The organism is Micromonospora sp. L5 (assembly GCF_000177655.2).
Lineage (GTDB): Bacteria > Actinomycetota > Actinomycetes > Mycobacteriales > Micromonosporaceae > Micromonospora > Micromonospora aurantiaca.
Genome location: NC_014815.1, coordinates 4,548,998 through 4,779,683, shown reverse-complemented (window position 1 = coordinate 4,779,683; position 230,686 = coordinate 4,548,998). Strand labels below are relative to the sequence as shown.

The 230,686-nt window shown below is 70.9% G+C and carries 193 protein-coding genes, 13 pseudogenes and 8 riboswitches (1 of these 214 only partly in view); of the genes and pseudogenes, 91 read left to right on the top strand and 115 right to left on the bottom strand.

Going from position 1 to position 230,686, the window contains the following annotated elements:
• The 8 genes from ML5_RS22345 to ML5_RS22310 form a co-directional block, all read right to left on the bottom strand.
• On the bottom strand, nucleotides 1-242 hold the beginning of the coding sequence (locus ML5_RS22345) for an ABC transporter ATP-binding protein (protein WP_013476272.1). The gene continues 1,390 nt to the left of window position 1, outside the view; 242 of the gene's 1,632 nt are visible here — the first part of the coding sequence; it begins with the start codon at nucleotides 240-242; its stop codon lies off the left edge, out of view.
• Complete coding sequence (locus ML5_RS22340; RefSeq protein ID WP_013476271.1) at nucleotides 239-1,483, bottom strand: CbiQ family ECF transporter T component; 1,245 nt, start codon at nucleotides 1,481-1,483, stop codon at nucleotides 239-241. Before ML5_RS22340 ends, ML5_RS22345 begins: the two co-directional genes overlap by 4 nt.
• Nucleotides 1,476-2,384 carry a hypothetical protein gene (locus tag ML5_RS22335; protein ID WP_013476270.1) on the bottom strand — a complete coding sequence of 303 codons (909 nt, stop codon included), beginning with the start codon at nucleotides 2,382-2,384 and terminating at the stop codon, nucleotides 1,476-1,478. Before ML5_RS22335 ends, ML5_RS22340 begins: the two co-directional genes overlap by 8 nt.
• The gene (locus ML5_RS22330; RefSeq protein WP_013476269.1) at nucleotides 2,381-3,835 is read right to left on the bottom strand and encodes a prenyltransferase/squalene oxidase repeat-containing protein; all 1,455 of its coding nucleotides are present in this window, start codon (nucleotides 3,833-3,835) and stop codon (nucleotides 2,381-2,383) included. Before ML5_RS22330 ends, ML5_RS22335 begins: the two co-directional genes overlap by 4 nt.
• 158 nt (nucleotides 3,836-3,993) lie before the next feature.
• A riboswitch (cobalamin riboswitch) is annotated at nucleotides 3,994-4,067 on the bottom strand.
• 131 nt (nucleotides 4,068-4,198) lie between these two features.
• Entirely contained in the window at nucleotides 4,199-4,684 is a 486-nt protein-coding gene (locus ML5_RS22325) for a hypothetical protein (protein ID WP_013476268.1), read from the bottom strand.
• Nucleotides 4,685-4,719: 35 nt separating this feature from the next.
• On the bottom strand, nucleotides 4,720-5,763 hold the full coding sequence (locus tag ML5_RS22320; protein ID WP_013476267.1) for a peptidase: 1,044 nt from the start codon (nucleotides 5,761-5,763) through the stop codon (nucleotides 4,720-4,722).
• Nucleotides 5,764-5,861: 98 nt separating this feature from the next.
• Nucleotides 5,862-5,998: riboswitch (cobalamin riboswitch) on the bottom strand.
• Nucleotides 5,999-6,127: 129 nt separating this feature from the next.
• Entirely contained in the window at nucleotides 6,128-7,288 is a 1,161-nt protein-coding gene (locus ML5_RS22315; RefSeq protein ID WP_013476266.1) for an alkaline phosphatase PhoX, read from the bottom strand.
• A gap of 178 nt (nucleotides 7,289-7,466) precedes the next feature.
• A complete protein-coding gene (locus ML5_RS22310) occupies nucleotides 7,467-9,059 on the bottom strand; it encodes a beta-1,3-glucanase family protein (protein ID WP_013476265.1) in 1,593 nt (530 codons plus the stop codon).
• 170 nt (nucleotides 9,060-9,229) lie between these two features.
• Between ML5_RS22310 and ML5_RS22305 the strand changes: the two genes are divergently transcribed.
• Nucleotides 9,230-9,670: a hypothetical protein gene (locus ML5_RS22305; RefSeq protein ID WP_013287086.1), complete on the top strand. Its 441-nt coding sequence runs from the start codon at nucleotides 9,230-9,232 to the stop codon at nucleotides 9,668-9,670.
• A 65-nt stretch (nucleotides 9,671-9,735) separates the two neighbouring features.
• On the opposite strand, the gene ML5_RS22300 is transcribed toward ML5_RS22305, so the two are convergent.
• The 3 genes from ML5_RS22300 to ML5_RS22290 form a co-directional block, all read right to left on the bottom strand.
• On the bottom strand, nucleotides 9,736-11,439 hold the full coding sequence (locus ML5_RS22300) for a tetratricopeptide repeat protein (RefSeq protein WP_013476264.1): 1,704 nt from the start codon (nucleotides 11,437-11,439) through the stop codon (nucleotides 9,736-9,738).
• 301 nt (nucleotides 11,440-11,740) lie between these two features.
• On the bottom strand, nucleotides 11,741-13,066 hold the full coding sequence (locus ML5_RS22295; protein WP_013476263.1) for a polysaccharide pyruvyl transferase family protein: 1,326 nt from the start codon (nucleotides 13,064-13,066) through the stop codon (nucleotides 11,741-11,743).
• A 147-nt stretch (nucleotides 13,067-13,213) separates the two neighbouring features.
• A complete protein-coding gene (locus ML5_RS22290) occupies nucleotides 13,214-14,404 on the bottom strand; it encodes an alkane 1-monooxygenase (protein ID WP_013476262.1) in 1,191 nt (396 codons plus the stop codon).
• Nucleotides 14,405-14,533: 129 nt separating this feature from the next.
• On the opposite strand from ML5_RS22290, the gene ML5_RS22285 reads away from it, so the two are divergent.
• Complete coding sequence (locus ML5_RS22285) at nucleotides 14,534-15,133, top strand: TetR/AcrR family transcriptional regulator (protein WP_013476261.1); 600 nt, start codon at nucleotides 14,534-14,536, stop codon at nucleotides 15,131-15,133.
• Between the two features lie 148 nt (nucleotides 15,134-15,281).
• Here ML5_RS22285 and ML5_RS22280 read toward each other — a convergent pair whose 3' ends face one another.
• Together ML5_RS22280 and ML5_RS22275 are read right to left on the bottom strand one after the other, a co-directional pair.
• Complete coding sequence (locus ML5_RS22280) at nucleotides 15,282-15,632, bottom strand: DUF190 domain-containing protein (RefSeq protein WP_013476260.1); 351 nt, start codon at nucleotides 15,630-15,632, stop codon at nucleotides 15,282-15,284.
• Nucleotides 15,629-19,861, bottom strand: a complete 4,233-nt coding sequence (locus ML5_RS22275) for a putative inorganic carbon transporter subunit DabA (protein ID WP_013476259.1) — start codon at nucleotides 19,859-19,861, stop codon at nucleotides 15,629-15,631. Before ML5_RS22275 ends, ML5_RS22280 begins: the two co-directional genes overlap by 4 nt.
• Nucleotides 19,862-19,952: 91 nt before the next feature.
• On the opposite strand from ML5_RS22275, the gene ML5_RS22270 reads away from it, so the two are divergent.
• Entirely contained in the window at nucleotides 19,953-20,495 is a 543-nt protein-coding gene (locus ML5_RS22270) for a carbonic anhydrase (RefSeq protein WP_013287092.1), read from the top strand.
• Between the two features lie 16 nt (nucleotides 20,496-20,511).
• Here the strand turns inward: ML5_RS22270 and ML5_RS22265 are convergent, their stop codons facing one another.
• On the bottom strand, nucleotides 20,512-21,357 hold the full coding sequence (locus ML5_RS22265) for a DUF6671 family protein (protein WP_013476258.1): 846 nt from the start codon (nucleotides 21,355-21,357) through the stop codon (nucleotides 20,512-20,514).
• A 274-nt stretch (nucleotides 21,358-21,631) separates the two neighbouring features.
• Here ML5_RS22265 and ML5_RS22260 point away from each other — a divergent pair, with 274 nt between their 5' ends.
• A complete protein-coding gene (locus ML5_RS22260) occupies nucleotides 21,632-22,414 on the top strand; it encodes an IS5/IS1182 family transposase (RefSeq protein ID WP_013473820.1) in 783 nt (260 codons plus the stop codon).
• Nucleotides 22,415-22,737: 323 nt separating this feature from the next.
• On the opposite strand, the gene ML5_RS22255 is transcribed toward ML5_RS22260, so the two are convergent.
• The 8 genes from ML5_RS22255 to ML5_RS22220 form a co-directional block, all read right to left on the bottom strand.
• Nucleotides 22,738-23,322, bottom strand: a complete 585-nt coding sequence (locus ML5_RS22255) for a hypothetical protein (protein ID WP_013476257.1) — start codon at nucleotides 23,320-23,322, stop codon at nucleotides 22,738-22,740.
• A gap of 91 nt (nucleotides 23,323-23,413) precedes the next feature.
• The gene (locus ML5_RS22250) at nucleotides 23,414-24,481 is read right to left on the bottom strand and encodes a lytic polysaccharide monooxygenase (protein WP_013476256.1); all 1,068 of its coding nucleotides are present in this window, start codon (nucleotides 24,479-24,481) and stop codon (nucleotides 23,414-23,416) included.
• Nucleotides 24,482-24,666: 185 nt separating this feature from the next.
• On the bottom strand, nucleotides 24,667-25,533 hold the full coding sequence (locus tag ML5_RS22245; RefSeq protein ID WP_236619269.1) for an NAD(P)-dependent alcohol dehydrogenase: 867 nt from the start codon (nucleotides 25,531-25,533) through the stop codon (nucleotides 24,667-24,669).
• A 216-nt stretch (nucleotides 25,534-25,749) separates the two neighbouring features.
• Nucleotides 25,750-26,508, bottom strand: coding sequence for a YwiC-like family protein (locus ML5_RS22240; RefSeq protein WP_013476254.1), 759 nt, complete (start codon nucleotides 26,506-26,508; stop codon nucleotides 25,750-25,752).
• A gap of 5 nt (nucleotides 26,509-26,513) precedes the next feature.
• Nucleotides 26,514-27,815 carry a multicopper oxidase domain-containing protein gene (locus tag ML5_RS22235; protein WP_236619268.1) on the bottom strand — a complete coding sequence of 434 codons (1,302 nt, stop codon included), beginning with the start codon at nucleotides 27,813-27,815 and terminating at the stop codon, nucleotides 26,514-26,516.
• 54 nt (nucleotides 27,816-27,869) lie between these two features.
• Complete coding sequence (locus ML5_RS22230; RefSeq protein ID WP_013476252.1) at nucleotides 27,870-29,192, bottom strand: hypothetical protein; 1,323 nt, start codon at nucleotides 29,190-29,192, stop codon at nucleotides 27,870-27,872.
• Nucleotides 29,192-30,319, bottom strand: coding sequence for a hypothetical protein (locus tag ML5_RS22225; RefSeq protein ID WP_013476251.1), 1,128 nt, complete (start codon nucleotides 30,317-30,319; stop codon nucleotides 29,192-29,194). Before ML5_RS22225 ends, ML5_RS22230 begins: the two co-directional genes overlap by 1 nt.
• Nucleotides 30,316-31,074: a helix-turn-helix domain-containing protein gene (locus ML5_RS22220; RefSeq protein WP_262420890.1), complete on the bottom strand. Its 759-nt coding sequence runs from the start codon at nucleotides 31,072-31,074 to the stop codon at nucleotides 30,316-30,318. The genes ML5_RS22225 and ML5_RS22220 overlap by 4 nt, the downstream gene beginning before the upstream one ends.
• Between ML5_RS22220 and ML5_RS22215 the strand changes: the two genes are divergently transcribed.
• Nucleotides 31,073-31,879, top strand: coding sequence for a DUF2249 domain-containing protein (locus ML5_RS22215; RefSeq protein WP_013476250.1), 807 nt, complete (start codon nucleotides 31,073-31,075; stop codon nucleotides 31,877-31,879). The two genes, ML5_RS22220 and ML5_RS22215, sit on opposite strands and share 2 nt — an antisense overlap.
• A gap of 129 nt (nucleotides 31,880-32,008) precedes the next feature.
• Entirely contained in the window at nucleotides 32,009-32,449 is a 441-nt protein-coding gene (locus tag ML5_RS22210; protein WP_013476249.1) for a hemerythrin domain-containing protein, read from the top strand.
• Between the two features lie 49 nt (nucleotides 32,450-32,498).
• Here ML5_RS22210 and ML5_RS32135 read toward each other — a convergent pair.
• Nucleotides 32,499-32,674: pseudogene (locus tag ML5_RS32135) on the bottom strand (radical SAM/SPASM domain-containing protein); the annotation flags it as partial.
• Nucleotides 32,675-32,908: 234 nt separating this feature from the next.
• Between ML5_RS32135 and ML5_RS22205 the strand changes: the two are divergent.
• From ML5_RS22205 to ML5_RS22160, 10 genes are all read left to right on the top strand, one after another.
• Nucleotides 32,909-36,574, top strand: coding sequence for a nitrate reductase subunit alpha (locus ML5_RS22205; RefSeq protein WP_013476248.1), 3,666 nt, complete (start codon nucleotides 32,909-32,911; stop codon nucleotides 36,572-36,574).
• Entirely contained in the window at nucleotides 36,574-38,271 is a 1,698-nt protein-coding gene (gene narH, locus ML5_RS22200; RefSeq protein ID WP_013476247.1) for a nitrate reductase subunit beta, read from the top strand. The genes ML5_RS22205 and narH overlap by 1 nt, the downstream gene beginning before the upstream one ends.
• On the top strand, nucleotides 38,268-38,888 hold the full coding sequence (gene narJ / locus ML5_RS22195) for a nitrate reductase molybdenum cofactor assembly chaperone (RefSeq protein ID WP_013476246.1): 621 nt from the start codon (nucleotides 38,268-38,270) through the stop codon (nucleotides 38,886-38,888). The genes narH and narJ overlap by 4 nt, the downstream gene beginning before the upstream one ends.
• A complete protein-coding gene (narI, locus tag ML5_RS22190; RefSeq protein WP_013476245.1) occupies nucleotides 38,885-39,646 on the top strand; it encodes a respiratory nitrate reductase subunit gamma in 762 nt (253 codons plus the stop codon). The genes narJ and narI overlap by 4 nt, the downstream gene beginning before the upstream one ends.
• The gene (locus tag ML5_RS22185; protein WP_013476244.1) at nucleotides 39,643-40,941 is read left to right on the top strand and encodes a molybdopterin molybdotransferase MoeA; all 1,299 of its coding nucleotides are present in this window, start codon (nucleotides 39,643-39,645) and stop codon (nucleotides 40,939-40,941) included. The genes narI and ML5_RS22185 overlap by 4 nt, the downstream gene beginning before the upstream one ends.
• A gap of 127 nt (nucleotides 40,942-41,068) precedes the next feature.
• A complete protein-coding gene (locus ML5_RS22180; protein WP_174361801.1) occupies nucleotides 41,069-42,211 on the top strand; it encodes a nitrate/nitrite transporter in 1,143 nt (380 codons plus the stop codon).
• 160 nt (nucleotides 42,212-42,371) lie between these two features.
• The gene (locus ML5_RS22175; RefSeq protein ID WP_013287116.1) at nucleotides 42,372-42,773 is read left to right on the top strand and encodes a DUF6153 family protein; all 402 of its coding nucleotides are present in this window, start codon (nucleotides 42,372-42,374) and stop codon (nucleotides 42,771-42,773) included.
• A 76-nt stretch (nucleotides 42,774-42,849) separates the two neighbouring features.
• Nucleotides 42,850-43,506, top strand: a complete 657-nt coding sequence (locus ML5_RS22170; protein ID WP_013476243.1) for a DUF305 domain-containing protein — start codon at nucleotides 42,850-42,852, stop codon at nucleotides 43,504-43,506.
• 108 nt (nucleotides 43,507-43,614) lie between these two features.
• The gene (locus ML5_RS22165; RefSeq protein ID WP_013476242.1) at nucleotides 43,615-43,977 is read left to right on the top strand and encodes a BlaI/MecI/CopY family transcriptional regulator; all 363 of its coding nucleotides are present in this window, start codon (nucleotides 43,615-43,617) and stop codon (nucleotides 43,975-43,977) included.
• Nucleotides 43,974-44,894: a M56 family metallopeptidase gene (locus tag ML5_RS22160; protein WP_013476241.1), complete on the top strand. Its 921-nt coding sequence runs from the start codon at nucleotides 43,974-43,976 to the stop codon at nucleotides 44,892-44,894. Before ML5_RS22165 ends, ML5_RS22160 begins: the two co-directional genes overlap by 4 nt.
• 50 nt (nucleotides 44,895-44,944) lie before the next feature.
• Here ML5_RS22160 and ML5_RS22155 read toward each other — a convergent pair whose 3' ends face one another.
• The gene (locus ML5_RS22155; protein WP_013476240.1) at nucleotides 44,945-46,486 is read right to left on the bottom strand and encodes a CopD family protein; all 1,542 of its coding nucleotides are present in this window, start codon (nucleotides 46,484-46,486) and stop codon (nucleotides 44,945-44,947) included.
• A gap of 411 nt (nucleotides 46,487-46,897) precedes the next feature.
• On the opposite strand from ML5_RS22155, the gene ML5_RS22150 reads away from it, so the two are divergent.
• The 6 genes from ML5_RS22150 to ML5_RS22125 all read left to right on the top strand — a co-directional run bounded on the left by ML5_RS22150 (nucleotide 46,898) and on the right by ML5_RS22125 (nucleotide 53,265).
• Entirely contained in the window at nucleotides 46,898-49,816 is a 2,919-nt protein-coding gene (locus tag ML5_RS22150) for an AfsR/SARP family transcriptional regulator (RefSeq protein ID WP_013476239.1), read from the top strand.
• Nucleotides 49,817-49,881: 65 nt separating this feature from the next.
• Nucleotides 49,882-50,118 carry a hypothetical protein gene (locus ML5_RS22145; RefSeq protein WP_013287122.1) on the top strand — a complete coding sequence of 79 codons (237 nt, stop codon included), beginning with the start codon at nucleotides 49,882-49,884 and terminating at the stop codon, nucleotides 50,116-50,118.
• Nucleotides 50,119-50,188: 70 nt separating this feature from the next.
• Nucleotides 50,189-50,671, top strand: a complete 483-nt coding sequence (locus ML5_RS22140) for a hypothetical protein (RefSeq protein ID WP_013476238.1) — start codon at nucleotides 50,189-50,191, stop codon at nucleotides 50,669-50,671.
• 3 nt (nucleotides 50,672-50,674) lie between these two features.
• A complete protein-coding gene (locus ML5_RS22135) occupies nucleotides 50,675-52,453 on the top strand; it encodes an ABC transporter ATP-binding protein (protein WP_013476237.1) in 1,779 nt (592 codons plus the stop codon).
• Nucleotides 52,450-52,761: a S24/S26 family peptidase gene (locus ML5_RS22130; RefSeq protein WP_013287125.1), complete on the top strand. Its 312-nt coding sequence runs from the start codon at nucleotides 52,450-52,452 to the stop codon at nucleotides 52,759-52,761. The genes ML5_RS22135 and ML5_RS22130 overlap by 4 nt, the downstream gene beginning before the upstream one ends.
• A gap of 3 nt (nucleotides 52,762-52,764) precedes the next feature.
• Complete coding sequence (locus tag ML5_RS22125; RefSeq protein ID WP_041784252.1) at nucleotides 52,765-53,265, top strand: MauE/DoxX family redox-associated membrane protein; 501 nt, start codon at nucleotides 52,765-52,767, stop codon at nucleotides 53,263-53,265.
• On the opposite strand, the gene ML5_RS31660 is transcribed toward ML5_RS22125, so the two are convergent.
• Nucleotides 53,216-53,434, bottom strand: coding sequence for a PEP-utilizing enzyme (locus ML5_RS31660; RefSeq protein WP_083816958.1), 219 nt, complete (start codon nucleotides 53,432-53,434; stop codon nucleotides 53,216-53,218). The genes ML5_RS22125 and ML5_RS31660 overlap by 50 nt on opposite strands.
• A 152-nt stretch (nucleotides 53,435-53,586) precedes the next feature.
• Nucleotides 53,587-56,535, bottom strand: a complete 2,949-nt coding sequence (locus ML5_RS22120; RefSeq protein WP_013476236.1) for a hypothetical protein — start codon at nucleotides 56,533-56,535, stop codon at nucleotides 53,587-53,589.
• A 327-nt stretch (nucleotides 56,536-56,862) separates the two neighbouring features.
• Here ML5_RS22120 and ML5_RS22115 point away from each other — a divergent pair, with 327 nt between their 5' ends.
• The 3 genes from ML5_RS22115 to ML5_RS22105 all read left to right on the top strand — a co-directional run bounded on the left by ML5_RS22115 (nucleotide 56,863) and on the right by ML5_RS22105 (nucleotide 62,518).
• Nucleotides 56,863-59,862 (top strand): BTAD domain-containing putative transcriptional regulator, encoded by a 3,000-nt coding sequence (locus tag ML5_RS22115; protein WP_013476235.1) that lies wholly within the window; start codon nucleotides 56,863-56,865, stop codon nucleotides 59,860-59,862.
• 243 nt (nucleotides 59,863-60,105) lie between these two features.
• Nucleotides 60,106-61,377, top strand: coding sequence for an acyl-CoA dehydrogenase family protein (locus ML5_RS22110; protein WP_013476234.1), 1,272 nt, complete (start codon nucleotides 60,106-60,108; stop codon nucleotides 61,375-61,377).
• A 7-nt stretch (nucleotides 61,378-61,384) separates the two neighbouring features.
• A complete protein-coding gene (locus ML5_RS22105; protein ID WP_013476233.1) occupies nucleotides 61,385-62,518 on the top strand; it encodes a nucleotide disphospho-sugar-binding domain-containing protein in 1,134 nt (377 codons plus the stop codon).
• 77 nt (nucleotides 62,519-62,595) lie between these two features.
• On the opposite strand, the gene ML5_RS22100 is transcribed toward ML5_RS22105, so the two are convergent.
• From ML5_RS22100 to ML5_RS22090, 3 genes are all read right to left on the bottom strand, one after another.
• Nucleotides 62,596-63,015 carry an ester cyclase gene (locus tag ML5_RS22100; protein WP_013476232.1) on the bottom strand — a complete coding sequence of 140 codons (420 nt, stop codon included), beginning with the start codon at nucleotides 63,013-63,015 and terminating at the stop codon, nucleotides 62,596-62,598.
• A 69-nt stretch (nucleotides 63,016-63,084) separates the two neighbouring features.
• Complete coding sequence (locus ML5_RS22095) at nucleotides 63,085-63,837, bottom strand: class I SAM-dependent methyltransferase (protein WP_013476231.1); 753 nt, start codon at nucleotides 63,835-63,837, stop codon at nucleotides 63,085-63,087.
• Nucleotides 63,834-64,448 carry an NADPH-dependent FMN reductase gene (locus ML5_RS22090; RefSeq protein ID WP_013476230.1) on the bottom strand — a complete coding sequence of 205 codons (615 nt, stop codon included), beginning with the start codon at nucleotides 64,446-64,448 and terminating at the stop codon, nucleotides 63,834-63,836. Before ML5_RS22090 ends, ML5_RS22095 begins: the two co-directional genes overlap by 4 nt.
• Before the next feature lie 155 nt (nucleotides 64,449-64,603).
• Here ML5_RS22090 and ML5_RS22085 point away from each other — a divergent pair, with 155 nt between their 5' ends.
• The gene (locus ML5_RS22085; protein WP_013287133.1) at nucleotides 64,604-65,812 is read left to right on the top strand and encodes a nucleotide disphospho-sugar-binding domain-containing protein; all 1,209 of its coding nucleotides are present in this window, start codon (nucleotides 64,604-64,606) and stop codon (nucleotides 65,810-65,812) included.
• A gap of 162 nt (nucleotides 65,813-65,974) precedes the next feature.
• Here the strand turns inward: ML5_RS22085 and ML5_RS22080 are convergent, their stop codons facing one another.
• On the bottom strand, nucleotides 65,975-67,411 hold the full coding sequence (locus ML5_RS22080; protein WP_013476229.1) for an NDP-hexose 2,3-dehydratase family protein: 1,437 nt from the start codon (nucleotides 67,409-67,411) through the stop codon (nucleotides 65,975-65,977).
• A 127-nt stretch (nucleotides 67,412-67,538) separates the two neighbouring features.
• Nucleotides 67,539-68,648 carry a DegT/DnrJ/EryC1/StrS aminotransferase family protein gene (locus tag ML5_RS22075; protein ID WP_013476228.1) on the bottom strand — a complete coding sequence of 370 codons (1,110 nt, stop codon included), beginning with the start codon at nucleotides 68,646-68,648 and terminating at the stop codon, nucleotides 67,539-67,541.
• Between the two features lie 178 nt (nucleotides 68,649-68,826).
• On the opposite strand from ML5_RS22075, the gene ML5_RS22070 reads away from it, so the two are divergent.
• Nucleotides 68,827-69,537 carry a bifunctional 2-polyprenyl-6-hydroxyphenol methylase/3-demethylubiquinol 3-O-methyltransferase UbiG gene (locus ML5_RS22070; RefSeq protein WP_013476227.1) on the top strand — a complete coding sequence of 237 codons (711 nt, stop codon included), beginning with the start codon at nucleotides 68,827-68,829 and terminating at the stop codon, nucleotides 69,535-69,537.
• 15 nt (nucleotides 69,538-69,552) lie between these two features.
• Here ML5_RS22070 and ML5_RS22065 read toward each other — a convergent pair whose 3' ends face one another.
• The 3 genes from ML5_RS22065 to ML5_RS22055 form a co-directional block, all read right to left on the bottom strand.
• A complete protein-coding gene (locus ML5_RS22065; RefSeq protein WP_013476226.1) occupies nucleotides 69,553-70,539 on the bottom strand; it encodes a Gfo/Idh/MocA family protein in 987 nt (328 codons plus the stop codon).
• A gap of 84 nt (nucleotides 70,540-70,623) precedes the next feature.
• Nucleotides 70,624-72,549: an AfsR/SARP family transcriptional regulator gene (locus ML5_RS22060; RefSeq protein WP_236619458.1), complete on the bottom strand. Its 1,926-nt coding sequence runs from the start codon at nucleotides 72,547-72,549 to the stop codon at nucleotides 70,624-70,626.
• Between the two features lie 289 nt (nucleotides 72,550-72,838).
• Nucleotides 72,839-73,609, bottom strand: a complete 771-nt coding sequence (locus ML5_RS22055; RefSeq protein ID WP_013476225.1) for a response regulator transcription factor — start codon at nucleotides 73,607-73,609, stop codon at nucleotides 72,839-72,841.
• A 198-nt stretch (nucleotides 73,610-73,807) separates the two neighbouring features.
• On the opposite strand from ML5_RS22055, the gene ML5_RS22050 reads away from it, so the two are divergent.
• The 5 genes from ML5_RS22050 to ML5_RS22030 all read left to right on the top strand — a co-directional run bounded on the left by ML5_RS22050 (nucleotide 73,808) and on the right by ML5_RS22030 (nucleotide 78,476).
• The gene (locus ML5_RS22050; protein ID WP_013287140.1) at nucleotides 73,808-74,794 is read left to right on the top strand and encodes a daunorubicin resistance protein DrrA family ABC transporter ATP-binding protein; all 987 of its coding nucleotides are present in this window, start codon (nucleotides 73,808-73,810) and stop codon (nucleotides 74,792-74,794) included.
• Nucleotides 74,791-75,615: an ABC transporter permease gene (locus ML5_RS22045; protein ID WP_013287141.1), complete on the top strand. Its 825-nt coding sequence runs from the start codon at nucleotides 74,791-74,793 to the stop codon at nucleotides 75,613-75,615. Before ML5_RS22050 ends, ML5_RS22045 begins: the two co-directional genes overlap by 4 nt.
• A 108-nt stretch (nucleotides 75,616-75,723) precedes the next feature.
• Complete coding sequence (locus ML5_RS22040; RefSeq protein WP_013287142.1) at nucleotides 75,724-76,047, top strand: antibiotic biosynthesis monooxygenase; 324 nt, start codon at nucleotides 75,724-75,726, stop codon at nucleotides 76,045-76,047.
• The gene (locus tag ML5_RS22035) at nucleotides 76,044-77,645 is read left to right on the top strand and encodes an FAD-binding oxidoreductase (protein ID WP_013287143.1); all 1,602 of its coding nucleotides are present in this window, start codon (nucleotides 76,044-76,046) and stop codon (nucleotides 77,643-77,645) included. The genes ML5_RS22040 and ML5_RS22035 overlap by 4 nt, the downstream gene beginning before the upstream one ends.
• A gap of 3 nt (nucleotides 77,646-77,648) precedes the next feature.
• Entirely contained in the window at nucleotides 77,649-78,476 is an 828-nt protein-coding gene (locus tag ML5_RS22030) for an NAD(P)H-binding protein (RefSeq protein WP_013476224.1), read from the top strand.
• A 67-nt stretch (nucleotides 78,477-78,543) separates the two neighbouring features.
• Here ML5_RS22030 and ML5_RS22025 read toward each other — a convergent pair whose 3' ends face one another.
• Nucleotides 78,544-79,419: a class I SAM-dependent methyltransferase gene (locus ML5_RS22025; protein WP_041784625.1), complete on the bottom strand. Its 876-nt coding sequence runs from the start codon at nucleotides 79,417-79,419 to the stop codon at nucleotides 78,544-78,546.
• On the bottom strand, nucleotides 79,416-79,850 hold the full coding sequence (locus ML5_RS22020; RefSeq protein WP_013287146.1) for an ester cyclase: 435 nt from the start codon (nucleotides 79,848-79,850) through the stop codon (nucleotides 79,416-79,418). Before ML5_RS22020 ends, ML5_RS22025 begins: the two co-directional genes overlap by 4 nt.
• A gap of 155 nt (nucleotides 79,851-80,005) precedes the next feature.
• On the opposite strand from ML5_RS22020, the gene ML5_RS22015 reads away from it, so the two are divergent.
• Nucleotides 80,006-80,773 carry an SDR family NAD(P)-dependent oxidoreductase gene (locus ML5_RS22015; RefSeq protein WP_013476222.1) on the top strand — a complete coding sequence of 256 codons (768 nt, stop codon included), beginning with the start codon at nucleotides 80,006-80,008 and terminating at the stop codon, nucleotides 80,771-80,773.
• Here the strand turns inward: ML5_RS22015 and ML5_RS22010 are convergent.
• The 3 genes from ML5_RS22010 to ML5_RS22000 are packed head-to-tail and all read right to left on the bottom strand — an operon-like array spanning nucleotide 80,766 to nucleotide 83,595.
• Nucleotides 80,766-82,052 (bottom strand): activator-dependent family glycosyltransferase, encoded by a 1,287-nt coding sequence (locus tag ML5_RS22010; RefSeq protein WP_013476221.1) that lies wholly within the window; start codon nucleotides 82,050-82,052, stop codon nucleotides 80,766-80,768. The two genes, ML5_RS22015 and ML5_RS22010, sit on opposite strands and share 8 nt — an antisense overlap.
• 56 nt (nucleotides 82,053-82,108) lie before the next feature.
• Nucleotides 82,109-82,975 (bottom strand): SDR family oxidoreductase, encoded by an 867-nt coding sequence (locus ML5_RS22005; protein ID WP_013476220.1) that lies wholly within the window; start codon nucleotides 82,973-82,975, stop codon nucleotides 82,109-82,111.
• A 41-nt stretch (nucleotides 82,976-83,016) separates the two neighbouring features.
• Nucleotides 83,017-83,595, bottom strand: coding sequence for a TetR/AcrR family transcriptional regulator (locus tag ML5_RS22000; protein WP_013287150.1), 579 nt, complete (start codon nucleotides 83,593-83,595; stop codon nucleotides 83,017-83,019).
• A gap of 207 nt (nucleotides 83,596-83,802) precedes the next feature.
• Between ML5_RS22000 and ML5_RS21995 the strand changes: the two genes are divergently transcribed.
• Genes ML5_RS21995 through ML5_RS21975 form a run of 5 tightly spaced genes read left to right on the top strand, consistent with a single transcriptional unit; the run spans nucleotide 83,803 to nucleotide 89,214 of the window.
• Nucleotides 83,803-85,065 carry an activator-dependent family glycosyltransferase gene (locus ML5_RS21995; protein ID WP_013476219.1) on the top strand — a complete coding sequence of 421 codons (1,263 nt, stop codon included), beginning with the start codon at nucleotides 83,803-83,805 and terminating at the stop codon, nucleotides 85,063-85,065.
• Between the two features lie 45 nt (nucleotides 85,066-85,110).
• The gene (locus ML5_RS21990; RefSeq protein WP_174361802.1) at nucleotides 85,111-85,731 is read left to right on the top strand and encodes a dTDP-4-dehydrorhamnose 3,5-epimerase family protein; all 621 of its coding nucleotides are present in this window, start codon (nucleotides 85,111-85,113) and stop codon (nucleotides 85,729-85,731) included.
• A complete protein-coding gene (locus ML5_RS21985; protein ID WP_013476218.1) occupies nucleotides 85,728-86,654 on the top strand; it encodes an NAD(P)-dependent oxidoreductase in 927 nt (308 codons plus the stop codon). Before ML5_RS21990 ends, ML5_RS21985 begins: the two co-directional genes overlap by 4 nt.
• A 34-nt stretch (nucleotides 86,655-86,688) precedes the next feature.
• Nucleotides 86,689-87,933 carry a P450-derived glycosyltransferase activator gene (locus tag ML5_RS21980; RefSeq protein ID WP_013476217.1) on the top strand — a complete coding sequence of 415 codons (1,245 nt, stop codon included), beginning with the start codon at nucleotides 86,689-86,691 and terminating at the stop codon, nucleotides 87,931-87,933.
• An 18-nt stretch (nucleotides 87,934-87,951) separates the two neighbouring features.
• Entirely contained in the window at nucleotides 87,952-89,214 is a 1,263-nt protein-coding gene (locus ML5_RS21975) for an activator-dependent family glycosyltransferase (protein WP_013287155.1), read from the top strand.
• Here ML5_RS21975 and ML5_RS21970 read toward each other — a convergent pair.
• Entirely contained in the window at nucleotides 89,195-90,502 is a 1,308-nt protein-coding gene (locus tag ML5_RS21970; protein WP_013476216.1) for an activator-dependent family glycosyltransferase, read from the bottom strand. The two genes, ML5_RS21975 and ML5_RS21970, sit on opposite strands and share 20 nt — an antisense overlap.
• A 112-nt stretch (nucleotides 90,503-90,614) precedes the next feature.
• Between ML5_RS21970 and ML5_RS21965 the strand changes: the two genes are divergently transcribed.
• From ML5_RS21965 to ML5_RS21955, 3 genes are read left to right on the top strand one after another with little or no spacing between them, the layout of a single operon-like run.
• Entirely contained in the window at nucleotides 90,615-91,424 is an 810-nt protein-coding gene (locus tag ML5_RS21965) for an SDR family NAD(P)-dependent oxidoreductase (protein WP_369751983.1), read from the top strand.
• Nucleotides 91,425-91,442: 18 nt separating this feature from the next.
• Nucleotides 91,443-92,375 carry an aromatase/cyclase gene (locus tag ML5_RS21960; protein ID WP_013476214.1) on the top strand — a complete coding sequence of 311 codons (933 nt, stop codon included), beginning with the start codon at nucleotides 91,443-91,445 and terminating at the stop codon, nucleotides 92,373-92,375.
• Between the two features lie 2 nt (nucleotides 92,376-92,377).
• Nucleotides 92,378-93,673 (top strand): activator-dependent family glycosyltransferase, encoded by a 1,296-nt coding sequence (locus tag ML5_RS21955; protein ID WP_013476213.1) that lies wholly within the window; start codon nucleotides 92,378-92,380, stop codon nucleotides 93,671-93,673.
• 43 nt (nucleotides 93,674-93,716) lie between these two features.
• Here ML5_RS21955 and ML5_RS21950 read toward each other — a convergent pair whose 3' ends face one another.
• Both ML5_RS21950 and ML5_RS21945 read right to left on the bottom strand, forming a co-directional pair.
• Nucleotides 93,717-94,934 (bottom strand): class I SAM-dependent methyltransferase, encoded by a 1,218-nt coding sequence (locus ML5_RS21950; RefSeq protein WP_013287160.1) that lies wholly within the window; start codon nucleotides 94,932-94,934, stop codon nucleotides 93,717-93,719.
• Between the two features lie 65 nt (nucleotides 94,935-94,999).
• Nucleotides 95,000-96,205 carry an aromatic ring-hydroxylating dioxygenase subunit alpha gene (locus tag ML5_RS21945; RefSeq protein ID WP_013476212.1) on the bottom strand — a complete coding sequence of 402 codons (1,206 nt, stop codon included), beginning with the start codon at nucleotides 96,203-96,205 and terminating at the stop codon, nucleotides 95,000-95,002.
• A 204-nt stretch (nucleotides 96,206-96,409) separates the two neighbouring features.
• Here ML5_RS21945 and ML5_RS21940 point away from each other — a divergent pair, with 204 nt between their 5' ends.
• A complete protein-coding gene (locus tag ML5_RS21940; protein ID WP_232236803.1) occupies nucleotides 96,410-97,171 on the top strand; it encodes a phytanoyl-CoA dioxygenase family protein in 762 nt (253 codons plus the stop codon).
• Here ML5_RS21940 and ML5_RS21935 read toward each other — a convergent pair.
• The 7 genes from ML5_RS21935 to ML5_RS21905 all read right to left on the bottom strand — a co-directional run bounded on the left by ML5_RS21935 (nucleotide 97,161) and on the right by ML5_RS21905 (nucleotide 103,340).
• Entirely contained in the window at nucleotides 97,161-97,901 is a 741-nt protein-coding gene (locus ML5_RS21935; protein WP_030275177.1) for an NAD(P)-dependent oxidoreductase, read from the bottom strand. The two genes, ML5_RS21940 and ML5_RS21935, sit on opposite strands and share 11 nt — an antisense overlap.
• Before the next feature lie 14 nt (nucleotides 97,902-97,915).
• Complete coding sequence (locus tag ML5_RS21930) at nucleotides 97,916-98,149, bottom strand: acyl carrier protein (protein ID WP_236619265.1); 234 nt, start codon at nucleotides 98,147-98,149, stop codon at nucleotides 97,916-97,918.
• Nucleotides 98,150-98,196: 47 nt separating this feature from the next.
• The gene (locus ML5_RS21925) at nucleotides 98,197-99,396 is read right to left on the bottom strand and encodes a ketosynthase chain-length factor (protein ID WP_013476210.1); all 1,200 of its coding nucleotides are present in this window, start codon (nucleotides 99,394-99,396) and stop codon (nucleotides 98,197-98,199) included.
• Entirely contained in the window at nucleotides 99,393-100,664 is a 1,272-nt protein-coding gene (locus ML5_RS21920; protein WP_013476209.1) for a beta-ketoacyl synthase, read from the bottom strand. Before ML5_RS21920 ends, ML5_RS21925 begins: the two co-directional genes overlap by 4 nt.
• A 110-nt stretch (nucleotides 100,665-100,774) precedes the next feature.
• The gene (locus tag ML5_RS21915) at nucleotides 100,775-102,037 is read right to left on the bottom strand and encodes an activator-dependent family glycosyltransferase (RefSeq protein ID WP_013476208.1); all 1,263 of its coding nucleotides are present in this window, start codon (nucleotides 102,035-102,037) and stop codon (nucleotides 100,775-100,777) included.
• A gap of 54 nt (nucleotides 102,038-102,091) precedes the next feature.
• Nucleotides 102,092-102,832, bottom strand: coding sequence for an SDR family NAD(P)-dependent oxidoreductase (locus ML5_RS21910; protein ID WP_013476207.1), 741 nt, complete (start codon nucleotides 102,830-102,832; stop codon nucleotides 102,092-102,094).
• Between the two features lie 67 nt (nucleotides 102,833-102,899).
• Nucleotides 102,900-103,340 (bottom strand): nuclear transport factor 2 family protein, encoded by a 441-nt coding sequence (locus ML5_RS21905; RefSeq protein WP_013287169.1) that lies wholly within the window; start codon nucleotides 103,338-103,340, stop codon nucleotides 102,900-102,902.
• A gap of 153 nt (nucleotides 103,341-103,493) precedes the next feature.
• Here ML5_RS21905 and ML5_RS21900 point away from each other — a divergent pair, with 153 nt between their 5' ends.
• Both ML5_RS21900 and rfbA read left to right on the top strand, forming a co-directional pair.
• Nucleotides 103,494-104,273: a cyclase family protein gene (locus tag ML5_RS21900; protein WP_013287170.1), complete on the top strand. Its 780-nt coding sequence runs from the start codon at nucleotides 103,494-103,496 to the stop codon at nucleotides 104,271-104,273.
• 16 nt (nucleotides 104,274-104,289) lie between these two features.
• Nucleotides 104,290-105,162 (top strand): glucose-1-phosphate thymidylyltransferase RfbA, encoded by an 873-nt coding sequence (gene rfbA, locus ML5_RS21895; protein ID WP_013287171.1) that lies wholly within the window; start codon nucleotides 104,290-104,292, stop codon nucleotides 105,160-105,162.
• A gap of 58 nt (nucleotides 105,163-105,220) precedes the next feature.
• Here the strand turns inward: rfbA and rfbB are convergent, their stop codons facing one another.
• A complete protein-coding gene (gene rfbB, locus ML5_RS21890) occupies nucleotides 105,221-106,210 on the bottom strand; it encodes a dTDP-glucose 4,6-dehydratase (protein WP_013287172.1) in 990 nt (329 codons plus the stop codon).
• A gap of 142 nt (nucleotides 106,211-106,352) precedes the next feature.
• Between rfbB and metK the strand changes: the two genes are divergently transcribed.
• Both metK and ML5_RS21880 read left to right on the top strand, forming a co-directional pair.
• Nucleotides 106,353-107,543: a methionine adenosyltransferase gene (metK, locus tag ML5_RS21885; RefSeq protein WP_013476206.1), complete on the top strand. Its 1,191-nt coding sequence runs from the start codon at nucleotides 106,353-106,355 to the stop codon at nucleotides 107,541-107,543.
• Nucleotides 107,544-107,592: 49 nt separating this feature from the next.
• Nucleotides 107,593-108,290: pseudogene (locus ML5_RS21880) on the top strand (response regulator).
• Between the two features lie 91 nt (nucleotides 108,291-108,381).
• Here the strand turns inward: ML5_RS21880 and ML5_RS21875 are convergent.
• The 6 genes from ML5_RS21875 to ML5_RS21850 form a co-directional block, all read right to left on the bottom strand.
• Complete coding sequence (locus ML5_RS21875; RefSeq protein ID WP_013287174.1) at nucleotides 108,382-108,945, bottom strand: dihydrofolate reductase family protein; 564 nt, start codon at nucleotides 108,943-108,945, stop codon at nucleotides 108,382-108,384.
• Nucleotides 108,933-109,259 (bottom strand): hypothetical protein, encoded by a 327-nt coding sequence (locus ML5_RS32610; RefSeq protein WP_013476205.1) that lies wholly within the window; start codon nucleotides 109,257-109,259, stop codon nucleotides 108,933-108,935. Before ML5_RS32610 ends, ML5_RS21875 begins: the two co-directional genes overlap by 13 nt.
• A 530-nt stretch (nucleotides 109,260-109,789) precedes the next feature.
• Nucleotides 109,790-110,431 carry a hypothetical protein gene (locus ML5_RS21865; RefSeq protein ID WP_041784251.1) on the bottom strand — a complete coding sequence of 214 codons (642 nt, stop codon included), beginning with the start codon at nucleotides 110,429-110,431 and terminating at the stop codon, nucleotides 109,790-109,792.
• Between the two features lie 151 nt (nucleotides 110,432-110,582).
• Nucleotides 110,583-111,065, bottom strand: a complete 483-nt coding sequence (locus tag ML5_RS32960) for an HAD domain-containing protein (protein WP_369752301.1) — start codon at nucleotides 111,063-111,065, stop codon at nucleotides 110,583-110,585.
• Between the two features lie 507 nt (nucleotides 111,066-111,572).
• Entirely contained in the window at nucleotides 111,573-112,946 is a 1,374-nt protein-coding gene (locus ML5_RS21855; protein WP_013476202.1) for a DUF4303 domain-containing protein, read from the bottom strand.
• Nucleotides 112,947-113,309: 363 nt separating this feature from the next.
• Nucleotides 113,310-114,620, bottom strand: a complete 1,311-nt coding sequence (locus ML5_RS21850) for a DUF808 domain-containing protein (protein ID WP_236619263.1) — start codon at nucleotides 114,618-114,620, stop codon at nucleotides 113,310-113,312.
• On the opposite strand from ML5_RS21850, the gene ML5_RS31270 reads away from it, so the two are divergent.
• Both ML5_RS31270 and ML5_RS21840 read left to right on the top strand, forming a co-directional pair.
• A complete protein-coding gene (locus ML5_RS31270; protein ID WP_049800118.1) occupies nucleotides 114,586-115,032 on the top strand; it encodes a hypothetical protein in 447 nt (148 codons plus the stop codon). The two genes, ML5_RS21850 and ML5_RS31270, sit on opposite strands and share 35 nt — an antisense overlap.
• A gap of 133 nt (nucleotides 115,033-115,165) precedes the next feature.
• On the top strand, nucleotides 115,166-115,489 hold the full coding sequence (locus ML5_RS21840; protein ID WP_049794834.1) for a pentapeptide repeat-containing protein: 324 nt from the start codon (nucleotides 115,166-115,168) through the stop codon (nucleotides 115,487-115,489).
• 214 nt (nucleotides 115,490-115,703) lie between these two features.
• Here ML5_RS21840 and ML5_RS21835 read toward each other — a convergent pair whose 3' ends face one another.
• The 6 genes and pseudogenes from ML5_RS21835 to ML5_RS21810 form a co-directional block, all read right to left on the bottom strand.
• Entirely contained in the window at nucleotides 115,704-116,042 is a 339-nt protein-coding gene (locus ML5_RS21835; protein WP_013287181.1) for a hypothetical protein, read from the bottom strand.
• A 92-nt stretch (nucleotides 116,043-116,134) separates the two neighbouring features.
• Nucleotides 116,135-117,130 carry a hypothetical protein gene (locus tag ML5_RS21830; RefSeq protein WP_013476200.1) on the bottom strand — a complete coding sequence of 332 codons (996 nt, stop codon included), beginning with the start codon at nucleotides 117,128-117,130 and terminating at the stop codon, nucleotides 116,135-116,137.
• Between the two features lie 96 nt (nucleotides 117,131-117,226).
• On the bottom strand, nucleotides 117,227-118,756 hold the full coding sequence (locus ML5_RS21825) for a tetratricopeptide repeat protein (RefSeq protein ID WP_013476199.1): 1,530 nt from the start codon (nucleotides 118,754-118,756) through the stop codon (nucleotides 117,227-117,229).
• 346 nt (nucleotides 118,757-119,102) lie between these two features.
• Nucleotides 119,103-120,221: pseudogene (locus tag ML5_RS32605) on the bottom strand (IS630 family transposase).
• A gap of 86 nt (nucleotides 120,222-120,307) precedes the next feature.
• Nucleotides 120,308-120,766 carry a DUF3592 domain-containing protein gene (locus tag ML5_RS21815; protein WP_013287184.1) on the bottom strand — a complete coding sequence of 153 codons (459 nt, stop codon included), beginning with the start codon at nucleotides 120,764-120,766 and terminating at the stop codon, nucleotides 120,308-120,310.
• Between the two features lie 32 nt (nucleotides 120,767-120,798).
• Nucleotides 120,799-121,104 (bottom strand): annotated as a pseudogene (locus tag ML5_RS21810) (hypothetical protein); the annotation flags it as partial.
• A gap of 83 nt (nucleotides 121,105-121,187) precedes the next feature.
• Here ML5_RS21810 and ML5_RS32420 point away from each other — a divergent pair.
• Nucleotides 121,188-121,346, top strand: a complete 159-nt coding sequence (locus tag ML5_RS32420; RefSeq protein WP_168168222.1) for a hypothetical protein — start codon at nucleotides 121,188-121,190, stop codon at nucleotides 121,344-121,346.
• A gap of 156 nt (nucleotides 121,347-121,502) precedes the next feature.
• On the opposite strand, the gene ML5_RS32130 is transcribed toward ML5_RS32420, so the two are convergent.
• A complete protein-coding gene (locus ML5_RS32130; protein WP_013476198.1) occupies nucleotides 121,503-121,904 on the bottom strand; it encodes a hypothetical protein in 402 nt (133 codons plus the stop codon).
• A 376-nt stretch (nucleotides 121,905-122,280) separates the two neighbouring features.
• Here ML5_RS32130 and ML5_RS32955 point away from each other — a divergent pair.
• The 9 genes and pseudogenes from ML5_RS32955 to ML5_RS21770 all read left to right on the top strand — a co-directional run bounded on the left by ML5_RS32955 (nucleotide 122,281) and on the right by ML5_RS21770 (nucleotide 131,294).
• Nucleotides 122,281-122,649: pseudogene (locus ML5_RS32955) on the top strand (cyclic-phosphate processing receiver domain-containing protein).
• Nucleotides 122,650-122,861: 212 nt separating this feature from the next.
• Nucleotides 122,862-123,569 carry a GntR family transcriptional regulator gene (locus ML5_RS21800; protein WP_013476197.1) on the top strand — a complete coding sequence of 236 codons (708 nt, stop codon included), beginning with the start codon at nucleotides 122,862-122,864 and terminating at the stop codon, nucleotides 123,567-123,569.
• Nucleotides 123,570-123,819: 250 nt separating this feature from the next.
• Nucleotides 123,820-124,710, top strand: coding sequence for a dihydrodipicolinate synthase family protein (locus tag ML5_RS21795; RefSeq protein WP_013476196.1), 891 nt, complete (start codon nucleotides 123,820-123,822; stop codon nucleotides 124,708-124,710).
• Nucleotides 124,710-125,711, top strand: a complete 1,002-nt coding sequence (locus ML5_RS21790; RefSeq protein WP_013476195.1) for a proline racemase family protein — start codon at nucleotides 124,710-124,712, stop codon at nucleotides 125,709-125,711. Before ML5_RS21795 ends, ML5_RS21790 begins: the two co-directional genes overlap by 1 nt.
• A complete protein-coding gene (locus ML5_RS21785; protein ID WP_013476194.1) occupies nucleotides 125,708-127,114 on the top strand; it encodes an aldehyde dehydrogenase in 1,407 nt (468 codons plus the stop codon). Before ML5_RS21790 ends, ML5_RS21785 begins: the two co-directional genes overlap by 4 nt.
• Complete coding sequence (locus ML5_RS21780; protein WP_013476193.1) at nucleotides 127,111-128,526, top strand: aminopeptidase P family protein; 1,416 nt, start codon at nucleotides 127,111-127,113, stop codon at nucleotides 128,524-128,526. The genes ML5_RS21785 and ML5_RS21780 overlap by 4 nt, the downstream gene beginning before the upstream one ends.
• Complete coding sequence (locus ML5_RS21775) at nucleotides 128,523-129,671, top strand: FAD-binding oxidoreductase (RefSeq protein WP_013476192.1); 1,149 nt, start codon at nucleotides 128,523-128,525, stop codon at nucleotides 129,669-129,671. Before ML5_RS21780 ends, ML5_RS21775 begins: the two co-directional genes overlap by 4 nt.
• Nucleotides 129,658-129,912, top strand: a complete 255-nt coding sequence (locus tag ML5_RS31640) for a (2Fe-2S)-binding protein (RefSeq protein ID WP_013476191.1) — start codon at nucleotides 129,658-129,660, stop codon at nucleotides 129,910-129,912. Before ML5_RS21775 ends, ML5_RS31640 begins: the two co-directional genes overlap by 14 nt.
• Complete coding sequence (locus tag ML5_RS21770) at nucleotides 129,909-131,294, top strand: NAD(P)/FAD-dependent oxidoreductase (RefSeq protein WP_013476190.1); 1,386 nt, start codon at nucleotides 129,909-129,911, stop codon at nucleotides 131,292-131,294. The genes ML5_RS31640 and ML5_RS21770 overlap by 4 nt, the downstream gene beginning before the upstream one ends.
• Before the next feature lie 39 nt (nucleotides 131,295-131,333).
• Here ML5_RS21770 and ML5_RS21765 read toward each other — a convergent pair whose 3' ends face one another.
• From ML5_RS21765 to ML5_RS21735, 7 genes are all read right to left on the bottom strand, one after another.
• Nucleotides 131,334-132,704 (bottom strand): L-serine ammonia-lyase, encoded by a 1,371-nt coding sequence (locus ML5_RS21765; protein ID WP_013473753.1) that lies wholly within the window; start codon nucleotides 132,702-132,704, stop codon nucleotides 131,334-131,336.
• 105 nt (nucleotides 132,705-132,809) lie between these two features.
• Nucleotides 132,810-133,736: a proline dehydrogenase family protein gene (locus ML5_RS21760; protein ID WP_013476189.1), complete on the bottom strand. Its 927-nt coding sequence runs from the start codon at nucleotides 133,734-133,736 to the stop codon at nucleotides 132,810-132,812.
• Nucleotides 133,737-133,829: 93 nt separating this feature from the next.
• The gene (gene glyA / locus ML5_RS21755) at nucleotides 133,830-135,098 is read right to left on the bottom strand and encodes a serine hydroxymethyltransferase (protein WP_013476188.1); all 1,269 of its coding nucleotides are present in this window, start codon (nucleotides 135,096-135,098) and stop codon (nucleotides 133,830-133,832) included.
• Nucleotides 135,099-135,104: 6 nt separating this feature from the next.
• A complete protein-coding gene (gcvH, locus tag ML5_RS21750; RefSeq protein WP_013476187.1) occupies nucleotides 135,105-135,482 on the bottom strand; it encodes a glycine cleavage system protein GcvH in 378 nt (125 codons plus the stop codon).
• A 32-nt stretch (nucleotides 135,483-135,514) separates the two neighbouring features.
• Nucleotides 135,515-136,642: a glycine cleavage system aminomethyltransferase GcvT gene (gene gcvT / locus ML5_RS21745; RefSeq protein WP_013476186.1), complete on the bottom strand. Its 1,128-nt coding sequence runs from the start codon at nucleotides 136,640-136,642 to the stop codon at nucleotides 135,515-135,517.
• A 138-nt stretch (nucleotides 136,643-136,780) separates the two neighbouring features.
• A riboswitch (glycine riboswitch) is annotated at nucleotides 136,781-136,870 on the bottom strand.
• A gap of 105 nt (nucleotides 136,871-136,975) precedes the next feature.
• Nucleotides 136,976-137,938 carry a LysR family transcriptional regulator gene (locus tag ML5_RS21740; RefSeq protein WP_013476185.1) on the bottom strand — a complete coding sequence of 321 codons (963 nt, stop codon included), beginning with the start codon at nucleotides 137,936-137,938 and terminating at the stop codon, nucleotides 136,976-136,978.
• Nucleotides 137,939-138,046: 108 nt separating this feature from the next.
• Entirely contained in the window at nucleotides 138,047-140,581 is a 2,535-nt protein-coding gene (locus ML5_RS21735) for a collagenase (RefSeq protein WP_236619261.1), read from the bottom strand.
• A 320-nt stretch (nucleotides 140,582-140,901) separates the two neighbouring features.
• On the opposite strand from ML5_RS21735, the gene ML5_RS21730 reads away from it, so the two are divergent.
• Both ML5_RS21730 and ML5_RS21725 read left to right on the top strand, forming a co-directional pair.
• Nucleotides 140,902-141,639, top strand: a complete 738-nt coding sequence (locus ML5_RS21730; RefSeq protein ID WP_013476183.1) for a response regulator transcription factor — start codon at nucleotides 140,902-140,904, stop codon at nucleotides 141,637-141,639.
• Nucleotides 141,640-141,740: 101 nt separating this feature from the next.
• A complete protein-coding gene (locus ML5_RS21725) occupies nucleotides 141,741-142,769 on the top strand; it encodes an acetamidase/formamidase family protein (protein WP_236619260.1) in 1,029 nt (342 codons plus the stop codon).
• Here the strand turns inward: ML5_RS21725 and ML5_RS21720 are convergent.
• The 5 genes from ML5_RS21720 to ML5_RS21700 form a co-directional block, all read right to left on the bottom strand.
• Nucleotides 142,741-143,784, bottom strand: coding sequence for a LysR family transcriptional regulator (locus tag ML5_RS21720; RefSeq protein ID WP_013476181.1), 1,044 nt, complete (start codon nucleotides 143,782-143,784; stop codon nucleotides 142,741-142,743). The two genes, ML5_RS21725 and ML5_RS21720, sit on opposite strands and share 29 nt — an antisense overlap.
• A 163-nt stretch (nucleotides 143,785-143,947) precedes the next feature.
• Nucleotides 143,948-144,400 carry a universal stress protein gene (locus tag ML5_RS21715; protein WP_013476180.1) on the bottom strand — a complete coding sequence of 151 codons (453 nt, stop codon included), beginning with the start codon at nucleotides 144,398-144,400 and terminating at the stop codon, nucleotides 143,948-143,950.
• Entirely contained in the window at nucleotides 144,397-145,899 is a 1,503-nt protein-coding gene (locus tag ML5_RS21710; RefSeq protein WP_013476179.1) for a tripartite tricarboxylate transporter permease, read from the bottom strand. Before ML5_RS21710 ends, ML5_RS21715 begins: the two co-directional genes overlap by 4 nt.
• Nucleotides 145,900-146,469, bottom strand: a complete 570-nt coding sequence (locus tag ML5_RS21705; RefSeq protein ID WP_236619259.1) for a tripartite tricarboxylate transporter TctB family protein — start codon at nucleotides 146,467-146,469, stop codon at nucleotides 145,900-145,902. It abuts the gene before it with no gap.
• A gap of 56 nt (nucleotides 146,470-146,525) precedes the next feature.
• On the bottom strand, nucleotides 146,526-147,506 hold the full coding sequence (locus ML5_RS21700) for a tripartite tricarboxylate transporter substrate binding protein (RefSeq protein ID WP_232236797.1): 981 nt from the start codon (nucleotides 147,504-147,506) through the stop codon (nucleotides 146,526-146,528).
• 168 nt (nucleotides 147,507-147,674) lie between these two features.
• On the opposite strand from ML5_RS21700, the gene ML5_RS21695 reads away from it, so the two are divergent.
• The gene (locus ML5_RS21695) at nucleotides 147,675-149,318 is read left to right on the top strand and encodes an ATP-binding protein (protein ID WP_236619258.1); all 1,644 of its coding nucleotides are present in this window, start codon (nucleotides 147,675-147,677) and stop codon (nucleotides 149,316-149,318) included.
• Entirely contained in the window at nucleotides 149,315-150,001 is a 687-nt protein-coding gene (locus ML5_RS21690) for a response regulator (RefSeq protein WP_013476175.1), read from the top strand. Before ML5_RS21695 ends, ML5_RS21690 begins: the two co-directional genes overlap by 4 nt.
• A 176-nt stretch (nucleotides 150,002-150,177) precedes the next feature.
• Here ML5_RS21690 and ML5_RS21685 read toward each other — a convergent pair whose 3' ends face one another.
• The gene (locus ML5_RS21685) at nucleotides 150,178-150,687 is read right to left on the bottom strand and encodes a hypothetical protein (RefSeq protein WP_013476174.1); all 510 of its coding nucleotides are present in this window, start codon (nucleotides 150,685-150,687) and stop codon (nucleotides 150,178-150,180) included.
• A 209-nt stretch (nucleotides 150,688-150,896) separates the two neighbouring features.
• Between ML5_RS21685 and ML5_RS21680 the strand changes: the two genes are divergently transcribed.
• The 3 genes from ML5_RS21680 (at nucleotide 150,897) to ML5_RS21670 (ending at nucleotide 152,358) form a co-directional block, all read left to right on the top strand.
• Nucleotides 150,897-151,088: a hypothetical protein gene (locus tag ML5_RS21680; protein WP_123111873.1), complete on the top strand. Its 192-nt coding sequence runs from the start codon at nucleotides 150,897-150,899 to the stop codon at nucleotides 151,086-151,088.
• A 181-nt stretch (nucleotides 151,089-151,269) separates the two neighbouring features.
• Complete coding sequence (locus ML5_RS21675) at nucleotides 151,270-152,022, top strand: rod shape-determining protein (RefSeq protein WP_013476172.1); 753 nt, start codon at nucleotides 151,270-151,272, stop codon at nucleotides 152,020-152,022.
• A gap of 69 nt (nucleotides 152,023-152,091) precedes the next feature.
• Nucleotides 152,092-152,358 (top strand): hypothetical protein, encoded by a 267-nt coding sequence (locus ML5_RS21670; protein WP_013476171.1) that lies wholly within the window; start codon nucleotides 152,092-152,094, stop codon nucleotides 152,356-152,358.
• A gap of 73 nt (nucleotides 152,359-152,431) precedes the next feature.
• On the opposite strand, the gene ML5_RS32950 is transcribed toward ML5_RS21670, so the two are convergent.
• Entirely contained in the window at nucleotides 152,432-152,602 is a 171-nt protein-coding gene (locus ML5_RS32950; protein ID WP_230650302.1) for a TraR/DksA C4-type zinc finger protein, read from the bottom strand.
• Nucleotides 152,603-153,097: 495 nt separating this feature from the next.
• Entirely contained in the window at nucleotides 153,098-154,255 is a 1,158-nt protein-coding gene (locus tag ML5_RS21660; RefSeq protein ID WP_236619257.1) for an FAD-binding oxidoreductase, read from the bottom strand.
• Nucleotides 154,256-154,754: 499 nt separating this feature from the next.
• Here ML5_RS21660 and ML5_RS21655 point away from each other — a divergent pair.
• Nucleotides 154,755-155,024: pseudogene (locus ML5_RS21655) on the top strand (transposase family protein); the annotation flags it as partial.
• Between the two features lie 125 nt (nucleotides 155,025-155,149).
• Here the strand turns inward: ML5_RS21655 and ML5_RS31635 are convergent.
• Nucleotides 155,150-155,388: pseudogene (locus ML5_RS31635) on the bottom strand (nucleotidyltransferase family protein).
• 269 nt (nucleotides 155,389-155,657) lie between these two features.
• Here ML5_RS31635 and ML5_RS21650 point away from each other — a divergent pair.
• The 4 genes from ML5_RS21650 to ML5_RS21635 all read left to right on the top strand — a co-directional run bounded on the left by ML5_RS21650 (nucleotide 155,658) and on the right by ML5_RS21635 (nucleotide 159,915).
• Entirely contained in the window at nucleotides 155,658-156,668 is a 1,011-nt protein-coding gene (locus ML5_RS21650; RefSeq protein WP_041784248.1) for a mechanosensitive ion channel family protein, read from the top strand.
• Nucleotides 156,669-156,761: 93 nt separating this feature from the next.
• Nucleotides 156,762-158,132 carry a cytochrome ubiquinol oxidase subunit I gene (locus ML5_RS21645; RefSeq protein WP_013476169.1) on the top strand — a complete coding sequence of 457 codons (1,371 nt, stop codon included), beginning with the start codon at nucleotides 156,762-156,764 and terminating at the stop codon, nucleotides 158,130-158,132.
• A complete protein-coding gene (locus ML5_RS21640; RefSeq protein ID WP_013476168.1) occupies nucleotides 158,129-159,148 on the top strand; it encodes a cytochrome d ubiquinol oxidase subunit II in 1,020 nt (339 codons plus the stop codon). The genes ML5_RS21645 and ML5_RS21640 overlap by 4 nt, the downstream gene beginning before the upstream one ends.
• The gene (locus ML5_RS21635) at nucleotides 159,145-159,915 is read left to right on the top strand and encodes a hypothetical protein (protein ID WP_013476167.1); all 771 of its coding nucleotides are present in this window, start codon (nucleotides 159,145-159,147) and stop codon (nucleotides 159,913-159,915) included. The genes ML5_RS21640 and ML5_RS21635 overlap by 4 nt, the downstream gene beginning before the upstream one ends.
• Nucleotides 159,916-160,260: 345 nt before the next feature.
• Here ML5_RS21635 and ML5_RS21630 read toward each other — a convergent pair whose 3' ends face one another.
• Both ML5_RS21630 and ML5_RS32945 read right to left on the bottom strand, forming a co-directional pair.
• A complete protein-coding gene (locus tag ML5_RS21630; protein WP_013476166.1) occupies nucleotides 160,261-162,738 on the bottom strand; it encodes an ATP-dependent Clp protease ATP-binding subunit in 2,478 nt (825 codons plus the stop codon).
• 304 nt (nucleotides 162,739-163,042) lie between these two features.
• Nucleotides 163,043-163,789, bottom strand: coding sequence for a hypothetical protein (locus tag ML5_RS32945; RefSeq protein ID WP_236619256.1), 747 nt, complete (start codon nucleotides 163,787-163,789; stop codon nucleotides 163,043-163,045).
• Nucleotides 163,790-163,872: 83 nt separating this feature from the next.
• Nucleotides 163,873-164,091: riboswitch (cobalamin riboswitch) on the bottom strand.
• A 613-nt stretch (nucleotides 164,092-164,704) separates the two neighbouring features.
• Between ML5_RS32945 and ML5_RS31260 the strand changes: the two genes are divergently transcribed.
• The gene (locus ML5_RS31260; protein WP_168168221.1) at nucleotides 164,705-167,137 is read left to right on the top strand and encodes a low temperature requirement protein A; all 2,433 of its coding nucleotides are present in this window, start codon (nucleotides 164,705-164,707) and stop codon (nucleotides 167,135-167,137) included.
• A 94-nt stretch (nucleotides 167,138-167,231) separates the two neighbouring features.
• Here the strand turns inward: ML5_RS31260 and ML5_RS21615 are convergent, their stop codons facing one another.
• From ML5_RS21615 to ML5_RS21585, 8 genes are all read right to left on the bottom strand, one after another.
• Entirely contained in the window at nucleotides 167,232-168,404 is a 1,173-nt protein-coding gene (locus ML5_RS21615) for an alanine racemase (RefSeq protein WP_013476163.1), read from the bottom strand.
• The gene (locus ML5_RS21610) at nucleotides 168,401-169,993 is read right to left on the bottom strand and encodes an IucA/IucC family siderophore biosynthesis protein (RefSeq protein WP_013476162.1); all 1,593 of its coding nucleotides are present in this window, start codon (nucleotides 169,991-169,993) and stop codon (nucleotides 168,401-168,403) included. Before ML5_RS21610 ends, ML5_RS21615 begins: the two co-directional genes overlap by 4 nt.
• Nucleotides 169,990-171,612, bottom strand: a complete 1,623-nt coding sequence (locus ML5_RS21605) for an IucA/IucC family protein (RefSeq protein ID WP_013476161.1) — start codon at nucleotides 171,610-171,612, stop codon at nucleotides 169,990-169,992. Before ML5_RS21605 ends, ML5_RS21610 begins: the two co-directional genes overlap by 4 nt.
• Nucleotides 171,609-172,784 carry an acetyl-CoA carboxylase biotin carboxylase subunit family protein gene (locus ML5_RS21600; RefSeq protein ID WP_013476160.1) on the bottom strand — a complete coding sequence of 392 codons (1,176 nt, stop codon included), beginning with the start codon at nucleotides 172,782-172,784 and terminating at the stop codon, nucleotides 171,609-171,611. The genes ML5_RS21605 and ML5_RS21600 overlap by 4 nt, the downstream gene beginning before the upstream one ends.
• A 35-nt stretch (nucleotides 172,785-172,819) precedes the next feature.
• Complete coding sequence (locus tag ML5_RS21595; RefSeq protein ID WP_013476159.1) at nucleotides 172,820-174,397, bottom strand: MFS transporter; 1,578 nt, start codon at nucleotides 174,395-174,397, stop codon at nucleotides 172,820-172,822.
• Nucleotides 174,394-174,543, bottom strand: coding sequence for a hypothetical protein (locus ML5_RS32415; RefSeq protein WP_013476158.1), 150 nt, complete (start codon nucleotides 174,541-174,543; stop codon nucleotides 174,394-174,396). Before ML5_RS32415 ends, ML5_RS21595 begins: the two co-directional genes overlap by 4 nt.
• Nucleotides 174,544-174,667: 124 nt before the next feature.
• A complete protein-coding gene (locus ML5_RS21590) occupies nucleotides 174,668-175,819 on the bottom strand; it encodes an MFS transporter (RefSeq protein WP_013476157.1) in 1,152 nt (383 codons plus the stop codon).
• On the bottom strand, nucleotides 175,819-176,529 hold the full coding sequence (locus ML5_RS21585) for a siderophore-interacting protein (protein WP_013476156.1): 711 nt from the start codon (nucleotides 176,527-176,529) through the stop codon (nucleotides 175,819-175,821). Before ML5_RS21585 ends, ML5_RS21590 begins: the two co-directional genes overlap by 1 nt.
• Before the next feature lie 245 nt (nucleotides 176,530-176,774).
• On the opposite strand from ML5_RS21585, the gene ML5_RS21580 reads away from it, so the two are divergent.
• The 6 genes and pseudogenes from ML5_RS21580 to ML5_RS31255 all read left to right on the top strand — a co-directional run bounded on the left by ML5_RS21580 (nucleotide 176,775) and on the right by ML5_RS31255 (nucleotide 184,036).
• A complete protein-coding gene (locus tag ML5_RS21580) occupies nucleotides 176,775-177,332 on the top strand; it encodes a GNAT family N-acetyltransferase (protein WP_013476155.1) in 558 nt (185 codons plus the stop codon).
• Between the two features lie 352 nt (nucleotides 177,333-177,684).
• On the top strand, nucleotides 177,685-178,068 hold the full coding sequence (locus tag ML5_RS32125; protein ID WP_141722639.1) for a hypothetical protein: 384 nt from the start codon (nucleotides 177,685-177,687) through the stop codon (nucleotides 178,066-178,068).
• 374 nt (nucleotides 178,069-178,442) lie between these two features.
• Nucleotides 178,443-179,447 carry an L-dopachrome tautomerase-related protein gene (locus ML5_RS21570; RefSeq protein ID WP_161801663.1) on the top strand — a complete coding sequence of 335 codons (1,005 nt, stop codon included), beginning with the start codon at nucleotides 178,443-178,445 and terminating at the stop codon, nucleotides 179,445-179,447.
• A 116-nt stretch (nucleotides 179,448-179,563) separates the two neighbouring features.
• A pseudogene (locus tag ML5_RS21565) lies at nucleotides 179,564-180,780 on the top strand (low temperature requirement protein A).
• 154 nt (nucleotides 180,781-180,934) lie between these two features.
• Complete coding sequence (locus ML5_RS21560; protein ID WP_013476153.1) at nucleotides 180,935-182,965, top strand: beta-galactosidase; 2,031 nt, start codon at nucleotides 180,935-180,937, stop codon at nucleotides 182,963-182,965.
• A gap of 264 nt (nucleotides 182,966-183,229) precedes the next feature.
• A complete protein-coding gene (locus tag ML5_RS31255; protein WP_030502021.1) occupies nucleotides 183,230-184,036 on the top strand; it encodes a M23 family metallopeptidase in 807 nt (268 codons plus the stop codon).
• A 100-nt stretch (nucleotides 184,037-184,136) separates the two neighbouring features.
• On the opposite strand, the gene ML5_RS21545 is transcribed toward ML5_RS31255, so the two are convergent.
• From ML5_RS21545 to ML5_RS21525, 5 genes and pseudogenes are all read right to left on the bottom strand, one after another.
• Nucleotides 184,137-185,654: a CotH kinase family protein gene (locus tag ML5_RS21545; protein WP_236619255.1), complete on the bottom strand. Its 1,518-nt coding sequence runs from the start codon at nucleotides 185,652-185,654 to the stop codon at nucleotides 184,137-184,139.
• A gap of 89 nt (nucleotides 185,655-185,743) precedes the next feature.
• Complete coding sequence (locus ML5_RS21540) at nucleotides 185,744-186,421, bottom strand: DUF4956 domain-containing protein (protein ID WP_013476149.1); 678 nt, start codon at nucleotides 186,419-186,421, stop codon at nucleotides 185,744-185,746.
• Nucleotides 186,422-186,423: 2 nt separating this feature from the next.
• The gene (locus ML5_RS21535; protein ID WP_013476148.1) at nucleotides 186,424-187,344 is read right to left on the bottom strand and encodes a polyphosphate polymerase domain-containing protein; all 921 of its coding nucleotides are present in this window, start codon (nucleotides 187,342-187,344) and stop codon (nucleotides 186,424-186,426) included.
• Nucleotides 187,345-187,505: 161 nt separating this feature from the next.
• A complete protein-coding gene (locus ML5_RS21530; protein WP_013476147.1) occupies nucleotides 187,506-187,778 on the bottom strand; it encodes a GlsB/YeaQ/YmgE family stress response membrane protein in 273 nt (90 codons plus the stop codon).
• Between the two features lie 121 nt (nucleotides 187,779-187,899).
• A pseudogene (locus ML5_RS21525) lies at nucleotides 187,900-188,364 on the bottom strand (nuclear transport factor 2 family protein); the annotation flags it as partial.
• A gap of 45 nt (nucleotides 188,365-188,409) precedes the next feature.
• Between ML5_RS21525 and ML5_RS32935 the strand changes: the two are divergent.
• The 3 genes and pseudogenes from ML5_RS32935 to ML5_RS21515 form a co-directional block, all read left to right on the top strand.
• Nucleotides 188,410-188,973, top strand: a pseudogene (locus ML5_RS32935) (CotH kinase family protein); the annotation flags it as partial.
• 39 nt (nucleotides 188,974-189,012) lie between these two features.
• A pseudogene (locus tag ML5_RS32930) lies at nucleotides 189,013-189,351 on the top strand (cellulose binding domain-containing protein); the annotation flags it as partial.
• A gap of 170 nt (nucleotides 189,352-189,521) precedes the next feature.
• On the top strand, nucleotides 189,522-190,493 hold the full coding sequence (locus ML5_RS21515; RefSeq protein WP_013476146.1) for an IS481 family transposase: 972 nt from the start codon (nucleotides 189,522-189,524) through the stop codon (nucleotides 190,491-190,493).
• An 89-nt stretch (nucleotides 190,494-190,582) separates the two neighbouring features.
• Here ML5_RS21515 and cobF read toward each other — a convergent pair whose 3' ends face one another.
• The 3 genes from cobF to ML5_RS21500 are packed head-to-tail and all read right to left on the bottom strand — an operon-like array spanning nucleotide 190,583 to nucleotide 195,599.
• Nucleotides 190,583-191,362, bottom strand: coding sequence for a precorrin-6A synthase (deacetylating) (gene cobF, locus ML5_RS21510; protein WP_013476145.1), 780 nt, complete (start codon nucleotides 191,360-191,362; stop codon nucleotides 190,583-190,585).
• Nucleotides 191,359-194,958: a cobaltochelatase subunit CobN gene (gene cobN / locus ML5_RS21505; protein WP_013476144.1), complete on the bottom strand. Its 3,600-nt coding sequence runs from the start codon at nucleotides 194,956-194,958 to the stop codon at nucleotides 191,359-191,361. Before cobN ends, cobF begins: the two co-directional genes overlap by 4 nt.
• Nucleotides 194,955-195,599 (bottom strand): ferredoxin, encoded by a 645-nt coding sequence (locus ML5_RS21500; RefSeq protein WP_013476143.1) that lies wholly within the window; start codon nucleotides 195,597-195,599, stop codon nucleotides 194,955-194,957. The genes cobN and ML5_RS21500 overlap by 4 nt, the downstream gene beginning before the upstream one ends.
• A gap of 89 nt (nucleotides 195,600-195,688) precedes the next feature.
• Nucleotides 195,689-195,870: riboswitch (cobalamin riboswitch) on the bottom strand.
• A gap of 45 nt (nucleotides 195,871-195,915) precedes the next feature.
• Between ML5_RS21500 and ML5_RS21495 the strand changes: the two genes are divergently transcribed.
• Genes ML5_RS21495 through ML5_RS21485 form a run of 3 tightly spaced genes read left to right on the top strand, consistent with a single transcriptional unit; the run spans nucleotide 195,916 to nucleotide 198,955 of the window.
• A complete protein-coding gene (locus tag ML5_RS21495) occupies nucleotides 195,916-196,794 on the top strand; it encodes a sulfite reductase subunit beta (protein WP_030275071.1) in 879 nt (292 codons plus the stop codon).
• Nucleotides 196,791-197,456: a precorrin-8X methylmutase gene (locus ML5_RS21490; protein WP_013476141.1), complete on the top strand. Its 666-nt coding sequence runs from the start codon at nucleotides 196,791-196,793 to the stop codon at nucleotides 197,454-197,456. Before ML5_RS21495 ends, ML5_RS21490 begins: the two co-directional genes overlap by 4 nt.
• Nucleotides 197,453-198,955: a precorrin-2 C(20)-methyltransferase gene (locus ML5_RS21485; protein ID WP_013476140.1), complete on the top strand. Its 1,503-nt coding sequence runs from the start codon at nucleotides 197,453-197,455 to the stop codon at nucleotides 198,953-198,955. Before ML5_RS21490 ends, ML5_RS21485 begins: the two co-directional genes overlap by 4 nt.
• Here the strand turns inward: ML5_RS21485 and ML5_RS21480 are convergent, their stop codons facing one another.
• Nucleotides 198,956-199,711, bottom strand: coding sequence for a cobalt-precorrin-4/precorrin-4 C(11)-methyltransferase (locus ML5_RS21480; RefSeq protein WP_013476139.1), 756 nt, complete (start codon nucleotides 199,709-199,711; stop codon nucleotides 198,956-198,958).
• Complete coding sequence (locus ML5_RS21475) at nucleotides 199,708-200,916, bottom strand: bifunctional cobalt-precorrin-7 (C(5))-methyltransferase/cobalt-precorrin-6B (C(15))-methyltransferase (RefSeq protein ID WP_013476138.1); 1,209 nt, start codon at nucleotides 200,914-200,916, stop codon at nucleotides 199,708-199,710. Before ML5_RS21475 ends, ML5_RS21480 begins: the two co-directional genes overlap by 4 nt.
• Before the next feature lie 54 nt (nucleotides 200,917-200,970).
• A riboswitch (cobalamin riboswitch) is annotated at nucleotides 200,971-201,115 on the top strand.
• A gap of 46 nt (nucleotides 201,116-201,161) precedes the next feature.
• Here ML5_RS21475 and ML5_RS21470 point away from each other — a divergent pair.
• From ML5_RS21470 to ML5_RS21445, 6 genes are all read left to right on the top strand, one after another.
• Nucleotides 201,162-203,144 (top strand): magnesium chelatase subunit D family protein, encoded by a 1,983-nt coding sequence (locus tag ML5_RS21470; RefSeq protein ID WP_013476137.1) that lies wholly within the window; start codon nucleotides 201,162-201,164, stop codon nucleotides 203,142-203,144.
• A complete protein-coding gene (cobO, locus tag ML5_RS21465) occupies nucleotides 203,144-203,758 on the top strand; it encodes a cob(I)yrinic acid a,c-diamide adenosyltransferase (RefSeq protein WP_013476136.1) in 615 nt (204 codons plus the stop codon). The genes ML5_RS21470 and cobO overlap by 1 nt, the downstream gene beginning before the upstream one ends.
• On the top strand, nucleotides 203,752-205,113 hold the full coding sequence (locus ML5_RS21460; RefSeq protein WP_013476135.1) for a cobyrinate a,c-diamide synthase: 1,362 nt from the start codon (nucleotides 203,752-203,754) through the stop codon (nucleotides 205,111-205,113). The genes cobO and ML5_RS21460 overlap by 7 nt, the downstream gene beginning before the upstream one ends.
• Before the next feature lie 13 nt (nucleotides 205,114-205,126).
• Nucleotides 205,127-206,149 carry a uroporphyrinogen-III C-methyltransferase gene (gene cobA / locus ML5_RS21455; RefSeq protein ID WP_013476134.1) on the top strand — a complete coding sequence of 341 codons (1,023 nt, stop codon included), beginning with the start codon at nucleotides 205,127-205,129 and terminating at the stop codon, nucleotides 206,147-206,149.
• Nucleotides 206,149-206,289: riboswitch (adenosylcobalamin (AdoCbl) riboswitch) on the top strand. Its footprint overlaps the gene before it by 1 nt.
• Nucleotides 206,288-206,497: a CbtB-domain containing protein gene (locus ML5_RS21450; protein WP_013476133.1), complete on the top strand. Its 210-nt coding sequence runs from the start codon at nucleotides 206,288-206,290 to the stop codon at nucleotides 206,495-206,497. It overlaps the preceding riboswitch by 2 nt.
• A gap of 111 nt (nucleotides 206,498-206,608) precedes the next feature.
• Nucleotides 206,609-207,391 carry a CbtA family protein gene (locus ML5_RS21445; RefSeq protein WP_013476132.1) on the top strand — a complete coding sequence of 261 codons (783 nt, stop codon included), beginning with the start codon at nucleotides 206,609-206,611 and terminating at the stop codon, nucleotides 207,389-207,391.
• A gap of 22 nt (nucleotides 207,392-207,413) precedes the next feature.
• On the opposite strand, the gene ML5_RS21440 is transcribed toward ML5_RS21445, so the two are convergent.
• The 6 genes and pseudogenes from ML5_RS21440 to ML5_RS21415 form a co-directional block, all read right to left on the bottom strand.
• Entirely contained in the window at nucleotides 207,414-208,142 is a 729-nt protein-coding gene (locus tag ML5_RS21440; RefSeq protein WP_013476131.1) for a cobalt-precorrin-6A reductase, read from the bottom strand.
• A 131-nt stretch (nucleotides 208,143-208,273) separates the two neighbouring features.
• A pseudogene (locus ML5_RS32925) lies at nucleotides 208,274-208,468 on the bottom strand (cobyric acid synthase CobQ); the annotation flags it as partial.
• The gene (locus ML5_RS32920; RefSeq protein WP_063778319.1) at nucleotides 208,426-208,833 is read right to left on the bottom strand and encodes a hypothetical protein; all 408 of its coding nucleotides are present in this window, start codon (nucleotides 208,831-208,833) and stop codon (nucleotides 208,426-208,428) included. The gene ML5_RS32920 and the pseudogene ML5_RS32925, both read right to left, overlap by 43 nt.
• Before the next feature lie 233 nt (nucleotides 208,834-209,066).
• Nucleotides 209,067-209,825, bottom strand: coding sequence for an ABC transporter ATP-binding protein (locus ML5_RS21425; protein ID WP_013476129.1), 759 nt, complete (start codon nucleotides 209,823-209,825; stop codon nucleotides 209,067-209,069).
• The gene (locus ML5_RS21420) at nucleotides 209,825-210,862 is read right to left on the bottom strand and encodes an iron ABC transporter permease (RefSeq protein ID WP_013476128.1); all 1,038 of its coding nucleotides are present in this window, start codon (nucleotides 210,860-210,862) and stop codon (nucleotides 209,825-209,827) included. The genes ML5_RS21425 and ML5_RS21420 overlap by 1 nt, the downstream gene beginning before the upstream one ends.
• Nucleotides 210,863-210,888: 26 nt before the next feature.
• Nucleotides 210,889-211,872 carry an ABC transporter substrate-binding protein gene (locus tag ML5_RS21415; protein ID WP_013476127.1) on the bottom strand — a complete coding sequence of 328 codons (984 nt, stop codon included), beginning with the start codon at nucleotides 211,870-211,872 and terminating at the stop codon, nucleotides 210,889-210,891.
• A 41-nt stretch (nucleotides 211,873-211,913) separates the two neighbouring features.
• Nucleotides 211,914-212,098, bottom strand: a riboswitch (cobalamin riboswitch).
• A 588-nt stretch (nucleotides 212,099-212,686) separates the two neighbouring features.
• On the opposite strand from ML5_RS21415, the pseudogene ML5_RS31620 reads away from it, so the two are divergent.
• Nucleotides 212,687-212,926 (top strand): annotated as a pseudogene (locus ML5_RS31620) (MFS transporter); the annotation flags it as partial.
• A 29-nt stretch (nucleotides 212,927-212,955) separates the two neighbouring features.
• Here the strand turns inward: ML5_RS31620 and ML5_RS33115 are convergent.
• The 3 genes from ML5_RS33115 to ML5_RS21400 all read right to left on the bottom strand — a co-directional run bounded on the left by ML5_RS33115 (nucleotide 212,956) and on the right by ML5_RS21400 (nucleotide 216,691).
• Nucleotides 212,956-213,078 (bottom strand): hypothetical protein, encoded by a 123-nt coding sequence (locus ML5_RS33115; RefSeq protein WP_255348685.1) that lies wholly within the window; start codon nucleotides 213,076-213,078, stop codon nucleotides 212,956-212,958.
• A 71-nt stretch (nucleotides 213,079-213,149) separates the two neighbouring features.
• Entirely contained in the window at nucleotides 213,150-215,222 is a 2,073-nt protein-coding gene (locus tag ML5_RS32915; protein WP_013476126.1) for an N-acetylmuramoyl-L-alanine amidase, read from the bottom strand.
• Nucleotides 215,223-215,242: 20 nt separating this feature from the next.
• Nucleotides 215,243-216,691 carry a VCBS repeat-containing protein gene (locus ML5_RS21400; protein WP_013476125.1) on the bottom strand — a complete coding sequence of 483 codons (1,449 nt, stop codon included), beginning with the start codon at nucleotides 216,689-216,691 and terminating at the stop codon, nucleotides 215,243-215,245.
• Nucleotides 216,692-216,932: 241 nt separating this feature from the next.
• Here ML5_RS21400 and ML5_RS21395 point away from each other — a divergent pair, with 241 nt between their 5' ends.
• Nucleotides 216,933-217,997, top strand: coding sequence for a LacI family DNA-binding transcriptional regulator (locus ML5_RS21395; RefSeq protein ID WP_013476124.1), 1,065 nt, complete (start codon nucleotides 216,933-216,935; stop codon nucleotides 217,995-217,997).
• Here the strand turns inward: ML5_RS21395 and ML5_RS21390 are convergent.
• Genes ML5_RS21390 through ML5_RS31835 form a run of 7 tightly spaced genes read right to left on the bottom strand, consistent with a single transcriptional unit; the run spans nucleotide 217,987 to nucleotide 230,322 of the window.
• The gene (locus ML5_RS21390) at nucleotides 217,987-219,621 is read right to left on the bottom strand and encodes a fucose isomerase (protein ID WP_013476123.1); all 1,635 of its coding nucleotides are present in this window, start codon (nucleotides 219,619-219,621) and stop codon (nucleotides 217,987-217,989) included. The two genes, ML5_RS21395 and ML5_RS21390, sit on opposite strands and share 11 nt — an antisense overlap.
• Nucleotides 219,618-221,171 (bottom strand): FGGY-family carbohydrate kinase, encoded by a 1,554-nt coding sequence (locus tag ML5_RS21385; RefSeq protein WP_013476122.1) that lies wholly within the window; start codon nucleotides 221,169-221,171, stop codon nucleotides 219,618-219,620. Before ML5_RS21385 ends, ML5_RS21390 begins: the two co-directional genes overlap by 4 nt.
• Before the next feature lie 14 nt (nucleotides 221,172-221,185).
• On the bottom strand, nucleotides 221,186-222,181 hold the full coding sequence (locus ML5_RS21380) for a substrate-binding domain-containing protein (protein WP_013476121.1): 996 nt from the start codon (nucleotides 222,179-222,181) through the stop codon (nucleotides 221,186-221,188).
• A 26-nt stretch (nucleotides 222,182-222,207) separates the two neighbouring features.
• Nucleotides 222,208-223,302 (bottom strand): ABC transporter permease, encoded by a 1,095-nt coding sequence (locus ML5_RS21375; RefSeq protein ID WP_013476120.1) that lies wholly within the window; start codon nucleotides 223,300-223,302, stop codon nucleotides 222,208-222,210.
• Nucleotides 223,299-224,912, bottom strand: coding sequence for a sugar ABC transporter ATP-binding protein (locus ML5_RS21370; protein WP_013476119.1), 1,614 nt, complete (start codon nucleotides 224,910-224,912; stop codon nucleotides 223,299-223,301). Before ML5_RS21370 ends, ML5_RS21375 begins: the two co-directional genes overlap by 4 nt.
• The gene (locus ML5_RS21365; RefSeq protein ID WP_013476118.1) at nucleotides 224,909-227,032 is read right to left on the bottom strand and encodes a family 43 glycosylhydrolase; all 2,124 of its coding nucleotides are present in this window, start codon (nucleotides 227,030-227,032) and stop codon (nucleotides 224,909-224,911) included. The genes ML5_RS21370 and ML5_RS21365 overlap by 4 nt, the downstream gene beginning before the upstream one ends.
• Nucleotides 227,032-230,322 (bottom strand): DUF2961 domain-containing protein, encoded by a 3,291-nt coding sequence (locus ML5_RS31835; protein ID WP_013476117.1) that lies wholly within the window; start codon nucleotides 230,320-230,322, stop codon nucleotides 227,032-227,034. The genes ML5_RS21365 and ML5_RS31835 overlap by 1 nt, the downstream gene beginning before the upstream one ends.
• Nucleotides 230,323-230,686 lie beyond the last annotated feature (364 nt).

Sequence of the window (230,686 nt, the reverse complement as noted above, 5' to 3'; positions counted from 1 at the left end):
GCGAGATCGCGCGGCGGGTGCGTTCGGGTGTCCCTGCCGTCGACGGTGACGGCGCCGTGCAGGGTGCCGCCGGTGAAGTGCGGGACGAGGCCGTTGATCGCCCGCAGCAGCGTCGACTTTCCGGCGCCGGTACGACCCGCGACCAGGCAGAGTTCACCCTCCTCGATGCGGAGCGTCACGTCCCGCAACGGCGGCGGGCCGCCCTCGGCGTAGTGGACGGTGACCCGGTCTAAAATGATCATGGGCGGTCTCCCGGTGTCGTCGCCGTCGCGGCGCGCTCTCCGTCTGCCGGCACGTCCGTGACGGGGAACGGCCGGTCCACCGCCGGCGGGCGTCCGGCACGTGCCGTCGGCGGTGGTGGCGGCGCCAGCCAGGCGGGTGCCGCCGCGACGCCCACGGCGAGAAGCATCAGCGGGGTCAGCTGGGGCCAGGTGAGCGGGCTGACCGGCGGGTAGAGCAGTTCCGGGTCCACCGAGCCGGCGAGCATGGTCAGTGCCGCGGCGGCCACCCCGCAGCCGGCCACGAGCAGCTCGGCCGGGCGCCAGCGGTCCGGTCGGTACCGGCTGCGGCGGACCCGGCGGCCGGCGAGCAGCATGCCGGTCACGGCGGCGGTCAGTCCGGCCAGGAGCATCGGCAGCCCCAGGTAGCCGGGTGCGGCGGTGTCGAGCAGCCCGTAGGTGCCGGCACACACGCCGACCAGCCCGCCGAGCACGAGCGCGCCGGTGACGGTTCGCTGCCCGGCGGGCACCGCCGCGGTGCGGCCGTAACCACGGGAGTCCATCGCCGCCGCGAGGGCCAGGGACCGGTCCAACGCGTCGGCCAGCACCGGCAGGGCGACACCGCGCAGCGCCCGCATCCCCCGGCCGGACGCGCCGCGCAGCCGACGGGCCCGGCGGACCCGAAGCACGCTCTCCACCAGCTGCGGGGCGACCGACAACGCGACCACGACGGCGGTGCCGACCGCGTACAGCGCTCCGGGTACGGCCTTGAGCAGCCGTTTCGGGTTGGCCAGGGCGTTCGCCGCCCCGAGGCAGACCAGCATCGTCGCCAGCCGCAGCCCGTCGTAGAAGCCACCGAGGATCTGCTCGACGGCGACCGGTCCGAACAGGCGGATGCCCGCCGCCCACTCGGGCAGCGGGATCTCCGGCAGCCGGACCAGGATGTGCTCGCCCTGGCCGCCGCCGAACACGATCCGGAACACGACGCGCATCGTGACGATCACCGCGCCGAGCCAGACATACATGCGGAACGCCAACGCCCACGGCGCGTCGCCCCGGCGGCGCACCACCACCAGACCGGCGACGGCGACGAGCAGGGCCAGCGGCAGCGGATTCGTGGTGTGGCTGGCCGCGGTGGCCAGGCCGAGCGCCCACAGCCACCATGCGCCCGGGTGCAGCCCTCGGGGTAGCCACCACACCGGCCACCGGCCCGGCAGCCGGCCGGCGTCAGCCGTCCGCGACCCGGTGGCCGTGGCGTCAGTCATCCGGGTCGGCGGCACGGCGTCGTCGGGCCGCGACCAGCGCGCCGGTGGCGAGCACGGCGAGCAGCAGCACCCCGGCGATCGTGCCCAGCGGCAGGCCGTCGTCGTCACGGGACGCGGCGACATCTGTCACCACCGGCTCGTCGGAGGAGCCCTGCGGTGCCGTTCCGGTGGCGGCACCCGGCGTCGCCGCCAGGGTCGGCGTACCGGCCGTCGGTGACGCGCCGGCGGAGGCCGGCGGGCTGACGGAGGCCGGCGGGCCGGAGGTGCCGGCCGGCCGCGTGGGCTCGCCGGGCCGGCCACCGGCGACCGGCGGCGGTGCGACGGTTCCTCCCGCCGGTGGTGGCGCCACCGGCCCGCCGCCCATGGGCGGCGGCGGAGGGGGCGGTGGTGGCGGCGGTGGAGGGGCGGGGCGTTTCGGCGCGGCGCCGGGACGAGGCGCGTCATCGGCGTTGCGGTTGAGGGAGAACGACCAGCCCTCGAAGCTGCCGGCCGCCGGCTTGCGGTTGAGCACACCCTTGTCGCTGTACGTCCAACTGCCGCCGTTCGGCGCGTGCCAGTACGACCAGTAGGCGCTCGCCGGCGGCGTGTCGACGCACTTCTCCGTCGCGGCCGACGGCTTGCCGTCGATCCGGCAGATGAACCCCTCACCCCAGCGCAGGGTTCCGGTGATCGGGAAGCCCGCGTTCTTGAGCGCCGCGAGGCCGCTGGCCTGGGCGCCCGGCGCGCAGCGCACCACCGTTCCGCCGCCGAGTTCGTTGAAGTCCACCACGACTGTCACCCCGGAGGCGTCCGGGCAGTATCCGGCCGACCCGGCGGCCACCGCAGGACCGCCCGGTCCGATCGTGGTGCCCGCGGTGACCAGGGCGACGGCCAGCGCACCGCGGGCGGCGCGGAGGCTCATCCCGCCCGCCGTCGGCCGAGCACGAGCAGTGTCACTCCGCCACCGATCAGCAGCAGCGCGATCAGCAGGTAGCTGCCGATCGCCGCGCCGGTGGTCGGCAGCCCGCCCAGCCCTGACGCGGCCGGGGTCGTGATCGGCGGAGCGGCGGTGGTCGGCGCCGCGGTCGTGGGCGCGGGTGTCGCCGGAGGGCTGGTCACGCTCGGCGTCGGGCCGGCGGTGCCGGTCGGCGGAGGCGACGTGGTGAGCGTGGGAGACGCGGTGGGCGTGGCGGGCGCGGTGGGCGAGGCCGTGCCGGTCGGGGTGGGATGCGACGTGGGCGGCGGGTCGAGGCCGATCCGGCCCAGCGGAACCTGAGCCAGCCCGAGCAATGCCTGCGCGGTGGCCCGGCGCCACTGGTCCCGGTCGGTGTCGGTGATCCCGGCCGCGGCGGCAGTCGTGAACCCGTCGGTGTTGTAGGCGATCGCGCCGGCGTCGGCGGAGGCCGCCCCACCGTTGCCCGCGGTGAGCTGCAGCGCGGCCAGGGCCTTCGCCGCCCGGGCGGCCTCGTCGTCGCGGCCGGCGGCGGCGAGGGCCTGCCCGGCCAGGCCGGTGCTGTTGGAGTTCGCGCCGGTGGTCGGTCCGGAGCCGCCGAAGGAGCCGTCGGTGTGCTGCTGGGTGACCAGCCAGTCGGCGCCCTTGCGGGCGGCGTCGCCGGCGCCGGTGGCGCCGTCCTCGGCGGCGGCCAGCAACGCCTGCACGGCCATCGCTGTCGAGTCGACGTCGAGGGTGGCGCCGGGCTGGTCGTCGCAGGACGGCGAGGGTCCGTCGGCGGCGTCCGGGTAGAGCCGGAAGCCACCTGCCGCACACTGCTGCCGGATCAGGAAGTCCACGGTGTCCTGTGGCAGGTCGCCACTGCGGGCCAGGCCGAGCACGGCGAAGGACTGGTCGAAGGTGTTGCTGGCGTCCGGGCCGCTGTCGGCGGTGGTACGGCTGGTGATCCGCCCCCGCTGGTGCCCGGCGTCGGCCGGGGCGATCAGCGACAGCGTTTCCGCCCGCAGGTCGTAGCCGCCGAAGTCGGTGGGGTCCGCGTCGGCGGCGGCCGCGGCGTAGAGCATCTTGGCGGTGGCCCCGCCGTCGGTGAAGCCCTCGATGCCCCAGTCGTCGTAGCTGTTGTAGGACCGTACGTGTCTCGCGACCTGCGCGGTTGCCGCCTGCCGGGTCGGCGCGTCGACGCCGGTGGCGGACAGCGCGACCAGTCCGTCGATGGTCAGCCCCCAGTCCTCGGGGGCGAACGGGCCGGGCAGCGAACCGTCGGTGAACTCGCCGGCCAGCCAGGACGCGGCCTCGCGGGCGGCTGTGACGTGGGCCGGGGCGGGTGCCGCGACAACGGCCGGCGGGGCGCCGGTGATCGCGGCGAGAGCCGTCACCGTGGCCATACCGAGGCCGGTGGTGAGACGCCGGGACAGGGGCATCAGGGGTGCCTTTCGCAGAGCGGTCGGTGAAACCTCCGGAAAGCACCCCGAGAAACGGACACCCCGCTCCGCGTGCTGCGGTGAGCGGGGTGGTCGGACCTCGGCGGCCCGGACTTCACCCTGTAGACCTCGACAGTGGAAGCCGCTCGTCCCGGGCGGGGCATTCCGGCTCGCGAAAGGGGGACTCTCGCTCACGGTTGCGGGTCAGCGCCGGCTTCGAACCGGCTTCCCCCCGCGCGGGACGTATGCAGTTGTGTGCCCGGAGCACCGGGTGCCGACACCGTACCGCCCGGGCGCGCGACGACGCCAGAGCAGTTGCCGGCACCCGGTGCGCCGCCGGTCACACCACTTAGAAGCGGCGGTTCAGGGAGCGGCGATGCTCGGCGGGGCGCCGGCGCCGAAGGACCAGCCCTCGACACTGCCCGGCGCGGGGTTGTAGCCGGCCGCCCCCGACGTGCTGTAGGACCAGGAGCCGCCGCTGGACGCATGCCAGTACGACCAGTACGCCGTGGCCGGCGGGGTGTTGACGCACGGCTCGGTCGCGGCGGTGGGCTTGCCGTTGATCCGGCAGACGAAGGCCAGGCCCCAGCGGGCGGTGCCGGTGACTGTGAAGCCGGCGGCCTGGAGCGCGGCCAGGCCGGTGGCCGGATCGCCCGGCGCACAGGCGACCTGGACGCCGCCGCCGAGCGCGGCGAAGTCGACGACCACAGTGACTCCCGAGGTGCCGGTGCAGGCGGCGGCGTGCGCCGCCCGGGGCGCGGGCTCGACTGCGGTCAGCGCGACGCCGGCCACGACGGCGGCCAGCAGGCCGGCCAGCCAGGTGCGGACTGTGGAACGATGACGGAACACGGATCCTCCTGTGATCGGGTGCGCGGCGAAGGGGTTCACGGGCAGGCGAGTGCCGGTGCGCCGGGGTCGGCGCCGGCGGCGGACAGACGGGCGTACCCGATCCCGGTGAGACCGAGGACGGCCTGGGCGGTCGCCCGGGGTGCGGTGGCCGGATCGAAGCCGCCGCCGTCGAAGTCGACAGCGCCCCTGTCGGCCGGCGCCCCGGCGCAGCCGACCTGGAGTCCGGCGAGGAATGCCCGGGCCCGCGCCCAGGCCGGCAGCCGGTGGCCGTCGCGCAGGGCCTGCGCGGCGAGGCCGGTGCTGTTGGCGTTCGGCGTGCCGCCCGCGTTGGCGAAGCCGCCGTCGGCACGCTGAACGGACACCAGCCAGCGCAGCCCGGCGGCGGCGTCGGCCGGACGGTCCGCGGCGCGCAGCGCCTGTGCCGCGAGCGCGGTGGCGTCCACGTCGGACGTGCAGACCGGTTGCGCGGGCAGCAGCGGGTAGCCGCCGTCCGGGCACCGGGTGCCGGCCAGCCAGGCGGCCGCCGCCGGTGGCGCTCCGCCCGCCGTACGGTCCAGCGCCAGCAGCGCGAAGGATTGGCTGAACGCGTTGCTGTAGTCGCCGTACGCGGACCGGTCGCTGAACCTGCCGGCCGGCGTCTGGAGCGAGCGCAGCCGGGCGATCAGGTCCACCCCGCCGACGTCGGCCGGGTCGCCGCCGCGCACCTGCACGGCGAGGGCGAGCTTGGCGGTCGCACCCGCGTACGCCTCGGAGGCGCCGTCGCCGAGGTAGCCGTCGCGGATGTCCGGCCGGGCGACCCAGGCCAGCGCGTCGGCGCCGTGGTCGTCGGCGACGCCGGTGGCGGCGAAGGCGAACACGGCGTCGAGGGTCAGCCCCTGGTCGGGGTACGCGACACCGTCGAAGACCGCCTCGAAGCGTTCGCCGTCGACGAGTTGCCGGGCGAGCCAGCCGCCGGCGGCCTCCGGGCGGGTGAGGGCGGCGCGCTCGGGGGCGGCGACGGCGGGTGTGGTGAGGGTGAGAGCGGCGAGTACGCCGCAGAGGAGCGCGAGCAGGCGGTGCCGGCTTCGGCGGACGACCATCGGAAGCGCCTTTCCGGCCCGGCGGTCGTCGAAAGCCCGGACGACCGCGGCAACGCCGCGTCGACCGGGACTCCGACCCGTGGGCCACGACGGGTGGGGAGCGGATACACGCGTACGACGGGTATTCGGGCTCGCCGCCGCAGATCTCTCTGGGCGGCCTACCGTTGCGGGCCAGCGCCGGATTTCGACCGGTCTTCCCCCGCACGTACACGCGGTGGTTCAGTTGTCGCGACAGTCTGCTGTGGCCGGAGCACCGATGTCAATGCGCCAGGAACCGGACACGTGCCGTGACGGCCGGCAGGACGCCCGGTGAAGACCGGGCGTCCTCCACCGCGTGGTCACTGTCAGCGGGGCCGGGAGCCGGTCATCGGCGGAACGGCCCGGTGACGCAGTAGGTGATGCCGCCGGAGGACGAGCCGGTCGTGCCGCGTTGCGACGAGAAGTACAGCCGGTCCCCCGCCGGGGTGAACGCCGGCCCGGTGATCTCCGAACCGCTCTGTCCGGTGATCCGCAGGAAGACCGAGATCTTGTCGTCGGGCGTGATCATGCAGATCTCCATGTTCCCGCCGTCCTCCGCGACGTACAGGTCACCGGCAGTGGACCCGGTGATGTTGTCGACCCCGGTCAGCGGAGGGGTGCCCGGACTGACCAGGTTGTCGTCGTAGGCGAGCTCGTACGTGCCGGCGGCCAGGTTGACCTGCCACACGCGGTTGTCGCCCTTCGTGGTGAACCAGACGGTGTCATCCGCGTAGTGACAGCCCTCGCCGCCGTTGAACGTCTTCGCGCCGGACACCTGCTGCCGGGTCGGGGTGGGCGAGCCGTCCGGGTCGGGCACCGTGGCCCAGGTGAACGTGCCGGAGGTCGCCGTACCGGCGCGGAAGACCTGGAGGGTTCCGGCGGAGAGGTCGCCCCAGGTGGTCGGCACGAACCGGTAGAACTTGCCGTCGGTCTCGTCCTCGGTCAGGTAGACGACCCGGCGGACCGGGTCGGCCGCGGCCGCCTCGTGCTTGAACCGGCCCAGCGCGGGACGCGCCACGGCGGTCCCGCCGAGGGGGTACGTCTCGAAGACCCGGCCCAGGGACACCTCCTCGCAGGAGAGCCAGGTGTTCCACGGTGTCTTGCCCCCGGCGCAGTTGTTGTTGGTGCCGGAGAGGATCCGCGACGCCCCGACCACGGTGCCGCTGGAGTCGAAGACGAGGCGTGAGGCACCGCCGCCCGCACCGGCTGACACCTCGGAGTTCGACACGTAGATCCAGCCGGTGCCGTTCGGGAACACGGCGCCACCGTCCGGAGCGTCGTGCCAGGTGTACGACGTCCCCGGCACCGTCCGACGGGATCGTGCGACGATCGAGCTGGTGAAGCCGGCCGGCAACTGGATGCCGTTGGCGTCGGCGGGCTGGAGCCCACCGTAGGGGCCCGCCGCGTTCTGCGCCGGGGCTCCGTACGCCGCCGACCACGCGGTGAACGGCAGCGCGACAGCGCCCGCACCGACGACAGTGGCCCGCAGCATTGCTCGACGATCCATGGAACCTCCTCGGTAGGTTCCCCAGATCTGACCGGGCGGAGCTTACGCACATCGATCTGTTGGATGAACGTCGATGGACGCCTCGGTGCGCGGCGTCGTGTCACCGGCCGTCTCGTCCGTCGCCTGCCGGTGACGGGAGCGACTCGCGGTCGGCCCCCGCCACCGTTCGCATGGCTGGTCAGCCCTTGCGCCACTTCTGGTTGGCCGTGCCCCCGCAGTCCCAGAGCTGGAGCCTCGCGCCGTCGTTGCCGTTCCAGTCCTTGATGTCGACGCACTTGCCGGCCTGGAGGTTGACCAGGTCTCCGGCCGCGTTCAGGGTGAACTGCTGGGCGCCGGTGCCGTTGCAGGTGTAGAGCTGCACCGCCGCCCCGTTCGCGGTGGACCCGGCGTCGATGTCCATGCACTTGTTGTTCTGGCTCTTGAGCGCCGTGCCGCTGAACGTCCACTTCTGCGCGTTGGTGTTGTTGCAGTTCCACATCTGCAACGGCGCGCGGTCGACGAAGTTGGAGCTCGGCACGTCGATGCACTTGTTGTTCCAGTTGCTGACCACTGGCACCCCGGTGGTCGGGGTGCCGCCGCCACCGCCGGTGAACGGGCTGAGGATCAGTCCGGCCGAACGGGGATCGCCGTCGTGCACCAGCGACTCGAATCCGCCGACGTCGTCGAAGGCGAACGCGTACGCCCGGCCGTCGGTCATGTTGGCGTGGATCAGGCGGGCGTACTGGTTGGTGGGGTTGCTGCGGTAGAAGTCGGCGGCGTTCGTGCTGGGCTGGGTGTCGACGGTGCCGAGCGTGCCTCGGTTGAGGGCGGCGCAGAGCGTACGCGAGATCGGGCCGACCACCTGGTCGTTCGGCGCGGGCAGGTCGCCGTCGCAGCCCCAGACGCTGGCCGAGGAGGGCCGGTTGAAGGAGGCGACGACCTGGCCGCTGCCGTTGGTGAAGGTCATGGTGTTGCCCGAGGTGCGGCCGTAGTACCGGATGGCCGGCTGGTCGGCGAAGGGCGCCACGGTCAGGGTCTTCGTGGTGTACGCGTTCCACGCGGACGCGATGTACGAGTCCAGGTACGTGGTGCTGAGCAGGCCGGCCCCGGCCGCCTTGCCCGGAGCCAGGACGCGCAGGACGGTCCCGTCGGAGCGGGTGTGGACGGTGCCGGCCCAGCCCGGCTGCGCCCGGATCCCGTCGATGACCGCGTTGCGTCCGTTGGCCACCACGTCGCCGGTGCGCTTGGTGACGCCGTTGGCGCCGGTCACGGTGACCGCGTGCGGGATCGCGAACATGTCGACCTGGGAGCTGTTGAGCCACAGCCCGGAGTCGTTGTAGGTGAACTCGCTCCAGTCGAAGAGGATGTCGCGGTTCGCGTCACCGGCCGCCCAGGGCGCGGGCTGCACCAGTCCGTCCGGGGTGAGGAAGAACTTGAGCTTCTGCCCGAGGGAGAAGTAGGCCCGGCCGGAGAAGCCGCGGGGGAACTGGATCGTGGTGCTGCCGCCGTTGCCGGGGCCCGGTATGGAGACGTCCGGCGCGGGCGACGGCGGGAGCTGCCCGCCGGTCCACGGTACGAAGGTGCCGCCGGAGGTGACGTAGCCGAGTCGGCCGGAGGACAGCTGGACGCCGATGACGTAGAGGTGGACCGGGTCGCTGCGGCCGGTGGTGTTGGTGACGGTGACCGGCAGCAACGCCGGTCCGACCGCCTGGGCGGGCGTGGCGACGACGGCGCCGGTGAGCCCGGCGAGCAGGGCGGACGCGGCGGCGAGCAGCCTTCTTCGGAGACGCATGGGGACACCTCGCGGGAGACGGGGGGACGGGAGAGCGCTCTCTCAGAGGGTCCAATTGTTAATATTGTTTGTCAATAGGTGGCTGCCTATGGACCAGGGTCACGGCGAAGGTCACCGGTTGATTAAGATCCACTACGGAACAGTCGACTGTGGATTGGGTAGGTAGGTACATGAAACGCATGCTTTCGGCGCTGACGGCGCTGGTGACCGTCGCGGCGGGCCTGACTGTCGGCGCCCCCGCCGCCCAGGCGGCCGGCTCCTGCTCGGGGACCATCACCTACAGCCAGGTGCAGTCGTCCGGGCTCGGTGAACTGGTGATCTACTACAACAGCAGCAACGGGGGCACCAACAGCGCCTGCTTCTACCACCGCGGCGCGGCGTACGGGAGGTCGGCGCCCACCTTCGTGCAGATCTACCGCTGCGCGGAGCGGTCGGGCGAGGGCGCGCACTGCACCCGGTCGGGCGGCGCGGACACCAATTCCGGTGACTTCAGCTATTACGCCGGCCCGGTCGCCGTCACCGGTACGGCGAACTACTGCGTCGAGGCGGTCGGCTACATCGGATGGGCCGGTGAGCGCCACCAGATCTACAGCCGCCGCCAGGGCTGCTGAACCCGCTCCCCTCCCCCGGACCGGGACCGGCGCACGATGAGCGCCGGCTCCCCGGCCGGGCCGGGTCAGACGGCCAGCGCCCGGCGGCACCTGGTGAGTTCCGCGCGCAGATCCCGGCGCAGGGCCCGGTCCAGGCCGGGCTGGGCGAGCGCCTGGGCGAAGTCGCGGGCCGCCTCGTCCCACCGGCCCAGCCGGGCCAGGGCCGTACCCCGGTTGTAGCGCGGCACGGGGGCCTCCGACAGCGCCACCGCCCGGTCCAGGTCGGCGAGCGCGGCGGCCACGTCGCCGCGCTCGAACCGGGTGGCCGCCCGGTTCGTCCACGCCTCCACCAGTTCGGGGTCCCCGTTCAGGGCCCGGGTGAGCAGTTCGTCGGCCTCGGCGGGCCGGCCGCGCTCGGCGAGGACCAGGCCCAGGGTGCACAGCAGCGCGGGCTCCTGCGGAGCGCCGGCCAGCCCGGCCCGCGCACCCGCCTCGGCGGCATCCAGCGCGCCGCGCTCCACGTGCAGGTTGACCAGGGCGATCCGGGCGTCGAGGTGCCCCGGTTCGATGGCGAGCACCCGCTCCAGGTCGGCGCGAGCCCGCTCGGGGCGGCCCCGCTCCTGCTGGAGCACGGCCCGGTTGTAGTACGCCTCGGGCAGATGCGGTCCCAGCCGGATGGCGGCGTCGTAGTCCCTGATCGCGGCTCGGGTCCGGCCCGCCGCCCGGTGGAGGGCGGCGCGGTCCACGTAGTACTCGCAGTTGTCGGGGTCGTGGGCGATCACGGTGTCCAGATCGGCCAGCGCCCGCGCCGGGTCGCCCAGCGCGAGGTGAACCTGCGCCCGGTTGTGGCGCAGCCGGGCCAGGTCCTGCGGGCGTTCGCCGGGGCCGAGCGCGGCCGTCAGCCGGGTCAGCCCGTCGTCGACGAGCCGCAGCGCGCGGTCGGGCCGGCCGGCCCGGCTGTCCAGCAGCGCCAGGCCCTGCTCGTAGAAGACCGTCGACAGCAGCCGCCGGCGTGGGTCGGCCAGTTCGGCGGCGAGGCGCAGCGCCACCTCCAGCCAGTGCCGGGCCAGCGCCGGGTCCTGGTCGGCCGCCGGCAGGTGCCGGGCGTGCAGCATGGCGGTGGCGTACGCCGCCGACATAGTGATCTTCGGGTCGTCGGTGACGGCCCGCGCCTCGTCGTAGAGGTCGAGCGCCTCGGCGGCCCGGTTCAGGGCCGCCAGGGCGGTGGCCAGGCCGGTGGTGAACGCCCACCAGTGCCGCAGGTCGCCGTCGGGGGTGACCGCCGCCCGCCCGCGCCGGGCGACCCGGGCCGCGTGGTGGTAGTAGCCGCGGGCCAGGCTGTCGCCCAGGGCCCGTCGCAGCGCCTGCGGGGTGCGCTCGTCGGGCGCCGGATCGGGGGCACCGTCGTCGCGCAGGTCGAGGCGCACCGGGGCCGGCCCGAGCCGGCGGGCCAGCGCGTCCAGCAGTTCGGCTGTCGTCTCGTCGGCGCCGGCGACGTGATCGAACCGGACGGTGACGGGCCGCCGGAGCGTGCCGGCCCAGGCCGCCACGAGTTCCGCCGCGCCGTAGGCCAGGCAGGCGGTACGGCGGGCGGGGTGGAAGCGGATCGGCTCCTCCTCGGCGGCCGGCCGGGCCGCCGGGTCGAGCTGGGGGGCGATCGCGTGCAGTTCGACCGCGTGCCGGGCCGCCAGGCGGGGCCGGTCGGCGGCGACCCGGCCGAGGAAGGCCGAGACCCCGGCGTACGGCCCGTGGTCGCGGTGGCAGTCGTAGCGCTCCGCCCCGTCCGTCACCGCAGGGCCCACCGCCGCAGGGGCGGGCGCCCGGGAGCGCCCGCCGGGCCGGCAGTTACCAGCACCACTCGATCCACAGGCGGCGTGCGCCGGACACCAGGCGGAGTGCAGTCGTGCGACGGATGGTCATCGTCCTCATAGGAACCTCCGATGTGATGCACCTCAGGGCTGGCCCAGAGCGTAATGCCGGTCGATGGAAATAAGAAGGGTTCTCGCGATTCGCGGCGGGCTGATCGCACCGCCACGCCGAACGCCGCCGTCGCGGCGCCGGCCATTCCGCTGCCGAGCAGGCGTACGACGGTCAGCGCGACAGCATCCGGCGGACCCGGCGGCCCACCGCTTGCTTGACCTGGTCGCGCAGTGGCTGCGCGCGGCGTGCCGTGAGCTTCTGCTGCAGCGTCCGGTTCTCGTCCCGCAGCCATTGGATGCGCGTCAGCAGTTCCTCGGCCGTGTAGGCGGAGGCCGGCCGGACCGCCGGCGGGTAGACGGTTCGGCGGACCTGCTCGTCGAAGCGGGTGGCGCTGTCCCCGTCGGCGAACGACAGGCCGAGGTCGTGCTTGGCGAGGAACGCGGTGATCCGCGCGAAGCGCTCCTTGTGGCCCTCGTTCAGGGCCGTGTAGTCGGCTTCCTCGTAGAGTCGGGCGGCGTCGACGTCGGCCGGCACGTCGCGCATCAACCGGTGCGGGATGTCGAAGTAGCGGGCCAGTTCCAGGGTGCGCGAGTCGTGTGCGAGGAGATACCCGGGAGTGCCGGAGATCAGCGCCGTGATGGTGCCGTGGATCCGGGTGCCGAAGGCGAAGTCGAATCCGGAGAGATACTCCATCCAGGGCCACGGGTCCATGAACATCCGCACCTTGTCCTCGACGAAGAGCGGGTGTGAGGTGTGGATCGGCATGTCGTCGGTCTTGCCGCGCAACTTCGGTGCGTCGCCGTAGAGCAGGGTGCCGAGGGTGTACAGGCCCTGCGCCACGTAGCGCAGATTCGGGTAGCGCTGGTGGTGGTGCTGGACGATCGGGGCCAACGCGCGGACGTACGGCGAGATGACGAACGCGAGCCGATCCTCGGTGTCCAGGGTCGCCTTCGCCTTCTCGACCCGGAGGCTGTCGCCGTGCAGGAACATCGACGGACAGCCGATCTGCTCGACGGCGGAGAAGCCCAGCGTCCGCAGGTAGTTCTCGCTGATCTCGCCGCGTACGCCGATGCTGTGCGATCGGTCCAGCACCGCCCGGCAGAACGCCTTCACCGGCTCGTCGATCGGACGCAGGTACTCCCGGTCGCCGTCCACGTCGGTCTGCGCCCCGACCCCGAGCACCACCACCGGGATCTTGAGCCGCTCGATCAGCCGGGTCATCGACGTCAACCGGTTCACGTAGTCGTGGCGGAACGCGTTCGCCAGCGGGATCACGAAGACGTCGTACTTCTCGTTGATCTCGTCGGCATCGCGCGGGTCCGTCCGGAACCGCGACGGGGTGATCTCCGCCGTCGAGGTGGACAGCAGCTTGTGCGCGGCGTGGCTGAAGACCAGGTTGCCGCTGTTCTTGCCGATCCAGTCCCGCTCGTAGGTCTCCTCGGCGGTGACGACGTCGAACGGGCCCTTGCGGGCTCGCAGCAGGATCCGCTGGTGCATCCGGGGTGTCCACCCTTCGTCCCGGACGCCACGGCGCCCGGCGAGGCCGAAGCGGCGCGACCGGCCGGGCACGGCCCCGTTCCGTGCAGGAACCGAAATCCTACGCCCTGACACGGAGAGGTGCCGTCAGACCTACACCGGGTCGGGTCAGGCGGCGTGGACCGCTGTGGTGTCCGCTGCGGGCCGGCCGTAGCGGCGACGCAGTCGGGCCTCGGCGCGGGGGTTGCGATTGGCGAGGTTCAGGTCGCCGCCGTGGTGCGCCAGAACCCGTGGGTTCATCACCCGGTACCACAGCGGCGGGACGAGAGCCAGCATCACCATCGAGGCGTAGCCTCCGGGCAGTCGCGGCGAGACGTCGAAGCTGCGCAGCGTCTGGTAGCGGCGCAGCGGGTTGGCGTGGTGGTCGCTGTGGCGTTGCAGTTGAAAGAGGAACACGTTGGTGACGACGCGGTCGCTGTTCCAGCTGTGCCGTGGGTCGACCTTCTCGAAGCGGCCGGTGGCGGTGCGCCGACGGCACAATCCGTAGTGCTCGAGGTAGTTGACCGCTTCCAGCAGCGAGAGGCCGACGATCGCCTGCAGGAACAGGAAGGGCACGAGCCGCCAGCCGAACACAGCGATCAGCAGGGCGAAGAGCGCGACGGTCATGAGCCCGGCGTTGAGCAGGTTGTTACGCAGCGTCCACGGGCTCCTGTGCCGCAGCCGGAAGCGGCCGATCTCCAGCCGCCACGCCGAGATGAGGCTGCCCCAGACCGTACGCGGCCAGAACGAGTAGAAGCTCTCCCCCAGCCTGGCGCTGGCCGGGTCCTCCGGTGTGGCGACACGGACATGGTGCCCGCGGTTGTGCTCGACGTAGAAGTGGCCGTACCCGGTGGGCGCGAGGGCGATCTTCGACAACCACCGCTCGACCGTTTCGCGCTTGTGGCCGAGCTCGTGTGCGGTGTTGATGGCCAGTCCGTTGACGATTCCGATGGTGGCGACCAGGCCGGCGGCACCGGCGGCACCGAGGCCGCCACGCGTCCAGACCCATGCTCCGAGCAGCAGGGCGGCGTACTGCACCGGCAGGAACAGGAACGTGATCCAGCGGTAGTAACGGACCTCCTGCAACCGCCGGGCGATGTCGTCGGGCGGGTTCTCTCCGTCGTCACCGAGCAGCACGTCGATGATCGGGATGAGTCCGAAGACCACCGCCGGGGTGAGCCACCAGGCAGCGGGTCCGGCGCCGGCCTGCCACAACGCGTACGCCAGAAACGGCAGCACCGGCACGAGGAGAGCCAGTGGCCACAGGTGCTTCTTGCCGTCACGCCAGCCGGCGGCTGGAGCATCGATCGAGGTCTGCATGTACCGCCTCCGGAGTGTCGAGCGCTGCGTCGACTGTCACACGGACAGCCACGCTTGACAATATCCGGCTCTGCGTCAATTGAGTAGACACGCAAGGCATGTGTGTCTACTCGATAGACTCGGCGCACCATGGCCGCCCCTCCGCCTTATCGCCACACCGCGCGCCGGCACCTGCGTGACACGGTCATCACGGCCGGCCGCGACCTGGCGATCGACCGCGGCTGGGACGCGGTACGAATGGCCGACGTGGCGGCCCGCGTGGGCGTGAGCAGGCAGACGCTCTACAACGAGTTCACCAACAAGGCCGGCCTGGGCGAAGCCATCGCACACCGCGAGATCGACCGGTTCATGGACGGTGTGCGGGAGGCGTTGTCCGCCCACGGCAGCGACGTGCGAGCCGCCGTCCATGCCGCGGTGACGTTCGTGTTGACGCAGGCCGGCACCGACCCGCTGGTCAAAGCCGTCCTCAACAGTGCCCGGGGCACCGACGCCCTGCTCCCCTACCTGACCACCCGCGCCGACCTGGCCCTGGCCGCCGCCGTCACGGTGCTGAGGGAGTGGGCGGACACGCACCTGCCCCGGGTGCCTCCCGATGAAGTCACCGTCGGCGCCGAATCCCTCGCACGACTGGTCGTCAGCCACATCGTGCTGCCGACGGCGCCCGTCGACAACACCGCCGACACCCTCGCCGAACTGGCACAACGCTTCCTGGACCCGCCGCGCGCGTGAACGAGCGCATCAGCTGGGATGCGGGCGTCGGCCGGGTGCGTACAGCGGCGGACGACCGGACGTGCCCGAGGGCCTCCTCGGCCGGGTCCGGCCGCCACGGCGGGGCGGGGCGGCGGTCGCCACCCCGCCCGGACGCGACTCGCCCCCTTCAGGTCACCGGGCCCGCCGGTCGATCGGCGCCGAAGTACTCGGGCCGGCTCACCCATGCCTCACTGACGAACATGACGCCGGGCCGGTGGGCCAGGATGTCGCGCAGGCCGACGACGACCGGCTCGGCCCGCTCGATCGGCAGCACGGCGATCACCATGACGAGTCCGGCCCGGTCGTTGAAGAGCAGCCGGCCCTCGTGGGTGCCGTGGTGGCCGAAGCCGGAGACCCCGCTGAGGCTGGTCCAACCGCTCACGCCGGAGGCGTGCAGCAGCGTCCGGACGGCGTCGACGTCGTCGGCGCGGGTCACGACCTCCACCTTGACCATGCGCGTCAGTCCGAGCTCGTTCATACGCTGTACTCCTTCTCTGGGCCGAGGGCCGGGAGCGGCGTGGTGCGCCGGGATCCGCCCGGGTCACTCCATTCGCCGGTACGGGGGTCGATGACGGTCAGGGACATCCAGCCGCCGTCGATCAGCTGGCGCAGGGCCGGGTTGCGGCCGAGCACGGTGTCGACGAGGTGGTGCGGGGCGTGGACCACGGCGAGCAGCCGCAGCGGGTCGTGCGCCGGCCGTGTCCCGTCGTCGACGGACTGCAGCGGCAGCCCGACACGCAGGTCGCCACCGGATCCGGAGAGGACGCCGAGCGCGTCGCCGAGGACGGTGTGCACGGTCTTGGTGCCGGCACCGAGGCGGTGCGGATCCACCGTGGAGAAGTAGTACTGGAGGTTGATCCAGGACGCCACGACGAGCGGGCCCGTCATGATCGTCTCCAGCGCGACCGCGTCCGGATCCGCGGTCCAGTCGTAGGAGTGCAGGAACGTGCGGCAGCCGAGATCGCGCCCGGCGCTCAGCTCGCGCGGCGCGGCGATGAACGCGGCGTTGCCGGCCAGCGCCCACTCCGGCCGCACCTGGGCCCAGTCCGAGGCGCGGCCGGGCAGGTGGCGGGAGCCCGGCCGGCCGGGCAGCCGGGTGGCCCGTTCCGCGCGCAGACCCGCTCCCGCCTCGGCGAGCCGGCGCGTCAGGTCGTCGACGTGCGGGCGCAGCCGGACGGGGACGGTGTCGACATCGAACAGGCGCACCTCGTCGGTGACGGTGTCGTGCTCGCCGGCCAGGACGTGGGTGTCGGCGGGCAGGTGGATCCCCCGGGCGACCAGCGCCTCGCGGATCTCGGGCCGGTTGAGCAGCGCGGCGACCAGCCGGGCGCTGACCCCGCCCCGGTTGCCGCCGCAGGCGCCGCAGTCGAGCGCGGCCGCGTAGGGGTTGTTGGTGCTGGTGGCCCCGTGCCCGCAGAGCAGCACCAGCGGGGCGAAGCCGGTCGTCAGCCCGACGGTGCGCAGCGTCGCCTCCGCGTAGTAGACCTGCTCGTCGAGGGTCAGGGCGGCGGCGAGGTCGGCCACCGGCGGCGCGGTGTCGTCGGCGGGTGGCGCGAACCGGCCCGGCGCCACGGCGCGCACCGCCAGGGCGGCGGTGGCGAGCACGCCGGCGACCTCCACGAAGGCGAACGCGCCGACCGGGTCGGCCTTGGCCGAGGCGAACGCCCGGCGCCACGCCTGCCGGGCCCGCCGGCGGCGTACCCGCGTGGCGTCGGCGGTCTCCCCGACGGTGGCCACCGGTCGCATGAGCACCGGGCAGCGGTCCCGGCCCCGGGCGGCATCGGCCGCCACGGTGCGCACGGGTAGGCCGAAGAAGCCGGCGAAGCCGTAGGTGTCCACCGGCCCGGCCGCCTCCAGGTGCCGGCGCAGGCCCTCGCTGCGCACGTCGATGCAGAACACCGCCTGGGCGAGCGGGGTGACGCGGGCGGCGCGGCGTGGGCGCGGCCGCGCCCCGTGTTCCAGCCGGTTCCGCAGCCGACGCCGGTATGCGTGCTCCGCGGCGGCGAGCCACACCTCGGCCTGCCGCGCCGGGGACAGCTCGGCCATAACGTCGCGCACCACCGCCACCGTCTCCTCGGGCAGCAGCGCCAGGGCCGGCGCGTCGACGCCGAGCGCCGCGACCAGCCGGGCGAGAGCCGCCGGCTCGTCCGTCCCCGGCGCACCGGCGGCCGGTACGGTCTCCGCCGTCCCGGCGGTGGGCGTCGACACGGCGGTCGGCGTCGCGGCGGTGGGGGTCGTCGCGGCGGTCACCGCTTGGAGCGTCGGCGGGACGCCGAGGTGGCGGTGGGTGGCGGTGCCGGCCAGCGCCAGCTCGTAGCTGAGCCGGACCGCGAGCAGGTCCAGCGGGGTCAGGTCCGGTCGCTCACCGGGACGCGTCTGAGACCAGCGGGCGTAGCCGGCCCAGCCCGGCAACCGGAGCAGGGACCGGGTGAGATACGCCGGCCAGGCCGCCGGCGCCACGCCGAGGGCGCGCAGGAGCAGGGCGACTGCCCGCTCGGGCTCGGCGGGCAGCGCGGCGACGAGTGCCCGCAGGCCGCTGACGCCCGCGCGGTCGACGCCGGCCACCCGCCGCCAGCGCGCCCAGCAGCTCTCGTCGGCCGGGCCGGGAACCGGCCAGCGGGCGGCCGGACGGCCGCAGTGCGCCGCGCACCAGCCGGCCACCAGCTCGTCGACGTCGGCGCCGATCCGGGTACCCAGGACCCGGTCGAGCAACTCGGCCAGGGTGAGCGGGTCCGGGTCGGCCTCGACGGCGGGCCGGGTCACCGCGAGCCGGCGCCGCGCCACGGCGAGCAGGTCGGGTGGCGGGGGCGGTCCGTCGTGCACCGGGTGGGCCAGTGCAGCGACCTGGAGGTCCGCGGCCGTGATCGACCGTCCGCCGAGCGTGACCGGCGCCGAGGCCGCCGGGGGGAGCACCGCGGTCAGGTCGGCCGGCTCGATCTCGCCGTCGCGCAGCCGCCGCCGGTACTCGTCGGCCGGCAGGTGGGTCCGCGCGCCGCCGAGCGCCCGCAGCTCGGCAGTGGCCCGCGCGAACGGCACCCGCTCCCGGCCGGCGAGCGGGTTGACCGCCACGAACGTGTCCAGCGGCCAGACCGCGGCGACGTGGTCACCGGCAGCGGCCAGCGCGGCGACGACCCGGGCGGCGTCCGACCGGTCGGACGCGTCGCGGCGGCGTACGGCGGTCACGGCCCAGGCGGCCGGCTCCCCCGCCGCCACGCCGGCGGAGCGGCGCCACCACGCGCCGGCGCCGTCACGCCAGGCCCACCACCACAGCGCGGCGCCGTGCCGGCGCACCAGGAACGCGCCGGCGACGGCCACCAGGGCCAGCGTGACCGCCGCGACGCCCACCCCGGCGTCCGTCACCGAGGTCGGCAGCCCCAGCCACCGGGCGACGGCCCGACCGGCGACCAGGTAGCCGCCGGCCAGCGCGCCCGCCGCGAGGGTGATCGCGACGGCGGTCCGCGCCGGCACCTCGCGGTCCGCGAGCGCCGACCGCACCGCGGTCAGCGCGGCCGCACCGGCCAGGACGGCGCTGAGCAGGCCGCTCGGGCCTGCGCCGAGCGACAGCTCGGTGAGCGCCACGGCGGCGAGCACCGCCGCGCCGGCCAGCGCCACGGTCCGGGTCCGGGGCGGGCCGACCGGGCGGGGCGCGGCCGCGGTCCGCGCCTGGGCCTGGAGCGCGCCGCCGGCGGACAGGAACGCGTACGCCTTGTAGACCGCGTGCCCGACCAGGTGCACGGCGGCCAGGCCGAACGCGCCGAGCCCGCACTGGGCGAGCATGAAGCCCATCTGCGCGACAGTGGACCGGGCGAGGGTGCCCTTGACGTCGGTGCGCACCGCGGCGAACACCGTCCCGGACACCGCGGTCACGAGGCCGGTCAGCACCATCGCCGGCATTACGCCGGGTGCGGCGACCACCACCGGCGCCAGTGTGATCATCAGGAAGCCGGCGACGTTGACCATGCCTGCGTGCAGGAAGGCGGAGACCGGGGTCGGGGCGTCCAGGGTGTACGGCAGCCAGCGGTGCGCCGGCACCTGGGCCGATCGCACCGCGCCGGCCACCAGCAGCAGCCCGCCGGCGGCGGCCAGGAGCCAGCCGGGCCGGTCGCCGGCGGCCGCCCGGACCGCGTCCAGGTCGGCGTCGCCCGTCGGCGCGACCAGCAGCGCCAGGCCGGCGACCAGGGCCACGTCGCCGACGAGGAACACCGCCCGGGTACGGCGCACCGCCGCCCGTACCCGGGGCTGCTCCCGGTAGTAGCCGATGAGCCCGATGAGCAGGTGCCCGGCCGCGATCCAGCCGACGGCCAGTTGCACGAGGCTGGGCGCGGTGGTCATCACCAGGGTCGCCGTGGTGGCCGCCGCGATCCGGGCCTGCAGGGCGCGGGCGCCCGGCTCGCCGTCGAGATAGCGGCGCGCGTAGCCGGCGACGACGGCGGCCAGCCCGCAGACGAGGAGCGCGAACAGCGCGGTGAACCGGTCGAGCCGGATCCCCACGGAGAACGCCGGCCCGGGTGGGTCGAGCCGGAGCAGGAGCGCCGGGACCACCGGGTCGTACGCGACCCGGGCCAGCAGCGCGGCGGCCGCGGCGGCGGTGAGAGCGAGCAGCGCCCCCACCACCCGGGCGGCTCGACGGGGATCGGGTACCGCCAGCGCGCACAGCGCCGCCGATGCGGGCCCGGCCAGGACTCCCAGAACCAGTGCGACGGACATCGTCACCTCCTCAGACACGCGCACTGTATTACACGATTCGTAATTCGTGTATCGTGAGACGCACGACAGTGGCTCGGCACGAGGAGGAGCGATGGACGCGACCGGATCCCCGTCGCAGGTGTGGCAGACCAGCCCGAGCTTCGCCCTCGCCCGGCTACGCGCCGGGCACCACCGGTTCCGGGCCGGCGGCCTTCCCGTCCCGTCGGCCGGCGCGACACCGGTGGCCGCGGTCCTGTCGTGCGCCGACCCGCAGCCCGAGGCCGTGACCGTGTTCGGCGGCGTCGACGTCTACGCGGTCCGCACCGCCGGCCTGCAGGTCGGCCCGGCCGCACTGGGCAGTCTGGAGTACGCGGTCGCGCGCCTCGGCGCACCCCTGCTGGTCGTGCTGGGCCACGCCTCCTGCTCCCTGGCGGGCGGCAGCGGGCCGGACCGGGTACGCGCCACGCTCACCGCCCTGCGCCGCCGGTCCCCCCTGCTCGACCAGGCCGTCCGCTCCGGCCGCTGCGGCATCCACGGCATGATCTGGCACGACGCGGACCGCCTCCTCAACGAGGTGCGGCCCGCGCTGCCACCGCCGGCCCGGCGGGCCTGCCGCCTGCGGCCACCGAACAACGCGTCGATGCGGTCGCACTGAGTGGGGCGACGCCTCATCAGGGGTTGCACACCGGGCACGCACCGGGGTCCGCGGCGCCGCCCACGGGCCGGCGCGAGCGGTACGCGCACCTGCCGCATCCCGAGACCAGCAGCGCGTCGTGGGCGGTGGGCGTGCCGCAGTCGCGGCAGGGCAGTCCCGGCTCGGTGCCGACCAGGCCGAATCCCGGCGCCGCACAGGCGGGACAGGGCGTGGCGAGACGCCGGGCCAACCGGTCGGCGGCGGCGGCGATGACCCGCATCCGGGTCGGATTGACGTGGGCCCGCAGGTCCGCGCCGAGCACGGCGGTGCCGTCGGCGGAGTCGAGGGCGGCCCGCCGGACGGCGACGAGGACGTCGGCGAGCCGGCGGAGTCCCTTGACCGGCCGACCGGGCCCGGCCGCGGGCCGGACGACGACCGCGTGGTGCGGGAACCCGGCCCGGCGCAGGAACGCGAGCACGGCGCCGCGGTCCCGACCGTCGGTGACCACCTGGCCGTGGTTGGTCTCGACGCTCAGAGCGCTCTCCACCAGGGTCAGACCCGACCGGTCGTCGACGAGCGCCACGTACTCCACGTCGGCAGGAGTCCAGGGAGCCGCCGGGTGCGGGCCGAACGCCCCTTCGCTGGCCAGCCCGACCACGGACCCGGTCGCGGCCATCCCGAGCCGGGCCTTGCGCACCACGGTCTCCCGCGCCGAGCCGACCCGCCGCACCTCGCCGGTGAACGTACCGAGCGCGTCGGTGTCCACCGGCGCCACCCGCACACTCATCCCGAGCCGTCGGCGCAGCAGCGGACGCAGCGCCCACTGTTTGCCGTGCATGGTGGCCAGGCAGGCCACCACGCCATGGAACGGTGACGCCTCCACACCACCGATCCTACCCGAGATAAGAAGTAGGATTCCGGAATTCGGTTACGTATCGGAGCGGTCGCCCGGGCTGTGGTGTCATCGTGGTGACGTAGCGGTACCGGTCGCCGGCGGCGCCCGGGTGGTCGAGGTCGATCGGGATCCGCTGAGCCGTTTTCATCCTGATCTTGCAGGTCAGCGTGGGTAGGCGGGGGCCGTAGATCGATGAGGGCGAGGCTCCAGGTAAGACAGCAAATCGACCAAAACCCGATGCCCCAACACGGGAGCCTCGCCTGTGCTGTCTTACCCGTCCACGATCTCGTTGTCCAGCCGGACCCTGAACCACCTCGCTGACCGTATCCGCCACCACCGTGACCAGCGTCGATCCAGGTGGCGGCGCCTCGACGCGGGACGGCAGGCACTGCTCGCTCTGGCTCACCTGCGCAACGGTGATACCTACACCCGGCTGGCCGCCGGGTTCGCCGTCGGCGTGAGTACCGCTTGGCGGTACGTGCAGGAAGCGATAGCCCTGCTCGCGATGGCCGCGAACGACCTGGCCACCCCCATCAACCGGATCCGCCGGCTGGCGTACGCGATCCTGGATGGCACCCTGATCCCGATCGACCGGGTCGCCGACCAGCGGCCGTACTACTCGGGGAAGCACAAGCGCCACGGCGTGAACGTGCAGGTCATCGCCGACGCGGCGGGCCGCCTCGTTTGGGCTTCGCCGGCGCTGCCCGGCTCTGTCCACGACCTGACCGCGGCCCGGACCCACGGCATCATCGAGGCGCTGACCAGCGCAGAGGTGACGACCTTCGCGGACAAGGGCTATCAGGGAGCCGGCGGGAGCGTGCGCACGCCGTTCAAGCGGCGCCGCTTCCGGCCCAAGCTGTCACGCCGACAGAAGGCCGTGAACCGGGCCCACGCGAAGATCCGCGCCCGCGGCGAACGGGCGATCGCCACACTCAAGACCTGGAAGATCCTGGTCAAGCTGCGCTGCTGCCCACGGCGGGCGACCACGATCGTGCAGGCCATCCTCGTTCTGCACCACGTCGAAGCCAACCGCTACGCAGGATGAAAAAGGCTCACTGGGCGTCGGCCGCCCCGCAGGTCCGGAAAAGGCCGGCGTAGCAGTCGCCGTTGTTGCAGTCCGGAGTGCCGGCGTCGGATCCTCGGCCCGCACCGGCGCGGCGGCGGTGACGATGCCGATCCGGGTCCGGCCGGGGCCACCGGCCAGCCGCATGAGAATCAGGTGATCCTGCGCGACCAGGGGCCGGTCCGACATCCGCTCATGTCCGGTCCTCGTAGCGCTTCCCTGACCGGTGCGGACGCCTTGACCGCCGGCGTTCTCGCCCTCGCCGCCTGCGGCGCCGCGGCGCGGGTATCGGCCGCTCGGCGTGGTCAGAGGCCGGCGGCGGCGTCGTACCGGCGCCGCAGGTCGGCCATCTCCGACGGGGGCAACGCCTCCCTGAGTGCCAGGACCTCGTACTTGTCGGGGAACATCTCCCGTAGCCGGTCGACGAACCTGACGTCGGCGGTCGCCTCGACCACCTTGATGCCGGGAGGCTGGGTGGTCATGTCCATGATCACCGGGCCGACGAGTTTGACCGCCCCGTCCCAGTGGCGCTTCTGTTCGGCGACGCCGCAGAGGTGGAAGCCGTAGACCGTCCGGACGTCGGCCAGGGTGGCGGCCCCGGTGGGCTCGTGGCCGTAGACATGGACTCCGCAGACGACCGCCGGCGCGGCCTGCTCTCCGGCCGGCACCTGCGGGGCGGTGTGCCCGGCGTGCTGGTGATGTGCCGGGTCCGCCTGCTCGAGGGTCGTACGCATCCGGGCCAGGATCTGCCGGCGGAGATCTGCCGGGTCCGTCCTCGGGGTGGTCGAGGTGACCACGGCGGCCACACCGATCGACGCGGCCAGCAGGCACACCTCGATCCACACGACGCGGCTCCGGTACCAGCCGCCGACGCCTACCCGGGAAGTCATGATCGTTCTTCACCTCGTCGCGGTTCCTGATGGTGGCGGAGGGCACCGACGGTGGGGTGGCGCGTGCCGCGCCACCCCACCGCAGATGCTGTTACCGAGCGGTGCAGGTGAGGGTGGGTGTGGAGTTGGTGCCGTTCCAGGAGGCGTTGAAGCCGAAGCTGGTGGAGCCGTTGGCGCTCAGGGAACCGTTGTAACCGACGTTCGACGCGGTGACCGACGAACCGCTCGAGGTGACCGTCGCGTTCCAGGCGTTGGTGATGCTCTGGCCGTTGGGCCAGGTCCATGCCACCGTCCATCCGGAGATGGCGGCGTTGCCGGCCCGGACGGTGACCTCGGCGCCGAATCCACCGGACCACTCGTTGGTCTTGCGGTAGGTGGCGGTGCAGGCACCGTTTCCGGCCGGCGGCGGCGTGGTGGGCGGCGGAGTCGTCGGCGGCGGGGTGGTGGGCGGCGGCGTGGTGGGCGGCGGGGTCGTCGGCGGCGGGTTGCCGCCGCCGCCGAAGATCACGTCACTGCAGAGGTAGTACGGCTGGTCGAGGTGGGACGCCTGCCAGATGGTGTAGACGACGTGCCGCCCGGTGCGGTTGCCCGCGTTCACCTGCGCCTCGTAGAGCCCGGTGGTCGGGTAGCTGCCGGTGCGGAGCACCAGTTCCAGGCTGTTCCAGGTGAGGGGCTGGGTGGTCGGGTCGAAACCCTGCTTCGTGATGTAGATCAACATGTAGTCGGCGCCGTGCTTGGCGCCGTCGGTCAGCGTGAGGGTGAAGTTGTTCGGCATCGGCTTCGCGGTCCACGCGCCGACCGCGTCGAGCGAGGCGTACAGGCCGCCCTGGGTGCGACCGCCGCTGCACAGCTGTCCGTCCGGCACGGCGGCCTGGTGGTTGCCGCCGACGTTCTCGCGGTACAGGCCGTTCCAGTTCCACATGGTGTTCGGGTTGGCCTGCCACGCCTGCCAGCACATCGGGTCGGTCTGGGCCATGGCGGGGTTGAGGTGATCGGAACCCCAGCGCTCCCAGCATCCGTAGTTGCGTGTCGGCGGGTTGGTGACCGATCCGTGCGCCGAGGCCGGATCGGCCTGGTTGACGACGACCATCGTGAACGAGGCGAGGAGAACTGCGACCGCGCCCAGTCCCAGACGGCGTCCTGTCCGTGAGATTTTCATGATGCTCCAGTGGATGCGCCGGCGCCCAGTGGCCCTCGCTGGGTGCCCACCCCGGAGAAGGTGACGCCGATCGATTCAAGCCGTCCCAGGGGTGGACGGCACTGCTGCCCAGCAGCGCATGGCGACTCCCAGCCACGATGTTAGTAAAGACGGCTGTCAATGTAAATCGATACCGGCTTATCGGGTCAGACGACGGTCACGATCACTTTCCCGAGGGCTCGGCCCTCTCCGACGTGGGCCAACGCCTCGGGCACCTCATCGAGGGTGAAGGTCCGGTCGATGTGGATGGTGAGGTCACCCGTGGCGCAGAGGTCGGCCATCGGTTCGAAATGCGTCGGCCCTTCCTTGACAGCGAGCACACCCAGGCGGCGGCGGGTGAGCCGGCCGGCCGCGGCACCGATCGTCAGTACGCGGAGCAGCGCCGGGACCGAGCCGCCGACGCACCGGTAACGGCCGCCGGGGGCCAGTGCCCGGCGGTAGTCGAACACCGACCGGTGCGCGACCAGGTCGAGGATGAGGTCGTACGGGCCGCTGCGGGTGAAGTCCTGGCTGCGGTAGTCGATCACCTCGTCCGCGCCGACCGATCGCATGAAGTCGAGCTTGCCGGCGTTGTCGACGCCGGTCACCTCGGCGCCGAACCGCTTGGCGACCTGAATGGCGAATGAGCCCGATCCGCCGCCGGCACCGTTGATCAGAACCCGTTTTCCGGCTGCCGCGCCTTGAGTCCCTTGCCATGCGATGACTCCCGCCTGCGGAATCGCGGAGGCCTCGGCGTAGGTCAGGGCGGCGGGCTTGTGGGCCAGAACCGGCTCGGGAGCGATCGCGTACTCGGCGAAGCCGCCCTTGAGCATGAGGTTGTCACCGTACACCGCGTCACCGGGCCGGAACCGGGTGACCGCCGGGCCGACCGCATCGACCCGGCCTGCGATGTCCGAACCGAGTGTCCGGCGTGCCGGTGAGCGCAGCCCACCGATGCGCGAATACAGCGGCGAGCCGCGCAGGGTCTCCCAGTCGCTCAGGTTGACCGAGGTCGCTGCGATCTTGACGAGCACCTGCCGGCCGGTGGGAGACGGCTTGGAGACGTCCTCGATCCGTAGCACATCCGGCGACCCGTACCGGTCGTACACAACCGCTCTCATCCACGCACCCCTAGCCCTTCACCCAGGCGCTCCGGCCGCACTATGCCCACGGCCGGCAGGCAACGGCCTCTTGGTAGCAGACAGAGACAAGGGACCAACCGCCTCCGAGTGGGGGACGTTGCGCACGGATCAGAGCGTCGCCAGCACCCCGGCCAGAACGACCAGGCAGCAACCGATCTCGATCATCCCGACCTGCACAGGGCGGAGCCGGCGTGCCGGCAGCAGCGCGGCCCGGAGCAGGAGCAGCAGGAAGACCGGACCGAGCAGCACATCCAGCAGCCAGACCACGGCGGCCAGGGCGAGCACGTGGTATCCGACGGAGAGACGGAGGAAGCGGCTGTCACCGCGTTGGCGGATCATCGTCTTGACATAGAGGACGGTGCCGAACAAGTAGAGCAGGAGCACTGCGAAGGCCGGGGTGACCCGGGTGACGGACACACCGGCGATGGTCGCCGCGACGAAGACCAGCAGGCAGCTCTGCGCCACCGAGGCCAAGTCGTTGAGCAGGGCCCGTTCCCGGCGACGCCAGGCGTATCCGGCGTTGACCGCCAGCAGCGCGGCGTAGCCCGGGGCGTACCAGAGGACAGCGGGCCGGGCGAGCGCCACAGTCGCCGCGAGCGGCGCCGCCAACAGGCCGTACACCAGCAGCTGGGGGGTGAAGCGGCTCGGCCGACGGCTCTTGATCGCCTGGAAGGCGTAATACGACAGCAGGTAGCCGGTCAGCCAGGCGCCGAGCAGCGGCAGGTGCGGCCAGCGCGGGCCGGCCAAGGCCACCCCCACGGTGTACGGCAGCAGGAGCATCGCCCACGCGCCGTGCTGGGGTGGGACGAACTGCCGCACGCGGCGGCGGCGCGTTACCGGGCGGTCGGCTACGACAGCGGTGTTCATGGTGGTCACCGGACCTCGAACAGGCCACGGGCGCCGCGCTCGGCGTCGACCATGGCGTGGCTGACGAACGGGTAGTGCCCGGCTGCGGGGAAGACCGTCTCCACGAAGCCGCCGCCGGCCGGGGTGAGGGACAGCACCTGTGCTCCACCGGGGTCGGTCGGCCGGTTCTCCCAGTGCCCCTCCCGGTAGACGGTGTCGAACTGGGCGCCGACGATGTGGAACGAGCTGTCTCGGTTGGGGCCGGCGTCGAGCAACCAGACCCGGACCCGTTCACCGGCCCGGGCGGGCAGCGGACGGTGCGCGTACTGGGCGGGGTAGCCGTTGAAGACGACGGCGTCGGGGCGCTCCGCCTGCATCGCGGCCAGGTCGCCGGGCTCGCCGTCCGGGCCGAGGTAGAACTCGGACTGGACGAGCACGTACTCGCGATCGACGCGGGGCAGGTCGGGCGGGTCGACGATGACCGCACCGTACATCCCGTTGCCGATGTGGTGCAGCATCGGCATGGTCGAGCAGTGGTACATCCAGATGCCGGCGCGGGTCGCGGTGAACCGGTAGGTCAGCCGCTGCCCGGGGTCGATCGGGCGCATCACCTCGTCCGGGGCGACGGCACCGGCGTGGAAGTCGATGCCGTGGTCCAGGGTGCCGTCGTTGACCAGGGTGATCTCGAAGGTGTCGCCGACCCGGCCGCGCAACACCGGGCCGGGCACGGTTCCGTCGAAGGTCCACAGCCGCTGCCGTACCCCGGGCGCGACCTCCCGGACGACTTCCCGGACGTGCAGCTCACGCCGGTGCAGCCGGCCGGGCGGCGCGGGCGGCGCGGTGGCGTCCCGGGCGACGAAGGCCGCGCCAGGGTCGGCCATGGCATCGAGGCGCGGCCTCGTCCCCTCCGTCGCCACGGCCGTCCCTGTCGGAGCGGTCACCGTGGCCCCCGTCGGGACGATCCGCAGTGTCATGCCGGCCTGCCGGTGGGCGGGCAGGGAGCACCAGCCCTCCACCGTCGCCCCGATCACGCCGGCGTCCAGCCGGGCGTCGCCGCCCCGCGTCAGCAGCGGTGTCCTCGCCCCGGAGGCCAGGACGAGGTCGTGGCGGCGGTTGTCCCGGTTGGTCAGCTCGATGACCAGTCGATCACCCCGGGGCACGTCGATCCGGTCGGGGTGGAAACGCATGCCGTCGGCGACCACTGTGACCGTGGTGGTGTGCCCGGTCGGGGTGACGGCGGTGGCGGCGGCGGGGACGGGTGCGTCACCGGAGACGCGTTGGGCGGCGACCCCGACGAGGACGGCGACGAGGACGAGGGCGAGACCCACGGCTGCTCCGCCGAGCGGGCGGGGCACGGGGGCGTCGGTGCGCGCGGACACGGGTTACCTCCGGGCGGTGAGCAGGACCCGCACGGCCGGCACGAGGAACTGCACCAGCGCGGCGAGGACCAGCAGTGAGGTGGTGATGCGGACGAACGGCGGGGTGGGCAGGACGAGGACCAGCAGGGCGGCGTTGGTCATCGCGACGCGCTGCGGGCCGTGCCGCTCCAGCAGGACGGTGCGGCGGCGCACCGGCGCGGGTCCGCCGCCGAGCACCACGGGCAGCAGGTGGGTCAGGGCTCCGACGAGGACCTGGGCGACGAAGCCGACCAGCAGCGGGAGCAGCACCGCACCGAAGCGGTCGGCCGCGCCGGCCGGGTCCGCAGCGGGCAGCAGCGTCGCGGCGTCCACGGCGAGAGCGACCATCAGCCAGCCGCCGGCCGCGGCGAGCGACCAGGACGCGAACGCGTACGGGGGGCGGGTGCGCGCGACGGCCAGCGCGGGGCGCAGGGCGATCAGCGCGCCGAGGGCGAACAGGCTCAGCCCGGCCGCGGCGACGACCCGCCACCAGGCGAGCAGGCCGACGCCCAGCAGGAGCAGTCCGGTCGTCGCCACCGGCAGCGCGACGGTGGCGGCGCGGACCGCACCGTCGGCCATCCGGGTACGCAGCACGGTGGGCCAGAGTGTCAGCAGCGTCCCGAGGACGGTCAGCGTCACCCAGCCGAGCAGGTTCACGTGCGCGTGGAACAGCAGCAGCCGGGGGCGCAGCGGGTCGTCGATCACCAGCATCCCGGCGCCGACCGGCACGCCGGCGAGCAGGGCCACGGTCGCCGCCAGGTAGTAGCGGACCGTGACGGAGAACCGGGCCGGCAGGGCGCGGCGCAGCCGGCGGGTGAGCGCGACGAGGTGGGCGGTCACCGCGACGAAGACCAGCGTAGCGCCCGCCACGCCCAGCCAGGGGCGGTCGGCCGTGCCGCCGGTCAGGACCGCCAGCACGCCCACGTTGAGCGCGGCCAGCCGGGCCGCCTCGGCGCGGCGGCGGTCCGGGGCGGGGGCACGCAGCACGGCGGCGGCGAAGTGGGCGCTCCACACCACGACGGCGTTGCTGACCGCACCGAGCAGCAGCAGGTGGATGGCCGTCCAGCGCCACGCCGGGAGGAACGGATGGACGAAGGCGAGCACGACCAGCCCGGCCAGGTAGGCCAACGGCAGCGCAGCGACCCGGCGGTGCCAGCCGGCCCGCCCAAGGCCCGCCGCCACGGCCGGAGCGGTCACCGGGCCGGGGGCCGGGGCGGCGGCACCGGCCGACGCGACTGCCGAGACGGTCGGCCCGGCCCCCGGGCCCGAGGGCGCGGTCGGGGCGGAGTCGCCGCGGGTGCCGGCCATCACCGCACCGCCGGCACGACCGGCGGGACGACCGACGTCCGGGTCCGCCGCCGGGCGGCGCGGACCAACGCGGCCACCACTGCGCCGACGAAAACGAGCACCGCCAGGACGTTGCCGACGCCGCCCCAGCGCCACCCGGCCGGCACGCCGAGCACGTCGCCGACCAGGACCCGGATCGTCAGGGTGGTGTGCAGCAGGGCGAGCGGGGCGTACAGCCACGGCCCGTAGGGCAGTGGGCGGCGAAGCACCGCCGGCAGGATCACCGGAGCGTGCGCGAAGATCATCGACATGGTGAAGCCCAGGAAGACCAGGTGCAGGGTGGCGTCGTAGCGGGGGCCGCCGGTGACCGGCCCGGCGCCGGCCCACAGCAGGCCGGCCAGCGCCAGCCAGGCGTACCCGGTGAGCAGGCCGACCGCGACGTAGCGGGGCAGGCCGACGGCGCGCACCGTGCGGCGGGCGACGTCGCAGACCACCAGCCAGGCCACCGTCGCGAGCAGGCCGACCCCGAAGAGGTACGCCCCGACGGCCGGCCAGAGCGCGGTGGCGGTGGCGCCGGCGGTCAGCATGCCGAGGGCGGCGAGGAACCAGCCGACGCCGTGCCGGGGCAGCGTGAGGTGAGCGAGTTCCAGACGCTCCCCGGCGATGGTGGCCACCACGAAGGTAGCCAGCCAGGGCACGATCTCCGGCACGCTGAGGCCGGCGAGCCAGAGGAGGGTGGCGGCGTACCAGCTCAGCGCGCCGGTGACCTGGGCCAGCAGCGCCGGGCCGGGCTGCCGCCACCACAGCCGCTGGTAGATCAGCAGCAGCAGCACCGAGGCGAGCATGAGCAGCAGCCGGCCGGGCAGGCTCGGCCCGGTCAGCACCAGCAGCACCGCTCCGGCGCCGGAGCAGGCGGGCGCGAGCAGGGCCCACCGGGTGCCGAGGGCCACCGCGCGTTCCAGCGCCACCAGGGTGCCGACGAAGCCCAGCACCATCAGCGGGCCGTGCACCTGCTCCAGTGGGACGTGAGGCGCGGGCACCGGCAGGCCGAGCAGCAGCAGGGCGGCGTAGAGACCGCTCACCAGGGCGAAGCCGCCCGCGGCGAGGACGGGGAGCCGCCACTGTACGGCGACCGGCCGTGGGTTCATGCCGGCTCTTCGGTGATATTCGGCAGGGCCAGCCGCACCACGCAGGCGTCGGGTGCGCCGAAGGGTTCGAGCACGGCGCCGGCCGGTGAGGCACCGGCGTGTTCGAGCGTGCCGCGGACCACGCCGACGTGCAGGGCGCAGATCGCGTCGGGGTTGCGGTTGACCAGCTCCAGGAAGGGACAGGTGTGCAGGTGGATCTCGGTCGCCCCGTCGGCCGTCCGGTGTCGGCGGGGACTGAAGCCCAGCCCGCGCAGGACGTCGAGCAGCGTATCGACCGGCTCCCTGCCGGGCGGGGTGGCGGCGGCGAGGTGGCGTCCCCAGTCCTGGCCGGCGCGGGTGGCCTCCGCCCGGACGTCTCCGTGGCCCCGCCGCGACAGGTGGTCGAGCAGGGCGGCGGCGAGTGCCCGGTACGGCGCGGGGGCCGGGGCCTCCGCGACGGCCACCCGGTAGCGCCACGCCGGCCGTCCGGGCTGGCCCCCACTGGCCCGCGCCTTGACCAGCAGTCCTGCGTCGACCAGGCGGTCGAGGTGGGCGCGGGCGGTGGACAGGTGCAGGCCCGTTCGCTCCCCCACCTCGGCGATCGTCATGCCGGCGCCGGCGGCGCGCACGAGCTCCAGGATCGAGGCCCGGCTGGCGGTGCCGAGAGCCCGGTGGCGCTGCGGGTCGATGGTCTCGCCGACCGGCCCTGTTCTCGGGGTTTCCACGTTAGATAACGTTACAACGTCGTTCAACCGCAAAACCCTGGAGGGTTCCATGTCCGCCTCACGCTCCCCGGCCGACCGCGAGGCCGCGCAGGCCGTCGTCCGGCACCACGCCCAGCTCGCCGCCGACCTCGACCGGCACGTCGGAAACCTGCTGACCGCGGCCGACCAGGGTGACGCCACCGGCGCGCTCCGGCACCGCGACGAACTGCTCCGATGGCTCCGCGACGAACTGCTGCCGCACGCGCACGCCGAGGAGGACTCCCTCTACGCCGCCGCCGGTGAGCGGGCCGAGGGTGCGCTGCTGGTCCGGGGCATGCTCGACGAGCACCAGGCGATCACCGGCCTGGTCGCCGAGCTGGAGACCGGCAACCGGCCGGTACGCCTCGCCGGCACCGCGCGCGCCCTCGCCGCGCTCTTCGCCGTCCACCTGGCCAAGGAGAACGACCTGGTCGTCCCGCTGCTGGTGGACGCGGCCGACGTCTCGCTGGCGAAGTTGCTGGAGGGGATGCACGATCTGCTCGGCTCCTCGGAAAGCTCGAATGGCGGCGGTTGCGGCGGGGGTGGCTGCGGCTGCGGTGGTGACCGGGCACCGGCCGACGCGCCGGCCCCGACCCTCACCATCGATCCCCGGCTGGACGTCCGGCAGCTCCCGCACGACCAGCGCCACGCGCGGGTGCTGGCGGCGCTGGAGGCGCTGCCGGCCGGTGGAGCGCTGGTGCTGGTCGCCCCGCACGCACCCCGCCCGCTGCTGGCCGAGGTCGCAGCCCGCTACGGCGACGGCATGACCAGCGAGTGGCTGCAGGACGGGCCGGACGTGTGGCAGATCCGGCTCTCCCGCCGGCCGGTGACGGTCTGAGCAGTCTGTCGGTGCCAGGGCGGTGGGGATCAGGGCCCGCCGTCCCGGCGTACCGGGCCGTCCGGCCCTGCTGACGGAGGTTGCCGGTGCGCACGATGGAGTCGCCCACCCTCGTGGTCAGGAGACGAAGTGTGCAACTACTGCGGCTGTCGGGAGTTCCCGCTGATCGGCCGGCTCTCGGCCGAGCACGAGGCGATCGCGAACGCGGCCGGCCGGCTGCGCGGCGCGGTGCGGGCCGCCGGCCCGGACGCCCTGGTGGCGCTGGACGCGCTGCTGGCGCTGCTGATGCCGCACACCTCCACTGAGGAGGACGGCCTCTTCGTGGAGCTGCGGGCCGAGGGCAGCCTGGCCGGGGCGGTGGCGAAGCTCTGCGCGGAGCACGACGACATCCACGGCGTGCTCGGCGGCGTCGACCGGGCCGACCCGGACTGGCCCGCAGTGCTGGCCGCCCTGGACCGGCTCCACCGGCACATCGACAACGAGGAGCACGGTCTCTTCCCGGCCGCGGTGATCGCGCTGCCGATCCCGGCCTGGGACCGGAGCACCCCGGCGGAGGCGGCAGCCAGGTGAGGCGGCCCGGATGTCGGCCGCTGCCGACGCCGCCCCGCGGCTACCGGCGGTGCGCCTCGGTGGTCTCGACCGGCACGGTCTCGCCGAGGTCGTAGAGGGCGTCGAGCACGTCCTCGGTCTGCCCGCGTCGCGGCCGCCCAGCGCGGCGCCCCACCCGGCCGGCACCAGGAAGAGCACGCTCCACAGGGGCCCCCGGTCCCGAACCTGCCCGGCGATCTCCGGCAGGGTGACACCGAGACGGCCGGGCCCCGCTCCGTGCCCCGCCGGTGACCGCCCGACCGGGCCCGAAGTCCCGCCACGGACCCGCAGGTACAAAGCCGATGATCTCGGGACCTTCGGCCCGGTTTCCCGAGGTTGTACGTCGGCACCATGGCCAGGACGCCCTCGCTCGGGGTTGCACTTCGGCGCATCTGTCGAGAACGTGGGGCAGTACGGCCATCTATCGAAGGAATGAGGCGTATGTCGCGAGCCACCGATAGTGCGGGGCGGGCGCTGCTGGCCGTGGGCGGCCTGGTACGCCGGGCCGAGGTCTCCGCCGACGGCCGGACATTGCACCAGATCGGCGGCCGGGAGGCGGACGCCTTCTACCGGGACCGCTGGTCCTACGACAAGGTGGTGCGCTCCACGCACGGGGTGAACTGCACCGGCTCGTGCTCCTGGAAGGTGTACGTCAAGGACGGCATCATCACCTGGGAGCAGCAGCAGACCGACTACCCGAGCGTCGGGCCGGACCGGCCGGAGTACGAGCCTCGGGGCTGCCCCCGGGGTGCCGCCTTCTCCTGGTACACCTACTCCCCCACCCGGGTGCGCTACCCGTACGCGCGGGGCGTGCTGGTGGAGATGTACCGGGAGGCCAGGGGGCGCCTCGGTGATCCGGTGGCCGCGTGGGCGGACATCCAGGCCGACCCGGAACGACGCCGCCGCTACCAGAAGGCCCGCGGCAAGGGCGGCCTGGTGCGGATCACCTGGGACGAGGCGCAGGAGATGGTCGCCGCCGCGCACGTGCACGCGATCGCCGAGTACGGCCCGGACCGGGTCGCCGGCTTCTCCCCCATCCCGGCCATGTCGATGGTGTCGCACGCCGTCGGCGCCCGGTTCCTGTCCCTGCTCGGCGGCTCGATGCTGTCGTTCTACGACTGGTACGCCGACCTGCCGGTGGCCTCCCCGCAGGTCTTCGGCGACCAGACCGACGTGCCCGAGTCCGGGGACTGGTGGGACGCCTCCTACTTCGTCATGTGGGGCTCCAACGTCCCGGTGACCCGCACGCCGGACGCACACTGGATGGCCGAGGCGCGCTACCGGGGGCAGAAGGTCGTGGTGGTCAGCCCCGACTTCGCCGACAACGTCAAGTTCGCCGACGAGTGGATGCCCGCCCAGCCGGGCACCGACGGCGCCCTGGCGATGGCGATGGGGCACGTCATCCTCAAGGAGTTCTTCGTCGACCGGCGCACCCCGCGCTTCGTCGACTACGTCCGCAGGTTCACCGACCTGCCGTTCCTGGTCACCCTGGAGCCGGGTGCCGACGGGGCGTACCGGCCGGGCAAGTTCCTCACCGCCGACGACCTGGGCGAGACGGACAAGGAGGCGGCCTTCCGGACGGTGCTCTGGGACTCGGCCACCGACGCTCCCGCCGTGCCGCGGGGCAGCCTCGGCCACCGTTGGGGCGAGCAGCAGGGCCAGTGGAACCTGGACCTGGGCGACCTGGAGCCGGCGCTGACCTGCCTCGGGGCGGGCGACGCGGTGGAGGTGGAGCTGCCTCGGTTCGACACCGACACCCCGCAGGCGCTGCGCCGGGGCGTGCCGACCCGCACGGTGCGGGGCCAGTTGGTGACCAGCGTCTTCGACCTGGTGCTGGCCCAGTACGGGGTGGGCCGCGACGGTCTGCCGGGCCAGTGGCCGACCGGGTACGACGACGTCGAGGCGCCGTACACGCCGGCGTGGCAGGAGCCGGTCACCGGGGTGCCGGCGGCGCAGGTGGCCCGGGTGGCGCGGGAGTTCGCCGACAACGCGGACCGCTCCGGCGGACGGTCGATGATCCTGCTCGGCGCCGGCACGAACCACTGGTTCCACTCCGACGCCACCTACCGGGCGATCCTGGCGCTGGTCACCCTCACCGGCTGCCAGGGGGTCAACGGCGGCGGCTGGGCGCACTACGTGGGGCAGGAGAAGTGCCGCCCGGCGACCGGCTGGGCGCAGCTCGCGTTCGGCCTGGACTGGGTCCGCCCGCCCCGGCAGATGATCGGCACCGCCTTCTGGTACGTGCACACCGACCAGTGGCGCTACGACACCTACTCCGCCGACGTGGTCTCCTCCCCCACCGGCACCGGCGCGTTCGCCGGCAAGCACACCATGGACCTGCTGGCTCAGTCGGCCCGCTCGGGCTGGATGCCGTCGATGCCCACCTTCGACCGCAGCCCGCTCGACCTGGCCGACGAGGCTCTCGCCGCCCGGCCGGACGACCCGGCGGGCTGGGTGGCCGAGCGGCTCGGCGCGGGCGACGTGACGTTCGCCTGCACCGACCCGGACGCGCCGGAGAACTGGCCACGGGTGCTGACCGTCTGGCGGGCCAACCTGCTCGGCTCGTCGGCCAAGGGCAACGAGTACTTCCTGCGGCACCTGCTCGGCACCGACGCGAACCTGCGCGCCGAGGAGGCGCCGGAGGAGTTGCGGCCCAAGGACGTGACCTGGCGGGAGGAGGCCCCGGAGGGCAAGCTCGACCTGCTGCTGAGCCTGGACTTCCGGATGACCTCCACGACGCTCTTCTCCGACATCGTGCTGCCCGCCGCCACCTGGTACGAGAAGCACGACCTGAGCAGTACCGACATGCACCCGTTCGTGCACGCCTTCACCCCGGCGATCAACCCGCCGTGGCAGACCCGGACCGACTTCGACGCCTTCCACGGCATCGCGAAGGCGTTCTCCACGCTCGCCGGGCCGCGGCTGGGCGTACGCAAGGACCTGGTCGCGGCGCCGCTGCTGCACGACACCCCGGACGCGATGGCGACCCCGCACGGCCGGGTCCGCGACTGGGCGGCGACCGGGGAGACCCCGGTGCCGGGCCGGACCATGCCGAAACTGGTGGTGGTCGAGAGGGACTACGGCGCGATCGCCGACAAGATGGCCGCGCTCGGGCCGCTGATGGACACCCTCGGCACCACCGGCAAGGGCTTCTCGGTCGACGTGCGGCCGGAGGTCGAGTATCTGCGCCACAAGAACGGTGAGGTGCGCGGCGGCGCCGCGGACGGGCGGCCGTCGCTGGCGAAGGACACGCACGCCTGCGAGGCGATCCTGGCGCTGTCGGGCACCACCAACGGGCGGGTCGCCACCGCGGGCTTCCGGGACGTGGAGAAGCGCACCGGGGTACGCCTGGCGGACCTGGCTGCCGAGCACGAGGGCAAGCAGATCACCTTCGCCGACACCCAGTCCCGCCCGGTGCCGGTGATCACCAGCCCGGAGTGGTCGGGCAGCGAGCACGGCGGCCGCCGCTACTCCCCGTTCACCATCAACACCGAGCGGCTCAAGCCCTGGCACACGCTCACCGGCCGGCAGCACTTCTTCCTCGACCACGACTGGATGCACGAGGCCGGCGAGGCGCTGCCGATCTTCCGGCCGCCGTTGGACATGCACAAGCTCTTCGGCGAACCGAGACTCGGCCACAACGGGGAGCTGGAGATCACCGTCCGCTACCTCACCCCGCACTCGAAGTGGTCCATCCACTCCGAGTACCAGGACAACCTGATCATGCTCACGCTGTCCCGGGGCGGCCCGACGATGTGGATGAGCGAGGCCGACGCGGCGAAGATCGGCGTCCGGGACAACGAGTGGATCGAGGCGGTCAACCGCAACGGCGTGGTGGTCTGCCGGGCCGTGGTGACGCACAAGATGCCCGAGGGCACGGTCTACATGTACCACGCCCAGGAACGGGTGATCGACGTGCCCAAGTCGGAGACCAACGGCCGGCGCGGCGGCATCCACAACTCGCTGACCCGGCTGCTGGTCAAGCCCACCCACCTCATCGGCGGGTACGCGCAGCTGTCCTTCGCGTTCAACTACCTCGGCCCGACCGGCAACCAACGCGACGAGGTCACCGTGATCCGCCGCCGCTCCCAGGAGGTGCAGTACTGATGCGGGTCATGGCACAGATGGCGATGGTGATGAACCTCGACAAGTGCATCGGCTGCCACACCTGCTCGGTCACCTGCAAGCAGGCGTGGACCAACCGCTCCGGCGTCGAGTACGTCTGGTTCAACAACGTGGAGACCCGCCCCGGGCAGGGCTACCCGCGCACCTACGAGAACCAGGAGCGCTGGCAGGGCGGCTGGGTGCGGACCCGCTCCGGCAAGCTCAAGCCACGCTCCGGTGGCCGGGTGAAGAAGATGTTCAGCATCTTCGCCAACCCGAAGCTGCCGTCCATGCAGGACTACTACGAGCCGTGGACGTACGACTACGAGCACCTGATCAACGCGCCGGCCGGCGAGGACACCCCGGTGGCCCGGCCGAAGTCGCTGCTCACCGGCCAGGATACGAAGATCACCTGGAGCGCCAACTGGGACGACTCGCTCGCCGGCGGCAACGAGATCGCCGCCGGTGACCCGGTGCTGGCGAAGGTCTCCGGCCAGGTGAAGCAGGAGTTCGAGAAGACCTTCATGTTCTTCCTGCCGCGCATCTGCGAGCACTGCCTCAACCCGTCCTGCGCGGCCTCCTGCCCGTCGGGGGCGATCTACAAGCGGGCCGAGGACGGCATCGTGCTGGTCGACCAGGACCGCTGCCGGGGCTGGCGGATGTGCGTGACCGGCTGCCCCTACAAGAAGGTCTACTTCAACCACCGCACCGGCAAGGCCGAGAAGTGCACCTTCTGCTTTCCGCGCATCGAGATCGGCCAGCCCACCATCTGCTCCGAGACCTGCGTGGGGCGGCTGCGCTACCTCGGGCTGATGCTCTACGACGCCGACCGCGTCGCCGAGGCCGCCGCCATCGCCGACGAACACGACCTGTACGACGCGCAGCGGTCGGTCTTCCTCGACCCGCACGACCCGGCCGTGGTCGCCGCCGCCCGCGAGGCCGGCATCCCGGACGACTGGATCGACGCCGCGCAGCGCTCGCCGATCTGGGACCTGATCATGCGCTACGAGGTGGCGCTGCCGCTGCACCCGGAGTACCGGACCATGCCGATGGTCTGGTACATCCCGCCGCTGTCGCCGGTGGCCGACGCGCTGCGCGAGACCGGCCACGACGCGGAGGAGGCCGGCAACCTCTTCGGGGCCATCGACGCGCTGCGCATCCCGGTGGAGTACCTCGCCGAGCTCTTCACCGCCGGCGACCCGGAGCCGGTGCGCGGGGTGCTGAACCGGCTCGCCGCGATGCGCTCCTACCAGCGCCGGATCAACCTGGGCGAGGAGCGCGACGAGTCCATCGCCGCCGCGGTCGGCATGACCGGCGCGGAGATGGACGAGATGTACCGGCTGCTCGCCATCGCCAAGTACGAGCAGCGGTACGTCATCCCCGCCGCGCACGCCGAGGACGCGCACCGGCTGGAGAAGATCGCCACCGAGTGCAGCCTCGATTACGAGGGCGGCCCCGGGATGGGCGGCGGCGGCCCGTACGGCCAGGGGCCCTTCGGGGAGTCCTCCGGCACGCCGGTGCCGGTCCAGGTGGAGACCTTCCACATGCTGCGCGACCGGCAGACCGCGGAGGGCTTCACCGACCCGGGCGACGAACCCCGCCGGGTCAACCTGCTCAACTGGGACGGCAAGGGCAGCCCGAAGGGCCTCTTCCCGCCCCGCAGCCGCGAATCCGCACCCGTCGACGGAGGTAACCCGTGAGCCGGCCGACCTGGCGGGCGGTGGCCGCCCGCGCGGCGTCCCTGCTGCTGCGCTATCCCGAAGAGGAGGTTCTCACAGCGCTGCCCACCGTGCGGGCCGCGCTCGACGGCCTGCCGGCCGAGGTCGCCCGGCCGCTGCGCGAGGTGGTCGCCCACCGGGAAGCCGCCGCGCCGGTCGAGCTGCGGACCGCCTACGTGGAGGTGTTCGACTTCCGGCGCCGCTGCTGCCTGCACCTGACGTACTACACCTGCGGCGACACCCGTCGCCGGGGTGAGGCGCTGGTCGACTTCGCCGCCGCATACAAGGCGGCCGGACTGACCGTCGTCGACGGCGAGCTGCCCGACTTCCTGCCCGCTGTCCTCGACCTGGCCGCCGCCGACGACGACGGGTGGCGGCTGCTGCGGGAGAACCGCGTCGGCCTCGACCTGCTGGTCGAGGCGCTGGGGCGGGAGAAGTCGGTGTACCGGCAGGCCGTCGCCGCCGTCCGGGAGATGCTGCCGCCCGCCCAGCCCGGGGACATCGCCGCCGCCGCCCGGCTGGCCCGCACCGGGCCGCCGGTGGAGCAGGTCGGACTCGAACCATTCGGACTGGTCGACACGACTGGAGGACGCCGATGAACATCCTGCTGTGGGTGGTGTACCCGTACCTGTCGATCGCGATCCTCGTCGGCGGCCTGATCTGGCGCCACCGCTACGACAAGTTCGGCTGGACGACCCGATCCTCCCAGCTCTACGAGAGCAGCATCCTGCGGTGGGGCAGCCCGCTGTTCCACTTCGGAGTGCTGATGGTCCTGATCGGACACATCGGTGGCCTGGTGGTCCCGAAGTCCTGGACCGAGGCGGTCGGCGTCACCGAGCACACCTACCACCTCATGGCCGTGTTCATCGGCACGGTGGCCGGCTTCTGCACCCTGATCGGGCTGGGCATCCTGATCGCCCGCCGCCGGTTGACCGGGCCGGTCTTCGCCGCCACCACCCGCAACGACAAGGCGATGTACGTGGTGCTGGCGGGGGTGATCGTGCTAGGCCTCTGGGCCACGGTGCGGGCCAACGTCGCCGGCCCCGGCTACGACTACCGGGAGACCATCTCCCCGTGGTTCCGGTCGCTGTTCTACCTCCGCCCGGACCCCGAGATCATGGCCGGCGTCCCAATGGGCTTCCAGATCCACATCCTGGCCGCCTTCGCGCTCTTCGCGTTCTGGCCGTTCACCCGCCTCGTCCATGCGTTCAGCGCTCCGGTCGGCTACGCCACCCGCCCCTACGTCGTCTACCGCAGCCGGGACGACCGGCCCGGACTGCGGCCGACCCGCCCCGGATGGGAAGGGCCGCCCCGGCTGCCCACCCCGCGCGGCGGTCGGACCCGCTCACGCCGGTGACCACCGCACCGCACCACACCGGCAGTCACCATTCGTCCCGACCCGCGACGGAGTGGGCCGCGGCGCGGGCGCTGGCCCACCGGCTCCCCGCTCCCCTGCCCGCGGAGTCGGTACCGCTGGCCTGCGCCGCCGGCCGGACCCTCGCGGCGCCACTGGTCGCGGCGGTCCCGCTGCCCGGGTTCGACAACTCCGCGATGGACGGATACGCGGTGCGCGGTCCGGGCCCGTGGCGGGTGGTCGGCCAGATCCTGGCCGGTCGCACCCACGCCGTCGCGCCCCTGGTCGAGGGGACCGCCGTAGAGGTGGCCACCGGCGCTCCCGTCCCGGGCCGGGCGGACCGGGTCGTGCCCTACGAGATCGCCGACCGGATCGGTGACGTCCTGCGGGCGGTGCCGGGCGACCGTCGGCACATCCGGTGCGCGGGCGAGTACGCCGCCCGCGGTCAGGAACTGGTGCCCGCGGGTTCGCCGGTCACGCCGGCGGTGCTGGGGCTGGCCGCGAGCGTCGGCCTCGACCACCTCACCGTCCGGGCCCGACCCCGGGCCCGCCTGTTGATCAGCGGCGACGAGGTGGTCCACGCCGGCCGTCCCCCGTGGGGCAGGGTCCGGGACGCGATCGGCCCGATGCTGGCCCCGCTGCTGTCCGCCTGGGGAGCGGACCTCCTCGGTCCACGGATGGTCGGCGACCAGCCCGACTGGTTCGCCGGGGCGATCGCGGACAGCACGCGAGACGCCGACGTGACGGTCGTCTGCGGGGCGTCCTCCGTCGGCCCGGCGGACGGGCTGCACGCGTCGCTGCGGCACCTCGGGGCCGTGGCGCACGTGGACGGGGTGCGGTGCCGGCCCGGGCACCCACAGGTCCTGGCCCAGGCCGGGGCCCGCTGGATCGTCGGCCTGCCGGGCAACCCGTACGCGGCGCTGGTCGCCGCGCTCACCCTGATCGACCCGCTGCTCACCGGGCTGGCCGGACGGCCGCCGGCCGATCTGGACACCGCCGTCCTCACCACCGATCCGTTGCGCCTCGACGAGCGGAACACCCGGATCGTGCCGGTCCGGCGCGGCGCGCGGGGCCTGCGGCTGGTCGACGGGGCGCACCCGGGATACCTGGGCGCGGCGGCGGACGCCGACGCGCTGGCCGTGGTGCCGCCCGGTTGGCGCCCCGGTACCCCGGTCGGTCTGCTCACCCTGCCGTGGCAGGTGGGACGTCCTCCTGGGCCGGGTCTTCCGGCCCTGCCGGGGTGGGTTGGCTCGAGCGAGGCTCGTACCGGTGAAGCGGACCGCCGCATTCCCCTTTGACGCCGCGACAGCAGCACGACGATCCCGACGGAGTTGAACGATGACCAGCATCCGTGACCGGCAAGCCGGGTCCACCGCCCCGGTCGGGCGTCCCGAGGCCACCTCCGGCGCCGCCCTCCAGCTAGCCATGGCCACCCTCGGCTTCCTGGTGAACTTCTGGGCATGGGCCCTGCTCGGTCCGCTGGGCCCCGGCATCAAGGAACGGCTGGGGCTCGGCTTCGCCGCGCAGTCCCTGCTCGTCGCGGTGCCGGTGATCGTGGGCTCGCTGGGCCGCATCCCGGTCGGCGCGCTCACCGACCGGTACGGGGCCCGGGTAGTCTTCCCGCTGGTCACCGTCGCCACCATCGTGCCGGTGCTGACCCTCACCACGGTCTCCTCCTACCCGGCGCTGATCGTGACCGGCTTCTTCCTCGGCATCGGCGGCACCGCCTTCGCCGTCGGCGTCCCGCTGGTGTCCGGCTGGTATCCGCCGGCCCGGCGCGGCTTCGCCATCGGCGTGTTCGGTGTCGGCATGGGTGGCACCGCGATCGCCAACTTCACCACCGTCCGGCTGGCCGACGCCTACGGGGAGCGGGCCCCGTTCCTGCTGGTAGCGGCGATCCTGGCGGCGTACGCGGTGCTGTCGTTCCTGCTGCTGCGCGACGCGCCGGGCCCGGCCCGGCCCACCGGGTCGGCCTGGCAGCGGCTCGCCGGCGTCGCCCGGCTGACCGTCACCTGGCAGCTGTGCTTCCTGTACGCGGTCGGGTTCGGCGGATTCGTGGCCTTCAGCGTGTACCTGCCGGCGTACCTGCGCACCGCCTACGGGCTCAGTGCCGCGGACGGTGCGCTGCGGACCGCCGGGTTCGTCGTGCTCGCCGTGCTGGCCCGCCCGGTGGGCGGCTGGCTCTCCGACCGGCTACACCCCGTGCCGGTGCTGGTGTGGTGCTTCTCCGGGGTGGCCGGGTTCGCCGTCGTGCAGGCCTTCCAGCCGGCCCTGATGCCGGTGGCCACGGTCGCGCTGCTCGGCATGGCGGTGCTGCTCGGCGCGGCCAGCGGCGCGGTGTTCGCCTTGGTCGGCAAGGTCGCCCCCGCCGACCAGGTGGGCGCGGTCACCGGGCTGGTCGGAGCCGCCGGCGGGCTCGGCGGGTTCGTGCCGCCGCTGATCATGGGCTGGGTGTACGGGTCGCAGGGCTCCTACGCCATCGGGCTGATGCTGCTCTCCGACGTGGCGCTGGCCGCCGCGGTGTTCACCGCGGTGAAGATGGGAGGCCTGGCCCGCCGCGCCGGTTGACGGTCCCGGTACGGCCTGACCGGCGCCACACCGGTCGGGCCAGGCACGACAAAGCTGAATCCGGGTAAACGCCAGCCCCGTGCCGAGCCGCCGTGATAATCCTTCTACTATGCGGTTGTAGTAGAAGAGGATGTCGGGGCGGCCGACCTCTGGGGGTGGGATGCGACAGGTGAGGGTGGGGCGTCCACCGGCGCGCGCGCCGCTGCGGCTGGCGCTTCTCGTCGCCGTGACGCTCGGCGTGTTCGGCATGCACACCCTCGGCCACCCGGGCGAACCCGGAGCCGCCCACGCGAGCACCGCCCACCGGAGCGCCGCCGCGCCCGCCGCCGAACACGGACCCGACGGCTCGCCCGGACACCGGGGCGGGGAGCACGCGTTCACCGTGTGCCTGGCGGTGCTGGGCGGCGCCCTGATCCTCGGCGTCCTGTCCCTGCTGCGGTCCCGCCATCGCGGCGCACGCACGCCGACCGGCCACCGCCGGCGGGTGATCAGCCCGGATCGAGGTCCACCCCGCCGGCCCATCGGGCTGCGACTGCGAGCCGTCACGGTCCTGCGCACGTGAGCAGACCCCGGTCCGGCGCCTCGCCCGGACCGACGGCCCTGTTCCGACCCACCTCACGACAAGGACCACGTACCAGATGACGCCAACCATCCTGCGTCGCGCCGCCCTCGCGGGCGTCGCCCTGTCCGCCCTGCTCACCGTCGCCGCCTGCGGTGGCGCGGACGACGCCGGCGGCATGACGCACGACGCCGGCAGTGCCACGCCGAGCGCCTCGTCCTCGGCCAGCGCCAACGCCAACGACGCGGACGTGATGTTCGCCCAGATGATGATCCCGCACCACCAGCAGGCCGTCGCCATGGCCGACCTGGCCCCGACGCGCGCGAGCGACAGCGAACTGAAGGACCTGGCCGCAAAGATCAAGGCGGCGCAGGACCCGGAGATCGCCACCATGAAGGGGTGGCTCACGGCCTGGGGCAAGCCCACGGACCTGCCCAGCGACCACAGCATGCCCGGCACGAGCGCCACGCCCGGGCACGGCATGCCGGGGATGGACGCGGGGATGCCCGGCATGATGTCCGAGCAGCAGATGACGGACCTCGCCGCGGCGAAGGGCCCCGCGTTCGACAAGATGTTCGCCGAGATGATGATCGCCCACCACAAGGGCGCCATCGACATGGCCCGGACCGAGCAGGCCGACGGCAGCAACCCCGAGGCCAAGGCGCTGGCCGCCAAGATCGCCGCGGATCAGGCCACCGAGGTGCAGACCCTGCAGAAGATCCTCGACCGCCTGTAGCCGGCGTGGTGCGGCCGGTTCCGGTCTTGGCGTCGGAACCGGCCGCACCGCCGCGCGGTGACTCCGCCGCGTCGCCTCGCGTACCCTGAGCGACACGAAGGAGGGCACGTGGCGGAACTGGGCAAACTCGAATCGGCCGTCATGGACGTGCTGTGGCGTGCCTCTGATCCGATGCTCGTGCGCGACGTCCTCGACGCGGTGACCACCGAGCGGGCGCTGGCGTACACGACCGTCCTCACCGTGCTGGACAACCTGCACCGTAAGGGCTGGGCCGTTCGCGAGAAGGACGGCAAGGCCTACCGCTATCGCGCCGCCGGCACCCGCGAGGAGATCACCGCGCGCACCCTGCGTCGGGTCATCGAGACGAGCAGCCATCCCGACCTGGTGCTCATGCACTTCGCCCGGTCCGCCTCCGACCACGAGCTGCACATCCTGCGGCGGGTCCTCGACGAGCGGAAGTCCGAGGCGTGAGCCTCGCGCTCGCCCTCGTCACCGGCGCCGCGGCCGTGGCCTGGTGGGGTCCCGCCGCGCTGCGGTGGTGCTTCCGGCATGTCGCCGATCCCGTCGCGATGCTGCTCGGCTGGCTCGGCCTGCTCGTCGCGATGATCGCCACCTTTCTCCTGGCCACCGTGATGCTCCTCGCCCCGGGCAGCACCCGGCAGTGGGCACTGCACGACCTCGCTCGCGTCTGCTGGCACTGGGCCCAACCCAGCCGGCCGGCCGCCGTCGACGAGGTCGTCGGGGCGGTAGGAGCCCTGCTCCTGCTGACCGTGCTCGCCCGCTTCACCATGACCTGCACCCAGCGGGCCTACCGCGCCCACCGCGCCCGTCGCGCCCACGCCGACCTGCTCACGCTCGCCGGCGGGCCGCCTGCGTCCGGTGAGGCGGTGCTGTGGATTCCACACCCGACCCCGATGGCGTACAGCATCGGCGGATCCCGCGGACTCACGGTCCTGGCCAGCGCCGCCGGTGACCTGCCGGCAGAGCAGCTCGCCGCGGTGCTCAGCCACGAACGCGCCCACCTGCGCGAGCGCCACCACCTCCTCGTCGGCGCAGTGGAGGGGCTCGCGGCGGCCGTACCGTGGCTGCCGCTGACCCGGCAGGCGCCCTCGGCCGTACGCCTGCTCGTCGAACTGCGCGCCGATGCCGCCGCGGTCCGCGAGTGCGGCCCGAGCGCCGTACGCGACGCGCTGCTGACCTTCGCCGGCGCGCCGCACCCACCGTCGGCGCTGTCGATGGCCGGCGCCGAGGTGGCCATCCGACTCCAACGCCTTCAGGGGTACCGGCCGGACCGCCGCAACGTGCTCGCCCGCGCCGCGCTCGCCTCGGCCACCCTGGCCGCACCCCTGGTCGTCGGCGTGGCCGCCGGCATCCTGTTCTGCCTGTAACGCCCGCAACCCCGTCCGCGACACGCGGCCGTGCATCCGGTGGGCGTTGCCTACGTGCCGGCGTTGACCAGGATCGCGGTGACCAGCAGGACAGCGACCATCAGCACCGCCTCGACCAGCACCGTGCGACGCAGGCGACGCGTGCCGCCCGGCGCGGGATCGTCCAACCGGGGTACCACCCGCCTGCTGTTGTAGAGCCCGATGACGGCGACGACCGCCACCAACGCGACCTTGACCAGCAGCACCCGCCCCCAACTGGTGCTCACCAGGTGACCCGGCCGGTCCAGGATCGCCACGGTCAACGCGACGCCGGCGACTCCGGTCAACGTCACCGCCGCCGTGGCCGGCACGGAGAACCGCACCGCCATCTCGGCGGCCCCGGTCGGCGCACCGAGACGTGCACGCCCCAGCAGCAGCGCGGCCAGGAGCAGGACCCCACCGACCCACACGGCTGCGGCGAGAGTGTGCGCGACGTCCGCCGCCACGACGATCATCCGCGGTCGCGCGGTGACGGTGTGCCCGTCGAGCAGGAACGAACCCACCAGCAGCGCCACGGTGACACCCAGAAGCACGGGCCGGACCGCGCGCGCCCGGACCCGGTGCGCGTCGTCGTCGTGCGCTTCGCCGACGGTGGGCACGACCAGGGGTTGAGGGTCGGTCGGGATACCGGCGACGGTCGCTGCGGCGTGCCGGCCGACCGCGTGCCGGCCCCGGATCAACGCCGCCTCCAAGGACCCGGCCACGAGCAACCCGGCCGCGCCGGCGAGCCGCAGACCCAGGCCGGCGGCCACCGGTGTACGACTGAGCGCGGTCAACGCCTGTGTGCCGGCCGCCGAGGCGAGACCACCATCGGCACTGAACACCGCCGCCAGCGCCGCGAGTTCGAGCACCGCGCCGGCTGCCACCGTCAGCCCGGCCGCCCGCACCCAGACCTGGACCACCTGGATGTCGCGGCGCGTTCCCACCAGCGTGGTCAACGCGAAGACCAGACCACCGACACCGAGCAGGGTCGCCCCGTAGGACAGCCACCGGCCCGCCACGCCGACGAACCGCACCGCCCCCTGTTCGGCGTCAGCGGTATGACCCACCGCGTGCCCGCCGGCATGGGCCGACGGCGACGCCGACGGCAGTCCTGGCACACCGTGACCGGCATGCCCGGGCGGACCGGCGGTGGGCCGGGGCGTGGCCGTCGCCCCGGGTGCCGCAGCCGACGGAACCACAGTGAACGCCACGTCGCCGGTCAGCGGGTGAGCATCAGGGGCGGCGACACTCCACCGCAGCGCGAACTCCCCGCCGGTCAACGGGGCGGCCGGGTGCACCAGCCACGTACGACCCCCGTCCGGGGTGTGACTGGTCACCGCAACGGCCTCGCCGTCGCGGGAAAGCCGGAAACCGGCCCCGGTGGGCGTGCCGGGCGCGCTGAACGTCAGCCGGACCTCTCCGACAGCGCCACTCACCCTCGCGCCGTCGGCCGGCACGGCCTTGACCAGCTTGAAGTGCGCGGCGGCCGGCGAGGCGAACCCGAGCACCACGAACAGGGCTGGACACCACGCCAGCCATACCAGCAGCACCCACCGTGCCACGCCACGCATCGGCAACCTGCGCCGGGAAGACCTCGTCGATGTGGCGGACACCGTCAGGCCACCTGGGCATGCCGCGAGAAAGGCACTGCTGAACCCTCCGTCGAGAAGACATGGACCCGGCGCCCATCGCTCCGACCTGACGCGGTCGCCATCATAGGGCAACTACTAGCAAGGAGTAGTAGCTCACTGGTCCCGCGCAAATCGACGGCGGCCCCGCCGAGGTCGGACACGCGCAGGTCACCAGGGCTCGGGCAGGCCACCGGCGTCGCGGTGTCCGCGTCGGACCGGCCACCCCGCGACCGGGCAGACAGTGGCTCTGGTCACGATCTTCGGGCCGGATCGTCGTGACCAGCGCTTTCCGCGCCGGGAACGTTCCGGACGTGCGGTCACGAAGGGCGCAGACCGCGCTAGTTTTGCGCCGTGCGTGGGTATCGGATCGGCATCCTCGGTCGGATCGAGGTGAGCGTCGACGGTGTGGCCGTGTCGCTCGCCCCGCTGGAGCGGGCACTCGTCGCGAGCCTGGCGGCCCACCACGGACGCATCGTCTCCGTCGACCGCCTGATCGACGGGCTCTGGCCGTACGATCCGCCCACGGGGGCGCGCAACCGGGTCCAGGCGGTCGTCGCCTCGGTCCGCCGCGGCGCGAAGCCGGAGCTGATCCTCACCCGCTCGCCCGGCTACCAGCTGAACCCCGTGGCGGTCGTCGACTCGGCGGAGTTCGCCGCCGAGGTAGCGGCCGCCGCGGCCACCGCCGATGCCCGCCGCGCCGTGGAGCTGCTCGACCGGGCGCTGGCGCGCTGGCGCGACGACGCGTTCGTCGACGTCGGGTCGCGGCTCGTCGAGTACGAGCGCGATCGGCTTCGTGAGCTGCGCGAGCACGCGACAGAGCTGCGCGCCGAGGCACTGCTCTCGCTCGGTCTGCACCGGGAACTCGTGCCGGAGCTGACCACGCTGGTCCGCGACCGACCCCTGCGGGAGCGGCTGCGTGGCCAGCTGATGGTGGCCCTGCACCGCAGCGGCCGACAGGCGGAGGCGCTCGCCGTGTACCGGGCCGGGGTCCGGGTGCTGGCGGAGGAGCACGGCATCGACCCGGGGCCGGAGCTGCGGCAACTGCACCGGGAGATCCTCGGCAGCGAGCAGGAGACGTCCCCGCGGGGGTGGGTGCGTCCCAACCAGCTTCCCGGAGTCACCGGTGACTTCGTCGGGCGGGACAAGGAGCTGGGGCTGCTGCTGTCGTTGCTGGGGCGCACCCCGACGGTCGCCGGGGTCGCCCAGGTGATCGTCGTGACCGGGCTGGCGGGAACGGGCAAGACCACGCTGGCGCTGCGCGCGGCCCACGAGAGCCGGCACCGCTTCCCCGGGGGGTGCCTCTACGCGGACCTGCGCGGCAACACCCCGGATCCGGCGCGGCCCGGCACGGTGCTCGGCGCGTTCCTGCGCGCCCTCGGCGTGGCCGGCGAGGCCATCCCGGCGGCGGCCGAGGAGCGCGCGGCGCTGTACCGCTCCGTGCTCGCCGACCAGACCTTGCTGGTGATGTTGGACAGCGCGGCGGACGCGGCGCAGGTGCGTCCGCTGCTGCCGCCCGGCGGCAGCGCTGTCGTCACGAGCACGGGAGCGCTGCCGGGGCTGGCGGGCGCCGAGGTCGTCCCGGTCGACGTGCTGCCGATCGACGACGGCCTGGACCTGCTGGCCGGGCTCGCCGGCGGCGAGCGAATCGACCGGGAGGCCGGGGCCGCCGCCGACGTCGTGGAGCTGTGCGGTCGCCTGCCGCTGGCGTTGCGAATCGCCGGCGTGCGGCTGGCCGAGCGGGAGGCGATGACCGTGGCGCGGTTACGCGAGCGGCTGCGCGACGAGCGACGGCGCCTCGACGAACTCTCCCTCGACGGGCTCGACGTGCGCAGCAGCTTCACCGTCGGGTTCGAGCGGTTGCCGCAGCCCGCCGCGCGGCTGCTCGCGGTGCTCAGCCGCACGTCGCTGCGCAGCTTCGGCATGTGGGACGAGACCACCGAGCCGCTGCTGGAGCAGCTGTGCCGGGCCCACCTGCTGACCGACGACGCCAGCGGCCGGGTACGCATGCACGACCTGGTCAGGCTCGTCGCCCGGGAACGCACCGAGGTCCCCGTCGACGAGGTCGTCGCGTGGTACGCACGGCTGCACGCGTACGCCGAGCGGGCCGACGCGTCGCTGCCCTGCGGGGCCCTGCCGGTGGCCGACGCGGGGCCGGCGCTCGACGCCTGGGAGGCCGTCGACTGGTTCGAGGCGGAGCGGGAGAACCTGGTCGCGGCGGTGCAGGACCTGCTGCGGCTGGGCGCCGTCGACCTGGCGGGGCGGTTGGCCTGCACGATGGGCAACTTCGCGACGATGCGCAGCCAACACCTGCCCGAGCTGGTCGACTGTCTGCGCGCCGTGCTCGACCGCCACGCCGAGCTGCCGTCGGCGACCCGGATGTCGCTGCGGCTGCACCTGGGCACGGCGTACCGGTCGCTGAACCGGCACGCCGAAGCCGTGCCGCTGCTGCGCGCGGCGCAGCGGGCCGGCCGCGGGCGGTGGGTGGCGCACCGCCTCGTCGCCCTGCAGGGCTACTCGCTGTGCTGCCGCCACCTCGGCAGGTTGCGGGAGGCGGACGCCGCGCTGCTGGTGATGGTGCGGCTGTGCGCCGCGCACTGGCCGGTCGGCCGCGTCGGCGGGCACGTGCTGCTGGCCCTCGGCATGCAGCACGGGCAGTACCGGCTCACCTCCCCGTTCGCCTTGGACGCCTGCGCTGCGGCCCTGCGGGTCTTCGTCGACGACGGCGACCTGTGGGGCGAGGCGCTCGCGCGGGAGACCATCGGGCTGCTGCACCGGCACGCCGAGCAGTGGCCGCCAGCCGTGGAGCAGCTTCGGCAGGCGGTGGCCGCCGCGCGCCGGCTCGGCGACCGGATGAGCGTGACCACGGCCGAGCAGGCGCTGGCCGCGACGCACCTCGCGGCCGGCGACGGCGAGGCGGCACGGCGGCTGCTGCGGCGTACGGTGCTGGCGTTCCACGAGCTGCGTCACGAGTGGGGCGAAGCGATCTCCCGGCGGCTGCTCGGCAAGGCGCACCTCGAGGAGGGCGACGCGGACCGGGCGGTGGTGGAACTGGAGAGCTCGGTGGCGATGCTGCGCGGCGTCGGGCAGCCGTTCCCGCTGGCGAACTCGCTGCACCTGCTCGCGCGGGCGCAGGCCACCCTCGGCAGGCACGACCGGGCCGTCGCGCTGGGCGAGGAGGCGCTGCACATCTTCGAGCACTTCGACTCCGCGTACGTCGACGACCTGCGCGAATCGCTGACGCGTTGGCGGAGCGCAGCCGGCGCGCAGTAGGAGCGCAGGGCACGCGCAGCGGCACCCAGCACAGTGATGGCAGTCACCCACCAAGGAGGTCTGCCATGACCAAGCTCATCAACCGCGTCGGCGACGCGATGCTCAGCAAGGTGCTCGGCCGCGAGGTGGCCGGCGCCTGCGTGCCGGAGCACGGCCAGTCGTGCTGCGCGGTGTCCAACGGCTACTGCTCGGGCGGTTCGTACTTCCGCTACTACCGGCGGAGCACCCTGTCCTGCACCGGCGTGTGCTCGGTCACGACGTCGTCGCCGATCTGCTACACCAAGAAGGTCGGCGTCTGCTGACCTGGCTCATCCTCGGGGGCCGCGCCGTCGGCGCGGCCCCCACTCCCCGCTGACTCGTTGAGGAGTTCCCATGCCGGGTTTCGCCTACGCCGCCATCGCCGTGATCGGCGCGGTCGCCGTGCTCAACCTGACCCTGACCCTGGCCCTCGCCCGGCGGCTCCGGGAGACGCAGACCGCCGCCGCCCACGACGGCGGGGCCGCCCCCGAGGTGCTGCCCGCCCCGGGCCTGGAGGTCACCGGCTTCCCGCACGTCGACCTGACCGCAGGTCGGCGCACGGTGGTCATGCTGACCCCCACCTGTCCACCGTGCCAGACCATCCTGGACACCCTCACCGTCGACGCCCGGCGCTACCGCCACGACACCTTCGTGTTCATGATCGGCATGCCGGAGGACACGGTGGAGATGGCGCCCCGCCTGGCCGACTTCGACACGGCGACCATCAACGAGGACCAGGCGGAGAAGGAGTTCGGGGTCAAGGGCTTCCCCGCCGTGCTGTCGGTCGTCGACGGCGTCGTCGTCAACTCCAGCCACCAGCTTCCGGTCCTGGCCTGAGACGTGGCCACGCTGCGAGCCGCCCTGCGACTGGGCTGCGCGGACCGCAGGGCGCTCGCCGCCACGGTCGCCCTCGTCGTCATCGGCGCGGCGCCCCCGATCGGCGTCGCGTGGTTCACCAAGCTGCTGTTTGACGAGGTCGGCAGGGGCCGCTCGGCCGACCCGTCGACCGCCACCTGGTACGCCGTGGCGATCGCCGTCCTGGGCGCGCTGGCGGCGATCGCCAGCCGGGTGTCCGGATACTTCACCACGGCCCTGCAGAACGCGATCACGATCGCCGCCGACGTGCGGCTGTACCGGAAACTGAACACCTTCGTCGGGCTGGGCCCGTTCGAGCAGCCGGCCCTGCGCGACCGGCTGGCGCTGGCCCAGCAGGCCGCCACCCAGGCGCCGTACGTGGTCGTCATGTTCGCGGTCGACGTGGCCCAGAACGTCGTCACCATCGGCGGCTTCACCGTGATCCTGACGTCCCTCTGGCCGCCGGCCGGTCTGCTCCTGCTCGCCGTGGCGGTGCCCGACTTCCTCATCCAACTGCGACTGTCCCGGCGGACCGCGCGGGCCGTGGAGGAGAGCGCCAGCCTGTTCCGGGCCCGGTTCCTGTTCCAGACCGTGCTGACCGACCTGCGCGCCGCCCGGGAGGTGCGCCTCTACCACCTCGGCCGTTTCTTCCACGACCGGCTCATCGGCGCGGTGCGCTCGGCCGCCGGGATCGAGCTGGCCGCCGCCCGGCACACCACGGCGGTGCAGGCGTGCTGGGCGTTGGCCGGCGCCGCGGTGACCCTCACCGCGACGGTGTTCGCGGTGAACGCCACGGTCCGTGGCCGGCTCAGCCTCGGCGACCTCACCCTCCTGCTGGCCGCGTTCACCGCGGCGCACAGCGGCCTGGCCGGCATCGCCGCCCAGCTCGGCGAGGCCGGTGCCGCCATGCGGCTGTTCCGGCACTACGTCGCCGTCCTCGACAGCCCCACCGACCTGGTCGACGGAACCCTGCCGGCGCCGCCGCTGCGCACCGCGATCAGGTTCGAGGACGTATGGTTCCGCTACGACGAGGACGGCCCCTGGGTCCTGCGGGGCGTCGACCTCACGATCACCGCCGGGCAGGCCGTCGGGCTCGTCGGACTCAACGGGGCCGGCAAGAGCACCCTGGTCAAGCTGCTCTGCCGGTTCTACGACCCGGACCGCGGCCGGATCACGTGGGACGGGGTGGACCTGCGCGAGCTGCGGATCGAGACGGTGCGCCGGCGGATGGGCGCGGTGTTCCAGGATTTCATGTGCTACGACCTCACCGCCGAGGAGAACGTCGGCATCGGCCGGCTGCCGCACACGACCGAGCAGGTCGTCGAGGCTGCCGCGCACGCCGAGATCCACGACCGCCTGCGCGCCCTCCCCCACGGGTACGCCACGCTGCTCAGCCGCACCTTCGCCGGCCAGGACGGCGAGCCCGGCGTGACGCTCTCCGGCGGGCAGTGGCAGCGGGTCGCGCTCGCCCGGTCCCTGATGCGCGCCGACGCCGACCTGCTCATCCTGGACGAGCCCAGCTCCGGGCTCGACGCGGACGCCGAGACCCGCGTGCACGCCTCGCTGACCCGGATCCGCCACGGCCGCACCGGGCTGCTGATCTCCCACCGGCTCAGCACCCTGCGCGACGCGCGGCGCATCGTCGTGCTGGACGCCGGGCGAGTCGTCGAGTCGGGCACGCACGACGAGCTGATGGCGGCCGACGGCGAGTACGCCCGGCTCTTCCGCCTCCAGGCGGACGGCTACCAGCTGGCGGCGACATGACCGGCTGGCTGCGCCGCCGCTGGCGCCTCGTGGTGGTGAGCGGGCAGAGCATGGCGCCGACGCTGCGGGACGGCGACCGGCTCATCGTCCGCGTCGGCCGGGCGCCCGCCGTCGGTGACCTCGTCGTCTTCCGGGCCCGCGACGTCGTCCCCGCCTCCGACCTGACGTGGATGGTCAAACGGGTGCACCGGGTCGAACCGGACGGCGCCGTGACGGTACGGGGCGACAACACCCACAGCCAGGACTCGCGGCATTTCGGCGCGGTGCCACCCGAGGCGGTCCTCGGCGTGGTCAGAGGGAGGCGATGACAGATGTACGTCGAGATCGGGTGCCGGGTGCTGCTCGGCACGGTCCTGCTGGCGGCGGCGGTCGGGAAGGTCTCCGGCCGCGACGCCTACCGCGAGTTCACGCGCTCCGTGCGCGACATGGGCTTCCGGCCCGCCGGCCCGCTCGCCGCGGCCGTGGTCGCCGCCGAGTTCACCGCCGTGGTCCTGCTGGCGGTGTTCCCGCTGGCCGGATTCCTCGCCTCGGGCGCCCTGCTGCTCGCCTTCACCGCCGCCATCGTCGCGAACCTGCGGCGCGGCGGCGGCACCTGCCGCTGCTTCGGCCGCACCGCCGCGCCCCTGGGCTGGCACCACGTGTGGCGCAACGCGTTCCTCGTCGCCTGTGCCGTCGCCGGCGCGCTCGCGCCGGCCGGTGCCGTACGCCCCGGCGAGGCGGTCCTGGCCGGCGCCGCCGCGCTGGCCGTCGGCGTGCTGGTCGTCATGCTGGACGAGCTGCGCTACCTGTTCGGCGCCGCCAGCCGCACGTGACACAGCCGACCACGGCCGGGATGCCGCGGGTCCGGGCCAGGATCGCGGTGTGGCTGGTCGGCCCGCCCTCGGCGGTGACCAGGCCTGGTTCGAGACCGGCGGTGTCGGCGCACGCCAGGTCGCCGGCGATGAGCAGGTACGGGTGGCCGGGGTCCGGCACGCCCGGCATCGGCGGCCCCAGGCACGCCGCGACGTGGGGCCCCGCAGGTCGTCGAAGTCGCTGACCCCACGTCGCGGTCGCGCTCTTGGAGGCACACACCGGTACCGGTGATGCCCGATGGTTCCGCCGGGCGTGTCCTACGCCCGGCGGAACCGCAGTGGTTATCCGAGGACGAACCGGAAGAAGCGGGGGCGGTAGATGCCCGGATCGCGGTAGTGGTCCGCGTCCGGGGAGACACGGGTGTCCATGCTGTTGACGTTGTAGGAGGCGATGAAGGTGTCACCGGAGCTGAGCGCGGGGTGCACGTGGGCGTTGTAGGAGATGACGTTGGGGTTCCAGTAGCTGCCGTAGGGGCCGGGTTCCGGCATGCGGTAGACCGGGGTCTTCTGGGTGAAGGGGCCGTACGGTGAGCAGGACGTCCAGGCGTTGATCTGTCCGCTGAACGCCTCGGTGCTGTCCTGGCTGAGGAGGAGGAACTGTCCGCCCCAGGGGGTGACGCTGTACTCGTTGGCGATGCCGGTCAGCAGGTTGCGGGAGTTCTGCTCGCGGAGCGTCCAGCCCCACGGCGTGTGGTACTGCCAGGTGCCGTTGGCGAGGTCGCTGCCGTACACCCGGGCGATGCGCATCTGCTTGTTGATCGGGGAGTCGTCGACGCCGTAGACGTAGGTGTAGCCGTCGCCGCTGCGGCTGGCCGGCAGCAGCCCCGAGCCCCAGGCGACCCCGCTGGCAGAGGGCAACTCCCGGACGCTGACCGGGGTCCGCAGGTTGGACAGGGCGAAGTTGGCAACGACGTTGCGGTTGAACCGCCAGTCCCAGGCGCCGGAGCCGAACCGCTCGTACTCCTGGTACACGACTTGAAGTTGTCCGCCCGAGAGGTGGCCGTCACCGACCCAGTACCACTTTCCGGGTCCGGACGGCGGCATCAACGCCCGAGGCGCCCCGGCGGTGCCACCCTGGTAGGTGGTGAGGCTGCCGCCGTTCTGCACGACGAAGGTGTTGTTGACCAGGGGGGCGCTCACCGGGCGGGTGCCGTCGCTGTTGAGCGGGCCCATCCAGGTGTCGGAGAACAGCCAGACGATCCGGCCGTCGGGCAGCTTCACCGAGTACGTGGAGTCGCCGCCGGTCCAGCCGTCCGGCGTGCTGGCGGCGTATCTGTTGAACGCGCCCTCCGGCTCGACCGTGGTCTCGACGCTGTGCACCGAGAGCGGGCGCAGCGCGCACGAGCGGGCCGTGAGTGGCAGCACGCTCTCCACATTCGTGGTGAACGTCTTCGGGCTGCTGTCCGCGTCGGCGGAGTGGATGTCCAGTTCGGTCCAGGTGGTCACCAGAGTGGCCACCATGGGGTACGCGAAGTCCGGCACCGTGATCAGTCCACCCGCGTCGGGATGGCGCACGGTGTGGATGCTCGGGTACTTCGCCAGCGTGCCGGTGCTTCCCGTCGGCGACCAGACGACGACGGCAGATCTGCGGTTGGCGTCCCTGGTGGTGTCCACCATCAGTGTCGAGCAGTATCCGCAGCTCGCGTCGCCGGAGTTCCTGACCGCGCGGAAGTCGTGGTAGACAGCACCGCCCTTACGCAGGATGTCCTGGTACTCCGCCTGGGCGCCGGCGGGCGTCGAGTGACTCTTACGGGCCGGTCTGGCGCCCCCGAGGGCGTCGTCGCTCGTCCCGCTCGCGCCGGTGAGGTTGCTGCGCCACAGGCTCGCGTCGGAGTCGGAGTAGCCGTAGATGCGCCAGGCGTCCACGGTCGGGGCGGGCGCGGCGTTCGCCTTGGCCAGTCGGTAGTTGGCGATGTGGTAGTTGAGGAGCATGTCCGCGAAGTTCAGGCCGTAGCCCTCAGCGGTGTGCCGGATCGCCTCGATCGGCAGATGGTCGTGGTCCCGGATGCTCTCCCACGTGCGTCGCACGAAGGAGGCGTCGACCTGCTCGGTGAGGTAGGTCGGCAGCAGGAACGCGCCATACTGCGGACCGCCGCCCAGCCCGCCCCAGGAGTTGAGTGCCGCCCCGGGCTTGCTGAGCACGTCGTAGACGTTGCGGGCGTACAGCTTCTCCTCGCCGGGGATGGGCACGTACGGCGCCCGGACGTAGGTCTGGTGGGTCGCCCACTCCGCGGTGGCCTCCATCCACCAGTTCATCGAGCCGAACTCCTTGCCACCCACGAAGAGGGCCAGGTAGTCCAGGCCGACGTCGGACCGGTCCCAGTACTGGTACTGCATGACGTGGAACAGCTCATGCCGCGGCAGGTAGTCCCAGTCGTCCTGCCCGTTGGGCACCAGCATGGTCGCCTGCTGGTTCAAGCCGAACGGCAGGACGAACGGCGCGTCGATCGGCAGGCCGACCCCGCCGACGATCGGAATCTCGTCGACGCCGTAGACCAGCACCCAGGGCTTGCCGTCCCGCACGGGCAGCGGGTAGCCCATCTCGCGATACTCGTCGACGGCGATCGAGAGCGCGTTCAGCAGATGCTGCACCGCCTTCGCCCGGCCGTTCGGGTTGGCGTCCGCCGGGATGCCCGGCCTGCCTCCACCGGCGATGTTGTAGAGGACGAGGAACTCGCCGGCCGACGCCCGGCAGCGATAGGTGACCCCGAGGTAGTCGTACGGTTCGGCGGCGCAGTCGTCGTAGCCGGCGGCCGTGGCGGCGCCGGCAGGCACCGCGACATCTGGCGCGATCGTCCGCGCCGCCTCCGGATCGGCGCTCGCCGCCAACATCGACAGGTATGTCAGATATCGCTGCGGGTCGCGGATGGCCCCGGTCGGTCGAAGGTGCGCCGGCACCGACCGGGGCGAGCGCACCGCGCCCAGGCCGTACCGCACCGCGTCGTCGCGGGAGAGCTTCCCCCGGTGGTACGCCGAGAGCACGCGTTCCCCAGGGCCGAAGTCGGGCGGGGCGGCCGTCCTGCCGGTGGCGGTGCTGAGCGGCGCCTCCTTGAACGGCGTCGGTTGCGGGACCGGCGGGGCGGCGACTCGCGGTTCGGTGTGCGGCGGCGCGACGGCTCCCACGGCGGCTGGCGCCGCGGCCGAATCGGGCGCCGCCTGCGCGGCGCCACTGGTCAACACGGCCGCTGCCAGCACAACTGTCGCGCTGAGCAGGGCCAGGGGGTCTCTCATCGCACTCCCTCTGTTGGATGACCGGCCGGTGCCGGTGCCGTCCGGCGGACGGCGCGTCGGGCCGGTGGATCGTTGTGCTCGGCCAGCAGGCATCGCACCCCGGCGATGCGTCGCTCATCGCCCCCCGGATGAGCGCACCGGACTCTGCGCACCCTTCGTCGCTCGCGGCCACCCCGTGCTGGCCGCGCCGCGAAGCGCACGCTCGTACCGCCCGCTCACTGTCAGCGGGCTCGACCATAATCAGGGCCGGCGCATGCAGCGATCTTGCAAAATGCTTGCAGAGAAGTCGCGCCGGCCCGCACACGCAGCGACTGCAGGGAAGTGCACATGGAGTTTCGGGTCCTCGGGCCGGTGGAGATCTGGTCCGAGGGTGTCCGCGTCGCCATCGGAGGACGACAGCCCCGGTTGCTCCTGGCGGCGCTCGTCCTGGAGGCCAATCGACCGGTGCCTGCGGACCGGCTCATCGACCTGATCTGGGCTCAGGCGCCCCCACCCAGCGCACGAGCGACGGTGCAGGCCATGGTCTCGCGCCTACGGGCCACCTTCCGGCAGATCGGTGCATCCGCGCAGCTGCTGAGCGAGCGCGGCGCCTACCGGCTGCACACCGATCCGGCGACCGTCGACGCTCACCGCTTCTCCGCCCTCGTCCAGCAGGCCGCAGGCTCTTCCGACGACCGCACCACCGTGGAGTTGCTGGACCGGGCGCTGGACCTGTGGCGAGGTGAGCCACTGCTCGACGTCGTCGACGATTCCGGACGCCAACTGCTCTGTTCGGGTCTCGTCGAGGCCCGTTGGACGGCTGCGGAGGACCGGGCGGACGCGCTGCTGCGGCTGGGTCGCACGAGGAGAGTGGTGCGCGAGCTGTCCGACCAGGTGGCCGGACAGCCCTATCGGCACCGCCTCGTCGGTCAGCTCATGACAGCCCTGTATCTCGAGGGCCAGGCCGATCGAGCATCGGAGGTCTACCGCGATCTCCGCACCCGGCTACACGACGATCTCGGCCTGGAACCGTCACGCGAGCTCAGCCGCCTGCACCGGCTCATCCTCAGGGGTGAGCCGGTGCTGCCGGCGGAACGCGACGACGCACTGCCGAGCGTCCCGCACCGTCCGGAAGAGCTGCCACAGGACGTGCCAGGTTTCATCGGTAGAACTGACGAGATGACCCGTCTCGACCAGCTGTCGGGCGGATCCAGCGCCACGACGGTCTGGGTTCTCAGCGGAATCCCCGGAGTCGGAAAGACGGCGCTGGCGGTGCGCTGGGCGCATCGGGTACGTGACGCCTTCCCCGACGGTCAGATGTTCATCGACCTGCGCGGCTTCGACGTCGAGCGCCCACCCGTCACACCGTCCGCCGCGCTCGGACAGCTACTCGGTGGGCTTGGTGTCGACCCCCGCGTCGTTCCGGACGATCAGGACGGCCGGGTCTCGCTGTTCCGCTCGACGATGACCGGCCGCAGGATTCTGCTGGTGCTGGACAATGCTCGTGACGCTGACCAGGTGATATCGCTGATCCCGCCCAGCGGCACCGTGCTGATCACCAGCCGTCGTCGGCTCGGTGAGCTGGTCGTCCGGGCCGGCGCCCGATCTCTGCTGCTGGGCGTGCTCAGCCCGACGGACTCCGTACGGCTGCTGGCGGCGATGCTCGGCGACGAGGCCGTCCGGGTCGAGGCCGGCGCCGCGGCCCGCCTCGCCCACCTCTGCGGGCACCTGCCACTGGCACTGCGGATAGCGGCAGCGAACCTGCAGACGAGCGGCCATCCCCACATCGCCGGACTGGCCGAGGAACTCGACGAGGGCGGCCCTCTCACCAGCCTGACCGTCGACGGTGCCGACGAGGGCGCGGTCACGAAGGCCTTCGCGATGTCGTATCGGGCCCTGCCCACCGCTCAGCAACGAATGTTCCGTCACATCGGGCTGGTCCCCGGTGGCAGCTTCACCCCCCACGTCGCCGCCGCGCTCGAGGGGGTCGCGCCCCCCATCGCGACGAGAACACTCCGCGCCCTCGCGTCCGCACACCTGATCGAGCATCAGGGAGGCGACAGATACCGGTTTCACGACCTGCTCCGCCAGTACGCCGTGGACCGGCTCGTCACGGAGGACGACGACACCACCCGTCACGACGCCCGGCAGCGTCTGCTTGAGCACTATCGCAGCAGGGCCGACGCCGCCGGACGTCAACTCATCCCCCACTTCCTCAGGCTCCCCGGGCCGGTCCCGCAACAATCGTTTCCGGATGCCGACGAGGCATCGGCGTGGCTGGACGCAGAAGCAGCCAATGTCATCGCGGCGATCAACCACGCCGCCGACCACGGGCATGCACGCTTTGTCTGGCAGCTCACCGACGCCCTACGCGCCTGGTTCCACCAGCGTGGACGCCGCGCCGAGTGGCTGTCCGCGGCCACCGGAGGGTTGGCCGCCGCCCAGGCCGCGAACGACCTGACAGCCCAGGCCAGCATGCACCTGAGCATCGCCCTCGCCCACGTCACCGCCGGCCGGTACGAGGAAGCCCGCCAACACCTCCTCGACGGCCTCCGCATCAACGCCCATGACCGGTGGCCGGAGGGACGCACGGCCCTGCTGAACAATCTCAGCGCGGTGCACCAGCGCCTCGGCAACCCCCGAGCCGCAATCGACTGCGCCCAACAATCCCTGGAGCTCAACCGGCAATACCGCAACGACGGCGGCGAGGCCATGTCCCTCGCCAACCTCGGCTTCGCACACTGGCAGCTCGGCGCGCTGTCACAGGCGGACCAGCACATCCGGAACGCACTAGCCTGCGCGGAACGGAGCGGCTCGCGGTACAACGAAGCGGTGCTTCTGGTCGACCTCGCGGGCATCCGCCGCGACCGTGGAGACCAGGAAGCCGCCGAGGAGCTGTACGACCGGGCGCTGGTCGCCAACCGTGATCTGGGCTATCGGTACGGCGAGGCGACGGCACTCAGCGGACGTGCGTTGTTGTGGTCGATGACCGGCCGCGCACCACGCGCCTGCGCCGACGCGCGACAAGCAGTGGCGTTGACCCAGGAGATCGGCGACGCCGGCACCGAGGCGTGGGCACGCGAGGCTTACGGCCGCGTGCTGCTGGCCGCTGAACGGCCGGCAGAGGCAGCCGAGGAACACCGCCTGGCGCTCGACCTGGCCCGGCAGACCCGGTTCGTGTGGTGCGAGGCGAGTGCCCTGGTGGGGCTGGCGGCGGTGTGCCTGGCCACCGAGCAGCCCGACGTCGCTCGCGAGCACGCCGAGGCCGCGCTGCGCATGGCGATCGAAGCCGGCTACCGGCTGATCGAGTCGCGCGCGCTTGGACTGGTGAAGACGCTCGACGACTGAATCGTCTTGACCGGGCCCACGTACGGCGGCGGCCAACCCGGCGAGATACCAGGCAACAGACTCCCTGTTCCACTCTGGATGGGTTTCGGGGGCGCCATCCAGGGCTACGGCGGGCCGGCCGACGTCCGTCGCGTTGGTCCCTCGAATCCTCCTTGACGGCGATGATGCCGCTCCAGTGAGGCTCAAATCGTCCGGAGCAGAGTCGGATGCATCTGACGCACACGGTCACAGACTGGAGCATGGATGACCACCACGCCTGTACGAGCACCGGCGGCCGGGGAGTTGCTGGCACCGGTAAGCAAGGAGGGGCAGGCGTTCCTTGACCTGCTGGCCGTGCACATTCCGTACGTACGGGAGGTAAGCGGAGCGCACGACCGGGACGGCACATTTCCGTTCGAGGTGTTCGATCGCTTTCGCACCTCGGGGGTGTTGGCCGCCACCGTTCCCGCCGAACTGGGCGGTCTCGGGGTGAGCCACATGCACGACGTGGCGCTCGCGCTACGTACCCTCGCCGAGTTCGACGCGTCCGTCGCGCTCGCGCTGCACATGCAGCTCAGCCGTGGGCTCACCCTCACCTACGAGTGGCGTTACGGCGCGCCGGAGGCGCAGTCCCTCGCCGAGCGGCTCATGCGTTCGATCGGCGAGCGCGAGGCGATCATCTGCGGCGCGGTCAAGGACGCGCCGCGTGCCACGACCAGGCTGACTCCGGCGCCTGGCGGAGGTTGGTTGCTCAACGGTCGCAAGACCCTGGTAAGCCTCGCGCCCGCCGCCACACACTTCGCGGTATACGCCGAGGTGCACGTCGACGAGGAACCGCTCCGCCTCGCCGCGCCGGTACTGACCCGCCAGACGCCCGGCCTCACGGTCCTCGACAACTGGGACGGCCTCGGCATGCGCGGCTCGGGCACTGTCGACATCGTCTTCGACAACTGCCCGATCGCAGCGGAGGACGTCCTCCCCAGGGCCGCCGTCGGTGCCCGCCAGGACGCGGTGCTCGCTGGGCAGACGGTCAGCTCGGTCACCATGCTCGGCATCTACGCCGGGATCGCGTCGGCGGCGCGCAACGTGGCCGTCGACTGGACCGTCCGGCGCCGGGTCGACCCAGGAGCGGCGGTCCGGACGCTGCTCGCCGAGATCGAGGCGCGATTGTTCGCACTGCGCTCGTCGGCCGCCGCCGCGCTACGCAATGCCGACGAACTCGCATTCGACTTCTCGGTCGACGCCGATGAGCGCGGCCGCCGGATGATGACCCCGTTCCAGTGCGCGAAGCTCATGGTCAACCAGCTCGCGTCAGACATTGTTGATCGCTGCATGACGGTCGTCGGTGGCGCCTCCTTCTCGGCCCGGCACCCGCTCGCCCGCCACTACCGCGACGTGCGCGCCGGCCGATACATGCAGCCGTACACCTACGTCGACGCGATCGACTACCTCAGCGGCCAAGTCCTCTGCTTCGACCAGGACAACGACTACGTCAGCGCCCGGGCGATCAGAGCCCGGCGCGAGCCGTCCCCTTAGGAGAGCCATGCGCGTCCTGTTCATCCCGTCCCCCGGGCTCAGCCACATCCTGCCCACCGTGCCGCTCGCCCACGCCCTTCAGGCCGCGGGCCACCACGTCCGGTACGCGGGTGGCGGCGACATCCATGCCGTCGCCGAGGCCGGTTTGTGTGGCGTCGACGCCTCGCCCGGCGCCGACTACGCGAAGTTGTTCATCCCGGACGAGACCGACGGCGTCGACCCGATGCACTCCGACGAGGCGGGCGTCGCAGATCTCGCAGCCATGTTCGCCCGGGTCTCGGGGGCCGTGGTGAACGGCGCGCTCGCGTTCGCGAAGCAGTGGCGGCCGGACCTGGTCGTGTACACCCCGACGCAGGGTGCCGGGCCACTCGTCGCCGCTGCGCTCGGGATACCCTGCGCCGAACTGCCGCTCGGGCCGGCCGACGGTGAGGAGCAGCTGCCATCGCTGATCCGTGCGGCGATGGCCACCGACTACGAGCGGCACGCTGTCGGCGGCTCGCCCGGTACCCGGGTCCGGCTCATGCCGATGGCGCCGAGCATCGAGTCATTGTTGCCCGGTCCGCACACGCCGGGTGCCTGGCCGGTGCGGTACCAGCCTTACAACGGCGGTGCGGTCCTGCCGGAGTGGCTCGTGGAAGCGCCGGCGCGGCCGCGCATCGCGGTCACGCTCGGCACGATCGACGCCCGCTGGGGTGGGATCGCCCAGCTGGCCCCGTTCATCGAGGCCGCCGGTTCTGTCGAGGCCGAGTTCGTGCTCACTCTGGGCGGCGGTGACGAGGCGCTGCTCGGCAAGTTGCCGCAGAACGTCCGCGTCATCGAGTGGCTCCCGCTTGGTGTGCTCCTGGAGTCCTGCGCCGGGATCATCCACCACGGCGGCAGCGGCACGATCATGACCGCGCTCGTCGCCGGGGTGCCGCAGTGTGTGATCCCGCAGGGTTCCTTCCAGAACATCGGGCGCGACGTGCTGGTCAAGCGAGGCATCGGCTTCTCGACCAGTTCGGCCCAGCTGGGTCCTGCAGAGTGCCGGCGGCTCCTCGAGGACGACTCGATGCGCGAGGCGGCTCGGGACGCGGCCTCCGAGGCCGCCACCATGCCGCCGGTCGCCGACCTCGTTCCCCGGTTGGTGCAGCTCACCAGGTGAGCCGGTACGCGAAACGGCCTCGCCCGCGGCGACCGGACGAGGCCGTTTCACACTGCCGGCGCTGCCCGGCGTGACGCTCAGAGCGCCGGTGCCGGGTGGCCGAGTTCCCGGAACAGCGGGGCGAAGTCGAATATGTCCCAGTGCTCGACGACCTTGCCCTCCTCGTTGAAGCGCAGCTCCTCGAGGTAGTGCCAGGTGACCTTCCGCCCGGTCGCCGGTATCCCGGCGAACTCACCGCTGTGCGTGGCGGTCGCGGTCAACCGGAGCATCACCCGGTCGCCTTCCGCGAGGATGCTCCTCACTTCGAGTCGCAGGTCTGAGAAGGACACCAGCGAGCCACGCATCGCCGTCAGGACGAGTTCGGTGTCGTGTGGCTCGCCGTCCAGGTTGTAATGCGTGACGTCGGGCGCCCAGTGCTCAGTCACCCCCGACACGTCTGCCCGGTTCCAGGCGGCGACCATCTGCAGGCAGCGATTCTTGTTCTCCAGCGGCGACATGCCAACTCCTCATGCTCTGGGGTCTGCCGGGTTGCCGCCGATGCTGGCACCCGGCGCTCGGAAAGGGCTTCAGTCCTCCTGGTGTCCGGCACAGCCGACGAAGAGGCCACGGCCCGACTGGCTGCCCTCGAGGTAGCGCACGCTCAATCCCGCGCCCCGGAATGCCTTCTCATACGTGTCGCGGGGGAAGAGCGTGATGCGATGCTGCTCGACGAAGTGGTGGACGCCGCCGGTGGGGCGAGCGACGATGTAGTGGACCTCCATTCGGGAAGCGTCGCCGTCGCGCTTGGAGTGCGAGACGCGTACGACGGTCGTCCCGTCGGCCTCGACGAGGGAGGCCGACACGTATCCGTCGAGGTAGGTGTCCGGGAACCACCAAGGGTCGATCGCGACCACACCGCCGGGCGAGAGGTGCGCCGCGAAGCGCCGCAGGGCCGCGTTCAGCTCCTCGACGTCGGTGAGGTAGCCCACGGAGCCGAACATGCAGGTGATCACGTCGTACCGCTCGCCGAGATGGAAGGAGCGCATGTCGCCGTGGTGCACGACCGCCCCCGGGGTGTTCGTGCGGGCCGCCTCGACCATCGCAGGGGACAGTTCCAGGCCCTCCACCCGGTCGAAGAGGCGAGCGAACGCGCGCAGGTGCGCACCGGTGCCGCAGGCGACGTCGAGCAGGGTCGCAGCGCCGGGCAGCAACGCCCGCGCCTGCTCGGCGACGAACGCGGCCTCCTCGTCGTAATCCTTGCCTCGGGCACGGTGCACCAGCTCGTACACCTCGGCCTGTTCCTCGCCGTACATGCCGGCCGCCGGCACCGATGTCGTCATCGCCGCGCTCCCGCCACCGTCGGCCGCACCCGACGGCGGGCGGCGACGAGTACCTGATCCAGCAGAATCTCCAGAGCGGCCCGAGTACGGGGGTCGGCGGGCGCTCCGGTCGTGTCCAGTTCGGCGCGCTCACCGGACAGGGCGAGGCCGAGCGGGGTCGGCCAGCCGCGCAGCGCGTGCGCGATGGTCCGCAGGGTGGCCAGGGTGGAGTGCGCGCCCTGTTCCCCGGAGGAGATGGCAACGCAGCCGATCGGCCGGTCGCTGAGGAACGGCTCACGGGCGTCGGCGAGGTCGTTGGCGTAGTCGAGAGCGTTCTTCAGCAGGCCGGAGACGGTGCCGTGATACGTGGGTGAGAGGAGCACGACCCCGTCGGCACGGGCGAGGGCCGCCACAATCCGTGGTACCCGCTGCGGCCCGTCCCCGCGGTGTGGCCGGTAGAACGGCAACTCGAGGTCGGCGCCGCGCAGGCACGTGACGACGGCTCCCTCCTCGGCGCATCTACCAGCACACCACACGGCAAGCCGGCCGGTGCGCGACGATGCGCACAGCGAGCCACCGATGAGTACCACCTGGGGAGGCGGATGGTTGCTGCGGTGGGGTGGTCCAGGCATCGACGGTCCTCTTTCTGTCGTGCTGAACGTCGTGTCATGGCGACTCTGCCCGGCTCCGGTCGGCGACGCATCGACGCCCGCTCGAGCACCTTTCGACCGGATGTGGCCAGGATGGCGACGCGCAGGCCGTGCGCATCCGTATCGAGGGAGCTGCGGTGAAGGTCCTGTTCACGGTGTCGTCCTGGCCCACCCACTACGCTGTGATGGTGCCGATCGGCTGGGCACTGCAGGCCGGCGGGCACGAGGTGCGCGTTTTGTGCACCCCGTCGCAGGTAGCGCCGCTGTGCGCAGCGGGGCTGACTCCGGTGCCGATTCTGGACAGTCCGTCGGACGAGATCCGGCTCCGCCTGCAGTACTTCATGGAGGCGGTCGACGGGGTATGGCCGTACCCGTGGCCGCCGTTGCATCCGATCACCGGCGCGCAGCTGGACGGCTTGGACGACTTCGACCTGACCGGGTTTCGCGAGCGTCAGCTCCCGGAGGTCGCCGCCCGGGCCGCGGCCAGCTTCGACGCCGCGGTCGAGTACACGACGGCGTTCCGGCCGGACTTCGTGCTGCACGACCCGGCGAGCCTGGAGGGCCTGCTCGCCGGCCTCGTCACCGGCGTCAAGACGGCCATGGTGCTGTGGGGTCCGGTCGGTCCGGCCGAACCAGAGCACATGCGGATCGTGCCGGATGACATCAGCGGCTCCTTCGCCCGCTACGGTCTCGGCCCGTTCGACGCCGGCATGATCAAGACGGTCGTCGACCCGTGCCCGTCGTCGGTCGAACCGCCGCTCGCGGCCGAGCGGCTGCCGGTGCGCTACGTCCCCTACAACGGCACCGCCCCGGCTCCGACGTGGCTGCTCGAACCCATCGACCGTCCGCGGGTCTGTTTGTCCTGGTCGACGGCGTTGCGCTCGATGTCGGGTCCCCGCTCGTTCGTGCTGCCCGAGGCAGTGCGTGCGCTCGAAGGCCTGGACGCCGAGGTGGTGCTCACCGCGACCGCGCAGGACGTGGCCGAGCTCGGCCCGGTGCCGCCGACGGTGCGGGTACTCGAGCGGCTTCCGTTACGGCTGCTGCTGCCGACGTGCTCAGCGGTTGTCCACCACGGAGGCGGCGGCAGCACCCTGACCTCGCTCTGGGCGGGCGTGCCACAGGTGCTGCTGACGTTCGCCTCCGAACAGGCCGCGTCGGCGACCCGGGTGGCCGCCGCCGGCGCTGCGGTTCAGCTACCGGGTCACCTCGTCGACGCCGCCGCGATCCGCCGTGCCATCGACGAACTGCTCGCCGACGGGTCGTACAGGCGGTCGGCCGTGCGGCTGCGCGGAGAGATGGAGCAGCGGCCGACGCCCGCGGATCTCGTAGACCTGATCGGCGTCTGACTCTCTGCTTCCTCGTCCGTGACAGCTCTCCGGCTCCCTGACCGCGATCATCGAAGCTGCACGTGTCGAGCGGACCGGGTGGCGGCACGAGGACACGGCTGCGGCTGCCGCTCAACGACGCCGACGACCGCCCCGCCTGACCGCCGGGCGGCCGGCGGGTGCTCAGGTGATCAGGCTGTGCAGGCAGGCGAGCATGCTGCGCGCCTGGACGCTCAGGTAGTGGCTGTGTCGCAGCAGCGCCACAAGCTGGTGCACGGCGATCCAGCGGAACGCCCGATGCTCGAGCTCGGCGCCGCGACTGGTCTCGACGATCATGTACCGGTTGAGCGCGTGGAAGAATCGACCGCCCTCCTCGGACAGCACGGTGTCGAAGTGGATCTGGTCGGCAGGCGCGTCGAGAAAGTCTGGGAGGAACCGCGGCCGGTCGCCGGGTGGCAGCATCTCGTGGTTGCCGGGGATGCACTGCACGGTGGGACCGAGTTCGACGACGTCGAGATAGCCGGGCTCGACTCTGGCCTGCACGAGGACGTGCAGCACGCCGCCGATGTCCTGCACCAGGAGCCCGATCAGCCCGGTGCCGACCGGCTCGATCATCGGCTGCGTCCAGTGGGCGACCTCACGCCCGCCCGCCGAGACGCCGACTCCGATGACCGAGAAGAACCGGCCGCTCTCGTGGACGATCGCGTCCTCGGTCCGATGCCAGCCGGTCACCTCGTTCAGCGGGATCCGCCGGGTCTCGACGTCGAGCCCGCAGCGCATCTCGGTGATCCAACTGAGGACCTCGCCCGTGGTGTGCAGACTACCGGCGGTCTCGTCGCAGGCACGGATCAGCGACTCGCGGATCGCGCCGCCGCCGGGCAGCACCCTGTGCACACCGGCGCCAGCGAACGGCAGGCATGACAACACGGTGCGTGCGTCCATGTTCACCAGATCGTCTGCGCTGAGCAAGGCATGGATCTGGCCGAGCGTGAGCCAGCGGAACCCGTCCAGCACCTCGACGTCCCCGGTCACCTCGACGACCATGTTCCGGTTGCGCTTGCGGTAGAACCAGGACCCCTGCTCGGACTGGCGTACATCGCCGATCACCCGGTGCATACCGGGGTGGCGGAAGTAGTCCAGGTACGGCACGGCACGGCCGTTGTGTACCCGCGTGTAGTTGCTTCGGGTCGCCTGTACGGTCGGCGACAACTGCAGGCCGTTGCCGTTGCCCGGTTCCACCTTCGCCTGCATCAGGAAATGCAGTACCCCGTCGAACTCCTTGGCGATGATGCCGAGAATTCCGATCTCCGGCTGGTGGATGATCGGCTGGCGCCAGTGGGCGACCGGCCCGCCGGGAACCGCCACGTCGATGCCCTGCACCACGAAGAACTTGCTCAGGTCGTGGCGGATGTCGCCGGTCGCCGGGTCGGTGTGCCAGCTCTTCAGCGCCGACAACGGAATCCGGCGTACGTCGGTGTACGCGCGCCGGGCGAATTCGTCAAACCAGCCCCGGACGTCCGCAACGCCGGCGCCGTCGCGGACGAGAGCCGAGCGGGCTAGGCGCAGGTGGATCGGCTCACGATCGACCCGTAACGTCGTGGCAGGGGGCAGGACAGGCATGCGGCAGTCCTCCGTCGTCGTTACCAAGTGCGAAGTCTCGACGGTCGCGCACCCGTCACGGGTAACCGTCGACGATGGCTGGATCCGCGCTCTACTGGCGCGCGAGCAGGCTCGCGCGCCGGCCCGGTCACAGCTTGGCCAGAACCTTTTGGAGCGCATCGATGATCCGGTCCTGCTTCGCCGGCTCCAGCGCGGGATACATCGGCAGCGAGAAGATCTCCCCCGCCAGCTTCTCCGTGATCGGCAGGGCGCCCTCGGCATAGCCCAGATGCGCGAAGCCGGTCATCGTGTGCACCGGCCAGGGATAGCTGATGTTGAGGTTGATGTCGTACTCGCGCAGAGCGGCGATGATCTCGTCCCGCCGGGGATGGCGCACCACGTAGACGTAGTAGACGTGCTCGTTGTGGGGTGCGACCACCGGCAGCGCGAGGTCCGTCCCGGCCAGCGCGGCGGCATACCGGTCGGCCACCGCCCGCCGGCCCGCGATGTAGCTGTCCAGCCGGCGCAGCTTGCGGCGCAGGATCTCCGCGTGGACCTCGTCGAGGCGGCTGTTGTGACCGGGCGTTTCGACGACGTAGTAGCGCTCCTCCATGCCGTAGTACCGCAGCCTGCGCAGCCGCCGGGCCGTCTCGTCGTCGCCGGTGACGACCGCTCCCCCGTCGCCGTATGTGCCGAGCACCTTGGTGGGGTAGAACGAGAACGCGCTGGCGTCACCGGTCGTTCCGGCCAGCCGGCCGCGGTGGCGCGCGCCGTGCGCCTGCGCGCAGTCCTCCAGCAGGATCAGATCGTGGGCGTCGGCGAGCGCGCGCAGTTCGGTCAGGTCCACGCACTGTCCGTACAGGTGCACCGGCAGGATGCAGGTGGTCCGCGGGCCGACCACGCTGCTCACCGCTGAGTTGTCCATCAGGTACGTGTCACTGTCGACGTCGACGAAGACCGGCACCGCGCCGACCGAGTCGATCGCGACGATCGTCGGCGCTGCAGTGTTCGACACCGTGATCACCTCGTCGCCCGGGCGGACCCCGGCCGCCTGCAGCGCGAGCTTGATCGCGTTCGTGCCGTTGTCGACGCCGACGCAGTGGGCCATCCCGTGCCAGGCCGCATACTCCGCCTCGAACGCCTTTACGCTCTGGCCCAGCACCAGTTGACCGGACCGGAACACGGTGTCGACCGCGTCGAGGATGTCGTCCCGCTCGGTCTCGTACTCGCCGAGGTAGTCCCATACGTTGTCGCTCATCGATGCGCCGGCCCCTCATCCGTTCGCTGCGCCAGGCTAGGTCGGCACGACGTTCGCAGCACGCGCTCGGGAACCGCTGCAACGCGGCTCGATACACCTTGGTGAGCCGTTCAGCACGCCGCGAGCGGGCTCTGCCAGGGTTCTTGGCCGACACCCTCCCCTTTTCGCAGGAGCGCCGATGTACAGCGCCGATCTGGCCGACGTGTACGAGCAGATCTATCAGAGCCGGGGCAAGGACTGGGGCGCCGAAGCCGTCCTCGTCGACGAGGTCGTGCGCCGGCACCGCCCGGCGGCGCGCACGCTGCTCGACGTCGCCTGCGGAACCGGGGCCCATCTCGAAGCGCTGTCCCGCCGATTCGCGCACGTCGAGGGCCTCGAACTGGCCGAACCGATGCGGGAGCGGGCCAGGCTGCGGCTGCCCGGCGTCCACATCCGGGCCGGCGACATGCGCGACTTCGACCTGCACACCACCTTCGACGCGATCACGTGCATGTTCTGCTCGATCGCGTACGTGGACACGGTCGAGGAGATGCGCGCCGCCATCGGTTGCATGGCGCGGCACCTGGCGCCCGGAGGGGTCCTGGTCGTCGAGCCCTGGTGGTTCCCTGAACAGTTCATCGAGGGCTACGTGGCGGGTGACCTGGCCCGTGGTGAGGACCTCACGATCGCCCGGATCTCCCACTCGACACTCGACGGCCGGGCCACCCGGATGGAGGTCCGGTTCCTGGTCGCCGACGAGTCGGGTATCCGCGAGTTCGTGGAGATCGACCGCCTGACGCTGTTCACGCGTGAGGAGTACGAATCAGCTTTCCGCGATGCCGGATGCTCGATCGAGTTCCTCCCCGGCCCGCCGACCGGGCGCGGCCTGTTCGTCGGTATCCGACAGTGAGGGCGTGCGGCACCGTCATCCGGCCGCACGCAGCATTCTCGCCGGGGAACCGGTCACGCGTGCCACGTCGCGGACCGCCTCGACCAGTTGGGCCTGCCGCAGGGTGGCCCGCTCCTCGATCGGCCCGTCGACACCGGAGCGAACCGCCTGGACGAACGCCCGCACCGCGTTGCGTACCTGCGGGTCGGCCGGCATCGCCAACTCGGTGGCCTGATCCTGGCGTTCGACCCGGACCGGCGGTTTCAGCTGGTCCGGCGGCGTGAACGCCCGGTCGACGGCGATCCGGCCGGTGCTGCCCCACAGCGCGTACTCGCACCGGTAGGAGTGGTCGAAGCCGAACGCCAGCTGTACCGCCACGCCGTCCGGCGCGGCCAGCAGGGCGGATCCGGCCACGTCGACGCCGGTGGTCTCGTCGTACCGCAGGGTGGCGGCGAGCACCTCGAGTTCCGGCAGGAACAGCTGCGCCGCCCGCAGCGGGTACACCCCCACGTCGAGCAGTGCGCCGCCGCCGAGGGCCGGCTGGTAGCGGAACCCGGCCGGATCGAGTGGCGGCACACCGAACGAGCTGGAGAACACCTGCAGCCGGCCGATGGCGTTGGCGGCGACCATGGCCCGGACTGCGTCGTGCTGCGAGTGGTGCAGGAACATGAAGTTCTCGGCGAGGACGCGTCCGCGTTCGCGGGCGACGGCCATCAGTTCGACCGTCTCCACGTGCGTGGTGCACAACGGCTTCTCGGCGAGCACGTGTTTGCCGGCCTGCAGCGCCTCCGCCACCCACTCGTAGTGCAGCCGCGGCGGCAGCGGGATGTACACCGCCTCGACGTCGTCGCGCTTGAGCAGATCGCGGTAGCCGGTCACCGCCGCGCAGCCGAACTGGCCGGCGACCTGTTCGGCCTTGGACCGGCTCCGGCTGGCCACCGCGACGACCTCGACACCATCGAGCCCTGCGATCGTGGGCATCAACCGCCGGATGGCGATGTCGGCGCACCCGAGCACGCCCATCCGAAGCACAGAACCGGATCCAGACAACGGGCACCTCTCAGCGCGGGCGTACGTGCGAACCAAGGCGACCCTGGCGGGCACGCCTCATCGGCTGCTCGACACCCGCTCGATCGGGTTCGGCGGCAACTTACGCATCGTCGACAGCACCGAGTCGAGCCGTTCCCGGGCGTACAGGTGCGCCACCCTCGGGAACGAGTAGTGCAGCTGGTCTCGGGCGCCGGGTACGACACTCACCTTCAGCAGGTGGTTGTCGGCGAACCGCTCCAGGAGCCGCTCCGCCGGCGGGACCTCCCAGCCGAGCAGGTCGGCTACGGCCTCAGCGGTGAACTCCCCGTGCGGCAGCATGCTCAGCAGCCGGAAGGTGCTCTGCTCCACCCGGTTGAGCAGGTCGTAGCTCGCGTCGTATGCCGATCGCACATCCAGCTCGCCGAGGCACAGCTCGTCGAGTACCTCGCGCGATCTCTGCAGATGCTCGGCCATGCCGCTGAGCGAGCGGGCCGGTACCGCGGCGAGCCGCGCGCCGATGCACCGCAACGCGAGCGGCAGCCGGCCCACCATGTCGACGAGGGTGCGGGCGGCCCGCTGTTCGCGGTCGACACGGTCCCGGCCGATGATGCGGGCGAGCAGCTCCAGACTCTCGGCGTGGTCGAACACGTCGAGATCGATGTTCCAGAGGCCGCCCAGCCCGTACAGGCGGCGACGTCCGGTGACGACGACCGCGCACCGCGGGTCGCTCGGCAGCAGTAGCCGCACCTGGTCGACGGAGGCGGCGTCGTCGAGGAGCACCAGGAGTCGTCGTCCCGCCGTCGCCGACCGGTACGTCTTGCACCGCTCGGTGAGGTCGTCGGGGATGTGCTCCTCCGCCAGACCCAGCGTCCGCAGAAAGCCGTGCAACACCTCGGCCGGGTCCAGGGCCCGGCCTGAGGATCCGTTGAGGTCGGCGTACAGCTGGCCCCCGGGGTACGAGCGCCGCAGCCGGTGCGCCAGGTGCGTCGCGAGGGCGGTCTTGCCGACACCGGGCATGCCGGTGATGAACCCGATGCGGGTCGCGGTCCGCGACCCGACGTCCGCGTCCATCGCGAGGTGTGCGCCGAGTTCGGCGAGTACGCCGGCCCGTCCGGTGAAGTCGGCGATGTCGGTCGGCAGCTGGGCGGGCCGCGGCAGCTGACTCGCCGGGGCGGTGGGCACGGGCCGGGGCTGTTCGGACACCGTCCGGCGACCCGGAGCCGGCTCGGCGGGCGTCTGCCCGCCGGCGACGATCCGCTCACGTGCCGGCGGCCCGGGCTGGCTCGGAACCATCGGGGCGTCGGACAGCAGCGAATGGTGCAGCGCGCCGAGGGCGTGGCCCGGTTCGAGCCCAAGGTCCTCGATCATTCTGCCGCGCAGGGTCCGGAAGACTTCGAGGGCCTCCTGACGGCGGCCGGAGCGGTGCAGTGCCAGCATGAGCGAAGCGTGCAGCTGCTCGTCGAGCGGGCGGGTGAGGACGAGGGCTTTCAGTTCACTGACCAGCTCGTTGTGCCGGCCGAGGGTGAGATCGGCCTGAATGCGCAAATCGAGGATGCGGGCCCGGAGTTCTTCGAGGCGGGTCACGTACGAGGTGAGCAACGCGCCGGGCACCACGTCGACCAACGCGGCCCCGCGCCACAGGGCGAGGGCACGGCGCAGCGTCGTCGCGGCCCGCTCGGCGTCATCGGCCTCCAGTAGCGCGCGTCCCTCGGCGGCGTCGGTCTCGAACCGGTACAGGTCGACCGCCTCGTCCGGGACGTTGAGCAGGTAGCCACCCGGCTTGGTGGACAGGATCGGCTCCGACCCGCACCCGACCAGGGCCCGGCGCAGCTTGTACACGTAGGTCTGCAGGGTCGTCATCGCGCTTGCCGGAGGGTCCTGCTCCCACAGCTCGTCGATGAGCTCGCCGGTCTGCACGAGGGCGTTTCGACGCAGCAGGAGAAGCGAAATGACCTGGCGCGGCTTGGGTGCGGTAGGAACGACCTCCCGTCCGTTGGCGTACATTTCTAGAGGCCCGAGCACTCGAAAGTCCATTGAGTCCCCCAAACTCGACGTTCGGTGTAGACGAGGTCGAGCGTAAACGACCTTTACACCGCAGGCCAAAGACTCGGCACCGCAGTGCACAAAGGAAGCAGAGAGTGGTATCGAAAGTAGTAGAGCGTCGATATGGGCATTTCAGAGGTGGCGTTGGCGACGAGTTGGGCGCCCAATTTGTTGCATGCATGTAAACATATCTTGCAGCCATCTTGGGAATGCTGGACAGCCGAGAGATTGACCGGCCTTAAGGCCCCTGTCAATTCTTGGTGCGACTACGAAAGGGCCGCACCGCCCCTGCGACGAGGCCCGGCCGGGAGGAATTGCGGGCGCCCGGAGGTTGAATGATCGAGGCGGCCACCGCCTTGTTGACGGCATCGATTCGCGAGACCGCGCTGAGCTTGGCGAAGATGTTGCGCAGGTGCCGCTTCACGGTTGTCTCCGCGAGAGACAGACGGGTCGCGATCTGTGCGTTGCTGAGGCCCTCGGCGGTAGCAGCGAGCACTTCGAGTTCGCGCGGCGACAGCACTTCGTCGCGCCGGCCGTAGACATGGTCGAGGCTGCTGCGTGAGACTCCGAGCACGACCCGGGCCCGATCGCGCGAGACGGCTCGGACCGCGCTCACCAGGTCGTGCCGCGCCACGCTCTTGTGCAGATAGCCCCGCACGCCGACCTCGAGCAGATCGCGCACCAGCTCCGGGCCATCGAGCATGCTCAGGATGATGACGGCCGTGTCGGGTGACCCCTCCCTGATCCGGCGCACCGTGCCGACGGGGTCGCCACCCGGGATCTCGATGTCCAGCACGACGACATCGGGCCGGACTGCCGTCGAGACGGTCACTGCGGTGACGCTGTCACCGGCCTCGGCGACGACCGACAGATCCTGCTCGGTCTCGAGGATCTGGCGCACTCCATGCCGGATGAGTTCGTGGCCATCCACGATCATCAATGTCGTCGGGCGGACGTGACCAACAGGCGACCCCATCGCCGGTGACGTCGAGTCGGGCTCCGATCGTGAATCGATCTTCATCAACACCTCAGCGAGTCGGTGAGCACCCGCCAGCCCCCGCCGGAAACATGCCCCTGTGAGTGAAAAGAGTACGTCGATGCCTTACGAAAGAGTACCAGCGAAGCCCATTCTGCCAAGAGATCGAATCTCAATGGAACATCAGTGTTCCATTACTGGAGTTTCGTGTGCTAGATTCAGGGCGCCGAGAGGAGGCGCAGCATGCCGACCAGACCTGCGCTCATCGCCCGTGACCTGTGCAAGAAGCTAGGCAAGACGAAGGCGTTGGACGGCTTCGACCTCACGGTCATGGAGGGCACGGTGTGTGGCCTTCTCGGCCCGAACGGCGCGGGCAAGACCACCGCGGTGCGCATCCTGACAACCCTGCTTCTGCCCGACAGCGGCAGCGCGACCGTCGCCGGGTTCGACGTGGTACGCGAGCCCGCCCGGGTGCGCTTCCAGATCGGACTCACCGGGCAGCAGCCGACCGTCGACGAGATGCTGACAGGCCGCGAGAACCTGCGCATGTGGGGCCGCCTGTACCATCTTCCGGCCCGGGCGGCGCGGATCCGCGCCGACGAGCTGCTGGAACAGTTCAGGCTCACCGACGCAGCCGACAAGCAGGTTCGGCACTACTCCGGCGGCATGCGCCGCCGGCTCGATCTTGCCATCGCGTTCATCCTCGCCCCACGGTTGCTCTTTCTCGACGAGCCGACCACCGGCCTCGACCCTCGGAGCCGCAACGAGGTCTGGAACGCCGTGCGCATGTTGACCCACGGCGGTACCACCGTTCTGCTGACGACGCAGTACCTCGACGAGGCCGACCAGCTCGCCGATCAGATCGCCGTGATGGCCCACGGCCGCGTGATCGCCGACGACACCCCGGAGCAGCTCAAGTCGACCCTCGGCGGCGACCAGCTCGACATCGTCGTGCGCGACGCCGCTGAGCTGGCCGCGGCTACCGCCCTGGTGGAACGCGTCACGACGCAGAGTGCGCACAGCGAGCCAGACACCCGCCGCATCAATGCTCCGGTCAAAGACCGGGTCGGCACGCTCGTCGAGGTGACGCGCCGGCTCGCTGAGGCCGGCATCGACGTCGCTGACATCGCGCTGCGCAGGCCGACCCTCGACGAGGTGTTCCTGCGGCTGACCGCAGACCCGGCGCAGGAGGGCATACCCATCGATCAGACCAAGGAGCCGGTCGGATGAACCCGACGGTCGTATCGTCGCCGGACCGCCTCACCGGACACCTGCGCTGGACGTTGACCGAGAGCTTCGTCATGTGGCATCGCAACCTGATCAGCTGGGTTCGCGTGCCGATTCAGATGGCATACAGCCTGTTCTGGCCGGTTGAGATGGTCGTGCTGTTCGGCTTCGTGTTCGGCGGCGCGATGGCCGTCGACGGGGTCGACAACTACCGCGAATACCTCATGCCGGGCCTGTTCGGCCAGACCATGCTCTTCGGCATCGTCACCACCCTGATGACGGTCGCCAACGACAGCTCCAAGGGGGTGACCGACCGCCTCCGCTCGATGCCGATCTCGCGTTCGTCGGTCGTGCTCGGGCACTGCTTCACCGGAATGTTCCACTCCTTCCTCGAACTGGTCAGCCTGATCCTGTGCGGCCTGGCCATCGGCTGGCGCTGGCACAACGGCTGGGAGAGCGCCGTTCTGGCGGTGCTGCTACTGCTGTTGCTGCGATACTCGCTGATCTGGGTGGGCATCTACATCGGACTCCGGCTCTCCCCGGAGGCCGCCGGGTCGTCGTTCGTGGTGCTGTTTCCGGTCTCGCTGCTGGCCAACACGTTCGTGTCGCCGGAGCAGATGCCGACGTGGCTACGGGTCATGTCCGAATGGAACCCACTCTCGGCGACCATCGGTGCCAGCGCCGAACTGTTCGGCAATCCCGGGCGCACCGGTGGTTCCTGGGCCGCGGACCACGCCACCCTTCTGGCCATCGTCTGGCCGCTGGTGATCACCGCGGTCTTCCTCCCGCTGGCCGTGCGTCGGTGGCGCAACCTGAGCCGGTGACGCGCCGGCCGACCAGCGATCGTCGATCCCCGCGCGAGGCGTCCCTGCCAGCCTGACCGGCGCCGGGCCCGGTAGGCCCGACGCCGCACCGTAGCGAAGGGCGATCAGGTGGCAGGTAACGAACCGACCGGACCGGTAGCACCGGTCACATTCATCAACCGCTTCACGGTGCACGCGTCCGCGGAGGAGTTCGAACGGACGTTCGCCGCGACCACCGCGTTCATGGCCGCGCAGGACGGCTACCTCGGCAACACGTTGCTGCGACACACCACCGACGAGCAGAGCTACGTCAACATCGCGGTGTGGCGCGACGCCGAACGATTCCACAACGCGCTGGCACAACCCGGATTCACCCCGCACGCCCGCGCCCTGCGAGCCCTGAGCAGCAGCGAACCGAACCTGTACCGGGAAGTCGCCGGAGAGCAGCGATGACCCCGTTGACCCGCCGCCGGTTGCTCGGCGGATCGATCGTCGCGGGCGGCTCCGCACTCGTCGGCGGTATCGGCGCGCCCGGCGGCGCCGCGGCCGCCGGCTGCGCACCCGAGTTCGGCGCGGTGAGCGTCGGGCGCGACGACCCGCGCTACCAGGAGCTCACGATCCGGGGCGCGAACCGCCGCTTCACCGGCACACCCGACTCGGTACGGCTGGTGAATACCCCCGCCCAGGTCGTCGAGGCGGTCCGGGACGCCCGGCGCACCGGAGCCCGGCTCGCGGTGCGCAGCGGCGGGCACTGCTTCGAGGACTTCGTCGACAGCCCCGAGGTTCGCCTGGTCATCGACGTCTCCGAGATGCGCGGCATCTCCTACGACCCGGTGCACCGGGCCATCTCCGTGCAGTCGGGAGCAACGCTGGGCCAGCTGTACCGGACGCTGTACCTCGCGTGGGGTGTCACTCTGCCGGCCGGCGTCTGCCCCAGTGTCGGAATCGGCGGGCACCTCGCCGGTGGTGGCTACGGCACGCTGGCGCTACGGCACGGGCTCGCGGCCGACCATCTCTACGGCGTCGAGGTCGTCGTCGTCGATGCGTCAGGACGGGTGCGCACGGTCGTCGCGACCCGGGCGCCGAACGACCCGAACCGCGACCTCTGGTGGGCGCACACCGGCGGCGGCGGCGGGAACTTCGGCGTCGTCACCCGCTACCTGCTGCGCTCCCCCGGCGCGACGGGCGCCAGCGCAGCCGCCCTGCTGCCCCGGCCGCCCGCCACGCTGCTGCACGCCGCGGTCAACTGGAACTGGAGCGACATCAACGAGCAGATCTTCCTCCGCCTCGTCCACAACTTCTGCCGGTGGCACGAGGAGCACGGCGGCGACGGGACGACCGACACCGGAATCGACGCGGGAATCTTCCTCTACCATAAGATCAACGGTCAGATCCAGCTCGGGGTGAACGTCGACGGCACCCGCCCGGATGCCGACGCGCTGCTCACCGGATACCTGGCCGCGCTGTCCGACGGACTCGGCATCACCAACACCGAGGAACGGTCGGTGACTCCGTGGCTGAAGGCCACCCTGTCGATGCCGCCTGCCGGCGACTACTCGTTCAAGGCCAAGGACGCGTTCCTGCGTACGGGCTGGACCGGCGAACAACTGTCCACCCTGTACCGCTATCTGTCCGAGGGCAGCTACGAGTTCTACGGCAGCAATGCCTTCATCGGGTACTTCGGCGGGAAGGTGAACACCGTCGATGCAGCGTCCACGGCGATGGCGCACCGCGACGCGCGCTTCGCCTCGGTGATCCAGTCGGTGTGGTTCACGCCCGAGCAGGAGACCAAGCTCCTCACCTGGGCCCGCGAGTGCTACCGCGATGTGTACGCCTCCACCGGCGGCGTACCGGTGCCGGGTGAGGCCTACAGCGGTACCTACATCAACTACCCGGACGTCGACATCGCCGATCCCGCGTGGAACCGGTCAGGGGTGCCCTGGCATGCGTTCTACTACCGCGACAACTATCCACGGCTGCAGCGGGTCAAGCGGACATACGACCCGCTCGACGTGTTCCACCACGGGCTATCCGTTCGGGCCTGGGAGTAGACGATGAGGATTCTGATCACCGGTGCGACCGGCAACGTGGGCCGGCACCTCATCGCGCATCTCCTCGCCCTACGCGTCGAGGTACGCGCGCTGACCCGCCAGGAACCAGCCGTCGCCGGGTTACCCCCGGGCGTCGAGATCGTCCGGGGCGACCTCGCGGCACCGGACACCCTCGGTCCCGCCTTCGACGGCGTCGACCGGATGTTCCTCTTCCCGGTCGCGGAAACCGCCGGGGCGGTGGCCGAGCGCGCCCGCGCCGCCGGGATCCGTCGCGCCGTCGTGCTCTCCTCGGACGCGGTCACCGACGGCACCGACACCGTCTACCACCTGCCGGTGGAGCGCGCGATTGAGAAGTCCGGCCTCGAGTGGACCCACGTGCGGCCCGGCGAGTTCGCGCTCAACAAGCTGGACACCTGGGGTCGCTCGATCCGCGAGAAGGGCGTGGTGCGTGCGGCCTACCCGGCGGCGCGCGGCGTACCGGTGCACGAGGCCGACATCGCGGCCGTCGCGGCGGCGGCGCTCACGAGCAACGACCACGTGGGCGCCGCGTACCGCGTGACCGGTCCGCAGCAGCTGACGCCGGGTGAGCAGGTGGCCGCGATCGCGACCGGCATCGGCCGTCCGCTCACGTTCATCGAGGTGAGCCCGGCGGAGGCACGCGCGGACCTGATCGGCCTCGGCTTCCCGGAGCAGATCGCCGACTACCTCCTCGCCTTCGAGGAGCGGTGGGTCGAACATCCACCGCAGGTCTCTCCCGATGCCGAACGGGTGATCGGCCGCCCGACCCGCACGCTCGCCGAATGGGCCGCCGACCACGTCGCGGACTTCTGACCGGACTCCGAGAGAAGACCGGGTCGCTGTGTTCGTCGGTCACCTGACCGACGAACACAGCGACCCGTTATCGCACCGCAGGCGTCTGCGCGGTGACGAACCGGACCGGGGTGTCGATGACGAGCGGTCCCGCGCCGTCGCGCATCTCATCGAGGGCCTTGATGAGCCGGGCCCGCAGCGCGGCGGCGTCGTCGGCGGTCAGGTGGTCCCACATCAGCCGCATGCCGTGCGTGTGTGACCAGTCGACCCAAACCTCTCCGGTGGCCGCGACGAGCGGTACCGCCTCGTCATGCACGTCGACATCGACGAATCCCGCCGCCTCCATTGTCGCGCGCAGGTCGGCCGGGCCCTCCAGCCAGCTGTTGAAGCGCCGCTGCAGCGCCTCCGGCCGCCATTGCTCGGGCAGGCTGCGCAACAGATCGTTCGGAATCAGCTCGGTGAAGACCGGCGGGAGGAAGGGAAAGGTGCCGGTGCGGAACTGGGGGCTGGTGAAGCCAATCCGGCCGCCCGGCACCAACACCTGCGCGTAGCGGCGCAACGCGCTGCGCACGTCGGGCAGGAAGATGAGGCTGTAACTGCCGATCACGACGTCGAACGAGGCCGCCGGGAAGTCGACCCGTTCGCCGTCCATGACGCGTGCCTCGACGTTGCCGACGCCGCGCCGGGCGGCTTCGGCACGGGCTGTTTCGACCATGCCCGGCGCGATGTCGATGCCGACGACGCGGCCGGCCGGACCGACCCGGGCCGCAGCCGGGAACAGGCAGGCGCCGGAGCCGCAGCCGACGTCGAGGACCCGGTGGCCGGGTGCGGGCGCGACACGCTCGACCAGCCGTCGCCCCATCGGTCCGAAGAACTCGACCCCGAGCCGGTCGTAGGTCCCGGCGACCCGGTCGAAAGCAGCGGCCACCTCGGTCTTGTAGTCCGAGGCCTTGAGCGTCGTCACGGCCGCCACCCGCCGTTCTCCGGCCACGGGTCACCGAGCTGGCGCAGGGTGCCCTGGAAGTCGGGCCAGTCGCGGTGGTCGCGGATCTTGCCGTCGACGATCCGGAAGAGGTGGATCTGCTCGCCGGCGAAGCGCCGGCCGGTCGGCGGGATCCCGACGAGGTTGCCGACGTGACGGCCGTACAGCACAAGGTGGGCGCGGACCCATTCGCCGTTCTCGGTAACGTTGATCTCTTCGAGGTGCGCCTCCTCGGAGAACGTCCGGCGTACCCAGGCGACGACCATCGCGAAGGCCTTCGGACCCTGCGAGATGCCGTGTTCGAGCGTCGCCGGGTTGAGGTACTCGTCGTGGATGTACTCGTCGACGTCGTCGGTCTTGCCGGTGTTGAACGCGTTGATCACGCGCCGTACGGCGTCGGTCTGACTGCTCATGCGGTGCTCCTACCGATGGTCGGGGCGGTTGCCCGACCCTGGCAGCAGCCGATCGTCACCGGTTCGAACCCGGCTCGAACGGCGCTCGCCCACACGTACCCGACGGTCCGGTCTCCAGACAGACCCGCTCGAGGTGCGGAGCGCAGAATCCGGCCATGGGTAATGGGAACAGGTCCGCGCCGAGGCGCAGCATCGTCATCACCGGCGGCGGCACCGGCATCGGCCGCGCCGTGGCCCGCGGGTTCGCCGAGCAGGGCGACGACGTCCTGATCGTCGGCCGTACTGCGGCGAGCCTGAGGGACACCGCCGAGGGTTACCCGGGCATCCGGACGTCTGTCGCCGACATCACCGCTCCCGGCGCACCGCAGGCCGTCGTCGACGCGGCTCAGCAGGCGTACGGGCGGATCGACGTCCTGGTCAATAACGCCGCCACGTCGGTCGCGAAGCTCCTCGCCGACACCACGGAGGAGGAGATCCAGTCGCAGTTCGCGACGAATGTCATGGCACCGATCCACCTGACGCGGTGTGCTCTCGAACCCCTCGCGGCCAGCCGGGGCGTGGTGGTCAACATCAGCACGGCGGGCGCGCTCGGCCAGCGGACGTGGCCCGCCAACGGGGCGTACGGCGCGAGTAAGGTGGCGCTGGACTTTCTGACCCGCACCTGGGCCGTCGAGATGGCTCCGCGCGGGATCCGGGTCGTGGGGATCGCGCCCGGCGTCGCCGATACGGGTATCGGGGTCCGCAGCGGCATGACCGAGGAGCAGTACGCCGACTTCCTCAAGTGGATGGCCGACCGTGCGCCGGCGGGACGGGTCGGCACGCCGGAGGAGATCGCCACTTGGGTGCGCAAGCTCGTCGAGCCGGACGCCGGTTACCTGACCGGCGTAGTGATCCCGATCGACGGAGGCCTGTCCCTCACCTGACGCCGTGACGTGCCGTCAGCCGTTCGAGGACTGGTACCACCTCGCGGGGGGCCGGCATGCCGAGGGCCTCGCGCCGCAGCCGCGTCGCCCGGTCGCGAAGCCGTCTGTCAGTCAGGGCCCGCTCCACCAGCGCGGAGGTCGCGGGCACCTCCCGCACGCGCAGACCCGCGCCAAGCTGCTCGAGGCGGCTCGCCTTCAACCCGGTGTCCCACAGCATGTCCGGCACCAGCACCTGCGGCACCCCGTGCACGAGCGCGGTCTGGAACGAACCGGCTCCGCCGTGGCTCACCACGGCGGAGCAGAGCGGCAGCAGCGCGTCCAGCGGCGCGAAGTCCACCACCCGTACGCGCTCGGTGTCGACGCCGTCGCGCTGACCGCCCGACAATGTCGCCACCACCTCGACGCCCAGGTCGGCGATCCCGTCCAGCAACCGGGCGACGGGTACGCGGTCCGCGCCCCAGATCTCCCGGTGTGAGATTCCCATCGTGACGCATACGCGGGGCACCTCCGGATCGAGTTCGGCCAGCCACGCCGGAACGACCGAGGGCCCGTTGTACGGCACGTATCGCATGCCGATGCGGGGCGATGCGGTGCCCAGGCTCAACGAGGACACCACCGGATCCACGGTCCACTGCCCGATCACCACGTCCTCGCTGAACGTGCTTCCGTGCCTGCGCAGCACGCCGTCGAGCCACTCGCGCAGCGGATCGTCGCACGCGGACGCGGGGCGTCGTGCGGCCGCGCGCAGGAACGCGCCGCGGGCGTGGCCGAGGATGTCCAGTCCGAACAGCACCCGCGCATGGGCGGCGCCGCACGCCGCCGCCGCCACCGGGCCGGCGAACGACATCGTGTCCCACAGCACCAGATCGGGCTTCCATCTGCGGGCGAACTCCACCAGGCCGTCGACCATGCCGTCGGTGTAGTACCGAAAGACCATCGGCGTGTACGCCGCGAAGACGCCGAGAAGGTAGTCGTAGGTGAGCGTCGTCGGGTCGGTCTCGGCGAGGTCGAGCAGCTCCGGCCAGTCCGCCCAACCGAAGGTCCCGCCGCCGTCTTGCGCGGCCCCGCTCTCGACGTCCCCGCCGGTGTCCTGTTCACCGACGCTCGGGATCGGCTCGCCGACCCCTGCGAACGGCAGGCCGGCGCTGACGACGTGCTCCTCCCCCTCGGGGTGGGTCGCGACGCACACGTCGTGGCCGGCCGCACGTAGCGCCCACGCGATCGGCACGAGGCTGTAGATATGGGACCGGACCGCGAAGGTCGTCAGGAGTACCCGCATACCGCGAAGCTAGGAGCGGGCCGTGGTGGCCGGCTCGAAGCGCGCTGGGCAGCCCGTCAGCGAAAGTCGTCGGCGTGGTCCTGAGCCCACTGCGCGAACGTGCGCCCGGGCCGGTTGGTCACACTCTCGGCCGTGGGGTGCTCCTCCACCGTGTCCTTGTCGTACTGGTGCTCGGCCTCCGGCGTCGTCTCCTCGTTGGAGTACGTGACGAGACCTAGCAGGAACGGTGCGTTCGCTGCTGCCCAGCCACCGAGCGCCTGGTAGTACGCCAATGCCTCCTGCGCGGTGACGTCCTTGAAGGACAGATCCCGTCCGACCGCCGCGGCGATCGCCTCCAGCTGCTCGGCGTGGGTGAGCGGCTGCGGCCCGACGATGGTGTAGGCCTTACCTGTGTGCCCGTCTTCGAGTAGCGCGAGAGCAGCGATGTCGGCGACGTCACGCTCGTGCGTCGGCACGCCGACGGCGTCCGGATGCGGGTCGTACACTGCGTTCTCGGCACGGATCGACGGCGCCCACATGTGCAGAGTGTTGGTCGCGAACTCGCCGGGCCGGACATGGGTCCACTCCAGGCCGGACTCCTCGACTGCCCGCTCGACCGGCAGGTGGAAGTCGGTGTCGTAACCCGTGGTCACCGCCCCCGACGACAGCACGACGATGCGCCGCACGCCGGCCTTCACGGCGCGGGCGACTACCTCACGCGCGGTCTCCGGTGCCGGGAAGAGGTACATCCGCTCGACGCCTTCAAGCGCCTCGCTCAGCGAGTCCGGCCGGCTCAGGTCGCCGCGGACCAGGTCCACGCCGGCCGGCACCTTTGCTCTGGCCGGGTCGCGGGTCAGCGCGCGGACGTCGACGCCGGCGGACACCAACTGCGGCAGGACGTTGCGGCCAACGTAACCCGTCGCACCGGTCACAAGGATCCTCATCGTTGCTCCCATTGGCTTGTAGGGGTGGTGTCCGGTCGCGTTCACGCGTCGCGGACGACACCACGCTCGAGCGTGCGGATGACCGTCGACGTGACCTCGTGCCGCGACATCATGCCCTGGCCGGACATTTCGCAGCCGGTATAGACCAGCGACCACAGGACGTGCTGGATCCACCGCGCATCAACGGCGTGATCGAAGACCCCCTCCTGCTGACCTCGCTCGATCAGCAGGATGACCGGCTGCACGATCGGCGGCTTCTCGGGCTTACGGTTGGCGAACTCCTCCGCCAGCCGTGGGTCGCCGAACAGGAACAGCAGACGGTCGCCGAGCTCCACCATGGCCGCCACCAGGCGGCGCATGGCGTCGAGCGGCTTGCCCTGCTCGACGTGCGCGTCGACGACGGCTTGCTCGATCGCCGTGTAGCAGTCGGCGACCACCGAGTTGATCAGCTCGTCGCGGTCGGGGAAGTAGCGGTGCAGTGTGCTACGACCCACGTCGGCCGCCACCGCGACGTCGGCCAGGGTGGCCGAACGATTGTGCGCGAAGACCGACGCCGCAGCGTTGAGAATCGCGCGCCGGGTTCGGTTGCGCGTTCCGGACTCCGGCACCTCCGTGACCATTGACCCAGCCTAGCAGGATAGTGGCCCAGAGCGGAACATGAGTGCAACTAATTTGGAGATCGTACTCCACGATTGGCACATCCTGATCCCACTTCTCCGGCTCGAAAGCGGAGACGGGGTCATCGAGTCCGACTCGAGCGGATCGCAAGCGCCCGGTGCGAATCTCTGGGCCTGAGGCAGCCGCCGTCCGCATTCGAGGAGACCTTCATGCGGGTCCTGTTCACGACGTTCGCTGCCCCCTCGCACCTGCAGATCCAGGTGCCGATCGCGTGGGCGCTGCGCGCAGCCGGGCACGACGTCCGGATCGCGGGCCAGCCGGATCTCGCCGACGCCGTCGCGCGGACCGGCCATCTGTTCGTGCCCGTCGGCGAGCCGCTCGCCCTGTCCGAACAGATCGACCGGCCCGACGACGGCTCCGTCGACTTCACGGCACTGGCCGACCTGAGCTGCCGGCGGCCCAACCGGCGCACGCGCGAATACCTGCGCACCGCCCTGGCGATATCCACCGACGTCTACCGAGCACTGAACCCGGAGCCGATGATCGCACAGCTCGTCGACCTCGTCTTCGACTGGAGGCCCGACCTCGTCGTCTGGGACACGATGACGTTCGGCGGCGCCGTCGCCGCGATGGCCGGCGGCGCCGCGCACGCGCGGCTGCTGTTCGGACTCGACCTGATCGCCCGCGCACGGATGGAGTACCGGCGTCACGACGCACCCGACGACCCGTTCCGCGACTGGCTCGGCAGCGCGCTCGACAAGTACGGCGTCGCGTTCGCCGAGGAAGCCGTGGTCGGGCAGTGGACGATCGATCCCGTGCCACCCTCGGTCGGGCTCGCCACCGACCAGCTTCGTGTGCCGGTCCGGTACGTGCCCTACAACGGTGCGGCCACGGCGACGGAGATGACGTGCGCCCCGGCGCACCGGCCACGCGTGTGCCTGACGCTCGGTCAGAGCGGACGCGACGTGCTCGGCCGCGACCGCGCCGCGAGCGCCGAACTGCTCGCCGCCGCGGCCGAGATCGACGCCGAGATCGTCGCTACGCTCGACGCGCGGCAACTCGCCGGCCTCGGCCCGGTGCCGTCAAACGTCCGGGTCGTCGATTTCATGGCCCTTGACGTGCTGCTGCCAACCTGCTCGGCGATCATCAACCACGGCGGCTCCGGCTCGATGCAGACCGCGCTGCTGCACGGCGTACCGCAGGTCGTCGTGCCCGACCTGATGTGGGACACCGAATACAAGGCCGAGCTGATCGAACGTGCGGGTGCCGGGGTGTGGATCCGGGACCCGGACTTCCCCGCGCCGGCCCTGGCCGCGGCCGTCCGCCGTGTCTTGATCGATCCGTCGTACCGCGAGGCGGCGGCGCGGCTGCGACGCGAGGTGCTCGGCGCCCCGACACCGGCCGACATCGTTCCCGCCCTCGAACTGCTCACCGAGCAGCATCGTCGGCCGGTCACCGCCGGTCCGAACTGATCGTCCATCGCCCAACCGATTCGGGAGCACCGAATGTCATCCACCATGCAGGCCCGCGCACTGAAGGTCGAAGGCGCCGTCGAATTCACCCCACGGGTCTTCCCCGACGACCGCGGGATCTTCGTCTCGCCCTTCCAGGAGACCGCCTTCGTCGAGGCGCTCGGCCACCCACTCTTTCCGGTGGCCCAGACGAACCACAGCCGCTCACGCAAGGGCGTGGTCCGGGGCGCGCACTTCACCCTCACCCCGCCCGGAATCGCCAAGTACGTGTACTGCGCGCGGGGCAAGACGATCGATTTCGTCGTGGACATCCGAGTCGGTTCCCCGACCTTCGGGCAGTTCGATCAGGTCCTGCTCGACCAAGAGGCGTTCCGGGCGGTCTACCTGCCGGTTGGCGTGGCCCACGCCTTCGCCGCGCTCGAGGACGACACCGTCGTGTCGTACATGCTCTCCGACGGCTACGTCGAGGCGCACGAGAAGGCGGTCAACGTGCTGGACCCGGCGCTGAACCTGCCGCTGCCGACCGGCGTCGAGCGGGTGCTCTCCGATCGGGACAGGTCCGCGCCCACGATCGAGGAGGCCCGCAGACTGGGTCTGCTACCGGACTACGCACAGTGCCAGAAGCTGGAGAGCGAACTGTTCGCCGCGCCCCGGGGCCGCGAGTGAGCACCGCGGTCGCGGTACTCGGGGCCACCGGTGGCGTCGGGCAGCACGTGTGCTCGGCGTTCCGTGCCTCCGGTGACCACGTGCTCGGCATCGCCCGGCGCCCATCCGCGGCGGGCTCCGCCCTCCGCCTGGACCTCGCGGAGGCTGCGCCGGCGCAGCTCGCCGCAGCGTTGACCGCACACCGCACCGAGATCGTGGTGAACGCGACGGGGGGCTGGGTCCTCAGCGCCGAGGCGATGCACCTCGCCCACGTCCAGATCGTCGAACGGCTGGTCGCCGCCAGCACACTCATGCCCGATCCGCCGCGCATCGTCCACATAGGCACCATCCACGAGTACGGCCCGGTGCCGGCCGGGACACTGATCGACGAGAGCCGCACGCCGGAGCCGCAGACCGGATACGCCCGGACGAAGCTGGCCGGTTCACAGGCGCTTCTGAACGCGACCGCCGCCGGCACCGCACGGGGCGTGGTCCTGCGCGCGGTCAACGTGTGCGGGCCGGGCACGACTTCCGCCAGCTTCCTCGGCGCGGTCCTCGACCGGATCCGCGACGTCCGGCCGGGCGACCGCGTGCCGATGACGATTGCCGACGCGCGCCGCGACTACCTCGACGTGCGGGACCTCACCGACGCGGTCGTCCGGGCGGCCCGCGCGCCCGAGAGCACGGTGGGTCAGGTCATCAACGTCGGCCGCGGCGAGGCGGTCGCCATGCGGCAGCTCGTCGACTGGCTCCTGGCCGCGGCCGGACTGCCGCCCGACACGATCGACGAGCAGGGCGCCGCGGTGCAGAGCAAGGGCGGAGACTGGACCCGGGCGGACATCCGCCGGGCGGCGCGGCTGCTCGGCTGGCAGCCGCGGACCGCGCTCGACGCGTCGCTGCGCGACATGTGGCACGACGCGGCAAGGCGGTACAGCGAAGCTTGAGGGCACCACGAGCGCGCGTTCCTAGCTTGTCCGCATGACGGCGACCAGCACAGACGACGCCCTCGGCTCGACCCTCATGACACTGCGCGGCTTCCAGTGGGTGTACGGGGCCCGGCAGGACCCCTACGCCCTCCTGCTCCGGGCAGAGAGCGACGACCCCCACGAACTCGGCCGGCGCGTACGCGCGAACGGTGCGCTGACCTGGAGCAGTGCCGAGGCCTGGGTCACCGCGACGCACGCCTTGGCCGTCCGGCTGCTCCGCGACGAGCGGCTCGGGCTGCGCAAACCGCCGCCCACCGACAGCGCACCGTCGTGGGCCATGCCGACCCTCGACGACGTGCTGCCCCTCGACGACGTGGGGCTCCGACTCGACCGGACGGACTGCGAACGCTTCGGGCGAAGCGTCGCGGCGGCACTCGCCGCACCACGCCTGAGAAAGGCACACACGGAGATCACCGTCCGGATCGACCGGCTGGCCGCCGGCCTCAACGGCACGTTCGACCTGACCTCGGACTACGCGGTGCCCGTCGCCACCATGGCCACCTCTGTCCTGCTCGGCGTGCCGGCAGCGCACCAGGAGGAGTTCGCGCGGCTGTGTGCGGGCGCCGCGACCGCCCTCGACGCCACGCTGTGCCCGCCGCGGTTGGACACCGCCCGGCTGCTGCTCGACTCGATCGCCGGGCTGCGGGAACTGCTCGTCTCGCTGCCGACCGGCGCCGGTGACGACCTGCTCGGCGAGCTGACGCGCACCGAGCCGGACAGCGTCCTGCCGGTGGCGCTGCTCCACTGTGCCGTCGGCGCCGACCTTACGGCGACGCTGATCGCCAACACCATGTGCGCGCTGCTCGCCGAGCCTGGGCGGTGGACAGCCGTGGCGACGGAGCCGGGTCTCGCTGCCGCCGCGGTACGCGAAACCCTGCGCTTCGCGCCGCCCGTCCGGCTGCAACGCCTCGTCGCCCGCACCGACCTCGATCTGGACGGCACCGCGATCACGGCGGGCAGCGAGGTCGTGGTCCTGCTCGAAGCTGCCAATCGCGACCCCGCCGCGTTCGCCGACCCGGACCACTTCGATCCGGGACGCGAGCCGGCTGCCGAGATCCTCTGGGCGCACCCTGCGATGCCGGCCGGCGTCGTCGCCGAGACGGTACGCCGGCACGCCACCGTCGCCGTGTCCGCCCTCGCGGCACACCTGCCCACGTTGCGTGCCGCCGGCGAGGGCTACCGGCGGCTGCGGTCCCCCGTGACCGGCAGCCCGCTGTCGCGGCCCGTCGTTGCGTGAGCGAAAGGAGGCGCGGACATGCGAGTACTCATCACCTGCTTTGCCGTCGACAGCCACTTCAGCGGATGCGTGCCCCTCGCCTGGGCCCTGCGCACCGCCGGGCACCAGGTTCTCGTCGCCGGACAGCCGGCGCTCATCGAGGCCGTCGTGCGTGCCGGACTCACCGCGGCGCCGGTCGGCGTCGACCACGCCCACGACCAGATGCTCGCCAAGGTCGGCGCTGACATCCTCGCGCTGCACGACGACCGCGACTACCTGGAAAAGCGCCACGACAGGCTGGGCTTGGAGTTCCTCAGGGGCCACGAGACCGTGATGACTGCGCTGTTCTACTCCAAGGTGAACAGCGACTCGATGATCGACGACGTCGTAGACCTGGCCTACGGCTGGCAGCCGGACCTGGTGCTGTGGGAGCCGTTCACGTTCGCGGGTGCGGTCGCCGCCCGGGTCACCGGCGCGGCGCACGCCCGGCTGTTGACGATGCCGGACATGTTTCTCAGCACCCGTGAGCGACACCTGTCCATGCTCGACCGGCTACCTGCCGGGCGGCGTGACGACGTGCTCGCGTCCTGGCTCGACTCGACCCTTGCGCGCTACGGTCACGGCTTCGACGAGGAGATCGTCACCGGGCAGTGGTCCATCGACCCGATGCCCGAGGGCATTCGGATCGACACCCGGCAGCCGACCGTGCCGATACGCTACATCCCCTACAACGGCCAGGTGCCGTCGATCGTGCCGGACTGGTTGCGCGAGCCGCCCGGCAGGCCGCGTCTGTGCGTGACGCTCGGCATGACCGCCCGTACCAGCAACTGGTCGAACATGATCGCCATCGAGGACCTCTTCGAGGTCGTCGCGGAGCTCAACGTCGAGGTGGTCGCCACGCTCTCCGCCGAGGAGCAGGCCCTCGTGCCGGACGTGCCGGACAACGTCCGGCTGGTCGAACACGTGCCGCTCGACGTGCTGCTGCCGACGTGCGCCGCCGTCCTGCACCACGGGGGCCTGGGCACCTGGGCGACTGCTGCAGCGCTGGGCGTACCGCAGTTGTCGCTCGGATACATGTGGGACGCGGTCTACCGGGCCCAGCGCACCGAGGCGCTCGGTGCGGGACTGGCCCTGCACTCCTCCGACCTCACCCCGGCGAGGCTGCGCGGCCTCCTGGCCCGAATCCTCGACGAGGGCTCGTTTCGGCACCGGGCCGGACAGCTGCGCGAGGCCATGAGTGCGATGCCCTCGCCGAACGACGTGGTTCCAATGCTGGAGAAGCTCACCGCAGAGCGCGGGTGAGGCGCCGCAGCGCCGGCACCAGTTCGGCCGGTGCCGGCGCGGCGAGCATCTCGACCCGCAGCCGGGCGGCCGCGGCCGCGAACGACGACTCCTCGAGCACTCTCGACAGCAGTGCGCGCAGCTCCCGCGCCGTGCACTTCTCGGCGCTGCCGCACAGTGCCGCTCCCGCCTCCGCCACCCGCGACGACTTCAGGTGGTTGTCGAGCAACACCGCCGGCACGATGACCTGGGGTACGCCGTGGATGAGTGCGGTCTGGGAGGTGCCTGATCCGCCGTGGTGGATGATGGCGGCGCAGGTGGGCAGGAGCACGTCGAGGTTGACGAACTCGACGGTGCGGACGTTGTCCGGTATGGGGTAGCCGGGCGGGATCTGGCTGTTGCTCAGGGTGGCGACGACGTCGACGTCGAGGGTGGCGACGGCGTCGAGGAGTTCGGTGACCGCGGTCCGGTCCCCGCCGAGGGTTTCGCGGAACGAGCGGCCCAGGGTGAGACAGACCCGGGGCCGGGTCGGTGGCTCACGTAGCCAGTCGGGGACGGTCGCGGGCCCGTTGTAGGGGGTGTAGCGCATCGGCAGGTAGTGGTGGTCGACCGGCAGCCGGAGTGAGGCCGGGACGGGGTCGATGGTGAACTGTCCGAGGACGGCCTGCTCGGTGAACGGGTGGCCGTGTCGGGCCAGGACGTCGCCGAGCCACTCCTGCAGCGGGTCGTCGCGCAGGGCCGGCACCCGCCCTCGCAGCAGTTCGAGGTAGGTCGACCGCATGTGCCCGAAGACGTCGAGACCGAACAGCAGCCGCGCATGGGCGGCGCCGCTGGCGATCGCCGCGACCGAACCGGCGAAGGTCACCGGGTCGCGGACGACGAGATCCGGACGCCAGTCCTGGGTGAACGCAACCAGATCATCGATCATCCCAGCGGAGCAGGACAGTTGGTGGTCCAGCGACGTCCAGGCGGTCAGCACGGACTGGACGTAGTCGTACGTGAGCCGCTGCCGGCGCAGCTCGCACAGGTCGAACAGCTCCCAGCGCATCCGGCCGCCCGGGCCCCACAGCTCGTCGCCGGTGAACTCCCACCGCTCGGCCACCTCTTCCACGACGTCCTGTGACCACCGGTCCGCGCCGAGCGGCGGCCCGACCGCGACGGCTGTGAGCCCGGCGCCGGTGATCGTCTCCGTGAGATCCGGCTGGCTCGCCACCCGCACGTCGTGGCCGGCCGCACGCAACGCCCACGCCAGGGGTACCTGCGCGTGCAGGTGCGTCGGCGCGGCGATGGTCGTGAAGAGCACCCGCATGCCGGACACCTTGGACGTCACGGCTCGTGCCGGCCCTGAGCCCCGATGGAGCAGCGGGTTCAGCGCCGGTCCACCGATCGTCGACCGCCCCGACAGCGGCGATCGCCACGATGTGGCTCGGCACGAAGGACGGGAGAGAACATTGACGCAGGACAGCCTCGCTGTCGTTACCGGCGCGACGAGCGGCATCGGACACGCGGTCGCGACGTTGCTCGCCGAACGCGGATCGACGGTCTACATCTGCGCCCGCGACGGCCACGCCGTCGACCTGACCGTCAAGGAGCTGCGCGCGAAGGGTCACGACGTTGACGGCCAGGCGTGCGACGTCCGCGACGCCGGCCAGGTGCGGGCGTTCGTCACCGCGGCCGTCGAACGGTTCGGACCAGTCGGCGTACTCGTCAACAACGCCGGCCGCAACGGCGGCGGGGTGACCGCCCAGATCACCGACGAGCTGTGGCTCGACGTGCTGGAGACCAACCTCACCAGCGTGTTCCGGATGACCCGCGAGGTGCTCACCACCGGCGGCATGCTGGAGCGCGGGTGGGGACGTGTCATCAACATCGCGTCGACCGGCGGCAAGCAGGGTGTCGTGCTCGGAGCGCCGTACTCGGCGTCGAAGCACGGCGTCGTCGGCTTCACCAAGGCCCTCGGGTTGGAGCTGGCCAAGACCGGCGTGACGGTCAACGCCGTCTGCCCCGGGTACGTGGAGACGCCGATGGCCGAGCGGGTCCGACGGGGGTACGCCGAGGTCTGGGACAGCACCGAGGACGAGGTGCTCGCCAGGTTCCAGGCGAAGATCCCGCTCGGCCGCTACAGCACTCCGCAAGAGGTCGCCGGCCTCGTCGGCTACCTCGTCACCGACACTGCCGCCCCGATCACCGCGCAGGCGCTCAACGTCTGCGGCGGACTCGGCAACTACTGACCCGAGGGGAACGACGACATGTCGGAACAGCACACCGATCACCGGGTGACCGTGGCCGCACCCGTAGCGGTGATCTACGACCTCGTCGCCGACGTGAGCTGCTGGCCGGTGGTGTTCCCACCGACCGTGCACGCCGAACAGATCGAGCGCAGCGGCGACGGGGAGCGGATCCGGATCTGGGCCACCGCGAACGACGAGGTCAAGAACTGGACCTCGCGGCGGATCCTGGACCGGGCGGCACGCTCGATCACGTTCCGGCAGGACCGGCCGGCTCATCCGGTGGCGGCCATGAGCGGCGAGTGGCGGTTCGAACCGGCCGGACCCGACAAGACGGTCGTGCGGCTGCTGCACACCTACCGGGCGGTCGACGACGATCCAGGTCACCTCGACTGGATTCGGCGCGCCGTCGACCGCAACAGCGAGGCCGAACTGAGCGCGCTGGCCGCTGCGGCGGGGCGCGACGACGAGCTGCTGCTGTCCTTCGAGGACGCGGTGTCGATCAACGGAAGGGCCGCGGACGCGTACACCGTCATCGACGAGGCCGGGCTGTGGCCGCAGCGGTTGCCGCACGTCGCCCGGGTCGTCCTCGACGAGCGCGTACGCGGTGTCCAGAGCCTCGCCATGGACACCCGCACCGCGGACGGATCGGTGCACACGACCGTGTCGATCCGCATCTGCCTGCCGCCGGACCGCATCGTGTACAAGCAGCTGCAGACGCCGAAGCTGATGAGCGCGCATACCGGGTTCTGGTCGTTCCGCGAGCACGACGGCGACACCGAGATGGTGGCCGGACACACCGTCGTGATCAACGAGTCGGCGATCGCCGGCGTTCTCGGTGAGGATGCCACGGTCGCCGACGCTCGCTCGTACATCCGCGCCGCGCTCGGGCGCAACAGCGGCACCACGATGCGGCACGCGAAGGCGTACGCGGAGCAGGCCCGCCGGGGCTGACGATGCGGGTGCTCTTCACAACCTTCGCCCAGCCGACGCACCTGCACGCGCAGGTGCCCCTGGCGTGGGCGTTGCGTGCGGCCGGCCACGACGTGCGGGTGGCGAGCCAGCCGGATCTCACGGAGGCGATCACCGGCGCCGGGCTCACCGCTGTCGCGGTCGGCGAGCCGCTGAACCAGCAGGAGCAGGTGCGGGAGTTGGACGAGCAGCACCGGCGCGAGGTCGAGGAGGCGCCCGACGACGAGCCGGCGCCGGCGGACTACATCGAGTTGACCGACATCAGCGAGCTGCGCGACGAGATCCTCACCTACGAGTACGTGCAGAGGCAGCTGACGGCTGTGACGATGTTCGGCTTCCGGACGCTGTGCCCGGATCGGATGATCGACGATCTCGTCGCGTTCGCGCGGGACTGGCGTCCGGATCTCGTCGTGTGGGACTCGGTGACCTTCGCCGGTGCGGTCGCGGCGATCGCGAGTGGGGCGGCGCACGGGCGGCTGCTGTTCGGCCTGGATCTGGTCGGCCATGTCCGGCAGCGGCACCTGGAGCTGCTGCGAGGGCGGGTGCCGGCCCTGCGCGACGACCCGCTGCAGGAGTGGCTCGGCGACGTCCTGGCCCGACACGGCCACCCGTTCACCGAGCAGGCCGTCCTCGGACAGTTCACCATCGACCCCGTCCCGGCCTCACTCCGGCTGCCGGTCGACCACCACTACCTGCCGATGCGCTACACCCCCTACAACGGGCCCGCGACCGTCCCCGACTGGCTACGTGAGCCACCGACCCGGCCCCGGGTCTGTCTCACCCTGGGCCGCTCGTTCCGCGAAACCCTCGGCGGGGACCGGACCGCGGTCACCGAACTCCTCGACGCCGTCGCCACCCTCGACGTCGACGTCGTCGCCACCCTGAGCAACAGCCAGATCCCGCCCGGCCACCCCATACCGGACAACGTCCGCACCGTCGAGTTCGTCAACCTCGACGTGCTCCTGCCCACCTGCGCCGCCATCATCCACCACGGCGGATCAGGCACCTCCCAGACCGCACTCATCCACGGCGTACCCCAGGTCATCGTGCCGTACAAGCTGTGGTGCAACGGCCCGCGGGCCGAACGCATGGAGCGCGCCGGGGTGGCGGTGTGCGGGGTCGCGGGACGGTCCGCGGCGAGCGAGGTGCGGGCGTTGATCCGACGCGTCCTCGACGAGCCGTCGTTCCGGGCCTGCGCCGGCGACCTGCGCCACGAGATGCTCGCCGCTTCGACCCCGGCGGAGCTGGTACCGGTGCTGCGGCGGCTCGCGCAGACCTGAACCGGCCGCCTCCTTGTCGGCTGCGGCCGGTTCACGGCCGGGCTCAGACCACCCGGACTTCCGGCACATACAGGATCCACTTGCCGCCGGCCTTCCGGAACTCCTGCTCCTTGGCGATGATCTCGTCGGCGTGGTTCCAGGCGAACAACAGCGCATAGTCGGGGTACGGGGCGGCGAACGCATCCCGCGACCGCACCGGGATGTGCGAACCGGGGGTCAGCCGGCCCTGCTTGTTCGGCGTCGTGTCGGAGATGAAGGAGATCAGGTCGGGTCCGATGCCGCAGTAGTTCGTCACCGTCGCGCTCTTCGCGGTCGCGCCGTAGCCGACCACCGTCTGGCCGTTGGCCTTCAACTGCCGCAGCAGCGTGGTCAGTTCCTCCCTGGCCTGCTCCACCCGGCCGACGAACTGCTTCAGCGTACCTTGCCCGGCGAGGTCACGGCCGTGCTCCTCGGCCACCAGCGCGGCGACCCGCGCGGAGGCTGGACGGGCGCCGCGCCGCGCGATCGTGTACCGCACTTCGCCGCCGTGCACTGGCAGCCGCTCGACGTCGACCAGTTCGAACCCGAACCGTGCCGCCATCGCCTGCACCGACACGGCCGAGAAGAAGTAGAAGTGCTCGTCGTAGATCTGGTCGAACGAGGTGCGGTCGACGATCTCGGCGAGGTACGGGTCCTCGAACACGAAGATGCCGTCGGGTGCCAGCAACTCGTCGACGCCGCGGAAGATCGAGTCGAGGTACGGGATGTGGCAGATGGTGTTCGCGGCGTAGATCACCTGCGCCGGCCCGGACGCGGCCCGGATCTGCTGTGCGGAGGACTCCTGGAAGAATTCGGTGGTCACCTGTACGCCGTAGGCGCGGGCGACCGCGGCGACGCTCTGCGAGGGCTCGACGCCCAGGTGCCGGATCCCGGCGTCGGCGATGACCTTCAGCATGACGCCGTCGTTGCAGCCCAACTCGACCAGAAACGCGTCGTCGCCGGTCAGCTCGGTGTCGATGAAGTGCTTGGCGGTCTGCTCGAAGTGCTTGCGCATGGTGGCCGAGCCCGACGACAGGTACGGGTAGTGCCCGTTGAACATCAGGTGCCGCGGAACCTCCTCGATCAGCTGCACCATCGAGCACTGCCCGCACACCCCGACGGCCAGGCGGAAGAAGAACTCGTCGCCGACGTAGTCCGGCTCCAGAAAGCCGCTGGACAGCGGCTGCGGGCCGAAGTCACAGAACTCGCGCAGTTCTCCACCGCACGTCCGACAACTCAACATGACCGGTATCCCCATTCTCGTGCGGCTGCTGTCGATCCGGTTACCGTCGGCCAAGGCGCTGGTCGTCAGCTCAACGACGACTGGACGGCGGCTAGCGGGCCGGCCTCCGCCGGTTCCCGGTACTCCTCGGCAAGCAGCGCGGCGGCGAGCTTGCGGTAGAACACCGGCACCGCCGGCTCCTTCGGACTGAGGTGACCGCGTCCGGCAAAACGGGATCCGACGGCCCGCTGCACCTCTTCGAGGCCACGCTGGTCCTCGCCGTTGATCACCGCGGCGTAGGCCTCGTTCCCCTCGCGGATCTGCTGAAGCTGCTCGGCGTCGGTGCCCTCGACGGTCTGACTCGGCGCCAGGATCCCGCCGCGCACCTCGGTCCGGTCGATCGCGGTCGGGATGAAGCTGAGCCAGATCACCGTCTCGCCGGCCGCGGCGAAACTCGTGCAGGGAAAGACCGAGACGTTGTAGACCTGGCGTCGCTCCTGTTCGGTCAGCCGGAGGAACTCCACCTCCTGCGGCTCCTTGAACGGCACCGTGAACCGCAGCACCAGGGGTGAATCGTCGCGCACGTCGGTGTCGGAGCCGCCCGGCGTCGACGGCTGGATCGTCTCCGGGTGGAAGCCCATGACGTGATAGTTCTCATGGACGTTCTCGACGGCGACCTTCCAGTTGCAGTGCCAGTCCTCGACGAACGAACCCACCTGCGTCATGGCGCCCAGCTCGTAATTACCCAGGTCCTCGCCGATGCGGCTCAGGTGGGTGCGCAGCGGCGGTGCGCCGCTGTCGAGGTTGACGAAGACGAAACCCTGCCACTGTTCGACGGCGAACCCGGGAAGCCGGCAGCTGCCGGGGTCGAAGGCGGGGTTCCCCCGCATGTGCGTCGCAGCGATCAGCTGGCCGTCCAGGCCGTAGCGCCACAGGTGGTACGGGCAGGTGAAGTGCTCGGCCCGCCCGGCACCGGCCGCGACGACCGGCATCATCCGGTGCCGGCAGATCGGCGACATCGCGTTGAGTGTGCCGGTGCGGTCGCGGGTCAGCAGCAACGGCTCCCCCGCGATCGTCAGCGCGAGGTAATCGCCGGGCCCGGCGAGCTGGTCCACCCGGGCCACCATGATCCACGAGCGGCGGAAGATCCGGTCCAGTTCCAGCTCATACAGCTCGGGCGAGGTGAACGCTCGTGGCGGCAGGCTGATCCACGGCGGCTGCGGCGTCACGTACTCACGTAACTGGTCCAGCAGGGCGTTGAGCTCGCCGCTGCCCCGGTTCGGTGTCGTCATCAGAACCCGACTCTCTTCCCGGTCGTAGGGCTGGAACTCCGGACGATCCCAGGCTGCGCTCGAAACGGACTCGGGCAGCGAGCACGCCGGGCCGGTGCGGGTCTACCGGCTGACGCGAAGGACTCGAGCGGCGCGCCGCACCCTGTGGGCGGCAGTCACCGTGACGGGAGGACGTAGTCCATGGGAGACACAGGCGCGCGAAGCATGATCGATCCGATTTCTGACGAGACCATCCGCCGCTACCGGGAACAGGGCTTCGTCCACGTGCCGGGCGTGCTCGACGCCGACGAGGTGGCCCGGTATGCCGAGGCGGCCGCCCAGCTCCTCGACAGCCACATGGAGATCTGGGACGGCGTCAACGGTGTCGAGGTCAACTACGTCGCGCAGGCCTGGCGCAAGAGCGACACGATCCGGGAACTGGCCCTTCACCCGGCGATCGGTTCGATCGCGCTGCAGCTCGCCGATGGCCCGATGCGGCTGTACACCAGCGAGGTGCTCGCGAAGGAGCCGCACAAGGCGGCGCCGACGCTCGTACACGACGACGAGACCGGGCTGCCGTTGTCGTCGTTGTCGCGGGCCTTGACCGCCTGGGTGGCGCTGTCCGACGTCCCGGTCGAGCGCGGTTGCCTGTCGTACGTGCCCCGTTCGCATCTGCGACCGCCGGAGCACCGGCAGGAGCACATGACGAGTTTCGAGGAGTTCGCCGACATCACCGACATCTGGCCGGAGTTCCCGTGGCAGCCGCGGGTGACCGTGCCACTGCGCGCCGGTGACGTGACGTTTCACCACTGCCGTACCGTGCATCTGGCCGGTAGCAACACGTCCGACGCACGTCGGATGGGCCACGGCATCGTGTACGTCAATGCTGACGCCACCTACCGCCCCGGCGTCCAGGACGGGCACATGGCGGGATTCGAGCCCGGCCAGCCGCTGGACGACGAGGGATTCCCGCTCATCACCCTGTAGCGCGGAGGGAGGAGAGGTAGCGGGCCAGGGCTACGCGATGGTAGCCCGGCCCGAAACCCAACGCCGTCACCTCCGGTACGAGCGTGCGCAGCTTGGCGATCGACGGGCAGTGCGACACTGTCGAGTCGAGGAGCACCCGCTCGGCCGTCACGCCGAGATGCCGCTCCAGCACGTCGATCACGGCCGCGATCTCAGCGCAGTCGCCCGACGCCACGTTGACGACCTCGTCGGTGACGCCGGTGGCGAGCAGCCGGTCGACGACCGTCATCCAGTCCTCGACGTGGACGATGTCGCGCCGGGCGCCTGGTTGGACCGTGACGCGTCCGGCGCGAAGCTGCCGGATGATGGCGGGCACGAGCCGGAACTCCGGTTCTCCGGGACCGAGCACGTACCCGAGGCGCAGGATCAGGTACGGAACGCCGCAGTCGCGGATCATCCCTTCCAGATCCAGCTTGTGCCGTCCGTACGGGAGGGCCGGCTCGACGGGGTCGTCTTCGCGTCCCTGGCAACCCGGCCCGCCGTACATGCTGACGGTCGAGAAGAACACCAACTGCCGGCCGTCGCGCACACAGTCCCGGAGTGTGTCGGCCACCAGCCGAGCCTCCCGCTCGTGCTCGGCGTCCGGCAGCGGGTGCCTCGGTACCCCGGCAGCGAGCACGGTGACGCCGGGGTACGCGTCCGCGAGCGGCCGCAGATGCCGGGCGAGGAAACCGCTGCCGATCAGACGCATCGGGTCGGCACCGGTCACCGGACCTGGGCGAGGCGGTCATTGACCAGGTCGCCTAGCTGATTCAGCGTCCGCACCTCGGCCACCTCCTCCTCGGGCAGCGAGATACCGAACCGCCGTTCGACGGCGCTCGACGCTTCGAGCAACGCGAGGGAGTCGTAGCCCAGGTCGGCCAGCGGGACCTCGCCGAGGTCTTCGGCGGCCGCGTCGACGGGCTCCGCTTCGCCGGCGCAGGTGGCCAGGATGGTCATCAGATCGGGAATGCTCAATCGGACGGATTGACTCATCAGCTTTCCTTTCATGGGGCACGTACAACCAGTGCGCTGTTGAAGCCCTGCCGGCCGCGGGCCAGCACCAGGGCAACCGACGCCGTCAGCTGCCGGGGGGCCTCGACCAGGTCGAGGGCGTAGTCCGCGACGACGTTCACGGTCGGCGGGATGACCTTGTCGCGCAGCGCGAGCAGCGCGGTCGCCACGTCGAGCGGGCCGGCGCCGGAGTACAGGCGACCGGTCATCGTCTTGGGCGCGGTGACCGGGACGCCACGCGGGCCGAAGAGGTCGACGATCACCTCGGCCTCCGCCCGGTCGGCGTCCGCGTCGCCGGCTGCGTCGGCGAAGACCACGCCGACCTCGTCCGGGCCGATCCCGGCGTCGGCGAGGGCCGCCCGCACGGCACGCCCGAGGTTGCCCGGACGACCCGAGCCCGGTGAGGGATCGAACGTGGCGGCGTACCCGGCGATCTCGCCGTAGACGTGGGCACCACGCTCGCGGGCACAGTCGCCGTCCTCGACGGTGAGGATGGCGCCGCCCTCGCCGGGCACGTGGCCGTTCGCCCTGCGGTCGAAGGGAAGGTAGGCATGGTGCGGGTCGTCGGCGGTGGACAGCATGCCGCTGGAGATCAGCGCGGCCAGCCCGTACGGGGACAGCGCGGAGTCCATCCCGCCGGTGAGCACGAGCGGCGCGCCCTTTCGGACGGAGCGGCGGGCGTGCGCGATGGCGTCGAGACCACCGGCCTGGTCGGCGACGAGTACACCGATCGGGCCGCGCATGTCGTGCCGGATCGAGATCTGGCCGGAGTTGACGGCGTAGAACCAGGCAAACGACTGGTAGACGCTGACGTGGCTCGGTCCGTCGGCGCACAGGTGCTCGAGCTCCTTCTGTCCGAACGCGAATCCGCCCGACGCGCTCGCGGTCGACACGCCGAGGTCGGTCGCGGCCAGCGCCGACCGGTCGATGCCGGCGTCGGCGACCGCCCAGTCCGCGGCGGCCAGCGCGAACCTGGTCATGCGATCGGTCTGCGGCAGCAGCCGGCTGGGCAGGTGGTTCCCGGCGTCGAAGCCGGTGACCACGCCGCCGAGGCGGCTCGGGTAGTCCTCGACGTCGAACAGGTCGATTCTCCCGATCGCGCTGCGGCCCCGCAGGGTCGCCGCCCAGTAGTCCCCGGCACCGACGCCGTTGGGCGCGACGACGCCGAGCCCTGTCACCACGGCGGTGCTCATGCTGCCACCGCCTCGGGCGCGGAGAGCACCATCGCGCTTTGGAATCCGCCGAAGCCGCTGCCCACGGTCAGCACTGTGGAGAGCTTGCGCTGCCTGGCCTCGCGTGGCACGTAGTCCAGGTCCAGCTCCGCGTCGGGGTGGTGGAGGTTGGCCGTCGGTGGCACGACGTCGAACTCGATCGCCATCGCGCTGGCGGCGACCTCGATCGCTCCGACGGCGCCGAGCGAGTGTCCGATGACCGGCTTGATGGAGCTGATCGGCACGTCGTAGGCGTGCATGCCGAGGCCCCGCTTGAGCGCCTGGGTCTCGTGGCGGTCGTTCTGTCTGGTCGCGGTGCCGTGCGCATTGACGTAGTCGACGGCGGTGGCCGGGATGCGGGCGGTGTCGAGGGCGGCGCGGATCGCCGCGGCCATCTCCTGCCCGTCGGGCCGCAGGCCGGTCATGTGGAAGGCGTTGCCACGGGAGGCGTACCCGCGGATCTCGGCGTAGATGTGCGCGTCGCGGCGGCGCGCGCTCTGCAGTTCCTCCAAGACCAGGACCGCCGAGCCCTCGCCGAGCACGAACCCGTTACGCGTACGGTCGAACGGCCGCGCGGCGGTGCCTGGATCGTCGTTGGTGTTGGACGTGGCCTTGATGGCGTCGAAGCAGGCAACCGTGATCGGCGCGATCGGCGCGTCGGTGGCGCCGGCGATCATCATATCGACCGATCCGTCGCGGATGAGGTCCCAGGCGTGTCCCACCGCGTCGATGCCGGAGGTGCACCCGGCCGACACGACGGCGTTGGGTCCTTCCGCGCCGGCGGCCCAGGCCACCTCGGCCGCCATCGAGCTGGGCACGAAGTAGTCGTACAGGTCGGGGCCGGCGAGCCGGTGGTCGACGAGCCAGTCGCGCCCTTCGTGGCTGACCGCGCGGTAGCGCTCCTCCAACCGCAGCGTGGCGCCAACGGCGGTACCGAGACTCACCCCGACCCGGTGCGCGTCGTCGCGGTCGACGACGAGGCCGCTGTCGCTCATCGCCTCCCGCGTGGCGGTGAGCGCGAACAGGGCGGCCCGGTCCAAGCGCCCGATGTCGTGCTCGCTGAAGCCGTACTGGAACGGATCGAAGTCACACTCGGCAGCGATCCGCGACCGGAAGTCGGTGGAGTCGAAGGCGGTGATCAGGCGGGTCATCGGGGTGCCCGCCACGATGCGTTCCCAGAAGGCCTTCGCTCCCAACCCGCCGGGCGCGACGACGCCGATCCCGGTGATGACGACCCGACGTTGACTCACGCAGACTCCCCCGCTCTTGCGGACCTGCTCATTGGTGCCGGTCTCCTACGATCGACGATGGAGTCGCGGGCTCGAGCCGAGGTCGAGCGTGTCTGGAGCGGGTGTCTCTCTCAGCCCGCTGCCGTTGGCCGGTTCGCTGCCGTGAGTCGTTCGAGGAGAGCTACGACCTCGCTCGGCGCGGGCATGGCGAGCGCCTCCGATCGCAGGCGTCGGGCCGCCGCCGCGATCCCCCGATCGTGAAGCGCCCGGCCGACCAGGTCCCGCAGGCCGGTCAGGTCGTTGGCGTACAGGCCGGCACCGGACCCGGCGAGACGGCGTGCCTTCAGACCGGTGTCCCACAGCATGTCCGGCACGACGACCTGCGGAACGCCGTGCACCAGCGCGGTCTGGAAGGATCCCGCCCCACCGTGCGACACGACCGCCGAGCACAGCGGCAGCAACACGTCCAGCGGCACGAAGTCCACGATCCGCACCCCGTCGGCCTCGACGTCGTCGAGGGTGGCGATCACCTCGACGCCGAGGTCCGCGACACCCTGGAGGATCCGGCCGACGGAGAGCCGATCGGTGCCCCACACCTCGCGATGCGCCATGCCCAGCGTGATGCACACGCGTGCGGTGCCGACCTCCAGTTCGCTGATCCAGTCCGGCACGACGGAGGCCCCGTTGTAGGGCACGTACCGCACACCGACGCGCGGCAGCCCGGTATCCAGCGCGAGCGAGGACGGAACCGGGTCGAGGGTCCACTGACCGACCACAAGGTCCTCGGTGAACCCGGATCCGAACCGGCCGAGCCACTCGGCGAGAGGGTCCTCGCGCAGGATCGCGGGACGGGCCGCGAGAGCCGCGAGGTAGTGCCGGCGCAGGTTGCCGAGGACGTCGAGGCCGAACAGGAAGCGGGCGTGCGCGGCACCGCACGACTTCGCGGCGATCGCGCCGGCGAAGTACATCGGGTCCCAGATCACCAGGTCGGGGTGCCAGTGCGCGGTGAAGGCGACGAGTTCGTCGAGCGCCCGGCGCGGCATGGTGTTCTGCAGGACGACGTTCGTCCAGGCGGTCAGGGTGCCGTGGAGATAGTCGTAGGTCAGCGACTCGGTGCGGGTTTCGCTGATGTCGAAGGTGTCGAGCCACGACCCGGCCTCGCCGTCGGCGGGCGGGCGTTCCTCCTCGCGGGCCTCCGCGTCGCGAACGTGCTGCGCGACGTCGAGCATGTCGCCAACCGGCACGGCGGTCAGCCCTGCACCGAGGATGTCCTCGGTCGCGTCGGGTTGGGTCGCCATGCAGACCTCGTGCCCTGCGGCACGCAGCGCCCAGGCGAGCGGCACCTGATTGTTGACGTGGGAACTGGACGGAAACGGCGTGAACAGCACTCGCATGCGCGCACCATGCGGCCGCACGCTCGACGTGACGCTGAGCGACGCTGGAGCCGGTCAGGCCTCCAGGGGCTCCCGGATCGGCGGATCGGAGAGTCCCGCGATCTCCAGGATCCGGGCCGCCGACTTCCTGGTGCTGGCGACCGGTCCCAGCGGCGGGGCCTCGGCTGCCAGGCGGCGCCGCGTCCGGTCGTACACGTCCAGGCGCGGCGTCGACTTCATGGCGTTGCCGAGAGTCGTCGCGTGCGGGCCGGGTTCCAGCATCGTGACCCGGACCCCGAAGTCGCGGCTCTCGTCGGCCAGGGCCTCGCTGAGGGCCTTCAGGGCGGCCTTGCCGGCACCGTAGAGACCGTAGCCGCCCCGCCCTTCACCGGCTCCCTTCGATGTCACCTGGAACAGGTGACCGGCGCCACGGGCGCGCAGCCGCGGCAGCACCGCCTGCGACACCCACAGCGCGCCGAGGAAATTCACGGCAAGGTGATCATGCACCTGCTCCTCGGTGTACTCCTCGACCATTCCGGCGAGCAGCTCGCCGGCGTTGTTGAACACGACATCGAGGCCGCCGAGCTGGGCGACCGCGCGATCCACCGCGCCGAACACCGCCGCTCGGTCGGACACGTCGGTCGGCAGGGCGAGCAGCCGGCCCGGATACTTCCGGTCGAGCGCGGCCAAGGAGGTCACGTCGCGAGCCAGGCCGGCCACCCGGTCACCGGCTTCGAGGGCCTCCTCGGTCACCGCCCGGCCCAACCCGCGCGATGCGCCCGTGACGAGCCAGACGCGTTCCTCGTGTCGTGTCACATGACGACCCTGTCACACGCGGCCGGTGCCGCGCTCGCACCGCGCTCGACGACGACGGCCACGGCGCTCAGGGGAGGTCGTCGCGGGTGACCCGACGGTGCCGCACCAGCAACTCGTCGCCCGCGGCAACGAGTTCGTCCTCGCACACGCACATGATGTCCAACCGCGGCTTACCGCCCTGCGGCGTCACCACGACCTGCGTGTAGCTGCGCACGAAGAGCACACCGTCGGCGCGCGGCTCAACCGCCGCCATCGTCAGCAGGTGCCTGACCTGTTCACCCTTGTCCGCGAGCGCCGCGGCGGCGCTGCGCACGCCCGCCTCCAGCGCTTGGCGACCACGGATCGGCTCGGGCGCCGACGGCGGGACGAACACGCCGTCCGGAGTGAACATGGCGGCCCACTCGGCCGCCTCGCCGGCATCGAGCAGGTGCATGTGCCGGGCGTAGAAGTCTTGGACCCGGGCGTACGTGTGGGTCGCACCCGCGGTCTGATCGGTGTCCAGTGGCATGGAGTCCTCCATCGGCTTTCTCGGCTTCCGCTCGACGGTGCCCGGTACACATCGAACTTCCCTGGTTCCGGCCGCAAGCGACGCTCGACCGCCGTTCCGGCCGCCGCGCGCAGCATCGAGGCCATCCGACTGACGCGACCGCGGAGGTGCTGTGTGCGGCTGATCGACCTATCCTCAGCGATCGACGCATCGTCTGCCGAGCCCGACCCGGTGGTGCACAAAGTGCTCACCCCGCGCGAGGGCGCCGAACACATGTGCGCCGAGATGCGCAAGCACTTCGGTGTCGACTTCGACCCGCACGAGCTGCCCGACGGCGAGTTCCTGTCCCTCGACCGACTCTCGCTGACCAGTCACACCGGCACACACGTCGATGCGCCGTCGCACTACGGTTCCCGTACCACGTACGGCGACGGGACGCCGAGGCACATCGACAGCATGCCGCTGGACTGGTTCTTCCGGCCCGGCATGGTCCTCGACCTCACCGACGCCGGGACGGGCGTGATCGACGTGGCCCGCATCGAGAAGGAGTTCGCGCGCATCGGCCGGCGTCCCGACCCGATGGACATCGTGCTGCTGCACACCGGTGCCGACGCCCGGGCGGGTACCCCGGAATACTTCACCCGGTTCGCGGGCCTCGACGGGCCCGCCACCCGGCTGCTGCTCGACCTGGGGGTACGCGTCATCGGCACCGACGCGTTCAGCCTGGACGCGCCGTTCGGCGACATCATCGACCGCTACCGCAGGACCGGTGACCGGTCGGTGCTGTGGCCGGCGCACATGGTCGGGCGCGAGCGCGAGTACTGCCAGATCGAGCGCCTGGCCAACCTGGGCGAGCTACCCACGCCGTACGGCTTCCGGGTCGCGTGCTTCCCCATCCGCATCGCCGGCGCCGGTGCCGGCTGGACGCGCGCCGTCGCGTTGATCGACGACTGAGGACCGAGGTGGACCAGTGAAGGGCATCATCCTTGCCGGCGGCTCCGGAACCCGGCTGCGACCGCTGACGCTGGCCGTGTCGAAGCAGTTGCTGCCGGTCGGTGACAAGCCGATGATCTACTACCCGCTGTCGGTGCTCATGCTCGCAGGCATCACCGAGATCCTGCTCATCTCGACCCCCGCCGACCTCGTGCAGTTCCGGCGGCTGCTGGGTGACGGCGCGCATCTCGGGCTCCGGTTGAGCTACGCCGAGCAGCCGCACCCGGGCGGCATCGCCGAGGCGTTTCTGATCGGCGCCGACCACATCGGTGACGACGAGGTCGCCCTCGTGTTGGGCGACAACATCTTCCACGGGCTGCGCTTCTCCGACCTGTTGCTGGAGACTGCGCGCGAGGTGGACGGCTGCGTCCTCTTCGGCTACCCGGTACACGATCCGGAGCGCTACGGCGTGGCCGAGACCGACGGGGACGGCCGACTCGTGTCCATCGCGGAGAAGCCGGCGAAGCCACGTTCCAACCGGGCCGTCACCGGGCTCTACTTCTACGACAACGACGTCGTCAACATTGCCAAGAACATCGGACCGTCGCCGCGCGGCGAGTTGGAGATCTCGGGCGTCAACCAGGTCTACCTCGAACGCGGGCGGGCCCGGCTGGTCGACCTCGGCCGGGGCTTCGCCTGGCTGGACACCGGTACGCCGGAGTCGCTGCTCCAGGCGAGCCTCTACGTCGGCACGCTGGAGGCCCGGCAGGGCGTGCGGATCGCCTGCATCGAGGAGGTGGCGCTGCGGATGGGGTTGATCGACGCCGCCGCCTGTCACCGGCTGGGCGAGGCGATGGCTGGTTCGAGCTACGGCCGTTACGTGATGGACATCGCGGGTGAGCTGGCCTGAGCACGCCTGAGCCGGCCCGTTCCCGGGCCGGCTCCGTCAGGCGTCAGGACGGAGCCGGTCAGCGACCCAGTCGTCGGTAGCGCTCCTCCGTCGCGTCCTTCTGCGGCTTCCACCACCACCCGTTGCGGCGGTACCAGTCGATCGTGCCGGCCAGGCCGGCGGAGAGATCGGCGTACCGGGGCTTCCAGCCCAGCTCGGTCCGCAGCTTGTCGCTGTCGTTGGCATAGCGCGCGTCGTGCCCGGGGCGGTCCGTGACCAAGTCGAAGTCGTCCGCGGGCCGGCCCATCAACTCGAGGATCAGGCGCACGATCTGTCGGTTGTCGCATTCCTGCCCGGAGCCGACGAGGTAGGTCTCACCCATCCGGCCGGACCGCAGGATCGCGTCTATCGCCGTGTTGTGGTCGTCGACGTGGGTCCATTCCCGGACGTTGTCGCCCCGCCCGTAGACCTTCGGCCGGTCGCCGGCGAGGACGTTGGTGATCTGCCGGGGGATGAACTTCTCGACGTGCTGGTAGGGACCGTAGTTGTTCGCGCAGTTCGAGATGGTGGCTCGCACCCCGTAGGAGCGCACCCAGGCGCGCACGAGCATGTCGGAGCCGGCCTTCGTGGCCGCGTAGGGGCTGGAGGGGTCGTAGCGGCTCAACTCGGTGAACCGCTCGTCGGAGTCCAGCGGGAGATCACCGAATACCTCGTCGGTGGAGATGTGGTGTAGCCGCCGATCGTAGCGGCGTACCGCCTCGAGCAGGTTGAACGTGCCAACCAGATTCGTCTGCACGAACGGCGCCGGATCCAGCAGCGAGTTGTCGACGTGGGATTCGGCCGCGAAGTGCACGACGGTGTCGCTGGCCGCGACCAGCCGATCCAGCACTTCGGCGTCACGGACGTCGCCGTGCACGAACTCGATGTGATCGAGGATCGGCCGGAGGGAGCTGCGGTTCCCTGCGTAGGTGAGCGCGTCCAGCAAGATGATCCGGTATCCGGGATGACATCGGCGGACGTGGTGCGCGAAGTTCGCGCCGATGAAGCCCGCTCCGCCGGTGATCAGCATGGTCGTCATACGGGCACGCTAACGATCCCGGCCGCGACATCACTGGAACGCCGATGGACGCATCGTCCGCCCGCTCTTGAGCCTTCCTTGAGCCGGTGCCGCCAGGCTTCGGCGACCGAGTCCGCCACCCCCGAGGAGCACCGTGACACGTCGCCTCTTCACCTCCGAGTCGGTGACCGAAGGCCACCCGGACAAGATCGCCGACCAGATCAGCGACGCCGTCCTCGACGCCCTGCTCGCGCAGGATCCCCAAAGCCGCGTGGCGGTGGAGACGCTGATCACGACAGGTCAGGTCCACGTCGCCGGTGAGGTGACCACGCGGGCCTACGCGGACATCCCCCAGATCGTCCGGGACACCATCCTGAACATCGGGTACGACTCGTCGCGGAAGGGCTTCGACGGTCTGTCCTGCGGCGTGAACCTCTCCATCGGCGCGCAGTCGCCCGACATCGCACGCGGCGTGGACCGGGCGATCGAGCGGGTGGCCGGCGACTCGGTGCACGCCCTCGACACCCAGGGCGCCGGCGACCAGGGGATGATGTTTGGCTACGCCTGCTCGGAGACACCCGAGTTGATGCCGCTGCCGATCGCGCTGGCGCACCGGCTGGCCCGCCGGCTCGCCGCCGCGCGCAAGGATCGGACGATCCCCTACCTGCGACCCGACGGCAAGACCCAGGTCACCATCGAGTACGACGGCTCGCGCCCGGCCCGCCTGCACACGGTGGTGGTGTCGTCCCAGCACGCCGCGGACATCTCACTCGATTCACTGCTGGCCCCGGACGTGCGCGAACACGTGATCGAGCCGGAGCTGACCGGCCTGGGCGTGGACGTCGAGGACTACCGGCTGCTGGTGAACCCGACGGGTAGATTCGAGATCGGCGGGCCGATGGGCGACGCAGGCCTGACCGGCCGCAAGATCATCGTCGACACCTACGGCGGATACGCTCGCCACGGCGGTGGCGCGTTCTCCGGCAAGGACCCCTCCAAGGTGGACCGCTCGGGGGCGTACGCGATGCGCTGGGTTGCCAAGAACGTGGTGGCGGCCGGCCTGGCCGAGCGTTGCGAGACGCAGATCGCATACGCGATCGGCAAGGCGCGCCCGGTGAGCTTCCTCGTGGACACGTTCGGTACCGAGAACGTCCCGACGCACCGGATCGAACGCGCGATCGACGAGGTGTTCGACCTGCGGCCGGCCGCGATCATCCGCGACCTGCGCCTGCTCCGCCCGATCTACCGGCAGACCGCCGTCTATGGCCACTTCGGCCGGGAACTGCCCGATCTGCTGTGGGAGAACACCGATCGTGCGCAGGACCTCAAGGACGCCGCGGCCTGAACACAACGGCGGGAAAGCCTGCCACGCTTCCTCGGACAGCGCGCGCGTCATGACCATCCGCGTGCTGGTCGCTGACGACCAGGACATCGTCAGAGCAGGGCTCTGCATGATCCTGAACGCCCAACCGGGCATCGCCGTCGTCGGCGACGCCGCCGACGGCCGCCGGGCGATCTCCATGGCCCGTTCGCTACGTCCCGATGTGTGCCTGCTGGACATCCGCATGCGCCCGAGGTCGACGGGATCGAAGCCACCCGCCAGCTCGCCGGGGCCGACGTCGCCGATCCTCTGGCCGTCGTCATCATCACCACCTTCGACCTCGACGAGTACGTCTACGGCGCGCTCAAGGCAGGCGCCCGAGGCTTCCTCCTCAAGGACGCCGGCGCCGAGATGCTCACCCAGGCCATCCATGCCGCCGCCCGCGGCGACGCCCTGATCGCACCGAACATCACCGCGAGGCTCCTGTCCTCCTTCGCGAACAGCCGCCCGCGCTCGGTGCCACCTGAACCTGTCGAGCCGCTGACCGCTCGCGAGGAACAGGTCCTGCTGGCTGCCGCTCGCGGGCGGACCAACAGCGAGATCGGCGATGAGCTGTCCATCAGCCTCAGCACCGTCAAGACCCACATCGCCGCCCTGATGCGCAAGCTCAACGCCCGCAACCGCGTCGAGATCGTGATGTGGGCCTACGAGACACGCCGCGTCGGCACCTGGTCGGCGCCCGCAGGCTCGAGGTGCGGAAACCAACGCTGACCACTTCGGTCTTCTCTGGGAGGTCTCCGGTCGGATCAGTAGTCAGCGCTCCGCCGTCATGCAAGCGCTGGCGATCCGACAGGGCCGTCGTTCACTGCCCGAGAGGGCGGTAGCGGAGGTGTACGACGCCGTTTCGGAATCGGCGCTCATCGAGGAGCTCGAGGTCGACGCGCATGCCGGTCGGCAGGCCCGGCTTTCCCCCGCCGACGACCACGGGCCAGACGAACAGCTGGCACTCGTCGACCAGCCCGGCCTCAAGAGCCTGCGCCGCGAGGTTTGCACCTCCAACGGTGAGATCGCTGCTGGCCGTGGCCTTCAGTTCGTGTACCGCCTCGGGGTCGAAGCGGCGTTCGAGTCGGGTGTCTGCGGTCGACACCGCGGCGAGAGTCGTGGAGTACACGACCTTTCTCGCTGCCTGCCAGGCGCTTGCGAAGTCGGCCATGAGATCGGACTGCGCGGCCAGAGCGGCGTCGGTCTCCCAGACGGCCATCGCCTCGTACAGCCGCCGCCCGTAGAGGAACGTGCCCACGGACCGCAGGAGATCGGTGTAGAGAACGAATAGTTCGTCGTCCATCGGCAACCAGGCGAACGCGCCGCGTTCGTCCTCCATGTAGCCGTCAAGCGACACGTTATTCACGTAAATCAGCTTTGCCATGTCCCTACCTCTCGATGATCAACCGCAACAGCCTGGACGCTCATCAGCGTGGTGAACGCCTGGAGCCGGGCCACCGGCTCCTCCGGCCCAGCCAGCGCCCGGAGCCGGCAAACAGAGCCCGGCCCGCGGTCGGCGCGCTGACCGCGGCCCAGGTGGCAAGGCCGATCGGCCACCCGCACATTGCCGAAAACCGCGTGCATCACCTGCGCCGGTGCCAGCCCCAGCAGCGCGGCCCGGCCCGCGAAGTAGCCGCCCCAGCAGTCGCGCATACCGAGGGCCAGGAACGCCTCGTTCGGCACCTCGGAGAAGATCACGGTGGCAATGGGCCGACGAGATCGAACATGCAGCGGACCTTGACGCACGGGCGCATCACCCATCACCTCCTGTGACCGCGACAGCACCCTCGTAGGCTGTCCCTCACACTGACTACGAACGCCCCTGCCCGAATCCGACAGCCGCTGCCCTACCTGTCAAACTTCCCGCGTCCGCCACCCTGCAAGCCAAGCGGGCCCGACGACCCCACCTACCCGGCGAGGATGCACGCTGAGCCCAGGCCATGGCCCAGCACAGGGCCAAAAGCACGGCAACTGGTGCCCCGGCTGGCGTCGACCAGCACACGAGGCCACCGACCTGACCGCAGACCACCCGCGGGCAGTCAGCCGGGGCGGAGGCGAACGCCAACCCCTCGCCGTCCTCTGCGTCTCTACGGTTCCCACACTCAGGGTGACGTCGCGCTGAGTGCGAATGCGGCGCGACCGATCGTCGTACAGGCGCCAGCCGGCGGCGGTCATCGAGACGGCGAAGAACACGGCGAAGAACAACGTCTTCGGGTCCGCGGTGATCTTCAGGTGGGCGAGGCCAGAGGGTGCGCCCGGGATCTCCTCCTGGCTGACCACGTTGATCGTGGCCCAAGAGTCGCCGTGGGCGATAGCGCTGCACATCTTCCACGTGAGCACGAACGGCACTCTGCCGCCCGGCATGGTGTCGCCAGCTGCTTCGACGATTTCCCGTACGTCAGCCGGCGCACAGCGGTCTTCGGATCGACACCTCTCCGCCGCGCGATTTCGCGCAGCTGCTCTATGCGGGCCTCCGCGGGTTTGCGTCCCTCCGGCGCACCGAGCAGTTCCCTGACCGCCTCGCCGCCCTTGATGTCCAGAGCAGCGAAGCGCAACCGCCGGCGGACTCGCTCGGCCCGGTCGTCCGGCGCGAGCAGCCATACCGCAGCGCTTGCGTTCTCCAAGGCGGCTCGGGCCAGCGAGTACGGGGCGTACATGTGCATGACGTGCGCGTCTTTCAGGACGGTGCGCAGGCAGTGCAGGTGGTCGACGGCGTGCGAGAGGGCCTGCCAGGCAGCCTGGCTGAGCTGGTACGGATGCATCTCCTTGTTGTCGCGGCTCAGCGTGCTGCGCTCCTGGGGGCGTTCGTGCGGCCCGGCAGGGTCCATGCGCTTCAGCCAGGGATCGATGCGGTCGAGGTGCCGGAACATCTCGGCGGACGGTGGCCCGCTACTGCCGGGCGATGGTGCGGGCCGAGTCGCCGGACGCATCGGCGGCGATCATGGGGCGGGCCACCGCGGTTACTCAGCGACACGACAACCGACTGGAGCCTGAGGTCGCTGGCACACCCTCTAGAGCGTCCTAGGACGTGGTCTCCTCGTTCATGCATGTGGAGCCGTCTTTCATCAGCCATCCTGCGATGGTGTTGTAGTCCGCATCGGTGAGGCCATGGCGTGGGTTGACACGATGCAGGAGCGCGGGAGAGCTGTGGTTCGCGGCCACCCAGGACCGGTCGGCGTCGGTAATCTCGTCGTCGACCCAGACGAACCGGCGTCCCGCGGCCCATTCGACGAGGTGGCGGGTCTTCCAGTGCAGCCGACCGTCGTCGTCATCTTCGTCCGGCCAGTCGACGATGGGCAGCTGAGGCAGACCGAGCCGCGGCGCGAGTACCTCGTTCGCTTCGGCCATCCAGGTCGTGGCCCAGACCATGTCGCACGGCAACGCGGCCAGGCGACGGCCGTGTTCAGGGCTGAGTCCGGCCAGCAACGGGTTGGGTTCGTCGTCCATCTGAAGCGCGGCGCCGGCGAACGGCAGGAGTGTTCCGTCCACGTCCAGGAACAACAGCGGACGCGTACCGATCCCGTGTGCGGCGAGGCGGCGTACGCTCGCCTCACCGAAGTCCTCATCCGGCCAGATCTGGTCCGCGGCCCAGTCCAGCCACTGGTGCGGCGGCTCGTCAGCCTGGAAGTACGCGATCCGCGCCGCCTGGTCCATGGGGGCGGACTCCCACCAGTGCCACCAGAGCATCAGGTGCCATTCTCCGTAGCCCATGCGCCAGCCGATGCTGTACCGCTCGATCTCCGGGTGCGCTCGCCATGGCGGTAGAACCCGGCTGTGAGTGTCAAGCTGTTCGCGCACCGCGGCGTCAAGAAGTTCGCGGGTCCGTTCGTCCACTAATTAACGCTCCTTCACGGTCCGGCAGCTCAACCCGGCTCCACCCCATGGTGGGGGTCATTGCTTGTCCGACGTCCGCGAGGGCCAGGTCGCGATTCAGCAGCTCTCACGAGTTGGTCGCGGCAGCCAGGCATGGGCGCGCCAACGGCTGCCCACCCCACGTGAGCACATACGCGGTCACGCGGGTCGCCCGTTCTGTTCCCGTAGCCAGTAGGCGGCGGTTTCGCGGACGTCTTCGTTTGGGTCGTTGAGCGCCTCGCTGATCACGTTCGCGTGCCGGTAAGACTCCTTGCGCCAGCCACGCAGGGAAAGGATCGCCAGCCGTCGCACGGTGGCGTCCGGGTCCTGGCTGACCGTCTGTCCGAATAGCGGAAGGACCTGCCTCGCGACGGCGGCACCGAGACGCCATTCGCCGAGCACGCACACCGCGTGCCGGCGGATGACGACGTACGGCGAGGCCAGTCCGCGGATCGCTTCGTCGACCTCGCCGACGGTGATGTCGCAGTACCCCCGCCCTGGCTTGAGCTCCTCGGCCAGCGCCGGCACATACGCCGGCCGGCGCTCGATGACGTCCTGCAAGGGCCGGTAGTCCAACCGCCGTGCGATGACCGCCTGGTTGCGGAAGCTGGTGTACGGGGCGGCGACGGCGGTGATCACAACCTCCTGCGGAAGACGGTGGATCTGGTCGAGCACGAGATCGAGGCGGCCCAGCCGCGCCAGCGCACGGCCCGCCCACGACTGGTCCGGTCCTTCCCGCTCGGTCAGCGCCTCGTGCAGTGCCCGCAGGACGCCGCCGTCGGGTTGGCCGATGTCGGCTAGCAGCTTGGCGGCCCGCCACGCCCGGTCCTTGGCAGAGAGCAGGGGGATCAAGGCGGGAAACGCGGCCAGCCCGAGATCACGCAGCGCCACCTGGGCGTCCTCGCCGCTGATCGGGCCGTCAAACGCGTCCAGCCGGGCGACGTAGTACGCGGCGCGTTCGGCCTCCGGTAGTGCGGCGACCCGGGCCATCACGACCGCCCGCTGGTCGTACTCAGGGATGTGCCGGCTCACCTCACGTTCGGTGAGGACGCGTTTGATCAGCGTCTCGTGGTACTCGTCGTCGAGCAGCAGCACCACGAAGTCCCGGTCGGTGACGCCGCTGGTGCGAAGTGCGACCCTGGCTCGCTTACACACGCGCACGAGCATCGACAGGTACCGGCGGAACGTCGCCTCCCACTGCCGGGTCGTCCCTCGGCAGGCCTCCGCGGTCAGCTGCCGTTCCCAATCCCGGGTCAGGTCCTCGGCGAGCCACTCGTCGTCGTAGTGGTCCCAGTCGGCGGCGTTCCACCGCACATCCGTCTGCTCCTCGGCGGGAAGCTGCGCCAACGCTTCGACACTGTTCATCGCGAGGCTGGGCAGGCTGATCTGGTCATCGGTCTCGCGGTAGATCCGGTCCAACGCCGCGGCGTAGAACCGCTCGTCAGGATGTTCGGCGATGGTCGACCGGACGGCTTGCACCAGGGCGTCTACCAGCACGCGCTCGAAGCTCGCCCAGTCCAAGCCCACCGCCACCCCGCTATCCTGCCCGACACGGCCGCTCCCCTCCCCGATGGCTGCCCCGCCAATCCCGTCCGGCCCGAGAACCGCCCGGGCCGAACCCGATGTTGGTAGCGCCCTGGCCTGGTCTTGCATCGCTCGGGATGCGGGCAGTAGGCGCGCGTGGAGTCAGTTAGTCGTTGGTCTTGGTGGCTGCGGGAACGCGGCCGAGGGCGCGGTCTTTGTGTCGGTAGGTCACGATGGCGACGACGACACCAATACCGCGCCAGATCGGCCCACTACCAGCGAAGACTCTGACTCCACCAGGTGCGGCTGGAGTACTGAGCGGTTCAGCACCAGAACGCCTGACCCCGTGGTCGAATTGCGATGATTTTGCGGTCACCCACGCGGCGCTCGGTCCACAGGAGCGTCGCGACGCTGAGCTGCACGGCTCGGCGGAGCGGGGATGATGCCGTCAGTACGAGTCGTGGCCGCCGCAGTCGCAGGCTTGGATTTGCGGCGGTGGAGCGTGAGAGTCATGACCAGCACGACCAGCGCCCCGACGATCAGCCCGAGGATCGCGCTGGCCACCGTGTTGACGAGCCAGCCGACGAGCCCACCGAGAACACCCGTGGCGTCGTGGGCGGCGACCTCCACGTGGTGCACGGCCTCGTACAGGAAGTGCAGATTCAGCTCGTTCGTGCCCAGCAGCAGGATGTGCCCGCCCACCCACAGCATCGCCGCGGTGCCGACCACCGTCAGCACGGTAAGGACTACCGGCATCGCCCTCACCAGACCGCGGCCGAACGTGGCGACGGCGCCGGAACGTTGCGACAGGCGCAGTCCGGCGTCGTCCATCTTTACGATCAGGGCCACCACGCCGTACACCAGGACGGTTATGACGACGGCGACGACAGCCAGGATCGCCAGGCGGGACCAGAACGCCTCATCGATCACCTCGTTCAGGGTGATGACCATGATCTCCGCCGAGAGGATCAGGTCGGTCCGTACCGCCCCGGACACCAGTGTCGTCTCGTCCTGCACCTTCTCCTCGCCCGCGCCGTGGGCATCGTGATGGGCGATCTTGGCCCACACCTTCTCCGCGCCTTCGTAACAGAGGTAGGCGCCGCCGAGCATGAGGATCGGAGTGAGCAGCCAGGGCACGAACTGACTGAGCAGCAGCACCGCCGGCAGGATGATGAAGAACTTGTTGCGCAGCGACCCCAGGGCAATGCGCTTGATAATCGGCAACTCACGCTCGGCCGCCAGGCTCCGTACGTACTGCGGCGTGACGGCAGCATCGTCGACGACGACGCCCGCAGCCTTGGCGCCGGCCTTCGCGGCGGCCGCCCCGATGTCATCGATCGACGCGGCAGCGGCTCGGGCCAGCACCGCCACGTCATCCAGCAGGGCTACGAGTCCACCGGCCAAGGGAGGGGTCCTTCCAGGGTTGCGCAGAGTTCGAACTGGCCCATTCTCGCTCAGGTCCTTGCGCGCGGCACGCCGCCGCCCGGGTCTTATATCGGGCGAGAGCTCGACCCAGTACGTGGCCGTAGAAGTACCTGCGTGTACTTCTGCCTCCAGTTCGCGGGTAAGGCCGTGTTCGGCGAGCAGTTCGGCGAGGTCTCCGGCGGCGAGTTCGTTGCCGGCGTCCAGGCGTTTGCGGTGCAGGCCGATGGCCTCCTCGATGCGACCGTGTTCGGCGAGCAACTTGGCCACACTTGCGGCAGCGCCCACCGCCGCCCCGACGGCGCTCGAAGGACCCACAATCGCCGGGTGCGACGCCAAACTGGCGCGCTACCGGGCGGCGCTCGACGCCGACGCCGACCCAGGCGTCGTTGCCGGCTGGATCGCCGAGACCCAGGCAGAACGCGAACACGCCGAACGGCACCAGCACACGCCAGCCGAAGAGAAGACCAACGCCCCTGCCCGCTACAGCGAGGAGCAGATCATCGCCGTCGTCGAGGAACTCGGAGACCTCGTGGCCGCCCTACGGAACGCACAGCCGGAACACAAACTGGAGGTCTACCGCAGCCCGTTACGAGATCATCCGTTGCTTCAGGCTCCGCCGGAGGCGGATCGCAGAGAAGAGACTCTGTGGCGGCCTGAGGTCTACGACTAACGGTCAAGCTCGGGTTGGCGCCCGCGCGTCACGACGTGCGGGCGAAGTAGCGGTCCTGCGCTACGGACTGCCCCGCAAGTGAGTGGGCAGAAACCGCTGGTTCGGCGACGGGCGACCACGCTACGGTTCGCGGGTGAGCACCCCGCTCCGCGCGACGAGGCAATCGTTCGCGGGTCGCGATCTTCGGCACCGCACCCTGGATGGGCACTCGTTCAAGTTGTGTGACTTCCGTGGCGCCGACCTTCGGGGCGCGTCTCTTCGCGGTGTCAGCTTTGCCGGCTGCGATCTGCGGGGCGCCGACCTGCGTGACACCGACCTGTCCTACGCGCGGTTCGGCTACGTCAGGACGCACGATCCGGAGTACGGACGCACGGACGTCACCGGGGCACGGTGGGACGGAGCCGACCTTCGAGGCGTCACCGCCGAGCGCGTCATTGGGTGGCCGAACGATCTCTAGATTCCGGGGTTACGTCCAGTTGATGTTGGGCCACCGAGCTGTCATCGCGTTCACCCGCCTAACCGCGCTACCCCAGCTAGCTGGCCCTGTTGCTGGACCGTGCGCATCGTTGGGTGGCGTTTGACGGCCTAGAACGGATTGAGTAAGGGCTCAGCAATCTCGTGCTGGCTTGGCCGTGACGCCAGCGCGTGGACGCCATCCGCGATGGCCGTCACTACAACTCACGCCATCCTCCTGCCCGGCCAGGGTCGCCCGTCCGGACGAACTCCTCGACGACCTGCCAGGCGCCTTCGAGGTCGAGAATGAAGTCCGCGGCGAACTCGACCAGGTCGTCCAGCACCAGTACCTGCGCATTCATGCTCGCAGGTTCGTCGGCGGCCAGCAGGGATATGGCGTCCTCGCCTGTCATCAGATGGACGACCGCCGCGGACTCCGTGAACCCGAGCGTGAGCACAGGGAAAACATCGCCGGCCCGCACTTCGACGTACCCGCGCCCCTGGGTCCGCAGTCCATCGAACCGCTCGATGAGGCCAGCGATGCCCGAGCGCTCCACCGCTGCGAACGTCCCTGTCGTCGGAGACGTAGCACTCCACGAAATGTTCACCCGGCAACCCCCTCGATGATCACGACGACCCGCGCCCGTAGCTATTTCTCGTAGGGGTCCCAGTGAGCGGCGTAGCGCAGCAGCGAGCGTGCCAGCTCGGGATGGGTCGCCGCCCAGCGATTGTCGAACAGGATCCACTGGTCGAACCCGAAGAAGCCGTCGATGTATCGGGCGACCTGCGCGATGTGCGCATCCAGCCGTATCAGCGATTCGGCGAGACGCTCCGTGTGCAGCAGGTCGGTTATCTCCTGAAGAACGGCTTCATGCGCGGGGGCTCGGTCGAGACTGGCAGGTGATGGGGCGTAACCTGGCAGCTGGGCGTAGCGCTCCAATGCCCGACCCATATCGTGTTCCCCGGGAGCGACAAGCGCCCGTAGCAGCCGGATGTCGTGTGGCCATCGGTGGCTGCCGGGGCCATCGACGGCCAGGTGGGTGGCGAGGTCCGGCAGGCTCACGCCGGGAAACTGGATGGCACCGGTCAGATCCAGGTTCCGGTATAGGTCAGGCGACTGCCAGCACAGGCGGACCGAGAAGGTGCAGTCCGTGCCGGGCGGGGCGAGCCGGACGCTGCGGACGGGAACGCTGTGGCGGAAGACGGTCTCCGACCCGCCCGCGCCGGTGGGCAGCGGCCACGTGTCGTGCAGGAGGAACGCGAGCCGGTCAGGTGAGGCAGACGCCGCGTCGTCATCGACGAAGTAGTACGCGAGATCCACCTCGTCGTCATCGGTGCGAACCCTCAGGGCGTGCTCACCGAGCCGAATGAAGTCGCCCTTGTCGTCGCCCTCCACCCACAGGTACTCGGTCAGCAGCTGCCGCAGCTCGTCCACCGACTCCGGCGGCGGCAGGTTACGCTCCCCGGCCGCCTCAAAGATCGACTCCAAGCCGTACACATCGCCGCCCAGCTCACTGTCGATCCACCCCGTCGGGTCGTCGTGCTTCCAGCCGCGGCGAAACCAGTCGAGCACGTTCGCATCAGGCAGGGTGACAACGCGCTTACTGTATGGAGAATCCTCTCGCCAACGGCACACGAAGTACATGCGCTGACCCTAGGCAGCGGATCCGACAGGATCTTCCCGACCGCACCGAACGGCCGCTCCGGAACCACCACGCGATGACGCACGCTGTGGCGTCGCTTAGCCGGAGGCCGACGCACCTTGCTGGTACTCCGCCCACAACTCCTGCGCCTCGCGCGCCATCACCTGCGCACGGCGCGCCTTCTTCTTGCTGAAGCTTGGCGTGCCCCCGGGCCGTCGCGTCTGCCGCGATCCGCGACCGGACAGTTTCTCGAGCCGTGCCGCCTGATCCTCCAGCGCATACGACAAAATCTTGAGATTGGCGGCCCGGTTACCGGCGACGGCCTCGCGAGCGACCGCGATCGCTTCCTCGCCGAGCGCCAGCGCCTGGACCGTACGGCCGGCGTCGTCCAGCCACACCGCCTGCCGCCGCAGCATCTCCGCGTGTCGCGACAGGATTGCAGGCCGGTCGACCGTCGCTACCTCACGCTGCAGTTCAAGGGTCTCCTCGCCAACGGCCAGGGCCTCGTCGAGCCGGCCGGACCTGGCCAGGCCGTTAGCCAGGTTCAACAGCGACAGCGCCAGGTCCCGCAGGTGTCCGGCCCGGTTGTCCGCAACGAGTTCCCGACGCAACTGCACTGCCTCTGTCGTAAGGGCGAGGCTGGCCTGTCGATCCTCGGTGACGGCTCCCTGATTGCCCACCGCCTCGGCCAGCCTCGACAGGTATACCGCCCGGTCGACAGCGGCCAGAGCGCGATACAGCTTCACCGCCTCATCGGTCGCGGCCGCGGCCTCCGCCCGCCGGTCCATCTCGCTGAGCCGCCCGCCGTACGTGTCCAGACACGAGGCGAGGAGCGGATGATGCACCTCGGGCTGGGCTGCGACAAGTTCACGACTCAGTTCGACCGCCTCCGCGGCCGCCGCCAGAGCCTCCGCCGTCCGTCGTACTCCCGCCAGACAAACCGCCTGGTTCTTCAGAGCAGTCGCCAGGTAGCCGAGACGCCGCGGCTGGCTGCCCGTCATCGACTCACGGAAGTGCGCAACCGTCTCGGCGCCGACGTCGACCGCTTCCTCCCACCGCCCTGCCTCGAACAGCCGGTTCGCGTGCAGGCTCAAGACCCTGCCCAGGGCGTCGTGCATTTGCGAGCCGACCGGTTGATCCACAGCCAGCCTGCGCAGCAACTGCAGGGCACGGTCGCTGACCTGCAGCGCCTCGGCGTGCTGGCCGGTCGCCGCCAACGCCATCGCGTAGGGCTCAAGCAGGCGCGACAGCAGGACGTCAGGACATACGTCCATCAACGCCAACGCCTCACGGCCAGCAGTCAGCGCCTCCGGCGTTCGGCCACAACTCATAAGTCGCCTGGCGAGCGCGTCCAGGGCCTCCGCGAGCTGCTCCTCGTGACGGCGGTCGATGGCGTAAAGCTCCCGGGCCAGCCGGACCGCCTCCTCCGCACACTCCAGCGCCTCCGTCGGCCGGCCAGCGTCCGACAAGTAATAGGACAGGTTGCTGCATGCCAGGACGAGAGTGGGCAGAACCGTGCCACGGTCCCGTGCTGTCAAGCCAGACAACATCTCCACAGCCCGGCGGCCCGTCTCGACCGCATCGTCGAAACGACCAGCGCGCGACAGCTCCACCGCCTCATCGACCACCGCCCCGACCTGGCGCAGCGAAGCGTCAACCCGCGTCCCCCGCCGCAGCCATCTACGCCAACCCGTCGACTTCACTAGGGCGAATATAGGCCCAAATGATCAGCCCGTCGGCCCCCGTATGCCGAGCCGCAGACACTTCGGGCACGCCGAAGAGGTCACCGCGCAAAGTGCCCTAGCCAGCAGGTATCCGGTGGGATTCGAGTCTCAGCGCGGACTACCACCCTTCCGCCATCTACGAGTTGACGACTCTCCGCGCGGAACAGCCGCCCCGATCCGCGGCCGGGGGGCGCCAGTCGGGTTCCACCAGCCCACCTAGTGCTCTGACCACAAACGTTGGCCGGGTTGGTCATGCGGCTCGGGTGGCGCGTTGGCCCCAGCGGCGTTGTCGTTCGCTGCGGATTTCGGCACGGTGGCGGCGTTGGGCGGTCAGGACATCGGGGTGGCGTGCGTTGGCGTTGCGCCAGCGCAGGTAGGCGTGCAGGTTGCGGGCCAGGACGGTGTGGTTGGGGTGATCCGAGCCCGCAATGACGAAGGTTCGTAGCGGCCCGAAGTGCGCCTCGATGGGGTTGGCACAGGAGGCGTAGGTCGGGGTGAAGCACATCTCGACCTTGTTCCGGGCCGCCCACTGCCGGATCTTGAACCCCTTATGGGCGGACAGGTTGTCCAGGATGCCGTAGATCGGTGCGCCGTCCGGGCGAGCGGCCCGGATCGACTTCAACGCGGCCAGGGTGTTCGCCGCGGACTTGCGGGTGCGAATGACGCCCCACAACTGGTCGTCGCCGATGCTGTAGCAGCCGTGGGACTGCCGCACGCCGTGCAGCTTGTGGTAGTTAGCCGGCAGCCTACGCGGGCGACCTTTCGGCGCCCAGCCGACGCCGCCGTGCGGTCGGACCGCCAGCGGCCCGAACTCGTCGAAGGCGAACGTGCGGTGCGGAAACTGCTCGATCACCTGCTCGATACGGGCCAGCTTGGCCTCGCGGTCGGGGTCGGTGGACTCCTTCCACGTCTTGGTGCGCTGGAAGGTGATCTCGTGTTTGCGCAGTAGTTGCCGCAGCCGCTCCCGGCCGACGACCACCCGCCGGTCCGGGTTGTGCGCCAGGTGCTCGGCGAGCTTGCGCACGCTCCATCAGGTGAAGGGCCGCCCCAGCTTCGCGGGGCGGGTGTTGGCCGTCACGACGATGAACGCCTCGTCGTCGCTACTGATCCGGCGGGGACGGCCACCCGCCCACTGAGGGTCCAGGCTGGCCATGCCGATCTCGTTGAACCGGTGGATCACCTGCCGCACGGAGTCCTCGTCGGCCTGCACGAGCCGGGCGATGACTGGCACGCTGTTGCCTCCCGCAGAGGCAAGCACGACCATCGCCCGCCGCAGCCGCACGGCCGAGCCCGTGCCCCGGCGCACAAGCCGTTGCAGCCGCTGTCCTTCTTGATCACTTAATCGACGTACCCGAACCGGCTCTGCCACCCCGACAGCCTGACGCCGCAACCCCAGCCCGACCGCCACCCAGGCCCGGCGTGTCACCAACACCGCGAACGTTTGTGGTCCGAGCACTAGCCGCGCCGAGGGCCCGTTCTGATAAGCGCGAGCGAGATCACGATCATGACGAGGCCGAGGCCAGCCAGGACAGTCGGCGCCTGCAGGAGCAGATCCTCCGTCGCGTACCCGTCGGGCGTGGCAGCCCGGGTCGGATCCGTCCTGTCGACGCGTACGTCGAGTAACTCCCCGACGCGGAACTCACTCTCGTCGAGTTCGCTGGAGAACCGCTCCCGATACCGCACGCCGTCGAACGTGTAGTCCACAGTCAGCCTCGTGGCGGAGAACGAACGCGTGATCCTGAACCGTTCGACGTGGACCACTTGGCCTGTCGTCTCGGCGCCGACGCGAACCCGCTCGTCGATCGCCTCGTTCAGCCGAACGGTGAGCAGCATCCCCACGCCGATCAGAAGGGTGCCGAGGACAACCGCGAGGACCAGCTTCAACTCTCGCCAGCCGAACGGGCTCTCCACCACCGGCCCTCCTCGCGTCTCGTCCGGCGGCCTGGCTAACTCCAGGGCGGCAGTGGTGCGACCGGGCGGACCGCGGTGAACTGATCGTGCTCATACCGGGTGGCGGCGAGCAGCAGCAGCAGCCATTCGTCGCAGCCCTGCCACGGGTAGAGGTCGGCGGCACCGCCGCGTACGGCCCTGGGCCCGTCACCGGTGCGTGGGCGGGCATCCGCCGGGGCGCCCACAAAACCGGGAATCCACACGTCGGCGCAAATCTCGGCTGCCGAGCCCATCGCGGCCAGCCCGAACGCGTTCTCAGCGGCGGCTGTCCGCCGCTCATCGCCGAAGTCGTCGAGCAGATGGCCCTCGCCTGCTGCAGTTCGTACCGCCGTTCCTGTTCTACGCCGACGGTGCTCGAGTGCGGCCGGCATGGCCACTAGCTTTGGTGACCCGCGACGGGGTCACGCCACCCCCTGACGCGGTCGACGCCGTCGCCACCGCGACCGCCCTCGGCAGTCATGCCGACGAAATCGCGCGCTGGCTTACCTACAGCGAGGCTCCATACACAGCCACGATCGCCGAAGAACTCTTCGACGAAACCTGAACCGTCCACGACAGCGAGCGACCGACGCCGCGCTGGTCGACGTGCACCCGACGCCCGCCTCCGGTCATCGGTTCAACGGTTCAACGGTTGGACGTCCGGGCGTTGACCGAGATCAGGTGCACTCATCTGCCGTGGGTAGCTCGGTGCCGCCCGAGGTCAGTTGGCGCCGGATTCAATTGGTGGGCCCGGCGGGTCGGCGTTTGCAGTTTTCCCCTTTGGGGTGGGCCGTTCGGTAGCGGCCTCAGTCAGCCAGCGGTGATCGTAGTTCAGGTGGTCCCAGCGGGACCGCAGCCACTGACGCTTGGTCGCGGTAGCAGTTCGCCAAAGGTATCGCAGCCCGTCGGCGAGTTGATCGCGTCGCTGCGGCGCGAGAAGCCCTGGAAGCTGGTGACAGAGGTCGGCGATCATATTGGCGCGCTCACGACGTCGGTCGAGTGCGTCCGCCGAATGGGCATCCAGCAGTGGCGCAGTGAGGAACCGGATCTCCAGGAAGCCCAGATGGAGTAGGTCCGCCGTCGCCGCCTCCATCGCAGCCTGGGTCGGCTGATCCAACTCCATGACAACCTCCTCTGACGAGGCGAACAAGGATGCCTCACGCCATCCGCTTCTGCCGCGATTCGCGCGGTCATGCCGCGATCCGGGTGGTTGCAGTTGACGACCCCGCCCCCTGGGGAGCGGGGCGCTGGCCGGCCCGCCACGTCACCGGACCTCGAACGTCGCCAGCCTCGCCCGCGGGTCCGCCGCGCTGGTCCGCCACCAGGGCACCGAGCAGCACCTCGACACCTGGATCAACCACGCCCGCCACGCCGGATGCCCCGAATCCGCGGCTTCGCCACCGGCCTGGATCACCGCAACACCCCCGACAGCTCTCGGCGCCTGCTTCGCCGGCGAAACCGGATGGCGACGCGTGGCGGTGCCCGCGCATCATGACCGGGTGGACGCCCGACCAGCGATCGCTCTGATCGATGACCTTCGGTCATTCGTCGATGGCCGCCGCGCGGAGGTGGCCCGTACGAGCGCTGCCGGAGTCGAGCTTCTTACCCGCTACCGGGATGGTCGGCTGGACGAGCTGTGACTGGACCACGACCTGGGCGGCGACGACACCATCTGGCCGGTGATAGAGGTCCTGGAACAGGCCGCCTTCGACGACCGCCCCTTCAACATCGGCGTGGTCGTCGTCCATTCCGCCAACCCAGGCGGTGCCGCAAGAATCGCGCTTGTCCTGAGGCGCTGGGGTTACCGGGTCCGCGTCGCGTCGGGTTGCTCAGACGTCGGCTACGACAAAGGCCCTCCGGCGAGCTGATCGATCCGGCCACGCCGTCACGTATAGCAGGCTGCGACCCACCGGCTGTCGCCCGGTAGATGTCGAGGCGATACCCACTGGGTAGGCTCCGAGATCGGCGCGGTGGTTGACGGTGGCGCTGAGAGACAGGGCCGCCGTCAGCAGGGATGAAGGGCGGGCCCCGGGCGGCTTGTTCTCAGGGTTGGCTCGACGGGACCGGAGCGGATGCAACTGTGAAAGGCAACCAGCGGACTGGCGATGCGAGCGCTGCCGCATCCACGCTGGACCTGAAGCCGCTTCAGAGTCGGCAGAGCCTACGCGAGGACGTAGCGCACGCCCTGCGCGCGGCTATCGTGGCTGGCAGCTTGAGGCCGGATTCGACCTACTCCGTCCCGATGCTGGCCGGACGCTTCGGCGTCTCGCCCACGCCGGTTCGCGAAGCGATCCTCGACCTGGCCAAGGAGGGCTTGGTCTCGATCGTCAAGAACAAGGGGTTCCGCGTCAAGGCCCTCAGTGAGCGGGATCTGGACGAGATCACTCAGATTCGGGAGCTTCTCGAGATTCCGGTGGTGGCCGACCAGACGGGCAGACTGTCGGAACCGCAGGTGCGGGAACTGCGGAGGTTGGCGGACAACATCGTTTCTGCTGCCGGACGTGGGGACCTGGTGGCGTACATCGAATCGGACAACGCCTTCCACCTGACACTGTTGCATGCCGCCGGGAATCAACGGCTGGTCGAGACGGTTGCCGACCTGCGCAATCACACCCGTTTGTACGGTCTCGACGCGCTGGTGGAGAGTGGAGGTCTGGTCGACTCCGCGAACGAGCATCTCGAGTTGATCGAGCTCATCGCCGGGGGTGACCGTGAGGCCGTGGTCGGCCTGATGCGGCACCACTTGCGGCACGTCCGAGGTATCTGGGCGGCCCGTCGTGAAGACTAGGACCAACGTGTTCTGTTGACACGTCCGGCCGGTCGGCTCCCGCTACGCCGCCACCGTGGCTCCTTGGAGTCAGCACCGGCACACCGAATGTGCTCGCCGGCAGCAGTTCCGGGCCCCGCTATCGCATACGGTCACGCCCTCAGCCGTTCATCGACTGCTTCGAACGGCGCCGAGCCGGGGCGATTGCACCTCTTGACGGGGCGGGCGCAGCCACTATGGTGCTATGTAACATATTACTGATGGAGGCCGCATGGAAATGGCGCCGTGGCGTGGGGTTCTCGTAGCGACCGCTCTTCCGTTCCACGCCGACCAGGGCATCGATTTCGGCGCTTACGCTGCACATGTCGGATGGCTCGCTGACAACGGCTGTCATGGCGTTGTCCCCAACGGTTCCCTCGGTGAATACCAGGCGCTCAGCAGCGAGGAACGGGCTTCGGTGGTGCGAACGGCGGTGCAAGCCGCCCCTGATGGGTTCGCCGTCGTACCAGGCGTCTCGGCCTATGGTGCCGACGAGGCACGGCGCTGGACCGAGCAGGCTGCGGAGGAAGGCTGCCCGGCCGTCATGTTGCTGCCACCGACGACGTACCGCGCTGACGAGGCAGCAGTGCTGGCCCACTACCGTGAGGTGGCGAAGGCAGGTCTACCGATCGTCGCCTACAACAATCCGATGGACACGAGGGTGGACCTGACACCCGACCTGCTGCGGCGTCTACACGACGAGGGTTTGATCGTCGCGGTCAAGGAGTTCAGCGGTGACGCCCGCCGGGCGTACCAGATCGCCGAGACGGCGCCTGGTCTCGACATCCTCGCCGGCGCGGACGACGTCGCGCTCGAATTCCTGATCGCGGGCGCGGTGGGCTGGATTGGCGGCTACCAGAACGCCATTCCGGCGAGCTGCGTTCGTCTTTACGAGGCCGCGACGGCGGGTGATCTCAGGACGGCCGTCCTCCTCTACCGGGCACTGCATCCGCTGCTCCGTTGGGATTCGCGCACTGAGTTCGTTCAGGCGATCAAGCTTTCCATGGATGTCGCAGGTCGTCCCGGTGGCTTCACGCGCCAGCCGCGCCAGCCGCTGGCCCCCACCGACGCCGCGGTCATCCGTACCACGACCGAACGGGTGCTCGCGGCAGGGCACCGCTGATGCGCAGTAGCCGCGTCATTCACGTCGTCGACTCCCACACCGAGGGAATGCCCACCCGGGTGGTGACCGGAGGCGCGCCGCTCCTGCCGGGCGACACCATGGCGCAACGTCGGGAGTACCTGACGAACCACCGGGATGACCTGCGCACGTTTCTGATGTACGAGCCGCGCGGGCACTCCGCCATGTCGGGTGCGATCCTCCAGCCGCCCACCCGCCCGGACGCCGATGTCGGTGTGGTCTTCATCGAGGTGTCGGGGTGCCTGCCGATGTGCGGACACGGTGCGATCGGTGTGGCCACCGTACTGGCGGAGACCGGGATGGTGCCGGTCACCGAGCCGGTGACCACGATCCGCCTCGATACGCCGGCCGGACTGGTGGTGGCGTCTGTCAAGGTCGAGCAGGGCCGCGCCACCGCTGTCACCATCCAGAACGTTCCCTCCTTCCTGGTGGAACAGGACGCCTTGGTCGAGGTCCCCGGCTACGGCCACGTCCGTTACGACCTCGCGTTCGGCGGCAACTTCTATGCGATCGTCGACCTGCCGGAGTTGGGCCTGCGACTGGACCGCATGGACAAACAACGGCTGCTGGAGGTGGGGCTCAGCGTGATGAGAGGCGTGAACGACACCGCCCGGCCCGTGCACCCCGAGCAGCCGCACATCTCCGGATGCCACCATGTCTACCTGGCTACGGAAGGGGCGACCGCCCGGTTGTCACGCCACGCCATGGCCATCCATCCCGGCTGGTTCGACCGATCCCCTTGCGGGACCGGCACGTCGGCGAGGATGGCGCAGCTGCACGCCCGCGGGTTGCTCCCCCTCGGACAGGAATTCGTCAACGAGTCCATCATCGGCAGCCGGTTTTCCGGTCGGCTGGTCGATACGACCACCGTCGCCGGTCGGCCCGCGGTGGTGCCGACAGTCACCGGGCGGGCGTGGCTTACCGGTACCGCCCAGTTCTTCCTCGACCCCGAGGACCCTTTCCCGGCGGGATTCATGTTGTGAGTCTCATTCAGAGCCGTTCCCCTCAGAAGCCGGACGATGTCGTCGCGGAGCGTGTCCCGGTCACTCCTGATGGTGTGCGGAAGCTCGCTGATTCGGTCCGTGTCGCGCAGGACGCCTGGCGCCGTCGGGATCCCTCCGGCCGCGCCGCTGCCCTGAGTGAGGCGGCGGACCGGCTGCGGGCTCGGGCCGGTGAAGCGGCTGCTCTGATCGTCCGTGAGGTGGGCAAGCCGGTCGTGGAAGCGAACGCCGAGGTCAGCCGGGCCGCTGCGATCCTCGACTACTACGCCCAGTCCTGCTTCGCGGCGATCGGCGACCTGCTGGCGCCGACGCTGCCGGCGAATCAGCCGGGACTGCTGTTCACCGAACGTCGGCCGCGGGGCGTGGCTGGTCTGATCACGCCGTGGAACTTTCCACTGGCCATCCCGCTGTGGAAGGCTGCACCGGCCCTCGCCACTGGTAACGGAGTGCTGCTCAAGCCGTCGCCCGAGGCGCTGGCTTGCGGCGAGTTGGTGGCGGGCCTGTTCGACGGGCTGCTGCCCGACGATCTGCTCCATGTGGTGCCGGGAGGTGCGGACACCGGACAGGCCGTCGTCGAAGCGGCTGACGTCGTGTCCTTCACCGGCTCCGCGACGGTCGGCAGGGGTGTCGCCGTCGCCGCCGTTCGCGCCGGGCTACCGGTTCAGGCGGAGATGGGCGGACAGAACGCAGCGGTCGTGCTGCCGGACGCCGACCCTGCCACCACTGCCACGATGCTGGCAGGTGCCGCCATGGCATATGCGGGCCAGAAGTGCACCGCGACTCGGCGGATCATCGTGGTGGGCGATGCCACCGCGCTCACCGAAGCCCTGGTGGCCGCGGTGGCGGGGCTACGCGTCGGCGACCCGGCCGATGCCGGCGTCGCAGTCGGTCCCGTCATCACCGACGTCGCGCGCCGTCGAGTTCTGGACGGCGTCGCGGCAGCCCGCGCGGCAGGAGGCCGGGTTCTCACTCGTCTCGCGTCCCGGGCTGACGGCCTCTATGTGGCGCCGGTGCTGCTCGATTCGGTCGACCCTGGCCATCCGGTCGCGTGCGAGGAGACGTTCGGCCCGCTGGCCAGCATCTTCACCGTGTCGGACCCGGCCGCCGCGGCCGCTCTGGTCAACCACGTTCGGTACGGGCTGGTGACGTCCGTCCACGGCCGCGACATCGGCCGGTTGTTCGAGGTGGTCCGGGCCATCGACACCGGTCTCATCCGGGTCAACACGCCCACTACCGGAGTCGATTTCCACGCGCCGTTCGGCGGTGAGAAGGCGTCCAGCCAGGGCCCTCGAGAACAGGGCACAGCCGCACTGGACTTCTACACCTCGTTGCGCACCATCACCCTCTGTACTCCCCCACCCAGCCCCGCCGAGGAGGCCGCATGAAACGGGTCGACCTGCACACCGGTAGTCATGATCTGCCGGTCAGCCCCGCGTTGGAGGAGTTCATGCTCTCCGGGTGGGCTGACAGCGAGCGGCACGTCACACAGGTCGACGAGGTCGCCGGCTGGGCGGCGGTACGCCGGAGACAGCTGCACTGCCGTTTCTCCGGGGAACGGCTCGTCGTCCCGGCCGGAAGCTTCAAGAGGCGTTCCAACGACCAGCACTATCGGTTCCGCCCGCATTCTGCCTATGTCTGGCTGACCGGCGACCAGTCCTCAGACGGGGTCCTGGTCATCGAGCCGGACGGTGAGGAGATGCTCTTTCTTCGCCCCCGATCCGACCGGAGCACGCCCGAGTTCTTCCGTGACCGGATGTATGGGGAACTGTGGGCCGGACGCCGGCCCACCTTGGGAGAGAGCCGTCGGCGGCTGGCTGTGACGACCCGTCATCTGGCCGAGCTGGAGTCGGTCCTGTCCGGGCGGGGCGTTCCGACCCGCGTGCTGCGTGGAGTCGACGTGCACGTGGATGGGCTGACGGCCGACGCCGCGGGGCCGGGCGACCTGGAATTCGCCGCGGTGCTGGATGAGATGCGGCTGGTCAAGGACGACTGGGAGATCGGCCAGCTGGAAGAGGCGGTGGCCATCACCACCCGCGGTTTCGAGGACATGGTGCGTGCCTTGCCGATGGCGAAGCGTACGTCCGAGCGTTACCTGGAGGGGGTGTTCTGGCAGCGAGCCCGCCTGGAGGGCAACGACGTCGGATACCACTCGATCGTGGCCGCCGGTGCGCACGCCGCCACCTTGCACTGGATCGACAACGACGGCGCGGTCCGCGACGGGGACCTGCTGCTGCTCGACGCCGGTGCCGAGACGAGGTCGCTCTACACGGCAGACATCACTCGTGTTCTACCGGTGTCCGGCCGGTTCAGTCCGCTGCAACGCGATCTGTACGAGTTGTGCCTGAAGGCGAACGACGCAGCTCTGGACTGCCTCAAGCCGGGCGCCGACTGGCGTGCGTTCCATCAGGCGGCGATGACCGTGCTGGCGTACGGCCTCGCCGACCTGGGCGTGCTGCCCGTGTCGCCGGAACGCGCCTTGACCGAGGAGTCCGGGCTCTACCGGCGGTGGACGCTGTGTGGATCAGGCCACATGCTCGGTCTGGACGTCCACGACTGTGCGGCTGCCCGCGCTGACAGCTACCTGCACGGACGGCTGGCTGCCGGCCAGGTGCTCACTGTCGAGCCCGGCCTCTACTTCCAGCCTGACGACGAGTTGGTTCCGGCTGAGCTGCGCGGAATCGGGATTCGGATCGAGGAGGACGTTCTTGTCACCGACAACGGCTGTCGAGTCCTCTCCTCCGGGCTACCTCGACGTCCCGACGAGATCGAGGCGTGGATGCACCGGGTGTCGTCGTGATCGACGCCGACGCGGACGTGGTGGTGATAGGCGCCGGGATGACCGGTGCCGCCTGCGCCTACTACGCCGCACGGGCCGGCCTGACGGTGACAGTGGTGGACCGGGCCGGCGTCGCGTCCGGCACCACCGGGGCCGGTGAAGGCAACATCCTCCTCTCCGACAAATCACCCGGCCCGGAACTCAGCCTGGCGCTTCATTCCGTCGCGCTGTGGCGCGAACTGGGCGAGACCATGGGCGATGCGCAGATCGAACTGGAACGGAAGGGCGGCCTGGTGGTGGCGGCCTCGGCGACAGAGCACGACACACTGTCGGCGTTCGCGGACCGCCAGCGTGCTGCGGGCGTCGAGGCGCACGCCGTCGCCTCGCATGAGTTGCCCAGCTACGAGCCGCACCTGTCCCCCCATCTCGTCGGTGCGGTGCACTATCCCCAGGACATGCAGGTCCAGCCCATGCTCGCCGCCGCACACCTGCTCCGTGCGGCCCGGGCAACGGTACTGACCGGCACCTGCGTTGTCGGCCTGCTCCGGGACGGCACCGGGGGGATTCGAGCTGCGCGGACTGATCATGGCCTGCTGTCAACGACCAGGGTGGTGAACGCCGCCGGCGTATGGGCTGGCAGAGTCGCCGCGTTGGCGGGCGTCGAGCTGCCGATCCTGCCTCGACGTGGCTTCGTCCTGGTCACCCAGCCGCTGCCGGAGCTCGTGCGGCACAAGGTCTACGCCGCCGGTTACGTTGCGAACGTCGAGCGCAGCACCGCTGGGCTGGAGATCTCCCCGGTGGTGGAGGGGACTCGCGCCGGCACGATCCTGATCGGGTCCAGCCGGGAGCATGTCGGCTTCGATCCGGCCATGTCTCTGCCGGCGCTGAGAGGGCTCGCAGCGGCTGCGATACGCCTGTTCCCGATCCTGGGCGGCGTCTCCGCGATTCGCGCCTACCGGGGTTTCCGGCCGTACAGTCCGGACCATCTGCCGATCATCGGCGCGGACAAGGACGTGCCGGGGCTCTTTCATGCCACCGGCCACGAGGGCGCCGGTATCGGCCTCGCCCCGGCGACCGGGCACGCCATCGCCGCACTGCTGACCGACCGCCGCCCGCACGTGGATCTACGACCGTTCGCACCGGAGCGTCACCATGTTCACCTTTGACGGCCGCTCGATCCCTCACGACGGGCGGCAGAGCGTAGCCGCGGCCCTTCTCGCCGCCGGGATCCGATCCTGGCGGAGCACACGGGTCGAAGGGCGACCCCGGGGGGTCTTCTGCGGCATCGGCGTGTGCTTCGACTGTCTCGTCACGGTCAACGGTGTGCCGTCGCAGCGAGCCTGTCTGGTGGTCGCCCGCAGCGGTGACGTGGTCGAACCTCAGGACGAGCTGCGGGAGGGGACATGAGCACGTACGACCTGGTGGTGATCGGTGCAGGACCGGCCGGTCTGGCCGCGGCGGTCACGGCGGCCGATGCCGGCTGCCGGGTGGCCGTCCTGGATGCCGGGTCGCGTCCCGGCGGACAGTACTGGCGGCACCGATCCGGTGCGGACGCCCGCAGCCACACGAACTGGGCGTTGTTCGCCGGTCTGCGCGCACGGTTCGACCAGCTCGATCACCACCCGGACGCGGCAGTGTGGTTCGTCGAGTCTCGCCCGGACGACGTCGGTCCGCAGTTCGCCGTCCACACGCACTCCACGGTCGTGTACGGCCGGCGACTCGTCATCGCCACGGGAGCTCATGACCGGGTTGTCCCTTTCCCAGGTTGGGATCTGCCGGGGGTGGTCACCGCCGGTGGAGCTCAGGCCCTGCTGAAGGGTCAAGGGGTGGTGTTCGCGCGACGCGTCGTCGTCGGGGGGACGGGACCGTTTCTGTTGCCGGTCGCGACCGGCTTGGCCGACGCCGGCGCCACGGTGGTCGGCGTGTACGAGGCGAACGACCCGGTCCGGTACGCACGGCACGTCGGTGCGGTTCTCGGCGCAGCGAGCAAGTTGACCGAGGCAGGCCGGTACGGCTGGCGGATGCTGCGTCGTCGGGTGCCGTATCGGCGGCGTATGGCTGTGGTGGCCGCGCACGGCGACGATCAGCTCGCCGGGGTGACAGTGGCGGCGATCAGCCCGCTGGGCTCGGTGGTGCCCGGCAGCGAGAGACACGTCGGCTGCGACGGTCTCGCCGTCGGCTTCGGCTTCACCCCGCAGGTGGAGGTGGCTGTCGCCCTGGGATGCGAGACATTCATGGACCGCGACGGCAGTCTCGTGGTGAGGATCGGGCCGGATCAAGCGACCTCTGTACCGGGCGTGTACGCAGCGGGCGAGGTGACCGGCGTCGGCGGGGCGAGGCTGGCGCTCGTGGAAGGGCACCTCGCCGGGGACGCGGTCGCCCGGTCTCTCGGTCGCGCGGGGCCGCTGCGTGCGGGTGAGCGCAGTAGGTTGCTGCGGATCCGGCGTCGACTGCGTCGTTTCGCCGCCGCTCTGCATGCGGTTCATCCCGTGCCGGCCTTCTGGCCCGATCTGTGTGACGACCAGACTCTCGTCTGTCGGTGCGAGGAGGTGTCGGCAGGCGCTGTTCGGCAGGCGGTGCGTGAACTGTCCGCGGGCGATGCCCGGGGCACGAAGCTGTTGACCCGCGCCGGCATGGGCTGGTGCCAGGGGCGAATATGTGGTTACGCCACAGCATGCCTCACCGCCCGAGAAGCGGCCCGGCCGGTGAGTTCGGTGGATGTTCAGGGACATGCGTCTCGTACGCTGATGCAGCCGATCACGCTTGCCGACCTCGCCGGCGACGACTGATCTCGCGCACGACGAATCACGGCCGGCGCGGAGGTGCCCTCAGCATTCGATGACGTTGACGGCGAGGCCGCCCCGCGCGGTCTCCTTGTACTTGACCTTCATGTCCGCGCCGGTCTCCCGCATGGTCTTGATGACCTTGTCCAGCGACACGTGGTGCACCCCGTCGCCGCGCAACGCCAGCCGGGCCGCGGTGATCGCCTTGATGCTCGCCACCGCGTTGCGCTCGATGCACGGAATCTGCACCAGGCCACCCACCGGATCGCAGGTCAGCCCCAGGTTGTGCTCCATGCCGATCTCGGCGGCGTTCTCCACCTGCTCCGGCGTACCGCCCAGCGCCTCGGCCAGCCCGGCCGCGGCCATCGAGCACGCCGAACCCACCTCACCCTGACAGCCCACCTCGGCACCGGAGATCGACGCGTTCTCCTTGAACAACACACCGATCGCGCCCGCCGCCAGCAGAAACCGGACCACGCCCTCCTCGGAGGCACCCGGCACGAACCGGGTGTAGTAGTGCAGCACAGCCGGGATGATCCCGGCAGCACCATTCGTCGGCGCGGTGACCACCCGCCCGCCGGCCGCGTTCTCCTCGTTGACCGCCAGCGCGAACAACGTCACCCAGTCCATCGCGCGCAGCGGATCCCCGCTGCCGGTCTCCGCCTCCAGGCCGCGCCGCATCTCCGCCGCGCGCCGCCGGACCTTCAACCCACCCGGGAGTACGCCGTCACGGGTGCAGCCGTTCTCCACGCACTCGCGCATCACCCGCCAGATCTCCAGCAGCCCGGCGCGCACGTCCGCCTCGCTACGCCAGGACACCTCGTTGGCGAGCATCACCTCACTGATCGACAGCCCGGTCTCCGAGGTGACGGTCAGCAACTCCGCGCCGGTCAGGAACGGGTGCCGTACCCGGGTGCTGTCCGCCTTGATCCGGTCCGCCCCGGCCGCCGCCTCGTCCACCACGAACCCGCCACCGACCGAGTAGTACGTGCGCGTCCGCACCTCGCCCCCGGCCGCGTCGTACGCCGCGAACGTCATCCCGTTCGGGTGATACGGCAACGACCGCCGGCGATGCAGCACCAGATCCGTGTCCGGATCGAAGTCGACCCCCTGACTGCCGAACAGGTCGAGCCGCCGCTGCGTGCGGATCCGCTCCACCCGCGGCCCGACCGAGTCCGTGTCGACAGTCTCCGGGACCTCACCCTCCAGCCCCAGCAGCACCGCCCGGTCACTGCCGTGCCCGTGGCCGGTCGCGCCGAGCGAGCCGAACAGCTCCGCCCGTACCCGCGCCACATCCGCGAGCATCCCGTCGGCCTTCAGACCCGCCACGAACGTACGGGCGGCCCGCATCGGCCCGACGGTGTGCGAGCTGGACGGCCCGATACCGACGCTGAAAAGATCGAAAACACTGATCACGGCGCAATGCTCCTGTCATCGCCACGCACGGTGGTCTTCGGTTCCGCGCGACCGCCCATGGCTGCCTGGTCCGCGACGAACGATGCCGGAAGCTCCGCGTCGCGATCAGTCGGCGGCGCCAGGCTTGAAGGATCGAGCCAGGAGGAGCAGGTTCGCGGGCTTCTCGGCAAGCCTGCGGGTGAAATATGCGTACCAGTCCTGTCCATACGGCAGATACACCCGCACGCGGTAGCCCTCCCCCGCAAGCCGCGTCTGCTCGTTCGCGCGGATGCCGTACAGCATCTGGACCTCGAAATCGGTGGTGCTCCGGCCACCGGCGCTCGCGAGCCCGATGGCGCTGTCGATCAGGCGGGGGTCGTGGGTCGCCACCATGGGATAGCCCTGGCCCTGCATCAGGATCCGCAGGCACCTGTCGAATGCCTCGTCGATCTGACGTCGTCGCGTATATGCCACTGACGCCGGCTCCGCGTAGGCTCCCTTGACCAGGCGGACCCGGCTCCCTGCGTACGCGAGGCGCTGGCAGTCCGCCGGGGTACGGTGCAAGCACGCCTGCAGCGCCACGCCCACCCAGGGAAATTCGGTACGCAGTTCGTCCAGCACGGCCAGCGTCAGGTCAACCGTGGTGTGATCCTCCATGTCGAGGGTTACCGTGGCGTCGGCGGCAGCCGCAGCGGCACAGATGTCGCGCGTCAGCCGATAGGCGTGTCGGCGACCGTTGTGGGGCAGCGCGCTACCGAGCGCCGACAGTTTCACCGACACCTCGGCCATACCGGGCATCCGCGTCGCGGAGAGTAGGCTGAGATACGCGTCGCGTACAGCGGCAGCCTGCTCGACTGTCGTTGTTCCTTCGCCGAGATGGTCGATCGTCACCCGCATCCCGGATTCGACGATGCGCCGCGCCACTGCGATCGCCTCGTCGTTCACCTCGCCGGCAACGAATCGTTGCACCACGCCCCGGGTCAGGGGGGATCCGGCGATGATTCTCCGGAGTCGGTGACTGCCGGCCGCCATCAGCAACAGCTTGTTCGGCAATTGGGGTCCTTTCTCGGGGCTGTTGTCGCCCTCAGGAAGCAAGGCGTGACGAAGCGATCTACCACCCGCGGGAAGCTCGGGTTCCCCGTACGGTCAGGAGGTGTGGCCGGGGTGGAGGGGGTGCCGATCGACGAGGCGAGCCACCCGCGTGCGTAGCGACGTGTCAGCCTCCTTGGCGGTCAGAGCATCGGCGATGATGTCGGCCACCTCCGTGAAGTCCGCTTCGGAGAACCCTCGGGTGGCGAGACCGGAGGTACCGATCCGTAGCCCGGAGGTGACCATCGGCGGGCGTGGGTCGAATGGCACGGCGTTACGGTTGACGGTGATGCCGACGCCTTGCAGCAGCCGCTCCGCCTGCGCGCCATCGAGATCCGCGTGGCTCAGGTCGACCAGCACCAGGTGCACGTCGGTGCCTCCGCTGACCACCCGGATGCCGGCCTTCGCGACCTCGGCGGCGCAGAGACGATCGGCAACGATCTTCGCTCCGGTCAGGGCGCGCCGCTGCTGATCCTGGAACTGCGGTTCTCCGGCGATCCGAAAGGCCACTGCCTTCGCAGCCACGACATGCGCCAGCGGACCACCTTGCTGGCCTGGGAAGACCGCCGAGTCCAGCCTCCGCGCGAGATCGGTGTAGGCGCTGAGGATGGTGCCGCCGCGGGGGCCGCCGAGGGTCTTGTGCGTGGTCAGGGTGACGACATGGGCGTGAGGGACCGGGTTGGGATGCAGACCGGCCGCGACCAACCCGGCGAAATGTGCCATGTCTACGAGCAGGTATGCGCCTAGCTTATCGGCGATCCGCCGGAACCGGGCGAAGTCGAGCGTTCGAGGGTAGGCCGACCAGCCGGCGATGAGCAGCTTCGGCCGATGCTCGCGCGCCAGCTCTTGGACCTCATCCATGTCGATCAGGTGGTTCTCGGCGCCTACGCGATAGCTCACGGCCCGGTACAGCCGCCCCGAGTAGTTGATGCGCATGCCATGGGTCAGATGACCGCCGTGAGCGAGGTCGAGCCCGAGGATGGTGTCACCCGGCTCGATCAGAGCAGCCATCACGGCGGCGTTCGCCTGCGATCCGGAATGCGGCTGCACGTTCGCGTAGGCGGCGCCGAACAGGCGCTTGGCCCGGTCGATCGCCAGGCGCTCGATGTCGTCGACATGCTCGCATCCGCTGTAGTAGCGCCGTCCCGGGTAGCCCTCCGCGTACTTGTTGGTGAGGGCCGATCCCTGCGCCTGAAGGACGGCTCGGGGCGCGAGATTCTCGGAGGCGATCATGCCCAGGGTCTCGTGTTGCCGGCGTAGCTCCCGGCCGATCGCCTCGGCGACGGCGGGGTCGAGGTCGGCCAGATCATCGTCGAAGGCTGCCATCGGGGCCTACCGCGACTCGTTGGAGAAGGCGCGGTACTCGTCCGGCGACATCAGGGAAGGCATCTGCGCCAGCCGGACCCGCAGGAGCCAGCCTTTGCCGTACGGATCGGCGCCGATCAGGCCCGGATTGGCGATGACCGCCTCGTTGACGGCGACGACCTCTCCGCTGACCGGGAGATACAGCTCCGCGACCGACTTCGTGGACTCGACCTCTCCACACACGTCACCGGCAGTCAGGTGGCTCCCCGGCTCGGGCAGTTGCACATAGATGACATCACCCAGCGCTTCGGCGGCGAACGCGGTGATGCCTACTTCGGCCGGCTGAACCGAGTCGTTGACCCACTCGTGGTTGAGGCTGTACTTCAGGTGTTCCGGTACGTTCATGACGCTGAACCCTCGCAAGGAATGGCCGCGGATCACCGCGGACGACGGTAGAACGGAAGAGGGACGATCTCGACCGGCTCGGTGGCCCCCCTGATCTGCACGGCCAGCCGGATGCTGTCGCTGGTGCCAGCACGGATGCTGGCCATCGCGATCGGCCGTTTGAATGTGGGTGAAGGGGTGCCGCTTGTGATGAGGCCGACCGGATCAGCACCATGGCCGTCGTCGGTCAGCGTCACCACCTGCTGGCCCGCTCGGGGAATTCTCTGCCCGGACGCGACGAGGCCGACGAGCCGACGGGTAACGCCGCTCTTGTGGGCCTCGGCCAGCGCGGCTCGTCCGACGAAGTCGCCTGGTTTGACGAAGGACACCACCCGCCCCAGCCCGGCATCGAACGGGGTGACGTCACGGCCGATCTCTGCGCCGTACAACGGCATTCCAGCCTCGATGCGGAGGGTGTCGCGGCACGCCAGCCCTGTGGGCGTCAAGCCGTGACGCCGACCGGCCACAAGCGCTGCTTCCCACGTGCGCACCGCGTCTTCGGCGTGTACGAGCAGTTCGAAGCCGTCTTCGCCGGTGTAGCCGGTACGAGCGACGACGGCTGGACGACCGTCGATGTCCAGTAGCGCTGCGGTGTAGTAGCGGAGCCGGGTGAGTCCCGTACCGGTCAGGGCTTCCACGATGGGGGCGGCGCGCGGCCCCTGCACCGCGATGATCGCCCGCTCGTTCGTGCGGTCGGCGGCCCAGGCCGCGTAGTCCGCACAACGGGTCCTGATGGCCGCATGTACGACGCGTGTGTTGATGGCGTTGACGACCAGCAGGTACCGGTTCGATGCGAGGCGATAGGCAACGAGGTCGTCCAGCACCCCGCCGGCGGCGTCGCAGAGCATGGTGTAGCGCGCGCCACCGATCGGTACGGCAGACAGGTGCCCGACCAGAGCGTAGTTCAGTGCTGTCGGGGCCTCCGGCCCCGATACCTCGAGCTGCCCCATGTGGCTGAGGTCGAAGAGGCCGGCCTGTTCGCGTACGGCGCGGTGCTCAGCGAGCTCGCTTCCGTAGCGAAGGGGCATCCGCCAGCCGCTGAAGTCGGTGAATCGAGCTCCGTGTTCTATATGTGATGCATGCAGAGGTGAGCGGAGCAGAGCCGCAGGGTCCTGGTACACGGGGGCGCTCCTCGTCCCGACGCACGCGGCGTCGAACGGTCGGTTGCCTCCCGCTCTGTCATTGACCTGAGAGCTTCACCGCTGCGTCAGCGGCTTGCACCGTGGGTGAGACGACGGTCGTCTGCTTTCCAGAGTCACCTCGCCTGCACGGTAATGGGGCCTGAGAGTTTCTTGGGAGTTTGCTCCTTCGGCGCTCCGAATGAACGGAGTCTCTCCCGTGCAGGTTCGAATGGTGTCTATGTAGTTGTGGGCCATTCGCAGGTTAGGTGACGGCACATACCGCGTCAACATCATCCTGCCCATAGCTGATGCCTATATATCGCCGTCGGATCGCTACGACGCTGCGGGATGGGCGTGGGGATTGGCCCGCCACCATCGGGCGAAGGCAGCGTTGTCGTTGACGTGATCCAGGTAGGCCCGGGTGATGGCCTGGAACAAAGCGCTGCTCTGTGCAGAGGTCAGCGCATCGCGCCGCCAGACGACCATCAGCCTGGCCAGCAACTGCGGCTCCCCGCGCAGCGGCAGCACCCGAGTCCCGGCGGCCGGGGCCCAGGTCGGGTCGACCAGCCGGACACCGTCTCCGGCGGCCACCAGTGGGTGCGCGGCGCCACTCGGCGCTTCGTACCGGATCTTCGGCTCGAAACCTGCGGCGCGGCAGGCCCGTCGCAGCGAGGCGAGTGAGCCGTCGTCCGGCCCCGGCGGACACACCCACGATTCGTTTCTCAGGTCGGCCAGCCGCACCTGCTCGTGGTGGGACTGCGGGTGGGAGGCGGACATGGCGACGAAGATCGGGTAACGGGGGATCAGTGGCCGGCTGGTGAGCGTGGGACCGATCGGCAGCTCGAAGCCCTCAAGGATGCCCAGCAACGCGGCATCCAACTGGCCTCGGGTGAGCGCCTCCACCAACAGTCGCGAGGACGGCTCTATCTGCAGCGCGATCTCCGGATCCGGGAACGCTTCCGCGACGTGGCGTACGAGGCTGCCCGCGCAGGCGATGTGGACGGTGCCGAGTCGGAGCAAACCTGGAATGGGGTGCCGGTCGCCGAAGTCCTCGACGAGCGCGTCGACCTCGGCCAGCACGACGCGGGCGCGCTGGAGCACCTGCTTGCCGAGTTCGGTCGGTTGCATACCGGTACGGCTTCGGACGAACAGCGGCCCACCGACCGTCTTCTCGATCCGATGCACCTGGGCCGTCAGCGCGGGCTGTGACAGGCCCAGGCGGGCGGCGGCGCCGGTCACGCTTCCGGCCTCGGCGATGGCACTGATCGCCCGCAGGTGGCGCACATCGATGCCCATGACCGAGATTATGCACGCGGCCGCAGGCGGCGCGGCGGCCACAGGCCAGGCGGGCGCGCCGCCCGGCAACTCCCGCCGGGCGGCGCACTCATACCCATCACATGTGGTTCAGTAGCGCGTGCTCACCGTGGTGCCAGAGCAGGCGGTCTTCCCGTAGAGGCTGATGTAGTGGTAGCCGGCGGCCGGGCTGGGGATGGCCAGCGACTCGGTGTTGCCGGCCCCGGCGGAGGAGCGGGTGGCGTTGCTGGTGGTGGCCCAGCTCGACGGACTGTAGTAGAGATCGCAGTTGCCCGTGCCGCCGGCCACGGCAATGGTGAGGGTGCTGACGCCGGCGGGCAGGTAGATGTACAGGTAGTCGTAGTTGCCCGCGGTCGCGGAGCGTCCACTGCGCTGGCAGTTGCGGTCGAGGGTACGCGTGTCAGTGCCGCTGCATTCCGGCACGGTGGTGCCGCCACCCGTCGTGACCGAGATCGTCTGGGACGATCTCGCGGTCGCCCCCTGGTTGTCGGTGACCGCCAGCGAGACGGTGTAGGTGCCGGCCGCAGCGTAGGTCTTGCTGGGGTTGACGGCCGACGAGGTGCTCCCGTCCCCGAAGGCCCACTGCCGGGAGGCGATGCTGCCGTCGGCGTCCGAGGACCGGTCGGTGAAGGTGGCGGTGAGCCCACTGGTCGCCACGGTGAACGAGGCGGACGGCGGCTGGTTGGTCGGGGGCGGCGTGGTGCTCCCGCCGCAATCCCCTGCCGCGCAGCGCGTCAGCCAGGCGTCGAAGTCGGCGTCGTAGCGTGAGCCGATGGTGCTGGTGAGGTACGTGCGGGCGGCGTTGAATGCCCCCGATCGGTAGTATCCGAGCACTGTCGTCATGTCCGGCCGATGGGACTGCATCATGTACCGCACGGCCAGATAGCCCCAGTTGTAGATGCGCGTCTGGTCGTTGTTGTAGGTGGTGTCGAACAGCGTGCGCAGCGCATAGGTGTGGTTGCCCGCCTGGCTCTGGGCACTGGTGTAGGTGACGTTCCGGTAGGAGTAGGAGACGTACTCGGCGAAGCCTTCGATCCACCAGATGGTAGGTGTGGTGATGTTGGCGCTGAAGTCGCCGTACATGTTGAACCGGCCATCGAGGTAGTGGGTGTACTCGTGGTTGAGGTTCCAGATCTGGAAGGCCGGCCGGACCCACTCGGCTTCGTAGGCGATGAACCTTGCCTGGTTGTTGGGGTCCGACGGGTTGCCCTCCAGGTACATGCCACCGTTGTTCGTATCGATGCCGTAGATGGCGCCCGCGTAGGTCTGGTAGTCGGTGCTCGAGTTGAAGACGACAACCTCGATGTCGGTGTTGACATCGCCTGCCACCGGCCCGCTGTCTGCGACCAGGCTGTGGAAGTAGGCGTCCTGGCCCTTCAGGCTGGTGCAGGACTGGCTCAGTTCAGCCGAGGTCATGTCCTGCGCGACGATCTTGATCGACGGGCTGCATGTGTAGTTGATGGTCAGGACAGAGCTGGTCAGCTGGGCGGAGAGGTTGCAGGTGGTGTAGTAGGAGCAGTTGGCGACGTCGTATGCCTGGGTCATCTCCGCGACGCCGACCCAGAGCGGCGCGGTCGGGCCGGTCATGTTGCTTCGCGAGAGAAGCGCCGACGCCATCGGCCGCACGATGGGCTTGAGCGGGGCGTGCTGCAGGAATCGTCCGAGTTCCCGGCCCGCGTTCGACGTGAGGTAGCCGTTGTCGGTGCCGAGAAGACCAGCGTGGGTGTTCGCGAAGTTGTACAGGTTGTCGAGCACGGTGCGGTCGGCCTGCACGGCGGAGACGAACGCGGGCACCTGGTGGCCTCGGAACAGCACCGTGTAGACGTTGTTGACCGCGTTGAGCATGTACCAGGACGAGGTGTACGACGAGTTGAAGCCGGTCAGGAGCCGGTTCACCACGAACAGGTATCGGGCGTTCTCCTGTGCGCTGTCGATGAGCGTCACCGCCTCCGCCAGGGTCTCACCGTTGGCGTCGGTCACGTCCCAGGCGCGTGGGTTCGCGAAGAAGGCGTCGAGCGCTGAGCGGATCGCGGTCTGGAGTGCCGGCCCGTAGGTTCCGACGCTCGTGTCGTACCACTGCACGTAGTAGCCGGCCCGCAGGTAGAGAACGAGCTGGGGCATGCCGGTGGAGGGGTTACCCGGGTAGCCGGGCGAGCCGTCGCGCACCGCGTACGCGACGCTTGCCATCTGCGCCTCGCGGAAGGCGTTGTAGGCATCGCTGCCGGAGAGGCTGAACAGGCTGTTGATGCAGTCGACCGTGGACCCCTTGATCTGGCTGACCAGCGCCGACCCCGTTCGGCTGGTGAAGTCTGCGGTGCTGCAGGCGGCAGCGGCGGCGCGAGACCCGGCGTCCGACGGCCGAGCGCGTCGCTTCGGGGTTGCCGGGCGGTCGTAGTCGACACGGGCGGCGTCCTTCGCGGCCGGCTGCGGCGGGCGCTTGTGTACGGGGAGCGCCTGCTCGCTCACATGGTCTACCCGGTCCTTGCCCCGAACAGTCGCATTGCCCGCTGCCGGCGGTGCCGCATCGGCCTTCCTGGCCTGCTGCCCGGGTGGCACGGGCCGCGCCGAGTTCGCGGCGGCCGGCGGCGCGATGACGCCGCAGGCGAGCGTCAGCGCGGTGAGCACGCCGATCAGCTGACCTAGTCTTCGCCGCAATGGGTGTCCAGACATGCTCTCTCCTCATGGGCGAGGGTGTGATCCAGCAAAGGCGCTGACGCACTTCGATGGATGCTTGGGGGGTGGACGCTAGCCAGGCGGCTCCAGCGGCCACAACGAGTCCACAGCGGGTGGTCAGGGTGGCCCGCCTGGGCCTTACCGGAACCTGTGAGCGATGCGTCGAGGGTCGTCGGATCGATCAGGCGACGTGATGGACAGATGACATGAAAGCGGGCGGTCCGGTCGTGCGATCGTCCAGGTGTTCACGATTCAGACACCGGACGGCAACCATGGCGACCATCTTGCTCATCGACGAAGACCATCGCTATCGGCGGCTACTCGGCGATCAGTTGACGCGCTTCGGTCATCTGGTCACCGAGATCGCCCTCCATGAGAGCGGGCGGACGTTGTCCGACCTGACCTGCCACACCCACCGGAGGCCGGATGTCGTGATCGTGGACCCGGTCGTGCCGGCGGTGGACGGGCTGCTGCTGATGCGCCTGCTGTGTGTCGCGTCCCGCCGCCCGGTTCTGGCACACAGCATCAGGAGTATCGATGATGACGTCGTCCGCATGCTGCGCGCCGGCGCAGACGGATTCCTGCCGAAGCCGTGTCCACCCGCGGTGGTTGACGCCTCCGTCCGCGCTCTGCTGCGCCGGGTTCCGCCGGCACCGCCTCCGGCGCCGTCCGAGGTCGGCGCTCTTCGCATCGATGTGGCAGGTCACAGCGTCTCAGTGGACGGACGACCCGTGGCGCTGACGCGTACCGAGTTCGAGCTTCTCGCCTATCTCGCGGAGCACCCCGGCCGGGTGGTGCCACGGTCGCAGCTCCGGACGAGGATCCGCGCGGAGGGCCTGCCGTCGGCGGCGTCCCTGGACGTCCTGCTGTCCCGTCTGCGGCGCAAGCTGGGCGAGCGCTCGACAGGCACGAAATACCTGCACACCGCTCGGGGGCGGGGAGTCTCGTTGCGACCGGTTCCGGCGCGGGAGCAGATCACGCAGACATCCGGGAGCGATGCGGCGCGTTGATCGCCGATCGTTCTGGGCCGCGCCGCGGCGCACTTCATGGAGGACCGCGATGCGTTGCGGCAAGGGACGTGGTCCGGCGGGCCGTTACCAGACGAAGCAGCATGACGAGGGACGAGTGTGATGTCATGGGGAAGATCGGTCATCGGCCCGCCGAGCGACAACTCGCTTACACGTTCGGGGGTCGGATACCAGTCGCGCATCTGCGCTCCGGTGACGTGCTGGAGGTGTACACCGAGGACTGCTTCGGTGGCCGGCTTCGCAGTGCGACCGACCTGTCGTCCTGGATGTTGGAGACGCCGCATCTGAATCCGGTCTCCGGACCCTTCCTGATCGAGGAGGCCGAGCCCGGTGACACACTCGCCATCCACATCGTCTCGGTCGTTCCCGCGCGAGACTGGGGGGTGTCGTCCACGCCTCCACACATCGGCGCGCTCGGAACCGGTGTGCGAGCGCTCGCGCTTGGCGCACCGGTCGAGGCGCGGGTCTGGTTCTACGAGATAGACCGTCGGGCTGGAACGGTCCGGTTCCAGTCGACGAGAACGGACCATGCAGTGGACCTGCCGCTGGCGCCGACTATCGGCACCATAGGCGTGTCTCCCGGGAGACTCGAGGCTCGGTCCACCATGGTGCCTGATTTCTACGGCGGGAAGCTCGACATCCCCGAGGCGCGTGCGGGCGCGACCCTGTACCTGGGTGTCAACGTTCACGGGGCGATGCTTGCGCTCGGTGACGGCCACGCTCGCCAGGGGCACGGCCAGGCCTGTCCGGCCGGTGTGGCGATCGCTACCGTCACCACTGTCGCCATTGAGGTGATCAAGGGATGGCAAACCAGCTGGCCACGGTTGGAGACCGACCTCGATCTCATGTCGATCGGCTGCGCCCGTCCTCTCGATGACGCCTATCGAATAGCTCACCAGGATCTGGTGAGCTGGGTCGGATCCTTGGCGGGGCTGGAGATGCTGGACGCTCATCAGCTCGTCTCGCAGGCAGGGCGGACGGCCCTCGGCAACGTGCGCGACGCGAACTACACGCTTCTCGCCGCGATCGGGAGACGGCTGGTCCCCCATCCTGCTGCCGCGTACGACGACGCACACGATCGGCTCAAGCGGACCGCCGCCTCGGCGGGATAGCGGTCGTCGATCCCTCCACGCACCGGGGCGTGCTTGCTGGTCGATGAGAGTGCTGTTCGTCGTCGCGAGGCGCCGTCAGACAAGCTGTTGGGTGCCTCGACCAGCGCGGCTGGAAAACGGGGCTCTCCATCGCGAACGTCGAGTAGGTGCCGAGGATAACCTCGAAGAGGCGGTCGGCCTGTTCGGCACTCATGCGACGGCGATGCCACCAGAGCGTGAGGTGCATGCGCAGCGGTTCCCCGGCGAGGGGAACGACTGCGACTCCCGGACCGCCATGGGAGGTCGGCTCCACCAGCTGAACGGCGCGTCCGGAGCCGACGAGCTGCCGCCCGCCGCCGCTAGGCACGTCGAACTGGATTCGCGGGGTGAAGCCTGCCTTGCGGGCCGCCTGCCAGAAGGCGGACAGGGAACCGTCCTCTCCGCCGGGCGGCCTGATCCATGCCTCTTCTTTGAGCCCTTCCAGGGGGATCTCCCGAAGACCCGCCGCCCGGTGGGCGCTGGAGACAGCGACGTACACCGGGATTGCCGACGCGAGCACCCGCTCACCTAGTTCCTGCGGGAGTGGAATCTGATGGGACTCCGCAATCGCCAGCACCGCCACATCGAGGTCCCCGTGCACCAGTCGCTGGGCGAGCCTCAGGCTGGACGGCTCGACGCACATGGAGAAAGAGATATCCGGGAAGCTCGTCTCCAGACAATGGAACAGAGACGAGACGCACTCCATGTGCACCGATCCAAATCGGATCGTGCCCGCCGGGCCGGCGATCTCTCCCCCCAACGCGTCCATTTCGGCGACCAATAGGCGGGCTCGTTGGAGGAACTGCTCTCCGAAGGTGGTGGATCGAGCGCCACCGCGCCCGCGCTGGAATATCTGATGACCGACCATCCGTTCGACACGCTGAAGCAGGGTCGTGACGGAGGGCTGCGAGATCCCCAGTCTGGATGCTGCTTTCGAGATGCTTCCGGTATCGGCGATCGCGCAAACGACTCTCAGATGCCGGATTTCCAGATCCATGCGTGCACCCTATCCATCCGGGTTCAGGCCGGGTAGTCGCTACTCCCCCGTCCTCGCGCGAGGTCATGTCGTCAAGAAAGCGTCGCAGTCTCGGTGGCAATGGCGGGCGGAAGCTTCACGAGCATTCATGAACCGTCATTGGGCTCGTGGTGGTGACCGGCGGCTACGGCTCACTGGGGAGAGGCCAGCGGGACGGCCCCGCTGCCCGAGATATCCGTCGTGGCGTCACGGCCTTCACCGCGAGGACCGGGCAGGAGACCCGGAGCAGGATCTCCTGTGCGGTCGAGCCCAGGATCAGCTTGCCGATCGGGCTTCGATGCCGGATTCCGATGACTACCAACGACACATCCTGCGCCTCGGCGAGATCGGCTATCTCCTCGGCGGCGTCCCGACCCTGCATGAGCTGCCTGATCGCGAACGGCACCCCGGACGCGGTCAGCTCGCGGGTCACCGCGTCCAGGTCGGGCTGCTGAGCGAAGCAGGGATCGACGTAGGCATCTCCCCGCGAGGTGTTCACCACGAGCACCGGCTCGTCGCGGAATCGCGCTTGTCCGATCGCGGCCTGCAGGGCCGCCATTCCCATCGGGGATGGAACGTATCCCACCAGAACGGTCACCCTGTCACCATCCTTGCACGCCGGCGGAGGACGAACCGCCGGACCAACGGCCAGAAGAGCACCACCAGCACGGTGGTGTAGATCAGACCCGACACCCAGCCACCCAGCAGCCCGTGCCACTCTCCACCGGACAGCTGCAACGCCCGGCGGCCCTGCAGTTCGGCGCGCGGAGCCAGGATCACCCCGACGATCAGCGGCAGGATCGGCAGCCCGAACCGGCGCAGGCCGAAGCCGAGCAGGCCGAGTACGAGCAGCAGGAAAAGGTCGAACGGCTGTGCGTTGACGGCGTACGCGCCCATCGACGCGAAGAAGAGGATGCCGGCGTAGAGATACGGTCGAGGAATCCGAAGCAGCCGCGCCCAGGCGGGCGCGAGCGGGAGATTCAGCACCAGCAGCAGCAGATTCCCGACGAAGAGGCTGGCGATGAGCGTCCAGACCAGACCCGACTCCCGCTCGAAGAGCAGCGGGCCGGGTTGGATGCCGTACTGCTCGAAGGCGGCCAGCATCACCGCGGCGGTGGCGTTGGTGGGCAGGCCGATGGCGAGCATCGGTACCAGCGTGCCGGCGGCGGACGCGTTGTTGGCCGCCTCGGGGCCGGCAACGCCTTCGATCGCTCCCCGACCGAACTCGTCCCGGTGCTTGGACAACTTCTTCTCGGTGGCATACGACAGGAACGTGGGTATCTCAGCGCCACCCGCGGGTAGCGCCCCGAACGGGAATCCGTAAGCGGTGCCGCGCAGCCAGGGCTTCCAGGACCGGCGCCAGTCGTCGCGGCCCATCCACGGCCGGCCGACCGGGATCACCTCGGCCGGACGGCGTCGGAGGTGCGCGGCGATCCAGAGCGCTTCGCCCACGGCGAAGATCCCGACAGCCACCACAACCACGTCGATGCCGTCTGCGAGCTGCGGCACACCGAAGGTGAGCCGCTGTTGACCGGTCACCCTGTCGATCCCCACCACTCCGATGACCAGGCCGATCAGCAACGAGGCGAAACCGCGTACCCGGGAGGCGCCCAGCACCGAGGTGACGGCGACGAACGACAGCAGCATCAGGGCGAAGTAGTCCGGCGCGCCGAGGCTGACCGCGAACCGGACCACCGGCGGGGTGATGACCACCAGCAGCAGGGTGGCGATGGTTCCGGCGACGAACGACCCGATCGCGGCGGTGGCCAGCGCCTGCGCTGCCCGGCCGGCCTTGGCCATCTTGTTGCCCTCGATCGCGGTCACCACCGACGAGGACTCACCGGGAGTGTTGAGCAGGATCGACGTGGTCGATCCGCCGTACATTCCGCCGTAGAAGATGCCGGCGAACATGATGAAGGCCTGGGTGGGCTCCATGCCGTACGTCACAGGCAGCAGCAGCGCCACTGTCATCGCGGGGCCGATGCCCGGTAGTACACCGACCGCGGTGCCGATGGTGACACCGAGAAGCGCGATGAGCAGGTTCATCGGCGTCGCCACGTGGGCGAACCCGTCGAGAAGCGAATGGAGGTTCTGCATCTACAGGACTCCTCGCAGCACGCCGGCGGGCAGGTTGACGCCGAGCCCGATGGCGAATGTGTAGAACGTGATGAGCGAGAGCCCCACGGCGATCAGCAGGTTCCGGACGTGGCTGCGGCTGCCGAGCGCGAACGCCGTACCCCAGAAGAGCAACGCGCCACTGATCACCCAGCCGAGCGGCTCGATCAACACTGCGTTGGTCAGGAACGCCGCGACGAGAAGCAGGACGGTGCGCCAGTCGACAGGAGTGGCCAGGTCGACGTCCTCGCCAGCCTCCGGCTCACCGACGCCGCCACGAGCCACATCAACGGCGTAGACCACCGCGACGACCATGAGCAGCGTTCCGAGCAGGATCGGCACCGGCCGTGGGCCGAGCGGGTCGGTGCTGCTCACCGCCTGACCGATCTGGGTCGCGTCGACGACAACCATGACCCCGACCAGCGCCAGGAAGACGCAGACGACGTACTGTGCGCGGTCCGGCTTCGACGCATCCGCTGCGGAACGCGGCGCGTCGTCCGCTCGTACCGCGTCCGACGGCTCGGGCGCGGGCTGGATCGGGATGTCAGACAACGCCGGGAACCGAGACGGCGAACCGCCGTCCCGATCCGATCGGCTCGGCCGGCCGGTCATGCCAGGCCGAGCTGCTTGAGCAGGTCAGCCACCGACTTGTCCTGCTGGGTGAGGAAGGCGGCGAACTGATCGCCTGTGACGAACGCGTCGGTCCAGCCCCGCTTGGTGAGCTCGGTCTTCCACTCGGCGGAGTCGTGCATCCTGGTCAACGCATCGATCCACAGCTTCTTGTCAGCGTCGCTGATGCCGGGCGGTGCGACGATGCCCCGCCAGTTGGTGAAGACGAGGTCGATACCTGCGGACTTCAGCGTCGGTACCTCCGGAAGCGCGTCGACCGGCGCTTCGCTGGTCACCGCGAGAACCCGGAGCTGCCCGGCCTCGACCTGATCGAGGAACTCCCCGAACCCACTTGCGCCGAAGGCCACCTTGCCTCCGAGCAAGGCTGGCAGTAGCTCGCCTCCGCCGTCGTACGAGATGTAGTTGACCTGTCGCGGGTCGATGCCGATGGTCTTGGCCAATTGCATCGGCAGCAGGTGGTCGGGGCCTCCGGGAGACGAGCCGCCGCCGACAGCGAGGCCCTCCGGGTTGGCCTTCCAGGCCGTGACCAAGTCGTTGATCGTCCGGTACGGCGAGTCCTTCGGCACGACGACCGCGCCTGCTTCCTCGATCATTTTGGCCAGCGGGGTGGTATCGGTCAGAGTGGCCGACGACTTCGAGGTGTACGAGGCGCCGACCACCCCCAGCCCCATCTGCATCGCAAGCTTGCCGTTGCCCTTCTCGTTCACGATGCGCTGCAGTCCGACCGTGCCGCCCGCTCCGGGCAGGTTGAACACCTGCACGCCAGCGGCGATCTTGGCATCCTCCATCACCTTCGCCGCCGTGCGGGCCGTGGTGTCGTATCCACCACCGGGGCTGTTCGGCACCATGATGCGTAGACCGGTGATCGGCTTGCCGTCGCCGCCCACGCCCGCCTCGCCCTCTTCTGCCGTGGCGCCGCAGCCCACCAGGGCAAGCGCCATGGTTACGGAGACGCCCACGAGTAGCGCATTTCTTCTGGTTGCCATCATGTTTCTCTTCCGTTTCGATTCAGACCGGCGGCAAGATGATGACCCCGACGCAGGGTCCCCGTCTGCCTTGTGTCACCAGCGGAAGTTGAGGTCGTTGTGGTCGCGGTCATGCCTCGGCGTCGTACGCTCGCCGGGCAGTTGCTCGCTCTCCAACTCGCGATCATCGTCGTGGTGCTCGCAGCGGTGGCGGCCGTGTCGCTGGCGCAGTCGGCGGCCACCTTCAACCGGGTCGAAGGCCGCCGTGTTGCTGCCCTCGGCGAACAACTCGCCGGGAACCCGCTGCTACGGGACCGCCTCGACCGGCCGGCGCCCGGGGAGACGATCGCGTCCCTGGTGCAGAACCTGCCGGTTCAGGCAAACGTGACCACCGTCAGCGTCGCCGATGACAGCGGACAGATAGTCACCTCCACCAACCCAACGCTTGTCGGCAGCCTCATGGTGCTCGGTGATCCGAGGGTCGCCGGCGGTCGAAGCTGGTTCGGTGAGCTGGCGGTGGGCGGAACACGCGAGCTGGTGGCACAGGTGCCGGTCCTGGGCGACCGCAAGAAGGAGAACCTCGGACGGCATCTGGGCGTGGTGATGGTCGGCGAGGCACTTCCGTCCTGGTGGCAGCGACTGGTCGGCGCTTCGTCCTACCTCTTCACCTACCTCGGCATAGCCAGCGCCCTCGGAGTGCTCGGATCATGGCTGCTGGCCCGGCGCATCAAGCGGCAGACCCTCGGCCTCGAACCGCGGGAGATCGCCGGTCTGGCAGAGCACCGGGAAGCGCTGCTGCACGGCCTAGCCGAAGGGGTCATCGCGCTCGATCCGCAACACCGGGTCACGCTGGTCAACTCTGTCGGCCGCCGATTGCTCGACCTGCCCGAACATTGCCTCGGCCGCAGCCTGTCGGAGCTACGGATCGAGGGCCGGCTACGCGACGTACTCACGGGGGCGGGCAGCGCCCGGGAGACGCGGGACCAGGTCGTGGTGCGGGGCGGCCGGGTGCTCGTGATGAGCCGGATGACGGTGAACAAGGACGGCCGGCGGCTCGGCTCGGTCACCACACTGCGGGACCGGACCGAGCTGGCCCGCCTGGAGCAGGAGATCGGTTCCTTTCGCAGTACCACCGAGTCCCTGCGCGCACAGACACACGAGTTCGCGAATCAGCTGCACACCATCTCCGGGCTGATCCAGATCGGTGAGCACGAGGAGGTGGTCCGGTATGTCGAGGCGCTCAGCCGGCATCGCGCCTCCCTGGACCTCGCGGTGACGAGCCGGATCCACGACACTGCGGTGGCAGCTCTGCTCACGGCCAAATCGGCGGTCGCCGCCGAGCGCCGCGTGGAACTGCGGATCTCTGAGCGGACCAGGTTGGGCCGGCTGGACATGGCGGTATCAGCCGATGTGGGTACGGTGTTGGGCAACCTCGTGGACAACGCCGTCGAAGCCGTCGCAGGAGGCCGGAATGTCTCCCCCGCGGACTCCGGCGCCTGCCCGGACATCAACGGCAGGCCGGGCGCCGGAAACCAGTGGGTAGAAGTCGAGTTGCGTCAGGATTCCGCATCGATCGAAATCGTCGTCCGCGACTCGGGGCCGGGGATCGCTCCCCGACTGGCGCAGGAAGTGTTCGCCCACGGTTTCACGACGAAAGCGGCAGAGGGCGGTGAACGGGGTATCGGCCTCGCGCTCACCCGCATGGTCTGTCACCGCCGCGGTGGTGAGGTCGCAGTGACGAACACCGAGGAGGGCGCGATGTTCACCGCGCGAATGTCGGTAGCGCCGCTGGAGGCAGGGCCGTGATCGACGTGCTGATCGTTGATGATGACTTCAGGGTGGCCCGGATCCATCGCGGTTTCGTCGAACGGCTCGAAGACTTCCGGGTCGTGGCAACCGCGAGCACCGGGGAAGAGGCAATCGCCGCGGTGGAGCAGTTGCGCCCAGACCTGGTGCTGCTCGACTTGTACCTTCCGGACATGTTCGGCCTCGACGTGGTCGCCAGGCTGCACACCGCCGGGCATGACTGCGATGTCCTCGTTATCAGCGCTGCCCGGGAGAGCGACAATGTACGCCGGGCGGTGCGATACGGCGCGGTCAACTACCTTCTCAAACCATTCAGCTTCGAGGAACTGCGGGGCAGGCTCGAGCAGTATGCCGCGCGGCGCAGCACTCTCTCGAAGAGCATGGTCTGCGACCAGGGGGATATCGACCGGGCGCTCACGTCGAGCAGCCCGATCACCGGCTCGTCCGCTCTCCCCCGCGGCCTCAGCCCAGAGACTGCCGGACTGGTGGAGGAGATCCTCCGGAAGCAAGCGGGAACCCTCTCCGCCGCCGAGTGTGCGCATCAGATCGGCATCTCCCGAGTCAGTGCCCGCCGTTACCTCGAACACTTCGCCGTAGTCGGCCGGGCCGCAGTAACACTCAGGTACGGAAACACCGGACGGCCGGAACGCCGTTACCGCTGGACGGTCCGTTCTGGATCTTGAAAGGTCAACTCGTTCATTGCAACTCGGCCTGTCAGCGTGGTCGTCACCGTTAATCACCGCGGGCCCGGGTGATGGGGCATTTCGATGAGGTGGGTTGTCCGCGCGGTGGGCGAGTGTGAGGCGGTACGGCGGCAGGCGGTTGGCGTGCTTCGCCGCCGGGGGGTCGGTTCCGGAGATCACGGCCGTGCTGCGACCCGCCTGTGGTGCAGCAGGGCGACCTCGGTCAGCTGGGCTCCGACGTCGGTGACCAGCAGGCTGCCGGCTGCTCCCGAGCCGATCGCGGCGGCGCGCACGGTGTCGATGAACACCAGGCGGGAGGGTGCGAGGACCGTCTCGACGACGCGGCGCATCACGGTCTGGTCGTGTTCGCCGGCTAGGACCGGGCGGCAGGCCGCGACGACACCGCCGGGAGGCACCGGTTCGCTGAAAAGGCGGATCAAGTGGGACAGCAGGATCACGCAGCCGTCGGCATCGACGATACAGCCGCGCCGGATCAGAGAACCGGCGGAGGTAGACGCGTCCCCGCACGGCGCGCTGATGGTGCCGCGGTGCGCCGCCCAGACGCCGATCGAGCTGCTGCCGAGGCCAATCGCGACCGCGGTCTGCGGGGCAGAGCGACACATACCGGCAGCGCGCTGGTCGGACGAGAGGACGTTCGCGGGCACGGTTACACCGATCACTTCCATTGATACAAGCGTTTACCGAATCCCATCGTCGCCGCTGAACAGCTCAGTGAAAGCGGTCGGATCCGGCGCAACTTCGTCGCGCTCGTTGCCGATGCCCGGCAACCGGCCCGCGGTCACTGGCTGCGGTGCGGGCCGGATGACCGAGACCTCGGTCGACCGCTTGAGTGCTGTCGTGGCCCTTCCTGTTCTGGACGGCTATGGTGGCCGACATGGATGACGGGCGCGGCTTCGGGGGCGTCGGCCGGCGAGTTGCGGTGCCGACGTTGCTCGTCTGGGCTGTGCTGGTGTTGGTCGTGTCCACCGCCCGGGACATCGGGTTGTGCATCGTCTTCCGGCTGACCCGCCGTGCGGTCCCGGGCTGTGTACCGGCGTGGTCGGCGGACCGGGCCCCGCCGACGTAGACGCTCACCGCCTGAAGCCGCCCGTTGCGCGGCGTCGGACACGACGCTGCCCCTTGGCTGGGAGCACCATGCCACCCTTCATTCATGACTTTCGCTTCTGCATGCCCATTGACCTGCCGGCGACGTCGCTTCCCTTCGTTAGCCCTCGACACCTGGTCCCCGACCTACCCGGGTGGACGACATGCTGACCGCCGGCGCCTACGCTCGTCCGGGCGTACAGTCGTGCCTTGCCCTTGACCTCGGAACGTCCACCGTCCGGCTGTGGACGCCGCAGGCTGGAACGGTGATCACTGAACCGACGGTGCTCTGCCGCCCCAGCACCGACCGGCACGTGGCCGGACGAGCCGCGCTGACCGCTCAGACCCGCGGTGTGACCGCCACGTGGCCGGTGCGCAACGGCGTGGTGCGCGACTTCTTCGCCTGCGTGCACCTGCTCCGGTCGCTGACCGCCGATCTCCGCCTACCTTCCGACACCGCCTATCCCGTACTGGTCGGTGTGCCGGCGACCGCGACCCTGCGCCAGCGCAACGTGCTTGTCGCCGCGGTCCGCCGTGCCGTCGGTGGACGGGTCAATGCAGTGGAGGAGCCACTCGCGGCTGCTCTGGCCTGCCGTCCTGACCCGGGCGGTGACGTGGTCGTGGTGGACATCGGATCCGGACGTACCGAAGTGGCACGCATCTGTGACCGCAGCATCGTCGCGGCGGAGCGTGTCGATGACGCCGGATCCGTCGACCGGATCCCGGCGATCGCCGACTGTGTGCGCCGTCTCGACCGTCCGCGGGGTGGTCAGCGGCGGCTGCTGCTCACCGGTGGTGGTGCGACCGCCGCCGGAGCCGCCGCGAGGTTGGCCGCGCTAACCGGCCGCTCCATCACGATGCCCGCCGAACCGCCGCTGGCCACGCTCACCGGCCTGCGCCGGCTACTCACGAGCTGACGTGGGCCGGTCCCGCATCCGTATCCACTTCCCGGCCGCGGTTGCGGTCGTCTTCTTCCGGAGTTTGTCATGGACGTCGAATTCACACCGCTGCCGGGCATCGGAGAGTGCCACGCATTCACCACCGTCACCGGTCATCGGGTCGGCGTTGTCACCCACTATGCCGGCGGTCGACGCGAGCTGATCCACGGCGTCAGCGACGATCCCGATGCCACCTGCAGCCTGACCCTCTCGCGTAGCGAGGCGATCGCGTTGGCGGGACTGCTGGGCATCCCGGACGTCATCGACGTGGATGTCACAACCACTCGGCAGCCCCGCCATCCGGCTGCCGGGTGACGGGGCTGAGTGCTGCCATGATCAGCGGCCGCGCCGGCGACGAGGCCGGCGCGGCCGCTGCCGCGGCATTCCGTCAGCCCTTGTGTTTCTGCTGGAAGGGGACGCAGAACCGGGTATGCGGTAGCACTTCGAGCCGTTCGGCGGGGATGAGGCCGCCGCATTTTTCGCAGCGGCCGTAGCTGCCCTCGGCGATGCGTCGCAGCGCACCGGTGATCTGTTCGAGGTTGTGCCGGGTGGCCGTCACCAGTGCCGCCCGGTTGTGTGCTTCGCCGGGGTCGCCGGTGTCGGCCGAGATCTCCGTCAGTTCCTTGAGCCGGTCGTATGGGCGGCGAAGTCCTCGCTCAGCGACGCACGGAGGCCGGCGAGCCAGCCCTGATCGGATACTTCGATGTCGACGCTCATGTACCGCTTTTTGCTCGGCAGACCGAAAGTGCTTCGGGAAGCAAGAGGGCGGAAGCTCGAACGGCTTCGCCCTGGCGATCGTTGGGGTGTCGTGAACTACCTCGCTCGCCGTGGGTCTCGACCCGACGGCTGCGGGCTGCGTTGCCCAGTCGCCGTCCTGCTCGAGGAGCAACCGTCGGAAACTGCGGCGATCGGCCGCGGGGCCGTGAGATGGACAGCTTTGAACGCCGCCAACGCAGTGACGGTGTGCGAGCGAGAACTCGCCACCAGCATCGGACCACCTTGAATTGATCGTTCCGGACGTTCGGCAGGGGCTTCGGCAGCGCTGACGCACCCGCTAGCGCAGCGGGTCGAACGGCGCCAGCTCCGCGGGCACCTCACCCTTGAGCACCGCTTGGGCCACCAACTGTCCGGTGATCGGCCCCAGGACGATGCCCCACATGCCATGGCCACCGGCGACGAACACCCGCGGCGCGGCGGTCGCGCCGATCAACGGCAGGCCGTCAGGAGCGCACGGCCGGGAACCGACCCACTCGTCGCGACGGTCATCAAGGTTCACCCCGTTGAGCAACGGCCGCACCGCGTCGACGACGGCGGTGATGCGTCGCGGGTCCAACTCGTCGGCGGGCCGGCGGAACTCCATCATCCCGGCTACCCGCAACCGGCTGCCCAACGGAGTACAGGCGACCCGCTGCGCCGGGAAGTACAGCGGGCCGGCGGGCATCCGTTCGACAGGCACGCTGAAGCTGTAGCCGCGCCCGGCCTGCACCGGGCGACGTACGCCGAAGCGTGCCGCCAGCTCACCGATGGCCGCTCCGGTGGCGATGACCACAGCGTCATGGCGGCGCTGCTGCCCGAATGGGCCGGTGACGCGGACGTCCGTGGTTGCCGGCTGCAGACCGGTCACCTCGCTGTTGTCGAGGATGCGGCCGCCGCGGGCCCGGACCGCATCCGCCAGCGACGGGATGAACTCGGAAGGGTTCAGGTACCGCTGCCCGAAAATCTGGACGGCGGCACCGACCCGGTCGCTCAGAACGGGCTCCATCGATCGGACCACCTGTCCGGTCACCGGGCGGAAGGTGACGTCCTGACCGGCGTCGCCCATCTGTTCCAGCTCGTCCAGCAGCCCACGGCTGTCACGCTCGCGGGCGAAGCAGGCCAGGAAGGGTTCCGCCGGCGTCGTCACGGCGCTCACACCGCCGGCCGCGAGGGCATCGAAGGCGTCCAGGCGGCGCTCGTTGAGGGGGACGTAGGCGGCCATGCCCCGCCGCCACCGCCGGGCGGTGCTGTAGAACACGAACGACAGCAGGAAACGCCACAGGTCACGGTCGGCCCGCAGCGGCAGGTACACCGGGGATCGGGCGCTGAGCACCGCGCGTAGACCGTAACGCAGCACCGCAGGTTCCGGCAGTGGGGCGGTCAGCCCCGGGGTCAGCCAGCCGGCGTTGCCCCACGACGAGCCGGCGCCAGCGTGATGACGCTCGTAGACCGTCACCCGTGCGCCGGCTTCCTGCAGGAACCAGGCCGTGGACAAAAGCCGGCCATGCCCGCTCCGATCACCGCGACGTCACACGGTGAGCCGCGCACGAACGCGGGAGTGCCTGTCACGCCGAGCTCGTCAGACATACCACTCCTCTGCTGCGCTGTGCCGTCTCGACAGCCGTTGGGTAGCTGGGCGCGCCATCCGGGCCTGCTTTCCGGCCATGATCGCCTGGTCACCGCATACCGGGCCAGGGCTGTGGCCGGTCAGCTGATGCGTCACACCTTGCCGACGCTCGGAAACCATCAGGCGACGGCAGCGCGACGGCAATCTCGCCCAGCCCGGGCCCGTTGTCGCTGACCTGGCAGGTCAGCACGTCGTGGTGCTGCCACAGATGCACCTCGCCGCTGCCCCCGCCCAGACCACGCACTCCATCAACATTGGTCGATAGCTGCGGGCCTGGTCGAACCAGCGGCCGTCACCGGCGAATCATCGGGGTCAGGAGTTCTAAAAGCTGGCCGGCCGACCGGTCATGGCAGACGGCGCCTACCGCGGCAATCCTGAGGTAATCATCCCGTACCGCAAGCCCGCTGACGGCAGTGATCTGCCCGAGTGGAAGGCGGACCTGAACAAGCAGGATCGCTCGGTCCGAGCGCAGGTCGAACACGCCCTGGCCCGCATGAAATGCTTCAAGATCCTGCGCGACTACCGCCGCGCCGCCCACACATTGGCCGACACCGCATCCGGCATCGCCCACCTCCACAACATCATCCTGGCCGGCTGATCCAGGAACCGTTGCGCGGCAACGCCATCACCGAGTTACGAGACATCCTTAGACGCACTCACATGTCGCAACGGGGCACCCTGCGATTAGCAGGTCGACTCGGGCAGCGGGCTTCGAGCGCCGGGTCACATCACGACGCGGACACCAGGCCAGCGTTCGGTGGGGCGGTGGCGGGCGAGTCGCCGCCGGGAGATCTCCGCGCTGGCCCTGGCCGGGTTGCGCCGCCACACCCCATCGAGCAGATCGTCGGGGCCGTGGGGCGCGCATACCGTGATCGGTCATGCGCGTCGAGGCGTACGGCCACGGCGGTGGCGTACTCGGGCCAGGTGGCAATGGCATCGGCGACGGTCCGCAACGGCGCCACCGGACCTCCGCCGAACTTGGCCGGGTACCAGGTGTGCACCGCGGCCTGGTTTCTGCCTCCCACGGCGGATTCGGCTAGCGCGGATGATCACGGGCGACCTCCTCGCCACCCGAGCCCCGGGCGGCGGCGCCGCGTGCCGCGGCCGTCGGGGGACTTCGGCCGGTCGCGATGTACGCCCGGCGATCGGCCGTCTCGTGACACGCTGCCGTGGGGACGACCCGGACGGGAGCGGAAGTAATGACCATCGGTATCGCGGTGAACGGCAGCTGATGGGCCGAGCGGTGATCATGCTGGCCGCGGTGGCGGCGGCCGTGCTGGTGGACGTGCTCAGCGGCGTACTCGTCAACCGGATCGCCCATGGTCGCTACAAATGGCTGCTGGCGCCGCTGCGCCAGGCCTGCCGCCGCCCGACGACCGCCGTTCTGCTACTCGCTGGCCTCTACGCCGCGCTGCCGGGAGGGCCGGGCCGGTGGCTGCGCGAGGGCCGGCACGCCATCCTGTTGCTGCTGATCGGCAGCGTCGCCTTGCTGGTGGTCAGGGGGCTGCACGTCGCCGAGATCGTGGCGTTCAGCCGGCTGCCGGCCGGGGTGGTGGCCGACCGTCGGATCCGCCGCACTCGCACCCAGATCCGGCCGGTGCGACGGTTGACCTCGACGGCGGTCACGATCGTCGCGATCGGTCTGATCATGACCACCTTCGAGCCGATACGCCTGTTCGGCATCTCGGTGCTCACCTCGGCCGGTGTGATCGGCGCCGTGATCGGCCTGTCCGCCCGGACCGCGCTGGGCAACGCCTTCGCCGGCATCCAGGTCGCCTTCGCGGACGGCCTCTACATCGGTGACGTGCTCGTCATCGACGGCGAGTGGGGTCGCGTCGAGGAGGTGAAATTGACTAACGTGGTGATCCGGCTCTGGGACGACCGCCGGCTCATCCTGCCCACGACCTACTTCACCGAGCGCCCGTTCCAGAACTGGACGCGACACGAGACCCGGGTGGTCGGCAAGGTCCAGATCCACGTCGACCACACCGCCAACCTGGACGACCTGCGCGTCGAGGCGCAGCGCCTGATCGAGGCGTCGCCGCTGTGGGACCGGCACCAGTGGGTGCTTCAGATGGTCGATGCCAACCCGCAGACCGTCGTCATCCAGATCCAGGCGTCCGCCGCCGACGGGCCGAGCGCCTGGGACCTCCGCTGCGACCTGCGCGAGGCGATGGTTCGCTACCTGCGGGAGAAGCACCCGCAGTGGCTGCCCCGCACCCGCAGCGAGTACAAGCCCTGATTCCGCGCCCGGGATGCGGCATTCGCGTTGCCGACCAGCAGCCGGGCCGTTAGACCACTATAGGGCTGACACGCAACGAAGGTGGGGAACCCGATGCTGGTTGACCTGCTCGCCCAGGACGCTGCCCCGGGAGACCTCATGGCGGCGCGGGTGCAGATGGCCCTGTCCCTGGGCTGGCACATCGTGATCGCCTCGTTCGGCGTCGGCATGCCGGCGGTCACCGTCTTCGCCGAGTGGCGCGGTCTGCGCACCGGGGACCCGACCTTCACCCGGCTGGCGCGCCGCTGGGCCAAGGCGATGGGCGTGCTGTTCGCGGTCGGCGCGGTGTCGGGGACCATCCTGTCGTTCGAGATGGGGCTGCTCTGGCCCGGCCTGATGGGCCGCTTCGGCGACGTGATCGGCCTGCCGTTCGCGATGGAGGGCATCGCGTTCTTCGTCGAGGCCATCTTCGTCGGGATCTACCTGTACGCCTGGGACCGGGTGCCACCCCGGGTGCACCTGCTCTCCGGACTGCCGGTCTGTGTCGCGGGCGTGGCGTCCGCGTTCTTCGTGGTGTCGGCAAACGCCTGGATGAACCAGCCCCGCGGCTTCGACCTGGTCTCCGGCGAGATCACCGACGTCAGGCCGTGGCAGGCGATGTTCAACCCGGCGACGCCGCCGCAGACCCTGCACATGATCGTCGCGGCGTTCATGGTGACCGGCTTCGGCATCGCCAGCGTCTACGCGGTGGCCCTGCTGCGCGGCCGCCGGGACCGCTACCACCGGCTCGGCTTCGCCATCCCGTTCACCGTTGCTGCGGTGCTCTCCCCGGTGCAGGTCGTGGTCGGCGACTGGGCGGCGCACTTCGTCGCGGAGTACCAGCCCACCAAGCTCGCCGCGATGGAGGGGCTGGCCCGCACCGAGGCCGGCGCGCCGCTCTCGCTCGGCGGCGTCTACGTCGACGGGGAACTGCGGTACGCAGTCGAGGTGCCCAACGCCCTGTCGCTGCTGGCCAGGTGGGATCCGGACGCCGTGGTCATGGGCCTGGACCAGGTGCCCGACGATCAGGAGCCACCGGTGACGGTGGTCAAGTGGGCGTTCCAGCTGATGGTGGCCATCGGCTTCGGGCTGGTGGCGCTTTCCGCCTGGTGGGCGCTTGCGTGGTGGCGGCGTCGGGGTCCGCCGCGCTCGCCGTGGTTCCTGCGGGCCGCCGCCCTGTCCGGGGTCGCCGCCGCCGTCGCGGTCAAGGCCGGCTGGGTCGTCACCGAGGTCGGGCGGCAACCCTGGATCGTGTACGGCGTGCTGCGCACCGCCGAGGCGGTAAATCCGGCGCCGGGCCTGGCCACCGGCCTGGCCCTGGTCGCCGCCGTCTACGCGGTGCTCACCGTCGCCACCGTCGCGGTTCTGTGGCGGATGGCCTGCCACCGCGACGAGCCGGTCGCTCCGCAGGAGGGCGTACCCGAACCGGTGGACAGCGGCCGATGACCGTCGTCGACGTCCTGCTCGGGGTGCTGCTGGCCGGTCTGACGCTCTACACCCTGCTCGCCGGCGCGGACTTCGGCGCCGGGATCTGGGACCTCCTCGTCGGCGGGGCGCGCCGCGGCGCAGCCCGCCGGGAACTGATCGCGCACTCGATCGGCCCGGTGTGGGAGGCCAACCACGTCTGGCTGATCCTGGTGTTCACCCTGTTCTGGACCACCTTTCCGCCCGCGTTCGCCGCGTTCGCCTCCACCCTTTACATCCCGCTGACCCTGGCCGCGCTGGGCATCATCGGTCGTGGCGCGGCCTTCGCCTTCCGCAAGGCCAGTCACACCCTCACCGAGCAACGCCTCTACGGCGCCACCTTCGCGCTCTCCTCGGTGGCCACTCCGTTCTTCCTCGGCTCGATCGTCGGCGCAGTCGCCTCCGGTCGCGTCCCACCCGGCATCACCGAGGGTGACATCTGGCGCAGCTGGCTCAATCCCACCTCCATCTACGGCGGACTGCTCGCGATCGGCGTGTGCGCGTACCTCGCCGCGGTCTACCTCATCCACGACGCGCGCCGCGCCGGTGCCGCCGACCTGGTGGCCCAGTTCCGCCGCCGCGCCCTGGTCACCGGCATAGCGGTGGGCGTCGGCGCGGCGGCCGGGCTGGCCGTCGTCGCCGCCGACGCGCCGGACCTTTTCGCCGATCTTCGGGGCCGGGCGCTCGCCCTGGTGCTGCTCTCGTTCGCCGCGGGGCTCGGGTCGCTGGTGCTGATCGCCACCGGCCACTACCGGGCGGTGCGGGTGACCGCGGCCCTCGCGGTCGCGGCCGTCCTCTGGGCCTGGGGCGCCGCCCAGTACCCAGACCTGCTGCCGCCCGACCTGACCGTCACCGAGGCGGCCGGTGATCCCACCGTGCTCGCCACGGTGCTCGCCGTCCTCGCGGTCGGAGCGCTGCTGCTGGCGCCCTCCCTGCTCTGGCTGTTCGGCATCTTCCAGGGCTCCAAGCCGGCCGCCGGCAACCCACCGCCCCGGTGACGCTCACCCGGGCGGGCAGCCTGTGGGCGGCGCTGGCGGCGGCGGTGGCGCTGGGAGCCCTGCACCTTCTCGCGCCGGCCATCCGCCGGAGACTGCCGGTGCCCACCCACGCGGCGACGTCCCTCGGTGGCGGCATCGCCGCCGCGTACGTGTTCCTCTACCTGCTGCCGCGCCTCGCGGAGGGCAACCAGGCGGTGGCCCACGTCCTGGAGGAGGAGATCAGGCCCACCCCGGCCCGCGGATTCGTGCTGTTCCTCGTCGCGCTGGTCGGCTTCTTCACGTTCTACGCCCTGGAACGTGTCACCCACCGCTCGCAGCAGCGCCGGCAAGAGCCCACCCGGCTGCTCTTCGGGTTCCAGCTCGGCTTCTTCGCCCTGTACAGCGGCCTGATCACGTACACCCTGGCGACTAAGCTGGACGCGGGGCTCGGGCCGGCGGTGCTGTTCGCCGTCGCCATGGGGCTGCACGTGCTGGCCACCGACGGCGTCCTGGCCGAGCACTTCCCGGTCAGCCTCACCACCGGGTGGCGCCTCGTCCTGGTCGCCGGCGCCGCCGGCGGCTGGGTGACCGCGGTCGCCGTCCAGCCCACCGGCGTGCTGATGAACGTGCTCACCGCCTTCCTGGGTGGCGGGATCCTGCTCAACATTTTCGTCGACGAACTGGCCCCCGAAAGGCACTCCAGCTTCACCTGGTTCACCATCGGCCTGGCCGCCTACTCCGGCCTGCTCGCCTTCGCGACCTTCACCACCGACGTCGGCGCTGCCTGAGGACGATCACCGGCCGCCTCCAGACGGCCAGCCGGTGATGGCGGCCGGTTGTCAGCGACTGACCGTCACGTCGACCGGTCCGGCGCTCACGGTGCCGTCATTCAGTGGGGTGCAGCGGATGCCGCCCGTGCGGCGCAGCGCCTTCTACGCATTGGGGGCCGATGGCGACGTCCTTCAGGCACAGGGGGTTGGCCGGGCGGTTGTCCCGCAGGCTGACCGGCCTGCGCCGGCGTCGTCGTCAAGCCCTCCCAGCACGGCCGCGGTTTGGATGATCTGCTGCAACAACTCGCCGGGGTGGAGCCCCCGGGACACACCGCGACGGCTCGCCGAGCTGCTCGTCGGGTGTCACGTGCCAGCCGGTACGGCGGCGGGCCGGACCGAGAGGTCGAGCTCGCCGCCGACGACATTGACATCGATGGTGTCGCCCGGATTCGCCCCGTCATCGAGCAGCAGGGTCGACAGCCGGTCTTCCAACTCGCGCTGGATGCTGCGCCGCAGTGGCCGCGCCCCGTACTCGGGCTGGTAGCCCCGGTTGGCCAGCCACTGCGTGGCGTCCGGGCTGATCTCGAGGTTGATGTTCTGTGCGTGCAACCGACGGCGGGTGCGGTCCAGCAGCAGGCCGGTGATCTCAAGGAGCTGGTCCCGGTCCAGGCCGGTGAAGACGATGATCTCGTCGATCCGGTTGAGGAACTCCGGCCGGAACCGCTGCCCCAGCAGCCCCATCAGTTCCTCGCGCTGGTCGTTGACCGGACGCCCTGCCGCCTGCGCGGCCAGAATGCGGTCCGCGCCGATGTTGCTCGTCATGATCAGGATGGTGTTGCTGAAATCGACCGTGCGACCCTGCGCGTCGGTGAGGCGACCGTCGTCGAGCACCTGCAGCAGCGCGTTGAACACATCCGCATGCGCCTTCTCCACCTCGTCGAAGAGCAGCACCGAGTATGGCCGGCGCCGGACCGCCTCGGTGAGCTGACCGGCCTCCTCGTACCCGACGTAGCCCGGGGGCGCTCCGACCAGCCGGCTGACCGTGTGCTGCTCCTGGAACTCGCTCATGTCGAAGCGGATCATGCTGGACTCGTCGCCGAAGAGCGCCGCGGCGAGGGCTCTGGCCAGTTCAGTCTTGCCGACGCCGGTGGGTCCGAGGAAGAGGAACGACCCGTCGGGTCGCTGGGGGTCACTCAGCCCGGAACGCGATCGGCGTACGGCGGCCGCCACAGCCCGTACGGCCTCGTGCTGGCCGACCACGCGCTCGTGCAGTTGCTCCTCGATGCGCCTCAGCCTCTGCTTCTCCACCTCCGTGAGCTGGGTGACGGGAACACCGGTACGGCGGCTGACCACCTCGGCGATGTCGCTCATATGCACCTCGGGCACCGGAGGCGTGCCCTCCTGCGCCGCCGCCAGATCCCGCTCTGCCGCACCGATCTCGGCTTTCAGCGCACCCGCGCGTTGATAATCCTCGTTCGCCACCGCGCTGTCCTTCTCCCGGCGCAGCTGGGACAGCCGCCTTTCGATCTCCTTCTTGTCCGGAGCGGGTGTGCGGGAACGAAGCCGGACCCGGGCCCCCGCCTGGTCGAGCAGGTCGATGGCCTTGTCCGGCAGAAACCGGTCGGTGATGTAACGGTGGGACAGTTCAGCCGCGGCGTCCAGCGCTTCGTCCGTGTAGCGCACCTGATGGTGCGCCTCGTACCGGTCACGTATGCCCTTGAGGATCGCGACGGTGTCCTCCACGCTCGGCTCCGACACCAGGATCGGCTGGAACCGGCGCTCCAGCGCAGGATCCTTCTCGATGTAGCGACGGTACTCGTTCAGTGTCGTCGCACCGACCACGTGCAGTTCGCCGCGGGCCAGGGCGGGCTTGAGCATGTTGCCGGCATCCATCGCCCCCTCGCCACCGCCGCCCGCGCCGACAACGGTGTGCAGTTCGTCGATGAAGAGGATCAGCCCGTCCTCGCCCGACGTCACCTCCTGGATCACGTTCTTCAGGCGCTCTTCGAACTCACCGCGGTACTTGGTGCCCGCCACCATCCCGGACAGGTCGAGTGCGACCACACGCCGGTTGGCCAGGGTTTCGGGCACCTCGTCGTTGACGATGCGCTGCGCGATGCCCTCGACGATCGCCGTCTTGCCGACGCCCGGCTCGCCGGTGAGCACCGGATTGTTCTTCGTACGCCGGGAGAGCACTTCGATCGTGTCGTCGATCTCGTCATCACGGCCGACGACCGGATCGAGCCGACCGGCCCGGGCGTCCTCGGTGAGGTCCCGCCCGTACTGGTCAAGGGTGGGGGTGCTGCTGGCCCCGCGCCCGTCGGCACCGCCCGCCGGCGGCGTGGGCCCGGTGACGGCCCCACCGAGCGCCCGCAACGCCCGGCCCGCGGTCGTCTCCGGGTTCGCGGCGATGCCGAGCAGGAGGTGTTCGGGGCCGATGTACGACGCGCCGGACCGTCGCGACTCGCGGTGCGCGTCGAGCAGGGCGCGCTTCGCCGCCGGCGCGAGCGGAGGCGTGTCCTCGCGTGGCCTGCCCTTGGGGACGGCCGACTCTATCTGGCGGGCCAGGTCGTCGGGGTCGGCGCCGCTCGCGCCGAGCATCCGGCGGGTGGGGTCGGCCTGGGCTGCGGCCCACAGCAGGTGCTCGACATTGAGGTACGGGCTGCCCCACTCCGTAGCCTGCTCGGCTGCCCGTTGCAGGAGTTGCCGCGACTCGATGGAGAGCAGCCGGGACAGGTCGACCCGCTCCACCGGACGTCCCGCGAACGGGTCTCCGCCGAAGAACCGACTGATCAAGTCGTCCAAGGAGCCGCCAGGGATGCGGAACGCGTCGAGCGACATCTCATACCCTTTCTGCCGGTGGGGTGGGTCCTCGGCACAGGCCCACCTGAACGCTACGCACCTTTCGCCCACAGAGTTGGCCTTTATGGGTTTCTGGGGAGGCCAGGGTTTGTACTCGCTGCGGGTGCAGGGCAGCCACTGAGGGTGGTTGTCGCGGAGGTCGCACCGGAGCGTCCCAGGCGCTGGGCCCCGTCGGCGCCTGCGGCCTGCCCACCATCGGATCGGCGCCTTGACCGGCAGGCCGGGAGGCGCGGGACCCCGGTACCCGCGGACCCTGCGGTCTGCCCTCACGAGCGCTGCGTTGTTACCGGTGGACTTGACCCAGGCGTCCGGCAGGCGTCCGAGTTTGGCCACCGGCGGGGGACCGAATTGCGCTCAGTGTTCCGACAGCACCACGCTCTCCGCCGTCTTGCGCCCCAGACATCTCCGCCGAGTTCGGGCGGCGAAGGCGTGATCGAAAGGCGGCGGTGTACTTGCGGTCGCGGATGAGGAACCCTCCCCGCAGCACACCGGCCACCCCGCCCCACCCTCGATGCACCCCGATCCGGTGATGGCTGTCGATTCCCAGATCGCGGACCTCACGGTACTCGCGCAGCGCCTTGTCGGGATTCGCCGCGAAGGTGGTGTCGGAGCCGATCTCGGGGACCAGATAGTGGTAGTTGGTGTCGAACCACTTCGTCAGTTCGAGCGCCGGCTCGGCATCGACGCCCCGGGCCATCGCGAAGTAGGTGTCGAGATCGCCGAGGCCGAGGCGGGCGAACCGGTGCGGGATCGCGCCGACAGCGACGGCCGTGTCGAGCACGTGGTCGTAGTAGGAGAACGTGTTCGACGGGATCGCATCCAGGCGCGCGTCGCGCAGCGTCCGCCAGACCTCCTCCCGTAGTGCGGCAGCGGTCGCCGCCAACTTCTCGGCGTCGATCCGGCCCGCCCAGTAGGCCTCGACCGCCTTCTTCAACTCGCGGTGCGCGCCGATGTGGGGGTAGCCGAGCACTGTGCTCTGCCCGAATGAGGTTGTCACTTTGGTCCTTCCCTCGAGGTGCCTGGCGGCCACGGGGGAAGGGGAAGGCGGGGTACGGCTGTCGCGTACCGGCTTTCCGCCCTGGCCCTCCCGAGAGGCCGCCGACGGCGCGCACCGGCGGTACGCGCAGTGCGGGCAGGTCTTCGGACTCGCGGCACGACCGGATCCACCCGGTCACCTACTGGCCGTCGCTTCCCAGACCTCGCGGTCCAGTGCTTCGTTGACGGCTGTCGTTCCCACTCACCGCTGCGGGGCAGTCCCGGATTCGCACCGGGTTCCCTCTTACAGCGCCCCACTCGCGCGGCGGGGGGCGCACCAGCGCCGTTGTCCATCGTATGGGGCGGTGGGCCGACGTGGTCGGTGTGTCCGCCCTGCGGGACAGCAAGCCGTCGCGGCAGCGGAGTGCTTGCGTGCGACGAGAGGGTGACGAGGGGCTAGAAGATGGGCCGGGTCGCGGTAGTCGTGGTCGGCGGATGCGCGCCGCCGAACCCGGTCTGAACCGCCCCGGGTGGAATGGTCGGTGCCGCCGACGAGGTAGTCGCCTCTCTCCGGCGCCGACGGCTGGCCCTGGCCCCTACCGGCGCGGCGCGGAACGCACGGACCCAGGGCTCTGCACCTGCCCGGCCGCTGGTCCGGCAGGTCGGCCAGCCGGACGGGCACCTGCCTTCGCCGTAGCGCTTGTCGTACTGGGCCACCGCGCGAGCGCGGGGGCAGACGAGGCCGTACCGGCTGGCCGTACGGGATGAATCACCACGAGGGCACCTGCCTCTGCCCCGGGGGGAGTGCGGCCAGGCGTCGGCGGCGCCGTGAGTCATCGCCCCCGCCGCACGTGGCGTGGGCGATGTCGGCATCGGCGATCGCGGACCGGCCGGGCTCGTTCCACGCCGAGGTCGTCGCACGGTCGCGGATTCACCTGTCGGCGGCATGAGAGGTTGCAACAGTGGTCGGGTGACCAGCGGAGAGGATGAGGTGGCCGGAGCCGGGCTGGGCGTCCGGCGAACCCTGGTCGCGACGCACGGCGGGGTGACGCGAGCCGAGCTCTTCCTCGATCTCGTGTTTGTCTTCGCCTTCATGAACGTCGCCGGCCTCATGGCCGCGCGGTCGGCCTTCGACGCGCTGGTCCAAGGCGGGCTCGTGCTCCTGCTGCTGTGGCGCAGTTGGGCCGGGTACGCCTGGGTCGGAAACCTGGTCCGGCTCGACCGCGGGATCCTGCCAATCGTCATGTTCATGGTTGCGACCGCGCTCCTGCTGGTCGCCGTCGCGATTCCGGATGTGTTCGTCGACCGGCACGCCGGGCTCTCCGCACCTCTCGTCTTCGTCGTCGGCTTTCTGAGCATCCGAGCCGTGTCGCTGTTGATCATCATGCGGAGCCGGCGACGCTCGACGCAGCAGTCGATCGCACCCGCCCGGCAGGCCTGGCTACCCCTGGCCGCCAGCGCCGTCCTGCTGCTGTGCGGGGCGCTGCTGCCCAGCCACCTCGCACCCGGACGCAGCGCCGGGCTGCTGCAGATCCTGCTCTTCGCGGTGGCGACCGCCGTCGACTACGTCGGGCTGCGCGCTCCAGGCACCGGCAGTTGGCAGCTCAGGTCGGTGCGGCACTGGGCAGAGCGGCACAACCTGATCATGCTGATCGCCTTGGGCGAGACGATCATCTCGATCGGCACGAGCCGGGGGTTCGCCGGCACACCCGCGATCACCTGGTCCGTGCTCGCCGGCTCCGGGCTCGCGCTCCTCGTCGTGGCGTTCCTCTGGTGGGCGTACTTCGACATCGCGGCGCTCGACGCGGAACAGACGCTGGAGTCCGTCCCCCACCACGCCCGGTCCCGGCTGGCCCGCGACGCGTACACCCTCCTGCACCTGCCGATGATCGCCGGGCTCATCCTGGTGGCGTTCGGGCTCAAGCACGCGCTGGGCGCCACCGAGATCGACACCGCAAAGAAGTGGGACGCCCCGGCTCTGTTCAGTCTCTACGGCGGGGTCGTCCTGTACCTGCTCGGGTTGGTGGCGTTCGAGTGGCGCATGGTCCGGCGAATCGGCCGGGGTCCGCTACTCGGCATCGTCCTGGTCGCGCTGCTGGCGCCGGTGGCCCGCACGGTGGAGGCCGTGGCATCGCTCGGGATCCTCGCCGGGGCCCTGGTCTGCGTGGTGCTCGCGCATGTGACGGTGCTCCGGAAGCGTCACCGCGGCCTGCACCGGGTGGTCGCCGTGACGGCCGGGCGCGAGGTCGAGGCCACCCCGGAAGACCTGTTCCTGGACCTCGTGTTCGTGTACGCGTTCATCCAGGTCACTGTCCTCATGACCCGGCACCCGGGGGCGACCGGCGTGTTCCACGGGCTGGCCGTCCTCGCCCTGCTCTGGTGGTCCTGGATCAACCACACCTGGTACACGACTGTGGTACGCGGGTCGGCGAACGTCCGGCGGTTGATCGTGCTCACTGAGGTGACCCTGACCCTGATGCTCGGGATCGCCACGCCACAGGCGTTCAGTCACGTGCCCGGAGGGTTGCCCGGTCCCGCGATCGTCGTCCTCACGTACGTGGCGGTGCGCGTCCTGCAACTCGCCGCGCTCTGGATCCCGCTCCGGCGAGACACCGCGCTGCCCACGGCCGTGATACGCGCCGCCGCGCCGACGTGTGTCGCCGCCGTACTGCTGGTGGGCGCCGTGCTCGCCGGCGGGGCCACCGGCCCGGCGACACCCCTGAGCACAGCGCTCTGGGTGGCCGGCATCGCCGTCGACCTGAGCAGCGGCTATCTCACCGGAGCCCGCAACTGGCAGCTCGGTCAGGTGAGCCGGTGGATGGGCCGCTACAACCTGATCATCCTCATCGCGCTCGGCCAAGCGGTGATCTCCACCGGAATGGCCGTCGCCGGCCTGCCCGCCTCCGGACCCGCGCTCCTCTGCGTAGCACTCGGCGCTCTCCTGCTGTCCGCCCTCTGGTGGACCTACGTCGGCACCGACGTCGTCATCGGCGAACGGTTCACCGAGCTGACCACGCCGCGGCAACGTGGAGCTCTGGCCCGGGACGCCTACACGTACCTGCACCTGTTCCTGGTCGTCGGCCTCGTCCTGGTCGCCTTCGGCCTGCGCACATCGTTGGCCATACCCGGACAGCTCGGCCCGGCGACGCCGGCCGGGCAAGTCATTCTCGTGTGCGGCCTAATCGTCTTCCTGCTGACCGACCACCTCGTGTGGCGGCGCGCACGCCGTACCGTGACCCGCCCCCGGGCCCTGACCCTGTTGGTCGCCGCGCTTGCTCCGCTGACCATCCTGCTGCCGGTGCGGGAGGCGCTGATCCTGCTCATCCTAAGTCTGTCGTCCGTGCACCTGCTCGCCCGCACGACCAGACCGCGGCCCGGCAGTCACCCCGCCCGCGGCACGTGAGCGCGAAATTCGCTGCCCGTGATCGCAGTAGCCCGCGCATCTTCCACCAAGCCGCGGATCGCCGGGTGCCGCCGGCCGGGTTGGCGTCTATAAGCTACTGGCGGAATGACCGCGCCAAGTCCTGACCTGTCATCGGCCGGCCGCCCCACTCGGCGGCGACGCGGTGCGGGTCGCCGGTACGGAAGTCCGGCGGCTCGTGGAGCAGGAAGTCGCGGTGGCTGATGTTCCAGGCGTACGCGCCGGCCATGGCGAACACCAGCACGTCGCGGACGCCCACCGGCCCGGCGTGCGTCGTGCGGGACAGCACGTCCTTCGGTGTGCACAGTTGCCCGACTACAGTGACCGGCCCGCCGTCGGTGCACGGCCCGTCACCGCTGTACCGCTGGTGCACGGTGAACGGCTGCGCATGGCCCTTGGCCGCCGGTGTACGAAGGTGGTGGGTGCCGCCCGCGACCACTGCGAACCACTCGCCGTAGGAGCGTTTCACGTCGATCACCTCGGTCAGGTACGCCCCGCAGTAGGCGGTGACCGACCGGCCCGGCTCGACGCGAAGCCGCACCCCCGGATACGCGTCGCACACGCCGGCCAGTGCCCGCCCGTAGCTGGCCCAGTCGAAGCGGGCTGCCGGGTCCACGTAGTCGACTGCCATGCCACCGCCGACGTCTACCTCCCGGGCCCCGACCTCGCTGACCGACCAGCGGACCACGGCTTCCGCCACCATGGCGGCGAGCGGCGCGTCCAGTCCGCTGGCCAGGTGGACGTGCACGCCTCGCACCTCGACCCCGGCCGGTGGACGGCGGGCGCAGGCCACCGCCTCAGCCGGGTCCATTCCGAACGGGCTGGGACGCCCGCCCATCACCAGGCTCGCCCCGGGCGCCTCCAGTGGCAGGTTCACCCGCAGCAGCACCCGCGCCCGCACCCCGGCGGAGACCGCCAGCGCGCCAAGGCGGCGCAGCTCGGCCGGGGACTCCACGTGGATCCGGGCCACCCCGGCGGCGAGTGCCGCGGCCAGATCCGCGTCGGTCTTGCCCGGACCGGCGTACGCGGCAGCCGCCCGCTCGGGCAGCACCTGGGCGAGGCGTCGCAACTCGCCCCGGCTGGCGGTCTCGAAGCCGTCGACGACCGGTGCCAGCGTGCGCAGCACGTCCGGCTCCGGGTTCGCCTTCACCGCGTACAGCAGCTCGACCTCCGGCGGCAAGGCGGCGCGGATCGCCCGGGCGTGCCCGGCCAGCGCGTCGAGGTCGTGGACATAGACCGGCCGGGTCACGCGCGACCGCCGAGAGGGTTCGGCACCGGCACGAACGGCGCTGCCCGGTCCGCATCTCTCCGCCATCGCACCAGCAGGTTCGCCTTGGCCACCAGCGGCTCACCGGCCAGCAGGGCACGCAGCTCGGGCGGCTCGCCCAGGTCGGCGGCTACCGCGGCGACCACGTCCCGCACCTCCCGCCACAGGGCCGGTTCGATGCCCGGCCGGGCGTCGGCGAGAGCGCCGCTGATCCCGGCCAGGTGGTTGACGAACAGGCAGTAGACGACGCGCTGGCGGGCCTGGAGGGCGTCGTACCCGACCTGCCGGGGCAACCCCGGTGGCCAGCTCGTCCATCGGCTAATGTCCAGCTTCACCCCCTCCAGGTCGCGCAGCAGCATTCGCACCGGGCAGCCGTCGGCGTCGCGCACCACGAGGACGTTCTGGAGGTGCGGCTCGTGCACCACGCCGTGCCGCAACCACGCATCCAGCACGGCCGGCACCAGCAGCCCGACGTAGCGCCGCCACCACGCCACCGGGTCTGCCGCGGATAGCGGCGCGGCGGCCAGCGCCGCCGCTAGCACCGCGGTCTGCTGGGGCCGCAGATGGGCGCGCAAGCCGGTGCGCAGGATCGTCCCGTACGCCTCGTCCGCGCCGGCCGCGTCGATGGTCCGGTACGCGGGTTCGGCGAGCATCGCCACGCCGTCGGACAGCGGGATCCCGGCAAGCAGCCTGGTCAGCGCGACTGCGGCGGTCAGCTCGTACCGGGCGTTCTTGCGCAGGCAGTTGGTGATCCGCACGTGCAGGCTGGTCTTGACGAACAGGTCGGCGTCGGGAGAGTAGAGCGTGCGGACGCTCGCGGTCGGGCGGACCGGCGCCCCGGCCAGGCCGAGCCGGCGCACCCGGGGATGCGTCGGCGGCACCAGCGTCACCTGCCACGGGTGTACCGGCAGCACCCGGTGCCCGGCCGGTGGGCGCGGCGGTTCCAGGGCGGCCAGCATCGGGTCCACCGGCCCGGCCTCGGCCACCAGGTCGTCCGGCACGGCCAGCCAGTGCAGCCGGAACTCGGTGCGCAGTTCCGGCGCGTACGCTTGCCATTCGTCCGGGTCGCCACTGCGCCACTTGGGGGTGGGGTGGTGCGGGTGGCCGAGGACGAGCGACTGCTCGGACGCCACGTAGGCGTCGATCGCCGGGTCGCTCGTGGGATTGAGGTCGGCGGCCGGCCGCCCGGCCAGCAGGTGGGCCACCGTGTCCCGGCTGGCCCGTACCTGGTCGAGGAACTCGGGATTGTTGTGGCCGGTGCGCGCGGTCAGCTCCGCGGCGACCAGACTGGCCAGCCCTTCGGCGTCCAGGTCGCGCCACGGGCCGCCGTCGGGCCGGTGGCGCACCGGACCGGTGTAGCGATGCGTGCCGACCGGGGACAGCCGGGCCGCCGTGCAGCGTAGTGTCACCCCGGTGGACGGCAGCCAGACCTGCACCACGTCGCCGGTGATGGTGACGTCGGCGGGGGTGGCGACCTCGCGGGCCAGGCAGCCGAACACGGCGTGAGCGGCGGCCAGGTCCGCAGGGTGGGTGTGCCAGGCTGCCCGGGGGCGCAGTCCGGTGCTGGTCATCGCGTCTCCCGCAGATAGTTCGGACCGGTGTGCCGGTAGAACTTGTTCACGTCGGCGCATCCGAGCCGCTGCTTCGGTAGCAGGGTGCCGGCGGTGACCATCGCCTTGACCGGAAGCCGTTCGGCGCGCAGCACCCGTTCGGTGAACTCCCGCGCCGCCAGGCCATCGCCCCACCGGTCCCGGGCCGCAATGAGTCGCGGGGTCAGCGCGGCGGCCGGCGTCGGCACCGGGACCCCGCGGGCGGCCAGCGCCAGCAGCGGCGCAGCGGCGGCCAGGTGAAGGGTGATGGTGACGAACACGTCGGCCAGTTCGCCGGGGTCAGTGACCCACATCCGTGCGTCCCGCAGTGTCACCGCGCCGCGGTGGCGCGGGTCGAGGCGGGCACCGTCGTCGTCCTTGTAGAGCAGGCCGATCGTCCCGTCCGGCGCGAGGAGCAGGTGAATGTTCTGCGGGTGGGCCTCCAGCGCCACGCCGTACCGGAGCCACAGGCAGACGTGCCAGTCGAGCAGCAGGTCCAGGTAGGCGTCGAGCACGGCCTGTGGACGGCCGCCGCCGATGCGCTCCAGCACCGTGCCGGACTCCGGGTCCGGCGCGGCGAGGGCCGCCACCGGCACCACCCGGGTGCTGGCCAGGTCCCGGGGGAACCGGCGGAGCAGGAAAGCCCGCCGGTCGTCGTCGCCGACGTGACCGAAGGTGCGCTCGTCGGCATGCCGGATCCGGCCCGCGAAAGCGGGTTCGGCCGCAGCGGTCCGGTCGAGCAGCCCGGCCACCGCCGCGCCGTCGGCCAGCGTGGCCGGCCGCAGGCCGCGCCGGTTGCGCGCGCCCAGTGTGGCGGTGGGCAGCGGTAGCTTCAGGTGCGTGTACGGGTCGTCTGCGAGCGCCACCGTGCGCATGGAGAGTGTGGGCCGCACTGTCACCACCGGCCGGTCGGTCACCGGCAGCGCGTGCCGCGCCGCGGTGAGCGGGTGCACCGGCAGCAGCACGTCGCCGGCCCGGTCCGCGGCCGGCCACCACGCCGGCAGCGGACCGGTGAGCCGTACCGCCGTCCGGGGGGCGACGTGCCAGCGCAGCGCGAAGCGGGGTGCGTGCTCCGGGGCGTACTGGGTCAGGTCGTCGTCGCCGAGACCGTGCCGGCAGCGGTCGGTCGGGTAGACCGGATGACCGGCGTGCGCGGCGAGCACGTCGTCGAGCAGTGCCGCCGGCATGCCGGCCGGCGTGGTCACCCGTTCGGCGGCCACGGCGGTGGACACCGCCGGCCGGGACCGGGTGGCGAGCCGACGGGCCCGCAGGTCGGCGTGGCACTCGGCGATGAACGTCTGCCAGCCGGCCTCGGCCTCCGGGTCGTCGACCGGGGCGAGTACCGCGAGCAGAGCGTCGAGGGTGTCCACCCGGCGTTCGCGGCCCTCGGCGTCGCGGACGTCAAGCATGGCGGTCGCGCAGCGCAGCATCGCCTGGAAACCGTCGGCGCGGACCGGGATGCGCAGCAAGCCGCCGGCGTGCGGTACCTCCCACCGGCCGGTCACGGTGAGCCGGCCGCGCCGGAGCAGGCCGATGTGGTCCTCGCGCAGCAGCGCGTCGAGCACCCGGACGAAGACCTGCTGCTCGCTGTGGTCGGTCATCCGGTGATCGTCCAGCTCAGGTCGTCCCGGAACGCGGTGAGCGCGGCCCGGACGGTGTCGGGGTCGGGTCCGATGCCGTGCAGCGCGGCGAGGTAGTCGCGGTTGGTGCCGGTGCGCTCGGCGACCCGGCCCACCTCCCGCATCGGACGGCACGACAGCCGCACTCCGTTGTGGACGGTGTCCACGGGCCCGGGCGCCGCCGTGAGCCGGCCGGACTGGTCGGCGCAGACGTACTCGACCCGGGCGTACCTGTTCAGGGCGGCCGGGTCGGGCAGGTCCAGCGCGGCCAGTGGCTCGCCGAGGTGCAGCCGGATGACGTGGGCGAACAGGGGCACGCCGAGCAGGCCGGTGAGGATCAGGTCCATCCGGTCACCGATGAGCCGGTCGTTCACCTCGATCAGCCGGATTCCGTACGGCCGCACGACGTACTCGGTGTGGCAGGCGCCGAAGCCGACGCCGAGCGCGTCGAGCAGCGCGCGGAGCCTGGCATCGTGGGCGGGAGGTGGAGGCGCCCAGTCGAGGCTCACCTCGGTGAAGGTCGGTGGTGGGCCGAGGCCGGTGCGCCAGCCGCCGAGCACCGTCAGCGATCCGCTGTCGCCCAGCGTGTCGTAGGTGCGCAGCTCGCCGGCCAGGTACTCCTCGACGATGAGCGCCACCTCGGGCCGCCGCCGCCGGATCGCGGTGACCTGTGCGGCCAGCTCGCGCCGGTCGGTCACGAGGTAGGCGTCCTCGCTGGCCACGCCGTCGCGGGGCTTGAGTACGGCGGGAAAGAGGTCGGCCGGAACCGTAGGGGTGGCACCCGGGTCGACGGTGACCGCTCGGACCGGGTCCAGTCCGGCTGCGGCGAGCGCGCGGCGCATGGTGGCCTTGTCCTTGCAGCGCCGAGCCGCCTCCGGGTCCTTGCCCGGCAGGCCGAGCTTGCCGGCGGCGACAGCGGTCGCCTCCTGAAGGTGGTCGCTGTTGGACAGCAGCGCGGCGGGCGATTCGGCGGTCGTGGCCGCGACGATCGCCGCCGGGTCGCGGACCGCGCAGTGCCGCACCGGCACGTCGGCTGGCCATTCGGCGGGCCGGTCGGTCAGCACCGTGGCCGGAAGGCCGAGCGCGTTCGCTGCCGGGAGGAAGCCCTCCAGGACGGCGTCGGTGGGGTTCAGCGCGGTCAGGTAAAGGTGCATCGAACCTCCTAGACCGAACCGGCATTTAGGGCAGCCTACCCTAAATGTGTGGCTTTGTGGAGATTGACGGACGCCGGCCCTCGGCGTGCCAACCGATCGGCACGCCACAGCAGTGCGGCGGCAACCAGACCACCGACCAGGACAGCGACCGCGCCCACCGTCTGACCGGTCCGCAACGCCTCGGCGAAGGCGGTTGTCACCGCCTCCCGGTCCGGGCCGGCGGCGGCCAGCGTGGCCGGGAACGAGCCGGCGCCGGCCAGCGCAGCCGGCAGCAGCGCGCCGAACCGGGCGTTGAGCACCGCGCCCAGCACCGCCACCCCCAGACTGCTGCCGACCTCGGTCATGGTGCCGTCCACACCGGCTCCGGCACCGGCTTTGTGGGTGGGGATCGCGCTCATCACTGCCTCCACGATGGCCGGGTTCGCCAGGGCGCATCCCGTACCCATGACCAGCAGCCCTGCCAGCAGTGTGGCGTAGCCCTCGGACGGACCGTGCGTGACCAGCGCAAGTCCGGCGGCCAGCAGGGTCATGCCGACCGCGATGGCAGTCGGCAGGCCGAGCCGGCGGATCGTCAGCGCGGCCACGCCGCCGACGTTGAGCGCCACGATGGACAACGCGAACGGTGCCATCCGCAGCCCCGCCTCCCAGGCCGGGTAGCCGCGGACGAACTGAAGCTGCTGGGTGAGCAGGAACAGTGCCCCGGTGGCGCCGAACGTGATCAGCACGACGCCGCAGACCGCGCCGACGAAGCGGCGGTCCCGGAAGAAGTGCATATCCAGCATGGGGTGGGCGCACCGCCGCTCCCAGCCGACGAACAGCGCCAGCAGGAACACTCCTGCTGTGCCCACGCCGAGCACCGGCGCCGACGCCCATCCACGCTCGGGACCGGAGATGATCGCCCAGACGATCGCGGTCAGGCCGGCGGTGGACAGCGTCACCCCGCCCAGGTCGAGGCGTCCACCGGTCGGGTCCCGCGATTCCGGGACCAGTATCCGGCCGGCGAGCAGGCAGACCACCACGATCGGGACGTTCACCAGGAAGATCGCACCCCAGGGCAGGTGAGCCAGGACGAGTCCGCCGATTGGTGGCCCGGCGGCGAAGCCCAGCGCGCTGGTCGCCGCCCAGATGCCGATCGCCCGGGATCGCTCGGCGGCGTCGAAGACCTGCATGGCAACGGCCAGGGTGGCGGTGGCGAGCAGCGCACCGCCCACTCCCATGCCGGCGCGGGCGGCGATCAACTGCTCGGCAGTGCGGGCGAGCCCGGCCGCCGTGGAGCCGAGACCGAACAGCGCCAGCCCGACCAGCAGCATCCGTCGCCGCCCGTACCGGTCGACGGCGCTGCCGGCGCTCAGCAGCAGCCCGGACAGCATCAGCGCGTACGCGTTGATCATCCACTGGACGTCGGCCGTGCCCGCGTCCAGCTCGACCGTGAGCACCGGCACGGCCACTGTCAGCACCGTATTGTCCAGCACCACCACGAGCTGGGCCAGGCAGAGCACCGCCAGGATCAGCCAGCGGTGCGGCACGGCGGCCGGCGGCGCGGCGGCCCCGTCCGCGCTCGCGGTCGGCAGAGCGCCGGGTGCCGGGCCGACGCTCGTGGAGTCGAGCGTCACGGTGTCGGCACCAGCGACGATCCGAGACGGCTGAGCGGTTCGGCCGAGGTGCCGGCGGCCCGCAGCGCCGCAGACGCGGCGTCGTTGGCAGCGGCGCGGCCGGCACCGGCGAGCGCGGTGCCGGTCGGGCTCCCGAGCGAACTCATGCGGCTTCCCAGCGGTAGTACGGACAGGATGCGCGGCGACTGCAGCCTCACCTGACGAGCAAGTCTGTCTGGGGGTGAGCCGCCCGGATCGTCGGCCCGGACGGCGGGAACCGGCGCTGGTGCGTCACGCCCACCGCCACCCCGGCGGCGACAAGCACCAGCGACGCCAGCGCAACGGCCGGGTAGCCGAACCGGTCGGCGGCGGTGAGCCCCAGCGAGGCGGCCACGAACGAGCAGACCAGCCCGAACGACGACAGCACGGTGAAGTCGGTGCCGCCGCTGCCTGGCCGGGAGTAGTCCATGTTGACCGTGTAGAGCACGTGTACGCGGCCAGGAAGAAGCAGAGCGCGGCGACCGTGCCGCCTAGCGGCGCGCGGCCGTTCATCAGCGGCAGCAACGCCACTGTGGATAGAGCCAGAGTGACCCCGCCGGCCACCAGCACGCCGGCACGCCCGAAGCGGCCGATCCCGAGACCGGCGATCAGGCCGGCCGCGATCGCCGGCACGCTGGTCACCACGCCGGTGACCACGCCGATCCGGCCCAGCGACCAGCCGGCGTCCACCAGTGCTGGCGTCACCAGCGCGTACGCCATGCCGGCGCCCACGTAGACCAGCGGCACCACGCCGAAGGTCCACCACCGGCAGCCGGGCTGCCCGAACACCGACACCAGCGCCCGGTAGGCCCCGCCGATGCGCACGATCCGATCGGTGCGCTCCGGTACCCGGAACCGCCACACCACAAGCAGCCCGATCGCGGTCAGCGCGGCCAGCAGGCCGACCGCCGCAGCCCAGCCGAAGCGGTCGTACACCAGCACGCAGACGCCGCCGCCAAGCAGGTTACCCAGATAGCTGGCCGCCACCTGGATGCCGTTGCCGGTGCCCCGCTCCGACGCGGCCAGCAGCCGCACCGCGACCGCGTCGACGGCGATGTCCTGGGTCGCGGAGAAGAACACGAACACGGCGCAGACGGCGATGACCGGACCCAGCTGGTCCGCGAGCCGGGAGAAGGGCAGCAGCGCCAGCAGAGTCAGCACCAACGCGGCCTGGAGCACCAGCAGCCAGGAGCGGTAGTGGCCGCGGCGCCGGGAGCCGTAGCGGTCGAGGAGCGGCGCCCAGAGGAACTTGACAGGCCAGATCAGGCCGACCACCTGTAGCAGCGCCAACGTGTCCAGCGAGGTGCCGCCGTCGCGCAGGATCGCGGTCAGCCCCACCGTGATGAAGCCGATGCCGAGATACTGCGTGACGTAGAGCGCGGTGAGCGTCCCGAGGCGGCCCATCAGACGGCACGCCAGTACGCGAGCGCAGTGAGCTGGTGCTTGCCGACGCCGAGCGTGCGCCGCAGGTGCCGGGTGATGCCGCGAGTGCTGGCCGCCTCACAGGCCACCCAGTAGTGCGCGGTCCCGACGGCGGGCAGCGCTGTGCAGACGGTGTCGACCAGGTGCCGGCCGTCGTCGCGGCGGCGCACCCACGTCACGTCGTGGTGGGCGCGGGCGCGCAGGGTCAGCGCCTTCTCGCCCTCGTGGGCGTACTCGAGCCAGACCGTTGCCGGGATGTCCGCGCCGGCGTCGAGGAGGCTGTTGACCGCCGGCAGCGAGGCCGCGTCGCCGACCAGGTAGAGGTGTTCGGGCACCGGGTCGGGCAGCGCGAACGCACTGCCCTGCACGGTCGCGTCGATGGTGTCGCCCACCCGCGCGGTGGTCGCCCAGCGGGCGGCGCATCCCTCATGCACGGCGAACTCGAGTGTGAACCGCCCGGTGGCCGGGTCAGGATCGACGAGCGTGTAGGCCCGTTGGTGGGCCCGTCCGTCGTTGTCGAACCAGAGCCGGATCCACATCGTCGGGTGCGTGCCGCAGGCCGCCAGCAGCCCGCCGTCATCAAGGAGCAGGCGCTGGTAGTGCCCATCGACCGACTCGGTGTCCAGCACGGTGAGCCGAAAGTCGCGGCCCCCCATGGCCTTGAGTACCAGGCCCTCCCAGTTCCGTTTCACGAGCCCCTCCATGTAAGGTCACCTTAGTTAGGTGAGGGTAACCTAAGTTGACCACTTGAGGGAACTGCCACTCCCGGGCTGGCGGGTGATCCTCGCCGAAACGACTGCGAGGGCTGAATACCCGCAGCGTCCAGGGCGTCTCCGACGCCCGCTGGCAACAGCAGTGTCTGGCCGACTGGGCCGTCGGCGACCTGATCCCGCTCTGCCCACCCGCCCTCGCCGAAACCCCGAAGGAGGACACGATCGTGATCTACCAGGAACAGATTCCCGACCTCGGCGACCTGACGCTGGAGCCGGTGCGCCCCGACCAGCACGCCGTACTGCTGCACGGCTGGGTCACCCTGCCCCGCAACGCGTTCTGGGGAATGGGTGGACACAGCCTCGACGACGTGCGCGAGATCTACACGTTCCTCGACGGGCTGGACACCCATCACGCGTACCTGGTCCTGCTCGACGGCGAACCGGTCGGGCTGTTCCAGACCTACCAGCCCGAGGCGGACCCGGTCGGTGAACGCTACCCAGTCCAGCCCGGCGACGTCGGGATGCACCTGCTCCTCAACCCGCCCCGGCGCTACGCCCGCGGCCTCACCACCGCCGTCGGCCCGACCCTGGCCCGCTTCCTCCTACGAGATCCCGCCGCGCAGCGCATCGTGGTCGAGCCGGACGTGCGCAACGAGGCCGCGCTGCGACGCCTACGAACCGAGGGCTTCACATTCGCCTCCGAGATCGACATGCCGGACAAGCGGGCACAACTGGCGTTCCTGACCCGCGAGCGGTTCGAAGCGAACCACCAGCAGGCCTGATCCAGGCGCCCCGGCCAGACTCACGGTCGCACCCGCAGGCGCACTTGTCGAGGGCGCCTTGTCGCGTCGAGCGACCGAAAGCGCTCAGCGCACGGCACCGTCGGAGGCCGCCGCGGACGCCCGGAGTCCGCCACGTCCGGCAGAACCGTGCCTGGGCCGCGATCACCCGCCGACCGTTGTCGGTGAACAGACCGCACGCCACGCTGACGGGCGAGGTCGGCAGGTGCGTCTACGTGGCGAACGCGGCAATGCTCCCTCGAAGCGCGGAGGGGAGCCGGCTCGGTGTCGCTGTCGGCGCGGGCAGGTTCACGGTGAGGCGGGGCGGGGCGGGGCGGGGCGGGTAAGAGCGTGCATGGTCAAGGGCAACGACGATCGGTGCTGTCCCCATTTCCCGAGATGGCAGCCGATCTCGCCGAACGCGCCACCGTCGACGTGCCCGACCGGGTCGGAACCGGCGCACGGATCCTCCGCCGGCAGTTCGGTCATCGTGCTGATCGCCACCCAGGCGGGTCTGGCCGCCGCGCTGTCCTGGGTGATTGCCCGGGATTTCCTGCACAACCCCATGCCGGTGTTCGCTCCCAGCGCTACGGCCGGCACGATCGCGCCGGCGATCGGTCAACGTGCCCGGCGAACCGCCGAGACGCTGCTCGGGTCGGGCTCGGTCTCGTCGTCGGCGACTCCGCGCTTCATGTCATCCGCTACGGTGCGTGGCAGATCGGACTGGTCGTCGCCATGACGCTCACCATCGCGCTGCTGCCGATCGGACATAGTGGCGCGCTCGTGGCACAGGCGGGCAGGCACGGCAGACGCCCACCGAGAACCCGCGAACACATGGCGGCTTCCTTGCCCTACTGGACACCCATCGCGGACGACCTCCTCGGAGCCAGCAGGTGAGCCGGATCCTCAGTCCCCGGCGACGACGAGGTCGCGGCGGATCAGCACGTTGTCGGCCGGCGCGGTTGACCTCGCGCCCCAGGGGTACGCGGCGCACGTCGAAACCGGTCGGACCAGGGCCGCCTCGACAGCAGGTGACCAGGGTCCCGCCGGACGAAGGAAGGACTCACCCATATGGCCACGATGCCCGGCCGGGAGGATCCTCGCCTGATACCTGTGCTTTCGGGCGACCGGGTCTGGACCGGTGTCACGACGACCACCTCCGGCAGACTGTTCGTCAGCTACCCGTCCACGGACGGACCCGGTGTCCAGGTGGCCGAGGCGTTGACGGGTGGCCGGTTCGCGCCGTACCCGGATGCGAGGTGGAACGAGGTGCGCGCCGAACACGACCCGCGGGGACGGTTCGTGCATGTCAACGCGCTACGCGTCGGGCCGGACGGGCAGTTGTGGATCGTCGACGCCGGGGCCGCCGGCCTCGGCCAGCCGCAGGTACCCGGGGGCGCCCGGCTGATCTCGGTCGACCTCGACCGCGACCAGGTCCATCGTAGCTACGACCTCGGTCCGGCGACGTACGAGCACAGCTACATCGACGATGTGCGGTTCAACGGCCGATTGGCCTACGTGAGCGACTCCGGTGCCGCCGGCCTGATCGTCGTCGACCTGGACAGCGGCCGGTCCCGCCGGGTGCTGGACAACCACCCCGCGACCGTCAACCAGGGTCCGCTCTACGCCGACGGGCAGGTCCTGCGCGACGCGCACGGCGCCGAGCTGCGGGTGCACTGCGACCAGATCGAGGTGTCACCGGACGGGCGCTACCTGTACTTCCAACCGCTGTCCGGACCGATGTCCCGGGTCGAGACCCGTTACCTCGACAATCCGGCCACATCCGCGCAGAGGCTGGGCGATCAAGTCCAGCACTGGGCCGACACCCCGACCACCGGCGGCACCGCCATCGACGCGGCCGGCACCATCTACCTCAGCGATGTGGAGAACCGCCGACTCCTGACCATCGCTCCGGACCGGCGGATGAGCCCATTCCTCACCGATCCGCGGCTCGTCTGGTGCGACGCCCTTTGGATCGACAGCAGACGGCACCTGTGGATGCCCGCGGCCCAGCTCAACCGCACCGCCGGGCTGACCGGCGCCGCCGCCGTCGAGTACCCGGTCCACATCTACAAGGCGCCCATCGACGTCGGCCCAGCCCCGAACGACCACGCCTGAGGGCGCACAGCACCACGTCGGCAGGTCGACGGTGTCTCTACCGCAAGACGAGTCAGGACTATTCGACGAATTCCATGCCGGGACGCGTGCTATGACCTCTTCGGGGGTGAGGATTCGTGTGGCAGCACCATCCGGCGGAGCCGACGTCGCCAGCACAGACTCGCCAATCGCGGGCGACCTTTCTCGAGCTGTTCTTCGACCTGGTGTTCGTCTTCGCGCTGACCCGAATCGTGTCCCGCGTCTACGATCACATGGTCATCGAGCCGGACGGGCGAGCCTGGCCGCAGGCGCTCTGGCAGGCGTTTCTGACCCTGCTGTTGTTGTTGGCACTGTTCGGCCTCTGGCAGGGAACCGCCTGGACCACCAGCCGCTACCACCCGGATTCGTTGGCCCTGCAGACCGTGGTCGCCGTGGCGTTGGCGCCGGGCTGGTGATGGGGGTAACGGTCCCGCGCGCCTTCGACGGCTATGCCGAGGCATTCGCCATCGCCTACGCGGCTGGGCAACTCGCCCGCCCCTTGATCCTGATGCTCGTGATCCACGACCGGGATCGCCGGCTGCTCAAAGGCCGCATGTTGATCACGTACGGCGTCACCGGCGCGCTGTGGATCATCGGAGCCTTCGTGGACGGTCCAGTCCTCGTGCCGGCCTGGGCAGCCGCCCTCGCCGTGGAGTATGCTGCGGCGCGGACCGGATGGCCCCTGCCGGGCCTGGGGCATTCCGAACCAGAACGCTGGGACATCACCGCGGAGCACCTCGCCGAGAGGTACCAGCAGTTCTTCCTCATCGCGCTCGGTGAGACGATCCTGGTGATCGGCTTCACCTACAGCACCGGACCGTTCGACCGCGACCACACCCTCGCCTTCGTCGTCGCCGCGCTCACCTCGGCGGCGTTGTGGCGCCTGTACTACTACCGGGCGGGGCACATTCTCGCCGAGGCGATCGCACATTCCCGAGCGCCGTCGGTCATCGGCCGGTCTGCCGCCGACACGCACCTCATCATGATCGTCGGTGTCGTGACCACGGCTCTCGGCTACGAGATCACCATCGAACAGCCCCTCGGTCACGCCCCGGCAACCTGGATCGCGCCCATCCTGCTCGGCCCCGCCCTCTTCATCGCCGGCCGGGCGCGGCTCGAATACCATGTGTCGCCCGCGTCTCCCCCTCACGCTACGTGGCCCTTGCGGCATTGCTGCTGTGCTATCCCGTCGCGATACACATGTCGCCGCTCGCCGCCGCGGTCGCGGCGGTGGCCATCCTCTCCGCCGCAGCCACCGCCGACGCACGCCGGTCGCGCGGACACCCGGCCGAACCCGCCCGCCCCCCCATACTGACTCCCGCCCGGTACAGGCACTTCCCGACCCTTCCGTGGGCCGGGCCGCGCCAGGAAATGACCGATCGGTTCACGGGCACCCGGTAGCGATGCTCATGACTTTTCGGAAAGATGGCACGCGCTTACCGGAAGTTATCGACGGACGGATTCACCCCATGAGCCTTCCCGTCACCCGCAAGATTCTCTTCGGTGGAGACTACAACCCCGAGCAGTGGCCCGAGGACGTGTGGCAGCAGGATTACCGGCTGTTCGACGCCGCCCGGATCGACCTCGTCACGCTGGGGGTGTTCGACTGGGCGCTCGTCCAGCCGGCCGAGGACGTCTACGACTTCACGCTGCTGGACCGGATAGTCGACCGGGCCTCCGCCGAGGGGCGGAGCATCTGCCTGGCCACCGGGACAGCGGCGCATCCGCCCTGGCTGGCCAGGGCACACCCGGAGGTGACCCGCACCGACTTCGAGGGCCGCCGCCACCGGTTCGGGCAGCGGCACAACTCCTGCCCCAGTTCCCCCGTGTTCCGCCGTCTCTCCGCCGAGCTGGCCCGCCGGATCGCCCGTCGCTACGCCGGCAACCCGGCGATCGCCGCCTGGCACGTGGGAAACGAATACGGCGGCGCCTGCTACTGCGACCTCTGCGCGGCCGGCTTCCGCAGCTGGTTACGCCAGCGCTACCGAACGATCGACGAGTTGAACTCCGCCTGGTACACCACCTTCTGGTCGCACACCTTCACCGACTGGGATCAGATCGAGGCGCCGTCGGCGCTGACCGAGCACTGGCGCGGGCCGGACCACACCGCCTTCGCCGGCATCACGCTGGACTATCTGCGGTTCACCTCCGACGCGATGCTGGCCAACTTCCGCGACGAGAAATCCGCCATCCGGGAGTACAGCCCGGACATCCCGGTCACCACCAACTTCATGGGCCTGTACCGCCCGATCGACTATCACCGCTGGGCGCCGGAACTGGACTTCGCCTCCTGGGACAACTACCCGCCCGACGACGACTCGGCCGCCCGGATGGCACTGGCACACGACCTCATGCGTGGACTCAAGGACGGCCAGCCGTTCTGGCTGATGGAACAAACGCCGAGCAGCACCGCCTGCCGGGACGTCAATCCGCTGAAGCGACCCGGCCTGCTGCGGTTGTGGAGCTGGCAGGCGGTGGCCCACGGCGCCGACGCGGTGCTGTTCTTCCAGCTCCGCGCCGCGCGGGGTGCCTGCGAGAAGTACCACGGCGCGGTCATCGGCCACGCCGGCCGCTCGGACACCCGGGTGTTTCGCGAGGTCGCCGAGCTGGGCGCCGAACTGGACCGGCTCGGCGCGGCCTCGCTGGGCGCCCGGACCCCGGCCCGGGTCGCGTTGCTGTTCGACTGGGACAGCTGGTGGGCGCTGGAGATCTCCGACGGGCCGTCGCGACTCGTCCGGTACCTGGAGGTGGTGCAGCGGTACCACCGTGCGCTGTGGGACGCAGGGGCAGACCTCGACGTCGTCCCGGTGACCGCGGACCTGTCCCGCTACGACGTCGTCGTCGCGCCGGTGCTGCACATGCTCAAGGGCGATCTGCCGCGCCGGCTGGAGGCGGTCGCTGCCCGCGGCGGGTCGGTGCTGACCACGTTCCTGTCGGGCCGGGTGGACGAGAACGACAACGCGTTCCTGGCCGACGTACCCGGGCCACTCGGCGAGCTGATGGGGATACGGGTCGACGAGTGGGACGCCCGCGGCCCCGACGTGGTCAACCCGGTCCGTCTCGGCAGCGACGATCGGCTCGAGGTCGAGGCCCGGTTGCTGTTCGAACTAATCGTTCCGCAGAGCGCGGAGGTGATCGGCACCTACCGGGCCGACTTCTACGCCGGCACCCCCGCAGTGACGCGCAACACCTTCGGTGCCGGGCACGGATGGTACGTAGGCGCAGGCCTGGACGGGACCGGCGTGTCCTGGGTGGTGCGCCAGGTGCTGGCCCGCCACGACCTGCTCGGCCCCGCTCCGGACCTGCCGGGTCTGGAGTCGGCCACTCGGGTCACCCCCGACGGAGCCCGGCTGCTGTTCCTGCTCAACCACCGGTCCGAGCCGGTCGAGGTGGCCGCCCGCTCCGGCGGGGTCGACCTGCTCACCGGAGACCGGGTCGACCCCGGCGCGCCGCTGCGGCTTTCGGCCCGGGGGGTGGTGGTGCTGCGGGAGGACGAGTGAACGTCGCAGCGCGGGCAGCCGTCAACGGCGTCGGGGTGGACCGGAGGATATTCGGGCAGAGCGCCCTGTCGCACACCATGGCCGAATCGGACAGCCTGCCGCACACGCGGTCCAACGCGCACGAGACCCGGTGGGACGTGGACGACCCGACGACCGGTGCCACTCCGGCTTGCGACGGCCCGACCGGCTCTTGACAGCCGCCGAGCCGAGCCCCCTAAGATCCATGTCCTTAGATGTCGACTGATAGCGGGAGCAGGGAGCCGGATGCAGGCAATCGACGAACCATGCCCGGGGGACGACCTGGCGTCCCGTGGCGTCAACCGCCGTCGCCTGCTCGGCCTGGTCACTGCGGCGCTCGCCGCCGGCGTCATTCCGGAGGCATGGCTCGCGGAGGCCGCCTACGGCGCTACTCCGAGGTGGAACCGGCCGTTCGACAAGTGGGTGCCCATCACGTCCACGTTCGGACCACGCACGGACCCCATCACCGGCGTGTCCAGGATGCACAACGGAACCGACTACAGCTACTCGGGAATCCTCGGTTATCCCATCCGCTCGATTGCGGCGGGTACGGTGACCGGTGTTTCGTACAGCGCGAGCGGCCTCGGTCACCACGCCGTCATCACCCACGCCGATGGTTGGCGGAGTGTCTACGGGCACATGCGGGAGACTCCCAGGGTCGGGACAGGCACGCAGGTCGCTGCCGGCCAGCACATCGGCAACGTGGGATCCACCGGTCACTCGACCGGCCCGCACCTGCACCTTGAAATATTCCAGCCGAACGGACAGCGAGTTGACCCCGAGTCGGTTCTCAAGGGCGCCCCGTATGCCGGGGCGCCCGGAACTCCACCCGAGATTGTCACCAAGGACGGACTGATGTATCTGATCTGGAGCACCGGCGGTACCGGCTACCTGGTAACCCCCAACCGCGTCATCGGCCTGCGGTCGATGGCCCACTACAACCTGTTCAAGCGGATCATCAACTCCAACCAGGCTGCGGATCAACCCGAGATCTTCAACGCGTTGGAGATCGACCAGATCAACGCTTACCTCAACGGTAACGTGCCGGCCTGATCCGGCCCCCGCAGGTGCCGGCACCGCGGGAACCCGGCGGAGCCGATCGGCGACATGCCTCCACGCACGCCGCCGACCGGCTCGTTCATGCCCGGACGCCTCATCCGGCAGTGATCACCGCATCGGTCGCGAGGTGGTCGCTGCGCCGCCCGATCAGAGCGCGGAGCTGCTCGACTGCCGTGTCGGTGGTCTGCGCCTGGTAGCCGCCGACCGTCGGCAGCACGGCGACGATCTCGTCGAGCGCCTTCTGCGCGCCGTTCTGCGCGTAGATCTTCTGGTACAGCTCGCGATAGGCATCCTCGTACACCGTCTTGAAGGCCGCGCTGGCGAGGAAGCGTTCCTTGAGCTTGTGCCCGCTCATCATCCCCCGCGCCCGGCCCCCCTCACCGTCGCCGCCGTCCGGGAACTGCCCGGCGCCGGGTCGATCCATACCGGCCGGGGGCTGATCGCCGGCCGCACCATCCTGCGGCGACCGGCCACCCATCCGGCCCGCGTCATGCGGCCCCTGGGTGGCCTCACCGGAGAAGGTGAGGTTGTAGTCCCAGCCGATGACGGAAAACTTCTTCGTCTTCAGGTCGTACCACAGGTAGTAGTTCCGGCCCGGCCCGGACATGTCGTCGAAGTTGAGCAGCAGGTTCTGCGCGGCCACGTAACGAGCGAACGACGTCACGTCGACATGATCGGCGAGGTGCGCGTCGAAGTCGGCGTCGCTGCTCTCCTGGACCCATTTGATCAGCTTGATGACTGGCTGTAGATCCTGGCTGCCCTTCAGGGTGATCTGCTTGAAGTCGTCGGCGTAGTCGATGGGATCATCGCCCTGGTCCGTGAACTGACTGGTCGATATGCTCTTGTACAGAACACCGGACTCGCCCAGCGCGTCGGCGAAGGTCTCGTCCGGATGTTCGACCACGAGGCGGGTGGTGGTCGGCCGGTCGTTCACGGTGAAGCTGGAGTATGCGTAACGCTGCGCATCCACCTCGGCGGCCGCGAGCGCCCCCAGCGCGACGGCCTCGTTGAGAACCGTCGTGCCGCCGCCGCCACCCATGCCCGCCACCCGCAACGTCACCTCACGGTGCCCCTGATAGCGGCGTCCGTCGATGAACTCGTCGAAGCGAACCAGCCAGGGCAGGTTCTCCGGTTCCTCCGCCTTGAGGGAGGACCGCCCGAACCCGCCCGGTCCAGCACCACCGGGCTGCGCACCACCAGGCCCGGCCATCTGCCCGCCGCCGGGCAACCCGCCGCGGCCCGCCCCGGCACGCCGGGACTCACCATTGCGGGTCAGGCCGGAGAGTGTCGAGTTGCCCTTGAGCCGGATACCGACGCTGGGGATGGTGGCGCCGTCGATCGTGAGGTCCGCCTCGAGCCAGGTCTTCTCACCGTCGTCCCAGTAGTCGTCCAGGATCTCCTGGTAGTCCTTCTCCCGGTAGGTGAGCGTGATCGTGTGGGCGACCCCGGCGTCGAAGAGGTCGACCGCGCCGGCGATATCCTGCGTGACCTCGTCGGCGGTCTGGTCGCTGCTGCTGACGACCAGCGGCGCGACCCGCACGGTGCTGAACACCACCGCGCAGATGACCACGAACGCGGCACACGTCACGAGCAGCTTCCAGTAGTGCCGCACCCGGATCGGAACCCGGTGCCGCAGTCGCCGTCGAGCCGGCGGGGGCGTCGGTGGGGGCGCGGACGACTCCGGAATCGCAAACCGTGGCATCACAGGTCCGTCTGGTCGTAGCCGGTCAGGACGGTCACCCGCTGGCCACCGGTACGCTCACCGAGGGCGTTGATGAGGTCACCCGGCTCGTGGCCCTTCTTCAACCGGACCGTGTACATGAGCTCGGTCAGCGCGCCGCCCCGGATGGACTCCATGCTGACCAGTTCGAACTCGCTGGTGTGTGCGATGAGCACGTCCTGGACGCTCGCGGTGTAGTTGCCGTCCGGCGGCACCTGGACCTTGACCACCTGCCGCTGGACACTCGATGCGAACCAGTTGAACCGGTACATCACCACGATGATCAGGCTGATCGCCACCGCAGCGACGATCGCGAGCGTGTAGAAGCGGGTACCGGCGGCCATGCCGACGCCCATCACCAGGAAGATGAAGCCGACGTCGCGGGTTTCCTTGATCGCGTTACGGAACCGCACCACGGACAACGCCCCCACCAGCGCGAACGCCCGCGCGATGTTCGACCCCACCACCAGCATGATCAATGCGATCAGCATGCCCAGGATGACCAGTGTCTGGACGTAGGACTGGCTGTAGGAGACGTTTCGGTGGGTGAACCGGTAGACCCAGCCAATCATCGCACTGAGCACGAACGACAGCGACAGCGCGATGGCGATGTCGCCGATGCTGAACGTGCCGGACAGATCCTGAACATCGAACGGCATTGTCACGCCTCACTTCGGTTGGCGGCCGGCACCAGGGCACCGGCGTCGTCGTCGGCAACATGAAAGATCGAGCGAGGCGCACGACCGAACGCCTCGACACTCTGGCAGTACTTGGAAACCCGCACCACGGACATGTTCATCTGGGCGGTCAGGTCGGTGAGCCAGCGAGGAACCCGCTCGTCGGCCTTGAGTTCCACCACGGCCAGCCGGGCCGGGACGATGAGACGGTTCTCGACGTCCGCCCCGAGATGGAAGTCCCGGTCCCGCCCCCGCACCCGGTGGTCGATCGTCACCCGCAGGCCGGAGTCGGCGTCCCGGCCGATGAACGCCTCCCGCTGATAGCCGGTCATCGCCACGGCCCGCAGATCCAGCCGGCAGAGAAGGTCGAGAACCTCATCGAGGAACGCCCCCTGCCCGGGGTCGTGGTCGACCGCCATCCGGCGGTCGCACAGATCCCGGGCGAGCCGGTAGGGCAACTCCACCCGCCGCTTCTGCGTGACCCGGTTGACCCGCTGCTTGATCTCCACGAACACCGGACTGTCGTCGTCGATTCGGAACCGGTCGCCGTAGTTTCGAAGCCGCAGCTTGCGCCGGAACCGTAGTCCCTCGATCTTCTCCCAGTAGAAGCGCAGGTCAGGCGTGTCGTAGTAGACGCTCCACACTCCGTAGCCGCCACCGGCGGCGTAGGCGTCGAGATCGAGCCGGCGAGCGAGGGCCTCGCGTAGCTCCGGCACCACGGCGTACGGCATCACGTACTTGATCTCGTACCGGTTGAAGGCGTGCAGCCTGCTCGGCGCCCGCAACGCGTGACCGGCCTGATCATTCGCGACCCGCAGCGCCGGATGCTCCGGCGGGACCGGCCCCGGCGGGCCGTCCCCGGTGGGATCGGGCGGTACACCTCGTCGTCGAAGGGGGTTTCGCATCTCTCGTCGCCCATCTGCAAACGGCTAGGACGAAAGGGAGGTAATCAGGTCAACCTCAGAGCCGGCTGTGAAGAACATACGAATTCCAGTTGAACGACAGGTGGACGGCACGACGGCGGCCCACCCCGCGCCGGGGTGGGCCGCCGTCGTGCCGGGAGCGGTCAGCGAATACGGCGCCGGCCGTACGCGCCTGCCGCGAGCGCCACGCCGATCGCGGCGAAGGCGACCTGGATGGCCAGTTCGATCCAGTCGATACCGCGGGTGTCGTCGACACCGAGCGCACCGGCGACGAGGGTGCCGAGGATCGCAGCGACCACACCGATGAGCAGGGTCAGCCAGATCGGGATGTTCTGCTTGCCCGGCACCACCAGGCGGCCGAGTGCGCCGATGACCAGACCGATGATGATCGCGGTGAAGAAGCCGGTAACTTCCACGAGAGCCGTCCCTCCGGAGGGGTTGTCGTCGGTTCCTATCCTTGCCCCTCCCCCACAACCGCCGAAACCAGCCACGCCGAGCGGTCCGGACCTCGCCGAGGCGACGCGCTGGCCGCGTGCACTACAGGTGCAGGCCCGTCTGCGACTTCCTTCCCGGCAGCCGATCTGGCAGGTCGAAGTCGGGCAGGGGCACGTCGAGGAACGAGACGACCTCGGCCACCCGGCGCCCCCGCAGCACGAGCAGGTCCAGCCCCGCCGGCAGGTAGGCGGCAGCCGCGTCGTTCCAGAGGTACGTCCCGAACGCGAGCTGCCCGTTGGCACTCGTCGGCAGGAACCGCCACCTCCGCCCGCCCGTCACCTCGGTCAGGAAGCCGCGGAGCTGCTCACGGCCCTCGTACCAGACGGTCAGCGGCGGCATCGAGTACCGCGCGTCCTCCGTCAGCATCGCAACGATCGTCTCGACGTCGCCGGACTCCCACGCGGCGGCGTACCGCCTGGCCACCTCCCGCTGCCCCGCGTCGCCCAGCTCGCCGAGGAGCCGATCCTGCCCTGCACCGGGCCGGCGGCAAGCTGCTGGAACTACCTTGAGGTCACCGATCCGTCCCCCCTGCAACCAGAGCAACGCGACTGGTTGCGTAACCATCTTCAGGAATTCCACAACGTCCTGCGGGCACCGAACTTCGCCGACCCGGTCACCGGCTACCGGGCGTACATCGACGTGCCCTCCTTCATAGACCAGCTCATCATCAACGAGCTGAGCCGGGAGATGGACTCGTACATCCGCAGCGCGTACTTCTACAAGGACCGCGACACCAAGATCTCCGCTGGCCCGCTCTGGGACTACAACCTCACCTTCGGTGTGGGCGGCTTTTTCCAGAACGACCAGACATCCGGCTGGCAGTACCAGCAGATCCGCCAACCGGTGGCCAACGACTGGTACACGCAGCTGATGCGTGACCCGGCCTTCGTCAACGAGGTGCGGCTGCGCTGGCAGACGCTGCGCCGTGGCCCACTGTCCGACGCATCGTTGCAGTCCCGAATCAACGCCCTCACCGGTCCGCTGACCAACGGGGCACAGCGCAACTTCCAGCGCTGGCCCAACCTGAGCACCCGGATGATCGGGCCCTTCGTCACGCCGACTTCACCGACTTGGCAGGGGCAGGTCCAGTTCATGCGGGACTGGATGCTGCGCCGCGCTGCCTGGCTCGACTCGACCACCGGTTGGGGCGGGTCGACCACGCCCCCGCCGACCACCCCACCGCCGACTGGCGGAGGCGGCTGTGCCGCCACATACACGGTGACCAGCCAGTGGTCGGGCGGCTTCCAGGGCGAGGTGCGGGTCACCGCGGGCGGCACGGCGATCAACGGCTGGACCGTGACCTGGACCTACCCCGCGGGGCAGACGGTCACCCAGGCGTGGAATGCGACAGTCACCAATCAGGGATCCGCGGTGACCGCCCGCAACGTCAGCTACAACGGCAGCCTCGCCCCAGGCGCCAGCACCACCTTCGGTTTCCTCGGCTCCACCACCAGTACACCCACCACACCGACACCTACCTGCACCGCGAGCTGATTCAGCCGCGCAGTGGCCACCGCGCGCCACACTACGCTCGCGCTCAGGGCTCGGCGCAAGGCGCTAGATGTAATGCCCATGAGGGTTGTTGACGGCGTGGCGGCTTGAGACGAGGCGAGACCTCCGGCGAGGTGTGAGGTGCTGACGCCCACACGGAACCGGAGGTCTCCATGGCCCACCGTAATGCCCGGCTGACCATCCACGGCCGGCGGCTGCTCATCACGCGTGTCGTTGACCAGGGTCGGCCGGTGGCCCACGTCGTGAAGGAACTGGGCTGTTCTCGGGCCACCGGCTACAAGTGGCTACAGCGGTGGCGGGCCGAGGGCGACGCTGGTCTGCGGGATCGATCCAGCCGGGCTCACCACCAGCCACACAAGACGCCCGCCCAGCTGGAGGCGCGGGTCTGCCAACTGCGCCAGGAACGCAAACTCGGAGCTCGCCGGCTCGGACCGTTGCTCGGGATGCCGGCCTCGACGGTGCACGCCGTTCTGACGCGGCACGGTCTACACCACCTGGCCTGGCTCGACCGGCCCACCGGTCAGCTCATCCGCCGCTACGAGCGCGACCGGCCCGGCGAGCTGATCCACGTCGACGTCAAGAAACTCGGCCGGGTTCGCGACGGCGGCGGCTGGCGCATCTTGGGCCGCGACAGCCTGGAACACCGCCGTGCCCGCACCGCCGGCCGTGTCGGCTTCGACTACGTGCACTGCGCCATCGACGACCACACCCGTCTCGCCTACGCCGAGATCCACCCCGACGAGAAAACCGACACCTGTGCCGGCTTCCTCCGCCGCGCCGCCGAGCACTTCGCCACCCACGGAATCACCCGCGTCGAACGCGTCATGACCGACAACGCATTGGCCTACCACCGCGGCCGAGCCTGGCACCAGGCCCTGACCGACCTCGGTGCCACCGCCCGCTTCACCCGCCGCTACCGACCACAGACCAACGGCAAAGCCGAACGCTTCAACCGCACCCTGTGCGACGAATGGGCCTACGCCCAACCCTTCACCAACAACCAGCAACGCGCTGACGCTCTACCCGCCTGGCTGCACACCTACAACCACCACCGCAACCACACCTCGCTCCGCGGCAAACCACCCATCAGCCGCGTCAACAACGCTGCTGGGCATTACAGCTAGAGCGGCACGCACGGTAACGGGTTGCGGCCAGCGATCGCAGGAGTGCGTTCGCGGCTGGGTGATCATCGGTGGGTCAAAGGATGTGATTCTCAGGATCGCCGCTCGAGGCTGCCGGCCCGGCGCAACAAATACGTGTCCATGACCCAGCCGCGGCTTTGTTTCGCCGCCGTCCGCCGGGACCAGATCCGGTCGGCGACCTCGTCAAGGTTGCCGGCCACCAGTTGCTCGTCGGACGAGCCGAGGTTCGCGCCCCACCAGATCTGCCAGGCCGACAGTCCGGGGAGCTGGCGACAGGTCAATGCCCCGTCGAGCAGGACGACGAGGTTGTCGTGTGTCGCCGCGTCGTGGAGCAGGCGGCGACCGGTCGTGATGGTGATCGGGCCACCGATTGTGTTGAGGACGAGCCGGTGGTGTGCCGCCAGCAGTTGGATGCTGCTGAGGCCGGGTACGACGTCCACGGTGATGTCGACCCGCGCGCGTTCGGCGATGCGGTCGGCCACACGGATCGCCGAGTCGTACAGGGCCGGATCACCCCAGACGAGCACTGCGGCGTCTCCCGGGTTGTCCAGCAATGCCTGCTCGAACGCCTGGGCCCGTGCCTCGTGCCAGTCGCGTACCGCGCCGGTGTAGTCGGCCGGGTCGGCACGGTCGCGTTCCGGGTCGGGTACGTGCACGAGCCGCCAGGCGCCGGTGACGTGCCGGGCGCAGATCGCCTCTCGCATCGCGATGAGGTCGGCCGTGCCCGGGTGCTGTCCGGTCTTGTCGGCGACAAGGAAGTAGTCGGCCTCGTTGAGTGCCCGGACGGCCTGGGCCGTGACCAGTTCGGGGTCGCCCGGGCCGAGGCCGACCAGGGTGAGGCGCCGTGTCACGCCTGATCCTCCAGGTCTCCCTCGACCTCGAGGTACACGCGGGCCATCTCCGCCATGACCTCGGCGTCCGGTTCGGCCCACAGTCCACGGTCGGCGGCCTCGTTCAGCCGTTCCACGATGCCGCGCAGTGCCCAGGGGTTCGCGCGGCGCATGAACTGCTGGTTCGTCTCGTCGAGGACGTATTCGCGGGCCAGCGACTCGTACATCCAGTCGTGGACGACACCGGCGGTGGCGTCGAAGCCGTAGAGGTAGTCCACGGTGGCGGCGAGCTCGAACGCTCCCTTGTAGCCGTGGCGCTGCATCGCCGCGATCCAGCGCGGGTTGACCACCCGCGAGCGGAAGACGCGGTTGGTCTCTTCCTGCAGGCTGCGGGTGCGTACGGCGTCCGGCGTGGTGGAGTCACCGACGTACGCCCTGGGTTCGGCGCCGGTCAGCGCGCGGACCGTGGCGATCATGCCGCCGTGGTATTGGAAGTAGTCGTCGGAGTCGGCGATGTCGTGCTCGCGGGAGTCGATGTTCTTCGCGGCGACGGCGATGCGCCGGTAGTTGGTTCGCATGTCGTCGGTTGCCGCGGTTCCGTCGAGGCCGCGGCCGTAGGCGAAGCCGCCCCAGGCGGTGTAGACGGCGGCCAGGTCGGCGTCGTCGCGCCAGGTGCCGGACTCGACGACCTGGAGGATGCCGGCGCCGTACGATCCGGGCTTCGAACCGAAGATCCGCGTGGTGGCCCGCCGCTGGTCGCCGTGCTCGGCGAGGTCGTGGCGGGTGTGTGCCCGCACGTAGTTGCGCTCATCGGGTTCGTCGAGCCCGGCGACGAGCTGCACGGCGTCGTCGAGGAGTTCGATGACGTGTGGGAAGGCGTCGCGGAAGAATCCCGAGATGCGCACGGTAACGTCGATGCGGGGCCGGCCGAGTTCGTCGAGGCCGATCACCTCCAGGCCGTTGACCCGGCGTGAGGCCGTGTCCCAGATGGGGCGTACGCCCAGCAGCGCCAGCACCTCGGCGATGTCATCGCCGGAGGTGCGCATCGCGGAGGTGCCCCACACGGAGAGGCCGACCGATCGGGGATGCTCGCCGGTTTCGGCGAGGTGCCGGGCGACGAGGGACTCGGCCATCGCCTGTCCCGTTTCCCAGGCCAGACGGGACGGAACGGCCCGCGGGTCGACGGTGTAGAAGTTACGGCCGGTCGGCAGGACGTTGACCAGTCCGCGCAGCGGGGAGCCGGAGGGCCCGGCCGGGACGAAACCGCCGTCGAGCGCGTGCAGGACGTTGGTCAGTTCGTCGGTGGTGGCGGCCAGCCGCGGCACGACCTGCTCGGCGGCGAAGCGCAGGACGTCGCGTACCACCGGGTCGTCGTGCAGCGCGTCGATCGCGTCAGCCTGCCAGCTGGCCTTCTCCATCGCCTCGATCAGGGCACGGGCCTGCGCTTCCACGGCGTCGACGTCGGCCGCCGGGGCGTCCTCGGCAAGACCCAGCGCGGCGCGCAGGCCGGGCAGTGCCCGGTTCTGTCCGCCCCAGACCTGTGTCGCGCGGAGCACGGCGAGCACCAGGTTGACGCGTGCCTGTCCGGTCGGCGCCTGGCCGAGCACGTGCAATCCGTCGCGGATCTGTACGTCCTTGATCTCGCACAGCCAGCCGTCGACGTGCAGCAGGAAGTCGTCGAACTCCTCGTCGCCGGGCCGTTCGTCCAGGCCGAGGTCGCGATGCATTTGTGCGGACTGCATCAGCGTCCAGATCTGCTGGCGGACCGCGGGCAGCTTTGCCGGGTCCATCGCGGCGATGTTGGCGTGCTCGTCGAGCAGTTGCTCCAGCTTGGCGATGTCGCCGTAGCTTTCGGCGCGTGCCATCGGCGGCACCAGGTGGTCGACGATGGTGGCGTGCGCGCGGCGCTTGGCTTGGGCACCCTCGCCAGGATCGTTGACCAGGAACGGATAGATCAACGGCATGCTGCCGATTGCCGCGTCCGTGGCGCAGGCGGCTGAGAGCGCGGCGTTCTTCCCCGGCAGCCACTCCATCGAGCCGTGTTTGCCGAGGTGCACCACCGCGTCGGCGCCGAAGCCGTGTTCGAGCCAGCGGTACGCGGCCAGGTAGTGGTGCGACGGAGGCATGGCCGGGTCGTGGTAGATCGCGACCGGGTTCTCGCCGAAGCCACGCGGGGGCTGGATGAGGATGACGACGTTACCGGCGCGCAGGGTGGCCAGCACGATGTCGCCGTCGTCGTCGACGAAAAGCGAGCCGGGAGCCTCGCCCCAGGTCTCGGCCATGGCGTCGCGCAGCGCGGCGGGCAATCCGGCAGTCCAGCGCCGGTAGTCGTCCCGGCTGATACGCACGTGCGACTCGCTGAGCTGAGCCTGCGTGAGCCACTCCTCGTCCTGCCCACCGGCGGCGATCAAAGCGTGGATGAGCGCGTTGCCGGCCGTCGTGTCGGCATCCTCTCCCTCGACCGGGAGCAGCGGGTCGAGCCCGGGAATTGCGCCGGGTGCGCCGAGGTCGTAGCCGGCATCTCGCATCGCGCGCAGCAATCGGATCGCCGACACGGGCGTATCGAGGCCGACGGCGTTGCCGATGCGGCTGTGCTTGGTCGGGTAGGCCGACAGGACGAGGGCCACCTTGCGCTCGGCGGGCGGGACATACCGCAGTCGGGCGTGGTTGACGGCGATGCCCGCGACGCGGGTGCATCGCTCAGGGTCGGTCACGTAGCGGGGCAGGCCGTCGGCGTCGACCTCCTTGAATGAGAACGGGACGGTGATGAGGCGGCCGTCGAACTCGGGGATGGCGATCTGGGTCGCGGAGTCGAGCGGGGTGACGCCTTCGTCGGACGCCTCCCACTCGGCTCTGCCGGACGTGAGCGCCAGAGCCTGCAGCACGGGGATGTCGAGGGCGCGCAGCCGTTCGACGTCCCAGGACTCGTCGTCGCCGCCGGCGCTCGCGGTGGCGGGCCGGGCGCCGCCGGCGGCCAGGACCGTGACGACGATCGCGTCCAGGGTGGCGAGTTCGGCGTACAACTCCTCGGGCGCCGCCCGCAGTGACGAGACGTAGATCGGTACGCCGGCGGCCACGCCGGTGGTGTCGATGGCATCGGCGAGTTCGTGGGCGAACGCGTTGTTGCCGCTCACCTCGTGGGCCCGGTAGTACAGGACTCCGACGCGGGGCCGGGCGTCCGGGGCCGGCTGCCGGCTGACTCCCCACTCGGGCAGCACGGCCGGCGGTTCGAAGCCTTCGCCGGTCAGCAGCACGGTGTCGGACAGGAAGGCGTGCAGTTGGCGCAGGTTCTCCGCGCCGCCCTCGGCGAGGTAGCGGTGCGCCTCGGCGCAGACGCCGATCGGGACGGTCGACAGCCCCATCAACGCGGCGTTCGGCGTCCGTTCCCCACCGAGCACGACCAGGGGACGGCCGGTGCCGCGGATCAGCGCGGCGAGGTCGCGTACGTCCTCGGGCGAGCCGAGCACCCGCAGAACGACCACGTCGGCCTCGGTGGTCAGGGTGTCGCGGCGCTCGCCGGTGAGCCGGGCAGGGTTGGCCCAGGACCAGTCCGCGTTGCTGGCCCGCGCCGAGAGCAGGTCGGTGTCCGAGGTGGACAGCAGGGCGATGCGTGTCATGTTTCTCCTTCGGTGACACGGGAGCCGAGGCGCAGGTCGCCGACCGGACGGCCGGCGCGTAGGTGCTCGCCGACGAGGCGTGCCGCGTCGCCGGGTCGCACCGGCCCGTACCAGGTGCCGTCGGGGTGCACGACGGCGACTGGTCCGTGGTTGCACGGGAACAGGCAGCCGGTCTGGGCCATGAGGACGTCGGCGTCGGTGAGCTGCTGCTCGACGAGCGCGCCCACGATCGCGCGATAGGTCTCGTCCGCGCCGCGGGCACTGCAGCGCGGGCCGCGGCACAGCAGTAGATGATGGCGGTACGGCGGCAGGGTGTCCCAGGCCGGTGAGGTGAGTGGCGCCTCGTGCCCGGTGATCGCGCGCTCGCCGAACCGGATGACCGGCGGGTCGATCTGCTGACGGTGCCAGTGGCCGGCCACGCGTCCCACCCACGAACGGGCGAAAGTCAGGTCGTCGGTGCTCACCGGTTCCAGGCGAACCTCCCGGGCGCCCTCGGCGTGCAGCAGGTCGAGCACATGGGTCAGCGTCGGCTCGCCGGCTTGCAGGAAGGCCAGTCGGGCGCCGGCTGCCTCGGCCTGCCCGCGTAGCACCGGCGACGCGGCGTCCGTCAGTGCGGTCGCGACGTGAACGAGGACGCTCACGGGGTCAGGAGCCGGTGATCCGGTGCGATCGGGACACGGGGTCTTCTTTCGTCCGGGGCCTGTGCGCGAGGCCTGGATGGGCACGTGTCGCAGACGGATCTGCGGCCAGCAGGTCTTCGGACTCGGGATCAACCGGACGGGGCGCCTTCCCAGACCGTGGGTCCAGTGGCGTCGTGCCCCGCCCGTCACCCTCACCGCTGCGCGTCAGTCCCGGATTCGCACCGGGTTCCCTGGCTCATGGCTGAGTTTGACTGGCATCACGACGGTAGCACCGACAGCCGGTGTCGCCGGGGACGGGCTCTGGCACCATGTCGCCGTGACCGAGAGGACCCGCCGCGACCTGTGTCCCGGCCTGCTGCGCCCATGGATCGCCGACGACGGCGCGCTCGTGCGGGTGCGCGTCCCCGGCGGGATCGTGCCGACTGCGGCGCTGTGCGCACTCGTGGAGGTGGCCCGTGCGCACGGCGACGGCGCGGTCCACCTGACCAGCCGCGCCAACCTGCAGGTGCGCGGTCTCGAGCACGACGGTGGGCGGCTGCCCGAGACCGTCGTCGCCGACGTCATCGCGACCGGGCTCGTACCGTCCACGTCGCACGAGCTGGTCCGCAACATCCTCGCCTCACCGCTGACCGGACGCAGTGGCGGCCGGGCCGATCTACACCCGGTCGTCGCCGGACTCGACGCACGGCTGCGCGCCGAGCCCCGGCTCACCGCGCTGACCGGACGGTTCCTGTTCGTGCTTGACGACGGCCGCGGTGATCTGGTCAGCCGTGACTTGGACCTGGGGTTGGTGGCGCTCGACTCGGACACCGCGCAGCTACGCGCCGGAACCTCGGCGTGGGGGCCAGTCATCCGGCTGGACGAGGCCGCCGCGGCGCTGACCGGGCTCGCCGTACGCTTCGCCGGGCTCGCGGGTGACCGGCCGGACTCACCCTGGCACGTCGACGAGCTGCCCGGCGCCGGCGCCGCGCTGCTGGGCACCGTACTCGACCGTGCCGAGCGGACCCGGGTGAGCACACCTCCACCCGCGCTGGGCAGGATCGTTCAGGATGACGGCCGCGTCACCGCGCACCTCGCGGCTTCCGGCGGCCGAGTGGACGCTCCCCTGCTGGAGGAGATCCGCGCGCTCGGCGCCGGCGAGATCGTCGTCACCCCGTACCGCACCCTGCTCGTCCCCGATCTGGAGAACGCATGAGTCTCACCACACCGGCACGCCGCTACGACTACGTCACCGACGGCGCGGCGATCTACGACGCCTCGTTCGCCACCATCCGTGCCGAGGCCGATCTTTCGGGTGTGCCGGCCGACGCCGAGAAGGTCGCGGTGCGGATGATCCACGCATGCGGCCAGACCGACCTCACCCGCAACCTGGTGATCCACCCCGGCCTGGTGGCCGCCGCCCGCGGGGCGCTGGAGGCGGGGGCGCCGATCCTGACCGACGCGCACATGGTCGCCGCCGGCGTTACCCGCGCCCGCCTGCCCCGTGACAACGAGGTCCGCTGCTTTCTGCACGAACCCGAGGTCCCGGCGCTTGCCCACCGGTGGGCAACGACCCGGTCGGCGGCGGCGGTGTCGCTGTGGACCGACCACCTCGCCGGCGCGGTCGTCGCCTTCGGCAACGCCCCCACGGCCCTGTTCCACCTGCTGGAGATGCTGCGCGACGGCGCGCCACGACCAGCTGCGATCATCGGTACGCCGGTGGGATTCATCGGCGCCGCCGAGTCCAAGCAGGCGCTCATCGACCTCGCCACCGACGCCCCCGGCCTCGACGTGCCCTATCTCGTGGTGACCGGGCGCCGGGGCGGCTCGGCGATGGCCGCCTCCGCGCTCAACGCCCTCGCCCGGGAGGCGGAGTGACCGGGCGGCTGTCCGGCGTCGGGGTCGGCCCGGGTGATCCCGAACTGATCACGCTCAAAGCCGCCCGGCTGATCGGCGCGGCCCAGGTCATCGCCTACCACCAGGGTGTCGGCAAACAGTCCAACGCGCGCCGCATCGCTGCCGGGCTGTTCCCGGACGACGTGATCGAGGAGGCGCTGGTCTATCCGGTGACGACCCAGAGCACCGAGCACCCGGGCGGGTACGCCGGGGCGATGGCCGACTTCTACGCCGAAGCCGCCGAGCGGCTGCGGGCCCACCTTCGTGCGGGCCGCGACGTGGTCGTGCTGGCCGAGGGCGACCCGATGCTCTACGGCTCGTTCATGTACCTGCACGACCGGCTCGCCGGCGAGTTCGACACGCAGGTCGTCGCCGGTGTGCCCGCCTTCGCCGCCGCCACCGCCACCACCGCCCTGCCGCTGGTCCGGCAGACCGACGTGCTGACCGTGCTGCCGGGAACGTTGCCCGAGCCCGAGCTGGCCCGGCGTCTCGCCGACACCGACGGGGCGGTGATCATGAAGCTGGGCCGGACGTTCACCAAGGTCCGCTCGGCGCTCGAGCAGGCCGGGCGCGTCGAGGGCTCCTGGTACGTCGAACGGGCGTCGATGACCGCCGAGCGGGTACTGCCTGTCGCCGACGTGGACCCCGCCACGGTGCCGTACTTCTCGATCGTGCTGGTCCCCGGCGACACCCGGCCCGGAGTGGCCCGTTACGACCTCCCGGCCACCAGGGTCACCGAACCTTATCCCGGCGCCGAGGTCGTCGTCGTGGGCCTCGGCCCCGGTCCCGATCGGTGGCTCTCCCCCGAGGCGTCGCAGGTGCTCGCCGAGGCCGGCCACGTCGTCGGCTACGGCCCGTACGTCCAGCGCGTCGCGCAACGCCCCGGACTCGTCCGCCACGCCTCCGGCAACACGGTCGAGCTCGAGCGGGCCCGGCAGGCGCTCGAACTGGCGCTCGCCGGTGAGCGCGTCGCGGTCGTCTCCGGCGGTGACGCGGGCGTCTTCGGCATGGCGTCGGCGGTGTTCGAGGCCGCGGAGGACCCCCGCTACGCCGGCGTCGCCATCCGTGTCGTACCCGGGATCTCCGCCGTCCAGGCGGTCGCGGCGCGCGCGGGCGCGCCGATCGGGGCCGATTTCGCGGTGATGAGCCTGTCGGACCGGCTCAAGCCGTGGGAGGTCGTGGTCAAGCGGCTGCGCGCTGTCGCCGAGGCGGATTTGGTGCTGGCCCTCTACAACCCGCGCTCACGCTCACGCACCGAACAGGTCGCGCAGGCCCGGGCCGTGCTGCTGGAGCACAAGTCCCCCCGGACGGTCGTGGTCGTGGGCCGCGACATCGGCCGGGCCGGGGAGAGTCTCACCGTCACCTCGCTCGGCGAACTGGACCCCGGCAGCATCGACATGAAATGCCTGTTGATCATCGGCGCCTCGGCGACGCGAGTCACCGCGGCCGGACGTGTCTGGAGCCCGCGCTTCGTGCCCTGATCAGCCGCGCACGCGGCGCTCGCGACCGGCCGAGTAGAGGAACGACTCGCCGCCACGGACGTCCCCGGCCAGCGCCGGGCCGACCAGGATGACCGCTGCCTGTCGCAGACCGGCCTGCTCGACCCGGCCGCCGATGTCGGCCAGCGTGCCGCGCAGGATGAGCTCCTGCGGCTGCGACACCCGGTGCACCACGACTATGGGGCAGTCGTGGCCGTAGTAGCCGGCCAGTTCGGCGGCCAGCTCGCGGGTACGCGTGACCGCCAGGTGCAGGGCGAGCGTCGCGCCGGTCGCGGCGAACGCGGCGAGCTTCTCTCCCGACGGCATGACCGTGGACCGGGCCTGCGCGCGGGTGAGCACGACCGACTGGGCCAGCTCCGGGACGGTCAGCTCGGCGCCGACGGCGGCGGCAGCAGCCGCATAGGCCGGCACGCCGGGCGTGACGTCCCACGGGACCCGGGCGGCGTCGAGCCGGCGTGCCTGCTCGTGCACCGCCGAGTACAGCGACGGGTCACCGGAGCACAGCCGTACGACCTCGGACCCGTCGGCGTGTGCCTGGACCAGGTGCGTGGTGATCTGGTCCAGGTCGAGGTGCTGGGTGTCGATCAGCCGGGCGTCGTCACGGCAGTGCTCCAGCACCTCGGCGTCGAGGTACGTGCCCGGGTACAGGCACACGTCGGCGGACTCGAGCAGGCGTACCGCGCGGAGGGTGAGCAGGTCGGCGGCGCCGGGCCCGGCCCCGACGAAATGGACGGTCATGAATCTCCCTTGACGATGGACCACTGGCTGACTGCCCGTGCGGGCGTCCAGCCGGTGAAGCCGCCGAGCGGTTCGGCGCGTTCGACGTGCAGGCGGACGAGTTCACCGCCGCGCCGGCTGTGCTGCTTCAGCAGCACCGCCTCGGTCTCGGCGGTGACACCGTGCACGACGAGCCGTCCACCGGCGCCGAGCGCATCCCAGCAGGTGTCCAGCACGCCGGGGACGGTGGCCCCGCCGCCGACGAACACCGCGTCGGGACGGTCCAGGCCGGACAGGGCCCCGGGCGCCGAACCCTCGACCAGACACAGACCCGGCACGCCGAGGGCAGCGGCGTTGCGGTGCACCAGCGCGGCCCGGTCGGAGCGGGGCTCCACCGCGATCGTCCGTGCCGTCGGCCAGGCCCGCATCCACTCCACACCGATCGAGCCGCTGCCGGCGCCGATGTCCCACAGCAGCTGACCGGGCGCGGGCGCGAGCCGGGCCAGGGCACTGGCCCGCAGGTCACGTTTGGTGATCTGCCCGCCGTGCTCGAACGCGTCGTCGGGCAACACGCCGCCCGAGGCCCAGCCCGGACCGGCACCGCGAGCTTCGACAGCGAGAACGTTCAACCGCGGCACGTCGTTCAGGTCCCACCCGGCCGCGGTGGTCGCGGTACACGACTCACCGGCGGCACCGAGGTCACCGAGCACGACCAGCCTGGACTGCCCCCAACCGAGCCCGGTCAGCACCGCGGCCACGGCCGCGGGTGTCGTCTCGTCGCTGGACAGCACGAGCAGCCGGCGCCCGGCCGAGAGCGCAGGCACGATCAGCCGTAGGTCCCGGCCGACCAGGCTGACCGTGGTGACGGACTCGGCCGGCCATCCGAGACGTGCTCGGGCGAGGGCTACCGAGGAGACCCCGGGCACGATCGTCACGCGCTCCGGGCCCAGGACGTCCAGCAGCGTCGTGCCGATACCCGACACGAGCGGGTCGCCGGAGGCCAGCACGACAACCGGCCCTCGCGCGGAGGCGAGCACACCTGGCAGATTGTCCCGCAGCGGCGACGGCCACGCCACGCGCTGCTGGCCGTCGACGGGCGGCACCGCCTCGAGGTGCCGCCGCCCGCCGAGCAGCGTCGCGGCCGCCCGCACCAGCGCCCGGGACGGCTCCGGCAGACCCACCCACCCGTCAGCCCCGATCCCCACCACGGTCACCCGCTCCTCCATGGAGATGCACCCTAGCCGCCCACCGGCCCTTGCCCCGGCCACCGGGGCGTCTATGGTGATGCACAGGTTCGAGGTGCCCCACGACCGTGGTCGCGGGGAGAATCTGGGAAGCCGGTGAGAATCCGGCACAGGGCCCGCTGCGGTGATCCAGGCATTGACCTGGGAAGTCCGAAGACCGGCCTCGATCCGATCCACGGCGCATGCCGCGTCGTGGACCGCCATGGCAGATCGAGCGGGAGCCCTACATGCCAGCGCAGTACCCCTTTTGTGCCGTCGTCGGCGCCGACGACATGACTCTCGCCCTCACCCTGGTCGCGATCGATCCGCTCATCGGCGGTGTCCTGATCCGCGGGGAGAAGGGCACTGCCAAGACCACTACCGTGCGCGGCCTCGCCGAGGTGCTCCCGGCGGTACGGGTCTATGCGGGCGACCGGTTCTCCATCGACCCGGACGATCCCTCGGCGGTCTGCCCCGACGGGCCGTTCGACGTGCCCACGCCCGTCGTCGAACGGCCGGTACGCCTCGTCGAACTACCCGTCGGAGCCGGCGACGACCGGGTGACCGGATCGCTGAAGCTCGATGCCGCGCTGCGAGACGGCGTCGTCGCGTTCGAGCCTGGCCTGCTGGCCCGGGCCCATCGTGGCCTGCTGTACGTCGACGAGGTCAACCTGCTGCCGGACCACCTGGTCGACCTGCTGCTCGACGCCGCGGCGACCGGCCGGGTCAGCGTCGAACGCGACGGTGTCTCGGTCGAGCATGCCTCCCGGTTCGTGTTGATCGGCACGATGAACCCGGAGGAGGGCGAACTGCGCCCGCAGCTGCTCGACCGGTTCGGCCTGACGGTCGAGGTCGCCGCCCCGCGTGACCCCGTCCTGCGGGTGCAGGCGGTCCGCCGCCGGCTCGCATTCGACGCCGACCCGGAGGGCTTCGCCACACGCTGGGCCGGCGAGCAGGAAGCCCTGCGCACCCGGCTGGCCGCCGCCCGGCGCTCGCTGGCCGGTGTCGTGCTCGACGACGAGACGCTGACCAGGATCGCCGAGCTGTGCGCCGCGTTCGACGTGGACGGCCTGCGTGCGGACCTCGTCACCGCTCGCGCCGCCGCGGCGCACGCGGCCTGGCGGGGACGTACGCGAGTGACACTCGAGGACATCCGCATCGCCGCCCGTCTCGCGCTGCCGCACCGCCGCCGCCGCAACCCCTTCGACGAGCCCGGCCTGGACCAGGACCGCCTGGACGACCTACTCGGCCACAACGACCCCGACCCCGGACCCGACGGTCCCGGCGGCGGTCTGCCCGACGACACCGGGCACGACGGATCGGCCGGGGACGTGCCCGGCTCTCCCGGCGAGAGCCCGCCCGTACCGGAGCCCGAACGGCAGGCCGCCACATCGATGGCATCCGCGGGCGAGCCCGCACGTGCCCGCTTGCTGGTCGTGAAAGGAACCGGCGACGGTCAGGCCGGCCGGCGGTCCCGGGCACGAACACCGCAGGGCCGTGTCGCCGGGCAGCGGCGGCGCACGTCCGGCGACGGCCGGCTGCACCTGCCGGGCACCATCACCGCGGCGGCGCCGCATCAGCATTCCCGGGGTGGCTTGACCGGCGGTCGCGGCCTCGCGCTCGTGCCCGGCGACCTGCGCCGGGCCGAGACCGTCGGGCGCGAGTCGAACCTCGTGCTGCTGTGCGTGGACGCGTCCGGTTCGATGGCGGCCCGCCGCCGCATGGAGCAGGTCAAGACCGCTGTGCTGTCGCTGCTGCTGGACGCCTACCGCCGCCGGGACAAGGTCGCACTGGTGACGTTCCGCCGGCACACCGCCGAGGTCGTCCTGCCACCGACCGGCTCGGTCGACGTCGCCTCCCGCCGCCTGGCCGACCTACCGGCCGGTGGCCGGACCCCGCTCGCGGAGGGCCTGGAACGCAGTGGGGAGGTGCTGCGCCGGGAGGCGCTGCGCGACCCGTCCCGCCGGCCCCTGCTCGTCGTGGTGACCGACGGCCGCGCCACCTCCGGCCCGGACCCGCTGGGTCGTGCCCACCGCGCCGCCGCCGCGCTCGCCACCAGCGGTGTCCAGGTCGTCGTCGTGGACTGCGAGACCGGACGATTCCGGCTCGGCCTCGCCGCCCGGCTTGCCACTCATCTGAGGGCCGAGCACGTGCCGCTCGGTGAAGTGACCGCCGACGGGCTCACCGGGGTCGTTCGCACGGCGACCGCTCCGCGGGCGGGGGTGGCCTGATGCCGCAGGGTAAGCCGCTCACCGTCCCGGACGACGGCAGCACCACCCGCCAGCGGCGCAACCGGCCGCTGCTGATGGTCCACACCGGAAACGGCAAGGGCAAGTCGACCGCCGCCTTCGGTATGGCGATGCGCGCTTGGAACCAGGGCTGGGACATCGGGGTGTTCCAGTTCGTGAAGTCGGCCAAGTGGCGCATCGGGGAGCAGACCGTCCTGGAGAGGCTCGGGCTGCTGCACGAGCAGACCGGCGAAGGCGGGCCAGTCGAGTGGCACAAAATGGGCTCCGGATGGTCCTGGAGCCGTAAGAGCGGCACCGAGGCGGACCACGCCGCGGACGCCGCCGAGGGCTGGGCGGAGGTGAAGCGCCGTATCCAGGCGGAACGGCACCAGCTCTACATCCTGGACGAGTTCACCTATCCGATGCAGTGGGGCTGGGTCGACGTCGGCGACGTCGTGGAGACACTGGTCCACCGTCCCGGCCGTCAGCACGTGATCGTCACCGGGCGCCGGGCCGACCACCGGCTGATCGAGGCAGCCGATCTGGTGACCGAGATGCAGCACGTCAAGCACCCGATGGACGTCGGCCAGAAGGGCCAACGAGGCATCGAATGGTGAGCCTTCCGCGGCTGATCGTCGCGGCGCCGGCCTCCGGCCACGGCAAGACCACGGTCGCGACCGGGCTCATGGCCGCGCTGGCCGCGCGCGGGCACACCGTGTCGGGGCACAAGGTGGGGCCCGACTACATCGACCCCGGCTACCACGCGCTGGCCACCGGACGCCCCGGCCGCAACCTCGACCCGCACCTGACCGACCCCTCACTCGTGATCCCGCTGCTGCTGCACGGCGCACGCGACGCGGACATCGCCATCGTCGAAGGGGTCATGGGCCTGTTCGACGGCCGCATCGGCGGCGACGGTTTCGCCTCTACCGCGCACCTCGCGGCCCTGACCGCCACCCCGATCCTGCTGGTCGTGGACGTCTCGCACACCTCGCGCAGCGTAGGGGCCGTCGTGCACGGAATGGGCACGTTCGAGGCCGGCGTCACCGTCGCGGGTGTCGTGCTCAACAAAGCCGGGTCCGCCCGCCACGCCGCCGAGGCGGCCCGGGCGGTGGAATCCACCGGCGTACCGGTGCTCGGGATCCTGCACCGCGACCAGGGTGTCAGCGCCCCGTCGCGCCACCTCGGGCTCGTGCCGGCAGCCGAACGTGAGGAGGCCGCCGCCGCCCTGGACGTGCTGGCCGAGCAGATCGCCCGCCACGTGGACCTCGATGCGGTGCTGCAGGTGGCACGCACCGCACCCGATCTGGACGCCCAGCCATGGGATCCCGCCGCGCACGTCCGGCGGCTGGGCGCCGGATCACCGGTGGTTGCGGTCGCGGCCGGGCGTGCCTTCACCTTCCGGTACGCCGAGACGACCGAGCTGCTGCAGGCGGCGGGCTGCACCGTCGTTCCGTTCGACCCGGCCCGCGACCAGCGGCTTCCCGCCGGGACACGCGGGTTGTACCTCGGTGGGGGGTTCCCCGAGGTACACGCGTCCACGCTGAGCGCCAACACGACGCTGCGCCACGAACTGCGCCAGGCCGTCCTCGACGGCGTCCCCACCGTCGCCGAGTGCGCCGGCCTGCTGTATCTGTGCCGCTCCGTCGACGGCCATCCCATGGTCGGGGCGCTCGACGCCGAAGCAGTCATGACGCCGCGCCTCACCCTCGCGTACCACCGTGCCGGACTCGGCTCGGACCAGCTGCTCGGCGAGCGGGGAACCGCTGCCACCGGCCACGAATTCCACCGCACCACCGTCACACCCGGTCACGGCGAGCACCCCGCCTGGCGCATCGAGGGCCGCAATGCCGGATTCGCCTCCCCCAGCCTCAGCGCGTCCTATCTGCACGTGCATTGGGCTGGGCACCCGCATCTGGCCCAGTCGTTCACCGAGGCCGTACACCGGACGGCTGTCTCCTCAGCACGTTAGGAATCACCGTCACATGCAGCTGAACCTTACCGGCCGTAGCGTGCTCGTCCTCGACGGGAGCGCACCCGCCGCCGTCACGGTCAGTGCGCTGCTGCACAAGCGGGCCCTGGTCACCGTCGCCGCGCCGGCCGTGTGCGCCGCGCTGGAGGACCTCGCCCTCCGCGGGCGCCTGACCTGGGTCACCACCCCGGTCGACGAGAGCCGGTTCGACGTCGTGCTGCGTACCGTCGCACCCTCGGAGGCCGGGTCGGCGGCAGCGGTCCGAACGGCCGGACACGTCACGCTGGTCGGCGCCGGCCCGGGCGATCCGGGGCTGGTCACCGTCGCCGGACGCGCGGCCGTCAAGCAGGCCGACGTGATCCTCACCGACCGGCTCGCCCCGTGGGAGGCCCTGAAGTGGGCGCGCCCGGACGCCGAGATCATCGACGTCACCAAGATCCCGTACGGGCGGAGCACGAGCCAGGAACAGATCAACGCGCTGCTCGTCGAGCACGCCCGCGCCGGACGGCACGTTGTGCGGTTCAAGGGCGGCGACTCGTACGTCTTCGGCCGCGGCTTCGAGGAAGTCACCGCGTGCGCCGAAGCCGGCGTCCCCACCACCGTGATACCCGGCGTGACCTCCAGCATCGCGGCCCCGGAGCTGGCCGGCATCCCGGTCACCCACCGCGGACTCGTGCAAGGCTTCACCGTCATCTCCGGCCACGTACCGCCCGGCCATCCCGACTCGTCGATCGACTACGCCGCCCTCGCCCGCACCGGCACCACCCTCGTGGTGCTGATGGGCATGCGCAACCTCGCGGCCATCGCCGACGCGCTCGTCGCCGCTGGTCTCGACCGGAACACACCCTGCGCCGTCGTCGCGGACGCCGCCTCGGCCGGCCAGCGGGTGCTGCGCAGTACCCTCGCCGACGTCGTCGCCGACACCGCCGAGGCCGGCATCGGCGCGCCCGCCGTAACGGTGATCGGCCACGTCGTCGCCCTCGGACCGGCCGCCGTGCAGGCAGTCGCGACAGCGTCGCGTTGCTCCGATACCTGATATGGTCGTGCCACCCTGCTGAAGGAAGCCGGTGTGAATCCGGCGCAGTCGCGCTACTGTGACGCCGCTCGCGGCGAAGCCAGACCCTCCAGCCAGGTCGACCACCCATCGACGGGACGCAGCATCCCAAGGAGTGTCATGCCTCAGGCGACCACGGCCATTCCGGCCGTTCTTCCCACCATCCCCGTTCGCGCGCTCGCCCCCTGGGCGCTGTTCTTCGCGCTGGTCACCGCCGTCGTCCTGTATTTCGTGGGCGCCGAGCAGGGAGCTTTCTCCGTCTTCGAGGGCACCTTCATCCACGAGCTGACGCACGACGCACGGCACGTGCTGGGCTTCCCCTGCCACTGACACCACGCCACGCGGCAGTTCGCCCGGCCCGGCCGGAGTTTTCGTCTTTCCTCGTCACCGGCGCTGCGGGCGTTTCGTGATGCCCGCGGCCGGCTCTCGAACGGACCCTTGATGACCCCTCGCACTTTTCTCGTTCACGGGCTGCTGGCCGGGCTCATCGCCGGTTTCGCGGCCTTCCTCGTCTCCTACGTCGTCGCCGAACCCCAGGTCGATGCAGCCATCGCCCTGGAGGAAGCCGGTGCCGCCGAGCACCCGCACGACAATGCCACCGCCGAGCAGTCTCACAGCCACGCTGAGGAGGAGGCCGAGGTCTCGCGTGGCACCCAGTCCACCGGGGGCCTGGCACTGGGCACCATCCTGGTGGGCATCGTCCTCGGTGGAGCGACCGCGCTCGCTGCCGCCTTCGCCGCCGGGCGTCTGGGCTCCCTGTCCGCACGGGCCAGCACCGCGGTGGTCGCCGCCGTCGGTTTCGTCGCCACCGCCCTCGTGCCGTTCCTCAAGTACCCCGCCACACCACCGGCGGTCGGCTCCGGTGACACGATCAACGAGCGGACCGCGCTGTACTTCGGGTTCTGGGCACTGAGCCTGGCCGCCGCGATCGGCGCCGTGGTCCTGGCCCGGCGTCTGCTGCCCCAGCTGGGCGCATACTCGGCGGTGCTGGCCGGTGCCGGCGCCTATCTCGTGGTCGTCGTGGTCGCCGGGGCTCTACTGCCGACGGTCAACGAGGTCGGCGGTTTCCCGGCCGACACACTCTGGTACTTCCGCATCTCGTCGATCACGACCCTGGCCGCGACTTGGGCGGTCCTGGGTGCAGTGCTGACCGGTCTGGTCGGACGCGACGCGGACCGTGCCGCCGAGCGGCTGCGCCGCCAGGAGCTGGCGGCCACGCTCTGAACCTTCCCGGCTGAACCTCGCGTCAGGGTGCGGGCAACGCCCGCACCCACGCCAGGGCGGCGTCCACGTCACGGACCAGCGGCACTCCGGCCGGCGGCCCGGCGCGGCGCACGATCACGACCGGCATCGCCCGCTCGGCGGCGACCTCCAGCTTCGCGACCGTGTGGTCACCGCCGGAGTCCTTGGTAACTAGAACGTCCGTGCCCGCCATCACCTCCCGCTCGTGCGCGAGGGTGTAGGGACCGCGGCTGCGCAGCAGCTTCCACGACACCGGCAGAACGATGTCGGGCTCGTCCACCACGCGAACCAGGCACGCGTGCCGGCGCAACGGTTCGACGAAGTGCGCCAGCGACTGCCGTCCGACGGTGAGGAACGGCCGGTCGCCCAGACCGGCCGCCACCCGGGCAGCTTCACTGTGGTCACCGGCCCAGTACCAGGCCGACGCCTCGGGGCGAGCGGCCCAGCCGGGCCGTTCCAAACGGAGCAGGGGAACCCCGGCGGCCGGGCACGCCGCCGCCGCGTTGGCGCTGATCTTCTCCGCGAACGGGTGCGTCGCGTCGACCACGGCACGCACCCGGGTCTCCGCCAGGTACGCGGCCAGTCCTGCGATCCCGCCGAAGCCACCGACGCGGACCTGCCCCACCGGCAGCCGGGGACGCGCGACCCGCCCCGCCAGTGAGGTCACGACCACGGCACCGTCGTCGACGAGCGAGGCCGCCAGCGCGCGGGCCTCGCCCGTCCCACCGAGCACGAGAATCCTCACGCGTAGGGTCCGATCACCGGCGCCGCGGGAGCGCCCCGCTCGGCTAGGTTCAGCAGCGCGTCGACCTCCAGGTGTTTCTCCGCCAGGTCGGCGAGCAGATCCAGCCGGGCCTGCCGGGCCGGCTCTGCGCCCGCCGCCAGCGCCTGCACCCACTGAGCATGGCCGATCTCCGCCCCACCCGCACACGCCATCGAATTGTTCGCCATGTTCCGTGCCTTGAACGGAGCGACCCGAACACCGCGCCGTGCGAACGCCCGGCACAACGCGGTCGTCACCCGGCTCTTGCCCGCGTCCGACGTCGTGCCCGCCACCATGAGCCGCCCGGTTCGGCGAGCCTGTCCTTCCACCGCCCCAGTATCGCCTGCTGTCCATCCGCCGGACCGCCGGGCTCGGCGTGGGCGAGGTCCAGCCCGGGCTGGTGTCCGACGCTGCCCACCACTTCGGCCATCAGCAACGTGACCTCATGGACGAGTTCGTCCATGCTCTGCCCTGTCTGTGACTGGACCAGGGCCAAGGGCGAGTTCGGCGAGCAGCATGAAACCCGGGTGCGCACGGTCTCGTCGCCGATGGCGCCCAGCAGTTCCTCGGCGCCGGCGAAGTCACCGCGGTGTCTGGCCGCAATGACTCCCGCCGCCTGCTGCGCCGCGAGGAACGCCGGCCCAGCGCCGGCCTCGGTCATCGTGCCAGGATAATCGGGTTGCCGGCGCGGGGCGCGTCGAACCGCCGGGTCACGTCCGACCAGTGAACCGGTGGCCGCGTCGAGCGCCGCGTGCAGCAAACGGTTTCGCGCCGTCGAGGAAACACCTGTGCACGAATACGCCCAGACGCGCGGCCATCTGCTCGGCGAGCTGGTGGATCGTGTCGTGGCCAGCGTGGTGGGTGACCGACCGGGCACCGGCAGCACGTGCCGGGTCATGACGGCGGCCGGAACTCAATGACGGTCCGCCCGTCGTGAACCCGCACGTCTGCGTCGACGCCGTACACGTCGGCGAGCAGCGCCGGGGTGAGCACCCGTGCGGGTGGTCCCGCGGCGACGACCCGGCCGTGGTGCAGCACGACGACGGTGTCGCAGAACATGACGGCCAGGTTGAGGTCGTGCAGCGCGGCGAGGGCGGTGACCTGCGATCGGCGGACCAGGTGCAGCAGCTGAAGCTGGTGGCCGATGTCGAGGTGGTTGGTGGGTTCGTCGAGCAGCAGCAGTTCCGGCTCCTGGGCCAGCGCGCGGGCGAGCTGGACGCGCTGGCGTTCCCCACCGGACAGGGTCTGCCACTTACGGTCGGCGAACCCGGCCAGGTCGACCCGGCCCAGTGCCTCGACCGCGGCGGCATGGTCGCAGCCGGTGTCGGACCAGCGGGTCCGGCGGTGCGGGATGCGGCCGAGCAGGACCACGTCGCGGACGGTCAGGTCGAGGTCGGTCTCGGCGTGCTGGGCCAGCAACGCGATGCGCCGGGCCAGGGCAAGGCGCCGCAGCCGAGTCACGTCGTCGCCTGCGAGTGTGATGTTGCCGGTATCCGGGCGCACCAGGGCGGCGACGGCCCGCAGCAGGGTGGTCTTGCCGGAGCCGTTCGGGCCGAGCAGCCCGACCAGGCTGCCCGCCGGGACGGTGCCGGTGACGTGGTCGAGGATGCGGGCGGCGGGCACCGCCCACGACACGTCGGAGATCTGAAGCATCAGCCGCGTACCTCCCGGCGGCGCAGGATCAGGAAGAACGCCGGCACCCCGACCAGTGCCGTCAGCACCCCGACCGGCAGCTCACGCGGTTCGAAGACGGTGCGGGCGGCGGTGTCGACCCAGGTCAGGAAGATGGCGCCGGCGAGCACGGCGACCGGTAGCAGCCGCCGGTGGTCCGGTCCGGTGATCAGGCGGGCGGCGTGCGGGAGGATCAGCCCGACGAACCCGATCGCGCCGCTGACCGCGACCAGCACGGCGGTCAGCAGGGCGGTGCCGACCAGCAGCAGCCACCGCAGCCGGTTCACCTCGACGCCGAGGCTCGCGGCGGCCTCCTCACCGAAGGCGAAGGCGTTGAGGGTACGGGCGTGCCAGCCGACCACCGCCAGCACCACGACCAGCACCGGTACCGCCCAGCCCAGGGCCGTCCAGTCGGCGCGGGCCATCGACCCGGACAGCCAGAACGTGATGCTCTGCGTGGCGTGCGGGTCGGCCACCCAGATGATCACGAAAGAGGTCAGTGCCGCGCACAGTTGTCCCACCGCGACCCCGGTCAGCACCACGCGCGTCGGCGACAATGCCCCGAACCTCCCGGCCAGGCCCACGACCAGCAGGAACGCGACAAGGGCGCCGAGGAAGGCGCCGCCGGTCAGCGCGGCTACGCCACTACCGATGCCGGCCACGACCACCAGGACCGCGCCCAGCGACGCCCCTGAGGAGACCCCGAGCAGGTACGGGTCCGCCAGGGGATTGCGGGTGACGGTCTGCATGACCGCACCGGCCGCGGCCAGGCCCGCCCCCACCGTGGCGGCGCCGAGAACCCGGGGCAAACGTAGGTCCCAGACGATGTGGTCGCGCAGCAGCGGCACGTCCGAGTTCGCGAGTCCCAGGTGGCCGGCGACGACCGTCCACACCGTCCCGACAGTCAGGTCGGCCGGGCCGATGGTGACCGCGACGGCCACCGACAGCACCAGACCGGCGACCAGAGCCAGCACGAGCGCGGCCAGGCCGACCGCCCGCACCGGGCGGTGGGTGCGCACCGGGGCGGGCCGGGTGGTGACGGCGGTCAGCTCGGGGCCCCGGACGGCAGCGCGGCGATGCCCTGGGCGAGGGCTTCGACGCCGAGGACGTTGCGGACACCGGCCGTGGTTGACGAGAACGGGATCACCACGTACCACTGCTGTTTGACCGCGGGCAGGTCCTTGAGGGTGCGGTGCCCGGCGAGGAAGGTCTTCTTCTGCGCGGCGGGATCCCAGCTCGCGTCGACGAGCACGATGACCTCGGGGTTGCGGTCGGTGACGGTCTCCCAGCTTGTGTCGCCCCAGCTGCCGGTGAGGTCGGCGAAGGCGTTGGTGACCCCGGCCGCCGACATGATCATGTTGGGGGCGCCGCAGCAGGCGCCGACGCTCGGGGCGTCGCTGCCGCCGTCCCACCACATGACCTTCACGTTGCGGGCGGTGCCTGCGGCCGTGGCGATGCGGCCCTCGTGGTCGGCGATCAGCTTCTCGCCGCGGTCGCTCACCCCGAAGATCGCCGCGAGCTCGCGGATCTCGGTGAACACGTCGCCGATGGCGAGCTTCGCCTGCCGGGTCTGCGCCGGGCACCCGGCAGGGGAGATGTAGGTGCCGACGCCGAGTTTCTGCCAGTCGGCGCGGTCACCGACCCCCTCGTCACCGAACGCGCTGTTGTACGACGCGTACACGAAATCGGGTTCAGCCTCGAGCAGCTTCTCCTTGGTCGGGTACTCCTTGGCCAGCACCGGGATCTTAGCGTAGGCGTCCGCGTAGGCGGGCAGGATCGCGTCGTCGAGGTAGGCCGTGCCGATCATCCGATCTTGCAGGCCCAGGGCCAGCATGATCTCCGTGGCGGCCTGGTTCATGGTGACGACCCGCATCGGTGGCGCCGCGATGGTCACCGGGGTGCCGCAGTTGGTCACCGCGACCGGTCCAGCGGACACCGCCGGTGGTGCGGCAGCAGGCTTGGCATCGGCGCCGCAGCCGGTGAGCAGCACAGTGGACAGCAACAACGGCGCGGCAACGCGCCAGGGCATGGGGAACCGCACAGCGGGACCGCCTTCCAACACCTCGTGGACGGGGACGAACGTGCCGTGGCCGGTCTCCTGGCTGACGGGACAAGCAACCGCCGGCCGGCCTTCCCAGGCATCTCTGCCCAGTGACCTCGCGAAACGACGAGGGCCGACGGTCTCCCGATCACAGTGGCGAGGGCCGCGCCGGCATCACACCGGCTTCCCGAACACCACGGCGTCCCCACCATAACGGCCCGCGCTCGCCGCGGATCCGGTCCGGGCACCCGCTGTGGGAAATCCGACGCGCCGGACCGGCCTCGGCGTGGCTGTCGGCCCGCAACCCATCCGGCTCCTTTCTCGTGCGCGGTGGCTGGGCGAGGGCACGTGATCGACAGTGAGCGCCGTGGCTGAGGCTGAGCAGCAATACGTGAGCGCAGGTGCGAGGCCACGTCCGCCAGCGACCGGCTCCTCGGTCGTGGGCATGAGGCCGGCGATGCAGACGTCGAAGAGCTCGACGAGCGAGCACGGTACTTCGCGATCTGGATCGCCATCCGACCTGCGTTGCCGACGGCGCCGAGGACAAGGACGCGCTGGCCCGCGGTGAAGTTGATGCGGCGCGTCAGCGCGATCCAGGATGACATCGCCCGGGTTCATGGCGGTGGCGATCCGCACCGGGTCCACGCCGTCGGGTAGAACCACGCTGCGCGAGGGTCGATCAGGGTGCGTTCGGCGAAGGTTCCAAGGGGCGTATCGTGCAGGACCACGCAGCGGACGTTGCCCTTCTCGTCGCGTACCACGCCGTCCACGCCGGGGACGAGCGGGAAGATGTTGTTGCTGGTCCCCGGCGATCGGCATCTGGGCGGCGACCAGTGCGCTGGGCTTCGCCGCCGGGCCGCCGATCGGCGGACTCGTCCTGGCTCACCTGCCCTGGGGTGCGATCTTCCTGGTGAACGTCCCGATCGTGGTGATCTGCCTGCTCGCCGGCCGGATACTGGTCCCGGAATCGCGGGACCCGACCGGTGGGCGTCTCGACCTGGGCGGGGCGACGCTGTCCACCGCCGGCCTGACCGCGATCGTCTCCCCGGGTTCCGCCCACGTCCCCGCCGGTCAGGTGGCCAGGCGCAGGTGACGCCGCTGCCGCAGCCGCACCGCGACAACCGCCACGACCAGCAACGTACGCGCGGCAGCGAAGGCCAGCCCGTCGGTCAGGCCTGCCTCCAGCTCGCGCAACGTGGTGGAGCGGCAGGTAAACGGCGAGCGACGCCGGTCCCGATCCGGGCCGGCGTCGCTCGCCGTCGGGCTCAGAGTGTGGTTTCGCTGGTGAGGCCGAAGTAGTCGTGCCATTTGGTGCTGGGGGCGAATGTGGTGCCGGTGGAGAGTGCGACGTAGATGTCGTTGGTGGTGCCTTTGGTGAAGACGATGAGGTCGTCTTTGCCGTCGCCGTTGGCGTCGGCGAGGTAGGGGAATTCGCCGGTTAGGCAGAAGAAGTCGTGCCACTTGATCGTGGTTCCGGCGAAGGTGGTGCCGGTGGAGGTGGCGGCGTAGACGTCGGCGTCGGTGTTGCAGGTGAAGGTGACGATGTCGTCGCGGCCGTCGCCGTTGATGTCGCCCACCCGGGGCTGCTCGGCGCCGACGGCGAACAGGTCGTGCCATTTCTGCGGTGCCCCGAAGCCGTTGCCGGTGGACAGGGCGACGATGACGTCGGCGGCGGTGGCGGGGCCTTGGGTGAAGGTGATGATGTCGTCGCGGCCGTCGCCGTTGACGTCGCCGAGGGCGGGGAACTCCCCGGCGATGGAGAAGTAGTCGTGCCATTTCACGGCGGTGCCGGTGAAGGAGGTGCCGGTGGACAGGGCGACGTAGACGTCGGCGTTGGTGTCGTGGGTGAAGGTGATGATGTCGTCGCGGCCGTCGCCGTTGACGTCGCCGACGGCGGGGACTTCGGTGCCGGGGGCGAACCAGTCGTGCCATTTCGCGGATGCGGCGAAGGATGTGCCGGTGGACAGGGCGACGTGGACGTCGGCGGTGGTGCCGTGGGTGAACACGATCGCGTCGTCGCGTCCGTCGCCGTTGACGTCTCCGGTCAGGGGGGTCTCTCCGGACAAGGCGAACCAGTCGTGCCACTTCACCGACGTGCCCGCGAACGACGAACCCGTCGACGTGGCCACATACGCGTCGGCCAGCGCACCGTGGGTGAACGCGACCACGTCATCCCGGCCGTCACCGGTGAAATCCGTCGGCGAACCACCGAAATAGCGGGCGGTCGGGCCCCCGCCACCCTGGTTCACCAGCGAGAGGTAGTAGTTCCAGTTCCAGTTCGGTCCCGGGTCGGTGTGGTCGTTGCCCGGGATCTCGTTGTGCCCCTTGATGCCGGTGCGGTTCTTCGGGATGCCGTACTTGTCGCACAGGTAACGGGTCAGCGCGGCCGAGGAACGGTACATCGCGTCGGTGAACCAGGCCGGGTTGTCGACGTACCCCTCGTGCTCGATGCCGACGCCGTACGCGTTGCCCGACCGGGCGTGGTAAGCGGTGTCGCCCTCGCGGACCATCTGAGTGATCTCGCCGTTGCTGGACTTCACCACGTAGTGGGCGCTGACCCCGGCCGACGGGTTCTGGAACCAGCTGATCGTACCGGCGTACGACCCCTGGGTGACGTGGAGAATCACAGTGGTGATCCGGCTGGGCCGCCCCACGCCGTAGTTCGCTCCGTTGGCAGCCACCCACCGCGCCGGCGGGTACTCGGGCACGGCGGCGGCGAGCGTACGGGACGCGGTGCCGGCGGGCGCCACGGCGGCGTAGCGACCCCGCTCTGGCTCGACCCGGTGCGCCCGGACCGGCACCGCGCCCGGGATGCCCTGCTGCACCAGCTCGTAGATCCCGTCCGCGTACAGGCGTGCGGTGGCGTCGTCGGCCGCGCCGCCGTACCGCGCCACCACCGGGTACCAGGCGGTCACCCGGTCCCGATCCCGCGCGGTCAGCCCCTCGGCGTCGGCCAGCTCGCGCAGCACGGCCGCACCGCCGCGGATGTTCGCCGGCGTGGCGGTCTTCAGGCGCGCGACCGGCTCGCCGGTCAACTTCGCTGCCCGTTCCAGGCTGTGCTGGGCGGGGTTGCTGACCAGGTGCATCACCCCGTAGCCGTTCGCCTGGCTCGGCTTGCCGCCGTGCGCGTCGAGGCGGGACTCGCCGTAGCCGACCGCGACCAGGACGTCCCGAGGTACGTCGTACTCCTGCGCCGCCCGCACGAACGCGGCGTCCAGCGCGGTCCGGCCCGGCGGCGTCGCGGACACCGGCGCGGGCTGCACCGCGATCCCGCCGGCGAGCGCCGCGGCCAGCAGGGCGACGCCGGTGCGTCGCCGTCTCCGTCGTGTTCCGGCCACGGGGGCCTCCCATCCTGGTGTCACAGCGTCACCTCACCGGTGAGCCCGAAGTAGTCGTGCCACTTGCTGCTGGCACCGAAGGTGGTGCCGGTGGACAGGGCGACGTAGACGTCGTTCGTGGCGCCCTTGGTGAAGACGATGAGGTCGTCCTTGCCGTCGCCGTTCGCGTCGCCCAGGTAGGGGAACTCGCCCGGCAGGCAGAAGAAGTCGTGCCACTTGACGGTGGTGCCGGCGAAGCCGGTGCCGGTGGAGGTGGCGACGTAGACGTCGGCGTCGGCGTTGCAGGTGAACGTGACGACGTCGTCCTTGCCGTCGCCGTTGACGTCCCCCACCCGCGGCTGCTCGGCACCCACGGCGAACAGGTCGTGCCACTTCTGCGGCGCCCCGAACGACGTGCCGGTGGACAGCGACACGATCACGTCCGCCGCTGACGCGGGGCCCTGGGTGAAGGTGATGATGTCGTCCTTGCCGTCGCCGTTGACGTCGCCCAGGGCGGGGAACTCCCCGGCGATGGAGAAGTAGTCGTGCCACTTCACCGCCGTGCCCGAGAACGACGACCCGGTTGACAGCGCCACGTAGACGTCCGCCGTCGCGTTGTGCGTGAACGCGACGATGTCGTCCCTGCCGTCGCCGTTGACGTCACCGACGGCGGCGATCTCCGCACCGGGGGCGAACCAGTCGTGCCACCGGCCCGGCGACGTGAACGCCGACCCGTTCGACAGCGCCACGTACACGTCGCCGGTGTTGCCGTGCGCGAACGTGACGATGTCGTCGCGGCCGTCACCGTTGACGTCGCCCGTCGACGCGGTCTCCCCGCCGATGGAGAAGAAGTCGTTCCACTTCACCGACGTTCCGGCGAAGCCGGTTCCGGTCGACGTGCTCGCGTACACGTCGGCGGAGGCGTTCTGGGTGAAGGTGAGGATGTCGTCGCGGCCGTCACCGTTCACGTCCGTCGACGAGCCGCCTGCCATGCCGTGGGTACGCGCCGCCTGGTTGAGCAGCGTGCGCGCGGTCCCCGCCACCTGGTCGTACCGGTCGGGGAAGCCCGATCGCTGGACGCACTGGGCGACCTGGCCCGCCGTGTAGCCGGGGTTGTTGCGGTCGCAGGTGATCGCACGCGTGACGTACTGCGTGGTGGCGTAGACCGGGTCCATGATCTGCTCCGGCGTGCCCCAGCCGTAGTCCCAGCGCTGCTGGAACACGCCCAGGCTGGACTTGTCGCCGCAGGGCAGGTTGTTCATGTGGGACTCGACCCAGCCCGCCTCGAAGGTGGAGAGCATGACCTTGTCGTTGACGTTGTACGACCGGGCCACCCGGTAGACGATCACGGTGACGGCGGGGTCGTGGGTGGCCGGGACGGACGGGCAGGCGAGCGTGCCGATCGGTACGGCGGCGGCCGGCGCGCCGGCCGCGCCGGCCGCCGTGACGGTGCAGAGCGCGACAAGCATCGCCAGCAGATTTCGTCTCACCGTGCTCCTCGGGGGTGGGGGTGACCAGCGGCACCGGGCGAGAAATCGATTGCTGACGAGTCTCGTAGTCACCCACATCGATGTCAATAGCGGCGGCGGGACGCGATCGACCCGGTCGGAAATCGATTGCTGGACGGGTATAGGATTCCGTGCGATCTCCCGCGGTGGCGGTCTCACTCCGGTACGTCACCATCCGACGGGGGCCGGGCCGGAGCGCCCGGGCGACGACGACGGGAGCGCGATGACGACCATCTACGACGTGGCGCGTCGCGCGGGAGTGTCGCCGGCGACCGTCTCCCGCGTCCTCAACGGGCGTGCCTCGGTCGACCCGGACATGGCCGCCCGGGTACGGCAGGCCGCGCAGGACCTCGACTACCGCCCGAACGCCGTCGCGCGCAGCCTGCGCCGCAGCCGGACCAGCCTCTGGGCGGTCATCATCTCCGACATCGGGAACCCGTTCTTCACCTCGATGGTGCGCGGTGTCGAGGACGTCGCGCAGGAGGCCGGCTTCTCGGTCGTGCTCTGCAACGGCGACGAGGATCCGGAGAAGGAGGCCCGCTACGTGGCGGCGGCCCTGGCCGAGCGGATGGCCGGGGTGATCATCTCCTCGTCCGGGCGGCCGGCCCTGATCAGCCGCCTGGTGCAGGCCCGCATCCCGGTCGTGGCGATCGACAGGCAACCACGCGGCGTCGAGGTGGACACCGTGCTGGTGGACAACACCCACGGCGCCGAGCAGGCGACCGCCCATCTGGTGGGCAGCGGCTACCGGCGGATCGCCTGCATCACCGGCCCACGCCGGATCTCCACCGCCATGCAGCGGCTGCGGGGCTACCAGCGGGCGCTGAAGGCGAGCGGACGCCAGACCACCGAGGACCTGATCCGGTACGCGGACTTCCGCGAGGAGGGCGGCTACCGCGCGATGGCCTCCCTGCTGGAGACCGCCGAGCCGCCGGACGCGGTGTTCGCGGCGAACAACCTGATGACTGTGGGCGCCCTCGAGTGCCTCGTGGACAACGGCATCGGCGTGCCCGACCCGTTCGGCATCGTCGGGTTCGACGACATCCCCTGGGCGCACCTGGTCCGGCCCTCGCTGAGCACCGTCGCGCAGCCCACCTACGACCTGGGGCGCACCGCGGCCACGCTGCTGGTCGAGCGGATTGCCGACCCGGCCAAGGCACCCTCGACAGTGGTGCTCCACACCGAGCTGCGGGTACGCGACAGCTCGGCACCGTCGGCCGGCCGGCAGGGCCACGCGGTGGGCCGTGCCCGGTCGCGCGGCACTGCCGCCGGCTCGCTCAGATCGTGACGTCCCCGCACAGGTGCACCCGTACGCCCAGCTCGGCGAAGAGGGCGGCCTTGACCCGTAGCGCGCGGTCGGCGGTGCCGGCGTCTGGCGCGTAGACCACGTTGACGTGGTTGGCCTTGTGCCGGGCCATCAACTGGTCGCGGCCCACGCCGTGCAACACGGCGTGCATGATCGGCCATTGCGGTGTGGTGGCGTCCAGCCGCCGCCGGGTCTCCGCCTCGGGCAGCGCCACCACCGTGCCGCGCCCGAGGTCGACGTGCAGGCCGCCGTCCATCACGAACACGCGCGACCAGACGATCTCCCCCGGCTTCGACACGCCGCTGAGCGTGCCGCCGCCGAGCGGGAAGTACATCGGCGGCTGACGCATGCTGTATGACCTGTCGTAGCCGCCGTTGTGCGACGCGGGCACCGCACCGGAGATCTCGAAGACCCAGACGAAGTGCTCGCCGTACTGCTGCCCCCAGCGGATGTCGTGCAGCGTCGTCGCCGGGTCCAGGCCCATCGCGGTCCAGATCCGGTTGGTGACCAGCGAGTCCACGGCGACGCCCTCGTCGACCTCGTTGAAGTGCGGCAGCGCGACGCCCGGGTACAGCTCCCGGGAGCCGTCCCGGCTGGTCACCGGGGGGCGTTCGATGTTGTTCAGCAGCCCCTCGGCCAGGTCGCTGGCCGGCACGGTGTCCTTGAGCCCCTGCTGGTACTGGATCCCGACGGCGTCCAGGCCGAAGTCGTCGGCGATGCGCAGCGCGGCGACGTACATGCGGCACTGGCTGAGCAGTTGGGCGTACGTCAGCTCGGTGGCCTCGTCGGTGCCGGTGTGGAACGTCATCCCGGCCGCCTCCAGCCAGGCCAGCACCGCCCGCGCCTCGGTGTCGCGCACCCGCGCCATCTCCGCCACCAGCGCGCTCTGCGACAGGCGTTCCTTGAAGACGCCGAGCGGGTTGAGCAGCTCGTCGTCGATGATGGCGTTGTACATGCCCATGCAGCCCTCGTCGAAGACGCCGATGACGGCCCGCTCGGAGACGAGCTGCCGGGCCAGCGCCACGCCGAGTTCGACCTCCTCGTCCGGCCGCAGCACAGGCAGCGGGCGTACGTGGCTCTCGTCGTGCGTCACCCGGCCGGTCTCCAGCCACTTCTTCAGGCCGTCGCGCGCCCACTCGTCGGTGAAGTCCTCGCTCCACAGCGTCGAGTACCGCACGCCCGCCTTGGTGAGGCTGCCGGCGAGGTTGAGCAGGCCCACCAGGCCGGGGTACTCGCCGCTCCAGTTCGCCACCAGCAGGATCGGCCCGCGGTGGGCGCGCAGCCCGGCCAGCACGTGGTGGCTGTACTGCCAGACCGCCTCCACCACGACGAGCGGCACGTCGGCCGGGATGCTCCGGAAGACCTCGATCCCGGCGCGCTGGCTGTCGATGAAGCCGTGTCCTTTGCCCGGGTCGACGTCGTGACCGCGCCGGACGTGCCAGCCGAGCGCGGTGACCGCGGCGGTGAGGTCGGCTTCGAGCTGCCGCTGGGTGGGCCAGCAGGTGACGTTCGCGCTCAGCCGCAGGTCACCGCTGGCGACTGTGTAGACGGTGCGGGGCGGGGCGGCCGGGCGCTCGACCGGCACGGGCAGTGTGTAACGGGTCACGGGGCAGCTCCCTCGGCGGGCGGACGGTGGGTGGAGCGGAACGCGTCCGGCAGGCGTTCCTGCCGGGCCGCAAGGGCGTGAACCACAGATCGGCTACCGGCGTACAGCTCGCGGTAGAGCCGGTACAGCTCGTCGTAGTCGGCGGCGGGTTCGGGTCGTGGCCGCCGCACCCCGGCGATCGGGTTCCACGTCTCGATCGAGACGTCCATCACGGTCCGGGCGGCCAGGAAGGCGCCGCCGTAGCTGGCGCCGATGGTCTGCGCCGGGATCTGCTGTTCCCGGCCGGTGATGTCGGAGACGATCTGGGTCCAGAGCCCGCCCCGGGTGCCGCCGCCGACCGCGACGATCCGGCGGATGTCGCCGCCAGCCGCCTCGATCGTCTCGATGTTGTGCCGTACCGCCAGCCCGGTCGCCTCCAGCGCCGCCCGGTAGATGTCGCCGGGGCCGTGCGAGAGGGTGAGACCGGCGATCAGGCCGCGGGCCCGGGGATCGAGGATCGGCGTGCGTTCCCCGGCGAAGAACGGCAGCATCAGCAACCCGCGGGCACCGGCGCCGGAGCGTTCGGCGAGGCGGAGCAGCTCGGTGTGGTCGGTGCCCGCCACCAGGTCGCGTAGCCAGCCGGTGATCGCGCCGGAGGTCGCCATCCCGCCGGCCAGGTTGCGGGTGCCCGGCAGCGCGCCGACGGTGCCCCACAGCGACGGGCTGGTCAGCCGGTGCGGCACGGTGTGCACGAGGAACATGGTGGTGCCGTACATGAGCATCAGGTCGCCCACGCCCTGCGCACCCACGCTCAACGCCTCCGACCAGGCGTCAATCGTGCCCGCCACCACCGGAACGCCCTCCGGCAGGCCGGTCTCGGCGGCGGCCCCGGCCGTCACCTCACCGGCCACGTCGCCGGGCCAGCACAGTGGCGGAAGCTCCAGTCCGGGTGCGAACGGGTCGATCCACGGCCGGTACCAGTCCTGGGCCTCGGTGTCGTAGAACGGCGTGCACTGGCTTGCCGAGTGGTGATCGAGCAGGTAGCGACCGGTGAGCCGGTAGGCCAGCCACGAACTGGGCATGAACAGCCGGCGGGCACGGGCGAACAGTTCCGGTTCGGTGTCGGCCACCCACGCGATCTTCGGGCCCGCCGCCTGGCTGGACAGCGCCGACCCGCACCGCTGGATGATCTCGTCGGCGCCGAACCGCTCGTTCATCCGCTCGATCTGCTCCCCGGCGCGGGTATCCACGCCGTAGAGGACGGCCGGGCGCAGTGGAGTGCCGCCGGCGTCGGTGAGCAGCACGCACGGACCCATGCCGCTCACCCCGACCGCGCACACCCGGACGTCACCCGGAGCCAGCAGATCCCGGCTGAGGGCGACGAACTCCCGCCACCAGATCCGGCCGTCCATCTCGGCCCGGCCAGGGCCGGGCCGGTCGACCCGGTGCTCCAGGACCCGGGCCCGGACCAACCGCCCGTCGGGGTCGACGAGAACCCCCTTGCTGCTCGACGTGCCAATGTCCACGCCGAGCACCACCGGCGCCGCCCGCCGCACGCTCGCGCTGCGCATCCCGGCCCCCGCGCTCAGAGGCCACCGAGCTTCGCGTACGCCTCGGCGGCGTTCTCCCTGGTGATCCGCATGGTGCCCAGCGTGGTGGTACGCGGGACGTCCTCGGCGCAGTCGACGAGGATCTTCCGGGCCAGCTCGACCGCCTCCCGGCCGCCGGTGGCGTACTGGAACGTGGCGGCGAGGCGGCCCTGCTCGACGGCCTTGATCCCGCCGGAGGGCACCGGCAGCGCGTCGATGCCGGTGAACTTGATCCGCTGCGCCTTGCCCGCCGACTTCGCGGCGAGGTAGGCGCCCTCGGCCATCGGGTCGTTGTGCGCGTAGATCGCGGACACGTCCGGGTGGGCCTTGATCAGCGCGTCCGCCACCGACTGTCCCTTCTCCCGCAGCCAGTCGCCGGGCTGGGAGGCGACGATCTGGATCTTCGGGTTGGCGGCGATGCCGTCGCGGAAGCCCTGCGCGCGCTCGGCGGCGGGGGTCGAGCCGGGCAGCCCGGCGATCTCGATCACCTTGCCGCCGTCGGGCAGCAGCGTCGTGGCGTAGAACTCGCCGGCCGCCTTGCCGATCGCCACGTTGTCGCCACCGATGAACGCGGTGTACGCCTCCCCCTCGACCTTGCGGTCCAGCACGATCACCGGCACGCCCTGGTCGTACGCCTTCTTCACCACAGCGGTGAGCGGCTTGGCCTCGTTCGGCGAGATGATCAGCAGGTTGATCTTCTGGGTGAGGAAGTTCTCCACGTCGGCGACCTGCTTGCTGTTGTCCTGGGCGGCGTCGGAGACCACGACGCGGAAGCCGGGCACCGACTTCGCCGCCGTCTGCACGTCGTTGTTCATCACCTGCCGGTACGGCTCGGCGTTGTTGGCCTGGGACATGCCGATCAGGAAGTCCTTGCCGGCGCCGCAGGCGCGGGCCCGCCCGGCGTCGTCGGACGGCTTCTCGACGCTGCACCCCGTCGTGATCGCCAGCGCGCCGGTGACCAGCAGCGCGAGCAGTGTGGTTCGCTTGTCCATCGGGTGGCTCCTCGGAGTCGGTTCGGTCAGGCGATGCCGCGGCGCAGCTTCTGCAGCGCCGCCGCGAGCACGATCACCAGTCCTTTGATCAGCAGCTGGACGTTGGCGTCGATGTTGTTGAGCGCGAGGATGTTGTTGAGGATGCCGAGCAGCAGCGCGCCGGCCAGGGTGCCGCCCATCGAGCCGGAGCCGCCGGCCAGGCTGGTGCCGCCGATGACGACAGCGGCGATCGCGTCCAGCTCGTATCCGGCGCCGTCGTTCGGGCTGCCCTGGTTGAGCTGTCCCGCGTGCACCACTCCGGCCACCGCCGCCAGGAGGCCGGTGACGGCGAACACGGCGACCTTGACCCGCGTCACCGGCACACCGGAGAGCCGGGCCGCCTTCTCGTTGCCGCCGATCGCGCAGACGTGCCGGGCGAACGCCGTCGTCCGCAGCACCACCACAGCGGCCACCCCGATCAGGACGAACAGCACCGCCGGCACCGGGAGCACGCCGTTTATCGAGCCGTTCAGCAGTTCGAAGGCGGGCGGCGCCTCCTGGGGTCCGTCGCCGTAGGCGATCGGGATGCCGAGGCCGCCGGACCAGATCCGGGCGATGCCCCGGGCGACCTGGAGACCGGCCAGTGTCACGATGAACGACTGGATGCCGAGGCGGGCCACGGCGTACCCCTGGAGCGCGCCGAACAGCACGCCGATCGCGAGCACGGCGGCGACGGCGGGCAGGATGCCGAGTCCGGAGTCGACCATGAGCGTCGCGGTGCCGACGGCCGACAGGCCGAGGATCGCCCCGACCGACAGGTCGATGCCGCCCAGCAGGACGACGAACGTCATCCCGATCGCGATGATGCCGATCTCCGACACCGCGCGGACGATGTTCCCCAGGTTGCCGGCGGTGAGGAAGAGGATCTCGCCGTCGCGGCGCGGTGAGGCGAGGATCGCCACGACGAAGATCACGAGCAGCGCGAAGAGACTCTGCACCGCGAAGAGCCGGTCGGCGAGTTCCCGGCGGCTGCGCGGCCGACGCAGCCAGTGGGCCGTCGCGCCGCGCAGTCCGGCCGTACCGGCGGCGGGCGGCGCCCCGGTCACGGCCGGCTCGGGCGGCGGCACTCGGGTGTCGGTCATCGGTCGTCCCTTCCGGCGGCCGGGCCGCCCATCGCCGCCGCGAGGATGTCCTCGCCGGTGCAGCCGCCCGTGGCGAGGTCGGCCACGGCCCGGCCACGGCGCAGCACCACCACCCGGTCGCAGACGCCGAGCAGCTCGGGCAGTTCCGAGGAGGCGAGCAGGATGCCCATGCCGTCGCCGGCGAGTCGGCGCAGCAACCGGTAGATCTCCGCCTTCGCCCCGATGTCGACGCCGCGGGTCGGCTCGTCCAGCAGGAGCAGCCGCGGCTCGGTGAGCAGGTGCCGGGCGAAGACCACCTTCTGCTGGTTGCCACCGGAGAGCGCGCCGACCGGCGTGGCCGCCGACGCCGTCTTGATCGCCAGGTCGGTGACCGACCGCGCGACGGCCGCCCGTTCCCGGCGTCGGCTGACGATCCCGGCCGTGGTCAGCCTGGACAGGGCGGCCAGCACGATGCTCCGGCCGACCGGGTGGTCCAGGACGAGCGCGGAGCGGCGCCGGTCCTCCGGGACGAAGCCGACGCCGGCCCGCAGTGCCGCGCGGGGGCGGCGCGGCGCGTACGGGCGGCCGGCCAGCAGCACCGCGCCGGTGCGGCGACCCGCGGACCCGGCGCCGAACAGGGTCTCCAGCAGTTCGGTACGTCCCGCGCCCATCAGCCCGGCCAGGCCGACGATCTCGCCGGCCCGCACGGTCAGGCTGACGCCGTCCGGCTCGCAGCGGCCGAGCCGGGGCGTCCGGGGCCGCACGGCCAGGTCGGTGACACGCAGCAGCGGGCCGCCGCCGGCGGATCCGGGCGGCGGGCCGGGAGCGCCGGCCGTTTCCGCCGGGGCGGGCTCGAACAGCGACGCGGCCCGGCCGCCGACCATCATCGCCACGATCCGCCGCCGGTCCATCCGGCCGGCCGGTACGACACCGGCGACGGAACCGTTGCGCAGCACCGTCGCGCGGTCCGCGACGACCTCGATCTCCTCCATCCGGTGGGAGATGTAGACGACGCCGACGCCCCGGCGGCGCAGGCCGCCGATTGTGGTGAACAGCCGCCGTACCTCCCCGTCGGCGAGCGCGGCCGTCGGCTCGTCCATGACGAGTACGCGGGCGTCCAGGGCGAGCGCCTTGGCGATCTCGACGAGTTGCTGCTCGCCGACGCGCAGCGAGCCCACCGGGCGGCGCGGGTCGATGTCTGCGCCGAGCCGGTCCAGGTGCTCGCGCGCGGTGCGGCCCGCGGCCCGCCGGTCGACTGTGCGCAGCCGGGTCCGGGGCTCCCGCCCGAGCACGAGGTTGTCGGCCACCGAGAGGGCGGGCACCAGGTCGAGTTCCTGGTGGATGGTCGCGATCCCGGCGGCCTGGGCGGCGGCCGGGCCGGTGAACCGTACCGGCGTCCCGTCGACTGCGACTTCTCCGTCGTAGTCGGTGATCACGCCGGAGAGGATGTTGATCAGGGTGGACTTGCCCGCGCCGTTCTCGCCCAGCAGCGCGTGCACCTCGCCCGCCCGTACGTCGAAGTCGACGCCGTCGAGGGCCGTCACGCCGCCGAACCGCTTGGCCACTCCGGTTGCCGCGACCACCACCCGGCCGCTAGGGCCGGGCGCGTCGCGGGTGTCCACGCCGGTCACGGGATCGCGTTGATCGCGGTGTGCGCGGCGTCGGCGAACTGCACGTCCCGCCGGACCCCGCTCGCGGTCAGACGCCAGGTGCCGCCCGCGTACTGGCCCGGCGCCCAGGACAGGCCGCCGGAGCGCCACAGCGGCTGCCAGGCCGCCATCGCGTGGCCGGCGTCGTACCAGGTGTTGTCGCCGCGCCAGGCCGACCCCCACCGGTGCGCCGCGACCACCGAGAGCCCGTCGCCGGTGCTCATCGTCCAGCGGGGCATGCCGGTGACGTCACCTGTCGGCCGCGCCTCCACCGCCGGGTCGCCGACCAGCGGCGACGCGCCGTCGATGTTGAACGCCACCTCCCACACCGCGGCGGTCGGCCACCCGTTCACCGACCAGGTGACGTCGCTCTGCAACCCGGGGCCGGTCCACCGGGGCGTCACGGTGAGCAGCCAGTCGGCGGTGACCGGCTCGTCGCCGAACGGGATGCCGACCAGGTTGATCCGGGAGCCGTCGGCGGACACGTCGACCCGGTCCGGCGCCCCGGCCCGGTCGGTCACGTCGAACCGGCCGACGGCGAGGTACGGCCCGGTGCCCCGGTGCGACGAGTCGAGCGCGGGACGGTGATTGCCGGCCCCGGCCGGGTCGACGGCCAGCTCGGCGATCCGGGCGCTGGGCCAGGTGCGCACGTCGGCGCGCAGGAAACCGGTGGTCACCGTCCAGCCGCGCGCCACCACGCCGGTCGACCAGGTCAGCGGCGCCAGCCAGAGCCCGCCCTGACCCCAGCCGGCGTGGGTCAGGTACCAGTTCGAGCCGTCCACCACGACCTCGGCGGCGTGCGCGTCCAGCACCGTCACCTTCTCCGCGCCGTCGAAGCGCAGCGGGTCGCGGCTGCGGTAGACGGCCGTGCGCCGGTACGCGGCGCCGTAGTCGGTGCCGTCGCAGCAGACGAACAGGTACCACCACTCCCCCCGGCGCACCACGAACGGCGACTCCGTCTGCCCGCCCGCCCGGCCGGTGTGCGGCGAGGTGTACGCGATCGCGCGGCCGCTCCACGAGCGCAGGTCGGTGCTGGTCCGGTACGCCACGACATGGTTGCCGCCGGACGGGCTCGACGTGGCCGTGTAGTACATGACCCAGCGGTCGCCGACCCGGGTCACCATCGGGTCGCGGCCCTCCCACCCGTCGATGAACAGCGGGTTGGCGGAGCTTCGGGTCCAGGTGAACAGGTCGGTCGAGGTGGCCAGGTGCATGCGGTACCGGGCGTAGTCCGGGTTCCCGGCCGCGTAGAACATGTGGTAGACGCCGTTGTGGTGGACGACGTGCGGGGCCCAGATCCACTGCTCCCCGGCCCCGGGGTCGGCGGCCAGCGCCACCGGCCGTTTCGTCCACGGGCCGGTCGGGGTGGGCGCGGTGGCGTGCCCGAAGACCTTCTCGTCCTGCGGCGCACCGGGTTCGGCGTGGGTGATGCCGAACAGGTGCCACACGCCGGTCTGCTCGTGCCGCACCAGCGTGTGGTCGTTGTAGTACCAGGTCGTCGACTCCCCGGCGCTCGGGTCGTAGACGCGTGTGGACGCGCCCCGCGCCGGTGTCTCACCGAGCGTCTCGTACGGCGTGGTGGTGACCGCCGCGAGCGGGCCGACGCGACGCAGCGTCACCGTGTCCAGCCCGGCGAAGAAGCCGGTGGAGGACGCGGACCGGCCGGTCACCGTGACGGTGAGGCGGTGGGTGCCGGCCGTCAGCGACACCGAGCCCAGCGGCACCGCCCCGGTGCGCTGCACCGCGCCCGCGTACCCGTCGAAGAGCTGGCCGACCGCCACCCCGTCGACGGCGAAGCGCAGCGTGCCGTAGTCGCCGGCCCGGGTGAGGACCGCGCCGAGGTCGTACTGCCCGGCCGGTACCGACGGCAGGGTGAGCGTCACCGCGTCACCGGCGCGGGCGCCCCGGAACCACAGTTGCCGTCCGCCGGACCAGCTCACCCCGCAGCAGTCGGTCTGCGCGCCGACCGGCGCGGTGGCGGAGACGACGGCGAGCGACTCGGCCTCGAACCGGACCGGGTCGTCGGCCGCTGCCGGTCCGGCCGGGACCGCCACCAGGGCCACCCCAAGCAGGAGCGCCGCGAGGGCACGCCGGGCGCGCATCACGACACGCTCGGGCGGGGCAGGTCGGTGCCGGGGGCGAACCGGTCGTGCCAGCGGTTGCCCGGTGGCCCGAATCCACCGCCGGTGGAGAGCGAGACGAACACGTCGGCGGTCAGGCCCCTGGTGAACGCGACCACGTCGGCCCGGCCGTCGCCGTTGAAGTCCCCCACCCCGGGCAGCTCGTCGCCGAAGGCGAAGTGGTCGTGCCACTTCCAGGAGCTCTGCACGAAGCGGCCCCCGTCGGAGAGCGACACGAACACGTCGCCGGTCGTACCCCTGGTGAACGTCACGATGTCGTCCCGCCCGTCCCCGTCCACGTCGCCCACCGCCGGCAGCTCGTCGCCGGCGGCGAAGCTGTCGTGCCACTTCCAGCCGTCCTCCACGAAGCGGGTGCCGTCGGACAGCGACACGAACACGTCGCCGGTCGTACCCCTGGTGAACGTCACGATGTCGTCCCGCCCGTCCCCGTCCACGTCGCCCACCGCCGGGAACTCGTCGCCGAGCGCGAAGTGGTCGTGCCACTTGACGCCGGGTCCGAAGCCGGAGCCGGTGGAGAGCGCCACGTAGACGTCGGCGGCGGCGCCGCGGGTGAAGGTGATGATGTCGGCGCGGCCGTCGCCGTTGACGTCGCCGACCGCCGGGATCTCGGCGCCGACGGCGAAGAAGTCGTGCCACTTGACGCCCGCGGAGTAGCCGGAGCCGGTGGAGAGCCCGACGTAGACGTCGGCGCTGTCGCCACGGGTGAACGTGATGACGTCGGCGCGGCCATCGCCGTTGACGTCGCCGGTGAGCGGCACCTCCGCGCCGACCGCGAAGAAGTCGTTCCAGGGCCGGCTGTCCGGCACGAACCGGGTGCCGTCGGAGAGCGACGTGAACACGTCGGCGGTGGCGCCGCGGGTGAAGTCGACGGCGTCGTCGCGGCGGTCGCCGTTGGCGTCGCTGGTGTTGCGGGTACGGGTGGTGGCCGACACCTCGGCCGAGGGCGCGGCGGCGTTGCCCGACCCGTCGACGGCAACGACCCGGTAGTAGCGGGTCTGCGCGGCCGGCAGCGGACCGTGCCGGAACATGGTGGCACGTGTGGTGCCGACCAGGTTGGCGGCGGTGATCGCCACCCCCGGGTTCCGGGACGCGTAGACGCGGTAGGAGACCACGCCGACGTCGTCGGCGGAGGGGGACCAGGTCAGGCCCAGCGCGTGCACGCGCCCGCCGGCCAGGGCGAGACCGGCGACCGGGGCCGGGGCGACAGTGTCGGTGAACGGCGCGATCATGCTGTCGGCCAGGTATCGGGCGGCGGTCCAGGCCGGCGCGCCGCTCGCCGGGGTGAGCTGGACGGTCACCGCCGACCGGCCCGCCGTCAGCGCCGCGGGCAGTACGAACTCGTCGGCCAGCCAGCGCTGCCTGTCGTTGCCCAGCGGCTGGAGCCACACCCCGGCCGGTGTGCCGTCCACCGACACGGCCGCCTGCTGGTAGCCACCGGCCTGGTCACCGTGGCGGCGCAGCCGTACCCCCTGGTTGGCCGGGTCGATCGCCAGCCGGAAGCGGACCGTGGCGGTGGTGGCACGGACCTGGCCGGTCTGCGGGACGTTGTCGTCGTCGCCCTCGAAGGCGGCGGTGAGCGCGGTCTGGGTCGCCGCGGAGTCGGTGTACGCGTGCGCGGCGCGGCTGGCGGCGTCGCCGGTGACGACGGTGTCGGTCCGGCGCGTGGTCACGGTGCGCTGGGTGTAGAGGAACGCGGTCGAGGCGTACTCGGCGGGCATGTCGTTGGCCGGTCCGTGCTCGATGCCGAAGCGCAGCGCGGTGCCGTACGCCACCGCGTCGCCGATCATCAGCCGGTAGGCGGCGTCGCACTCGTCGGCGCATCCGCCGCCGCGGACCAGGTGCGCGGTGTTGCCGGTGAAGACACCGCTGTACTCGCCGCGGTTGAAGTACCAGCCCGACTCGTAGAAGTCCTCGGTGCCGGTGCCGTAGATCTGCGGCGTGGGCGAGCCGTCCACGTGCACCCGCTCGTCGCCCTCCAGGTAGTTGCGGGTATTGCCGCCGATGATGTGGCCCCGCATGGTCTGCGAGACGCCGACGAACCGGCCCCGGCCGGACTGGTCGGCGATGATCCAGTCCGCGCCGCCGACCGCCTCAGCGCGGCGTGACTGGGTGGTGAAGTAACCGGCGCTGCCGTCGGCGGCGAGCCGGGACGTCCACTCGGCGCCGGGCGCCGACGTCACCTCGACCTCGATGCCGCCGACTGCGGTGCCCGTCGTGTTGACGAGCGTCACGGCGGCGGCGGTGCGGAACGGCATCGGCCACCATGTGCTGTACCAGCCGCCCGGCGCGGAGTCCATGGCGAACATCAGCGACCGTACGGTGCGCTCGCCCAGCCCGGCGCCGAAGAACTCGCCGACCGGGCTGTCCACTGTCGTACGTCCGTCGAACGTCATCCGCAGCCGCAGCCCGTTGAGCGTCGGCGCCCCGGCCGCGGCGTCCGGTACGCGCAGCCGCAGCGCGGTGATCGCGCGTGGCCCGGTCAGGGCGGCCAGTGACACCTGCCCCTGCGCCGGGGCGGTGACGGTGACGCGCGTGGTGGAGGCGCCGGCCTGTGCGGGCTTCGGGTCGCGGGTGCCGGCGGCGCGCAGCAGCGTGACCACGTCGGTGGCCGGGTCGGCCGGATCGAACCGGGGCACCCCTGCCGCGTCGGTGAAGGTCCGGTAGGTGACGTGGTGGAACAGCGGGTTGTTCTGGGTGGTGATCCGCATGGACTCCCGGTAGGGCATGGGCACCTTGACGGTGACGCCGCCGGACGTCTGGTCGGCGTTGCTCACGAGCGGCGCGACGAACGGGCTGCCGAGCTGCCCGTCCACCAGATCCTGGAGGTCGGCCTGGACGACCACGACGCCGTCGAGTTCGACGCGGATCCAGCCGGTGGCGCGGACGTTGCCGTCGTCGCGGGTGAACCAGATCGACTGCACCTCGCCCGGACCGTGCGCCTCGGCGATCACACATCCCCCGCTCCGACGCAGACACGACCAGGTGCCGACGAAGCCGTCGTCGTTGGAGCCGTCGCGGCCGAAGCTGGAGAACTGGTGGGTACGGGTGCCGGCGGCCAGTTCCGGCAGGCGGTCGAGCCGGCGGTAGGCGTCCCAGCCGATCGGGCCCTTGTCGTCGGCGACGGCGAGAGCGGGAGCGGGAGCGGGCGCCGACGTGGCGGCCGGCGCGGCGGCGGACGAGGTCGCGGGCACGGCAACGGCCAGCAGCGCGGCTGCTGCGGCGCCGGCCCAACGGCCGATGCGAAGCCTCATCGGTGTCCCTTCCGAGCGGCCGTAGGAGCATGAGAAATCGATTGCTGGCGAGTTAACTTCGAGACTTCCACGGTTGTCAATACTTTGCGCCCGGCTTTCCCTCCAGGGCAGGAATCTTCGCGGCGGGTCGGCCCGCACGCCGCGCAGCCAGGCCGGGCGGAAGCGACGCTGAAGGAAGTTTTCCGGCAACACTCACCACCCCGGCGGGTATTGACAGGCTCCGAAGTCTGCGGTTTCACTTCTCCTCAGCGCCACCGTCCCGCCGATCGGGGCGCCAGCCGCCCCTCTCTCCGACGCGAACTGTCAGGGCCCGCCCATCGGCGACACCGGCCCCTGGCCCGACGCGCCCACGCGCCGCTCCGAC

Bases quoted from the DNA above. Each gene is read 5' to 3' on its own strand.
- ML5_RS22225 (WP_013476251.1), bottom strand. From the start codon at position 30,319: ATGAACCCACGGCCGGTCGCCGTACAGTGGCGGCTCCCCGTCCTCGCC.
- ML5_RS21535 (WP_013476148.1), bottom strand. From the start codon at position 187,344: ATGCGAAACCCCCTTCGACGACGAGGTGTACCGCCCGATCCCACCGGG.
- ML5_RS21425 (WP_013476129.1), bottom strand. From the start codon at position 209,825: ATGCTTCAGATCTCCGACGTGTCGTGGGCGGTGCCCGCCGCCCGCATC.
- ML5_RS22220 (WP_262420890.1), bottom strand. From the start codon at position 31,074: ATGGAACCCTCCAGGGTTTTGCGGTTGAACGACGTTGTAACGTTATCT.
- ML5_RS21380 (WP_013476121.1), bottom strand. From the start codon at position 222,181: ATGGACAAGCGAACCACACTGCTCGCGCTGCTGGTCACCGGCGCGCTG.
- ML5_RS21470 (WP_013476137.1), top strand. From the start codon at position 201,162: ATGCCAGCGCAGTACCCCTTTTGTGCCGTCGTCGGCGCCGACGACATG.
- ML5_RS21490 (WP_013476141.1), top strand. From the start codon at position 196,791: ATGAGTCTCACCACACCGGCACGCCGCTACGACTACGTCACCGACGGC.
- ML5_RS22305 (WP_013287086.1), top strand. From the start codon at position 9,230: ATGAAACGCATGCTTTCGGCGCTGACGGCGCTGGTGACCGTCGCGGCG.
- ML5_RS31640 (WP_013476191.1), top strand. From the start codon at position 129,658: ATGTTCACCTTTGACGGCCGCTCGATCCCTCACGACGGGCGGCAGAGC.
- ML5_RS22000 (WP_013287150.1), bottom strand. From the start codon at position 83,595: ATGGTCACGGAGGTGCCGGAGTCCGGAACGCGCAACCGAACCCGGCGC.
- ML5_RS22215 (WP_013476250.1), top strand. From the start codon at position 31,073: ATGTCCGCCTCACGCTCCCCGGCCGACCGCGAGGCCGCGCAGGCCGTC.
- ML5_RS21970 (WP_013476216.1), bottom strand. From the start codon at position 90,502: ATGCGGGTGCTCTTCACGACCATCGCCGCGCCGACGCACCTGCACGCG.
- ML5_RS22170 (WP_013476243.1), top strand. From the start codon at position 42,850: ATGACGCCAACCATCCTGCGTCGCGCCGCCCTCGCGGGCGTCGCCCTG.
- ML5_RS21415 (WP_013476127.1), bottom strand. From the start codon at position 211,872: ATGCCCTGGCGCGTTGCCGCGCCGTTGTTGCTGTCCACTGTGCTGCTC.
- ML5_RS21540 (WP_013476149.1), bottom strand. From the start codon at position 186,421: ATGCCGTTCGATGTTCAGGATCTGTCCGGCACGTTCAGCATCGGCGAC.
- cobO (WP_013476136.1), top strand. From the start codon at position 203,144: ATGCCGCAGGGTAAGCCGCTCACCGTCCCGGACGACGGCAGCACCACC.
- ML5_RS21600 (WP_013476160.1), bottom strand. From the start codon at position 172,784: ATGCACCTTTACCTGACCGCGCTGAACCCCACCGACGCCGTCCTGGAG.
- ML5_RS22015 (WP_013476222.1), top strand. From the start codon at position 80,006: ATGGGTAATGGGAACAGGTCCGCGCCGAGGCGCAGCATCGTCATCACC.
- gcvH (WP_013476187.1), bottom strand. From the start codon at position 135,482: ATGAACGTACCGGAACACCTGAAGTACAGCCTCAACCACGAGTGGGTC.
- ML5_RS22070 (WP_013476227.1), top strand. From the start codon at position 68,827: ATGTACAGCGCCGATCTGGCCGACGTGTACGAGCAGATCTATCAGAGC.
- ML5_RS21990 (WP_174361802.1), top strand. From the start codon at position 85,111: ATGCAGGCCCGCGCACTGAAGGTCGAAGGCGCCGTCGAATTCACCCCA.
- ML5_RS22005 (WP_013476220.1), bottom strand. From the start codon at position 82,975: ATGAGGATCCTTGTGACCGGTGCGACGGGTTACGTTGGCCGCAACGTC.
- ML5_RS21650 (WP_041784248.1), top strand. From the start codon at position 155,658: ATGGGCCGAGCGGTGATCATGCTGGCCGCGGTGGCGGCGGCCGTGCTG.
- ML5_RS22285 (WP_013476261.1), top strand. From the start codon at position 14,534: ATGGCCGCCCCTCCGCCTTATCGCCACACCGCGCGCCGGCACCTGCGT.
- ML5_RS21645 (WP_013476169.1), top strand. From the start codon at position 156,762: ATGCTGGTTGACCTGCTCGCCCAGGACGCTGCCCCGGGAGACCTCATG.
- ML5_RS21630 (WP_013476166.1), bottom strand. From the start codon at position 162,738: ATGTCGCTCGACGCGTTCCGCATCCCTGGCGGCTCCTTGGACGACTTG.
- ML5_RS21865 (WP_041784251.1), bottom strand. From the start codon at position 110,431: ATGTTCCGGCACCTCGACCGCATCGATCCCTGGCTGAAGCGCATGGAC.
- ML5_RS21450 (WP_013476133.1), top strand. From the start codon at position 206,288: ATGCCTCAGGCGACCACGGCCATTCCGGCCGTTCTTCCCACCATCCCC.
- ML5_RS21365 (WP_013476118.1), bottom strand. From the start codon at position 227,032: ATGCGCGCCCGGCGTGCCCTCGCGGCGCTCCTGCTTGGGGTGGCCCTG.
- ML5_RS21925 (WP_013476210.1), bottom strand. From the start codon at position 99,396: ATGAGCACCGCCGTGGTGACAGGGCTCGGCGTCGTCGCGCCCAACGGC.
- ML5_RS21790 (WP_013476195.1), top strand. From the start codon at position 124,710: ATGCGCAGTAGCCGCGTCATTCACGTCGTCGACTCCCACACCGAGGGA.
- ML5_RS21395 (WP_013476124.1), top strand. From the start codon at position 216,933: ATGACGACCATCTACGACGTGGCGCGTCGCGCGGGAGTGTCGCCGGCG.
- ML5_RS22310 (WP_013476265.1), bottom strand. From the start codon at position 9,059: ATGCGTCTCCGAAGAAGGCTGCTCGCCGCCGCGTCCGCCCTGCTCGCC.
- ML5_RS32415 (WP_013476158.1), bottom strand. From the start codon at position 174,543: ATGAGTTCGCTCGGGAGCCCGACCGGCACCGCGCTCGCCGGTGCCGGC.
- ML5_RS21610 (WP_013476162.1), bottom strand. From the start codon at position 169,993: ATGACCAGCACCGGACTGCGCCCCCGGGCAGCCTGGCACACCCACCCT.
- ML5_RS22250 (WP_013476256.1), bottom strand. From the start codon at position 24,481: ATGAAAATCTCACGGACAGGACGCCGTCTGGGACTGGGCGCGGTCGCA.
- ML5_RS22320 (WP_013476267.1), bottom strand. From the start codon at position 5,763: ATGGTCGTCCGCCGAAGCCGGCACCGCCTGCTCGCGCTCCTCTGCGGC.
- ML5_RS21915 (WP_013476208.1), bottom strand. From the start codon at position 102,037: ATGCGAGTGCTGTTCACGCCGTTTCCGTCCAGTTCCCACGTCAACAAT.
- ML5_RS31660 (WP_083816958.1), bottom strand. From the start codon at position 53,434: ATGCCGGGCGTGCCGGACCCCGGCCACCCGTACCTGCTCATCGCCGGC.
- ML5_RS32920 (WP_063778319.1), bottom strand. From the start codon at position 208,833: ATGACCGAGGCCGGCGCTGGGCCGGCGTTCCTCGCGGCGCAGCAGGCG.
- ML5_RS21740 (WP_013476185.1), bottom strand. From the start codon at position 137,938: ATGGGCATCGATGTGCGCCACCTGCGGGCGATCAGTGCCATCGCCGAG.
- ML5_RS22140 (WP_013476238.1), top strand. From the start codon at position 50,189: ATGCCGGGTTTCGCCTACGCCGCCATCGCCGTGATCGGCGCGGTCGCC.
- ML5_RS22340 (WP_013476271.1), bottom strand. From the start codon at position 1,483: ATGACTGACGCCACGGCCACCGGGTCGCGGACGGCTGACGCCGGCCGG.
- ML5_RS22065 (WP_013476226.1), bottom strand. From the start codon at position 70,539: ATGGGCGTGCTCGGGTGCGCCGACATCGCCATCCGGCGGTTGATGCCC.
- ML5_RS21680 (WP_123111873.1), top strand. From the start codon at position 150,897: ATGGATGACGGGCGCGGCTTCGGGGGCGTCGGCCGGCGAGTTGCGGTG.
- ML5_RS22205 (WP_013476248.1), top strand. From the start codon at position 32,909: ATGTCGCGAGCCACCGATAGTGCGGGGCGGGCGCTGCTGGCCGTGGGC.
- ML5_RS22130 (WP_013287125.1), top strand. From the start codon at position 52,450: ATGACCGGCTGGCTGCGCCGCCGCTGGCGCCTCGTGGTGGTGAGCGGG.
- ML5_RS22240 (WP_013476254.1), bottom strand. From the start codon at position 26,508: ATGAACACCGCTGTCGTAGCCGACCGCCCGGTAACGCGCCGCCGCCGC.
- ML5_RS22230 (WP_013476252.1), bottom strand. From the start codon at position 29,192: ATGGCCGGCACCCGCGGCGACTCCGCCCCGACCGCGCCCTCGGGCCCG.
- ML5_RS21560 (WP_013476153.1), top strand. From the start codon at position 180,935: ATGAGCCTTCCCGTCACCCGCAAGATTCTCTTCGGTGGAGACTACAAC.
- ML5_RS22095 (WP_013476231.1), bottom strand. From the start codon at position 63,837: ATGACGACATCGGTGCCGGCGGCCGGCATGTACGGCGAGGAACAGGCC.
- ML5_RS22175 (WP_013287116.1), top strand. From the start codon at position 42,372: ATGCGACAGGTGAGGGTGGGGCGTCCACCGGCGCGCGCGCCGCTGCGG.
- ML5_RS22125 (WP_041784252.1), top strand. From the start codon at position 52,765: ATGTACGTCGAGATCGGGTGCCGGGTGCTGCTCGGCACGGTCCTGCTG.
- ML5_RS21445 (WP_013476132.1), top strand. From the start codon at position 206,609: ATGACCCCTCGCACTTTTCTCGTTCACGGGCTGCTGGCCGGGCTCATC.
- ML5_RS21640 (WP_013476168.1), top strand. From the start codon at position 158,129: ATGACCGTCGTCGACGTCCTGCTCGGGGTGCTGCTGGCCGGTCTGACG.
- cobN (WP_013476144.1), bottom strand. From the start codon at position 194,958: ATGACACGCATCGCCCTGCTGTCCACCTCGGACACCGACCTGCTCTCG.
- ML5_RS21720 (WP_013476181.1), bottom strand. From the start codon at position 143,784: ATGGATCTGGAAATCCGGCATCTGAGAGTCGTTTGCGCGATCGCCGAT.
- ML5_RS22145 (WP_013287122.1), top strand. From the start codon at position 49,882: ATGACCAAGCTCATCAACCGCGTCGGCGACGCGATGCTCAGCAAGGTG.
- ML5_RS22120 (WP_013476236.1), bottom strand. From the start codon at position 56,535: ATGAGAGACCCCCTGGCCCTGCTCAGCGCGACAGTTGTGCTGGCAGCG.
- ML5_RS21795 (WP_013476196.1), top strand. From the start codon at position 123,820: ATGGAAATGGCGCCGTGGCGTGGGGTTCTCGTAGCGACCGCTCTTCCG.
- ML5_RS21830 (WP_013476200.1), bottom strand. From the start codon at position 117,130: ATGTACTTCGTGTGCCGTTGGCGAGAGGATTCTCCATACAGTAAGCGC.
- ML5_RS21460 (WP_013476135.1), top strand. From the start codon at position 203,752: ATGGTGAGCCTTCCGCGGCTGATCGTCGCGGCGCCGGCCTCCGGCCAC.
- ML5_RS21975 (WP_013287155.1), top strand. From the start codon at position 87,952: ATGCGAGTACTCATCACCTGCTTTGCCGTCGACAGCCACTTCAGCGGA.
- ML5_RS21385 (WP_013476122.1), bottom strand. From the start codon at position 221,171: ATGCGCAGCGCGAGCGTGCGGCGGGCGGCGCCGGTGGTGCTCGGCGTG.
- ML5_RS22280 (WP_013476260.1), bottom strand. From the start codon at position 15,632: ATGAACGAGCTCGGACTGACGCGCATGGTCAAGGTGGAGGTCGTGACC.
- ML5_RS21475 (WP_013476138.1), bottom strand. From the start codon at position 200,916: ATGGAGGAGCGGGTGACCGTGGTGGGGATCGGGGCTGACGGGTGGGTG.
- ML5_RS31270 (WP_049800118.1), top strand. From the start codon at position 114,586: ATGGCCTCCTCGATGCGACCGTGTTCGGCGAGCAACTTGGCCACACTT.
- ML5_RS21930 (WP_236619265.1), bottom strand. From the start codon at position 98,149: ATGACCATCCTGGCCACCTGCGCCGGCGAAGCGGAGCCCGTCGACGCG.
- ML5_RS21940 (WP_232236803.1), top strand. From the start codon at position 96,410: ATGATCGATCCGATTTCTGACGAGACCATCCGCCGCTACCGGGAACAG.
- ML5_RS22060 (WP_236619458.1), bottom strand. From the start codon at position 72,549: ATGTACGCCAACGGACGGGAGGTCGTTCCTACCGCACCCAAGCCGCGC.
- ML5_RS22090 (WP_013476230.1), bottom strand. From the start codon at position 64,448: ATGCCTGGACCACCCCACCGCAGCAACCATCCGCCTCCCCAGGTGGTA.
- ML5_RS22010 (WP_013476221.1), bottom strand. From the start codon at position 82,052: ATGCGGGTACTCCTGACGACCTTCGCGGTCCGGTCCCATATCTACAGC.
- ML5_RS21515 (WP_013476146.1), top strand. From the start codon at position 189,522: ATGGCCCACCGTAATGCCCGGCTGACCATCCACGGCCGGCGGCTGCTC.
- ML5_RS21605 (WP_013476161.1), bottom strand. From the start codon at position 171,612: ATGACCGACCACAGCGAGCAGCAGGTCTTCGTCCGGGTGCTCGACGCG.
- ML5_RS22155 (WP_013476240.1), bottom strand. From the start codon at position 46,486: ATGCGTGGCGTGGCACGGTGGGTGCTGCTGGTATGGCTGGCGTGGTGT.
- ML5_RS21960 (WP_013476214.1), top strand. From the start codon at position 91,443: ATGTCGGAACAGCACACCGATCACCGGGTGACCGTGGCCGCACCCGTA.
- ML5_RS22180 (WP_174361801.1), top strand. From the start codon at position 41,069: ATGGCCACCCTCGGCTTCCTGGTGAACTTCTGGGCATGGGCCCTGCTC.
- ML5_RS22290 (WP_013476262.1), bottom strand. From the start codon at position 14,404: ATGCAGACCTCGATCGATGCTCCAGCCGCCGGCTGGCGTGACGGCAAG.
- ML5_RS21780 (WP_013476193.1), top strand. From the start codon at position 127,111: ATGAAACGGGTCGACCTGCACACCGGTAGTCATGATCTGCCGGTCAGC.
- ML5_RS22335 (WP_013476270.1), bottom strand. From the start codon at position 2,384: ATGAGCCTCCGCGCCGCCCGCGGTGCGCTGGCCGTCGCCCTGGTCACC.
- cobA (WP_013476134.1), top strand. From the start codon at position 205,127: ATGCAGCTGAACCTTACCGGCCGTAGCGTGCTCGTCCTCGACGGGAGC.
- ML5_RS21725 (WP_236619260.1), top strand. From the start codon at position 141,741: ATGACGAGGGACGAGTGTGATGTCATGGGGAAGATCGGTCATCGGCCC.
- narH (WP_013476247.1), top strand. From the start codon at position 36,574: ATGCGGGTCATGGCACAGATGGCGATGGTGATGAACCTCGACAAGTGC.
- ML5_RS21375 (WP_013476120.1), bottom strand. From the start codon at position 223,302: ATGACCGACACCCGAGTGCCGCCGCCCGAGCCGGCCGTGACCGGGGCG.
- ML5_RS21935 (WP_030275177.1), bottom strand. From the start codon at position 97,901: ATGCGTCTGATCGGCAGCGGTTTCCTCGCCCGGCATCTGCGGCCGCTC.
- ML5_RS21875 (WP_013287174.1), bottom strand. From the start codon at position 108,945: ATGGCAAAGCTGATTTACGTGAATAACGTGTCGCTTGACGGCTACATG.
- ML5_RS22020 (WP_013287146.1), bottom strand. From the start codon at position 79,850: ATGAGCAGTCAGACCGACGCCGTACGGCGCGTGATCAACGCGTTCAAC.
- ML5_RS22330 (WP_013476269.1), bottom strand. From the start codon at position 3,835: ATGCCCCTGTCCCGGCGTCTCACCACCGGCCTCGGTATGGCCACGGTG.
- ML5_RS32125 (WP_141722639.1), top strand. From the start codon at position 177,685: ATGGTCAAGGGCAACGACGATCGGTGCTGTCCCCATTTCCCGAGATGG.
- ML5_RS21980 (WP_013476217.1), top strand. From the start codon at position 86,689: ATGACGGCGACCAGCACAGACGACGCCCTCGGCTCGACCCTCATGACA.
- ML5_RS31255 (WP_030502021.1), top strand. From the start codon at position 183,230: ATGCAGGCAATCGACGAACCATGCCCGGGGGACGACCTGGCGTCCCGT.
- ML5_RS22315 (WP_013476266.1), bottom strand. From the start codon at position 7,288: ATGGATCGTCGAGCAATGCTGCGGGCCACTGTCGTCGGTGCGGGCGCT.
- ML5_RS21710 (WP_013476179.1), bottom strand. From the start codon at position 145,899: ATGCAGAACCTCCATTCGCTTCTCGACGGGTTCGCCCACGTGGCGACG.
- ML5_RS21670 (WP_013476171.1), top strand. From the start codon at position 152,092: ATGGACGTCGAATTCACACCGCTGCCGGGCATCGGAGAGTGCCACGCA.
- ML5_RS22110 (WP_013476234.1), top strand. From the start codon at position 60,106: ATGACCACCACGCCTGTACGAGCACCGGCGGCCGGGGAGTTGCTGGCA.
- ML5_RS21685 (WP_013476174.1), bottom strand. From the start codon at position 150,687: ATGGAAGTGATCGGTGTAACCGTGCCCGCGAACGTCCTCTCGTCCGAC.
- ML5_RS22115 (WP_013476235.1), top strand. From the start codon at position 56,863: ATGGAGTTTCGGGTCCTCGGGCCGGTGGAGATCTGGTCCGAGGGTGTC.
- ML5_RS21730 (WP_013476183.1), top strand. From the start codon at position 140,902: ATGGCGACCATCTTGCTCATCGACGAAGACCATCGCTATCGGCGGCTA.
- ML5_RS21950 (WP_013287160.1), bottom strand. From the start codon at position 94,934: ATGTTGAGTTGTCGGACGTGCGGTGGAGAACTGCGCGAGTTCTGTGAC.
- narI (WP_013476245.1), top strand. From the start codon at position 38,885: ATGAACATCCTGCTGTGGGTGGTGTACCCGTACCTGTCGATCGCGATC.
- ML5_RS22295 (WP_013476263.1), bottom strand. From the start codon at position 13,066: ATGCACCAGCGGATCCTGCTGCGAGCCCGCAAGGGCCCGTTCGACGTC.
- ML5_RS22050 (WP_013287140.1), top strand. From the start codon at position 73,808: ATGCCGACCAGACCTGCGCTCATCGCCCGTGACCTGTGCAAGAAGCTA.
- ML5_RS22045 (WP_013287141.1), top strand. From the start codon at position 74,791: ATGAACCCGACGGTCGTATCGTCGCCGGACCGCCTCACCGGACACCTG.
- ML5_RS21955 (WP_013476213.1), top strand. From the start codon at position 92,378: ATGCGGGTGCTCTTCACAACCTTCGCCCAGCCGACGCACCTGCACGCG.
- ML5_RS32130 (WP_013476198.1), bottom strand. From the start codon at position 121,904: ATGGAGTTGGATCAGCCGACCCAGGCTGCGATGGAGGCGGCGACGGCG.
- ML5_RS21905 (WP_013287169.1), bottom strand. From the start codon at position 103,340: ATGCCACTGGACACCGATCAGACCGCGGGTGCGACCCACACGTACGCC.
- ML5_RS22255 (WP_013476257.1), bottom strand. From the start codon at position 23,322: ATGACTTCCCGGGTAGGCGTCGGCGGCTGGTACCGGAGCCGCGTCGTG.
- ML5_RS22080 (WP_013476229.1), bottom strand. From the start codon at position 67,411: ATGCCTGTCCTGCCCCCTGCCACGACGTTACGGGTCGATCGTGAGCCG.
- ML5_RS21675 (WP_013476172.1), top strand. From the start codon at position 151,270: ATGCTGACCGCCGGCGCCTACGCTCGTCCGGGCGTACAGTCGTGCCTT.
- ML5_RS21995 (WP_013476219.1), top strand. From the start codon at position 83,803: ATGCGGGTCCTGTTCACGACGTTCGCTGCCCCCTCGCACCTGCAGATC.
- ML5_RS22100 (WP_013476232.1), bottom strand. From the start codon at position 63,015: ATGTCGCCGCTGGAGAACAAGAATCGCTGCCTGCAGATGGTCGCCGCC.
- ML5_RS22075 (WP_013476228.1), bottom strand. From the start codon at position 68,648: ATGAGCGACAACGTATGGGACTACCTCGGCGAGTACGAGACCGAGCGG.
- rfbB (WP_013287172.1), bottom strand. From the start codon at position 106,210: ATGCTGATCACCGGCGGAGCGGGCTTCATCGGCGCGAACTTCGCGCAC.
- ML5_RS22270 (WP_013287092.1), top strand. From the start codon at position 19,953: ATGGACGCGACCGGATCCCCGTCGCAGGTGTGGCAGACCAGCCCGAGC.
- ML5_RS22275 (WP_013476259.1), bottom strand. From the start codon at position 19,861: ATGTCCGTCGCACTGGTTCTGGGAGTCCTGGCCGGGCCCGCATCGGCG.
- ML5_RS31835 (WP_013476117.1), bottom strand. From the start codon at position 230,322: ATGAGGCTTCGCATCGGCCGTTGGGCCGGCGCCGCAGCAGCCGCGCTG.
- ML5_RS22055 (WP_013476225.1), bottom strand. From the start codon at position 73,609: ATGAAGATCGATTCACGATCGGAGCCCGACTCGACGTCACCGGCGATG.
- ML5_RS21480 (WP_013476139.1), bottom strand. From the start codon at position 199,711: ATGACCGTCCATTTCGTCGGGGCCGGGCCCGGCGCCGCCGACCTGCTC.
- ML5_RS21590 (WP_013476157.1), bottom strand. From the start codon at position 175,819: ATGGGCCGCCTCGGGACGCTCACCGCGCTCTACGTCACGCAGTATCTC.
- ML5_RS22105 (WP_013476233.1), top strand. From the start codon at position 61,385: ATGCGCGTCCTGTTCATCCCGTCCCCCGGGCTCAGCCACATCCTGCCC.
- ML5_RS21945 (WP_013476212.1), bottom strand. From the start codon at position 96,205: ATGACGACACCGAACCGGGGCAGCGGCGAGCTCAACGCCCTGCTGGAC.
- ML5_RS21770 (WP_013476190.1), top strand. From the start codon at position 129,909: ATGAGCACGTACGACCTGGTGGTGATCGGTGCAGGACCGGCCGGTCTG.
- glyA (WP_013476188.1), bottom strand. From the start codon at position 135,098: ATGGCAGCCTTCGACGATGATCTGGCCGACCTCGACCCCGCCGTCGCC.
- ML5_RS22035 (WP_013287143.1), top strand. From the start codon at position 76,044: ATGACCCCGTTGACCCGCCGCCGGTTGCTCGGCGGATCGATCGTCGCG.
- ML5_RS22030 (WP_013476224.1), top strand. From the start codon at position 77,649: ATGAGGATTCTGATCACCGGTGCGACCGGCAACGTGGGCCGGCACCTC.